Origin of the sequence: Halopseudomonas xinjiangensis, assembly GCF_900104945.1 — a bacterium.
Taxonomy (GTDB): Bacteria; Pseudomonadota; Gammaproteobacteria; order Pseudomonadales; family Pseudomonadaceae; genus Halopseudomonas; species Halopseudomonas xinjiangensis.
The window spans coordinates 573,646-803,405 of record NZ_LT629736.1; the positions used below are offsets into that span (position 1 = coordinate 573,646).

The window sequence follows — 229,760 nt, forward strand, 5'->3', positions numbered from 1 at the left end:
TCAGGCACTGCTCAAGCGGGAGAACCGCCCGTGATGCGCTGGCTCGTGCTGCTTTTCGTGTTGCTAGCTCCAACGGCATTTGCCCAAACGGCAGGCGACCCCCTGAGCATTCCGGCGGTTACCTTGAGTACCGACGGCGAAGGCGAACAAACCTACTCGGTCAGCCTGCAGATCCTGCTGCTGATGAGTGCGCTGACGTTCATCCCGGCGTTCGTGATGATGATGACCAGCTTCACGCGAATCATCATCGTGTTCTCCATCCTGCGTCAGGCGCTGGGTCTGCAGCAGACTCCATCGAGCCAGATTCTCATCGGTCTGGCGCTGTTTCTGACGCTGTTCATCATGGCGCCAGTGTTCGAACGGATCAACGAGACGGCTCTGCAGCCCTATCTCGCCGAAGAGCTGGGTCCGCAGGAAGCGGTGGATGCGGCCAGCATTCCGCTTCGCGGCTTTATGCTCGCCCAGACCCGCGAGACCGACCTGGAGCTGTTCGTGCGGCTGGCGCGGCGGGACGACATCACCAGCCCGGACGCGGTGCCGTTTCATATTCTGGTACCGGCCTTCGTTACCTCCGAGCTGAAAACGGCGTTCCAGATCGGCTTCATGATCTTCATTCCGTTTCTGATCATCGACCTGGTCGTAGCCAGCGTGCTGATGGCCATGGGTATGATGATGCTTTCGCCGCTGATCATTTCGCTGCCATTCAAGATCATGCTGTTCGTGCTCGTTGACGGCTGGGCCTTGATCATCGGAACGCTGGCCGCCAGCTTCGCTACCGCCTAGGAGCCGACATGACCCCGGAAGTCGTTGTTGATCTGTTTCGCCAGGCAGTGTGGCTGACCACCGTCATGGTGGCGATCATCGTCATGCCGAGTCTGCTCGTCGGTCTGTTGGTGGCGGTCTTCCAGGCGGCGACGCAGATTAACGAACAGACGCTGAGCTTTCTGCCGCGTCTGCTCTGCACCTTCATCACGCTGATCGTGCTGGGTCCGTGGCTGGTCAATCAGTTCATCGAATACACCGATCGGCTGTACCGGGAAATCCCCGGCCTCATCGGCTGATGTTCGAATATTCGCTAGACGAGCTGGCGCGCACGATCAGCAGCTATACTTGGGTGCTGTTTCGCGTCGCCAGCGTGTTCATGACCATGCCGGTGTTCGGCACCCAATTGCTGCCGGCGCGTGTGCGCCTGTTCATGGCCATGATCCTGACGTTGCTCGTCGCTCCGCAGATTCCGCTCGCGCCCGAACTCGATCCGTTGTCGCTGGGCACCTGGGTAGTCATTGCCGAGCAGATACTGATCGGTGCGGCAATGGGCTTCATGCTGCAGCTGCTGTTCCAGATTCACGTACTCGCCGGTCAGATTATTGCGATGCAGATGGGCCTTGGCTTCGCCTCGATGAACGATCCGAGTATGGGCATTTCGGTCGCGGTGGTCGGCCAGGTTTTCACCATGCTGGTGACGCTGCTGTTCCTCACGCTGAATGGGCACCTGGTGGTCATCGAGGTGTTGGTCGAGAGCTTTACCACGCTGCCGATTGGCGAGACGCTTGGCGCGGCAGATTTCTACACGCTGGTTTTGCGTTTCTCCTGGGTGCTGGCCGCCGCGCTGCTGATAGGCTTGCCGGCGATCATTGCGCTGCTCATCGTCAACCTGTCTTTCGGCGTGATGATGCGTGCGGCGCCGCAGCTCAACATCTTCTCCATCGGTTTTCCGCTGACGCTGGTGTTTGGTCTGTTCATTCTCTGGGTCATGCTCGGTAACGTCGGCGCCGAATATCAGGCGCTGGCGGCTGAATCGCTGGTGTGGCTGCGCGAACTGGTGAGGGCTAGCTGATGGCTGAATCGCCAGATAGCGGTCAGGAAAAGACCGAGGAGCCCACGGCCAAGCGACTGAAAGAGTCGCGCGACAAAGGGCAGGTACCGCGCTCCAAGGAGCTGAGCACGCTCGCAGTGGTGATGGTGTCGGCGGTCGGGCTGCTGATGCTCGGCCCGGCCATGGTGCGCAAGATGATGGATCTAATGGTCTTCAACTTCCGCATTGACCGGGAGAGTCTCTATGCCACCGACAGTATGGGATTGCATCTTCTCTCGTCGGTAGGCGTGGGTCTGGATATCATCGGGCCGCTGTTCATCATGATATTCATCGCCGCACTGGTGGCGCCGGTCATGCTCGGCGGTTGGCTGTTCAGCGGAAAGCTGCTCGCGCCGAAATTCGAGCGCATGAACCCGCTCGCCGGTATCAAACGGATGTTCTCGGTTCAGGCGCTGGTCGAGTTGCTCAAAGCCTTCGCCAAGTTTCTTGTGGTCCTGGCAATGGCGCTTCTGGTGTTGAGTCTGCGCAAGAACGACCTTCTGGCGCTGGGCAGTGAGCCGCTTCCCAACGCGTTGGAACACAGCGCGTGGATCCTGGGCATGTCGCTGGTTTTCCTGTCCTGCTCGTTGATCGCCATCGCTGCCGTCGACGTGCCCTTCCAGCTGTGGAGCAACAAGAACAAGCTGAAGATGACCAAGCAGGAGATCCGTGACGAGTACAAGGACTCCGAAGGCAAGCCGGAAGTGAAGTCGCGCATACGTCAGCTGCAGCGCGAGATGGCGGAACGGCGGATGATGAACAATATTCCGCAGGCCGACGTGGTCATCACCAACCCGACCCACTACTCCGTGGCGCTGAAATATGACCCGCTGCAGTCCGGAGCGCCGGTGGTGGTAGCCAAGGGCGCCGACTTCATTGCGCAGAAGATTCGAGAGGTAGCTGCGGAGCACGACGTGGTAGTGCTCGAATCGCCGCCGCTGGCGCGGGCCGTGTACTACAGCACCGAACTGGATCAGCAGATCCCGGCGGGCCTGTATCTGGCCGTGGCGCAGGTACTGGCTTATGTGTTCCAGCTCCGGCAGTACCGCGCGGGGCAGGGCAAGCGTCCAGGAAAGATGCCGGATCTGCCGATACCGGACGAGCTGCGCAAGGACGACTAAAAAAAGCCCGGAATCCCGGGCTTTTTCATTTCAGCATCAGGCGCCGAGCAAGCGCTGGCGCGCTGCGAGATATTCACGCTTGAGCTCGGCAATGACCTGAGCGGTCGGCTGGACCGCGTCGATATTGCCGACGCCCTGGCCGGCGCCCCAGATGTCTCGCCACGCCTTCGATTTGCTGCTGCCGCCCGAGCCGAAGGACATAGTGCTCTTGTCGGCGACGGGCAGGTCGGCTGGATCCAGTCCGGCGTTTTCGATGCTGCCGCGCAGATAGTTGCCATGCACACCGGTGAACAGATTGGAATAGACCACGTCCTGCGCCGAGCTGTTGACGATCATGTCCTTGTACGCCTGGTCGGCGTTGGCTTCCGGCGTGGCGATGAAGCGCGTGCCCATGTAGGCGAAGTCGGCGCCCATCGCTTCGGCGGCCAGGATGTGCTCGCCGCGGCTGATCGAGCCGGAGAGTGCGATCGGGCCGTCATAGAACTTGCGCACCTCCGACACCAGCGCGAACGGGCTCAGCGTGCCGGCATGCCCGCCGGCACCAGCGCAGACCAGGATCAGCCCGTCGACGCCGGCCTCGATGGCCTTTTCCGCATGGCGCACACTGATCACATCGTGGAAGACCTTGCCGCCGTAACTGTGCGCCACTTCGACCGCCTCGTGCGGCGCGCGCAGGCTGGTGATCATGATCGGCACCTTGTACTTGGCGCACATCTGCAGGTCATGCTGCAGGCGGTCGTTGGACTGGTGGACGATCTGGTTGACGGCGAACGGCGCGACCTTCTTCTCCGGGTTCGCGCTCTGGTATTCAGCCAGCTCGGTGGTCAGCTGTTCGAGCCATTGCTCGAGAACTTCGGCGGGTCGAGCGTTCAGTGCCGGGAACGAACCGACAATGCCGCTCTTGCACTGTTCGGCAACCAGCCGCGGATTGGAGATGATGAACAACGGCGACCCGATAACCGGAATATCCAACTGAGCCTTGAGTGCCTGGGCGAACGACATCGTGCCTTCCTCGTTGATGAGCAAGGCATGAGTGTAAACGCATTGGAACCTGGCCTTCCAGCGCATGGGCCTGCTATCAATGCGCTTGCTGTTACGGCATCACCTGTGGCGAGCCGGCGTCCGGCAGGCTTGCAGGTTGCGGGGCGATGCCCGCCGAAACGCTGTCGCTCTCGGCTTGCATCAGCTTACGCAACTGCTCTTCGTAGGCCTGTATCGGTCCGGTCAGATCGAGGATGATTTCCACCCGCCGATTAAGCGTGCGCGTATCCGGCCAATCATTGCTTGCCCGCGGCCTGGTATCGGCATAGCCCTGCACGCGGATGCGTTCCGGCTCCACGGTTTCGCTGGCCAGCAGCGCGTTGGCGACCGACGAGGCACGGGCTGCCGACAGATCCCAGTTCGAACGAAAGCGCGGAGTGCTGATCGGTATGTTGTCGGTATGTCCTTCGATGGTGATCTCCCCGGGCAGCTCGGCCAGTACATCGGCAATACGCCACAGCACCTCTTCGAAGCCGGTAGTCATGTCTGCCGAGCCAGAGGGGAACGAGCCTTTCTCTTCGACACGAACAATAACGCGTTTGCGGTCATGTTCGAGCTGCAGCCGTCCTTCGGTCAGCTCCTGTTGCAATACGGCGGACAGCGCGTCGAGGCTGACCTCGATCTGCTCACGCGTGGTCTGCTCGACCTGCTGGGCGACAGAGCTCTCCCGATCCGCGCGTAGCGTGTCCAGTTGGGGGGCTTCCTGGCTGGTTTCCTGGCGCACGTTTTCAACCAGCGTTGGCTCGGGAACACTTGGCGAGAAACTATTGAAGATCGGACTGGTGCCCATGGGTATCTCGGTCGCCGGCACATCGCGCTGGACGCCGAAGGCCTTGGACAACTCGCCGGCAATCTGCTTGAACTTCGCGGCGTCGATCTCGGAAAAAGACAACAGCAGTACGAAAAAGCACATCAGCAACGACATCAGATCCGCGAAGGTAACTACCCAGGCGGGAATGCCGGGCTTGTCCTCTTCTTCGGGCAGATCCATCAGGCCGGCTCCGCATCCGCGGGCTTGCCACGTTTTTTCGGCGGCAGATAACTCGAGAGAAGCTGTTCGATGGTGCGCGGGTTGGTACCGTCCTGTATCGCCAGCACCGCGTCCGTCCAGAGCGCCTGCATGCGTGCTTCTTCGGTCATGCGCAGGTTGAGCTTGTCGGCAATCGGCAGACAGATCATGGTTGCCAGCATCGCGCCGTAGAGGGTCGTGAGCAGTGCCACGGCCATCGCCGGTCCGATGGACTTTGGATCTTCCATGTTTGAAAGCATCTGCACCAGACCGACCAGGGTCCCAATCATGCCCATTGCCGGTCCAACGTCACCCATCGCCGAGAAGATCTTGGCGCCCCAGCGGTTGCGCTCGAGTGTCAGCACGCGCTCCTTGTCCAGAATCGCGCGCACCGTTTCCGGCGGGTGACCGTCAATCAGCAGCTGAACGCCGATTTTCAGGTAAGGGGAACTGATCTCCTTGTCTTCCAGCGCGAGCAGCCCCTGCTTGCGCGCAATACCGGCGAGTTCAACCAGTTCGTTGATGGTCGACTCGACGTCCGGCAGCTTGAAGAAAAAGGCGCGGCCGGCCACTTTCATTGCACCAAGAAATTGATTGAGGCTGAACTTGGCCAGTACCACGAAGATGCTTCCGCCGATAACGATCAGCAGCGACGGCACGTTGACGAAGGTCAACGGCGAAGCGCCGAGCAGGATCGACGAAAGAATGATAGCCAGGGCGCCAACGAGCCCGACGAGAGTGGCGATATCCACACTTGCTCCTAGGAAAACTATGCAGCCGATGCAACAGGAAGGGCAGGGCGGTCATGTCCAGCCAGCCCTGTGAAAAGCGCCGGCATTCTAACGGCAGCCGGCGGGATTTAGAATCGGCCGTGCAGCGGATTTCCTTAGGCCTGTTCGGTCTCGCGAAAGATATTTTTTCGGCGGAATCCAAGCCGGGCGGTCTGAGCCGCCGGCGGCTCGCCTCACCCTTGTCAGCTCAACTTAACGCCTTGATGAGTTCGTCCCTGCGCATCTTCGATCGGCCGGTGATGTTGCGCTCACGCGCTTTCTCCATCAGCTCGTCCTTGGAAAGCTCGGTCAACGAGCTGCTGCCGGAATTGTTCCGAGCCGAGCCGCGGTTTGGCGAGTCTCCCTCGCGCGCCTTGGCCGCACGATGCGCCGAATCCTTGCGATCGGCGCGCTTCTCGGTTTGGCTTTTCTGCCGGCCCGAGCCGCCCTTGCGTTCCCCGCCACCGGATTGCTTGTTCACGGTGGCCCACGCACGTGCCTCGGCTTCGTCTTCCGGCACCCCCTTTTCCTCGTAGCTCTCCTCGATATGCTCGGCTTTGCGTTGCTGCTTCTCGGTGTATTTGGACTTGTCTCCGCGTGGCATCGTTTATCTCCTGCGCTTGCAATGGATGGTTGGGATAGGTGAAGGCGATGAGCGCTGCACTAACGCAGCGCTTCCCGCGCTTTTCCGAGCAAATCCACGACTTCGGCATCGGTCGTCTGGCCGAAGTCCTGGTAATGCTGGCCGACCGCGCGAAACTGATCAGGCGCCAGGGGGCAAACCAGCTCATCGACCATCGGGCGCAGTTCGTCCAGCGAGTCCTGCGCGCCTACCGGAACTGCGAAGATCAACCGGTCTGGACCAGACTGCGTCAAGGCTGTCAGTGCTGCCTTGGCGGTGTTTCCGGTGACGACGCCATCGTCGACGACGATCACCTCTCGGCCGGCGATGTCCAACGGAGGCCTGTCTCCGCAATAGACAGCGCGTCGGCGCTCGATTTCTTCAAGCTGTCGCTGTTTTTCTTCCTCGAACCAGCTTCTGGGCACGTCGAACTGCGCCGCCATCCGTTGATCCACCACCCACTGTGGGGTGAGCCCATCGACTACGGCGCCGATAGCGAACTCTTCATGGCCCGGCGCGCCGATCTTGCGAACCATGACCAGATCCAGTGGTGAGTCGAAAGATCGGGCAACTTCATACGCGACCGGCACGCCGCCGCGGGGCAAAGCGAGGACGATGGGCTTGCCCTGTACCACCGGGCGCAGCGCTGCAGCAAGGCTCTGGCCGGCTTCCCGACGGTTTCGATAGGCCGGCAAGGGCGTGAATGATCGGCTCATGGTCAGACTCCATACGGGTAGGTGTCGGCTTCGGAGGGCGAGTCGGTGCTGTGAGCCAGCGGGGTGACCGCACCGGTCTTTTCGAGCCAGACGTAGCTATCGAACTGCTCTGCCAGGACTGCCTGGGAGTAATGACTGCGCCGCTCGCTTTCCGGGCGATAAATCACACCAATAGCCCGCGCCAGCAGTGGTTGGCCCAGCGCATCGCGCAGCGCCTTGCGGTCTGAGCCGCGCCAGTCGGTAAGCGAGGCGGGGATGCCAGCCTGGAGAAACTGCTGTTCCCAGCTATCGGGCCGGGAGGGGACGACATCCTTGATATGCATGACGCCGTCCCATTCGTCAGCGGCGGCTACCTGCCCGCGATCAGTGCCCATGCCGATCAGGACCGCTTCGGAACCAAACGCGGCACGGCACAGCTGGCCGATGTTGAATCGGCCACCCCAGCCCATGCTGGTGGCTCGCGCATCGCCGATGTGCGAATTGTGAGCCCAGACGATGATCTTCGCGTCTGATCCGCGTTGCTCCAGCAGCGCCTCGAGCGTGTCGAACATGTGCTGATCGCGCAGGTTCCAGGACTCGGCCGAGCCGCGGTAGATAGATCGGTAATACTGCTCGGCGGCACGAATCACGCGTGCGTTCTGGGTCGCGCTGAAATGCTCTTCATGCTGCTCGGGTGTGCCCGCCAGGCGCGCTTTGAGCAGCGCCTGGAGCTGCTCGACGATCGCGTCCTCGCAGGGGTCTTTCCCATCACGCTCGACCATGTGGCCGTACAGGACGGGGTCGTCCTGCCAGGGCGACAGGCAGGCGTAACGTTCCCGAGCCTGTCGGGCCAACGTCGTATCGGTCTGGTCAAGATACTGCAACACCTGACCGATCGAGTCGCACAGGCTGTAGACATCGAGCCCGCGAAAGGCTACGCGTTGCTCATCGGCGCGTGGCGCATTGTAATCGCGCAGCCAGTCAGCGAACTCGACTATCTCAGCGTTCTTCCACATCCAGGCCGGAAAACGCCTGAACGCCTGCTCATGCCACTGGCGGGTAGCGGATCGGCGAACGTAGGCGTCGATCCGCCCGGCATCCGGCCAATCGGCCTCTGCGGCCACGATATTGAACCCATGCCGTTCGATGAGCGCGCGGCTTATAGCTGCTCGTGTGCGGTAGAACTCGCTGGTCCCGTGGCTCGCCTCGCCGATCAGCACGATGCGCGCTGCTCCGTACCGATCGAACATCGCGGCGAACTCTTCGCTCTCGAGGTCCGGCAATGGTTCGGCATATTGGCGTAGCAACGGAACCGCATCCACCTGAAGCTCAGCGGGACGATGCAGTGCGAATCTGGGCAGTCCTGCTTTGTTGGCTGAAGACATGATCACGCCTCGAAACGAAACCGAACCTCAGGGCAGCATTGAGCCGTTTTACAGGAGACCGGACGAGCGAGGTCGTGTTCCCGCTCTGGTGGGTCAACCTGTCCGGCTATCCGGAATGTCGCCTTGAACCAGACCAGTGGCCGGTCTCGACCGCGCCGCGGTGCGCTCGGTAAGGTGAGCAGCCCTCTACTTTCGCTGCGTGTGGATCGCCAGCGCATTACCCTGGTCAAGCCAGGCCTGGCCAGTGGGATGGTGGACCAGGACCGGCCCTCTATCGGTTTTTTCCACGACGAGACGCAAGACATCGCCTGACAGGGCAATCGACAGCTCGGCACCACGGAACCAGACCTTCTGCTCGACATCGCCAAGCGAGTGCGGGGGAGCCGGCAGGACGTGAAGCCCGTCCTGCTCCGGCCAGATGCCGAGGTAGTGTCGTTGCAGCACGTCGAGGGAGCCGGACATCGCGCCGAGGTGAATACCTTCAAGAGTCCCGCTTTGCGATGGCGCAGCCAGGTCGACCGCTGCCGTATCGAGGAAATATCGCCACGACGCTCCGGCATCGAGATGCGTGAGCGCGCCGGCACATACGACCGTGGACAGGCTCGATTCGTGCGTGATATGTCCGAGGTGGTATTCGGCGGTGCGCCGGATATCCGCCTCATCGAACCGGTAGCCAAGCCGGTTCACCAACTCCAGCAAGACTCTGGGCGGAAAAAGGTGCAACAGCATCAGGACGTCGGGCTGTTTGCTCAACTGGTAGCGGTCACACCGGTCTCCCTTGGCTTCGAGCATCCAGTCCAGGCGAGGCCGATCGTCGTGCAACCACGCGTCCGGCGGCGGCAGCAGGTCCTTGAAACCATCGAACTGGCTGAGTACGCCGTTTTCCAGAAGCGGCAGGTACATCCGATCGGCTATGTCGCACCACAACTTCGGTTCGTCGGGCTGCAGACCGATTCGCTCTCTCAGCTCGATGGCCTGATAATCGCGCAGGTTGGCGATTACCTGCTTGCCCAGGCGTAGCGTCCAGCACGCCATGAGATTGGTATAGGCGTTGTTGTCCAGCCCCGGCCGATCTCGATCTGGGTACAGGTTGTGATATTCGTCAGGGCCGATGACGCCACGAATGACGTAGCGCTCCGAGGCCTCGTCGAATTCGACTGCGCTTGCCCAGAACCGCGCCACTTCCAGGATCAGCTCGCCGGCTTCGTTGGCCAGCAACGCCTGGTCACCGGTAGCGAGGAACAGTTGCCAGGCGTCGTAAGCGATTGCCGACCCGATGTGCCATTGCAGATGTGTGTAGTCCGGCATCCAGCGGCCGGACAACGGGTTTTGCTGGAACGGAGGGGTTTCCTCTTCGCCGTCCGACCCGCTACGCCAGGGGAACATGGCACCACTCAACCCGGCGCGGCGAGCACGTTCGCGCGCCGTGTCCAGGCGGCGATGACGGTAGCTGAGCAGGCCGCGGGCCAGTTCGGGAAAGTGACTGACCAGGAAGGGAAAAGCAAATATCTCGTCCCAGAATACCTGTCCGTAATAGCCCTCGTGCCAGCCGCGGGGAGGGAAGCCCTGATCACGCTCCAGACTATGCGGTGATACGGCTTGCAGCAGGTGGAATGCATGTAGTCGCAGGGCGCGCTCGAGTTTGTCATCGCTCAGACGCATGGGCATCTGCGCCCATAGCTCGCTCCATTTCAGCTCGTGCTCGGTGCGCAGCGCTTCGAATGGCTGGTGGGGGAGGGAAGTCAGAACCTGGTCGTGCGCGCGCCTGGCATCGGCGGGGATCTGATCGTCAGTCAATACGACGACACGCTTCTCGATAACCAGTCGCTGCTCGCCAGCCGGGCGGACGATCGTCTCCTGGCAAAGTCGGTCGCGGCACAATACCCCGTCCCAGTCGACGGCCTTGCCCGGCACAATGGTGTGCACTGCCATCGCCAGTCGACGTCCCGGCGAGGTGAGGTGGGCGTTCAGCGTAGCATGGCCGTCGCGGCTGTTTTCGATATGCACGTCTTTCAGTCGGCGACCTTCGTACGCCAGATTCTTGTTAATCAGGCTGTTATCGACCGAGCCGTCCAACACCGTTCGCAAATGGACATGTTCCAGGCCGGCAGGCAAATCGAGTTCCCAGCGCAGCACGGCAAGGTGAGGGTCGGCCATGCTGACGAAGCGCACCTCTTCAAGTTCCCAGGTACGACCCGCCAGGACAAAGCAGATCCGTCGGCGTAGCTGGCCGGCGTCCATGTGCAGGCTTTGCTGGTAGCGCTGCAGTTCGACGGCGTGCAGGTCGAACCACTGTTGTCCGTCCGGCGAGACACTCAGACCAAAAGGATCAGGCAGCCTGGCGAGAGCCGCCAACTCGGACGTCGTACCGTTGACGTCTCGTGGGGCCTTGTCGTACCAGCCAGCACAGTACAGTCCCGCGTAATGGGAGGGATGACCTGCATGACAGGCCGAGGTTTCAGGCGCGCTGGCGCGCCAGGACAGGACGCCATTGCCAAGCGCAAGCAATGCTTCGCGCCGCCTTTCGTCGATTGGCTCGAACTGATCGAATACGACTTGCCAGCTTGTCGCTTCACTAACCATCGACACGTCGCGCCTTGCGCATCAGGCCATCCACCACCGGCGCGACTGCGTCGCGGGTAGGATACGCAGGCTTGGAGCCGTATGTGGTGACAGCGGCGTTGCTGGCAGCGACGGCCCAGGCGGCAGCCTCGATAGGCTCGCGTCCTTCAAGCAGGGCAATAGCCAGCACGCCAGTGAAACAGTCACCCGCGCCGGTGGTGTCGACAGGCTCCGCCTCTCCGGCGGGGATGTGCATGGCTCCTTTCCCGGCGTCTAGCAGACAGCCCCCATCGCTCAGCTTGAGACAGACGATGCGTACCCCGGCCTGACGCAGTTCGTGCGCAGCTTGCGCTGCATCGTCCAGCGAGTCGATGGCGCGCCCGAGCAGTCCTTCCGCCTCGCTCTCGTTCGGCGTGATAGCCAGCAGCCCACCCAGCAGATTCGGTTCGACCCGGTCGGGAAAGGAGGGATCGAGCACCACCGGGATCGATCGACGGCTGGCTGCCTCGACCGCACGTTGCACCACCCAGGCGGGGACCTCGCAGTCCGCTACCAGACATGCGGGCAATCTCGCCTGTTCGACGGCCTTGACCACCGCCAGTGCCGCTTCCTCGTCCCAGTCATCGTTGGCATTGGTTGCCAGGACGATGTGTTTTTTCGCATCCGGCGGTACGGTGATCATGGACACCCCGGTGTGCTGCCCGGCTGCGCGGGTGACGGCCGACACGTCGATACCGGCTTCGCGCAAGGGCGCCAGCGCCTGCTCGGCAAGATCATCATCGCCAACCCGGCCCAGCAGCCAGCTTTCATGGTCGAAGAGCGCCCCCAGCCAGGCAGTGTTGCTTGCCTTGCCTCCGGCAAAGCGACGAAATTCATGAGCCAGCAGCGTTTCGGTGCTGCCGGGAGCCTGATCAATGCGCACCTGAAAATCGGCATTGATGCTGCCCAGCGAAAGCAGGGTTGACTGTTGCATGGTCACCTCGGCCGGTTCGAATAAACCTTCTGACCGGATATGGCGACGGGTGTTCGGCTCGACGGGTGAGTCTATGCTCCGCCGGCTGTGTTCACGAATTCGTCGATGAGCCTTGGCCAGGCCTGCAGTTGGGGCATCGTGTCGATCTCGACCAGGCGCGCATTCGGCAGTGTCTGGTTCAGGTAACGCGCCGTGGCAAGCGGATGGATATCGTCATCGGCCCAGGCCAGGACAAGCGCGGGCATGCTGAGCGCTGCCAGCTCGGAGCGTGGCGGCAAGTCGGAGTGCATCGCACCCTCGAGGATCCTTCCCAGGCGCCGCTCGTCGAATCGCGCCATCTCCAAGAGAGCCTGCTCGTTGGCCTCCGGCTGAGCGCGATGAAGCCAGCCGGGAACGCTGGGAAACTGCCGGGCCAGGTTGACCAGCGACGCAACGCCCCGTGCGCGGATCACATCGAGCATCTTGCCGTAGCGCTCCACCTGGGCGGGTCGGCTGGCCCAGGCAGTCGGAGGTAATGCCAGGACGAGGTGACTGACCTGCTGCGGAGCCGCCAGTGCGGCATACAGCGCGGTGGCGCAGCCCATCGACTGCCCGCCCAGGGCAAAACGCTCCTGTCCAGCATGTGCTGATGCGACGTTGAGCATGTCCTGAGCGAGTCGGTCCCAGCGGTGCTCGTCGGCATGCGCGCCACCAGAGGACTGACCATGGCCGCGGGCGTCGTAGCGAATGCGGCGAATCAGTCCGGCTGGCGGATGGAACCAGCCGGTCGCCGACTCGAGGGCCATATTGCCCATCAAGCCATGCCCCCAGATCAAGGGGTAGCCTTCGCCATGTATTGTCGTATTCAGCATGTTGATGTCCTTGTAAAGCGCATCGGCCCAGCATAAAACGAACAGGGTCAATCGCACAGGTCGCGTTCACCGCACCGCTGTAGTGGAAACAAGAACATGATGTTGCTCCCCTGGTCACACAAGACATCCGCCGGCTTCGCATTGAGCGGCTGGTATTCGCCGCCAAGCGGCAAGCCGCTTCTGCATTTTCTGCATGGAAACGGTTTTTGCTGCCGAACCTACGAGCCCTTCCTGGCGAAGCTCGCCGAACATTTCGACCTGTGGCTGTGCGACCTGCAAGGACATGGTGACAGCGAACATGGCGGAACATTTTTAGGCTGGAACCGCAACGCGGAGCTGGCGCTGGAGGCATTCGAGGCGGGGCGGGCTCGGTTCGGAGAGGTGCCACGCTACGCCTGCGGACACAGCTTCGGAGGCGTGCTCAGCGGTCTGCTACTGGGTACGCAGCCGGGCGTGTTCCAGCGCGCGGTATTGCTCGATCCGGTGATTTTTCCGCCACACCTGCTTGCCATGCGCTCGCTGATGGCGCTCATCGGCCGTCGTGCCAATCCGGTGTCGAACAAGGCGCGAGGGCGACGTGACAGCTGGCCGGACCGGGAGTCGGCATACAAGGCGCTGCATGGTCGTGGCATGTTTCGCGGCTGGGAAGAGTCAGCGTTTCGATCGCATATCGACCACGCCTTGCAGGAACAGGAAGGGCAGGGCGTTACGCTCAAATGCCGGCCGAGCCGCGAGGCAGAGGTGTTCGAGTCGTTCCCCAGCCGAACCTGGCACTGGCTGGGAAAGGTACAAGTGCCGACGCATATCCTGCACGGCGACCAGAGCTATCCCTTCGTGGCCCAGTCAGCGCGCCGGTTGTCGCGTCGCAATGCTTCGGTCAGCGAGCATGTCGTCTCTGGTGGTCACTGTTTCATGCTGGAGGATTCGGCGATGGCGGCGCAGCAGACGCGCGCATTTCTCCTCGGCGAATAAGTTCGCGGTCGACCTGCTCGGCCAGGCCTGCACCCGCTTCGCTCATGGTCAGGTAAGTCTTGTCGGCACCGGCTTCCATGATGCGCTCAGCGATGTCATCGAACATCGCATGTGCGACGATCAGACCATCGAAGCCGCGTTCGCGAAGCTTGCGCACGGCGATGGTCTTGGCCTCGGCGTCATTCATGGCCATGATCACCGAATGCACTTCAGGCATTTCCAGGCTTTGCCACAGCACCTGGTCTTCGGCGTCGGCGAAGCGCGCGCGGCGCCCTGCCTTGATGCTCGCCTCGATGGCTGCCGGATCCGAGTCCATTGCGACCACGCGATAGCCTTTTTCATGCAATCGATCATAGGCGGCACGTCCGGTGCGGCCCAGCCCCAGAATGAGAATCTCGGCGTCGCTGAGCGTGACAGGCTGCTCGTCGGGATGCCGGATGTCCCGCTCCATCGGGATCAGTCGTTTGGATAGCCTTTCGTACAACGGGTGCGCGATACGATTGAGCGGAGCGGAAACGAGAAAGGATACCGAGACCGTGACGGCCAATGGGATCAGCCACTCCGGTAGCACCACGCTGGCGACGATCAGGCCGAACTCGCTGTAGTTGGCCAGGCTCATGCTGCTGAGAAATGCGCTGCGCGCGCGCAGCTTGAACAGCAGGAACAGAAAGAAGAACAGGATCGCCTTGATCGGCAACAGCACGCCCATCACCACGGCGAAGAGCAGCGCGTCCATGTCCGGCAGGCCACCGATGCCGATCTGCAGGAAGAAGCCTACCAGGAAGACTTCCTTGAGGCTCCAGAGTGACTGCGAGAGTTCGCCGGCGCGTTTGTGCCCGGCAAGCATGGCACCAAAGGCGAGGGCGCCAAGCTCCGAACTCAAGCCGACCGACTCGAAACCCAGTCCGCCGATGACCAGCGCCAGAAACAGGCCCAGCAGTACCAGCAGTTCCTCGTGCCCGCTCATATCCAGCAGCTTGTACAACAGCGGTCTGAGCAGCGGGACGACAAACACCAGCAGTGCCCAGGCCGACGGTGACTTGCCGCTGGCGATGCTGATCACCACCAGGGCAATCAGGTCCTGCATGATCAGCACGCCGATAGCGACCCGTCCATGAAAAGCGCGTAGTTCGCGCTTGCTCTCGAGGACCTTCGCCGCCAGTACGGTGCTGGAGAAGGAGAGTGCAATGGCCAGCAACAGGGCTTCGCGAGTACCGATATCCAGAAAGAACAGCAGGCCCGGAAAGTACAGTCCTACGGACAAGCCGAAGTGCAACAGGCTGCCGCCGATGACCTCCGGGCGAATTAGGTTTTTCAGCTTGAGCTTGAGACCTACGGTGAACAGAAGCAGTAGCACGCCAAGATGCGCAATGTGCGCCAGTACCGAGCTGTCCTGCGGCTGGACCCCGAACATGTCGCCGAATCCGGCCAGAGCGAAGCCGGCCGCGAGGTAGCCGATGAGCGGGGGCAACCCGACCTGGCGCATGATCAGTCCCAATACAAAAGCAAAGGCTATCCATACGGCTTCGATCACGGCGTGCTTCCGGCTCGGCTAAGAATGTCTGGATTGTGAAGGTGGTGGCGAGGCGCTGCAAGTTCGATGACGGCGCTCCGCAGACAACAGGTGAGGCGTGGCTCGGATGCTGCCGCATAAAAAAGCCCCGGGTAGCAACCATGCTAGGCGTTGCTACCCGGGGCTCTCGTGTCGCCGAAGGCTTACGCCGCTGCGATCACGTCTCCGTGGTTTTCCGGCTCGATCAGCGCCTTGTGCAGCGCTGCCACCGCCGCGTCATAGTCTTCTTCATTGATTACGCACTGCATCTCTACCTGGCGAATCGACTGGTGGATCGCCTGGATGCTGATGCCTGCTTCAGCCAGCGCCGCGACGGTCTTGGCGAGAATGCCTTTCACCTTGAGGTCGGAGCCGATTGCCGAAACGATGGCGATGTTGTGCACCCGCACTTCGGCCATCGGATAGCGCTCTTCGATCAGCCGGGAGGCGCGGTTGATCATCTTGCGCGAGCCGGATGCATAGTAGGTGATGCTGTTGGCATCGGAATCCTTGTTCACCACATACAGGCGCAGTTGCTTGAGTAGCTTGGTGATCTCGATGTCGTAGCCGACGTCGCCGAGCATTTCCTGATCGAATACTTCCAGGCCGAAGACGTCCTTGCGACCGGCAATGATCTCCACGCAGGGCTTCTCGCTGCAGTAATCCTGGCTGATCAGCGTGCCGTTGTGCTCGGGCTCGAAGGCGTTCTTGATGCGCAGCTCGATGCCCGCGCGACGCAAGGTGCGTGCCGCCTTGGGGTGAATCGCTTCCATGCCGAGATTGGACAGTTGATCGGCTACGTCATAGTTGGTACGGCCGATGGTCACGACCTTGTCGACGCCAACCTTGGTCGGGTCGGCACTCGAGAGGTGATATTCCTTGTGAATGACTGCTTCACGGGCGCCGGTGCTCGCGGCAATCTCAGCGAAGGTGATCTCGCTGTAGCCACGGTCGAAGGTGTTCATCAGTCCCTCGGTGCAGTGCGTGTAGCCCGTGGCGACAACCAGCTCGCGGGACAGGTCGATGCCCTGGAAGCTGTCACGAATCATGTCGTGGAACTTCTTCGGCTCGCTCTGGTTCCAGCCGGTCAGGTCGACCAGGCGGGCATTGACAGCGTGCTTCTTGAGCGCCAGAACGGTATTGAAGGCACTATGCGCCTCGCCCAGCGAGGCTAGCATCTCGCGCACCTTCATCAGGTGCTCGGTCAGCTGAAAGTGACCGTACGTGCACAGCTGTTGAAGGCTGAGCATGCAGTCGCGTACATCGGTGACGCGTCCTTCGATGAAGCGGTCGGCTGCCTGCCGTTCGTACTCGGCAGAAAATAGCGCAGCGTTCTTTTCCTTCATCTTCTCCAGCACCACATCCAGCGCGTCGAGCCAGGCATCTTCGTTGTGCGCGTCGGCAAAACGCTCATATACGCCCGGCTCGCCGGTCTTTTTGTGCTCGAGCAGCATGTTGGTCATGCCGCCATAGGCAGAGACGACAAATACCCGCTGATAAAGCTCGGCTTTACTGCGTTGTCCAATGAAAATGGTGTTCAGTACTTCATCAAAGCGGCTCATTGAGGTGCCGCCGATTTTTTCTACTGTATGCATAATCCTGGTTCTTTTTTGGTGAGTGTCGTCCCTGGGGTGTGCAGGGATTGTTACCCCGTATACCGCTGCGGCTCGATCTTCAGCGGCTCGACAGGGCCACGTTCGGCGACGAAGTCGGGACGCGGAGCGATCTTGCCAAACGGCTCGACCGGCTGATTCTCGACGCTGTTGTATACATAGAACAGATTGCTGCGCGGACTCGGCGTGATGTTGCTGTTCGAGCCATGCAGCGTGTTGCAGTCGAAAATGACGACCGAGCCAGCGGGTCCGGTTGCCTGGTCAATTCCGTGCCGCTCGACCATCTCGCTCAGGCTGCCAGCATCCGGAATACCGAAGTCCTGCTTGCGCAATGAGTTCTGATAATGGTTGTCCGGCGTCTTGCCCACGCAGCTGATGTACTGCTTGTGCGAGCCTGGAATCAACATCAGCGGTCCGTTGTGCGGATGGTTATCCGTCAACAGGATCGAGAAGCTGACCATGCGCATGCGCGGTACGCCATCCTCGATGTGCCAAGTCTCGAAGTCGGAGTGCCAGTAGAACTCCTTGCCTTTGAAGCCAGGCTTCAGGTTCAGCCGCGACTGATGTACGTAGATGTCTCCGCCGAGGATATAGCGGGCGATGCCGGCAATACGCTCGTCACGGGCTACGCGTGAAAACAGTTCATTGTCGCGGTGGATGGCAAACAGCGAACGCAGGGCGCCGCTGTCCGGTTCGCGGATGGCCGAAGGCGCTTCGAGCACCTCCGGCAACTGGCTGATGCGCTGGAGTTCTTTCTTGAAAACCGACACTTCTTCCTTGTTGAAGACTTCAGGCAATACAAGGTAGCCGTCACGTTCAAAGCTGGCGATCTGTTCGGCGCTGATCGGGGCATTTTCAACATCGCTCCGGTAGATTACCGGGTCCAACCGATCCAGCCAGTTCGCAAACTCATCCTCTCGTGAAGGATAAACATCGGTGATCATCGTTCCTCCTGCTAGATTGTCTCAGGCGCTATCGGACAGTGGATAAACGCCGTTCTTGTCGTGAACTTCCTTGCCGCTCAGCGGCGGATTGAAGACGCACGCCATTTTCATCTCGGTCTTGCCGCGCAGCAGGTGCTCGTCGTGCTTGTCGAGGATGTACAGGGTGCCCGGTTCGATCGGGTACACCTTGCCGTCCGACAACGTCTCGATTTCACCTTCGCCGCTCATGCAATATACCGACTCGAGGTGGTTCTGGTACCAGATATGCGTTTCGGTGTTCGCATAGATAGTCGTGATGTGAAACGAGAAGCCCATGTTGTCGTCTTTCAACAACATACGTGTGCTTTCCCATGTCTTGGTTTCCGACACGACGCGGCGCTCGGAGTTCTCGCAGTCCTTCAATGTCCGTACGATCATGCGCTTTTCCTCAAGAAGCCTGGTTGGCGACGTTGTCGCCCATTACCTTGCCGAACGCCTTGTCCAGAATGGACATCGCCTGGTCGATCTGCTCTTCGCTGATGATCAGCGGGCAGAGACACTTGACGACCTGGCTGTGGTTACCGCTGGTCTCGATGACCAGGCCCATTTCGAAGGCTTCACGGCAAATGGCGGAGGCGGTGTCGCCGTCCGGGCAGCTGATGCCGAGCATCATGCCGCGACCTTTGACAAACAGCGAGTCAGGGCCGTACTTGCGAACGATCTTCTGCATGCGTTCGCGAATGATCTTGCCTTTGGCCTGAACGCTCTTGGCGAACTCATCGTTGGTCCAGAAATGCTCGATGGCGGCGGCAGCGGTGACGAACGCGTGGTTGTTACCACGGAAGGTGCCGTTGTGCTCGCCCGGCTCCCACTGGTCCAGTTCGCGGCGCATGACGACGACAGCGAAGGGCAGACCGAAGCCGCTCAGCGACTTGGACAGCGTGATGATGTCCGGCTTGATGCCCATTTCTTCGAAGCTGAAGAAGGTGCCGGTACGACCGCAGCCCGCCTGGATATCGTCGGCGATCAGCAGCATCTCGTGCTTGCGGCAGAGCTTTTCCAGCTTGCGCATCCAGTCGGCCGAAGCGGCATTCAAACCACCTTCGCCCTGTACGACTTCGACGATGACCGCGGCCGGCTTGTCGATGCCGCTGCTCGGATCGCTCAGGAGCTTGTCCATCATGGCGATGGTGTTGACCTTGTCGCCGAAATAGTTGGCATACGGCATACGGCTGACGTCGGTCAGCGGTACGCCTGCGGCGCCGCGATGGTGGCCGTTACCAGTGGTGGCCAAAGCACCCACAGTGACGCCGTGGAAACCGTTGGTAAAGCTGATCACGTTGCTGCGACCGGTGACCTTGCGAGCCAGCTTCAAAGCGGCCTCGACGGAGTTGGAGCCAGTCGGGCCGGTGAACTGCACGACATAATCGCCGAACGAGCGCGGCTCCAGAATCACGCGATGGAAGGTTTCGAGGAAACGTTCCTTGGCTTCGGAGTACATGTCCAGGCCGTGGGTGATGCCGTCGTTTTCCAGGTATTCGATCAACGCCTTCTTCAGAACCGGGTTGTTATGGCCGTAGTTCAGCGTGCCGGCACCGGCAAGGAAGTCGATGTAGTGCTTGCCTTCGCGGGTGATCAGTTCGGCACCGCGCGCCTGCTTGAAGATCACAGGGAAAGAGCGGCAATAGCTGCGGATACCGGACTCGTGTTGTTCGAACTGTTCGAAGGTGTTCATGCTGTCTCCTGATTCAACTTTTTCTGGGCAGTGGCAAGTGCAAAAGGGCCGGCGCGATACAGGACCTCATCATCATGCTGACCGTTGAAATGCTGTGCGCGGCTAAAGACCACGCTGGTTTCTGGCTCGACGCCGAGCTGGCGGAAGGCCTTGGCAAACAGCGCTTCGGAAGCGCTGTTGCCCGGCGAAATGGTGGTCTCGAGAAAGCGCACGCCTTCGGCAGCGGTCCGCTCGATGAGCGCCATGAGCATTTTCAAGGCCAGACCTTGACCGCGCATGCTGCTATCGACTGCGACCTGCCAGACGAAAAGGGTGTCGGGGCGAGCTGGCGGGCGGTAGCCGGAAATGAATCCAACCAGCTTGCCATCGTGTTCCGCAGCGATAGCAGTATCGGCGAAATCGGTGCATTGCAGCAGGTTGCAGTACACGGAATTGGTGTCCAGCGGTTGGCAGCGAGCCACCAGCTCGTTGAGGGCGAAACCGTCCGTATCGTGCGGGCGGCGAAGCGTAATGGGTGTCAAAACGTGTGCCTTTATATTTACTCGTAAATTCTTTTTCTAATAAAACATATCCAAAAAATTATCTCAACCCGCACTGAATGCCGCTTACAGCCTCGCATCGTTGCTCATGTAATATTTATACCTGTTAAATATTACTGTCATGCGGCGGCTTCGCTTGGCTGCAGCCCGCGTGCTCTGTAGCGATAGACCCTAGCGAAGCGAGACGGTTGCCTGCGTCTCGCCCCGAAGAGGGACGAGCGGTATCGATACGGACGAACGGTCTTGGCGTGATCCGGTTGCCCAGAAGCTCACCCGGGCCGGCAGGAAGCATTGTTTTGCTTTATCCTTTAGCCAACGTTCGATCAACAGAAGAGGTGTTCGATGGTGTCACAGCGACGTTCGCGCAAAGAGGACAGCTCAGCCTGGACCGTGGCCGATAGCCGCAGCGTCTATGGCATCCGGCATTGGGGTGCCGGGTATTTCAATGCGAACGACCAGGGACACGTCGAAGTCAGGCCGCACGGAGAAGGAGGCGGCAGCATCGACCTCAACGACTTGGTGCAGCATTTGCGCGACAGCGGACTGGACCTTCCACTGCTGGTGCGCTTCCCGGATATCCTCCAGAGCCGGGTGCGCCAGCTCACCGGCGCGTTCGATCGCAATATAGAGAGCATGGGCTACCAGAGCGGCTACACCGCCCTGTATCCGATCAAGGTGAACCAGCAGGAGGCGGTGGTGCAGAACATCATTGCCACCGAAAACGTCTCGATCGGCCTGGAAGCCGGTTCCAAGCCGGAGCTGATGGCCGTGCTGGCGCTGGCGCCCAAGGGCGGGACGATTGTCTGCAATGGGTACAAGGACCGCGAATTCATTCATCTGGCACTGGTCGGGCAAAAGCTGGGTCACCAGGTATTCATCGTCATAGAGAAGGAATCGGAAGTCCGACTGGTCATCGAAGAGGCGGAAAAACTCGGTATCACGCCTCAAGTCGGCTTGCGCGTGCGGTTGTCCTCACTGGCATCGAGCAAGTGGGCTGACACCGGTGGCGAGAAATCCAAGTTCGGCTTGTCCGCTGCGCAATTGTTACGAGTCATTGATCGTTTCCGCAGCGCCGGCCTAGAAGACGGCGTGCGCCTGTTGCATTTCCATATGGGTTCGCAGATTGCCAATCTCGCCGACTATCAGCACGGTTTTCGCGAAGCGATCCGCTACTTTGGCGAGCTGCGTGCCCTGGGTATGCCGGTCGATCATATTGACGTCGGTGGCGGTCTGGGCGTCGACTACGACGGCACGCATTCGCGCAACGCCAGTTCCATCAACTACGACGTGGACGAATATGCTCAGACGGTAGTCGGCATGCTCAAGGATTTCTGTGACGAACAGAATCTGCCACATCCGCACATCTTCTCGGAAAGCGGTCGTGCGATGAGTGCGCACCATGCGGTGCTGATTGTGCAGGTCACCGATGTGGAGCGGCACAACGATACGGTGCCGCCGCTGGAGAATGTCGAGAGTCTGCCGCAGGTCGTACGCAATCTGGTCGGGCTTCTCGGGCAGACCGATATCGAGATGGTCACCGAAACCTATTGGCGCGCCACGCACTATATGGCCGATGTCGGCGCGCAGTATGCCGAGGGCAAGCTGACCCTGTCGGAGAAGGCCCTGGCCGAACAGTGCTACTTCGCATTGTGCACGCGCCTGCACACCTTGCTGAAAGCGCGTCAGCGCTCGCACCGGCAGGTGTTGGACGAGCTCAACGACAAGCTGGCGGACAAGTACATCTGCAATTTCTCGGTATTTCAGAGCCTGCCGGATACCTGGGCAATTGCCCAGGTGCTGCCGATCATGCCGGTCAATCGGCTGGATGAAGAGCCGCTGCGGCGCGCGGTGCTGCAGGATCTGACTTGCGATTCCGACGGCAAGATTCGCCACTACGTCGACGAACAAAGTATCGAGAACAGCCTACCGGTGCATGAGCTCAGGGAAGGGGAGGATTATCTGCTGGCGATCTTCATGGTCGGCGCCTATCAGGAAATCCTGGGCGACATGCACAACCTGTTCGGTGATACCGACTCGGTGAACGTGTTTTTGCGCAGCGACGGCCGTGTTACGCACGGCGGCATCGAGACCCACGATACCATCGAGGACATGCTGCGCTACGTGCACATTGAGCCGCACGAGCTGGTGACGCTGTATCGAGACAAGGTGGCGGGCGCGAAATTGAGCCAGGCCGAGCGCACCCGCTATCTGGATGCCTTGCGTCTCGGCCTGACGCGATCTTCCTACCTCAACGCAGAGTAACGGCAGCGCTTAAAAGCGCTGCTGCCACTGGGCCATGAACACCTGCATGGGCCCGGCTTGCGCCTGATGACCTGGCTCGCGAATACCGAGCCAGGACAGCTTGACGTCGCTGTCCTTCCACACCGGTTTCTGCCAGAACGCTTCCAGATTCACCTGACGGCCGTCCGGGCTCAGGTCGAGCGTGAGCGCCTGCATGTCAAAGAGATTCCCCGCATAGCCGGTCGCGACATTGATGCTTGTTTCGGCGGATTCGACGCGTAGCGGTTGCTGCACGACCAGGCCGAGCGTAGCGGTGTTCAGCGCATAGCGACCAGCGAACATCCAGCTGCTCGTAGTGACGGTGCCGAGATCGCGGAACAGCCCGTCGGCATCGGTCCTGCTTTGTCCGATGTAAGCAGAGTGGCCGAATGTCAGCGCTCCCTGAAGGAGCTCGCCATGCACGCCGGCAAAGAGGGTTTCGCTGACATCATCCAGGTCGAAGGCGCCGCGACCGTGGCTGTCGAACAGGCCGTCATCGCTGCGCACATAGCCAAGCTCCAATGTGGAAGCATAACCACCCGCGGTGGGCAGGTTGAGCCCCACTGCCATACCCTGACGCAGCGAGTTGGCGGTGCTGGTCATGTCCAGGCTGAAACTGCCCAGCGGTAGGCGCTGGCGCACGGCCATGGTCCGCTCGCCCGGCTGCTGCAACCACAGCGGTGACGAGAGGCTGCTGTCGAGCTGACTGTAGCCAGCCCAGCTGCGTCCAGCGGATAGCATGTCCAGATCGTCAACCTGACCGATACTGAGCGAGCGCCCTTCGCCCTGGTCGAAGCGCCTGACCTGGCTGCTCGGCATCGAGCCGGTCGATGCGGTCCAATACAGAGCGGTATCGCCGTCGTTTTGCTCATGCCAGCTGCGACCAAGACGCTGCCAGGCGGCGTGGGTGTCATAGCGATAGCGACGCTCGCTTACCTGCGAACCCAGATCGACGCTGAAACCTGCGTCCAGCGAGTCGGTTGCCATGACCTGCAAGCTGGCCAGCGGATTGTCGTAGCCGAAGGCCCCGCCTAGTACGAGGGCGGTGTTGTCGACGGACAGCGTCTCGCCGCTATCGCTGACAACGGTGAGCGTACCAACCGGCCGAGTCGCTTTCTCAAGGTCCATCAGCCCCTGACCGTACAGGCTCTGGTTGGCATAGATCCCTTCCTTGTAAGCAGTGACGAACAATCGCTGCACGACCTGTTCCGGCTCCAGGGTAGGGAAAGCCTGCCTGATCACCGCGAGGCCGCCAGTCACTGCGGGAGCTGCCATCGAGGTGCCCGATGCGATGGCGTAGCTGCTATCGCCCTCCACGTAGCTGGAGACGATATCGGTGCCAGGAGCGGCGATACACCATGCCGCGGCATCACCGCAGGCGTTCGAGAAGCTGCTGAGCACGCCGGTGTCGGAGTCGACACTGGTCACTGCAACCCAGTTGTATTGCAGCTCTGGATACAGCTGGGGGATGGCTGAGAAAACCAGCGGTTGGCTCAAGCCTTCATTTCCGGTGGCCCAGACATAGATGCGTCCGGCCGCAGCTCCGGCTTGCCATTCGGCTCTCAGTTTGGGGAAGTACGACTCGACGGCGCCCTTGCCGAAGTCGGCGACGGTAGCGTCGATGCCCCAACTGTTGTTGAACCACGTGGCGCCATTGTTCCTTGCCCAGGCGAAGCCGTTGGCCAGTTGCTGGTCGTTTGCGCTGATGTTGTCGTTGGCGTCGGAAAACCTGACGTTCAGAAGCTGGGCGCCGTAAGCGTAGCCGACCACGCCAAAAGCATTTCTTCGTGCTACCAGAGTGCCGGCGACGTGGGTCCCATGACCGCCGCTATCCTGAGCGTCCGCCTCTGCGGTGCTGCCGGTCAGCAAGTTGTAATGTGCCGCGATCTGACCCTGCAATTCGAGGTGACTACTATTGACACCGCTATCGATGATCGCGATTCGCTCGCCGAGGCCGCTAAAGCCTCGCTCGTGCGCTACATGCCCGTACGTTAGGTTGTAGCCATTGGTGTTTTGATGCTCGCGAGATAGCGGCAATGCCTTGGCCGAATCATCCTCTCCTGGCAACGGGCCCGGGTCCGGCGCGGTGCCTGGATCGCCGCTTACTGGCTCGTTCGGCACTGGTTCGGTAGGTGGAGTCAATGTCGGTAGCGAGTCACCGATGGGCTCCTCTTCGACCGGCGGAGCCTCATCGTCGCCAGGCGCTGGTTCCTCTGGAGCAGGGGCCGGGGCGGGTTCGCCACCGCCACCACCACCGCCACCGCCGCCTCCCGCTGCAGCGGCGCCGATGCCGACAATCAGCGCGCCACCCGCAACCCAGCCGAGCGTACGGCGGTCGGAGCGCATCCCGGACGAGCGGGTCTCGTTGTTGGCCAGGCTTTGTTCAAGCATCCCTTCCAGCATCGCCGATTGCTCGGCGCTGACGAGTCCCTGCGTCTCCACATAGACGGAGCGGGCGATGGCGTCTCCCTGGGACATCAACTCGCCGGCGCGCTGACGAAGCACGGCATCCGACTGGTTGGCCGCATTGACCAGCGCCTGAATCTGGTCCTGGCTCAGTACGTTGGTATACGCAGCCGACACCGGAGTGGACCCGTTCTGGGCGTGGGCGACAATAGGAAGCAGAACAAGTGGCGAGCTGGCAAGCAGCGCGGCAAGGCAAACAGGGCGGGTGTGAAAGCTCAATTTCGGCATGGCAATCTCTTATCGGACGTATAGGCGAAGCTGACTGCATCCTAGCCGAGAGGGTTTCGTCTCGCTGGTCAGTTGTCGCATTTTCAGGAATCGGCCGATCCGAGAGAAAATTGAGTACCGTTCAGCGGCCTGGGATGCTGATCCAGGTGGCTTCAGCGAAAGCAACCAACGAACCGTTCTCGCGGTACAGGGCCGTGCCTGTCTGGTGTTTACGCCCGTCGTGACGAATCGCCCAGCCATTGACGATGAGCGTCTCGCCCACGCGCACCGGCTCCAGCAGCCTGGCCGCGAACCGGCCGAGTAACGCCAGTCCGGATACGGGGCGAACGGCGAAGAATCCCGGGCAGTCGAGTGCCGCCCAGAGGAATTCGCTGGCGACCGTCTCGTCCCGGTCCGCCAGTGATGCGTCGGGTGTCCATAGTGCAGCGACACTCTGCTTCGGATCATCCAGTGGGCCGGCAAAGATCCGAAGCCCGTCGCCCGGATCGCGATTGGGCCCACAGACGAAGCAGCCCGGCAGGTCATGGCGGACGATGCCCTCGAAGCGTTGCTGAGCGGCGCTGGACGCGTCGATGGACGGCGCCGGTGGTACCGTCATCGCTAGTTCATACGGGCGCGCGCTGGCCAACAAGCGACCTTCGTGATGCAGTTGCATACCGTCGTCGGCTGCACTCAGGGTCAGTGGGGCGTCCAGCGGCGGCGGGGCGTGCAGGGTTACCTGGCAGCCGGCCGGCATCGCTTTGGCCAGTAATCCGGCAACATAGCCGCCATTGCCGCTTTGCGGGGGCCCGCAAAAACGCGAAGCGATGGTGATGTTTTGCCCCAGGAGAGTGACGGTTCCTACCATGTTCAGTCAGCCCATCCGCCGCATACCGGAAAGATCTGTCCGACAAAGCAGTCCGCCGCGTCGCTGCACAGGTAAGCGGCGAAGGAGGCGTCCTCCTCTGCCGAGACCAGCCGGCCGAGCGGCACCTCCCGCTTGAGCCGGGCCTGAAAAGCAGGATTGGCCTGGATATCTTCGGGAAAGTAGGTCGGGTTATCGACAAAATTCTGAGCGATGGCGTTGATCTTTACATTGTGCGGAGCCGCTTCCAGGGCCACTGAGCGGATGTAGGCCAACTGTGCCCCCCGTGCTGCACTGTAGCTCGACGCGCGCTTGATGCCACGCAAGGCCGAGGCGCTGCCCATCAGCAATATCTTGCCGGACTGGCGCTCGATCATTTTTGGCAGAGCAGCGCGGACGAGCCGCTGCAGCGGGTCGACCATATGGGTGAACATCAGTTTCCATTCGTCATCGGTCACGTCGACCGCCGGCGTGTTCGGTGCAGGCACGCCGAGGTTGGCGACCAGCGCATCGATCTGGCCGGCCTGCTCGATAACGGCTTCCGCCTCGCCAGGATTGGCCAATGCTCCCTGCGCTGCGATCACCTCGGCGCCGCAGCGTTTGAACATGTCGTGCAGGGCCGGGCCCATGAAAGCTTCGGCGTGAGTAAGCAGGATACGTTTGCCGGACAGGTCTATCGGTTGCATGCAATCTCCCTTGGCACAGATCAGTCGTCAGATGCGGTTTTTCAATACCGGCTATTCAGGTATAGGTGCGGCCGAGAAACTCGAGCAGCAGCCGGTTTACCTCCTCGGCCTGCTCGCCCTGAATCCAGTGGCCGCAGTCGGTGAACACGTGCTGCTCCACCTTGGGTACAAGGCTGGGCATTTTCTGAATGGTGTAGGCCTCCATTTCGCCAACCGGGTCCCGGTCGCCGATCAGGAATAGTGCCGGTTGTTCGATCTGCAGGCCAGCCAGGTCGGCGGTACGTTCCCAGCTGCGCTGGAAGTTGCGATACCAGTTCAGCGGGCCCCGGAATCCGCAACGCTCGAAAGTCGCTACGTATACGTCGAACGCGTCGGGTGGGCACCACTCCGGCGGCACGCCGGGGTCGACACGGTCTTCCAGCCATCGCGCGTCGGCCGGCTTGTCATTGAACAGCGCATTGCTCTTGCCGCTCTCCGAGAGTCCATGCATCGCCAGGCGCAGGGTTCTGGGAATATCCGCCTCGAGTTCCTGCTCCGCGCGTCCGGGCTCCTGGAAATACAGGATGTAATGGAAGCGGTCCTTGAAATGCTCGCGCATGATGTCGATCGCCGGGCGCTTGGGCCGTCCGCCGAAGGGCACCGACATCCCGCAAACCACCTTGACCCGCTCAGGTTCCAGCAACGCCAGGTGCCAGGCCACAGGCGCACCCCAGTCGTGGCCGACCATCGCCACTTCGGTGTGCCCGAGATGGTCCATCGCCGCCTGAATGTCGCTGCAGAGCGTGATCAGGTCATAGGCTTCGATCGGTTGCGGTGCGCTGGTCCGGCCGTAGCCGCGCATTTCCGGAACGCAGACGCGGAAACCGGCGTCCGCGAGTGCTGCCATCTGGTGTCGCCAGGAATACCAGCATTCGGGAAACCCGTGCAGCAGCCAGACCGGCTTGCCTGTTTCGGGGCCGGCGAAGTGGACGCTCAGGTCGATGTCGTTGACGTGAAGGATCTGCTGGTCGGTCATGGCGTTGGTCCGGTCAGGTTATCAGTCGACACTATGGCAAATTAGCCCGGCCAGGGTCACAACCATTCACAGTAAAAAGAACGCTGTATAGGTGGCGGCGAATCGATGCTTGCCAGCGGCGGGTCATGTCCCGCTGCGCCCGATTGCCAGTAGCAGGCTGAGCACGCTCAGGCTCAGGGCCAGCAAGCTGATGATCAGTGGCCAGCGACCGGAGGGAGCCGGGCCGCCGGCCTGGGTCGGCGGTTCGTGCGCAAAGGTCGTCGAGCGCGCCGGTGCCGAGGGCGTGAATACAGGGTCGTCGTGGGTCGGGTCGGCGCTGCCCTGCATCAACTTGAGCATGCGTTCCACCAGGTGGTGATCGAAGCGGTAGGGATCAAACTCACTGAAGCCATGCTCGTCCAGCAAGCCCCTGACATGGTCATCGGTGGGTATGAACTTCATCGACCAGTCGGGAAACGAGAGGCGCCGAATCGGCTCGTGCACCAGCAACTTCAAGTCATGATGACGTCCGTCCCGGCGCAGTCGGCGGTATAACGCAGCGATCTTGCTGCGCTCGCCTTCCAGACACTGGAAGAAACAGCCATCGCCATAATGAAGCATGCCGACCACGCCGCTATGGTGATTATTGCGTCGCGAGACAGCGAGTATCTGTGCCACGTTGGCGTCCACTCCATCTTCCGCCGTGGTCGGCCGGAAGTCTGCGCGACTGATGTAGACGATGCGAACCAGCTCTGTCATAACCACCCGTGTCGAGAGTCCTGAGCTTCGAGCATAGGCGCTGGGGATTGAAGTATGGCAAGCTTTGTATTTCAAGAAACGTCCGCTTGCGCACGAGGATTTTCGCGATGTCATCGAACCCAGGGAAGGTTACGGCCGCGACCGTGTGGCAACGTATCACTGTATTCCTTGCTTCGCTCCTGGTCACCGTCGGGTATTGTGTCGACGTGCTCTGGCGCGCCGCGCTAGGTCGACTGGACCGCAGTCGTGTCGACCGTTACACCCGCAGCTGGTCCGGCTGGTTACTCCGCCTGATCCGGATGCGCCTGAGCGTCGAGGGCAGCTGCCCTGACTTCAATGACGGGCGCCGGTACATCATCCTCTGCAATCACGCCAGCCACTACGATATTCCTGCTAGCTTTGTCGCCATGCCGGGCTCCATTCGCATGCTGGCCAAGTCGGAGCTGTATCGTATTCCGCTGCTGGGTGCTGCGATGCGCGCGGCTGAGTTTCCGTCCATCAACCGGCATCAGCGCGAACGAGCAGTGGCCGATTTGCAACGCGCCCGGAAGATGATGGAATCGGGGATCGTGTTGTGGGCGGCACCAGAGGGAACACGCTCGCCGCATGGACGCCTGTTGCCGTTCAAGAAAGGGTGTTTTCATCTGGCGCTGGACACCGGTGCGATCGTGGTGCCGGTGGCGATCAGAGGTATTCACCGGGTGCTGCCGGCCAGGACGCGGCAATTCAACTTCGGTCAGTCGGTATCGCTGCACATCGGTGAGCCTATCGACAGCGCCCGCTATGACCTGGCCGGCCTGATGACCGAGACGCGGCGGCGAATGGTGGACCTGCTCGGGGAGCAACCGGAAGAGGCGTCTGCCGCCGAAACGTCGAACGATTCGCTGACACGACCTCAAGTGTCCTGATTCAGCGCGCTGCCAGATGAAACTGCGCGCCCTCGGCTTCCAATGGCCGGAGGTGAAGCTCGAGTTGGCTCAATTCTTCGCGTAATCGCTGCCGATCGGCTTCGCTGATTCCGCTGGGCTGGTTGCGCGAAAGATAGCCCCCCAACGCTTCGAGAGTCACCATGCCAATGGCGACGGGAGACCAGGACATGTCCTCTATGCCGTAGAACAGTCCGGTGACCGGGTCCGGCTCGGCACGTACGGCTGAATCGGGCTCGATCAGCTGCGCCGCTTCGCGAAATTCCAGCTCGGTGACATCGATGAACTGGCTAGGTGCGGTCACTCCCAGCGTTCGTGCAAGCTCGTCCAGCCGCTGCAAGTGGACGACCAAAGCCGTGTATTCCTGCGACTCGGTGCAAAATTCTCGATCTACCAGCGTGGCGAGGTGCAAGACGGCGGACAAGGACTACTCTCCTGGGCGGGGTGGCTCCGCGTAGCTTAACGCCGGCTCCTGCCAGCCGCCACCCAGGGCGCGGAACAGGTCGACTGTCGACTGAAGCCAGGCAGAGCGCTGCTGCAAGAGAGTGTCCTGGCTCTGATACCAGGTGCGCTGAGTATCGAGTAGTGACTGCTGAGTGATCGCGCCGGCGCGATAGCGGGTCTCGGCGAGTTCGAAGGCGCGCTGCGCCTCGGCGGTTGCCTGTTCGAGCAAGGCGAAGCGAACGCGCGCCTGATAAACCGCGCCGAGCGCCGTGTCGGCGTCCTGAAGCGCCTGCAATACAGTACGCCGGTAATCGACCAGTAGTTCCTGCTGGCGCGCTTCGGACAGGTCGACCTGAGCACGCAACCGGCCGCCCTGGAATATCGGCTGGGTCAGCCCGGCAACCAGGTTCCAGGTGCTCGTCGGGTCGTTGACCAAGCCGGACAAGGCCAGACTTTGCACGCCCAGTTGCCCAGTCAGCTGGATGGAGGGATACAAGGCCGCACGGGCTGCGTTGAGATCGGCGTTCGCCGCGGCCAGTCGGGCCTCGCTGGCCCGAATGTCCGGGCGTCGGGCAAGCAGTTCGGCGGGGAGGCCCGCGCCTATTTCCGGCACCACGAGGGTACCGAGCGTCTCGGTCGCCGGCATCCTTTCGCCCGGCGCCGTGCCGAGCAGCAACGCCAGTGCATTACGTAGTTGCAGCTCGCTCTGCTCGAGCGCGGGCAGTGAGGCGCGCAGCTGCAACACCAGGGTGCGTTGCTGGCTGACTTCGAGCTGGTCGGCTGCACCAAAGCGCTGCCGTGCGTCGATCAGCTGAAGAACGCGCTCGGCATTGTCCAGGCTGCGGCGGGCGAGAGCGAGTCGTTCCTGCACCTCCAGCCACTGGAACCAGGTGCTGGCGACGCTGGCATCGATGCCCAAACCGAGGGTCTCGCGATCGAACCGGCTCGCTTGCAGCGTCGCCCTGGCAGATTCGACAGTGGCGCGGTTGCGTCCCCAGAAGTCCACTTCGTAGCTGGCGTTGAGCGCTGCGCCAAAACTGCTGCGGTTGCTGCTGGTCTGGCTGCTGGTCTGGTTCTCGCTCTGCGAACGTGAAGCGCTGAAGCTTCCGCTCACCTGAGGCAGCAAGCTGGCGCCAGCTTGTTGCAGCTGGGCATCGGCTTGCAGCAACTGCGCGGCGGAAGTCGCCAGATCAAGATTCCCCAGGCGTGCTTGTTCAAGCAGCGCGTCAAGCGCCGGGGCCTGGTAGGCGCGCCACCAGTCCGCCGACGGCCAATCTTCGTTCCGGGTCTGCGTGTTCCATGTCGCCGGCATCGCTACGCTTGCGTCCGGCTGTGGTGTGTTGATCGCGCAGCCGGTGAGCATGAGGAGGGCGCCTGCGAGCGAGGCAACGAATTTAATCTGCACTAAGGGCCACCACAGGATCGAGATGCGCCGCCTTGCGAGCAGGCATGTAACCAAAAATCAGACCAGTCGCGAAAGCGCAGCCGAAGGCGAGGGCCACCGGTCCGGGAGTGAATTGAATCGGCGTACCCAGTACTTGCAGCAACGCGGCGAAAGCCAGGCCAAGCACAACCCCGAGCGCACCACCGATAGCCGAGACGACCAGCGCCTCGACGATGAACTGTTGGAGAATATGGCGTGTGCGTGCCCCGGTTGCCACGCGAATACCGATTTCTCGCGTGCGCTCGGTAACGTTGACCAGCATGATGTTCATCACGCCAATGCCGCCCACCAGCAGGGAAATCGCCGCGATCGAACCGAGCAGAACGGTGAAGGTGTTCTGCGTCTCCGCCACGTTTTCCAGCAACGACGCCATGTTGCGAATCTGGAAGTCCTCGACACCGCCATGCGCCTGCAGCAGAGTCTGGCGCACCGCCTCCTGGGTGGCTTCGGCCGCGGCCAGATCGTCGATCATGACGGTGACCGAATTCAGGTAGCGCTGGCCGATCAGTCGCAGACTTCCGGTGTTCAAGGGTACGAATACCACATCGTCCTGATCGGCCCCCCAGGGTGCGGCGCCTTTCGCTGCCATCACGCCGATCACCTGAAACGGAACATTGTTGACCAGCACATACTCGCCGAGCGGATCGGAATCGCCGAACAGATTCGTCGCCACGGTCTGGCCGAGGACGGTGACTGCGGAGTAGCGCTGGTTATCCTGGTCGTCGATGAACACGCCGGCACTCACCCCCCAGTCCCGTGCAAGTGGCAGCGCTTCGATGGTGGCGGTGACCTGAGTCGAATAGTCGGTGTTGCCTGCGCGCAGCGTTACCCGGCCGTTCATCTCCGGCACGGCAGCCCGGACGTTGTCCAGTTCGGCGATGGCGTCGATGTCGCTGGCCACCAGACTGGTCACCTGACCCTCGACCGAGCGGCGCACGTTGGGCGCGCCGGGGCGGACCAGGAGCAGATTGGTGCCAAGCGAACTGATGCGATCGACCACGTCCTGGCGTGCTCCGTTGCCGACTGCGAGCATCACGACCACCGAGGCCACGCCAATGACGATGCCAAGCAGGGTCAGCACGGTGCGAAACAGGTTGGCTTTCAGAGCGCGCAGAGCCATTCGGACGGCTTCGCCGATATCGGCCAGGGCAGCGCGCCGGACGGCTTCCGGCTCCGGCGTCCGTGCCGCGTCTGCGGTGGGTGACGGCTGTCCAGTACGCCCGATGACGCCGCTGTCATGGATGATGTGCCCGTCGCGGATTTCCACCAGGCGATCGGCGTGGCTCGCCACTTCGCGGTCGTGGGTGATGACGATCACTGTCTTGCCACGACCGTGCAGTTGCTTGAGCAGAGCCAGCACATCGGCGCCGCTCTTGCTATCCAGCGCGCCGGTTGGCTCATCGGCGAGAATGACCCGCGCGTCGTTCATTAGCGCGCGGGCAATCGATACCCGTTGCTGCTGGCCCCCGGACAGCTGGCTGGGGCGGTTGCCGAGCCGCTCGCCCAGGCCCAGTTCGCTGAGCAGCGCCTGCGCCCGGGTGTGCCGCGCGAGCCGCGGCATGCCTGCGTAGATGGCCGGAACCTCGACATTTTCCGTGGCGGTGGCGGAAGGGATCAGGTGATAGCTCTGGAATATGAAGCCGAACGTCTTGCGCCGAAGGCTGGCCAGTTCATCCTTGTCGAGGTCGGCAATGTTCTCACCGGCAAACCGATAGCTGCCGCTGGTGGGCTTGTCCAGACAGCCGAGCAAATGCATCAGCGTCGACTTGCCGGAGCCGGACGCGCCCATGATGGCGACGAATTCGCCTTCCTGGATGTCCAGCGAGACGCCGTGCAGCACGGTGGTCGACAGTTCGCCGTTGCGGTAGGTGCGGGTGATGTCCCGCAGGCTGATCAGTGGCTCGGACATATCACATGAACCGGCGCGGCGGGCCGCTGCGGGTGTCGGCGGCCGAGGCACTGATGCGCCCGGTTACCACTTGGTCGCCTTCCTCGAGCCCTTCGATAACTTCGACCGAGACCCGGTTGCGTGTGCCGACGCGAATGTCGCGTGGCCCGGGTTCACCATCGGCGCCGAGCACCTGGACCTGCGCCTGGCGCCCGTCGCCACTCGGCTGGCGCTTTACAGCTTCGCCTGGGGCGCGCCCGGCGGTGGACGGCTGCAAGGCCGTGACGGGAATCGTCAGTACGTCTTGCGCTGCAGCGCGCACGAAAAACACCTGCGCGCTCATCTGCGGTAGCAGATCGCCGTCCGGGTTGGGTACGTCGAACAGGGCATTGAACAACACTACATTGTTAAGCACTTCCGGCGTCGGCAGGATCTGGCGCAGCGTGCCCTCCCAGCGCCGGCGAGGCTGGCCAAGCGTGGAGAAGTAGGCGGGCATGCCCACTTCCAGCTGGGCAATGTCCGCTTCCGAGACCTGGGTGCGGACGGTCATAGTGCTGAGATCGGCTATTTGCACGATGATCGGCGCTGTCTGATTGGCGTTGAGCGTCTGCCCCTGGTTGGCCAGTTGTTGTACCACCGTACCGCCCATGGGCGCGTAGACACGGGTGTAGTTGAGATCGGCTTCCTCGCCCTTGAGGGCCGATTCGGTCTGCCGAATCTGAGCCTTGATCGCCTGGATCTGGGCAGTGGCCGAACGCAGCGTAGCGTCAGCGCTTTCCACCTGCTCCTGGCTGGTCGCGTCGAGTTTGATCAGGTTTTGCTGCCGTTCTGCCTGCAGGCGTGCCAGCGTCTGTTGCGCTTCCCGGTCGGCGAGTTGCGCGCGCAGATTGGCCAGTTGCGCACGGGTGGCTTCCACGCGCGCCAGATATATCGTCGGGTCGATCTCGGCGAGCAGTTGACCTTCTTCGACCTCATCCCCCAGTTGTACATGTAGCGCGCTGAGCTGGCCGGACACCTGGGTGCCGACGTCCACATAGTTGAGGGGCTCAAGGGTGCCCAAGGCGGTGATGCTGTCTTCGACGTCGCCGCGCTCGACTGTCGCGGTGGCAAAGGCGGGCTGGCGATTCGCGCTTCTGGACCAGGCGTACCAGGCGGCGAGCGCGATGATCAGAACGACGATGGTGGCAAGCCAGGCATGGCGCCGGCGCTTGCCGGATGAAGCGGGATTCATCGTGGGTAGGTCTCTGCAGGAATCGTGGCGCCAGTGTACTGCGCCAACTGTCAACCACGATCCTGACAGCGTAAAGACTTCGTAAAGATCCGCGTCAGACGTATGCAGTCAGACCGGCTGGCCGGTGACCGAAGCGCGCTGCGATAACTCGATCCAGGTCCCGTCAGGGTCACGCACGAAGGCGATGCGCGCAGTGCTGCCGAGCGTGGCCGGCTCCCTCGCAACGGTGGCGCCGGCGGCCACGGCACTGGCGAACGCCTGATCGCAATCAAATACCTGGAAGGTCAGATAACGAATGCCGCGCGCGGCCAGCGGTTGCTCTGGCGCATCGCCTGTATCGCCGGCCTCGAGCCGCAGCTGCCCGCGACCGCAGTGCAGGCGGTCCTGGGCGACAGCGGTCATGCCAATGGCGTCCCGGTAGAATGCCAGGCTACGCTTGGGGTCGCTCACTATCAATCGTGCGGCCAAGCCGTGAATATTCTCATGGCCTGGCGGCACCAGTGTGACCCGGTTGCCATCCGCATCGCTCAGCTCCAGAGGAGCGGTGACCGTAGCGCTGGCGACCAGAATCTCGCGAATCGGGCCGGGCCCGACTTCGGCAAGCGGGTCCCGCGCGTCGTTCAGTTTCAATACAGCTTCATCCGCCCGGTAGCGATGCTGCAGCACGCCGCCACCGAGCTTTTGCGTATGGTCGAAAGGCAGACCTGCGCGCTCAGCCCAGAACTGCTGTTGCGCCTCGCGCTGATTGGTGAAAACACCGATGTCGAAATACGCTTTGGCAAAGCTCATGTGACCCCTCCGTTCAAGTGCTTTCACCCTAGGGTGTATAGGCGCGGCAGGCCAGCGTCAGTAACAGACGGAATCGCCCGGCATGCGGCCGGCTTATCCGGGCCGCATCATTCCAGCCAGCGATACAGCGTGCGCCGGGTGATTCCCAGGATATCCGCCGCCTTGCGCTTGTTGCCCTGGGTAGCGGTCAGGACTCGATGGATGTGATTGCGGTGTACCGTTTCCAGATCCGGCAGCGATTCCGCCAGCGCCGGATCGGTCTTGGCATCCGGCAGCTGTTCGGTCGCGGATGGCTCGGACGACGCCGCGCCGAGCATTCGCTCCGGCAGATGGCGCGGTTCGATCAATGGCGTATCGCAAAACGTCGCTGCCCGCTCAACCGCGTTTTGCAATTCGCGGACGTTACCGGGAAATCCGTAGTCTGCCATCAGGGCCAGGGTGTCGTCGCTGAAGCCCCTTACGTTGCGGCCCTGTCGCGTATTGAATCGAGTCAGAAAGAACTCGGCCAACGGCCGGATGTCTTCCCGGCGCGAGCGCAGCGGCGGCACCTGAATGCCGAAGGTTTCCAGGCGGTAGTACAGATCCTCGCGAAAGGTGCCTTCGTTCACTGCCTCGGTCAGATTGCGATTGGTGGCAGCAATCACCCGGACGTCGACCTGAATTTCGTGGTCGCTGCCCACCGGGCGGACATGTCCGTCCTGCAGGGCGCGCAGCAGCTTGGCCTGCAGCGGCGGTGGCATCTCGCCGAGTTCGTCGAGCATCAGCGTGCCGCCGTCTGCCTGCTGGAACAGGCCTGCGCGCTGGGTTCTGGCTCCGGTGAACGCGCCCGCAGCATGGCCGAAGAACTCGCTTTCCATGAGTTCGCCGGGAATACCCCCACAGTTGACCACCAGATACGGCCGATTCTTGCGTGAACTCTGCTCGTGAACAGCCCGTGCGACCAATTCCTTGCCGGTGCCGCTCTCGCCCTGGATCAGTACCGGCCCGTCGGCACCAGCGATCTGGCGAATCTGATGGAACAGCTGCTGCATCGCCGGGCTCTGGCCGATGATGCCGTGGAACTGCTCGACGCCGAGAATCGATCGGTAACGCTGTACTTCACTGCGTAGCCGCCGGTTGTCCAGCAGGCGGCTCACGGTGAGTAGGAAATGATCCATCTCCAGAGGCTTGGTCAGGAAATCATCGGCGCCGGCCTTTAGCGACTCGACCGCCTGCTGGACCGAGCCGAAAGCGGTGATGATCAGCACCGACGGCTTGGGCGAGCACTGCGATATCGCTGGCAGCAGGCTCAGCCCGTCGGCACCCGGCAGCCGCAGGTCGCTGACGACCAGCTCCGGTAAATGCTCGCGAATCGCCAGCAGGCCGGTTTCCGCGTCACCGCAGACGGTCACCGAATAGCCTTCGACTTCGAGCTCCTCCTGCAGCAGTTCGCGCAGTCCGCGGTCGTCCTCGATGAGTACGATGTGTTCCTTGTCGGTCATGCGGTCTCCGAATCTGATTTCGTAAGAAGCGGTAGCAACAGACGGGCTTCACAACCGCGGTCTGGGGCGTTGCTCAGCATCAGCTGTCCCTGATGCTCCTCGGCGACGGTTTGCACGATGGCCAGACCAAGGCCGGTGCCATCGCCCGGCGATTTGGTGGTGTAGAAGGGTTCCAACAACTGTTCCACCGGGACGTCCGGCAGCCCTGGCCCGTCATCGATGATCGATATGTACAGCCAGCACGCGTCGGCCGAGAGCGAAATCCGTACCTCACGCAGCGAAGCCTGCAACGCGTTGCGCACAAGATTGAGCAAGGCCAGCTCCAGGCGTCCCGGATCGCCGAGGATCGGAGCCAGGTCCGTTGGCGTCTGCACCGTCAGCAAGCGAGCGCTGGAATCCGCCTCGGGACGCATTGCCTCCAATACGTTTTCGACCAGCAGGCGAGGGTCCAGCTTTCGCGGCTGCGGCGCGGCGGGGCGGCAATAATCAAGCAGCTGGCGTACCGTCCGGGTGAGGCGTGCTACCTGGGATCGGATGCCGAGGAGTTGATGCTTCTGCTTGTCATCCATCGTCGATGACCGCTCGAGGCGGCGCGCTCTGCCGTCGATTACGCTCAACGGAGCGCCGAGCTCGTGGGCGATGCCGCGAGCCATACTGCCGATGGCGGCCATCTTCTCATTATCCTTGAGCCGCCTGAGAAGCTCTGTCTCGGCGCGTCGATGCTCATCGAGCTCGCGGTTGGCCTCCTCGATACTGTCGAGCATGCGATTCAGACCCTCGGCTAGCGAAGCCACCTCTTGCGGACCATCGAGCGCCGCGCGATGTGAATGGTCGCCCTGCGCCACGCGGCCCATGTGTTCGAGGAGCCGATCGACGTAGCGCCCGATCCCGCCATGGTGACCGAGCAGCACCGCAGCGAGGATGGTGATGCTGAGCAGACCCCAGATCAGCCAGGCGATGATGGTGAAACGATTCAATGCCTGGCGGAAATCGCTCGCCAGGCGGGTTATCTGAATCAGGCCCTGGATCTGCCCGGCGGCGTCGAACAGCGGCAGGAAATGCGAAAACAGTTCACGCCCGGCGACCCGACTGTATCCCTCTTGGCCTTCGCCGGTCGATACGATGCGCTCGGGTATGGTCGAGCGCGACAGATCGCTTTCGGTGATGCCGGCCGAAGCGATGCGTACACCGTTCACATCGAAGACAGACGCGCCGTAGACCTCTCCGAGGACGAACACCGAGCCAAGCGCCAGTTCTATCTGCCCTTGATCTCCCTGGCTCAGGGCCGCGCCAACCGGGATGCTGATGGCCCGTCCAATGAGCTCCAAATCGTTTTTCAGGCGCTGTTCCTGGAACTGGTTCGCTTGTTGGAGGCCAATACGTATACCCAGTGCCGTTAGCAGCATGAGCGGAAGCACCACAAACATCAGCAATGTTTGCTGCAAACCGTTGGCGCTGGACCAGGCAGCTTTGAGGAACGGCGTGTTTCTCTTGAGCGAGTATTTTTTTCTCATGTATCGATTCTATACAGCTTCGATCGCATGGCAAATTCGGCTCGCAGCCCTGGATACAAGCGATGCGCCATTGACGCAACATCAGGTAGTAGGCCGAATGTCCGGTCGGTGTGTCGTGCTTGCTCACCCAACGAGAAGGAGAAGTGCCTATGAACACTTTGAAGACTCTTACTGCCGCTATTGCTTTTGCATCCCTCGGCCTCGGCGCCCCGATGGCGCTGGCACAGAGTGCCGCCGGATCCACCAGTAGCACCACCGGAGCTCGCACCACGACTGGCGTCGATGCGGCCACTGGGACCAACACCGGGTCGGGTACTGCTGCCGGCGCGGGAGCCACGACCGGCACCACGACCGGGGCAGGGTCTACAACCGGCGCCGGTACGACAACCGGTCCGACGACCACCACCGACAGCAGGACGGCCGTTGGCTCGGGCACTGGTACCGGCACGGGCTCCAGCACTGGTACTGGTACCGCCGGCAGCACCGGCACCAGCACCGGGACTGGAACCGGAACCACCACAGGGACCGCCGGAGGGGCAGCGACCGACACGGCGACCGGAGCGCGAACCGGTATCACTACGCCCGGAGCCAGCACGGGCATGGGGCCCACCGATCAGGGCGGTCCACACCAGAGCAGCCCTAGCGTTACCGGGCCGGATGCAGGCAACACCACAGAGCTCGATGAGGAACATGACCGGGGTGACTACTGATAGTGCGCGCAGGCGCGCACACATCTCGTAGCAACCCGCGTAAGGAACTTTGTGCGTTGTGTTCCGCCCAAACTCTTACGACCAGACAGAAAAAAGACGGAGACGCAATATGAAAGTAATGACCACACTCAGTACTGCCATCGCGTTCGCTTCACTGGCACTGGCTGGCTCGGACGCCTTGGCTCAGTCAGAAAGCGCGAGAAAACAGGCCAGCGGGCAGAGCGCCACTCATGCTACTCCTGCCGCTCCCCACGCTGACGTTGATCAGCCAGGCGTAGGCGGCACCCAGGGTGCCAACTCCGGAACCAATACATCGGCCGGGCCGGAGGGCGCCAGCATCCGCCCGACCAATCAGGGTGCAGCCGAAGCAGGTATGGCGAACAGCACCATGGACAAGGAGATGAAATCCAAATCCAAGTCCGGTCAGAGCCAAGGCCAGAGCGGCGCGGCTGGTGCCAGCACCAGCTCGCAGAAGTCCGGCTCCAGCCAGCAGTCCAGCGGTAGCGGCGCTACCTCGGCTTCCGGTGCAACCGGTGCGGCTGGCAATTCGGCACGTGCTGGCGGTGGAATGGATGATCCGGCTCGTACCGCGGACCGTTCCGGTGTGACCGGCGCACCTGACGAAATCGAGCGCGAGCAGCGCGATATCGAACGTCCGAGCGAATAACGGCACCGCGTGAGTAAAAAGGGCCCTTCAGGGCCCTTTTTTTGTGCGCGAATCAGCACTGCGTCCGAGCGTGCGCAAGATGGATACGGATACTTATGTCGCATGTATACATTTGTCACGCTTTCAAGTGTGATTCGGGCCGGCAGGTATGGCTAAAGTTCAATAAAAAGTCCTTTATAATCAGGTGTATATGAGTTTCTTGGCGCGGTTGGCATGATGCGTGTATTGATTCTCGTGAACTCAAACGAGAGGAGAGCACACCATGAATACACTCAAGACACTGACCGCCGCAGTCGCTCTGGCCACCCTGGGTGCAACCGCACCAAGCGTGTTTGCACAGTCCAACGCTACCTCCGGCGCGCAGGGCGCTGCCGCGACGCAGCAGGGCACTGCCGCTCAGCAGGGCTCCGCCACTCAACAGGGTGCGGCTGGGTCCATGGGTGCAGCTACCGCCCAGATCAGCGATACCGAGCTGGAGAAGTTCGCTTCCGCCGAATCCAAGGTGAGCGAGATCCGCACCGAATTCTCTGAGAAGCTGGCAGAAGCTGAAAGCCAGGAGAAAGCGCAGTCCTTGCAGATGGAAGCCCAGGAAAAGATGGTTGAAGCGGTACGTGACGAAGGAATGGAAATTCCCAAGTACAACGAGATCGCAACCCGTCTGCAGAGCGATCCTGAGCTGCAGCAACGCGTTTCCAGCATGAACTGATACGCGTGATTGACGTGCATCGTTCAGATGCATTTCTGAAAGAAGGGGCTTAGGCCCCTTTTTTCGTGCGCGAGCCACGGTGGCAGCAATGATCCAGGGCCAAAGAGTTTTCGTGCCGTGCACGCATGGCCTAAACTGTCGCGACCATAACGCAGTCGGAGAAGTGTTGATGATCAAATCTCGCGCAGCCGTGGCATTCGAAGCAGGAAAGCCGCTCGAAATCGTCGAGGTCGACGTCGCCCCGCCAAAGGCTGGGGAAGTCCTGGTTCGCATCGTAGCGACCGGCGTCTGTCATACCGACGCTTTCACCCTTTCTGGCGATGATCCGGAGGGCATCTTCCCGGCGATCCTCGGGCATGAAGGCGGCGGCGTTGTCGAAGCAATCGGCGAGGGCGTCACTTCTTTGCAAGTGGGTGATCACGTCATTCCGCTGTACACGGCCGAATGTCGCGAGTGCAAGTTCTGCAAGTCGGGCAAGACCAACCTGTGCCAGGCGGTACGTGCCACCCAGGGCAAGGGTTTGATGCCTGACGGCACCACGCGGTTTTCCTACCAGGGCAAACCGATCTATCACTATATGGGCACCTCGACCTTCTCCGAATACACCGTGCTGCCGGAAATCTCCCTGGCCAAAATCCCCAAGGAAGCACCGTTGGAAAAGGTTTGCCTGCTCGGTTGCGGTGTGACCACCGGCATCGGTGCCGTCCTCAACACGGCCAAGGTGGAAGAAGGCTCTACTGTCGCGATTTTCGGTCTCGGCGGGATCGGTCTGGCTGCGATCATCGGCGCCAAGATGGTCAATGCCAGTCGCATCATCGCTATCGACATTAACCCGTCCAAATTCGATATCGCCCGTGAGCTAGGCGCGACAGACTTCGTCAACCCGAAGGACCATGACAAGCCGATTCAGGAAGTCATCGTCGAAATGACCGATGGCGGCGTGGACTATTCGTTTGAATGCGTCGGCAACGTTCAGCTGATGCGTGCCGCGCTGGAGTGCTGTCACAAGGGGTGGGGTGAGTCGACCATTATCGGCGTAGCGGGTGCCGGGCAGGAAATCAGTACCCGGCCGTTCCAGTTGGTCACCGGTCGGGTGTGGCGCGGCAGTGCTTTCGGCGGTGTCAAAGGGCGCACCGAACTGCCGGGGTACGTGGAAAAATCACAGACGGGTGAAATTCCACTCGATACCTTCATCACTCATAACATGGGTCTGGACGAGATCAACAAGGCGTTCGATCTGATGCATGAGGGCAAAAGCATCCGCACGGTTATCCATTTCTAGGGCGGGGCGCGCCGTAATTCGTTTGGGTGCAGAGGTTATCGATCCGTTTTGCCATTGAGGAAATTCCATGACTGATCTGGAACTGGTTGGCGCCAACAAGAGCTTTGGCGGTTGGCATAAGCGCTACAGGCACTACTCCGAGGTGCTTGGTCGCGACATGATCTTCGCCATCTTTCTTCCGCCTCAGGCTGAGCAGGGCAAGTCCCTGCCAGTGCTCTACTGGCTGTCCGGCCTGACCTGTACCGACGAGAATTTCATGCAGAAGGCCGGAGCCCAGCGGCTTGCAGCCGAGCTTGGTCTGGTGATCGTCTGCCCGGACACCAGCCCGCGCGGGGACGGGGTGCCGGACGACCCGGACGGAGCTTACGATTTCGGTTGGGGTGCCGGGTTCTACATCAACGCAACCGAGCAACCGTGGTCGAAGCATTACCGGATGTACGATTACGTGACGCAGGAGATTCCCGCACTGGTCGAGGCGAACTTCCCCGTCAGCGAGCAGCGTAGCGTTAGCGGCCATTCAATGGGAGGGCATGGCGCGCTGATATGCGCGCTGAAAAATCCTGGCCGCTATCGCTCGGTATCGGCGTTCGCGCCGATCGCCAATCCGTCCGGCTGCCCCTGGGGTCAAAAGGCGCTCGAACGTTACCTGGGCCCGGACCAGGCGCAGTGGAAGCAGTGGGACGCGTCGGTGCTGATGGCCAAGGCGAGCGAAAAACTTCCCTGCCTGGTCGATCAGGGGGAGGACGATAGTTTCCTCGTCGAACAGCTCAAGCCGGAAGCACTGGAGCAGGCGGCGAGCGCCACGGGTTATCCGCTGACGCTGCGGCGCCAACCGGGTTATGACCACAGCTATTATTTCGTCGCCACCTTCATTGATGACCATCTGCGGCACCACGCTCGCGCTTTGGGCTTGGCCGGTTGAATGGCCGGTCACGTGATTGCGTGACCGCCGTCCGATCCAATACCCATCCACTGTTTTTCAACGCCAACTAATCGAGTCGGCGCTTCAATCGCAGGGGTCGACTCGGTAGAATCGACGCCCGAATATCGACCCAGGACTATTCATGCGCATCGGCCACGGTTATGACGTACATCGCTTCGGCGATGGTAACCACATCGTTCTCGGCGGGGTGCAAATCCCGCATCACCATGGTCTGATCGCTCACTCGGACGGCGACGTACTGCTGCATGCGCTGACTGATGCGCTTTTGGGGGCCGCCGCCCTCGGCGATATCGGCCAGCACTTTCCGGACACCGATCCCCGTTTCAAGGGCGCCGACAGTCGTGCTCTTCTGCGCCATGCGCTCAGCCTGATAAACCAGAAGGGCTGGAAGGTCGGCAATGTGGACGCGACCATTGTTGCCCAAGCCCCGAAGATGGCTCCACATATCGCCGAGATGCGTCGATTGATCGCTGAGGATCTGCAGGTGCAGCTCGATCAGGTAAACGTCAAGGCGACCACCACTGAGAAGCTGGGTTTCACCGGTCGGGAAGAGGGCATCGCTGTTCACGCGGTCGCGCTCCTGCTGACGTTGTGAGCGGCGCCGACGAGCTTCTCGGCCCACGCGCCTGGGGTGCTGCGTGCGGGACTGCCGTCCTCAAGGCAGTGCCAGAGCACTTCCGGGTCACCGAGGTCGTGGATATCGAGCTCGACGGAACCGGCGAACATCTCTGGCTGCATCTACTCAAGCGTGACCTGAATACCGAAGAGGTTGCCAGGCGACTGGCGCGGGCGTCCGGCGTCTCGCTTCGTGACGTCAGCTACGCAGGTCTGAAGGACCGTCGTGCGGTAACCAGCCAGTGGTTCAGTATCCAGTTGCCAGGTCGGCCCGATCCGGATTTCGCTTCGCTCTGGAGCGAGGATCTGCACTGTCTCGAAAGGGTTCGTCACCGGCGCAAGCTGCAGCGTGGTGCCCATAGCGCCAACCGCTTTGCCATCGTGCTTAGCCAACTCGTCGCCGAGCGTGATGCCCTGGAAGAGCGTCTCGGGCGTATCGCTGCTGAGGGCGTGCCGAACTACATCGGGCCGCAGCGCTTCGGCCGCAACGGCAGCAATGTATTCGACGCGCGTAGCTGGGCCGAAAGAGGCGCGCTACCCCCGGCCCGTGGGACACGGTCGCGTCTGCTCAGTACGGCACGCAGTCTGCTGTTCAATCGAGTGCTCGCTCAGCGGGTGGCTGATGGCAGTTGGAACCACATACTGGAAGATGATTGCGTCGCTTTTACCGACAGCCGGAGCCATTTTCCTGCGAGCCGGCTGGCAGCCGACGATCCGCGTTCGCTGGCGCTGGACATTCATCCGACCGGCCCGCTTTGGGGGCTCGGAGAGCCGTCCGTCGGCCCGACCCTGGCGGCGCTGGAGCGCGACGCGGCGCAAAGCGAGGCAGCGCTGGCGGCCTGGCTCGAACATGCTGGGCTGGAGCAGGCCCGGCGTACTCTTCGGCTCCCAATAGACGCTCTGGCGTGGCATTATCCGTCCCCAACGAGTATTGAACTGGAATTCACCCTGCCGACCGGTTGCTTCGCTACCGCGGTCATACGCGAGCTTGTCGAACTGACCGACGAACCCGGTGGCGGACTGGAAAGCGAGAGTTGATGCGTATCCTTATTGCCAACGACGATGGGGTGCTGGCCCCTGGGCTGACTGCCTTGCATGATGCTCTCAGCGACTACGCTGACTGCGTTGTGGTGGCCCCCCATGAAGACCGAAGTGGAGCCAGCAGTGCCCTCAGTCTGGACAAGCCGCTGCGTCCATTTACCCTTGCCAACGGTTTCATCGGGCTGAACGGCACCCCTACCGACTGCGTTCACCTCGGTCTTAATGCGCTATATCCGGACAGCGTTGATATGGTCGTCGCAGGCATCAACCTTGGGGCCAACCTGGGCGATGACGTCCTGTATTCGGGAACCGTCGCCGCAGCACTCGAAGGTCGGTTTCTGGCGCGCCCGGCCATGGCGTTCTCGCTCGTGGGGCGTCAGGTGGACAATCTACCGGCGGCTGCAGCAATCGCCCGCAACATGGTGGAGATGCACGGCGACCTGGATCTACCGCCACGCACGGTACTGAGTGTGAATATCCCCAACCTGCCGCTCGACCACCTCAAGGGGATCCGCCTGACGCGCCTGGGCCATCGCTCCAGAGCTGCGCGCCCGGTCAAATGGGTTGACCCCCGCGGCAAGGAGGGGTACTGGATCTCCGTGGCCGGTGATGCCGAGGATGGCGGCGAAGGCACAGACTTCCATGCAGTCATGCAGGGTTACGTCTCGGTTACCCCGCTTCGGGTCGATAAAACCCATTACGAGGTGTTCGACCATCTCGGCCAATGGCTGGAGCGGCTGGGCTAGATGTGAGAGACGATATCTACAAAAACGGTATTGGCATGACCTCGCAGCGCACTCGCGAGCGCTTGCTCGAGCGTCTGTTCGAGGAAGGCATTCGCAATCTGCACGTGCTCGAGGCGATCCGCCGTACCCCGCGGCATCTGTTCGTCGACGAGGCCCTGGCGCACCGGGCCTATGAAGACACGGCACTGCCGATCGGGCATAACCAGACGCTGTCGCAACCTTACATCGTCGCGCGCATGACCGAGCTGTTGCTCGGCGGTGGGCCGCTGGACAAGGTCATGGAAGTGGGCACCGGTTCCGGCTACCAGACCGCCATCCTGGCACAGGTGGTCGAGCGCGTATTCAGTGTGGAGCGGATCCTGCCGTTGCAGGAACGGGCCAAGGTGGTACTCAAGGACATCAACGTACGTAACGTGGTATTCCGGCATGCCGACGGCAATTGGGGCTGGCCGCAGTACGGCCCCTATGACGCGATCCTCGTTACCGCGGCGCCGGCCGACGTACCAGTGGAGCTGCTGGGGCAGCTAGCCGACGGCGGCCGAATGGTGATTCCGGTGGGTGAGAGCGAGCAGTATCTGACTCTGGTCATCCGCGAAGGCGAACAGTTCATAAGACATCAGGTCGAACCGGTACGATTCGTACCACTCTTGGCAGGAGCCATCACCTCTTGAGCGCATCTCGCAGTCGTTTCGCACAGTACATCCCGATATTTTTCAAAGGCATGGCGATGGGAGCGGCAGATATTGTCCCCGGTGTCTCTGGCGGCACGATCGCCTTCATCAGCGGCATCTACGATCGGTTGATTGACGCTATCGCTGCCTGCACGCCGGACAAGCTGCTCTGGCTGACGCGGGGCCGCGTGAGGGAAACCTGGCAGGCCGTTGACGGCGGCTTCCTGCTTACGCTCCTGGCCGGTATTCTCACCAGCGTGTTTAGCCTCGCCAGGCTGATCAGTTACCTGCTGGATAATCACCCCGAGCCGCTGTGGTCGTTTTTCTTCGGCTTGATCGTCGCCTCGGTCTTGCTGGTAGGTCGCGAAATACAGCGATGGAACGCCGCCAGCATAGCGGCCTTTGTCGTCGGAACGGCGTTTGCCTATCTGGTAACCGTGGCAGTGCCGATCCAGCTTCCAGTGACGATGGTGACCCTGTTTTTCGGCGCCGCAGTGGCGATCTGTGCGATGATCCTGCCAGGCATTTCCGGCAGCTTCATATTGCTGCTGCTGGGCCTCTATGCCGGGGTGCTCGAGGCGGTTCGCAACCTCGATTTCGCCTTGCTCGGCGTGTTCATGCTCGGGTGCATTGGCGGATTGCTGAGCTTTGCGCGTCTGCTCTCCTGGTTGCTCGATTACGCCCGCAACATCACTCTGGCTTTCCTTGCCGGGCTGTTGCTCGGCTCTCTGAACAAGGTATGGCCGTGGAAGGAAACGGTCACCTGGCGACAGGACAGTCACGGCGAGATGGCGCCGCTTATCCAGTCCAACGTCGGCCCGATACAATACGAACAGTTGACCGGTGAGCCTTCGCACTGGTTGCTCGGGTTGGCGCTGATGGCGCTGGGCGTGGTATTAGTGATGGCACTGGAAAGATGGGGGCGGCGGACCTGAAGCGTCTGCCGTACCGAAGGAAACGTTGGCGTAGGCCAGGGGCAGTGTGTGTCAGAGCGTTTTGCGATCGTTAGCGGTTGGCGGCAATGTGCGGTAGGCCTTGTCGGTTCGTTGTTGGTAGCCTGTGCCGGGCCATCCGGTTATGTCCCTATCGATGATCGCAGTCGTGGCGGGCAGGCTGCCCGCGCACAGGCGCGCGCAGCCGAGATTCCCGCTTCCGGTCTGCATACCGTGCGTCGAGGCGAAACCCTGTACCAGATCGCTTTCCGCTACGGAACGGACTGGCAGACCGTGGCCGGCTACAACAATCTGAGATCGCCTTACACCATCTACCCCGGTCAGAATCTGCGCGTCGCCCCCGGCAACGGATCGCCGCGGGTGGCTGCCGTCGCGCCGCCGCCCAAGCAACCCTCGCCACCGCCCTCAAGGCCGACGAATTCGGTACCTGCAACCCGTGCTATACCGGCCCCGACACCAGCCCAGTCTGCACCGGCCAAAACTGCGGGTACCATTAGTGTGCCGGCGAAAGTCTCGCGCTGGGATTGGCCGACAGATGGTCCGCTCATCTCACGCTTCCAGTCCGGCACCAGCCTGAACAAGGGCATCGATATCGCCGGCACGCTGGGTCAGCCGATTAAGGCGGCTGCCGATGGTGCCGTGGTCTATGCCGGCCGCGGACTTATCGGTTACGGCGACATGATCATCGTCAAGCACGACGACACCTTCCTCAGCGCATACGCCCATAACAGCAAGCTGATGGTCAGCGAAGGCGATCAGGTCAAGCGTGGACAGGTGATTGCAGAGATGGGCAGCAGCGGTACAGACCGCGTGAAACTGCATTTCGAAATACGTCAGCGAGGCAAGCCGGTCGATCCGCTCGGGCATCTACCGAAACGTTGACCAGCGCTGGAAACCGGCACATTGTTGTAATGCTCGGCAGATAATCTGCAAAAGTATAGTTCAGACCGGAACAAGCGGTGGCTTGGTCGGTCAATAAGTGTGAAAGATGAGGGGCGGCAAGGTACTGCGGAGTCTCCTCGTTAATCCAGACGTACTTTACATGGGGCAAGCAAAATGGCAGTCAATAATAACCAGCCCGAACAGGTTCTCAGCGAAGACGAAATGACTCTAGTCGAGTCTGAGGCCAGGGAAGTGGAAGAGCTGGGTCTGGATGCGCGTGCGGAACCTCGAGCCGCGTCGCCACGTACACATCGCCGCGAAAACTCCTTCGAATTCACCAAACAGCTGGACGCCACTCAGCTGTATCTCAACGAAATCGGTTTTTCTCCGCTGCTGACCCCGGAAGAAGAGGTCCACTTCGCCCGGCTTGCCCAGAAGGGTGACGCGGCGGGCCGCAAGCGGATGATCGAAAGCAACCTGCGCCTGGTGGTGAAAATCGCCCGTCGCTACGTCAATCGCGGGCTCAGCCTTCTTGATCTGATCGAAGAGGGCAACCTCGGCCTGATCCGCGCGGTGGAAAAATTCGACCCGGAGCGCGGTTTCCGCTTTTCCACCTACGCCACCTGGTGGATTCGCCAGACCATCGAACGCGCGATCATGAACCAGACCAGGACGATTCGCCTGCCGATCCATGTGGTGAAGGAGCTGAACGTCTATCTGCGCGCGGCGCGTGAGTTGACGCAGAAGCTGGATCACGAACCCTCGCCCGAGGAAATCGCACAGTTGCTCGACAAGCCGGTCGAAGACGTCAAGCGCATGCTTGGTCTCAACGAGCGGGTTGCTTCGGTAGACATGTCACTCGGGCCGGATTCGGACAAGACGCTGCTCGACACGCTTACCGACGAGCAGAACAACGATCCGTGCGAGCTGCTGCAAGGTGACGACCTCAATGCCAGTATCGATCATTGGCTGTCGGAGCTCACTGAAAAGCAGCGCGAAGTGGTTGCGCGTCGGTTCGGTTTGCGTGGACATGAAAGCAGCACGCTGGAAGAAGTCGGCCGGGAAATCGGCCTGACCAGAGAACGGGTTCGTCAGATTCAGGTTGAGGCGCTCAAGCGACTGCGCGACATCCTCGAACAACACGGCCTTACCGGCGAGTCGCTATTCCAGTAGGGCGGATAACCGCCACGTGTTATCCGTCGCAACAACGGTGCGGCTGGCGCCCACGCCTTGGTGGACAAGCTTCGCGTTGTCCACCCTACGATACAACCCCCTCGATGTAGGGCGGATAACCGCTTAGCGTTATCCGCCGTGAAGGTGCGTTCGGTACCGACGCTGGTGGACAAGCTTCACGTCGTCCACCCTACTATACAACCCGCCTCGATGTAGGGTGGATAACCGCGCAGCGTTATCCACCGCAACGATGCTCGATCAGGCCGGAGCGTGTGCGGCTTCGCTCTGGTGACTCTCGGCAAACACCAGATAAACCGCCGGCAACACGAACAATGTGAAGAGCGTGCCGATGGTGAGGCCTGCAGCGATCACCACGCCGATATCGAACCGACTTACCGCACCAGCTCCTTCCGCCAGTAGCAACGGGATCATCGCAAACACCATGGCCGCGGTGGTCATGAGTACCGGACGCAGGCGAATCGCGGCCGAGGCCTCAACGGCCTCACGCTGCGACATCCCCTGACGCTGCAGTTGATTGGCGAACTCCACGATCAGGATGCCGTGTTTGCTGATCAAACCTATCAGCGTCACCAGACCCACCTGGGTATAGATGTTCATGGTCGAGATCCCCAGGAAAAGCGGTATCAGCGCGCCGCATATGGAGAGCGGAACCGTCACCAGAATCACCAGTGGATCGCGGAAACTCTCGAACTGCGCTGCCAGGACCAGATAGATCAGCGCCAGTGCGAGGCCGAAGGTGACGTACAGAGCCGCGCCTTCCTGCTTGTACTGACGCGCAGCGCCGGCATAGTCGAAGGTGAATCCTTGGGGCATTTCGGCTGTGGCGATGTCTTCCAGCGTTTGCAGCGCCTCGCCCATGCTGACCAGCGGCACGCCCTGGATTCGCGCGGCATTGAGCTGCTGGAACTGATTGAGCTGGGTCGGTCGGGCGCGTTCGTCCATTTCGATCAGCGTGCCCAGCGGCACCATGTCGCCGGCGTCGTTGCGAACGTAATAGTGATTCAGCCAGCCACTGTTGTCGCGGTAGGCGCGCTCAACCTGCGCAATCACCTTGTAGCTGCGTCCGCTGATGGTGAAGCGGTTGATTTCGCCTTCGCCCAGCAACGTCGACAGAGTGCTGCCGATATCCGCCATCGACACGCCCATCTGCGCAGCCTTCTCCCGTGAAATGTGCACGGAGATCTCGGGCTTGTCGAAGGCCAGATCGATCGTCAGAAAGGCGAACTTTCCGCTTTCCTGCGCGCGCGCCTTGACCTGCTCGGTGACCTGCAGCAGCGATTCGTAATCTCCAGGAGAGGTGATCACGAACTGCACCGGCAGGCCTCCGCCGGTACCGGGCAGAGAGGGCAGGTTGAAACCGAATATCTGCAGGCCGGAAACCTTGTTCAGTTCGGCCTGGATCTCCGGCAGGAGCTCCATCTGGGTTTTTTCGCGCTGCTCCCATGGCTTGAGCAGGAAGCCACCGATGCCGCTCTGTACGCCATCAGAGCCGTTGATCTGGAAGTGCGACTGGTACTCGTCGAACTGCTTCAGGACCTGTGTGACCTCGTCGGTATAGTGCGTCAGGTAGTCCAAGTTGGCCGTCTTGGGGGCATTGGACATCATGAAAATGATGCTTTGGTCTTCCTCCGGGGCCAGTTCGCTTCGGGTGAACATGAGCAGGAGCGGAATCAACAGCAGAACCAGTGCACCGAACGTCAACGTCACGGCCTTGGTGTCCAGACTGCTCGACAGCATCCCGCGATAACGGGTCTGCAGGCGTTCGAAGATGACGTCCAGCTTGTGAGCGAAGCCTGACGGATTGGATTCGTGCCTGAGCAGCTTCGAGCACATCATGGGCGACAGCGTCAGCGCAACGATCCCTGAAATCACCACCGAGCCGGCCAGGGTGAAGGCAAACTCTCTGAACAGCGCACCAGTCAGCCCTTCAAGGAACCCGATCGGGGCGTAAACAGCCGCTAGCGTGATGGTCATCGCCACGACCGGCATGGCTATTTCCCGGGCGCCGGTAATCGAGGCGTCGAAGGGCGTCTGGCCTTCCTCGATGTGCCGGTGAATGTTCTCCACCACGACGATGGCGTCATCGACCACCAGCCCGATCGCCAGGACCAGGGCGAGGAGGGTAAGCAGGTTGATCGAGTAGCCCATCAGCTGCATGAAGAACAGAACGCCGATCATCGACAGCGGAATGGTCACGACAGGAATGATCACCGAGCGCATCGAGCCCAGGAACAGGAACACCACGATAATGACGATGATCACCGCCTCGCCCAGTGTCTTGATCACCTCATCGATCGACTCCTCGATGAACTGGGTCGCATCATAGGCGATCGAGCCTTGCAGCTCTGGCGGTAGCTGCGCCTCGATCTCCGGCATTGCCGCACGTACTTCCTTGATCACATCGAGCGGGTTCGCCAGCGGGGTGCCCTGGATGCCGATATATACCGAAGGGATGCCGTCGAAGAAGCTGATCGAATCATAGCTTTCAGCTCCCAGTTCGACGCGGGCGACATCGCGAACCAGTACGCGCGTATCACCATCGATCTTCACCGGAATGGCAGCGAAGGCCTCCGGATCTTCGAGATCGGTGAAGGCATTGACGCTGGTGACCACATACTCACCCTTGGTCTCGCCCGCTGCCGATAGATAGTTGTACGCCTGGATGGCCTGATTCACGTCGGCGGCTGTCACGCCGTAGGCGCCCATGCGTACAGGGTCCAGCCACAGGCGCATGGCGAAGGTCTGCCGGCCGAGAATCTCGGCTTCGGCGATGCCGGGCAGGGTAGCCAGCCGCGGCTGAACGATGCGCGTCAGATAGTCGGTGATCTGCGGGTTGCTCATCGTTTCGCTGAAGAAGCTGATGTACATGAGCGCAGTCGAGTCGGCGGCCTGGCGGCTGATTACCGGTTCCTGGGCCTGCGGCGGCAGCTGGTTTCGCACCTCGGCGGTCTTCGACATGATGTCGGTGAACAGCCGGTCGGTGTCCGTCCCCAGTCGTGCATAAACCTGTATCACTGAAAAGTTCTGTCGGCTGACGGAGTTGATGTAATCCACGCCCTCTGCGCTGGACAGGCTTTGCTGGATCGGCTGGGTAATGTAGCCCTGAATCACCTCGGCGTTGGCGCCGGGATAGGCGGTGGTGACCGTGATCAGAGCGTTTTCCATCTGCGGATACTGGCGGATGGTGAGATTGCTGAAGGCCTGCAGGCCGAGCAGCACGATCAACAGGCTGACGACGGTGGCGAGCACCGGCCTGCGGATGAAAGGATCTGTGAATGCCATGCTCGGGTCGCCTTACAGGGGGTTGCTGTTGTCGATGGCGACGCGCGCGCCGTTGTCCAGCTTGAGCTGGCCGGAAATGACCACCTGTTCACCTGGCTGAAGGCCTTCGAGCACGACTACTTGGCCGTCGCGCCGCTGGCCGGTCTTGACGAAGCGCCGCTGCACTTCCAGGACCGGTTCGCCGCTTTCGTCCGTCACCACCTCGCCATCCTCGTCACGCCGCGGCGTGATCACATAGACGGAGTTGCCGTACAGCGTGAAGGTCATTGCCGTTTCCGGAACCACGACTTGCGCAGACTCACCCGGCAGCACCAGCTCCAGTTCGGCGAACATGCCTGGCAGCAGTTTTTCGTCGGGATTCGCCACACTTGCACGGATCTGCAGATTGCGCGAGGTCGCTTCGACCTTCGGATTGATCGCAACGACGCGGGCTTCGAACACTTCTCCGGGGAAGGCAGCGACCTTGACCCGAACGGTCTGGCCCATAGCCAGTTGCGGGTAATACTGCTCGGGCATGAAGAAATCAACATACAGTCGATCGAGATTCTGCAGCGTGGCAATGTTCGCGCCGGGCGAGAGGTAGTCACCGGGATCCACACGGCTGATGCCGATACGTCCGCTGAACGGTGCCTGGATGCGCTTCTTTTCCAGCGTGGCGCGCAGCTCGTCGGCACGCGCAGTAGCCTGGCGAAGCGAGGAGCGCGCCTGGTCGTACTGGCTCTGCGAGATGCTCTGACGCTGCAGAAGATTCTGCTGCCGGTTGAACTCGAGGCGCGCGAGTTCCGCCTGGGCTTCGGCCGTGGCCAGGCTGGCCTGCTCCACTGCACCGCCCATCCGAACCAGATCCTGCCCGGCCTCGACTTTCTGTCCGGATTCGAACAACACTTCGGACACCACACCGCTGACTTCTGCGGTCAGTTCGACGCCGAGCGCCGAGGTCAAGGTGCCGATTGCCGGCAGGCGGGTCTGCCATTGCAGCTGCTCTGCAGACGTCGCGCCGACATGAATCGGCGGCTTGGGTGCGGTGAACATGGCGATCTGGGAGCGGATCGACAATGCCTTGTAAATGCCTAGTCCGGCGACCACGACCACAAACAACACGATAAGGATAACCAGGCGACGCAGCATGAAAAGGTCCTTCTGAAGGCGTGGCGAGACGAGGGGAGCGGGGTATTATCCACGTCGGCTGTGACATTACCAACGTCGTTATGGCAACTGTGCGTTGCATTTGGGCAATTATGCAAAAAGGCACGCACAGACCGAGATATTACGACATATGCCGTCAGAATCACGGTGGCATGAGGTGGCTTGATCCGCCTTCGTCAATCGCTTGACGTGTCGACGGGCATGCTACGGTGTTCGAAGTCGCGCAGCCAGTCCAGCAGCGCTGTGGCTGGCAGGGGTTTGCTATAGAAATAGCCCTGACCTTCATTGCAGCCCTGGGCGATGATGTAGGCTTCCTGCGCCGCGGTTTCGACGCCTTCCGCAATCACTTCCATATTCAGGCTGCGACCGAGCTGGATGATCGCGCGTACGATGGTCGCGTCGTCCTCATCAAGCAGCACATCCTGAACGAAGCTTTTGTCGACCTTGATCTTATCAAGCGGCAGTCCACGCAGATAACTGAGCGATGAGTAGCCGGTACCGAAATCGTCAATGGCTATCAATACTCCGGCTTTCTTGAGATTGTTCAGATGGCCAGCCGCTGCGGCAATGTCCTCCATCAGACCGGTTTCGGTCACTTCCAGCTCGAGGCTGTTGGCAGGCAGCGAATAGCGCTGCATAAGATTGGTGACGAGCCGGGACAGCTCGCTGTGGTGCAGCTGCACGGTGGACAGGTTCACGGCCATGCGCAGATGTGGGTAGCCGGCGGTGTGCCACTCACGCAGCTGCCGACAAGCGCGATCCAGCACCCACTCGCCGATATCAATGATCGATCCGTTCTGTTCGGCCAGGGGAATGAACAGATCGGGCGGAACCAGCCCACGTTCGCTGTGCTGCCAGCGCAGCAGTGCTTCGACCCCGACGACCCTGTGGCTGCGCAGGCAGATCTGGGGCTGAAAGACCAGATGAAACTCGTTGCGCGATAAGGCACCCCGAAGATCCTTGTCTAGCTCGCGGCGAATGCGCATCTCGCTATCCAGGCTGGCGATGTAGAACTGGTAGCGGTTTCGCGAGCGGGCTTTGGCCAGCATCATGGTCTGTTCGGCTTTCTGCAGCAGTTTTTCGGCATCGTCGCCATCGTCCGGAAACAGCGTGATCCCGATAGTCGCTCGCAGGCCGACACGATGGTCCCCAAGCGCAAACGGCTGGCCGAGATCGTCAAGAATGGTTTGTGCCAGCTCTGCTGCTTCGTAGGGCTGGCTGATCCCGGTCTGAACCAGCGCGAACTGATCTCCGCCGAGTCTCGCCAGGCAACCGAGGCGTGCGCTGTTGACACGCAACCGGTCGGCGACAGCAACCAGTAACGCGTCGCCGGACTGATACGTGAACTGCTCGTTCACCTCTTTGAAGTCGTCTAGACCACAACACAACACCGCGACGCCGCGATGTCGGCGACCGGCGTCGGCCAGAATCCTGCCGAGCTGCTCTTGCAACATGCTGCGATTGGGCAAGCCGGTCAGATGGTCGTGTTGGGACATGTGCAGCAGGTTTGCCTCGGCTTCGCGTCGGCGGCTGCTGTTGCGCTCGATGGAATCGAGTAGCTGATTGGCCTTGTTGATCCAGAGCCCCAGCTCGTTCCTTTCCTGGCCAGGGAGCATGGGGATCGGCGTCTTGCCAGGCTGATCGGGATTGATTTGCGCGATGTGCTCGATGATTCGCGCCAATGGCTTGGTCAGTAACACGTGATAAATGAGGTAGAGCATGAATGCCATCGCCAGCGCGCGCAGGATGCCGGAGATGACGATGATCAGTGACCGCTGGAGAAACTCCTGGCCGTAGGGCGCGGTATCCAGTACCAGACGCAGATCGCCGTAGTATTCGTTATACGGGGGGCGGCCATGCAGCTCGATGGCATATTCCTGCTCGACCCCGAACAGCCAGTCGGTGATGTCGCGAAAGGGGCTTTGGACCAGGTCTCGTTGCCGGCTGGCTAGGGGTGTTTCGTCGGGGTGGCCAATCGATGCGAAACGCACCGCTCGATGCTCGAACAGGCCTTCGACCACTTGTAGCGCCATTTCTCGGTCGAGGCTGTAAACGGCTTGCGTGGCGGGGTCGCGGGACATTGCCAGGATCTGTTCGGCGGTGCTGTCGATAAGCTGCCGTTCCTTGCGCAGATCGTAAACAATCTGGGCAAAGCTGAGTATCAGTCCTACCACCAGTGCCCACAGCAATACCAGTTGCAGCAACTTGACGGATAGGCTGTGCCGGCGCTCGAGTTTCAAAGTCTTGTTATGTCCGTGCATCGGTTAGGCCCGAGTTATCATGCAGGCTCGATAGCCTGTCCTGCAATACCCCGAGCAATGTACAGCCGGATACAGCGGTAGGATGTTGATTGAGATCAACACGATATTAATACGATATCGCAGAAACGAAACACCCCGCCGAAGCGGGGTGTTTGTGTGCCTGGGGTACGATCAGGCGGCTGCGTAGTTCTTCGCTACGAAGTCCCAGTTGACCACGTTCCAGAACGCTTCGACGAACTTCGGACGGGCGTTGCGATAATCGATGTAGTAGGCATGTTCCCACACATCGCAGGTCAGCAGCGGAGTCTCACCGTCGGTGATCGGGTTGCCAGCGCCGCCCTTGCTGACGATGGCCAGCGAGCCGTCGGATTTCTTGACCAGCCAGCCCCAGCCGGAGCCGAAGGTAGCGATCGACACCTTGCTGAACTCTTCCTTGAACTTGTCGAAGGAGCCAAACGCCTTGTTGATCGCTTCGGCCAGCTCGCCAGTGGGCTCGCCACCGCCGTTCGGGCTCATGCAGTTCCAGAAGAAGGTGTGGTTCCACACTTGCGCCGCATTGTTGAAGACGCCGCCGCTGGAGGTCTTGATGATGCTTTCCAGGTCCTTGCCTTCGTACTCGGTGCCCGGAATCAGGTTATTCAGGTTGGTGACGTAAGTGTTGTGGTGCTTGCCGTGGTGATAGTCCAGCGTCTCTGCGGAAATGTGCGGCTCGAGAGCGTTTTTTTCGTAGGGAAGCGGTGGTAGTTCAAAAGCCATGGTTTCTCTCCATCTTCAGGTTCAGGGTTCAGAAACGGAATCTTTCGAAGTGTGAACTCCGTGTTCGACTGGCAGGGGCACCGTATGATCGGTTTACCTGACGCCTCTTATTGCCTCTGGGCGCTGCCCGTCTATCGTTTGGCAAGCCGACAGCATAGCATTTACAGGCTCTGCTATCCACGCACCGTGCATGTGGGTATAGCCGCTTCAGGCCGTTATAGCAGGTCTGGCGAGCATCCAGGCGACGCTCAGCATCATCAACGCTACGCCCAGATCGATCAGCCGCCAGGTCAGCGGACGGGCCAGAAGCGGGGCCAGTCTTGCCGCGCCGACCGCCAGCGTGCTGAACCACAGAATGGAAGCCGCTACCGCCCCAAGTGCGAAGATTCCCGGCGTCGCCTGTTGCGCCCCGATCGAACCGACGAGAACGACAGTATCGATGTACACATGCGGATTGAGCAGCGTGACCGCCAAGGTTGCTACCAACACGCTACCTAGGGACCGGCGAGGCGCATCATCCGCACGCAGGGATTCGCCGCCCAGCGCGCGCCTTAATGCAAACAGGGCATAGCTGACCAGAAACGCCACTCCACCCCAGCGTGCAATGTGCAGGGCCAGCGGATAGGACTGCAACAACCTGGCCAGACCGAACACGCCGGCTGCAATCAATAGCGCATCGCAGATCATGCAGACCAGTGCGACAGCGATGTGATGCTCCCGGCGCAATCCCTGGGCAAGGACGAAAGCGTTCTGTGCACCAATGGCGATAATCAGACTGGCCCCTACCAGAAGGCCGTTGATGAAGCTGCTTAGTCCGTACATCGCGCGGAACTCGACGGTCGAAAGGTTGGCATTGTCCGACCGTCCGCAGTATAAGAAAAGTGCATGTTCTGAATGCGTCATTAGGAAAATCGATGCTGGATTACAAGCTTCTGGCGGCACTGGCGGCGGTGGTGGAGCAGGGCGGCTTCGAGCGGGCGGCGCAGGCGCTGGCGTTGTCGCAGTCAGCCGTGTCGCAGCGAGTCAAGCTGCTCGAAGCGCGAGTCGGTGCGCCGGTGCTGGTGCGCGCCTCGCCGCCGCGCGCGACACCCGCCGGTCAGCGCTTGCTCAACCACGTGCAACAGGTGCGCTTGCTGGAGCGCGACCTGCGGTCCGAACTGCCGATCATGGACGAAGATCACGCCGTGCCTCGCTTGCGTATAGCTATCAACGCTGACAGCCTCGCCACCTGGTGGGCCGAGGCGATCGGCTCGCTTTGCCGGGACGAGCATCTGTTGCTGGATCTGCTGGTGGATGATCAGGATGTCGGACTGCGCCGGATGCGCGCCGGCGAGGTGGCGGGCTGCGTCTGTTCCAGCGCCGAGCCGGTAGCCGGGGCGCGGTCGGTTCGGCTGGGCGTCATGCGCTATGTTGCAGTAGCCAGCCCAGGATTCGTTCATGGCGAGCTGCAGGGTGGCGCTGACTGTGCGCGCCTGGTCCGCGTTCCGGCGATCGTCTTCGGTCCCGATGACCAGCTCCAACATCGCTTCCTCGCTGCCCTGGGCATGACCGGAGACTTTGCTCATCACCTGTGCCCATCATCCGACGGTTTCGTCCGCATGCTGCGCGCCGGCGTCGGTTGGGGCATGGTGCCAGCGCTGCAGATTGCCGATCAGCTCGCCAGCGGAGAGCTGGTGGAGCTGGTCCCAGAGTGTAGCGTCGAGGTGCCCTTGTACTGGCACTACTGGCGTCACGGCGGCGGGTTGCTGGAGCGCTTGACACAGCAACTGACGGCGCAGGCTTCGCATCTGCTCAGCTGATGACGATGCTGTCCGAGCCGGGCAATCGTTCGACACAACGGCTACCGAGCAGCCGGGACGGGGTGAAATAGCCCGGGCGAGGCGCTTCGGCTTCGAGTAGATGGCGTACCGCCATCAGTACGCCGTTAACGGTGACGTTGTAGCCGTTTGCGGTGCGCACCCGTGCGGTCACCTTGCGCCCGGACGGGTTCTGCGCTTCGCCCCAGACGTAGGTGCATGCGCTCTCGCGTTGCGCTGCGTCGGGACCGACGATGCGCTTGCCGACATAGCGCTTGAGCAGCGACTGAACCGGGCCGAGTGCCAGCAACGGTTGAATCCAGTCCAGGCGGCGTAGGCGCACCGCGGCGCTGGGAGCCATCGGTACGAAGACTTCGATGTTCTCGATACCCGTAGAAAACCAGGCTGTCGCCACGTCACCCCAGGGAATCGACACCGCGGACTTCGTCCCGTTGCCGAAGTCGATATGGCGGCTCTGATAGGCGAGCGGCACCCGGCGTATCTCCCCATCGATCCGTACCTTGCCGCCTTCACGCAAGCCTTCGACCGATGTTTTTGCGGTCCCCGGGGAGAGCCCGCTGCGCGAGTCGAACCCCAACGCGAGCCGGTCCGCATCGGGTAACTCGGCTTTCAGCGTGGCGGCAATGCAGTCTGTCGGTACTACATCGAAACCGACCCCGGGGCAGACCACTATTTCAGCGGCGACCGCCTCGGCGTGTCGATCATGGGCGGCGACGAACACGTCGATCTCGCCGGTAATGTCCAGATAATGCGAGCCCTCGGCGAGGCAGGCGTCGAGCATCGGCTCGCTGGTCGCGGAGAACGGACCGGCGCAGTGAGCGATGACGCGCATCCCGGCGACGCCCTGCCGCGCCGCCTGCGGGTCTTTCAGATCGAATATGCGTGATTCCAGGCCGAGCTCTTGTGCCAGCGCTTCGATCGCAGCACGTCGGCGCCCGCCAAGTACGGGACGCAAGCCCTGACGAGCCGCCTCACGAGCAACCAGTTGCCCGGTGTATCCGTTCGCTCCGTAGATCATCCAGGGTTGCATACTGTCCTCCGCTGCGCGTGTCTGTTATGCAGCCTAACCCCTGTGCGGCCCTGTTGCCACGTTGCCGGGGGACGGCCATGGCAAAACTGCTAGAGTGTCCCAAAAAAGGAGCGAGACCCATGCGAATTCTGGTAACAGGAGCCAGCGGCTTCATTGGCGGGCGGTTCGCCGCGCAGGCGCTCGATGCGGGGTTCGAGGTGCGCTGCAATGGTCGTCGGACCGAGCCGATGGAGTGGCTGGCGCGACGAGGAGGCGAATGCGTAAGCGGCGACCTGGGCGACGCCGAGTTCGCCGCACGTCTTGCGCATGATTGCGAAGCCATCGTTCACTGCGCCGAAGCGGTCGGCACCTGGGGCAGCTATCAGCATTTCCATCAGGCCAATGTCACCGTCACCGAGCATATGCTCGACAGCGCGCGGCGCAATGGCGTGCGACGCTTTGTGCATCTCTCATCGCCGTCCATCTATTTCGATGGCAAGGATCACCGCGATATCAAGGAGGACTTCGTACCACGCCGCTTCTTTGATCACTACGGCGCGACCAAGTACATGGCCGACCAGGCAGTGTTTCTCGCCGGTCGCGTTGGCCTTGAAGTCATCGCCCTGCGCCCGCGCTTCGTCATCGGCGCAGGGGACGCATCGATCTTTCCGCGGCTGCTGCGAGCTCACGGTGCCGGTCGGCTGCGCATCGTCGGCAAGGGCCAGAACCGGGTCGACCTGACGCCGGTGGAGAACGTGGCGGATGCCATGCTCCTGGCGCTGAAAGCACCCGATGCCGCGTTGGGGCGCGCCTATAACATCAGCAACGGCGCGCCGGTCCGGTTCTGGCCGACCTTTAACCACCTGCTGCAGCGGCTGGATCTCCCGCCGCTGACCAGACATGTGCCGTTTCGTCTGGCCTATGCCATGGCAGCACTGGCCGAATGGCGGGCCGCGCGTGAACCCGGCCAGCCGGAGCCGCCGGTCTCGCGGCTGGGCATGGCGGTGATGGCACGCGATTTCAACCTGGACATTTCCGCTGCCAGGCACATGCTTGGCTATCAGCCTAGGGTGTCCACGGACGAAGGTCTCGAAGGCTTCGCTGCCTGGTGGCAGGCGGGCACGCCTAGTTCCGAATGATCTGTCCGCGGTAGATGCGCACGCTGGTCGAGGCGGGCGCCGGGACTTCGGTCGCCGGGTCGGGCAGTCGCGCTACCCGGTAACGGCGTGACGCAATAGCGCCCTGCGCCCGTCCCCCATCTTCCACGCCAGCCAGCGGTTCGAGCATATTCGACAGGCGCAAGCCGAGTTCTCGAATGTCTGCCCGCTGACTGTCGTGACTCAGTTGCAACAACCGTTCGATGGCGTCCGGTTCGGCCAGGCGGATGACCACGCCGGTATCCTGTTTGAGTAGCCGTCGCAGTGCCGTCATGCAATCCAGCGTGCCGCGGTTGAATTGTGCTTCGCTGATCATGTCTTTCCCCCTTTTTGGCAGGCCTGGCACCGGGAGCCTAGCCAAGCAGCAGCCAAGCAAGCAGAATACATACCACTTCGAGCGGTTCCGTATTCGGCGCGGCCTGCAAGCCAGGCCAGCGGCCAAATCACGCGCGGCGAACCACCTGATTGCAAGCTGACGGTGCGGCCCATGCACCGCTGGCGATCACGGTTTGCGACATTTGAGAGACATGGAGTTGAATGGACATGAGAGAACGTGACCCGGACGAGTTGCCGTCGATCAGTGCGCTGGATGAAGAGCGTTCCGACCGCAGGCCATCGCCGCGCATGGCCGCTGGCGACTCGTTGCGAGCGCCGCCGCCTCGGGCCGAGGCCTCCTCAGGTCGCAACGGTGCCCTGTGGGCAGTCTGCGGTGCGCTGATCCTGGCATTGATCGGACTCGGCTACTGGACCCAGCAGCAGCAGGCTCGACTACAACGGCAGCTAGTGGCCACGCAGAACAGCTTCGCCGAGATAAGCGAGGAGGCGGCGGGGCGTCTGCAGGACATCAGCGGTCAGGTGTCAACGACCCAATCGGCGCTGAGCGATGTCGAGCAGACGCGCCAGACGCTTGAAGGCTTGAGCGCACGTCTTGGCGAACTGGCTGCCCGCGTCAACCAGCAAGCCGAAGAAGTGCAGCGCGGCGGTGCCACGGCGCGCGAGCGCGACACCCAGCAGCAGAGTCGACTCGACCAGGTGGATCAGCGCATCGCTACCCTTGCAGGGCGACTCGATGCGGGGGACGACACCGCCAGCACGCTGCGCGAGGAGTTGATCCAGCTGCGCGAATCGATGCGGGTCATCGACGACCGTCTGGCGACAGTCAATGAACTGGAGCAGCAACTGGCCGCACAATCGCAGCGGTTGACGGCACAACAACGCGCATTGGAGCAGCTGCGACAGGAGCAGCCTGATGTAGATGTTGCTCAGGAATTGCTCGTCATTCGCAGCGAGCTGGACCAGCGACTGTCCTCTCTTGAGCAGGAGCTGCGTTCGATCGACTCGTTCCGGCTGCAGACCAACCGCAGCCTGACCACGCTGCAGGAGCAGATGCGTACGCTGCAACAGCAGATATCCTCTCCCTGATGAATTTCCTCGCGCACCTGTATCTGGGGCCGCGCGATCCTGAGCGTCTGCTCGGCAGCATGCTCGGTGACTTCGTCAAGGGACCGATAGGGAGCATGCAGTTACCTGCCGGGGTACGCGAGGGAATCTGGTTGCACCGGCAGATCGATGCTTTCACCGATGCGCATCCGCTGGTAGCTCTGAGCAAGAGGCGCGTCAGTCCGCTGCGTCGCCGCTTCGCCGGCATCATGGTCGACATGTTTTATGACCATATGCTCGCCAGGCACTGGCAGCGTTTCGAAGCCGTGTCGCTTTCGGCGTTCACTGACCAGGCGTATGCAGACTTGCTAGCCAATCAGCATCTGATGCCTGATCGCGCCCGGTTGGTCATTACGCGGATGGCAACCCATGACTGGCTCGGCTCGTACGTTCACGTCGAATCGCTGCACCAGGCGCTGGATAACATGGCGCGTCGGTTCAGCCGGCAAACCAGCCTGCCAGGCGGGGCAGCCGAACTGGAGGCGGAGTACACCGGGTTCGAGGCTGACTTCCTGGCATTCATGCCCGAGGTGACCGCGTTTGCCTCGGCTCAGGCGGCGCGTCTGGAGAGTGAAGGGGAGGCATTGGTGTCGGCGCCGTCTTCGAGGCCCAACACCTGAATGACGGACGCGCGCGCTTCGCGCGCCAGCTGGTTGCGCGGCGCACTGCCGGCTCGCAGGGGCGGCAGCAGGTGAATCTCTACGTCGATCCGTTCGCTGCCAAGCAGGCGCCACAGGTGGGCAGTGAACTCATCGTCATTGATGAAGGGCGCGACGCTGTCCCGTTCGCCGCAACGCCTGTAGGCGATCGCCACCGGTTGCACTGGCGCGCCCGTTTCCACTGCACACCCGAGCAATCGACCGTGGAAGGTACGCACTCTGTCTCCGGCGGTGGTAGTGCCTTCGGGGAAGATCATCAGACTGTGCCCGGCTGCGAGCATGCCGCTGAGCTGATCGTTGAGCGAGGTCGCCGCGCCGGTTCCGCGCTGAATGAACAGCGTACCGGCGCCTTTTGCCAGCCAGCCGATCACCGGCCAGGCAGCGACTTCTGCCTTGGACAAGAAGTGCAGTGGAGCCAACCTGCCGAGCAGTACGATGTCTACCCAGGACACGTGGTTGCTCAACCAGAGCGAGGGCTGCCGAGGCAGCGCGCCGAGGCAGCGCACGCGTAACGGCAGCAAGCTGACCAAGCCGCTCATCCATACCTGCGAAAGCCGTGATCTGATCGCCTGCGTCTGTGCAGGAACAAGCCGCGTCAGCAGGGCGGCCAGACCAGCCATGACCAGCCCGCAAGCAATCCACACGGCAACTGCCGGTACCCGCCAGAGTCGTCGCAACAGCGGTCCCGGACTCACTCGCACGCTGCCTTGAAGTGCTTGGCATAGCGAGGACACAGCTGTTCGCGGCGCAGCAGGATGAACACGTCGGCCACGTTGAAATCCGGATCCCAGCATGGCTCGCCGCAGATTTTCGCACCCAGGCGCATGTAAGCCTTGAGCAGCGGCGGCAGCTGCGCGGTCACGTTTGCCGGCAGGTCAAGCTCGGGCACCGGCAGGCGGGGAATCGCGTTCAGGTGGTCGCGGCTGAGATACCGATCACGCAGCCGTTGCATGATCGCGTGCGCCTGCACTCCGCCGTCGCTCATGTCGATGCTGGCACAACCCATAAGGTATTCGTAGCGCCGCTCGTTCATTACCTGCGCCAGACCTGCCCAGAGTACGGAGATGGTGGCGCCGTTGCGGTAGTCGGGGTGCACGCAGGTGCGGCCGATCTCGAGAATGTCGCCGCGCAGGGCGGTCAGGCCGACCAATTGAAACTCGCCTTCGCTATAGAAGCCACCAGCCTGTTGCGACCGCTGGCTGTCGAGCAACCGAGTGGTTGCGACCAGTTGTCCGGTAAATAGATCACGAACCACCAGGTGCTCGCAGTACAGATCGAAGCGGTCCTGATCAAGCCCGCCGTCTGCGTCATGCAGGTTCGCCCCGCATTCTTCGCCGAACACCCGGAAACGCAGTCGTTGGGCTTCGCGAAGGGTTTCCTGATCGCTGGCGAGTTCGACCACAAGGTGGCGAGTAGGGGTTTGCTCGAGTGCTACTGCGGCGTGAGTCATGGGGCACCTCCGTCAGGGCGGCCTGGAATGATCTTCAAGGCCGATGCTAGGACGGGTGGGTGTCAGGTAGATGACGTCTTTGTGGCGCTCGCATGACAGCCGCCGAGCAGCGCTGCGTTGACGCAAGTCAGTATCGCGGAACGGGTAGTCGCTTATAACGTGCGCTGTCTTTTATCCAGCCCAGACAAGGATATCCGATGGCCCGCACAGCTCGCGTCCTGTTCGACAACGGACCGCACAAGGTACTCTGCTTCGATCAACTGGTGACCGGCGACGGCGTCCAGTCCAACCAGTTTCTGATCATCGACCATAACCAGCATGCCCTGCTCGATCCGGGTGGTGATCTGACTTACATGCCGTTGTCGCTGGCGGTAAGCGATTATATTCCGCTGCGCGAACTGACCTACGTGTTCGCCTCTCACCAGGATCCGGACATCATCGCATCACTGGACAAATGGTTCCTGCACACCGGATGCAAGGTGGTTTGCTCGAAATTATGGGCACGCTTTCTGCCCCATCTTTCGGCTGCGTATCTGACCAGGCACCATGGCCAAAGCACCACCGACCGGATGATCGCCGTGCCGGATCGCGGTCAGTTGATCCCGCTCGGCGAGACCGTGATCAAGGCGCTTCCGGCGCACTTCCTGCATTCGGTGGGCAACTTGCAGTTCTTCGACCCTGTCAGCCGGATCCTGTTTTCCGGCGACATGGGTGCCTCGCTGGTAGACGACGCCGAGCCGGTCGCCGATTTCACAGCGCATCTGCCGAGCATGGAGGGCTTTCACCGTCGCTACATGGCGGGGAACAAGGCATGCCGATTGTGGGCCAATATGGTTCGGCAGTTGAATCCGAGCATGATCGTCCCGCAGCACGGGCGACCATTTGTCGGGCCTGCTATGATCAATGCGTTCCTCGACTGGATCAGCCAGCTGCAGTGCGGGCTGGATCTGCTCGAGCAGGACGACTATTCCATACCCTGTTAAAGGTACGCATGGCTGGCCCTGTATATCCGTGGCGCAAGGATAACCGCTTCGAACTGCTCATAGACGGCACCGTCTTCTTCCCCCGCATCATCCGGGAGATGGAGCAGGCGTGCCGGACCATCGACGTAGAGTTGTATCTGGTCAGCAGTGGAGAGAGTAGCGATCGGGTGATCGCCACGCTGATCGAAGCGGTGGAGCGTGGCGTGCGGGTGCGCTGTCTGCTCGACAGTCTGGGTAGTCACGAAATGGACAGCGATGACCGCCAACGCCTGCTGGACGCCGGCGTCGAGCTGCGCTTCTACAACCCGCTACGGCTGTTCCATTGGGTTGGCAACTTCCACCGTGATCACCGCAAGCTGCTACTGGTCGACGAACAACTGGCTTTCGTGGGCGGTACCGGCTTTACCGATGAGTTCTGTCAGCCCGTTGAAGGCGGCTTCTGCCCCTGGCACGAGCAGATGCTGGCCGTTCAGGGTCCGGTGGTCAGCGACTGGCTTGACCTGTTCGAACGGCAGTGGAAGGCGTCCGGTTCCGGTTGGCGTCGCAAGCCGACCGGAACCGGCAAAGCCAGCATCCCCCGTACGCCGGAGACCGGGGACGGCTGGGCTCGGGTTACCTACGCCGATGCAAGTTCACAGCAGGAGGTTCTGCAATCGTTGTTCGCGACCGTGGCGCGTGCCGAGCGGCGCGTCTGGCTGGCGACGCCCTACTTTCTGCCTGCGTGGCGTGTCCGCCGCTCCTTGATGCGCGCGGCGCGGCGCGGCGTCGATGTGCGCCTGCTGCTCAGCGGTCCGAAGCACGACCATCCTTCGATTCGCTACGCCGGGCAGAGATTCTACGCACGGCTTCTCAGGTCAGGGGTGCGCATCTATGAATTCCAGCCGCGGTTTTTGCATTTGAAAACGGTTCTGGTTGATGACTGGGTCAGTCTCGGCTCGTGCAATTTCGATAACTGGAGCCTGCACTGGAATCTCGAGGCGAACCAGAACGCCATCGATTCGGCTCTTGCTCAGGCAGTGCAGCAAAGCTTTGAAGTCGACTTCCAAGACAGCTTCGAATGGACTCGTGCTGCCTGGAAGTCGCTGTCGCTCTGGCACCGATTGAAGATTCGCGTCTGGTCAAGCCTCAACCGGCTGGTGTCGATCTGGTTCAGTATTCGCCGTTGAGCGCCTGGCCGAACGACTTCAGTTGAACACCGGCTTGCGCTTCTGCATGAACGCAGCGAGCGCTTCGCGAGCCTCAGGTCCGCCGAGCAGCTTGGAGAAGTGTTCACCTTCCTCATCCATCACCCGCGACGCCACATCCGCCACGCCGCGCTTGATCAGTTGCTTGGTCAGGCGCATGGATTCCGGGGGCAGCTCGGCGATGCGACGAGCGGCAGACATGGCCGCATCGAATACCGGTTGGCCGGCAGGCAGTGCCTGGTTGGCCAGGCCGAATTCGACCGCACGCGACCCACTGATCTCTTCACCCAGCAGCAGAAGTTCGGCGGTACGCGGATGTCCTAGCAGGCGCGGCAGAAGGAAGCTGGAGCCCGCCTCGGGGCAAAGGCCAAGGTTGACGAACGGCATCTTCAGTCGGGCGTTCTCGGCGACATAAATCAGATCGCAGTGCAGCAGCATGGTGGTGCCGACACCCACCGCAGGCCCGTTCACCGCAGCGATCAGTGGTTTGTCCGCGTGACAGATCGCCTTCAGGAATCGATACACCGGGCTTTCCGGTTCGCTTGCCGGGGCGTTGAGAAAATCGCTGACATCGTTGCCGCTGGTGAAGCATTCGGCACTGCCCCGTATGATTACGGCGCGGATGCTGGCGTCTTCCTGTGCTGCGTTGATGGCGGTGGCCATCGCTCCGTACATGTCCCGGGTCAGGGCATTCTTCTTGTCCGGGCGGTGCATGGTCAGGGTCAGGACCGCCTCGTTACGCTCTTCCAACAGGTGCTCGCTCACGGGTATCTCCTCTGGTCAGGCCTTGCTGGTGGCGAAGGCTTCGTCAATGATCTGCCGACCCGGCAAGCCGGCCATGAACAGCGGCCGACGCAACTGCTCGACGAAAGAAGGGCTTCCGGCGGCCAGCGCGACTGTGCGCCGCGAGGCAATGCGCAGTGTCTTCAAATCCTGCGACAGTTGGCTGGCGTGGCGAAACTGCAACACCAGCGACGGGTTTGCATGCTGCAGTTCTAGCAGCGCATCGCCGAGATAGCAGCCATTATCAGCATCGGAATGCCAATGCCATAATGCAATGCCCTGTCGGTGCCCCCTGTCGAGCGCGTCGCGGGCGAGGGCCTGGAGTGGGGCGAGGCCGGAACCCCTGGCGAGCAGCAGTAGGGGCACGTCCAGCCATTGAGTATCGAACTGCAGATGCCCGGATGCTGCGCCCAGATGCACAGTCTCACCAGCTTCGACCCGACTGATCGCTTGTGAGAAAACCCCGTGCGGATGGACGCGAATATGAAACTCCAGCCACGGATCGCTTGCCAGACTGGCGATCGAGTAAGGTCGCGCGAGCCTGTCATTCAACCAGATTGTAAGGTGCTGGGCGGGGGCGAAGCGCATCGGTCGTTGCGCAACCAGACGCAGGCGAACCAGCGACGGAGCAAGCCGGTCCACGCTGTGTACGGTAGCGGGCGTGGCGTCGCGGGAGGGATCGAGCAGTTGCACCTCGAGATCAGCCGCGACGGTGCACTGGCAACTCAACAGCCAGCCGGCCTGCTGTTGGGCCGCGCTCAATCCGGCGCGCGCCGAGGCGGGAACAGCTTCCGATTCGCTGCGTACCAGGCAGGTCTGGCAATGCCCGGCGCGGCACGAGGAAGCGACCGGCAGTCCGGCACTCTGCAACGCATCGAGCAGGTTCGCTCCGGGCTCGACCACGAGCTTCTGTCCGGCGACCCTGACTTCAGACATGGACGTGCTGATACGCTTCGCTGCGGTTACGGCCGTTTTCCTTGGCCAGGTACAGGGCCTGGTCGGCCTGCTGGATGCATCCCTCCAGATCGTCATCGGCGCGTATCAGGCAGAGGCCGGCCGACAGCGTGCAGCGCATCTCCTCGGGCAGGCCGGGAAACTGCATCCGCGCGAACGCCTCGCGGATGCGTTCAACGCAATGGGTAAGCGTCGCCATATCGCTGTTACCGAGTATCAGAATGAATTCCTCTCCGCCAAAACGCGCTATCAGGTCGTCGCCACGCAGATTGGCCTTGGCCAGTTCGGCGAAGCCGCGCAAGACTTCGTCGCCGACCGCATGGCCGAAACGGTCATTGATGCGCTTGAAATGATCCAGATCAATCAGTGCCAGCCCCAGCGTACGCGGCGGGCCAAGCAAGTGAATCCTGCGCTCGGCCTCGTTGAGAAAATGCCTGCGGTTCGCCAGGCCGGTCAAGGCGTCGGTGGCTGCCAGGCTTTGTAGCTGACCCATCATGCCCTTGAGCGTTTCCTGATGCACCTGCAGCGTCTGGTGGCGCCGCTGAAGACGCTCCTGCAACTCCCGCACATACGAGCCGAACAGGCACAGCCAGGTCAGAAAGCAGGCGAGAATTAACCATTCCAGCAGGCTCGCCGACAGCTCGCGATTGTGCGAGCCGAGGTTGATCTCATAAGTCAGCAGGAGCGTATAGCAGGCGAGGGCAAACGCCGCGTGCATGATGAACGAGCGCATCGACAGCATGAACACGCCGAACAGCAGGCTCAGTGGGTAGAGCATTAGCAGGCTGCCGCGTATGTCAGTGGTCTGAGACAGAAGATAGGTCACCAGTATGGTGGCGACGGCTATCTGCGGGCTGGTCAGGCTGGGATCCCTGAAGCGCAGATTCATCCCGGTGATGAACATCGCGAAAAAAGCGCCTTGGGTGGCAAGTCCCAGTGCGACGTGGCTTGCTGCGTGCCACATCTCACCGTTGTACTGTCCGACCAGCCAGGCCACCGCTACCACCGAATAGCTGATGATGTAACTGATCTGCGCAAGATAGAAGCGCTGTAAACGCAGCGCCTGATTCCTGCTTTCCTTCGAATCCTTCGCTATCACATCATGCCTCTTCCAGATGATGGCACTTTGACGTCAATCTATCGTTCCAGTCTCGGTTTGCCTAGTCATTTTGTCGAGACCGGACGTCAAAGCCCCGTGCAACGCTGCCGTCTCGTGCCGGCTCGGGTATACTCTGGCACCTGTTGTTTTCAGAGCAAGGGCTGCATGGCCCGCTCGCCGCTTTGTCCGTGATTCTGGCAGTACTGTCCTTCTCGCGACAGTACTGTCAGTCGCCAAACCATAGGAGCCTGTCCGAGCATGGCCGTAATCAAGCAAGACGACCTGATTCAAAGCGTGGCAGACGCGCTGCAGTACATTTCCTATTACCACCCCGTGGATTTCATTCAGGCTGTGCACGAAGCCTATCAGCGCGAAGAATCGCCTGCGGCGCGCGACGCCATGGCTCAGATTCTGATCAACTCGCGCATGTGCGCGACTGGCCACCGGCCGATCTGCCAGGACACCGGTATCGTCACCGTGTTCGTCAAGGTTGGCATGAACGTACGCTGGGACGGTGCCACCATGGGCCTGGACGACATGATCAACGAGGGCGTGCGACGCGCGTACAACCTGCCGGAAAACGTGCTGCGCGCATCGATCCTCGCCGACCCTGCTGGTAAGCGGACCAACACCAAGGACAACACCCCGGCGGTTATCCACTACGAAATCGTCCCGGGCGATACCGTCGAATTCCATGTCGCAGCCAAGGGCGGCGGGTCCGAGAACAAGTCGAAGATGGTCATGCTCAACCCGTCCGACTCGATTGTCGACTGGGTGGTGAAGACCGTGCCGACCATGGGCGCCGGCTGGTGTCCCCCGGGCATGCTCGGCATCGGCATTGGCGGTACTGCCGAGAAAGCGGCGGTGTTGGCGAAGGAATCACTGATGGACTCCATCGATATTCACGAACTGCGCAAGCGTGGCCCGCAGAACCGTGTCGAGGAGCTGCGTCTGGAGATCATGGACAAGGTCAACGCGCTGGGTATTGGCGCTCAGGGTCTGGGCGGTCTGACCACGGTACTGGACATCAAGATCAAGGATTACCCGACCCACGCTGCCAGTTTGCCGGTATGCATGATTCCCAACTGCGCCGCCACGCGCCATGCGCATTTCGTTCTCGACGGAAGCGGTCCGGCCGTGCTCGAAGCGCCACCGATGGATGCCTACCCGGACATCACCTGGGAAGTCGGCAGCGGCGTGCGCCGTGTGAATCTGGATACCGTCACCCCGGAAGACGTACTGAGCTGGAAGAGCGGCGAAACCGTGCTGCTCTCCGGCAAGATGCTCACCGGTCGCGACGCGGCACACAAGCGCATGGTTGACATGCTCAACAAGGGCGAACAGTTGCCGGTAGATCTGAAAGGTCGATTCATCTACTACGTGGGCCCGGTCGATCCGGTGCGTGACGAGGTGGTTGGACCGGCCGGCCCGACCACGGCCACCCGCATGGACAAGTTCACTCGCCAGATTCTCGATCAGACCGGCCTGCTTGGCATGATCGGCAAGTCCGAACGTGGTCCGATCGCGATCGAAGCGATCAAGGATCACAAGGCGGTGTATCTGATGGCCGTGGGCGGGGCAGCGTACCTGGTTGCCCAGGCAATCAAGAAAGCCGACGTGCTGGCGTTTGCGGAACTGGGTATGGAGGCGATCTACGAGTTCGAGGTCAAGGACATGCCGGTCACCGTGGCGGTCGACTCGACTGGCGAGTCTGCGCATATCACCGGCCCGCAGATCTGGCAGAAGAAGATCGCCGATAGCCTGGCGGTCGAAGTCTGATTCTTCGCTTGCTTGAAAAACCCGGCTTCGGCCGGGTTTTTTGCTTGTGGAAGACGCTCCGTCGCATGGCATGAACTCTACCGACCCTGGCTCTCTCTGAAAGAGAGCGGCGCTGGCCTGCGTTGGCCTCGCCGCCCAGGCGCAGTATCGAACTCAATCGGTTCTGTCAGTCGATCAACCAGTCGGAGAACAACCATGAGTAAGAAAATGCACGTCTTGTCGATGATCGCCGCAGCCACCGGTCTGGCTCTTTCCGGTGCCGCCGTGGCGCAGTCGGGCGAGGCAGATCTGCAGGTCAAGCAATCCAAGCAGTTTGGCGAGTACATCGTCGACGCCGATGGCGGCGCGCTTTACCTGTTCACCACCGATACGCAAGGGCAGGGCAGTTCCAAGGCGAGAAGCAGCTGCCAGGATGAATGCCTGAAGGTCTGGCCGGCGTATACCATCGAGGGCGAGCCGAAGGTGGGCGATCAGTTGCAACAGGATCTGGTCTCGACGTTCAAGCGCGCCGATGGGCAGACCCAGGTCACTTACGGCGGCTGGCCGCTGTACTACTTCCAGAAGGATTCCGGCGCCAACGCCCCGCAGGGCCAAGATGTTCACGGCTTCGGAGGCGAGTGGTATCTCGTCGCGCCCGATGGCTCGAAGGTCGAAAAGGAACAGCAGCAGTAAGGTCGGCTAATGCAGGGGCGACGGGTTCGGCAAGCCAGGCTGCCCCGTCGCTTCCGCTTTTTACTTGGCTCGCAATCGGCCTGCTCAGACCAGCCGCTCGCCGACGTGCAGCAGTTTCATCGAGTTGGTGCCGCCGCGTGAGTTGTACACGTCGCCCTTGGTCAGGATCACCCAATCGCCCGCTTTGACATGCCCGAGCTGCAACAGCCGGTTGACCGCCTCGTGATTCACGTCGCTCGAGTTCAGCTCGGCCGGGTTGAAGAAGATGGACTGTACGCCGCGCATCATCGCTACCTTGCCAAGGGTCTGCGCATTGGGGGACAGAGCGAATATCGGCAGCGGCGAACGGATGCGCGACATGATCAAAGGCGTATGTCCGGTCTCCGTCAGGGTAATCACTGCGGTCACTCCGGGAAAATGATTGCCGGCGTACATTGCCGCGAGGGCTACGGTCTCATCGCAGCGCTCGAATTTTTCATGCAGACGGTGGCCCGATTGTTGGCTGGTGGGGTGTTTTTCCGCACCAATGCACACCCGTGCCATCGCCTGAACTGCTTCGATGGGGTACTTGCCCGCGGCGCTCTCGGCCGAGAGCATGACCGCATCGGTATAGTCCAACGCGGCGTTGGCGACATCGGACACTTCGGCGCGGGTCGGTAGAGGGCTGCTGATCATCGACTCCATCATCTGCGTTGCGGTGATCACCACCTTGTTCTGCGCCCGGGCGCGGCTGATGATCAACTTCTGAATGCCCACCAGCTCGGCGTCGCCAATCTCCACGCCCAGGTCGCCACGGGCGACCATGACACCGTCGCTGGCCTCGATCAGACCGTCCAGCGCCGCCTGATCGGCAACCGCTTCGGCGCGCTCGATCTTGGCGATCAGCCAGGCCTGGGATTCGGAATCAGCCAGCAGCTTGCGTGCCAGATGCATGTCCGATGCGTCCCGTGGGAAGGACACGGCCACGTATTCCATGTTCAGTTCGGCGGCGAGGACGATGTCTGCGCGGTCCTTGTCGGTCAGCGCTGCGGCCGAAAGGCCGCCGCCGCGACGGTTGATGCCCTTGTGGTTGGACAGGGTGCCACCGGCGGTGACGGTGCAGCGCACCTCGTCGCGTCCGACGCTATCGACCCGCAACACGATCCGTCCGTCATCGAGTAGCAGCTCGTCACCGGCCCGACAATCTTCGACCAACTGGGGATAATCGATACCCACCACGTCATGGTTGCCTTCGTCCAGTGGATGAGACGTGGACAGTCGGAAGTGATCACCCACCTCCAGCTGCGTCTTGCCTTCGCTGAAGCGTGCAATGCGGATCTTCGGGCCTTGCAAATCACCCAGCAGCGCCACGTGCCGGCCGCGATCAGCAGCCAGCTCGCGGACCAGACGAGCCCGCTCACGGTGCTCGTCCGGCGTGCCGTGGGAGAAGTTCATTCGGGCAACATCCATCCCCGCGTCGATAAGTGCTGCGATACACTCCGGGCTGGTGCTGGCCGGGCCCAGGGTGGCTACGATCTTGGTGCGGCGCAGTGTCATCGATGGATTCCTCCGATATCGGCGTTGGCAGGTATTTGCGGCCTACAATAGAGCATATGATCGACGCATGACAGGCCGCTGGAAGCCCAGCGAGCCGCTTTGGCATGCGGTAAAGGAGACTAGATGCATCCTCGTGTCAGCGAAGTGACCGAACGGGTCCGCGAGCGCAGCCGCGGCAGTCGCCAGGCGTATCTGCAGCAGATGCGCGAAGCTGGTGAACAGCCCCGCGGCCGGCGTGGACTGTCGTGCGGCAACATGGCGCACGGCATGGCAGCCTGCTCGGCGGCCGACAAGGACCGCCTGCGCATGATCGATGAGGTGAATGTCGGCATCGTGACTGCCTACAACGACATGCTTTCGGCGCATCAGCCCTATGAACGTTTCCCCGGGTTATTGCGCGATGCGTTACGTGCCTTCGGTGCCACCGGTCAGGTGGCCGGCGGCGTGCCGGCGATGTGCGACGGGGTGACCCAGGGCGAACCGGGCATGGAGCTGTCGCTGCACAGCCGCGACGTGATCGCCATGGGCACGGCGGTGGCGTTGTCGCATAACATGTTCGACGCTGCGTTGTGTCTGGGAGTGTGCGACAAGATCGTGCCGGGACTGCTGATGGGCGCCCTGCGCTTCGGTCATTTGCCGGTGGTCTTCGTACCGGCCGGGCCGATGCCGTCGGGGCTGCCCAATAGCGAAAAGGCGGCGGTACGCCAACGTTTCGCCGAGGGCAAAGCGACCCGTGAAGAGCTGCTGGATGCTGAAAGCCAGTCCTATCATGCGCCCGGCACCTGTACTTTTTACGGCACGGCCAACACCAATCAGATGCTGCTCGAAGCCATGGGGTTGCAGCTTCCGGGTTCGTCCTTCGTCAACCCGGATACCTCGCTTCGTGACGCCTTGACGGTCTATGCAGCGGAGCAATCGGCGCGCCTGGCGCGCCGCAGAGAAGGCCGACTGGCATCGATCGTCGATGAGCGCGCGATCGTCAATGCGCTGGTCATGTTGCTCGCGACCGGCGGATCGACCAATCTCACACTGCATCTGGTGGCGATTGCCCAGTGTGCGGGAATCATCATCGACTGGGACGACATGGCCAGCCTGTCTGAGGTGGTGCCCACTCTGGCGCGGATATACCCCAACGGCAAGGCCGACATCAATCAGTTCCAGGCCGCGGGTGGCACCGCATGGTTGTTTCGGCATCTGCTCGATGCGCAGTTGCTGCACGCGGACGTCGACACCATTCTCGGACGAGGGCTCGATCACTACACCCGGGAGCCCTCTCTTGATGAGAAGGGGCGAGTAGCCTGGCGTGACGGTCCCATACAAAGCCTCGACGACAGTATCCTGCGCGAGCCTGCCGCCCCGTTCAGTGTCGATGGCGGGCTGCGGCTGGTACAGGGCTCCCTGGGCCGCGGGGTGATCAAGACCTCGGCGGTATCGCCGGAGCACTGGCGCGTCGAGGCGGCGTGCCGCGTGTTCGATGATCAGAATGCCTTCGTCGAAGCATTCAAGGCCGGCGAACTCGAACGGGACCTGATCGCTGTTCTGCGCTTCCAGGGGCCCGCCGCCAACGGCATGCCCGAGCTACACAAGCTCACTCCCTACCTGGGCGTCCTGCAAGACCGAGGCTTTCGCGTGGCCCTGGTTACCGATGGACGCATGTCGGGCGCCTCCGGCAAGGTGCCGGCGGTCATCCATCTCTACCCCGAAGCCGCCCGTGGCGGCCCGCTGGCTTATCTGAAGGATGGCGACCTTTTGAAGCTGGACGCCAAAAACGGCTCCCTGATTCTTGCGGACGCGAGCGTGCTGAATGGTCGTGAGCCAGCCCAGCCGAGCCAGCCGATCAAACGCGGCATGGGCCGCGAGCTGTTCGGCTTCATGCGCAACGCACTCAGCGTCGCAGAGCAGGGCGCGAGCAGCTTCACTCAGAGTCTTGCGGAGGCAGACGATGTCGACACCGCTCGGTGAACTGGCACGCGCCAACGGGTTGCACCTTCACGACGCGGCATCGCCCGCTGAGCAGGCTCGGCTCATGGCCGATTTCGTGCTGGAGGCGCTTGCGCGAGCGCTGCATGAGCGTGGTCACGCCAGTCTTGCCGTCTCGGGAGGGCGCAGCCCGGCAGCGTTTTTCAAGCGACTCAATGAGTCCGAGTTGGACTGGGAGGAGGTCACGCTGACGCTCGCAGACGAGCGCTGGGTGCCGCAAGACGATCCGGAAAGCAACGCTGGCTTGGTGCAACGCAGTATGCCGAATGTGTTCGCCCGGGCTCATTGGGTGCCGCTCTATCGAGGGCTGGATCCGCACAAGGATGCCGCCGCGGTCAGCACCGACATCGAACGCCTGCTGCCGCTGGACGTCCTGGTGCTAGGGGTCGGTGCTGATGGCCACACCGCCTCGCTGTTCCCGGTTGGAGATCACCTGCTCGAAAACCTGCGAAGCGACGCGCCTGCATTGTGCCAGGCGGTTCCGGCGGCAGATCAGCGCCTGCCGCGCCTGACCCTGACCGGCGCGGTGTTGCAGCGTGCCCGGGTGCGTCTGTTGCAGGTCAATGGTGGAGAAAAGCAGGCGGTCGTTGCCCGCGCCTTCAATGCAGAGCCGCGAGAGATGCCCGTAGCCGCATTCCTGCAGCCTCCGATGGATATCTTCTACGCACCCAATCATGAGGAACCCCATGAGCCTGGCTGAGCACATCAAAACGCTGGACCGGATATTCGCTTCGGCGCGGGTGCTGCCCGTGATCAGCCTGCGCCGGGCAGAGGACGCGTTGCCGTTGGCCGATGCGCTGGAAGCAGGCGGCGTGACCACGCTGGAAATAACCCTGCGTACCTCATCCGCTCTGGGTGCGATCGCTCAATTGCGCCGGGACCGGGCCCATCTTTGCGTTGGCGCCGGCACCATACTGGACGGGCGCCAATACCAGCTGGCGCTGGATGCTGGCGCGCAATTCATCGTCACGCCGGGCTGCACCGAAGAACTCTTGACGCTCGGGCTGGATAGTCCGGTGCCGTTGCTGCCCGGCGTGGCCACAGCGTCCGAGATTCTGCAGGGCTACCGCTTCGGCTATCGACGTTTCAAGCTGTATCCGGCGGAGGTATGTGGCGGCATCGGGGCGCTGAAGTCCTTCGCCGGCCCCTTTGCCGGCATCCGTTTTTGTCCAACCGGCGGCGTGGCTAGGCACAAGGTGCCGGATTACCTGGCGCTGGACAACGTCATGGGTGTCGGCGGCACCTGGATGGCCCCGGCGGAGCTGATCGCCCAGCAGGACTGGGCGGGCATCACGCGGGTATGCAAAGAGTCGCTGGCCGAGGCAGCAGCGGACCTGTCGCGTTAGGGCTTGCTCGGATCCACGAAGCCGTCAGGCTTGACCACCAACACGTCGCAAGGCACATCGTCGAGCAGGCGCTCGGCGGTGTGGCCGACAAGCGCGGCGTCGAGGCGTGAGCGTGACACCGCGCCCATTACCAGCAAATCGATGTTCTGCTCTTCAACGAATTCCGGCATCACCTCTTCGGCGTAGCCCTGCAGAAGATGGCGGCGTTCGGCGGGCAGATCGAGCTTAGCGCCGAACTCCTCGAAGGCCGCAGCGTGACGCTTGCGAACATCCTCGGCGTAGCCGTCATAATCGGCAATCACGCTGGCGTCATACACCAACGTCTGCGGCAGCGGGCTGTAGCAATGAGCGACCTGTATCGTCCTTCGCCCGTTGCTGGCCAGGGCGCGGGCCGTTTTGACCAACTTGAAGTCAAGCGCCGCCGGCTTGTCTGCCTCATGCAAGGGGTCGATGCCGGCGCAGATGGTTTGGATGCTGCGATCGGCACGTTTGACCAGCCACAGCGGCGCTTCGCAATGGCGAATCAATTGCCAGTCCGTATTGGTCAGCAGCAACTGTTTGATCGGATTGTGGTGGTGGGTGGTCTTGAAAACCAGATCGGCACCGGTCTCGGCGACCGCATGCAGAATATTCCGGTCGAGCCGCTTGCCCCATACCGCCCGGGTATGGACCGTGACCCCGCGCTCGCGAAGAGGCGCGGCGAGCTTGTCGAGTTGACGCAGGTGGCTGTCTATCAGCGATGCACGAGCCTTTTCCAAGCCTGGCGTGGCGAACAGGATGCCCCCGTCCAGCGCCGAGTTGTAGTCACAGATGAACAGGGTCACGGCCGCTTGGGGATACCGCTCGCTCACCTCTTCGGCACGAATCAGAGAGGGCTGGGCCTCCTCCTGGCTGGTGGGGTCGATGACTACCAGAATGTGTTTGAAGTCCATGGTGCCGGGTCTCCTCTCGAACTGTTGAACGTGACGATGGATGTGCCCCCAGTGTAGACAGCCATGGCCGGCGCAGGGCTGACCTGCATCAACTCGCGTTCAAGATTATCCGATCGCCGCCGACAACTGTTCGAATCCTCAATTATCCAAGGCCTTCATGCGTCCGCTGATCATCATCTTCGCTGCCAGCCTGATTTCCAGCTGCGCTTCCAACACGCCCGGCAAGCATCTTGATCAGGCCTACCGGGCGTACGAGGCGGGCGACTGTTCCAGGGTCATCCTCGAACTGTCTCAGGCCGAGCGCACCAGCCGTTCGCGGCCTTACCTGCAACCCGAGATTTCCTTGTTGCGCGGGCTGTGTCTCGAACGCCAAGGGTTGTATCTCGACGCCATTCAGATCTACCGGCATCTGGTGCGCTACAGGCCAACCAGCGAATACGCCTATCGTGCGGGCGCGCGCCTGGAGACCCTCCGCCTGCTAGGACATCATGATCCGGAGGATTCGCTGGCGCCGGAGCGACGCTGACGCTTGGCCGCTTGGTCGGCCTGCTCTATGCTGTGATGCCGCGCCGGGGTCCGGGGCGAAATGACGGATCATTTCATGCGTCGATGGGTCTTAACTTTTAGCCTGCTGATGGTCATCGCGCCTTCGCATGCGCAGATCTACCGCTGGACCGACGAGCAGGGTCGAGTGCACTTTGGCGAGCGCCCCGGGCAGGGCGCGGAGCAGGTCGAAGTGAACCCGCAGATAATCGAACGCGACGCGCAGGTTCGCCAGCGCGAGCAAAATCTCCGCCGTATCATGGACGTACGCAGCGAGGAACGTGCTGCCGAGCAGTTGAAACTGACCGAGCAGCGTAACCGCCAGCGTGCCCAGTGCGACGCCTTTCGTCGTCAACTGGCGCAGCTCGACAAGCGCGTGTTCCGGTACGAGGAAGATGCCAGCGGCAGGCAGATCGAAGTCGATCGCAAGCGAGTCGAGGCGCGCAAGGCTGAACTGACCACGTTGGTCCAGGAGCGTTGTTGATGCCATCCCTGCCGTATTCCGGATCCTCCGGGCATGGGGAACAGAGACAGATTGCGCGAAACGAGTTAAGCGCCTATCTACAGTTGTACAATGCCTACAGCGGGCAGCCGATGGGCTTCATCGGCAACATTTCACCGCTTGGCATGATGATGATCAGCTCGATTCCGGTCATGGTCGAAGCCGTTTTCGACATGCAGATTCGTCTGCCCGCACAAACCGCCGAGGCCGAAACGCTCAGCTTCAAGGCTCGTAGTCACTGGTGCCGCCCGGACCTTACCCCCGGCCATTTCGATACCGGCTTCAGCATCGTCTCCAATCAACAGGCTTTCGCCGAGATCGCCCGGTTGCTCGAGCACTATTTCCGATTCGAACCCACCGATGATGCCTGAATACCTCGCTTGAGTTACCCTGCTGCTTTGCACGGAGCGGGGCAACATGGACAAGAGCATCTTCTGGTACGACTTCGAGTCCACGGGTATCGACCCGCGCTGTGATCGTCCGTTGCAGGTTGCCGGGGTACGCACCAACGAACAGCTGGAAGAAATCGGCGAGCCGTTGTGCATCGATTGTCGCCTTGCCGAGGATACGCTGCCGGCGCCCATGGCCTGCCTGGTTACCGGCATCGACCCGCAGCGTGTGATGCGTGGGCTTCCCGAAGCGGAGTTCATCCGGCGGCTCCATGACGAGATGGCCGCGGCGGGTACGTGCACGGTTGGCTACAACAACCTGCGCTTTGACGACGAGATGACTCGCTTCTCGCTGTATCGCAACTTCTACAACCCCTACGCTCGCGAATGGCAGGGCGGCAACAGTCGCTGGGATCTGCTCGACGCGCTGCGTACCGCCCATGCACTACGCCCGGACGGTATCAACTGGCCGCAGCAGGACGGATTCACCAGCCTGCGGCTGGAGCTGCTGACCGAGGCAAATGGCATCGCCCATGGTCAGGCCCACGATGCGCTGGCGGACGTGCGCGCGACGATCGCCATGGCCCGCCTGCTACGCCAGGCCCAGCCCCGGCTGTATGAATATCTGTATGCGCTGCGCAGCAAGCAGAAGGTATGCGAGCTGATCGATCTCCAGAGCGTACGACCCTTGGTGCATGTCTCGGGCCGCTTTGGTCGCGAACGGCACGGCCTGGCTGTCGTGTTGCCGCTCGGCTGGCATCCGACCAATCGTAACGCTTTGATCGTCTGGGATCTGGCCTGCGATCCGGCACTGCTGATCGATTTGTCTGCGGATGAAATCCGCTCTCGACTTTACACCCGGCGTGAAGAGCTGCCCGAGGGTCACGAGCGGCCCGGACTCAAGTTAGTGCATATCAACAAGTGTCCGGTGTTGGCTGATACCAAAGTTTTGCGGGAAGAAGATGTGAAGCGGCTCGATCTCGACATGCCGAGTTTATTCACCCGTGCAGAGCAGTTGGCTTCGTGGCGCGCCCTGGGTCAACCGCATCTCCGGGCGATTTTTGAAGCGGATGCCGAGCGCTCCCGCGAATCATCGAACGATTGCGATACACAACTGTATGAAGGTTTTGTAAGCGATGCGGACAACCGCTTGCTGCCAGCCATCCGGGAAGCGGAGGGCAGACTTCTCACCGCGCAACACTGGCCCTTGCGAGACCAGCGTTTGGCCGATCTTCTGTTTCGCTATCGCGCGCGAAACTTTCCCGAGTCGCTTGGTTCCGCAGAGCGGGAACAATGGCAAGTTTTCTGCCGCGAACGGCTCGAAGGAAAACGACCGGGCGCACCGATCACGCTGAGTGAGTTTTATCAGGAGGTTGCTCGCTTATCGCCGACGCTGGGTGACGCTCAACGGCAACTGCTCGAAGACTGGAAGAATTATGCGGGCGGTCTTGCGGCGAAACTTGGCATCGATGTAACCGAGACGGTAACCGAAGCCCATTAAAGAAAAACCCCGCCGGCGCAAGCGGGCGGGGTTTTGCTACTTCGGCAAGAAGCTTATCAGCCGACGATGGACATCCAGGATTCCACGGTGTCGGAGCCGTACTGTTCTTTCCAGGCTTTCAAGGTCTTGTGATTGCCGCCCTTGGTTTCGATAACTTCCCCGGTGTTCGGATTTTTATACTGCTTCACCTTACGAGCTCGCTTGCCACCCGCGGTGCGCGCAGCCTTGGGCGACGCGGACTTGTTGTCGGGCTCGACGATAGCCGCGACTTCACGCGGGCTCTTGTTGTACTGTTCCATCAAGTCGCGCAGCTTCTTTTCGAACTCGATTTCTTTCTTCAGCTTCTCGTCGTTGGACAACGACTCGAGGCGCTGTGAAAGTTCGCGAATGCGTTCTTCGATCTGGCGATATTCTTGCAGCATGGACATATTCGTTTACCTTGCTTGAGCAATTAGTTTGTCTGTGTGCGGAATATTAAGTTATTCATCTTCCTTAAACAAGAAGTGTGCAGAACTAAAAGCTTATTTGTACGGCTCGATCAGATGTATCAGCGTCGCGCCTGGCTGCTTTTGTATGCCCCAACGGGTAGAATGCTGCTTTTTCGGGCCGGCACCGTTCGGTCATTCCTGGAGTTTTCGAATGCGCACTTTTCGTCTGGTGATCGCCTGTCCCGATCGGGTCGGCATTGTTGCAAAAGTCAGTAATGTCCTGGCTGCTTACAATGGCTGGATCACCGAGGCCAATCATCACTCGGATAACCTTTCCAATTGGTTTTTCATGCGCCACGAGATACGCGCCGATTCGCTTCCTTTCGATGCCGACGGATTGCGCACCGCTTTCGCTCCGATTGCGGCGGAATTCTCCATGGACTGGCGCGTGAGTGATTCTGCCGAGCGCAAGAAAGTTGTATTGATGGCCAGCCGTGAATCACATTGCCTTGCTGATCTTCTGCATCGTTGGCATAGCGGCGAACTCGACTGCGAGATTACGAGTGTGATCTCCAATCATGATGATCTGCGCAGTATGGTCGAGTGGCATGGCATTGCCTTCCACCATGTTCCGGTCGATCCGCAGGACAAGATGCCTGCGTTTGCAGAGGTCACGCGGCTGATCGAAGAACAACAGGCCGATTGCATAGTCCTGGCGCGCTATATGCAAATCCTGCCACCCGAACTTTGCCAGCGGTATGCCAACCGCGTTATCAACATTCATCACAGTTTCCTGCCGTCGTTCGTTGGCGCTCGCCCGTACCATCAGGCAGCACAGCGCGGCGTGAAACTCATCGGCGCAACCTGCCACTACGTGACGGAAGAACTCGATGCCGGCCCGATAATCGAGCAGGACGTGGTCCGTATAACTCATCGCAATAACGCTGAGGACATGGTTCGGCTTGGCAAGGATGTGGAAAAGATGGTGCTTTCCCGTGGTTTGCGCTATCACTTGGAAGACAGGGTTCTGGTTCACGACAACAAGACGGTTGTGTTCAGCTAGCGGCGAGCAAGTACCGAGCCCTCGGAAGCGAAGGAGACGACATGCTCAAGATAGTAAAAGTGCGCGAATACATGACCGGCGATCTGATCTGTTTCTCCCCGGAAACGGAATTGGCCAAGGCCATCGAAACGCTTGTGCGTCAGGGTATCTCAGGCGGCCCGGTAGTCGATTCCAACCGACAACTTGTCGGCATGCTGTCCGAAAGTGACTGTCTGAAAGGGATTCTGACTGGCAGTTACTTTGAGGAAGCCAGCGTCAGCGTTGGCGAGGTAATGTCGAAGGTGGTCGATACCATCGAGGCAGATGCTGACATCATCAAGGCTGCGGAGCAGTTCGTCAGTAAAAGGATCCGGCGCCTGCCGGTTCTGGACGGAGGCCGCCTGGTGGGCCAGATCAGCCGGCGCGATGTGCTGCGCGCAGTCAACACGTTCAACCTGCACGGGGCGCCCAAATGAATGGTTTCGATGACGACGAAGAATCGTTCTGGGATCCGTTGGGCGCTGGCGCGGCAGGTTTGCCGCCGGTGCTGGGTGGGGGCTGTATGGCGCGCTTTGATCCGGCGAGCCTGAATGAGGAGTCAGGTGCGGATTTCTCCGCTCTATCGGCGGAGGGGCGCGACACCCGCCGCGCCGGTGACCAAGTCTAGCCAGTACCTCATTATCCTGAACCCAGCCTCCCGCACCGAAACTCAGCTCAAACGTTAGGGCGGACGGTCGTCGCACCTCGTACGATCGACCCAGCCCATCCGGCCCTGACGAACGGTTAGCTTTTTTCAATCATGGCCATAAAGTTTGACTATCTGGCGCCGATTAATTGACTGGTCAGTCGTACAACCCAGCCAGGTAATCTTATGAATCTCCGAAATCTCTCCATTGCGGCCCGTTTGGCTGCAGGCTTCGCCGTGATTGCGCTTATTGTCGTGTTGCTCGGCACCCTTGCGACTCGTGAAATGGGCGCTATACGCGATGATGTAGTGCTGTTGGAGGATACCTGGGTCCCAGGTATGCAGCAGCTTGGCGCATTCAACCAGAACTATCTTCGCTTTCGCATCTATACAATGCGAGTCATGATGGCGAGTACGCCGCAGGAGATCGCGCCTCTAAGAGAGCAGCTGGACAAGCTTGAGGCCAATCTGTTGGAGGCGGAAACTACGTTTGATGGTCTGGTCACCGACCCGGAGATGCAGCGCGCTTTCGACGCCTATCGTCAAGGTCGGATGCAGTACATGACAGTGCAAAAGGAGATTGTGCAGCTTGCCTCGCAAGGGCGTGACGCGGAAGCTGACCTCATGCTGACTGAACGCCTCAACCCGCTGGCCGACACGGTTACCCGTGCCTTGATCGAGCTGGAGCGAATGGTCTCTTCAGGCGCGGACGCTGCATCCAAGCACGCTCTGGACGTTTACGACAGTGCCTTCAACCAGACTGTGGCTTTCATTGTTGCAGCGGTAGCCTTGACCATCGGTCTGGCATTCTTCATGACTCGCAGCATCGTTGCGCCGATCCGCGAAGCGGTCGAAGCCAGCGAAACCGTCGCCGCCGGTGATCTGACCCAGAAGATCTCCAGCAGTGGCCGTGACGAGCCAGCTCGCCTGCTTCAAGCATTGGCCACCATGCAGCTTCAATTGCGCAACACCATCCAGGGCATCGCCAACTCCTCGAATCAGTTGGCCGCTGCGGCCGAGGAGCTGAACGCTGTCACCGAGGATGCAAGCCGCGGTCTGCAGCGCCAGAACGACGAAGTGCAGCAGGCCGCAACGGCGGTCAACCAGATGAGCGCTGCGGTTGACGAAGTGGCGCGCAACGCGGTGTCGACCTCGGAGCAGTCCAAGGAAACCTCGAAGATCGCTGGCGAAGGACAGCAGCAGGTCAGCCGTACCGTAACCAGCATCGACAAGCTGTCCGGCACCATTCAGTCGACCGCGACCGAGGTTCAGGAACTAGCCGAGAAAGCGCAGAACATCAGCCGCGTCCTGGATGTGATCCGCGCTATCGCCGAGCAGACTAACCTGCTGGCACTCAACGCAGCGATCGAAGCGGCACGGGCCGGTGAGCAGGGTCGTGGTTTTGCGGTGGTAGCCGACGAGGTTCGCGCTCTGGCTCATCGTACTCAGCAGTCCACCACCGAAATCGAAGAAATGATCGGCACCATTCAGCAAGGTACCGAGCGCGCAGTCGAGGCGATGGGGATCAGCAAGACCATGGCTGGCAGCACGTTGGAGCAGGCCACCGCTGCAGGTGAGGCGCTCACCCGCATCACCTCGGCGATCACTCAGATCAACGAGCGCAACCTGGTGATTGCCAGCGCCTCGGAAGAGCAGGCTTCGGTCGCTCGTGAAGTCGACCGTAACCTGGTCAACATCCGCGACCTGTCGACCCAGTCGGCAGCCGGTGCCGAGCAGACCAGCAGCTCCAGTCGCGAGCTGTCGCGCCTGGCGGTCGAGCTCAACGATCTGGTCAATCGTTTTCGCATCTGACCGAACGCAGCGCAAAAAAAACCGCACCTCAGGGTGCGGTTTTTTTGTTACGGCTTTGAAGATCAGTTGTATTCAGCCGAACCAACCGTCTCGCGCTCGAGATGCTGCCCGGCCACCGCTGCAGGGAGCGGAGTACGGATCAGGTAGTCGAATGCGCTCAATGCCGCAGTCGAACCCGAGCCCATGGCGACGACGATCTGCTTGTACGGAACCGTAGCCACGTCACCGGCAGCGAACACCCCCGGTACCGAGGTCGCACCGCGTGCGTCGACTTCGATCTCGCCGAAGCGGCTGAGCTTCACCTCACCACCTTTGAGCCAGTCGGTGTTTGGAATCAGGCCGATCTGCACGAAGATACCCGCTACGTCGACGTTCTTGCTCTCGCCGGAATCGCGATCGGTGTAGGTCAGACCCACCACCTTGTTGCCGTCGCCACGTACTTCGGTGGTCTGGGCATTCTTGATGATGTCGACGTTCTTCATCGAGCGCGCCTTGCGCTGCAGCACTTCGTCAGCACGCAGGGTGTCGGCGAATTCCAGAACGGTTACGTGCTCGACGATACCGGCCAGATCAATCGCGGCCTCGATACCCGAGTTACCACCACCGATCACCGCGACACGCTTGCCCTTGAACAGCGGGCCGTCACAATGCGGGCAGTAGGCAACACCCTTGCCGCGGTATTCCTGCTCGCCGGGTACGTTCATTTCGCGCCAGCGGGCGCCAGTCGCCAGGATCACCGAGCGGCTGGTCAAGGTCGCGCCGTTTTCCAACTCGAGTTCGATGAAATCCCCACTGGTGAGCTTGGCCGCCTTCTGCTCGGTCATCAGATCAACTTCGTAGTCCTTGACGTGCTGCTCAAGGTTGGCGACCAGTTTCGGTCCTTCGGTATACGGCACGGAAATGAAGTTCTCGATACCGACGGTATCCATGACCTGGCCGCCGAAGCGCTCGGCAACGATACCGGTACGGATGCCTTTACGCGCTGCGTAGATGGCAGCGGCCGCGCCAGCGGGGCCACCACCGATTACCAGCACATCGTACGGAGCCTTCTGAGTCAGCTCGACTGCTTTGCGTTGAGCGGCGCCCGTGTCGACCTTGTTGACGATTTCGGCGAGCGTCATGCGACCCTGGCCGAACGGGTTGCCGTTCAGGTACACCGAAGGCACCGCCATGATCTGACGCTCTTCGACTTCGTCCTGGAACAGCGCGCCATCCACCATGGTGTGGGTGATGTTCGGGTTCAGCACCGCCATCAGGTTCAGCGCCTGAACTACGTCCGGGCAGTTCTGGCACGACAACGAGATATAGGTTTCGAAGTGAAACTCGCCTTCCAGGTTGCGGATCTGCTCTTGTAGAGCGGCATCGGCCTTGGAAGGGTGTCCGCCGGCCTGCAGCAGAGCCAGTACCAGCGAGGTAAATTCGTGGCCCATCGGCAGACCAGCAAAACGCACACGGGGGGCTCCGCCGTTGTCCGGGCCGATCGCCATGCTCGGCGTGCGAGCGTCATCTGCACGGGTCATGTCGATCTTGGCCGACATGCCGGTGATTTCACCGGCCAGATCCAGCAGCTCGCGCGACTTGTCGCTGTCATCGGCGGACACGCTGATCTTGATCGGATTAACGATATTCTGCAGGTACGTGTCCAGTTGTTTCTTCAGATTCGCGTCCAACATACGTGTCCGTCCTCTATCAATTCGTTGAAATCTGGGCGTAAAAAACCCGGCCCGCCAAACCGGATGCCAGGGGCATCACGGCGGGCCGGGTCAGGAGCACTACTTAGATCTTGCCTACCAGGTCGAGCGAAGGAGCCAGAGTGGCCTCGCCTTCTTTCCACTTGGCCGGGCAGACTTCGCCCGGGTGGGCTGCGACGTACTGGGCAGCCTTGACCTTGCGCAGCAGGTCGTTGGCGTCACGGCCGATGCCTTCTGCAGTGATTTCGATGGCCTGGATGATGCCCTCGGGATCGACAACGAAAGTACCGCGGTCAGCCAGACCCTGGCCTTCGCGCATCACACCGAAGTTGCGGGTAATGGTGCCGGTCGGGTCACCAATCATCGGATACTGGATCTTGCCGATGGTCTCGGAAGAATCGTGCCACGCCTTGTGGGTGAAGTGGGTGTCGGTGGAAACCGAGTAGATCTCTACGCCCAGCTTCTTGAATTCTTCGTAATGGTCGGCCACGTCACCCAGCTCGGTCGGGCAGACGAAAGTGAAGTCGGCAGGATAGAAGAAGAATACTGACCACTTGCCTTTCAGATCAGCTTCGCTCACTTCAACAAAGTTACCGTTATGGAACGCGGTGGCCTTGAACGGTTTGACTTCTGTGTTGATGTACATGAAAACTCCTTGTGAGTCGGTGGGTTGATTGCTTAAGACAGCGACTATGTTAGTGCCTGGTTCGCCATCGTTGAAATATATTCCAGCTAAGGCACAAATAGCTTTTCGCTATATGGTTCCGCCTGCGCACTATTCAACGAAAATCCATGCGGTTGATCCAGATCAAATTCTCAATCCACTTGATGAATCCGCTCTATTCGCGGCTACCTCAAGCTATCCAGACCGGCAGACCGAGCATAGCCTCTGATTACCGCCCTGTGTATGTCAGACGACGACTGCAAGGGCTGGTTCCTACTCAGCTTGAGGACCCGTGCCATGGAATTCGCTTACTCCCCCAAATCCCGGCAGATGATCGCTCGCGTGCAGGCGTTCATGCACGACTACATCGTCCCGTTCAGGCTCGGCGCGCAACCCAATCAAGACAACCCCAAGTTCGCGTAGCGAAGCAGGGTCTCCCGCCAGAGGTACTGTCCGGCGACTACGCTTGCGGTAAAGTAGTGCCACGCAAATCGTTCAGGACACCTCATGCTTACTCATCTCGATGCCCAGGGGCAGGCGAACATGGTCGATGTGACCGACAAGGCCGTGTCATCGCGCGAAGCGGTGGCGGAAAGCCTGGTGCGCATGCGGCCGGAAACACTCGACCTGATCCAGAGCGGCGGCCACCCCAAGGGTGACGTCTTTGCCGTGGCGCGTATTGCCGGCATTCAGGCGGCCAAGCGCACCTGGGAGCTGATTCCGCTATGTCATCCGTTGATGCTTACGTCAGTGAAAGTCGAGCTGACAGCCGAGCAACCTGATGCCGTACGCATTCGCGCGCGCTGCAAGCTGGCTGGCCAGACCGGTGTGGAAATGGAAGCCCTGACCGCCGCAAGCGTTGCGGCGCTCACGCTCTACGATATGTGCAAAGCGGTGGATAAAGGCATGGTCATCGAAGCCACACGGTTGCTGGAGAAGACCGGCGGCAAGAGCGGGCACTACCGCGCGGAGGAGCAGAGATGATCACGCTGCAATATTTCGCCCGTTACCGCGAGACGCTGGGCACCGGGCAGGAGCAGCTGGACTGGAATGACTCGCGCGATACGCTTCGGGCAGTGCGAGACGAGCTGGTTTCACGGGGTGATGCCTGGGCCGTGCTCAACGAGTCGCGACTGATGTGCGCGCGCAATCAGGAAATGTGCAGCCTGGATGAGCCGGTGCGAGACGGTGACGAGATCGCCTTCTTCCCCCCAGTGACCGGAGGCTGATATGGCTATTCGCGTGCAGACCGAGACCTTTGATGCTGGGCAGATGCTCAATGCGCTGCATGCTGAACAACTCGGCGTGGGGGCAGTGGTCGGGTTCGTTGGCTATGTGCGCGACTTCAACGACGGGCAGGAAGTCGCCGGAATGTTGCTCGAGCATTATCCGGGCATGACCGAGAAGGCGTTGCAAAAAATAGTCGATGAAGCCAGCGAGCGCTGGCCGCTGATCACGGCAGACGTGCTGCATCGGGTCGGCAAGCTCGAGCCGGGCGAGCCGATCGTGTTCGTGGGCGTATCGTCGGCGCATCGTCAGGCGGCCTTCGAAGCCTGCCATTTCATCATCGATTATCTGAAGACCCGTGCGCCGTTCTGGAAGCAGGAAGATACGCCGGACGGGCCTCGTTGGGTCGACGCACGGGACATGGACGCCGAAGCGATGCGCAGATGGCGCTGACCGCGGCCAAGAGTGGATTGCTCGATTACTTGGAACTCTCCCCCGGCGTTCCGACGGGAATGCTGAACGCATCGTGGTAAAGTGGCTCGAAGCAGTTGGTAGATGTATCCCCTCACACCTGAATAGCGGCCACGCGACAACCGGAGTACAGCCTGTGCCCGAAACACAACTTCTGGACGGACAAGGTCGTCGTATCGACTACGTACGAATGTCCGTCACCGACCGCTGTGATTTTCGCTGCGTCTATTGCATGGCAGAAGAGATGACGTTCCTGCCGCGCGAGAAAATTCTCACGTTCGAAGAAGTCCTGCGCTTGGCGAAGCTGCTGGTGGGGCAAGGCGTAAAAAAAATTCGTTTAACCGGTGGCGAGCCGTTAGTGCGTCGAGGGATAGTCACGCTTTGCAGGGAAATCGCCGCGTTACCCGGCCTGAACGAACTGGTGATGACCACCAACGGCTCCCAGCTGATCAAGCTCGCAGAGCCGTTGGCCGACGCGGGCCTCAACCGGCTAAACATCAGTCTCGATAGTCTTGATGCCGTCAAGTTCCGTGCGATCACCCGTACCGGCGACCTCCAGCAGGTGTTGGCTGGCATCGATGCGGCTCGCGCCGCAGGCTTCGCCTCGATCAAGCTCAATGTGGTGGTCATGAAAGGGCGCAACGCCGATGAGGTGCCTGATCTCGTCGACTATGCCGTGGAACGCGGACTGGACGTAACCTTTATCGAGGAGATGCCGTTGGGTCATGTAGGCAGATCGCGCGGCGAAGCCTTCTGTTCTAGCGACGAAGTACGCGAATTGATTGCTCGGCGCTATACGTTGCTCGACAGTCCCGAATCCACTGGTGGGCCGGCACGTTATGTACGCATCGAAGGACAGCCAAGCACCCGCATCGGATTCATCTCCCCGCATTCGCACAACTTCTGCTCCACCTGCAATCGCGTGCGGCTGACGGCCGAGGGACGGTTGCTGCTGTGTCTCGGTCATGAACACTCGCTCGACATGCGCGACCTGGTGCGCCGCTATCCGACCAGCGACGAGCCGGTTCTCGAAGCCTTGCAGAGTGCACTGCAGCGCAAGCCCTTGCGCCACGAATTCGCATCCGATGGCGAGGTGCAGGTGTTGCGATTCATGAATGCCAGCGGCGGGTAGTCACTCGCTGCGCGCGATGCTTCGTACCAATATCAAAATCGAACTTCCCCTAATCCGGTTCCTCCAACCTTTATCAGGTGATTACTGAGGAAGCGAGATGAATAGAGTTCTGTTCGGCGTTTGTTTTGTCATTGCCATGCCGGTCTTGGCGCAAAGTGTCGAAATCATCACCGAGTTCAATGGCCTGGATATCGAATGGGAGCCACTCGGTGTTGAGGAGGCATCCAGCGAGCAAGTCGATCTCAAGGGAACCCCGGCAGTCACAGTCATCAATCGCAGCAATGAGCGAGTGTTGTGTGAGTTCGCTGCACTGCCTGACGAAACCGAGCGTACCCCGACCTCCGTGCTTGAGCCGAACGACCGGGCAGTGCTGGAGGTGCCTGGCAAATACTCTGAGGGAGGCCCAATCGCTCTGCTCGAGTGCGTCAAGGATTAGTCAAGTAACGACACCGCCTTGACTAGCGCGAATACGCGCTTTCCAGGTTGCAGTAGCAGCTCGCGTGCCGACCAGCCGCTAACTTCGGCCAGCAGTAGATCTCCACTGACCAACCTTCCGCGTATTATCACGCGCCTTTCGTCGCGCGCGTGAACTGCCTCGATGGTAAACGGTAGTTGATTGAGAATGCTGATCCCGGTGGTCGGCTCGATGGCCAGGCTGACGTCGCGTGCGCCTATGCGCAGCCGCACCGTAGTAGGTCCCGCTTGCACGGGGTTGGGTAATGCCAGGCGTAGCGTGAGCGCACCAGAGCGAAACATCTGCAAATCCGGCGCATCGCTTGCCTGAAGGGTTCCCATCAGCACACTGGCCGGACCCTCGTCAGCGAACAGCGGCGAATCCGGCCGCGATAGCGCCTGCTGGATCGGCTCGACCGACTCTATGCGCCCCCGCTCCATCAGGGCTACATGATCAGCGAGCCGTTCTATTTCGGCCGCGGCATGACTGACATAGATTATCGGAACGCCTATCTCACCCGAAAGACGGTCGAGAAACGGCATGATTTCGCGCTTGCTCTGGCTATCGAGCGCCGACAGCGGTTCGTCGAGCAGCAGCAGTTGCGGGCTGGCCAACAGCGCACGGCCCAAGGCAATGCGCTGGCGCTGGCCGCCGGAAAGCTGATCGATACGTCGCTCTATCAAGGTACCCAGTCCGAGCAGATCGATGATCGCTTCCGGGCGATGCCGCCGCTGTGAATCGGGCGTTCGTTGGTAGCCGTAGAGCAGGTTATCGCGGACACCGAGATGCGGCAGCAGCGACGATTCCTGAAAGACCAGACCGATGCGCCGTTTTTCCAGCGGTATGGAGGCGTTCAAGCCTTGCCAGGTCTGATCGTCGAAGCAGACCTCGGCGCCCGGCACCCGGTCTAGCCCGGCAATGATGCGCAGCAGACTGGTCTTGCCGCAGCCAGACCGGCCGAACACCGCGGTGACACCTTCGGTGGGCAGGTCCACGTGGATGTGCATGTCCAGGCCCGCGCGGCGCATTCGCGCTCTGACCGTCAGGCTCATGGTTGTACCACTGCGGATTTGCGGTTGCCGGCAAAATAGATCAGTGACAGCACGACGAATGCACAGCCAATCAGCAGCAGCGACAGACGATGGGCTGCGGCATAGTTCATCGCCTCGGTATGCGCATAGATGGTCGTCGACAACACGTGCGTCTCGCCGGGGATACTGCCGCCGATCATCAGGATCACGCCGAACTCGCCTAGCGTGTGGGCGAAGGTGAGGGTGGCGGCCACTACAAAGCCGCTACGAGCGAGCGGCAGGGTGATGGTCAGAAATCGATCGAGCGGACCCGCCCCAAGGGACGCCGCCACTTCATGCGGCCTGCGGCCCATCTGGCGAAAAGCCTGCTGTAGCGGCTGCACGGCGAATGGCAACGAATAGATCACCGAGCCGATCAGGATGCCGCCGAAGCTGAACGCCAGATGGCCGATACCCAGCCGCTCCAGCGTCCCGCCCACCCACCCGTTTGGCCCCAGGGCGAGTAACAGATAAAACCCGAGGACGGTGGGAGGCAAAACCAGCGGAAGGGCAACCAGTGCCTGGACAAGCGAGCGCACACGGCCGGCCCCGGCCGCAAGCCAGAGCGACAAGGGTGTCGCCAGGAGCATCAGGATCACGGTTGTATACAGGCACAGCTTGAGCGTCACGCGTATGGCCAGCCAGTCGGCGGCGCTCAGAGACATCATGGTTCGCTGTGCTCGGGTTCAAGAAGGATAGGACGGGTCTGCACCTAGCGCTGACCAGCAATACCGCCGGGTACCGGCGGGCGTTCGAAGCCGAAGTCGACAAGCACTGCGGCCGCTTCGGGGCCGAGCAGATAATCGGCGAGCTGGTCAGCCTGGTGTTTCCCTGCCCCGTGCAGGGTCACGACGAGCGCCTGCTCCAGCGGGCTGTGCAGTCCAACCGGAATCCGTTGCCAATGGCCAGGCGCCTGCTGGTTCGGCGCACCAACCAGCGACAGCGCGAGCAGAGCGAACTCGGCTGCGCCGGATTGGGCCATCTGCGCCGTGTGACTGATGCTCTCGCCATACACCAGGCGGGGCTCGACGGCATTCCAGATATCCAGGTTTACCAGCGCTTCACGCGCACGCGCGCCGTACGGGGCATGCTCGGGCCGGGCAATGGCGATACGGCCTTCGGTGTTGGCCAGCTCGTTGATCCGTTCGGGAAACGGACTGCGTGACCACAACACCAGGCGGCCCAGCGCATAGGTGCGCGGCTCGCCATCGGTCAGTCCTTCCTCCTGGAGCGCGCGCGGATAGGTGATATCTGCAGACATGTACAGATCGAAGGGTGCGCCATTGCGGATCTGTGTGGCGAAGCGACCGGAGGAGCCGTAGGTCGCGCTGGCCTGCGAGTCAGGGTGCGAGGCGTTCCAGGCTTGCAGTATCTGCTCCAGTGCCGGACGCAGATCGGATGCCGCGGCGATGCTGAGATCAGCGAAGGCTTTCGGTGTGATAGCGAACAACAGGCAGACAACGGCAAATGCGCGACGCATCGGAATTCCTCCTAACCCGGACCGCCATCCGGTCGTGGACGGCTAAGCATCGGCCAATAGTGCCAGACGAATAATCCGAAGGCGACCGACCACGCGGCTGCGGCCAGCCATAGCCCGGCTGACAGGTGAACATGGCTCAGCCACACTCGAGCTGGCACGGCGAGGTTGATCAATACGAAGGCCACCGACATGGTGAACGGCGTTCTCAGCGGCCGTCCGGTATGACCGAGACTGACACGCGCGATCATTGCCAGAATGATGCCGCTCATGCCGCCAATCGCCAGCAGGTGTGTGGCCTGGGTAAAGCTGATCAGCCAGCCGGCGTGCCAGCACGCCATCGCCAGGTACGCGAGAACCAGCCAGCCATAGGCCAGATGCAGCGACCAAAGCAGCGGCACTTTCCAGATGCCGACATGGTGCCAGCGGACCAGACGCAGAGCGTGGCCGAGCCCCATCACGGTAAACAGTGCGGCGAGCCAGGGGCTCGGTGCCAATGCCGTGCCGCTGAACATCAACAGCGCAACGATGATGCTTCCGGCCAAGAGCAGATTGTCCAGCCAGGGCAGGGCTTCGGCTGGGGCGGCAAGCGTTAGCCCATTGCGCGTGAAGAACGGAATCACACGCCCGCCGATGACGCCGATCAATGCGGCAATCAGCCAGAGCGCGCCCAGGTTGCCCTGGCGTGCCAGTTGGTCGCTTTGCTGCACGAGCCCGACCAGCACCAGGAGGTTGGCCAGGGCCAGCAGGGTGATAACCAGAAGAACTGGATAATTTCGTGTCTGCCGTACCTTGATCAGGCTGCTGCCAATCGCTACAGCCAGAGCAGGAAGAAAAGCAACGTCGAGCGCCAGTACCAGCCATGGCGTCAAGCCGAGCAGCCAGGCGATCCGGCCGGCCAGCCACAGCCCAACCAGGATCAACAGCGGCGTGCCGCGTAGCCCGGGAACGCCAGTCCAGTTCTGCACTGCGGTGAGCAGGAAGCCGGCGATGATGGCGGCGCCGAAGCCGAAGAGCATTTCATGTCGGTGCCAGGCCAGCCAGCCACCGCTGGGCTGCCAATCCAGATGACCAAACAGCGCCAGAAGCCAGATCGGCACCGCAAGCGCGGCAAATAGGCCACCAGCGAGAAAGAACGGTCGGAAGCCCAGACGAAGCAGGGCAGGGGGAAGCTGGGTGTCAGACATAGGCATCGACTCGTGTAACAGCGGCGCGGCTTGGCGCGTGGATGGGTATGCTGAGGCGCAGGGTCAGTGCGAACAATAAGCCATTGGAGGTACTCCGCCTGCGTGCCTGGGCGGCGCAGCGGCAGTTGGTTATGCTTCGGCAGCCAAGAGAGGGCGCTTTCATGTCATATACAGCCATCAAGACTTTACACCTGCTGGGGGCGATCGCCTTCATCGGCACGCTGTTTTTCCAGGTGTTCATCCTCGCACCGGTAATGAGGGACCTGCCTGAAGGCGATCGGAGCCGGTTGGCTACGGCTTTAGGACAGCGAGCGCGTCGCGTTGTGCATTGGGTTGCGCTGGTTCTCTATGGCGCCGGTTTGACGCTCGGCTGGCAGTATCGGGCGGTGCTGTCACAGCCGTTTTCCAGCCAGTTTTCCGCATTGCTCACGTTCAAGATCGCTCTCGCGCTGCTTATCGTCGCGCATTACGTGGCACTGATTTTCCTGCGCAAAAGTGGTCGAATCGGCCCGCACGGCATGCATCTGCTCAATATCAGTCTGCTGATGCATGCCGTGCTGGTCGTGATTTGCGCCAAGGCGATGTTCACCCTTTGAGCGTTACACGGCGCTGGGCTGGGCAGCCGCCGCCTCTGTAGACGATGGACGCCAGCAACCGGCAACAGCTCGCTCGCAGAAGAGCCTCAAATAGCATAAAAGAGGCGGGTCGGCGCGAACTTGATATGGATCAAAACTGCGCATCCTGTCGAGCGATAGGCTTGCCGCATACCCCACTACCCGGAGCGTCCCGATATGTTCAATTCACCCCGCTGGGATGCCGACCTTATCCGCCGATACGACAAGGCTGGCCCGCGTTACACCTCATACCCGACCGCCGTGCAGTTCCATGACGGGGTGGCGCCGATGCACCTGCTGCACGCCCTGGACAAGAGTCGCGAGGTCAACCGCGACCTGTCGCTGTATGTGCACGTGCCGTTCTGCGCCAACATCTGCTACTACTGCGCGTGCAACAAGGTGATCACCAAGGATCGCAGTCGCGCGCAGTCCTACCTGGACAGCCTGTACCGCGAAATCGAGACGGTCAGTCGCCACGTGGGTAGCGAGCAGACCATCGAGCAGCTGCATTTCGGCGGCGGCACGCCGACCTTTCTCAGTCATGACCAGCTGCGTGACCTGCTGTCCAAGCTGCGTCGACACTTCAAGCTGCGTGACGACGACATCGGCGACTACAGTATCGAGATCGATCCGCGCGAGGCCGACTGGTCGACCATTGGGCTGCTGCGCGAGCTCGGCTTCAATCGCGCGAGTTTCGGGGTGCAGGATCTGGATCCGGAGGTGCAGCGCGCGGTCAATCGTCTACAGAGCCTCGAGCAGACCCAGGCGGTGATGGAAGCGGCACGCACGCTGGCCTACCGCTCGATCAACATCGACCTGATCTACGGCCTGCCGAAGCAGACTCCCGAAGGCTTTGCGCGCACGGTGGAGGCGATCATTGCGCTCAAGCCGGATCGGTTGTCGGTATTCAACTATGCCCATCTGCCAGAGCGCTTCCTGCCACAGCGGCGCATCAACGCAGCAGACCTCCCGAGCGCCACAGCCAAACTGGAGATGTTCGAGAGCAGCATTCGCCAACTGATGCAGGCGGGGTACCGCTACATCGGCATGGATCATTTTGCGCTGCCCGACGACAGTCTGAGCATCGCCCAGGAAACCGGTGCGCTTCAGCGAAACTTCCAGGGGTACACCACGCACGGACATTGCGATCTGGTCGGGCTGGGCGTCTCATCGATCAGCCAGATCGGCGATCTGTTCTGTCAGAACACCGCCGACATCAAGCAGTACCAGGGATCGCTGGAAGCAGGGCAGTTGGCGACGCGCCGCGGCCTGGTGGGCCATGCCGATGACCGTCTACGGCGGGCGGTGATCAGCCAGCTGATCTGCCATTTCAGCCTGCGCTTCGCAGACATCGAGCAGAGGCTCGGAATCGACTTCCGCGACTACTTCGGTGATTGTTTTCCCATGTTGCAGCAGATGGACCGTGATGGGTTGATCCGCCTGGGCGAAACCGGGATCGACGTGTTGCCGGCAGGCCGGCTGCTGGTGCGCTCGGTGTGCATGGTGTTCGACGCCTATCAAAGCGTCGATTCCAACCAGCGCTTCTCGCGGATCATCTGACCCGCTCCGGTTGCTATGCTGGGATCATTCAGCACAGCTACCGGAGTACGGATGAACGATCGACAAACCATCAGCGCCGGCGAAACCCTTCCAGACCAGCTTCACGACGCCGTGGGCAATGCGTCCTACGTCGTGGTATTCACCGGGGCGGGCGTATCGGCCGAGAGTGGTATAGCGACCTTTCGGGATGCAGAAAAAGCGGCTCTCTGGAGTCGGTTTGATCCGATGCAGCTTGCCACGGCAGAAGGGTTCCTGGCCGACCCGGCCATGGTATGGGGCTGGTACACCGCGCGGCGGCGACAGGTGATGCAAGCTCTGCCGAACCCGGCGCATGAGGCGATTGCCAGCCTGGCCGAGCGAGTCCCACGCGTGGAAGTCATTACTCAGAACATCGACGATCTGCACGAGCGGGCCGGCAGCGATCGGGTGACGCACCTGCATGGTGAGATACTCAAATCCCGCTGCTTCGATTGCGGTGCACCCCAGGACCTGTCAGCCCTCTCGCAGGAGCCTGACGAGCAGGGTCGTCTCGAACCGCCGCGCTGCGCTGCATGTGGCGGGGCGACCCGGCCTGGCGTGGTCTGGTTCGGCGAGATGTTGCCGGAAGAAGCAATGAACCATGCTTACAACGCGGCCATTCAGTGCGATCTGATGATCTCGGTCGGCACGTCGGGCGTGGTGTATCCGGCGGCAGAGCTCCCGCAGCCGGCGCACGACAATGGCGCACAAGTCATTCACGTCAATCCCGAGCGACCGCCACTGGTATGCGAACGCGACTGGTGCTTACTGGGGCCCGCGGGCAGCTGGTTGCCGCGCTTGCTTGTCTGAGCTGATCGAGTTGTCTGGAGTGGTTGAACCTCATTTCTCGCGCGTGTCCAACCATTGAGCGCGGCCGGTTCTCGGTGCGCTGACCTTGTTGAACCAACCGGGAGACACACATGAACAGCCAATACCAAGCCTGTATCGAGGCCTGCAGCAACTGTGCAATCGTCTGCCAAACCTGCTCCACGGCGTGTCTGCGCGAAGACAACGTGAAGATGATGGCGCGTTGCATTGCTCTGGATATGGACTGCGCCGACATCTGCGCGATGGCCGCCGCAGCCATGGCTCGCAACAGCGAATTTGCTAAAGATATTTGCAAGCTATGCGCAAAAATTTGCCGTGCCTGCGCCGAGGAATGTGGCAAGCACGACCATGATCATTGCCAGGAGTGCGCCGAGGCGTGCCGGAAATGCGCCGAGGAATGCGAGCGCATGGCGGCCTGATGCCGCATCAGGCAGGCGTAGCGTTCGCTACGCTGCCTGCAATGGCAGGATCAGGCTGAAGGTAATCAGCCCCTGATCCTGCGACACTTCGATCCTGCCTTTGTGTGCTTCGGCGATGGCCGAGGAGATGTAGAGACCGATTCCCAGCCCAGTGCGGTTACGCTCTGCAGACATGTGCTGTTGCTTGAACGGCACGAACAGTGTCGCAAGTTGCTTCTCGCTCAAATGATCCGCCTCGTTGCAGACCCGCAAGACGACCTCACCCGCGTTTCGTGAAAGCTGGACCTGCACAGTCGTGCCCGGCTTCTTGTGGTGCCGCGCGTTGCTCAGCAGGTTCACTGCGACCTGGGCGTAACGGTCCGGATCGATAACGGCATGAACATCGCTCTCGACATCGACCTCCATGGGGTACCCCGGGTAGGCAAGGCTGGTTTCCTGCAGCGCACCGCGTACCAGTGACGAGACGTCCGTCGCGACCGGGTGCACGGCGATGCTGGAGCCCGCCTGCAGGCGACTCATTTCCAGAATCTGGGTGATCAGTCGCTCCATGCGACTACTCGAATAGTTGATGTGTTCGCGCAGTTCGCCGGTGCGCCCGCTGTCGTTGGACAACATGGATGCGGCCATGGATATCGACTGCAAGGGCGTGCGCAGATCGTGTCCGAGTGTGGCGATCAGCCGCTGACGCATGCGATCGATCTCGCTGGCCCGCGTGAGACATACCTCAATCATGTCATTGCGTAGCGTCGCGGCCGTAGCGATGTCGTTGTCCGTCCAGGGCGCGGAAGCTCCGCGGACGGTTTCTTCCCAGGCCTCGAACGAGCCGCGGGGTGTCAGCCGCGCGCCGGACGGGCCGATGGCGGTAATCTTCTCCGGCTTGCCGGCCCAGCGGATCTTGTGTACTTCCTCCAGTCTGAACCAGATGATCCAACCGGCGTTGGCGCGATGGAAGCGCACCGCGGTCACTCCGCAGTAGCGCGCATCTTCGCAGTTCGGGTCGGCGTGTTGCCAGCGGTCGGTAGTGAACTCGTCTTTGCCCAGCTCGTCGAGCTGACTGGCCACGGCCAGTGCCAAGCGTTCGAAGTCCCCGTCGACGCACAACACGCGCCCGCCCATCATCACTGCGCGCCGTCGCACTCCATCAGGCTCGCCACGTTGAGATCGGGTTTGGCCAGCGCATGGAGAATATCGTCGGATTCTCGCACCTGGCGCATCAGCATCGAACGGCGCTCAGCGCCTCGGTGGGCCAGCTCGCTCTCACGATGGGCTTCGAGACGCTCGACCATCGCACTGCATACATGCGAGCACACCTGAAACGACATACGCACGGGATGCGGCAGAGTCTTGGGCGACATGTGATGGCAGGCGAACAGGCCCCAGAGTTTCCCGTCGACGACGATGGACACGCTCATGGACGCCTGAACACCCATGTTCGACAGGTACTCGCAATGGATCGGCGATACGCTACGCAGGGTGCTGTGGCTCAGATCGAAGGGCAGACCGGTTTGCGGATTGAGGCTCGGAATCAGCGGCGACCCCACGTATTTGACGTCGGCAATCAGGCGAATTGGATTCTGTATATACAGGCGGCGCGCCTGGGCCGGAATGTCCGTGGCGGGATAACGCTGACCCAGAAAGCTGCCCAGGTCTTCGCGACGGGACTCGGCGACCACCTCGCCAGACAGGTCAGGGCGAAACCGGTAAGCCATCACCCGGTCGTAGCCGGTCATGCGTCTTATCTCGTCTGTGACGCTGTCAAGCAGCACGCCGACATCATCACGTAGCTGAACCTGGCTGATGATGCGCTGGGCGTAAAGAGCGAATTGAGTGAACGACGCGATGCCGCCGGAACGTGGCTCGAATTCGAGATAGCAGACTGAGTCATGCGTATGACCAATGACATCGAACACCGTATCGCCCCGACACGTTTCGATGCTGTTCGTCCAGGGACGGCGTGCGGCTAGTGCTTCGTCGAGTAACCGCATGACAGCCGCCCCGACTAGCTCTTCGCAGACGTTCATGCCTACTTCCGGAGCCGAGCCAGCCACTGCCTGGAAATTGTCGCTATAGGCCAGGACGCGGGCCTGCGTGTCTACCGCCAGCAATGCGCCGTGCGGCTGGATGGCGCCGGGAATGTGGATCGGCTCGTTATCGCAGTTGTCGAGACTGACGGTCGGAGTGACATCTTCAGCCATCGGCTACCCCCGTATATCCGCTTCGTCGATGACCCACCGACGAAACGAGAGAAATGTAGTTTGCGCTGCTCGCTGGGCATCGGCAATTTCGGCGGGGGTGGTCACCTGTACAGCCAGAACGTGCAGAAATGTCTTCCACATCGTGCCGGTTTCAGCACCATAACCCTGCAGCCAGCGAAGCGACAGTCCGTCGAATCGGCCTGCCCAGCGCTTTCTGAGAAAAGTGCCGCCCAATGTCGCGCCTTCGGCCACATAGGCCATTCCTAGCAATTCAGCCTGATTGGATGGGCTGGCAATGTAGGGACAGTGTGGGATATTGGCGACATCGAGTGAGGAGTATCCACCATCGAGCAAGTCTCGTTCGAGCCAGGCGCTCTTGTCTCGCCGCTTCTCGACCGCAAACTGAGCTGGCAGCGAGGCGGCCATGGGTGCGTGCCACAGGGCATGCTCGAGCGGATGCATCCAGCCCAATACGCGCGCGGCGTGGTGCAAATAGCTACCGGTCTGAAGCGTGTCCTGGTTCAGCGGAGAGAGCTGGTCCAGATCAGAGTGGAGCGTCCGCGTGGCGTCGCGCAGAGCGGCTAACGCCGGAGATGGATCGGTACTTCGGGTCATTTCGGCTTCGCTTGCAGGGTGTGGTTCGCCGCGACCGTCAGACTTGAGTCCCCTTCAAGCATCGTTGTCCCTTTAGGACCAACGTTTCGCGCCAAGGACAGACGATACACAATCGGCCTTCGTCCCGGCAAGTCCGGGTGCGTGTATTGCGGCGTACCCCGTCGGATTGGCAATGAAAGGAAATCGGGCGTTCTGTCGCTGCCCGCAAGATGCCCGGCCCTTTACTGGAGCTTGCCGCAGAAGCCACCGCGGTTTCTTGGATTTTTCAGATTTGCCTGCTTCAAATAAAAGCCCGCGGCTGGCGCGGGCTTGAGCGACTCAGCAAGCGCGACGAAAGCCGCGCTGCCTGACCTATTTAGTTACCCTGTTTCTGACTAATGATCGTGCCTCCGGAAGACTGGATATTAGCTTTGGTCTTCTGGCTGCTGGAACCAGTGGACAGCCCCAGCGATGACGATCCTTCCGGCTCTTTCTCGTCCTCGTCCGCGGCTGCTGCGCCGGCATTGCCCGCACCGGTGCCGCCTGTGGTGCTGCTTCCCTTCAGCGACAGGTCCGCCTTGATGCCGAACTCCGACGAAGTGCTTTCAGCTGATTCCAGCTTCACCTCGTTACCTGCGCTGAGCTCTGTCGTTCCGCCCGAACTGAGCTGCGTACCCTGGAGGGTGACATCGTTGCCTGCGGACACGCGTATCGGACCGCCTGCGGTGATAGACCCTACCTGAGCAGTGGAGCTCGATGCCTGGTTGTGCTCGGCGCCGAGACCCATTTCTCCCGACTTTTCCTTGCCGCCGGAGTCCGTCTTGCTGGACGACACCCCGAGCGCCACCGAAACGCCGGTTTCTGAGCTGCTGGCAGTATCCTGCGCAGCCTTGAAGTCCACATTTCCGCCGGCTGCGATATCGGCGGCCCCTCCGGCGTTGAGATTGGTGCCTTCGAAGGTCGCATTGTCACGCGTGCGGATCGTCAGGTTGCCCCCAGAGCTGATGCCTCCGGTGCGTGCCGTAGAAGACTGCTCGCTGCTGGTGCCCATTTCGTAGTTGGCTTCCGCGCTCGCATCGCCCGTGCTGGCCTTGAGCTCGACACCGATTTCGTGACTGGTACTGGAGCTGCTCGACGTATCCCGTGCTGCCTGGTAGTCGAGCGAGCCTGCGTCGAGTGTGGTGTCGCCACCCGACTCGAACTGCGCGCCCACCAACACGGTTTCTTCCTTGGAAGTGGAGCTGATATTGCCGCCGGCCTTGAAGCGGCTAACGACCGCAGTGGTGCTGCTTTCGCTTTCCTTCTCGATCGAGCCGTCGTATGAGGCCTTCACTCCCACGCCCGCGCCGGCATCGGCGCCGCCGTCCGTGCTGGCCTCGGCTTCCGCTCCGGCATACACCCCGATGCGGGCGTCGTGACTCTCCGAGCTGCTGCTGGACCAACTGGCATCCGATACCGCTTCATCGCGGATGACCCGCGCTGATTGCGTCAGGTCGCCGGCTGCGTCGACCTGGGTACCCTGGTCGACGATCGTGTCCTTGGCTGTCCGGGTGAAATCGCCGCCAGACTTGAAGGTATTGGTGACCTGGGTAATCGAGCCTTCCGTGCTGCTTTCGGACGTGTTGGCGTAGCGAACCCCAGCGCTGGCTTCGGCACTGGCGCTTGCGCTTGCCTGAGCCTGGCCGTTCGAGTCGACACTGGTGCTGGCTTCAGCCGAGGCATTGGTGCCCAGGTAAAGTCCGGCAGTATGCGTGCTCGCCGAGCTACTCGATGTGCTGATGTCCTGCGCGGCCACGTTTCGGATGTTCTCTGCCTCGATCGCCATGTCGCCGCCGGATTCGACGTTCGCCCCCTGGAAGGTTGCGGTGTCCTTGGCGGTGATCTTCATATTCCCGCCGGAAGTCAGCGAAGATGCCGAGTTGGTCAGGTTGTAGCTGGACTCGGTGGAGTTTTCGACGCGAGCACCCAATGTGGTAGTGGAGCCGGCCTCGGCCGAAGCGCCGGCATTGGCGCTGGCCACACCGTATTGGTCCACGCCTGCTTCGGCTCCAGCTTTGGCTCCGGCTTCCGCCTCGTTATAGATGCCGACCGATACGGTATTGGTCTCGCTCTCGCTCCACTGCTCGTTGCGGCCCGTCAGGACGTTAACGTCCTTGGCGTCGATAGCCAGATCGCCACCGGCGGCCACGTTCGAACCCTGTACGGTCACGGCACCCTCGGTCTTCAAACCCAGACTGCCGCCTACGTTGAGGTTCGAAGCGACGCTGGTGTTGCTGCCTGCGCGAGTCGTGGTGGTGCTGGTTTCGGCGAGCTTGAGATTGGCGCTGCCTTCGGCTCCGGCTTCAGCCGAGGCTGAAGCCTCGGTACCGCCAGCCTTGGCCCCGGCAGAAGCCTGCGCGCCGCCGTCGCTTTCCAGCTTCAAGAAAGTAGTGGTTTCGGTTTTGCTGGTGGTGCGCCTTTCATCGAGGCCGTCAAGGATGATTATCCCTTCCTTAGCATCGATATCGGCATTGCCGGCAATGTTCGCATCCGATCCCTGCAGCACCATTTCCTTGCCAGCCTTCACCGAGGCATCACCGCCAACGTTCAGCGTAGAGCCGGCGTTCGTACCCTGGAAGTCATTGACCGTGGTCTTCTGTTCCCCATACAGGCCGCCGCCGACACCAAGCCCGGAGGTGCTGGTCTGCGTGTCGCTGATCACCTTGTCCTGGCGCGCGATGACCTTGAAACTGCCGCCGGTATCGGCGTCAAGGTCGCCGCCCACATCGACGTTGCTACCGGCGATAGTGGTGTCGCCGCCGCTTTGCAGCCCCAGATTCCCGCCGGTTTTCAAATCCGATCCGATGTTCTTTTCGGTGCCCACGGTGGTCTGTGTCTTGGTACTGCTGAACAGTCCGCTGCTGCTGCTGGATGTGCTGCTGGTGTTCTTGTCGACGATGGTATCGAACGTAATCGCGTCGCCGGCCTTCAGAGTGGCGGCGCCCTTCGCTTCGACATTGCCACCGAGCACGGTGATGTCCTTGGCCGCGTCCAGCTTCATGTTGCCGGTCGACTCAATGCCGGCGGTTTTGCCGATCGCAGTCACGTAGGTGGTGTCGTCTCCGGCACCTTTGGCCACCGTCTCGTTACGGATGCTGCCTTCGGTCGACGTCACGCTGACATCGCCGCCGCGAATGTTGCCGCTGGTGTTGACCACGTCACCGGTTGTCTTGATGGCAAGGGTGTCGCTGCCCTCGATCGTGCCGCCGGTATTCTGCAGGCCCGTCCCGGCGATGTTGACGTTGTCCCCACCGATCACAGCGCCGGTGTTGATCGCAGCGATGGTTGCCGCTGCCAGATAGACTCTGGGGCTCAGCACCTTCTGGCCGTCGATCTCGACTTCTTCCATCCAGACGATGTCTTCGGTCAGGGAAGCTGCCTGAGCAGGCGTCAACGGTTTGCCGAATTGCAAGCCCAGTGTCTGACCCTGCTTGTAGGCCTGGTCCATCAGTTTCTGCATCTGCGCTGCTTCGTTATCGTAGCCCTTGATGATGTTGCTGCCGGTCTGCTGAATCAGCTGCTGCCGTATCAGGTAGGCCTCGTAATTGGCGTCGCCGAGACGCTTCTGTACGTTGTCAGGATTGACGCCGTAACGCTTGGCCAGATAGTCCGATCCAACGAAGTTGGAGCCGACAGCAAAGTTCGGATTGGTTTCCACGAGATAGCGGGCATTCGGATCACGGGCGATGACGTAGTACCCGTTCGGGTTGGCCGGCAGACTGATCTGCAGCCCGCCAGGCAGCAGGGTGCGGCCCGGTTGGGTAGTGATCTTGTCTGGTGACCAGCCTCCGGTCTCGCCGTTGTTCTCGACACCCGACATGGTCGGAGCGGAACCGCCATTGCCGGAAGTCTCGTTGCCGACCGTCGCCAGCGAGCGATCGTCCGGCCACGGCGAGCCGGCGTTGACCAGCGTGCCGCCATTGAAGTTGAAGCTGGTCGCGAAGATACCGGAACCGCTCCGGGCAGTGACCACTGCGCCTTCCATGATCGCACCGTCGACCGCCCGCGCCAGCGCATCATCTGCAAGCCAGCCCGGGAAACCGTCACCGGCGGTATGGGCAACCTTGACCCAGCCTGCGCCAGGGTGCCATGTGTCCCAGTTGCCATCGCCAGGATCGCCAGTGTAGGCGGCGCCGTCACGGCTTGGGTCGATGCGGGCGAACGACACGAACCAGTCGTCACCGGACTTTTCGTCATCCACACGGATCCAGCGGCGGACCATGGTGTAACGATGCAGGGTCAGATCCTGGTTGGTGAATGTCCCGCTGCCGGTGATGTTGACCGTATTGGCCGACATTACTCCGCCAGTGTTTTCGCCTGTGCCCGAGCGATAGTTCACGCTCAGCGCGTTCCCGGCACCGTTGACGATGATCTGAGCCTTGGTCAGAGCCGCGACTTCTGCAGCGGTAAGGCCGACGAAACGCTCTTCCCGGGTGAATCGGGCGTCCATCATCCACACGTTCTGGCCGCTGTCGAAGGTTCCTTCCTCGCCGATCTGCACGCTGCTGATCTGATCACCCGCGACGATATCGCCCCATTCCTTGGTGATCACCTGACCATTGTGGAGCGTGCGATTGATGAACGAGCCTGTGGCATCGATGATGGCGTTGCCTACTGTTACGACGGCGCCGTTGTTCTCGAAATCGGCGCTGGCGCTGTGCAGGGTGCCGTAGCTATCGATACTGCCGGAGCTCCAGTTACGAACCGTACCGCCGGTGCTGGTCAGACGAAGCGCGTCACCAGCGAAGAATTGCCCGTAGTTGTCGATGCGCGAACCGTATGCCCCGGTCAGGGTAAGGCTGGTCAGCGAGGCGATGCCCCCTGTATTGGCGTTGTGAATCCCTGCGGCATCGATGTTCAGAGCTGAGCTGAAAAACAGGCCGCCGTGGTTGCTGAAGGTGCCAGAGGCACGCAACAGGCTCGTAGCGTTATCGAGACCTGCAGCGCGTATAAGCGCACCGCTGTTGCCAACGTCGCCGTTGATGAAGGTTCCGACATTGGCCGTCATCCCGTTCTGCACGCCGATGACGCCCTGATTGTTGAACTGAGTGCTGGTCAGACCCAGGCTTCCCGCAGTAATCGATGCAGCAGTGTTGGCGCCGGTGCCGTTGACGAAGCTGCCGGCGTTAACCGTCATGGCATTGTTGGCAGTGATCACAGCATGGTTGGTGAGCTGATTGCCGGCTACGCTCAGAGCGCCGCCGCTCAACCGTGCAGATGTATTACTGCTGGCGCCGTTGATCAGGGTACCGACGTTTGCGGTGAGCCCATTGGCGGCGATCACGGAGCCCTGGTTGTTGAGCTGGCTGCCGGTAATCTGCATGGCGTCACCAGCGCGCAAAAGGGCGCCGATCTGGTTGTTCAGCAGCACGGAGCGGCCCACGCTACCTACTGCCAGGCTGGAGCAGCTCATCAGGCGACCCGTGTTGGTGAACACGAAGCTCGCGTTGTTGGACGTCAGCAACAGATTGCGATCGGCAACAATGCTGCCGCCGGCCAGGTTGGCCAGTCCATTGCCCGTGCTGAGCGTCATATCGGCGTCCGACTGGAGGGCGCCACTGTTGCTCATGCCGTCCGATACCGTCACGGCCATGCTGCCGCCAGCGTCGACTACGCCAGTATTGTCCAGACGGGTCGATGTGATATCCAGGCGGCCGTTATCGCCGCCCTGGGTATCGCGCAGCGTCAGCATCGCCCCGTCATTCTGGACGACCCCTGTGGCGGCAATCCGGAGGTCGCCGCTCGATTGCAGCGTACCCTGGTTGCCAAGCGACCCAGTGATATTCAAGTCGGCATCACCGCCCACGACAGTGGAGGTCGTCAACTGGGCGCCGCTGCGGTTGCGCAATGACTGTGCCGCGACGGTCATACCTTGCGCCGCCTGAATGGTTCCGGCGTTGTCGATCGCATTGGCCTGCATGGCGATTCGATCGGCGATCACGTTGGATCCGACCTGGTTGGTCACATCGAGCGTGTGCCCGGCGGTACCCAGCACCAAATTCGAAGCGGCTTCGATAGTGCCCTGGTTGATGAATGCTGCCTGCGCATCGGTTGCGCTAACAGTCACAGTGGAAGCCCCGAGCAGCTTGCCGGCGTTGTCGATGGCGCTGGCCGCAGCCAGCGTCATGTCGGCAGCGGCTTTTACCGAGCCCTGCGTGCCGACGCTGATGCTGCCCAGGTTCGAGGTCACCGAAAGAGCGCCGGGCGACTGGAGCTCGGCGTTGGCCAGGCGAATGTCGCCTTGGGTGGCGGTGATGGTGAGCGAGCGACCGTCGGCCTGAGCGTCGGAGCCGCTGTACAGCTTGCTCCCGGCGGTACCTACGTCCAGCGAACCGATGTTGGCAGTCAGATTATTGCCGGCGCCCCAGGTGGAACCATTGATCGTGGCGTTGCCAGTCGTGTTGATAGAGGTATTGTTGCCGGCGAATCGTGAGCCCGCCGCAGAGTTATCCAAGAGGCTCGTTGCGGTGACCCCGAGGTTATTGCCGGCGGTAAGCGCGCTGCGGTCCAGCGTGATGCCAGCATTGTTTGCCTGTAGCTGCAGGTCCCGTTCAGCGGTGAGCGCCGCGTTGTCACCGGTCACGGTGATGACGCTCGTGTCAGCAGGGGTGCCCGCCGTGGTGACCACGATCAGGTCTCGCTTCGCACTGATCTGGCTGTTGATTTCGATCCTGCCGGACGCACTGAGGGTGAAGTCGCTGGCGCTGGCTGCAGCTTCGCCGCGCATGCGCACACCGACGCCGCCCTCGGTGGCCAGAAGCTGGATGCGATTGGCGTACATGCCACCAAGTACCGAGGAGTCGATGGCGTAGGCCGGTGCGTTGGTGTCGTTACCCTGAGCGATGGTGCTGCGGTCGGCATAATTGTACTGATTGGTGCCGGTGACGATATTCAAGTCCTGGGCATTGATCTGCCCATCCACTTTCACGGAGCGCGCAACCAGATCCAGCACCTGCTGATTGCGACCGTCGAGGCCCTTGCCTTCGATCAACAGGTCTCCCTGGTTGACCTTGAACCCGGTGAGCCGCCCGTCCGCGCCAATAGTTGGGACACCGGTGGTCAGCGTCGCTCGGTCGGAGTTGATGAACCCGCAGCCGGAGCAGGTGATGCCGTAGGGGTTGGCGATCACTACGTCAGCGCGACCGCCGACGACTTCCGCATAACCGTTGAGCGAGGAGCGGTTGGCCGAAACCACTTCGTTGAGGATCACCCGCGCTTCGTTGGTCAGGTTGGTGTTGGGGACGATTTGCCCTCCCAGCTGGGACTGCAAGGCGCCGGCCTGGGTCAGCGCGGAGTTGTTATTGAGAATCTGCCCGGTGGCATCGATGTTGTACTGAATGTAGCGGTTGTGGGACACGCCCGCTCCGTTGGCGGTGGCAATATCGACCACTTGAACACCGTTCGGCGCCTCGAACACCTGAGTGTTGCCGCTCGCCACCTCGACGCCGGCGGCAAAGACGGTATTGATGCTCAAAGCGGCGGTGATCGCTGTCACGATGAACACGCCGGGCTTGCTTGCGCTGGCGGTGCTGCCGCGGGTGCTGGGGGATTTGCCGCGAGCGCTGGCCAGTTCCGAGGTCACTACGAACGCCCTGCGACGTACACTCCAGATAACACGAAAAATACGGTTCATGACAGGCGTTCCCTCAGATGGACAGGCTCAGATTGAAAAAGGTGTTTTCACGCTCGGCTCGTTCCTCGAGAAAGCGTGGTTCGCTGATTGGGCGGGAGTGGACAATGCCCAGGCTCAGCCGGCCCAGGCTCAGGCTGGCGCCAACCGATGCGCTGCTAAGTTCGCCTTCAGGCACATCGCCGGCGCGGTTCCAGACCCGCCCGTAGTCCAGCCCAAGGAACGGACGGAGCATGGCGACCTGGGCGCCGGGCAGTACGAAAGGTTGTTGCAGGCTCAACTCGTTGCGCACGTAATGACCGTGATCGCCTGCCAGCGAGGCGTTGGCGAAGCCGCGCACGGTATACAGGCTGCCGATCGAGATCTGTTCCGAGCCATACAGAACGTTTTGCGCGTGCTGACCCTGGAACTGGGTCGAGAAGCTCAGGCGATGCGTTCCCAGCGCGAACGGATAGAAATAACCAGCGCCGTATTTGAATTTGGTGAATTGCGCCCTTGGCGCCCAGTACGGCAGCCCCTGCGCGTCTTCCAGTGAGTTGAACCAGTCCAGCCCGCGAGCGACGCCGGCATCCAGCGTCAACGCACCTCCGAAGAGCCCGGTCGTGAAGGAAGAATCCAGATCGAAGACGGTCAGGGAACGACTGCTTACCAGGAGCAGAATGCTTTCCAGATAGTTCTCGGACTTCTTTTTCGTCAACGAGCCGGAAAGTGTCCACATGGAACCCTGGCCCCGCCACATCACACGATCCAGTCGCACGGAGTAGTTCTTCGAGTTGCCGTTCGTGTGCAATTCCGACCCGCTGGGGGCGTCCAGGATGCTCGCGTACTCGGAGTTCGATGCGTTGAGACTCAGTGTGCTGTAACCCAGCGGCAGCACGTAGCTCAGGTTGTTGAAATACGAAGAGTGCCGGCCGGTATCGTAGGGATGGGCCCGGCGATGGGTGAAGCTGACGAAATCAGTCAACCCAAACGGATTGTCCAGGCTGAGATTGATGCCGGCCTGGTTCTGCCCGGTCGCCTCCTGGCCGTTATTGTCGTAAGTCAGCCCCAGGTGCGCGCGGCGCGAGGGCTGGTTATGGAACACGACGATACTGTCCCCCGGGCCGGTGCCGGGCAGGATGTCCATGGTTGCATTGTTCGAAGCAAGCCGGTTGATCTGATCGAGTGCCTGCTCCAGGTCGCGAAGATTCAACGGTTCGCCTGTGCCACCGGGCAACACGTTGAATGTCGAGACGCTGTCCTTGCCCGCGTCTTCGACTTTTATTTCTTTCAGCTGGCCTTCTTCCACCTCGATGGTCAGCGTGCCCGTGCTGAGATCCTGAGCCGGCAGATACGCCCTGGCGGTAACATAGCCTTTTTTCATGTAAGCCACGGTTATCGCTCCGAGCAGGCGCTCGATTTCAGCAACACCCATGCAACTGGATTCATAAGGCTCAACCAGCTGGTCTATGGCGCGCTGGTTTAGAAGCGATGCGCCTTCGATGCTGATCGATTCGATGTCGCGGCAAAGCGCTGACGTACGGTCCACCGTTTCCGGCGGGAGCACGTCAAGCTGGGTCGGGGCGCGACCGGAGCTGATATCCCGCTGCCGCTGTTGCTCGATGCGCTCGCGTGTCTGAATCTGGAGCTGTTCAGCCTGTCGCGCTGCCGCATCGATGTCGGACGGGGTTTGCGCCTGGGCAGCACCGGCCAGCGCCAAAAGGCAGGTGGCGGACAAAATGGTAAGAATCGACGGCGGCACCGCTCTGGACCGAGCCACAGCAGTAGAAGGGGTGTTTTCTCTCGGGTGCATCATGCGCTCACTGGAAAAACTGTTCGGACGTCTTCGGCGCAAGAGGGCGGGGCACCGGATCATGCGGTATATCGGCTTGAATGGGGCGGACTGAACTTTTTCGACGCTAGATTGTCTGCGCGCCGACGAGCGGTAATCGGCCTGATTTGGGCGAGCGGATTTGGGCGTTACGGGATATCGAGAGAAGCAGAAAAGACTGGAGCGGGTGAAGGGAATCGAACCCTCGTCGTAAGCTTGGGAAGCTTCTGCTCTACCATTGAGCTACACCCGCGTGCTGCGCATTCTACGCAGGCGCGCTGGCCCGGGTAAATACGCGGCCGGGTTATATTTTTCAAGGCACGCAGCTCAAGCGCTGCGCGCATTGGAGATGATGAAGCGGCTTTCCGGGATCGCTGGCAGCCGCGACATGTCGATCGACAGGTTCTGCGCAGGGACATCGTATTGCATGCCCGAGACGAGCATATGCAATGCGCGGCGAATCAGCTCTTCCGTAATCCATTCGCCCGGACAGCGGTGGCCGCTGGCGAAATCTCCGGCGCCCTGCGGAACCGGCGCGTTGGGGTTGCCAGGCCAGTTTTCAAAGCGCTCTGGACGGAAGTCGTGCGGGTCGCCCCAAATACGCGCGTCGTGGTTGATGCCATGCATATCCAGCATGACCCAGGTGCCTTTTTCGATACGGTAGTCCTGCCATTCGAATGTTTCCAGGGCATTGCCTGCGACCAGGGGGAAGAAGGGGTAAAAACGCCGCACCTCCATGGTGAACATCTGCCGCCAGGGTTCGCCGCCATCACGCAGCTTGTCGCGATACTGCGGATAATTGTGCAGTGCCAGCGCAGCGAAGGTAATGAAGCGAGCTACGGCTACGGTAGGGCGAAGGATGTTCAGCAGTTCGACGCCTGCGACCTCGGTCGACAGTACTTCGCCGTTCTCGTCGCGGAAGAGGGCGATGGTTTCGAGCGGCGAGCGAACCTGTCGAGACAATGGAGCATGGCGGACATCCTCGATCAACTTGCGCGCCCAGCGTTCGGTGCGTCGGCGCAGCGTGAGGCCTTTCCAGTTGCGCGGGCCGATCGCGCCAGCACCGTCGATCATCGCCGAGAACTCCCGGGTCCGCTGCTCGGCTTCGTGGTCAGTGAGCTTGATGCCGGTCCATTCGCAAACCGCGCGGCAGAGCAGTTCCTCAACAGCGTAATGCAGCGTGACCGAATCCTTCGCCGACCATTCGGTCAGCGCGCTGCGCCAGATGCGCTCGAAGATTTCGCCGTGGCGCTGGATGCTCTCCGGGGTCATCAGGGACATGAACATCTGTTTGCGATGGCGATGGGCCGCGCCATCCAGCGACTGGACGCTGCCGATGTCCTGCAACGACATCAAGGTGTTCGGCGGCATGGCGCGCTTACGGGTGAACCGGTCGGGGTGATAGAACATCTCCGCCGCACTCTCGCCGGTGACGCAGACGGCCGGACGCATCAGCATGCGGGTACGGAACGCGTCCGCCCCGTTGCGCTCGCAACGCTGGGAAATGAATCTGTAACCGTTGCCCAGCAAGGCAAGGGTGCAGTCGAACGTACGGTCGCGCGGGATCTCGGTCATGTTTGCCCTCCGGATAGCAGACAAAACCTTGGAAAGCCGCAAGCAAGGGAAAGTTCGACCGTTGCGCTGGCCGATCTCCCCGATGACTAGCCGGGTGCTTACAGCTCCCGCATCGCCTGCATCAGCAGCGTGTAGCTTTGCCGGCGCAGCGGCTGATCGTAGATCGAGCTGTTGACGATCAGCTCCTGCACCTCGGTACGCTCGAGCAGATCGGATATCTGTTGCGCCACGGTTGCCGGTTCGCCGACCAGCGTGCCGGCGAGTGTCGACAGCACGCTGTGCCGCTCGTGCGGCTGCCACAGCGTTTCGATGTCGGCGACCGGCGGCGGAAGCGGGCCGGGCTGGCCTCGCATCAGGTTGAGAAACGCCTGCTGATGAGACGTGGCGAGATGATGCGCCTCGTCCCGGGAGTCCGCCACGTAGGCGTTTATACCGAGCATCGCGTGAGGCTGGTCCAGCTGCGCTGAAGGCTCGAAGTTCTCGCGATAAGTGCGCAGTGCGGCGAGCATATAGTCCGGTGAAAACTGTCCGGCGAACGCGAAGGGCAGACCCAGGCGGCCTGCGAGCTGGGCGCTGAAGGTCGATGAGCCGAGCAGCCAGATGGGGACATCAAGGCCGGCGCCGGGTACGGCACGCAGACGCTGGCCAGGTTGCGGCTGGGCGAATAGGCGGCGCAGCTCGTCAAGCATGTGCGGGAAATCCTCGCCATCGGCGCGGCCACGGCGCAGCGCCTGAGCGGTGGCCGGGTCGGTGCCTGGCGCGCGCCCCAGCCCGAGATCGATTCGCCCGGGATACAGCGATTCCAGGGTGCCGAACTGCTCGGCGATCTGCAGGGGCGCGTGGTTTGGCAGCATGATGCCGCCCGACCCTATGCGGATGCGCTCGGTTCCGCCGGCCAGATAGCCCATTACCACCGAGGTGGCGGCGCTGGCGATGCCGGTCATGTTGTGATGTTCGGCTACCCAGAAGCGCTTGTAGCCGATCGATTCGGCGTGCTGCGCCAGGGCCAGGCTGTTGTGCAATGCCTGGGCCGGTGTCGATCCCTGCGGAACGGGACACAGATCAAGGATGGATAAGGTAACGGCGTTGGCAGCCATGGGGTTCCTCCGCAAGAGAATCGGTAGCCGGTATGCTAACTGCTTAGCATACGAGCGCCCACCCATGGCTCATGTTCCGCGAATTTCTGCGTGCCCCCTCCGGGCTCGGTGCCCGGAATGGTCGTTGTTGCGTCGGCGCCTGTGGGGAAGGGGTCTAACGCTGCAACGCCAGCACCGTAGCCACAGGTCGCTCTGCAGGCATCTCGGTCATCAGCGACGCGGCCGGCATACCGATGTGGTAACCCTGCGCATGGTCGATACCCAACGCCCGAACCTTGTCCAGTACCGCTGCGCTGTGGACGAACTCTGCGACCGTCTGCACGCCTAGATCGCTGGCGAACTGAACGATGCCTCGGGTCACCGTCAGCGCGTTGGGATCGGTATCCAGGTGTTTGATCAGACTGCCGTCGATCTTGATGATGTCAGCGCCCAGGCGCAGCAGGTGCTCGAAGTTGGAATAGCCGGTACCGAAGTCATCGATTGCGATACGGCAGCCCAGCGCCTTGACGGTATCGATGAACTGGCGCACCGCAGCATAGTTCTCGATGCCTTCGGACTCGAGGATCTCGAAGATGACTCGTCGAGCCAGCGAACCCTTGCCCAGACTGTTGACGATGAAGGTGCCGAGCTCGGGATCGAGCAGGTCTTCGCAGGACAGATTCAGCGAAAACTCGTACTCGTTATCGGCGAACCGGCTGAAGCATTGCTGAACCATTGCGCGGGTGATGTAGCGATACAAACGAATCTTCTTCGCTACGTCGAGAAACTCCATCGGGCTGACCGGCTGGCCACTCTCGTCGATCATACGGGCAAGACACTCGAACTTATCGATCCTGCCGCTACGGGTGTCCATGATCGGCTGGAAATGCGGCACGATGCGGCCCTCGTCCAGCGCCCGTTTGAGCCGGTTGGCCCAGACCAGATTGTGTTCGTAGGTCTCGCGTATCTTCTTGGCCGGACGGTGGTCGTAGACCAGGCAGCTGGACTTCTGTTGGCGCGCGAGTTTCAGGGCAATGCTGGCGCAGGTGAGCAACTGCTCGTCGTTGAGCTCGCTGCCGTCGGCTTGCGCCGTGGTGGCGACGCCGAGTGTAACGTGTAGCGGAATGGTCTGGCTTTGCCAGCTGATCCGCCGCTCGGTGACATAGTCCAGCAGCTCGTCGGTGCGTGCCTCGATGTTGCGGGTTGCCTCCTCGCCAGGAAGCCAGATGGCCATTTCGTCGCCCGGCATACGGTACAGCTGGCTGCCGCTCCATGCAGGTGACTGGGTGAGGAACTGTTGCAGAGCCAATGAGAGCTGGCCGATGACGTGGTCGCCGCAGTGGTGCCCGTAGAAGTCGTTGATTTCCTTGAACGCGTCGATGTTCACCAGGATCAGTGCGCCGGCTTCGGCGCCCTTGAGATCGACCAGCAGCTTCTCGCGGTTGGGCAATTGCGTGAGGGTATCAGTGTAGAGAGTATGCATCCGCTTGAGGATACGGCCGACGCTAGTCAGGATCAGTGCCGACAGCACCAGGACGACCCCGCCAATCAGAAGCATGATCCGCCAGTTGCTCTCGCGCATCGGTAGCAATACAGCATCGATCTCCGCCTTCGGTACGCCGACGCCGAAAATCATGCCGGCCTGGGTGCGGCTGAAGAACAGTGCGTGGTCCTCATCATCGACGCGCAAGGCCATGGTCTGCATGGGCGCGACGAGAAGCCGCCCCGAGACGATCGCCGATTGCGGATCCGGAGCGGTAACACGGCTGTGTAGACGGCTCTCGATCACTGCATCCATTTTCTCCTGCGCGCCGAGTGCCTCGCCGGCGTTGGCCAGGCTGGACAGGTTGCGGTTCTCGCTGTCGATGAGAAACGCAAAGGCACCTGGCGTGACTTTCACCCGGCTGACCAGTCCGATAATTTCATCTGCGCGCCAATCGGTCGAAGCCACGCCGATGACCTGGCCGCTCTCGTCACGCATCGGCGTGGTCAGACTGATGACGACGTTGTCGATCAGCTCTTTGTAATAGGCTGGCGTCCAGAAGAACTCCGGGAGGGCATTTCCCGCTGCGTATTCGCCATGTTCGCCAACGACCCGGCTATACCACTCGCGGGTGTGGTAGTCGCTGTCGTCACGTTGGACACGCAACGCGTCGCCGCGGCGATAGGCGTATACCGACAGGTTGCCGCGCACGTAGCTGTGCGGTTCGTACCACAGACCACCGGCATAGGCATCCGGCATGCGTGCCAGTGCGGCTTGCATGGCGGTCTCCAGCTCGCCGGCGTTATCCAGGTCCCGGGCCCGCTTCATGCGGTAAAGCAGCTCACCGGTACGCGCCAGGTTCGTAGTGTTCTGCTCCATCAACTGATGGTGAGCGTTGATCCGGTTGAGGTTGGCATAGAAGGTGTCGGTGATCTGGCGCTGGCGCAGCTCGGCCATGGCCTTCTGGGCAAAATCCAGATTCAGCGTGGACATCAGGATCATGCCCAGCACGAATACCGCGACAAGCAGTATCAGGCCCAGCATGATCGAGCGCTTGATGCGGAAGTTGCCCAGCGTCATTACTGCCATTTGCCGTTGATTCCATCCTGGATGCGTGTGTTCGCTGCGCTCAGCTGCTCATCCGAGAGCAACGCCTGCTGACCATCGATCGCTTGTTTCGCCTTGGCATTGCCGTTCAGCACCGCGAGGCTGTACCAGACATACGCCTCCTGATTGTCCACCGCGCCGGTGCTGCCGCTGGCATAGCTTTGCCCCAGCAGGAATTGCGCCTCGGCCGACCCCTTGCGGGCAGCCTGGCGCAGCCAGTGGCGGGCCTGCTGCGGTTCGCCTTGCGATTCGTGCAGTGTCGCCAGTGCCAGATGCGAGGCGATGTGGCCATCGACGGCGGCAAGCTTGAGATAACGTTCGGCGCGCGCCGGGTCCGGACTGGTGCCGAGTCCGTTCAGATAGGCCAGGCCGGCGCTGAAGCGCGCCTCTGCCAATCCCTGGTCGGCGGCCTGGCTTATCAGCTCCAGGCCTCTCCGCTGATCCTGCTTCACGCCCTGACCGTCCTGATACAGCCGTCCGAGCAGAAGCTGCCCGGCAGCATGGTTCTGCGCGGCGGACCGCTCGGCCCAGGCCTTCGCAGAGCGGTAATCGCGGCGGGCGAGGGACACGCTACCCATATGCTGCTGGGCCTTGGCATCGCCACGCTCTGCCGGCTGGCGGCAAGCTTCCAGTGCCTGGGTGTAATTCTTGATGGTGTACAGCAAGTAGCAATTGCTGTTGCGCTTGCGGTTCAGCGCATCGGCGAAGTCGGCGCTGGCCACTTCGAGACTGGGTGGCGGTTCGGCACTCGCCGCTGGCGCTGGCGCTGCTTGTGGTTCCGGGGCAGGTAAAGGGGAGGGCTGGGCCAGGGTTCTGCTGGCCTGCTTTTTTACGCGAACGGCGAATGCCTGGACTTCATCCGGGCAGGAATACAAATAGCCGCCTCGCATGCGCTGCAGATTGGCCGTGGTGGCGTCTCGACTGGCGTAGGTCCGACCAATTTCGCCGCAGCGGCGGTCACGTTCGGTGACTACCTGCTGCAATTGCCGAGCGCGGTTGGTATCAGCGGAATGGGTTTCAAGGTAGCGGGTCAGCGGATCGATCATCGGCTGCGCAAACAGCGTGTCGATCTCCTGCTGATAGCGCTTGTCATCCTGGCTGTTGACCAGCCCGCCGGCGAACTCGGCCAAACGTTTGCCTTGTTCGGCAATCATTGCGCCAGAGCGTGAAAGAAAATCGCTGGAGCTCTCCATGGAGCCAGCGCAGCCGGTCACGCCGAGCGTAGCGGTAACAATCAAAATCGCGGGTAATACACGCATGGACTCTCCTGATCCAGTCACCCGAGGGGCTTGTCCTTGCACTAGGCAGGTTGGTTACGACCAACCAGGCGAAGCGGTGCACGACCAGACAGAGGATAGGCAGACGGCGCCGAAGAATCAAATCGCAAATGGCCATCACCGCCGAACGGTCAAGCCAGTTCAACCTCCGTGATCAGCGCGCCGGCAGGCATACCCACATAGGCACCCTGGGCGAAATCGATGCCCAATTCACGCACCTGCTCCAGTACTTCCGGGCTGTGTACGAACTCGGCAACGGTATGAATACCCAGTTCACTGGCGAAGCGGACGATGCCTCGGGTCAGCGTCATGGCGTCGTCGTTGGCATCGAGGTGGCGAATCAGGCTACCGTCGATCTTGATGATGTCGACGTTCAGCCGCAGCAGGTGCTCGAAATTCGAATAACCGGTGCCGAAGTCGTCGATGGCGATACGGCAGCCCAACGCCTTGGCGCGATCAATGAACTCTCGAACCGGCTCGTAGTTTTCGATGCCTTCGGATTCCAGGATTTCGAAAATCACCCGTTGGGCGAGATCGTTGCCTTGCAGGCGGTCGAAAATGAATTCGGTGAGGTCGGTATCGAGGAGATCTTCGCAGGACAGATTGAGCGAAAACTCGTAACGGCTATTGGCGAACCGCCGGAAGCACTGGTCGACCATGGTCCGCGTTATATAGCGGTACAGTCGGATCTTCTTGGCGATCGACAGAAACTGCTCCGGACTTACCGGCTGCCCCTTGCGGTCGAGCATGCGTGCCAGACATTCGAACTTGCTGATCCGGCCAGTGCGGATATCCATGATCGGCTGGAAGAAGGGCACGATGCGGCCCTCGTCCAGCGCGGTTTTCAATGCGTTGGCCCAGATCAGATTCTGCTCGTAGGCTTCGCGCACCCGGTTCGCCGGATCGTAGACGAAATAGCTGATCTGGTTGAGCCGGGCGAGCTTCAGCGCAATACTCGCCGACGGCAGCAGTTCCTCGCCATTTAGCCGTGAGTTGTCCGGCTGTACCGTGCTCGCCGCACCGATGCTCGCGTGGACGGGAATGTCGTGGTCCTGCCAGGTGATGCGCATCAGGCTGACGAAGTTGACCATCTCTTCCAGGCGCGCCGGCAGCGAGGCGGGGGTGTGATGCCCAGGAATGATGACCGCCATCTCGTCCGCCGGCATGCTGTATAGCTCACAGCTGCGCCATGCGGCGCGGGTACGGATGAAGCGCTGCATATGGTCGGCCAACTGCCGGATGACGTGGTCGCCGCATTCGTGACCGTAGAAATCGTTGATCTGCTTGAACGCGTCGATATTGAGCAGCAGCAACGCGGCCGAATCGGTCTTGCGCAGCTCCACCAGCAGTTTTTCCCGGTTGGGCAAGCCGGTCAGCGAGTCCGTGTAGAGGGTGCTCAACTGGCGCAGGATGCTGGCGACCAGCAACATGATCAGCGCGGCGAGCACGGCGAAGACGGAGCCGATTATCAGGGCTACGCGCAGGTTGCTTTCGCGCATAGGGGTAAGCACTGCGTCGATTTCCGCCTGGGGTACGCCGATACCGAACACCAGTCCGGCGACCGTGCGCGCGAAGAACAACTGGTAGCTCGCGCCATCGACTGTCAGATTCATCGTCTGCATTGGCGAGCCGAGCTGCCGGCTGGAAACGATCTCTTCCGGCGCCTGAGGCGTGGCGCGTTGGTGCAGCTCGGAGCCAGAGATAGCCTGCATCAAGCGCTGGGCGTGCTGGACATCGTCTGATTCGGAGAGGCTGGAAAGGTTGCGGCTTTCGTTGTCGAGGAGGAATGAGAAACTGCCTGGTGTCACCTCGACACGGCTGACCAGGCGGATGATGTCTTCCGCGCGCCAGTCGGTGGAAGCGACACCGATGGTCTGTCCGTCGCGAGTGCGGATCGGCGTACTGAGACTGATAACGACCGTATCTATCCCGGCCTTGTAGTAGGCCGGGGTCCAGTGATAGCGGCGCTGCGGGTCAGCTTCCGTTTCGGCAGGCAGTAGCCGCAGGTAATCTTCACGCTCGAGATAGCTCCCGGTCATGTCGCGTTCGAGCAGCATCTCCTCGCCAGTGCGGTAGGCATACACCGCGTACGGGCCGGCTACGAGTGTATCCGGTTCGAACCATAAGCCGCCGCCGAAGGTATCCGGAAAATCCTCCAGGGTTTCGGTCAGCGAGGAGTCAAGCTGGTCGGCATTGTTCCGCCCAGCCTGGCGTGATTGCCAGTAAAGCAGCTGGGCGAGTCTGGCTAAATCCTTGGTGTTTTGCTCCATCAAATGATGGTGGGCATCGATTCGATCGAGGTTGCCGTAAAAACTGTCGGCAATCTGCCGCTGGCGCAGATCGGAGATGGTCTCTTCTGCGAAATCCAGGTTGAGCGAGGACAACAGCCACATGCCGAGCACGAACAATGCCACCAGCAGGCCCAGCACCAACATGATGGACCGCTTGACCGGGCTCGAGCCGAGCCATTTTCGTTGTCCCGGGATGGTCATGGACGCCGTCCTGCCAGCCCGGACTGCACCCGTGCCTGGGCATCGCCGAGTTGCTCCTCGGTCAGCTCCGGAGCGATGCGCTCGAGATGCTCGCGCGCGCGCTCATTGCCGTTGAGCATGGCTCGGCTAAGCCATACGTACGCTTCCCGATAGTCGACCGGCCCGCCGCGTCCCTCATAGTAATTCATGCCCAGCGCCAACTGCGCTTCTGCCGACTCCTGCTCGGCGGCACGGGTCAGCCAGCGCCGCGCTTCACTGGCGTTGGCGTGCTCCGAGGACGCGTACAGGCGGGCGAGAAGCAGCTGCGCCTCCACATCATTGCGCTCGGCTGCGAGTGTAAGGTAGCGAATGGCTTCAGCTGCGTTGACCGGGGCGCCGTCGCCTTCGAGGTAGGCCTGGCCAACCAGGTAGTTGGCTTCAGTCAGGCCGGAATCGGCGGCACGCTTGAGCAAAGCCAGCGCCTCGGCATCCTCTCCATCTTTTTGCAGGAGCCTGGCCATGAGCATTTGGCCGGCGGGATACTGCTGTTCCGCAGAAGCCTGGGCCCAGTGGCGGGCGGCCTTGTCTTCCTTGCTGATCAAGGCGATATCGGCAAGGTGATGCTGTGCTTTGGCGTCGCCGGCGCGCGCGGCCTGAAGACAGTCCCCATGGGCCTGCTGGAAGTTCTTGATGGCGTAAAGCAGATAGCAGCTGCTTGCCGCCTCTGACGGTGGCGAGCTTTGGCTTGTCGTGCGCACTACACTTGTTTCGGAGCGTGAGGCTAGGGTCGGTTCGGCGCGTTTCGCCGGTGTCGGCTCGACGCGAGTAGCCGTCCGGGCTGGTGGTGCCGGGTTCGCCGCCCTGGGGGCAGCCACGCTCTTCGGCTCGCTTTGCGGCTCGGGTTTCGCCTCGGCGACGCTCGTCTCCGAATTGACGCGCCGTTCGAAGCTGGCGATCTGGGTTGGGCACGAGAAGCTGTAACCGCGTCGGAAGCGCTCCAGGTTCGCCGGGGTGGCGTCACGTCGGGCGTAACGGTCGCCCACCGCATCGCAGCGTCTGTTACGCTCGGCGCGAACGCGGGCGCGCTCCCGAACGTAACGCGGATCGTTGGCATAGGTGTTGAGGTACTGCGTCAGCGGATCGATGCGAGATTGACGGAGCAGATTGTTGACTTCGTTGCGCCGCGCCGTGGGCGAGTCAGCTTTCAGATCGTTTGCGACTTCAGCCAACCGGCTGCGTTGCGCTGCAAGCATGGCTTCGGCGCGGTTGACGAACTCGGCGGAATTTTTGGCAACGGTTTGCCGGTCAGGCAGCGTGGTGCAGCCACCGAGCCCAATTGTTATCCCTATTGCCAGCATGTAAACGGTTACGCGCATCCAGAATCCCTGTTTCGGCCTTGATCTCGTTGGTACTCCTCAACCATGTCGTACGCAGCTCTCGGCACCTGCGCTTGAACCTTGTACGTGATTTATCGGTAGACCCCACGAACGTAGCATCCATGTGACATCGTAAAGCCGAGTTGGTGCCTTCGACGGCTTGGCTGGCAAAGCTGGAACACTTCTTGCGTAGGCCAGGCACTGACACCCTTTCTCGTCAACTTTTTGATGGAGCGCTTCAACGGCATGGCTGCAAACCATATGGAAACGATGCGCAACATGCGCACCAACATCGCCGGGTTGCGCAACGGCAGTTTGGGGGTGCCAATTCTCTTGCTGGTAATGCTGGCAATGATGATGTTGCCGGTGCCGCCGTTCCTGCTGGACGTGTTCTTTACGTTCAACATCGCCCTGTCGCTGGTGGTCCTGCTGGTGTGCGCCTACGCCTTGCGACCGCTGGACTTCGCCGTGTTCCCGACCATCCTCCTGGTGTCCACGCTACTGCGCCTGGCGCTGAACGTGGCATCGACCCGCGTCGTTCTGTTGTACGGGCATGAAGGCGGTGACGCCGCTGGTAAGGTCATCCAGGCCTTCGGCGAAGTGGTCATCGGCGGCAACTACGTCGTCGGTCTGGTGGTGTTCGCGATCCTGATGATCATCAACTTCGTCGTGGTGACCAAGGGTGCCGGGCGCATCTCCGAAGTCAGCGCGCGATTCACGCTGGACGCGATGCCCGGCAAGCAGATGGCGATCGATGCCGACCTCAACGCCGGTGTGATCAATCAGGAGCAGGCCAAGCTGCGCCGCATGGAAGTGGCCCAGGAGGCGGACTTCTACGGCTCCATGGACGGTGCCAGCAAGTTCGTTCGCGGCGACGCGGTCGCCGGCCTTATGATCCTGTTCATCAACGTCATCGGCGGCCTGGCCATCGGTATGGCCCAGCACGGCCTGAGCTTCGCCGATGCCGGTCGCATCTACGTATTGCTGACCATCGGCGACGGCCTGGTGGCACAGATTCCTTCGCTGCTGCTGTCGACTGCAGCGGCGATCATGGTCACCCGCGTCTCGACGTCCGAAGACATGGGTGCCCAGGTACAGCGGCAGATGTTCGCCTCGCCCAAGGCGCTAGCCCTGGCAGCGGCCATTATGGTGATCATGGGCCTGATTCCTGGCATGCCGCATTTCTCGTTCCTCAGTCTGGGTGCTCTGGCCGGCGCCGGCGCCTGGTTCATTTCCAAGCAGCAGAAAGAGAAAGCCGAGGCCGCGGCAGAAGTCGAACGTCAGGAAGCCCAGCTTCCGGCGGTACAGCGTCCGGAAACACGGGAGCTTGGCTGGGATGATGTGACCCCGGTGGATATGGTCGGTCTGGAAGTCGGCTACCGCTTGATTCCGCTGGTCGATCGCAATCAGGGTGGTCAGTTGCTGGCCCGTATCAAGGGCGTACGCAAGAAACTGTCTCAGGACATGGGCTTTCTCATGCCCTCGGTGCATATCCGCGACAACCTGGATCTGGCACCCAACGTGTACCGCGTGACCCTGATGGGTGTCGGCGTGGCTGAAGCCGAGGTCTACCCGGACCGGGAGCTGGCGATCAACCCGGGTCAGGTTTTTGGCGAGATCAAGGGGCTGGCCGGCAAGGACCCGGCGTTTGGTCTGGACGCGGTGTGGATCGAGCCGATGCAGAAGGATCAGGCGCAGTCCCTCGGATACACCGTGGTCGACGCCAGCACGGTGGTTGCCACGCATCTCAATCAGATACTCAACAAGCACGCCCACGAACTCATCGGTCATGAAGAGGTCCAGCAACTCATGCAGGTGCTTGCCAAGGCGTCGCCGAAGCTGGCCGAAGAGCTGGTTCCAGGCATGATCTCGCTGTCGGGTTTGCTCAAGGTCTTGCAGGGTTTGCTGCAGGAACAGGTTCCCGTTCGCGACATTCGGACCATTGCCGAGGCCATCGCCAACCAGGCTGGCAAGAGTCAAGATCCTGGCGCCTTGATTGGGGCAGTACGCGTTTCGCTTTCCCGCTCCATCGTGCAAAGCATTGTCGGGCTTGACGCCGAGCTGCCTGTGATCACTCTCGAGCCAAGGTTGGAACAGATATTGCTACAGACTATGCAGAAGGCAGGACAGGGTGCGGATGAAGGCATCATGCTCGAACCGGGAATGGCTGAGAAACTGCAGCGTTCCCTGGCCGATGCGGTGCAGCGGCAGGAAGTCCAGGGCAAGCCAGCGATTCTGCTGGTAGCCGGACCGATCCGCGGAATGATGGCGAAGTTCGTGCGTTATGCGACTCCCGGAGCCCACGTACTGTCCTACCAGGAAATACCGGATAGCAAGCAGGTCACCATCGTCGCGACGGTTGGCCAGCAGTAAAGCTCAGCAACAGACGCTCGGCGCAGCCCGCCAGGCAAACAGGACAATCGAGGTCAGCCATGAAAGTAAAACGTTTCTTTGCCGCCGACATGCGCCAGGCGATGAAGCTGGTTCGGGAAGAACTCGGTCCGGATGCCTCGATCATTGCCAACCGCCGGGTCGTCGGAGGCGTCGAGCTGACTGCAGCACTGGATTATGAAGCTCCGCGTCTGACTCCGCCGACGCCTGGTCTCGGCCAGGAATTGAAGAAGACTCAGGAGAAGATCCTCAGTGCCCGCGCCGAGCTGGAATCGGGCGAGCGCAACACCGGCGGCCCGCAGGTGAACCGTCAACTGTTTGGCGAGACCATGCGTCAGGCCGTGGAAAGCGGCTCGCCGGTTGCCCAGGCATTGCTGGCTCGCATGCAGAGCGAGCAGGCCAGCCAGCCGGCCGCCGCACCTGCGGCTCAGGTTGCCGCGCCGGCAGCGGAAGAGGGCGCAGGTCTCAGCGCCATGCGTGCCGAGCTCGCCGGTCTGCGCGAGATGCTCGAGACGCAGCTCGGCAGCCTGGCCTGGGGTCAGGTCAACCAGCATCAGCCTCGTCAGGCCAGCCTCTGGCGCCGATTGACTCAACTGGGTCTGCCGGCCGAGCTGTGCAAGGAATTGCTGAGCAGGGTGGCCGACATCACCGACACCCGTCAGGCCTGGCGGTTGCTGCTGGCGCATCTGGCGCAGAGCATCCCGGTCATCCGTGAAGAACTCATCGAACAGGGTGGAGTGATCGCCCTGGTCGGCCCTACCGGCGCCGGCAAGACCACCACGCTCGGCAAGCTGGCGGCACGTTATGTACTCAAGCACGGCAGCCAGCACGTGGCACTGGTAACGATGGACACCTATCGTATAGGTGCGCATGAGCAACTGCGCACGCTGGGCCGCATTCTCAATGTGCCGGTGCGTGTGGTTGACGAGCAGAACAGTCTGAGTGATGTGCTCGACGAGTTCACCGGCAAGCGACTGGTTCTGGTGGATACCGCTGGTCTTCAGGCTCAGGATCCACAACTGCGTGGACAACTCGGCGAGCTGGCTGCGCAGGGCAAGCGGGTCAAAACCATGCTCGTTCTGGCTGCCACCAGTCAGTACCGGGTACTCAAGGCGGCTTTTCACAATTACCGCGCCTGTGGCTTGTCCGGCTGTATCCTGACCAAGGTCGACGAAGCCGCCACTTTGGGCGAATCCCTAGGGCTGGCTATGGAACAGGGTTTGCCGGTAGCCTATCTGGCAGATGGCCAGCGTATTCCAGACGACATCAGCAAGGCTGTGGGTCACCAGTTGGTTAGCCGGGCAGTCAGCCTGGCAGGCAACGAAGCCCCGGCAGATCAGGCCATGGCCGACGTGTTTGCGGGTATATTGCATACCCAGCGGGCAAGCTAATGAATTTCAAGACAAGGTAATCGACACAGATGGCCATCAAACATCCGGTTCAGGTTATCGCGGTCACCGGCGGTAAGGGCGGGATCGGCAAAACCAACGTTTCGGTCAACCTCAGCCTGGCACTGGCTGACCTGGGCCGTCGCGTTGTACTGCTTGATGCCGACCTTGGCCTGGCCAACGTCGACGTCCTGCTCGGTATCAAACCCAAGGCAACGCTCGCCGACGTGCTGGAAGGCACCTGCGATCTGCGCGACGTGCTGATCACCGGCCCGGGCGGAATCCGCATCGTTCCGGCCGCCTCGGGCGCCGCGAAAATGGTCAACCTCAACCCGCAGCAGCATGCGGGATTGATCCAGGCATTCAGCGACATCGGCGACAATCTTGACGTGCTCATCGTCGACACCGCCGCGGGGATCGGTGATTCGGTCGTCAGCTTCGTGCGCGCGGCTCAGGAAGTACTGGTCGTTGTCTGCGACGAGCCGACCTCGATCACCGATGCTTACGCGCTGATCAAATTGCTCAACCGCGATTACGGCATGACTCGTTTCCGCGTGCTCGCCAACATGGTGAATACGCCGCAGGAAGGCCGTACGGTGTTTGCTAAACTGACCAAAGTGACAGACCGCTTCCTGGATGTCGCGCTGCAGTACGTCGGCGCGGTGCCCTTCGACGAAGCGGTGCGCAAGGCAGTCCAGAAGCAGCGTGCGGTGTATGACGCATTCCCGCGCAGCAAGGCTTCCATCGCCATCCGTGGCATTGCGCAAAAAGTGGATTCCTGGCCCCTGCCTGCCAACCCACGTGGGCACCTGGAGTTCTTTGTCGAACGTCTGGTGCAGCAGACAGGGTCGGGGCTATGAACGCATCGGCCAGTGGAGTACGCATGTATACCCGCGCCCAAAGTTCTGCCGAATATCAGGATCGTCTTGTCGAGCAATTCGCTCCCCTGGTCAAACGTATCGCCTATCACCTGCTGGGCAGGTTGCCGTCGAGCGTTCAGGTCGAGGATCTGATGCAGGCCGGCATGATCGGTCTGCTCGAAGCGTCAAAAAAATTCGATCACGGTAAAGGTGCAAGCTTCGAGACCTACGCTGGCATCCGCATCCGCGGAGCCATGCTCGACGAGGTGCGCAAGGGTGACTGGGCTCCGCGCTCAGTCCACCGCAACACACGTATGGTCAGCGACGCAGTACGTGCCGTTGAAGGTCGTTTGGGCCGTGACGCTAAAGATCACGAGATCGCTGCCGAACTCAATATGAGTCTCGACGATTATTACTCGATTCTCAACGATACCAGCGGCAGCAAACTGTTCAGTTTCGAGGATCTGCTCGAATCGGGCGGGGAGGCCGACGCGCACGCCGATCACGAGCCCTACGGCGGGCTTCAGGACGAGCGATTCCGGTCGGCGCTGGTCCAGGCTATCGATGGCCTGCCCGAGCGGGAGCGGTTGCTGTTATCGCTGTATTACGACGAAGAACTGAATCTCAAGGAAATCGGTGCCGTCCTCGGCGTCAGCGAGTCCCGTGTGAGCCAGTTGCACAGTCAGTGCGCGGCACGCCTGCGGGCGCGTCTGGCAGACTGGCGCAACGATTGATTTTATCGCCAGCATCCGGACAATGCCCGGGTAGCCAGCACACCGCAACAACGACAAGGCTGGCAAGGCCATTAGCATCTGATTAGCGAGTGCGAACCTGCACTTTCCCTGGTTTGTACGGAGGTCGACTTGGACAAGAACATGAAGATCCTCATCGTTGATGATTTTTCGACGATGAGACGTATTATCAAGAACCTGCTGCGCGACCTGGGGTTCACCAACACGGCCGAGGCCGATGATGGCAATACCGCCTTGCCGATGCTGCAGAGCGGTGGTTTCGACTTTCTGGTTACCGACTGGAACATGCCGGGCATGAGCGGCATCGACCTGCTTCGGGCCGTGCGCGCCGACGACCGTCTCAAGCATCTTCCGGTGCTGATGGTTACCGCCGAAGCCAAGCGCGACCAGATCATCGAGGCCGCACAAGCCGGCGTGAACGGCTATGTGGTCAAACCGTTCACCGCGCAGGCGCTGAAGGAAAAGATCGAAAAGATTTTCGAGCGAGTCCAGGCAAAGTAATCCGGGGTACAGGTTATGGCTTTAAGCAAGGATCCCGGCCAGGCGACTGCTCAGGAATTTGAACACTCTCTCAAGGATAACGCGCGGCAACTGGTCGAGTTTCTCGAAAAAGGCCAGTTCGGCGAAGCCATCCTCGTCATCCACGCCATCAATCAGGCGCGCGATCGTGGGCTTTACCACGAAGTCGGGCAACTGACTCGTGCGCTGCACAACTCCATCGTGAATTTCCAGATCGACACATCTCACGCGCTGGGTGACAGCGGCGAAGTGTCAAAGATATCCGATGCGTCCGATCGGCTCGACTATGTCGTCAAGCTGACCGACAAGGCGGCCAACCGCACCATGGATCTGGTGGAAAGTAGCGCACCTATCGTCTCGGATCTTGGTCAGGAAGCGTCCGCGCTCAAGGCTGACTGGGATCGTCTGCAGCGCCGCGAAATGGCCGCCACCGAATTCCGCGACCTGTACAGGCGGATTGGCGAGTTTCTCGAAAAGACCGAGAAATCCAGTGCACAGGTGTCCTCGCATCTTAACGACATCCTCATCGCGCAGGATTATCAGGATCTCACCGGACAGGTGATCAAGCGTGTCACCGCGCTGGTTCATGATGTCGAGGAAAGCCTGGTCAATCTGGTGCGTATGGCTGGTCAGGTCGACCGCCTCGCGGGTATCGATCATGCCGAGCCCAAGCGTGAGGAGAAAAAAACCTCGGACAGGGGTGAAGGTCCGCAGATTCATGCCGATATAAGAGAAGACGTGGTTTCTGGACAAGACGAAGTTGATGATCTTCTGTCCAGCCTTGGCTTCTAGGGGAGTGGGTGCATGAGTTTCGACGCGGATGAAGAGATCCTCCAGGACTTCCTGGTGGAAGCCGGAGAGATCCTCGAATTATTGTCCGAGCAGTTGGTGGAGCTGGAAAACCGTCCCGAGGATACGGACCTGCTCAACGCCATCTTTCGCGGTTTCCATACCGTCAAGGGCGGGGCCGGATTCCTCCAGCTCGATGCTCTGGTCGCCTGCTGCCATATCGCCGAGAACGTCTTCGACATCCTTCGCAAGGGTGAGCGTCAGGTCACCTCGGAACTGATGGACGTGGTGTTGCAGGCGCTGGATGCGGTCAACGGGATGTTTGCCGAAGTGCGTGAAGGCGAAGACCCGACGCCGGCTGATCCGGAGCTGCTCGCGGCCTTGTCTGTCCTCGCACAGCCCGCCGGTGAAGAGATTATCGCATCGCCTGTGGTCGCGGCGGTTCCGGCCATGGAGCTGGAAGCTGTTGCAGCTGAAGGCGACGATGCCGACGGCGACATCACCGATGACGAATTCGAACAGTTGCTCGATGCCCTGCATGGTGGTGAGCCTGCTGCTCCCACCCCAGCCAGTCCCGTCTCTGCAGCGACCGGCGAACCCGCCGTTGCTGCTTCCGGGGACGAGATCACCGACGATGAATTCGAGGCGCTGCTCGATCAGTTGCATGGTACGGGCAAGCCGCCGGTCGTGACCGACGCACCCAAAGCGCCCACCCCGGCCGCTCCCGCATCGGCGGGTTCGGACGAAAACATTTCCGACGATGAATTCGAGGCTCTGCTTGATCAACTGCATGGCAACGGTCAGGCCCCTGGCGTCATTGCTGCGAACGCCGCGGCTACGGCTGGCGCTGCACCGGCGAGTGAGCGAAGCGGCGTAGACGACCATATCACCGACGACGAATTCGAAGCGTTGCTCGATCAGTTGCACGGCTCTGGCGCCGCACCGGGCGAAGCAGAGGTTGCGCCGTCGAAGCCCGATGCGCCGGTAGCCAAACAACCGGCCAAGGCCGTGGCGAAACCTGCGCCCAAGCCGGAGCCGCAAAAGGCTGAAGCGTCTGCCGTTTCCGCAGGCAAGTCGGCTGCGCCTGCGCCTGCTGCCGACGCCAACGCAGCCGAGACCACGGTCCGTGTCGACACCGCTCGGCTCGACGAGATCATGAACATGGTCGGCGAGCTGGTGTTGGTGCGTAACCGTCTGGTTCGCCTGGGTGTGGCCAGTGGCGATGAAGAACTCAACAAGGCGGTGAGCAACCTCGACGTGGTCACCGCCGATCTGCAGAGCTCGGTCATGAAGACCCGCATGCAGCCGATCAAGAAGGTATTCGGTCGGTTCCCGCGCGTGGTCCGGGATCTGGCTCGCAGCTTGAAGAAAGAGATCAATCTCGAGCTGATCGGCGAAGAAACCGATCTGGACAAGAACCTCGTCGAAGCGCTGGCCGATCCGCTGGTGCACTTGGTGCGCAACTCGGTCGACCATGGCATCGAGCCGCCTGACGAGCGCGAGATGGCTGGCAAGCCGCGTACCGGCAAGGTCGTGCTGGCTGCCGAGCAGGAAGGCGATCACATTCTGCTCACCATCACTGACGATGGCCGTGGCATGGATCCTGAGGTCCTGCGCGCCAAGGCGGTCGAGAAGGGCATGATGGAAAAGGAAGCCGCCGAACGTCTCAGTGACACCGAGTGCTTCAACCTGATCCTGGCGCCGGGCTTCTCGACCAAGACCGAGATTTCCGACGTGTCCGGCCGCGGTGTAGGCATGGACGTGGTCAAGACCAAGATCTCCCAGCTCAACGGCACGATCAATATCGAGTCGACCAAGGGCCAGGGCTCGCGCATCGCGATCAAGGTGCCGCTGACCCTGGCGATCATGCCGACCCTGATGGTGATGCTGGCCAACCAGGCCTTTGCGCTGCCGCTGGTCAGCGTAAACGAGATTTACAGCCTGGATCTGTCGCGTACCAACGTCGTCGATGGCCAGGAAGTGATCATTGTCCGCGACAAGGCATTGCCGCTGTTTTATCTCAAGCGCTGGCTCATGGCCGGCGCAGAGGACACCACCGACCGCTCGGCAGCGAGCGTGGTGATCGTATCGGTGGGTACCCAGCGAGTCGGCTTCGTCGTCGATCAGCTGGTTGGTCAGGAAGAAGTGGTGATCAAACCGCTAGGTCGCATGCTGCAAGGCACGGCAGGGATGTCCGGCGCCACCATTACCGGTGATGGACGCATCGCGCTCATCCTCGATATACCCAGCCTGCTCAAGCGCTACGCGCGTCGCGGCTGACGCCAGCCGAAAGGCTTTCAGGAGATAGTGATGGCGGTCAAGGTTCTGGTGGTGGACGACTCGGGCTTCTTTCGCCGCCGGGTCGCGGAAATCCTTGGCGGGGACAAGCAGATCCAGGTCGTCGGCACCGCGTCCAATGGACAGGAGGCGGTCGACCAGACCCTGGCACTGCGACCGGACGTGGTCACCATGGACTATGAGATGCCGGTGATGGATGGCATCACCGCAGTGCGCCAGATCATGCAGCGCTGCCCGACGCCGGTGTTGATGTTTTCCTCTCTGACATACGAAGGCGCACGGGTCAGTCTCGATGCACTGGACGCCGGCGCGGCCGACTATCTGCCGAAAAACTTCGAAGACATTTCGCGCAACCCGGACAAGGTCCGTCAGCTGCTATGCGAGCGAGTGCATGCGCTGGCACGTTCAAACCGCACGTCGCTCGGTCTGAGCGCACCCAGCCACTCGGTCCCCACCGCGCCGTCATCGCCCGTCAATAGCCGGGCAGGCGGCGCGACCAGTCTGTTCGACCGTCAGGCAACCCCTGCACCCACCGCGCCGAGGGCGGGCAATAGTCCGCCGCCGCGTAAGCGTCAGTACAAGCTGGTGGCGATCGGCACCTCGACGGGCGGTCCGGTTGCGCTGCAGAAGGTGCTCACCCAGCTTCCGGCGAACTTTCCCGCTCCGTTGTTGCTTGTGCAGCACATGCCGGCCGCGTTCACCAAAGCCTTTGCCGAGCGTCTCGACAAGCTCTGCCGCATCAGCGTCAAGGAAGCCGAGGACGGCGACACGCTGCGCCCTGGCGTGGCGCTGTTGGCGCCGGGCGGCAAGCAGATGATGGTCGATGGCCGCGGGGTAGTGCGGATTCTGCCGGGCGACGAGCGACTCAACTACAAGCCCTGTGTGGACGTGACGTTCGGCTCCGCTGCCAAAACCTTCCAGGACAAGGTGTTGGCCGTCGTGCTGACCGGTATGGGAGCGGACGGCCGCGAGGGCGCGCGTATGCTCAAGCAAGCCGGTAGCTGCGTCTGGGCTCAGGACGAAGCCAGCTGCGTTATCTACGGCATGCCGATGGCGGTAGCCAAGGCCAATCTGGCCGATGGTGTCTATAGCCTGGATGACATCGGCCGCTTTCTGTCAGAGCTCAGCTGATGGACATCCTCAGCATCATCGGCGTCATCCTCGCCTTTGTTGCAATCCTCGGTGGCAACTATCTCGAAGGCGGTCACGCCGGCGCGCTGCTCAATGGGCCGGCTGCCGTAATCGTCATCGGCGGAACGCTCGGAGCTGCGTTCATTCAGACGCCCTTGCCGGTGTTCAAACGTTCCCTGGTGATTCTTCGCTGGATCATCCTGCCTCCGCCCAATCGCCTGCGCGAAGGCATTGCCCAGGTGATCAACTGGAGCACCGTAGCGCGCAAGGAAGGATTGCTGGGGCTGGAAAGCATAGCCGATACCGAAGCGGATCCGTTCGCTCGCAAAGGGCTGCAGTTGCTTGTCGATGGCAGCGAGCCTGAGGCTCTGCGCAGTATTCTCGAAGTGGATATGGTCACCCGCGAAAACCATGATCTGGCTGCCGCGAAGGTATTCGAGAGCATGGGCGGCTACTCGCCTACCATCGGCATCATTGGCGCGGTAATGGGGTTGATCCATGTCATGGGCAACCTGGCAGATCCCTCCTTGCTCGGTCGTGGCATCGCAGTCGCTTTCGTTGCGACCATCTATGGCGTGGCACTGGCAAACCTGTTCCTGTTGCCCGTCGCCAACAAGCTCAAGGCGGTGGTCATGCAGCAATCCTGCTATCGCGAGATGCTGCTCGAAGGGTTGATGTCGATTGCAGAGGGCGAAAACCCTCGTTCCATCGAGATGAAGCTCGAAGGCTTCCTGGACTAGAGGTGCAATGCATGTCGTTGTCCTTGCCCAATGCAGCGAAGCGGGAGGTGCGCTAATGCGCCGTCGTCAGCATCAGGAACACGAGAATCACGAGCGCTGGCTGGTGTCCTACGCCGATTTCATCACGTTGTTGTTCGCCTTTTTCGTGGTGATGTATTCGATCTCCTCGGTCAACGAGGGTAAGTACAAGGTGCTGTCCGATACCTTGGTCGGCGTGTTCAACGAGCCGCAGAGAGCCACTTCTCCCATTCCGATCGGCGATCAGCTGCCCAGTGGTAGCGGTCAGCTGGACGGCGCCGAGGGCGCAAGCACCGCCAGTGCAGGCGAGGCGAACGACCCGTTGCAGGACATCACCGCGGCCATGCAGGCGGCCTTCGGCGAGCTGATCCAGGCCGGGGATCTGGAGATCCGCGGTAACGAGCTGTGGATTGAAATCGAGCTCAACTCCGGCTTGCTTTTCCCCAGTGGGGATGCGCTGCCAAGCGATACGGCTTTTGGTCTGCTGGACCGTATCGCCGGCATCCTCTCGCCTTACCAGAACCCGATCCACGTCGAAGGGTTCACGGACAACATTCCCATCAAGTCACGTGCGTATCCAACCAACTGGGAGCTGTCCGCTGCCCGGGCAGCGACCGTGGTGCGAATGCTGGCCAACGGTGGTGTCGATCCGAGTCGATTGGCAGCGGTCGGCTATGGAGAATTTCGCCCGGTGGCCGATAACACCACTGTGGCAGGCCGCCGGGCGAACCGGCGGGTGGTATTGCTGGTGTCGCGGTTTCTCGACCACCGTCACCAGCCGTTCACCGCTAGCGCGCAGAATGTGGACGATATGCGCCGCGCACGCGATGCGACCGGCACGGCCGAGGCGAATTAGGTGGCACGGATTCTGCACTGGTTGCGTAATTGAGCCTCCTTGCCGAAGGAACGCTGGACGCATGGCGCTGCATCAGCCTTGCCGCGGCAATGTGTGGTTTTTTCATGGCGCTCCCCTGAAGCGAGTGTCAACAAGTCGTCGTAGTTGAAGCGCGCGGAGAGCGCGCTTCTGGAGGATGGAATGAGAGTCTGGGCCGTATCCAATCAGAAGGGTGGCGTGGGTAAAACCACGAGCGCAGTGGCGCTGGCTGGCCTGTTGGCGGACCAGGGGCAACGTGTGCTGGTGGTCGATCTCGATCCCCACGGCTCCATGACCAGTTACTTCGGCCACGACCCGGACACCCTCACCAAAAGCGTTTTCAATCTGTTCCAGCATCAGGGGCAGGTCCCCGAGGGGCTTGCCGCAGCTTTGTTGCTGGACACATCGCATGAAAACATCCAGCTGATGCCATCGAGCACCTCGCTGGCCACGCTGGAGCGTCAATCGGCCGCCCAGGGCGGTTTCGGCCTGGTGATTTCACGCGCCCTGGCGCAGCTGTGGAACGATTTCGAGTTCGTGATCATCGACAGTCCGCCTTTGCTTGGCGTGTCGATGATCAACGCGCTGGCCGCCTGCGAGCAGCTGATCATTCCGGTGCAGACCGAGTTTCTCGCGCTCAAGGGACTCGAGCGCATGGTTCATACGCTGAACATGGTCAATCGATCACGGAAACAGGCGTTGCCGTACACCATCGTGCCGACCCTGTTCGATCGTCGCACCCAGGCGTCGCTAAGCACCCTGCGTGTATTGCGTCGCGATTACGCGGATCATCTCTGGCAGGCCTACATACCGATCGACACCAAGCTGCGTGACGCCAGTCTCGCCGGGCTGGTACCGTCGCGTCATGAAGCCAACGCACGCGGAGTGCTCGCGTATCGTGCGTTGGTGCGATACCTGCTGGCGCAAGCGCTGCCGGGCAAGGAACAGGTCGCCTAATGCTTCGGCAGCATCAGCCGATAACAGGATTACGTCCCTGCGCCCACCTCGCGCACTCCAACTCAATACGAAGTGGCAATACCCCATGAACAAGCCGGTTTCACTGCAGCAGTACATTCCCGAGCAGACCATCCAGTCCTATCTGGATGCGTTGTTGCAGGACGCCGCCCTGGAGCTGGCGTTCGCCGAGCCCGAGGCCGTAGCAGTCGAGGCGAAAGCGGTGGCTAGCGTTGTCGCCGAGCCGGTTGCCCAGGCGGTAACGACGCAAGCGCGGATAGTCCCCCCGGCACCGGTGCGTGAAAAGGTCGTCGCGCCTGTAGCTCCGCGCATCATTGAGCCGCTAGCAGTCGAGCCGCCACCAGCGCCTCCTGCGGTTGTGGCTACCCCGGCGTGGCGCGAGCAGCCGTTCGAAGCATTGCTGTTCGACGTCGGTGGCCTGACGTTGGCGGTACCACTGGTGTCGCTCGGGACCATCCATACGCTGGAGAGCGAGATCACGCCGCTGTTCGGCCAGCCGGATTGGTTCCTGGGTATTCTGCCGACCCAGACAGGCAACCTGAAGGTGCTGGATACCGCGCGCTGGGTGATGCCGGAGCGCTACCAGAGCGAGCTCAAGGATGGATTGAAGTTCGTCATCTCCGTGGAAGGTTATGACTGGGGGATGGCGGTGCATGGAGTAAGCAAGTCGATCCGGCTTGCGCCGGAGCAGATCAAGTGGCGCTCGCAGCAGGGCAAGCGGCCCTGGCTGGCCGGTACCGTGATCGAACATATGTGCGCGCTGCTCGACGTTTCCGCGTTGGCGACGCTGATTGTCAGCGGTGCTGCGAACGAACTGCAGGCACCACGGCCCGCTGCCGGTAAACCGGTGGCAAAGGCACCGCGCCGGCATTAGGATGAACACAATTGAGCCCGGTGCAGCAGGCGGCCGGGTCGCTTAACTAAGATCGGGAACCATAGTATGAAAGACAATACCGCACAGAGCGCTGAAGATCCGATCCTGCAATGGGTGACCTTCCGCCTGGATAACGAAACCTACGGCATCAACGTGATGCAGGTTCAGGAAGTGCTGCGCCATAGCGAGATCGCCCCGGTCCCCGGTGCGCCGGCTTACGTGCTCGGCATCATTAACCTGCGTGGCAATGTCGTCACCGTCATCGATACCCGTCAGCGCTTCGGTCTGAGCCCGGCACCGATTACCGATAACACGCGGATCGTGATCATCGAGGCCGACAAGCAGGTCATCGGTATCCTGGTCGACAGCGTCGCCGAGGTGGTGTATCTCCGCCAGTCGGAAATCGAGACTGCGCCGAACGTGGGCACCGACGAGTCTGCCAAATTCATCCAGGGCGTATGCAACAAGAACAATGAACTACTTATCCTCGTCGATCTTGAAAAGATGATGAACGAGGATGAGTGGGCCGAACTGCAGGGCTTCTGATCGGATGGATCAGCCCTGGCTGGTTCTGGTGCTAGGCCTCGGACTGGGCTTGCTGATAGCAGGCCTGGTGGGGCTTGCGCTGGCCTGTCGTAGGCTGGGTAGCCGTCTGACGGAAATGGACGCGGCGCATCGCGAGCGGATCGACACCCTCACGCGGGATATCGCCGGCTACCAGCAGGGGACCATCCGCATGGGTGAGGAGCTCGTTGCGCTGCGCGAACAGCTCCGGCGAATGGAAGACAAGCAGCAACGCATCGAACAACACGACCCGCAGTCGATGCCCTACAATCAGGCCGCGCGCCTGGTTGGCATGGGTGCCAGTCTCGAAGATCTGACCCAGTCCTGCGGCCTCTCGAAGGCCGAAGCAGAGCTGGTGATGAAGATGTACGCCGCGCGCAAACCTTGATCCGCACCCTTCCAGCTGGGGCTCCTACAGCGCGGAGCGAAGGGCTTCGTAGATTCTTCTTCGCGGTCGTCCTGGGCGGCCCCGCCCGCTCTGGGGCGAGGCGGCGACTCGGCATTAATCATCGATTGCATCGTCATCGGGCGGTATGAACCCCACCGGTGCCTTACCTTTCAAATACCAGGCGAAGGCGATGATCTCGGCAATCGTGCGGTAGAGCTCTTCGGGAATCTGGTCGCCAAGCTCCATTCTTGCCAGCATCTTTGCCAGGTCGGCGTTCTGGTAGATCGGCACTTCATATTCCATTGCCAGCTGGATGATCTGCTCAGCGAGGTCGCCTTCGCCCTTGGCGGTGACGGTTGGTGCCTGCTCGCCGTCGTAGAGCAGCGCGATGGCCTCACGTTTTTCGCTCATCAGGTGACCTCGTCGACCCAGCGTCGCTGTACCGCTTGCCGCGGCTCGGGGGGCGTGCCTTGGTGACAACTGATCTCACCTACTTCCAATCCCTTGGCCAGCAACCTGTCGCGCAGTTCGCCTACTTCGCGGTCGAGCAGGCTCAGCGTGTCGGAACGGTCGGTCCAGAATTCGCTGCTAACCCGTCCCTTATACAGTCGCGCAATGCTCTGCAATGCCCCCAGCGGGCCGAGATTGAAAGCCAGGCGCACCTCCCATTTGGGTGTCGGTTCGGGCTGCTTGCGCGTCGGAGCGGGGTCGTCCCGCTGAATACGAGCCTGCACATGTGAAAACTGCTGTCCGTCTCGTAGCGGTAAATCCATCTGCCACACCGTCTGGCTGCTGCCATCGGCGAAGGTCTGACTCTGCCCCAGACTCTGAAACTGTTGATGCTGGATGCGCGACAACAGGGCAGCGGTCAGACGCAGCAAGCTGCCCAGGTCGCTCGCTTCGCCTAGTGCCTGCAAGGCACGGCTGGGAAGGGGAAACAAGCCGGGTTTGGCGGTTGCCTGCTGCTGCCAGGGCCCGGTGGGTAAACCGAGTGCCTTGAGGCTGTCTGGCGGCAGCTGCTGTTGCAGCACCATCAACAGGGTAATGAGGGTCGCTTTCATGTCCGCGCCAGGTAGGGGCTCGACGCCAGGCGGTGTGGCCAGCGTCGCTAGCAAGGGCAGGATCTTGTTGAGCGGTAGGGCGGCGGAACCCGTCTGCGTCGCGTCGCCCATGGAGCCGGGCGAACTGCCAGCCGGTCGCGCCTTCAATGCCTCCGTCAACATGGCGAGGTTGTTCTCCAGGAACAGCCCGCTCTGTTTGACCGCCTGCTGCACGCCGGCTTCGCTGCTCAGCTGGGCAACGCTGGCAACGTGCATCAATACTTGCCGGATGATTGGCTGAAGCGATTGCGGCGCCTGGCCCGGTCCGGGTGAGGCCAGCCGATCGAGCAGCGCCATGAGCGCCTCCGGTGATGCCTGCCGCTGGAAGCTGTCGCGCAGGCCCAGGGTCACGGCTAGTTGACGCTGCTGCTCGACGACCGCCGGCACTCGCAATTCGCCGCGCTCGGTCACCTGAGCGGTGAGGACGCTGCCCGGCTCGAGGGGGCGCACACTCTGGAGGCTGAGCAATGCGCCGGTTGATGGGCCCTCAATGATTCGGGCCACTACCGCGTATTGGGTGACCCCCTGTTGCAGCAGCGGCTGCTGGGTGAGGATGCGAGCTTGCAACTGCGCATCCGGCGGAAAGCGTGACGGATCCAGCCGGGTAAGTAGCGAAGCCTCTGCCGAGGCAACCGTGGCGCCGGCAGCGAGCACGGCCAGCAGGCGCGTCTGATTGACCGCCTGAACGACAAGTTGAGTCCCTTCCGCGACTGGCTGTCGACTGGTCACCGCGACGTCTGCCGGCGGTAGCCCGTTGCCGCGGGCGATTCTCAGCAGGAGCTCGAACTGGCCGGCCTGGGCGGTGGAGCGGACCACCTCGGCCGGTGCCGATTGCCCGGGCGCAAGCACCGCTGCGTCAATCGGACGCAGCAACTGCAAGGCGAGCGCAGCGGCGTCCGCAGGGCGCGCGGAGGACGCGGAGCCAGGCGTGCTGGCGGCTGGAGGCAAGCGAAAATCGGAGGTCATATCGCCACATGTTGATATAAATCAGCAGCCTTGCCACGGGGCCCGTATGTATAATGGCAACCCGTCGAAAGCCGGACCCTGAGAGTATAGCGGCTCGCCACTGCGAATCGTCTATCGCGTCCTGCCGGGGTGGTCCGCCACATTGTGGAGCAATGGTGAAAGCACTGCCGATCGAAGTCGAGAACCTGGCCTGCGAGCGCGACCAGCGGGAGCTGTTTGGCTCCGTCTCCTTCGAGCTTGGCGCCGGTGAGGTGTTGCAGGTGGCTGGCCCGAATGGATCCGGAAAGACCAGTCTGTTGCGTATCCTCGCCGGCCTGTTGGCCCCGGCTGACGGCGAGCTGCGTTACGGCGGGGCTTCGGTACTGGCCGGAGAAGGCCGCGACAACTGGCGGCGCGATCGCTTGTTCATCGGTCACGCTCCGGCAGTCAAGGCGAATCTCACCGCCGAGGAAAATCTTGCCTGGCTCTGTGCATTGAGCCAGCCGTGTTCGAGCGAGGCGATCTGGCGCGCGCTTGCACAGGTAGGCCTGCGCGGATTCGAGGACGTTCCCTGTCACAATCTTTCTGCCGGCCAGCAGCGCCGCGTTGCGCTGGCAAGGCTGTACCTGCAGGCGCACCCGGTCTGGATTCTCGACGAACCCTTCACTGCGATCGACAAGACCGGTGTCGCCGAGCTCGAGGCACATGTTCTGGCTCACGCCGAACGCGGCGGCGTGGTGATTCTGACCACCCACCATAGCCTCGATCATCTGTCCGGTGTGCGGCGACTGGATCTGGAGCGGCTGGCCTGATGCAGCGGATCGTCTGGTTGTTATTTTGCCGTGAATGGCGCCTCGCCTGGCGGCGCCCCGGTGATCTGCTCAATCCGCTGGTGTTCTTCGCCATCGTCATCAGTCTGTTTCCGCTGGCGGTCGGGCCGGAGCCGGCGATGTTGCGCAGCATGGCGCCGGGGGTTATCTGGGTGGCGGCGCTGCTCGCCACGCTGCTGTCGCTGGACGGGCTGTTCCGCAGTGACTACGAAGACGGTTCGCTGGAGCAATGGGTGCTGTCCGAGCATCCGCTCTCGCTGATGGTGCTGGTGAAAGTACTTCACCACTGGTTGGTATCGGGCGTAGCCATGGTCATCCTGGCGCCGTTGCTGGGGTTGATGCTCGCCTTGCCGGCGTCCATTCTGCCGGTGCTCTGTCTGACCCTGCTGCTGGGCACGCCAGTGCTGAGCCTGCTGGGTGCGGTCGGGGCTGCGCTCACTGTCGGGCTTAAGGGCGGCGGATTGTTGCTGGCACTGCTGATCCTGCCGCTGTACATTCCGGTGCTGATTCTGGGTACCGGCGCCATCGAGGCGGCATTGCAAGGCATGCCGGTTACCGGATACGCCCTCTGGCTGGGATGCCTGGCTGTGCTGTCGTTGAGTCTGGCTCCGGTCGCCATCGCTGCCGGCCTGCGCATCGGAGTGAGTGAATGAACGCTGGAGTGAGTAAGCGATGAACTGGAGCTTCTTCCACAAGCTGGGATCGCCCAAGTGGTTCTATGACATCAGCGGGCGCTGGTTGCCGTGGGTCGCCATTGCCGCTGCCGCGCTACTGGCCGTGGGCACCGTATGGGGGTTGTTCTTCGCCCCCATGGATTACCAGCAGGGAAACAGCTTTCGCATCATCTACATTCACGTCCCGGCTGCCTTCGTTGCTCAGTCATGCTACGTCATGCTCGCTGTGGCCGGCGTCGTAGGACTGGTCTGGCGCATGAAACTGGCTGATGTCGCGCTCAAGTGCGCGGCCCCGATCGGCGCCTGGATGACCTTCGTCGCCCTGATCACCGGCTCGATCTGGGGCAAGCCGACCTGGGGAACCTACTGGGAGTGGGACGCGCGCCTGACTTCGATGCTGATCCTGCTGTTCCTGTATTTCGGCATCATTGCACTGGGCCAGGCGATCAGTAGCCGTGACACCTCGGCGAAGGCCACCGCGGTGCTGGCGATCGTCGGGGTCGTGAATATTCCGATCATCAAGTATTCGGTGGAGTGGTGGAATACGCTGCACCAGCCAGCGACCTTCAAGGTCACCGAAAAGCCGGCCATGCCGATCGAGATGTGGTTTCCATTGTTGCTGATGGTGCTCGGCTTCTATGCGCTGTTCACCGTCAGCCTGCTGATGCGCATGCGTGTCGAGACCCTGCGTCGCGAAGGCAAGACCCGCTGGGCACGCGAAGCGCTGGAGAAACTGGCATGAGCAGTCTGGAAGAGATGTTCGCGATGGGTAGCCACGGCCCCTATGTCTGGTCGGCCTACGCCATCACTGCTGCAGTACTTGCGCTGAATGTGGTCCAGCCGTGGCTGGCCAACCGGCGTCTGGTTAACGAAGAGGCGCGTCGTCGTCGCCGGGAGAATCCGTGATGCATCCGCAACGCAAGAAACGTCTGGCTCTCATCCTGCTGTTGCTGGCAGGCGTAGGTATCGCGGTGGCGCTGGCACTGAGCGCTCTGCAGCAGAACATCAACCTGTTTTACACACCCAGCGAGATCGCAGCAGGTCATGCGCCGGAGCAGGCGCGAATCCGCGCCGGTGGTATGGTCGTGGCGGGCAGTGTCGAACGGTCCAGGGAAACCCTGGATGTACGCTTCGCAGTCACCGATGGCAACGAGCAGGTGATCATCGCCTACAGCGGCATCCTGCCTGATCTGTTTCGCGAAGGTCAGGGCATCGTCGCCCTGGGTCGGCTGAACGAAGAACGTGTGCTGGTGGCTGATGAAGTGCTCGCCAAGCACGACGAGGAATACATGCCACCGGAGGTGGCGCAGGCCCTGGAAAAGGTCAAGCACGTCAAGGTCGAAAACGCCCCCGCGGCACCGAACTGAGAGAGAGCGCATGATTCCCGAGCTTGGACAGATTGCCCTGATCATCGCGTTGGTGCTGGCGGTATTGCAGGCCACCGTTCCGCTGTACGGCGCCTGGCGTGGCGATACACTGGCGATGAGCTTCGCCCAGCCTGCGGCGCGTGCGCAGTGCCTGTTCGTGCTGTTCGCCTTCATCTGCCTGACCCAGGCGTTCCTGGTCAACGATTTCAGCGTCACCTACGTGGCACTCAACTCGAACTCGGCGCTGCCCTGGTATTACCGCCTCAGCGCGGTATGGGGCGGACATGAGGGCTCCCTGCTGCTCTGGGGCTTGATCCTCTCTGTCTGGACCTTCGCCGTCACCGTATTCTCACGTGACCTGCCGGAAGAAATGCTCAGCCGTGTATTGGCGGTGATGGGCATGATCAGCGTCGGCTTCCTGCTGTTCATGCTGATGACCTCCAACCCGTTCGACCGTCAGTTGCCGTACTACCCTGCCAATGGAAACGATCTCAACCCATTGCTGCAGGACTTCGGTCTGATCGTCCACCCACCGATGCTGTACATGGGGTACGTCGGCTTCTCCGTCGCCTTCGCCTTTGCCATCGCTGCCTTGCTTGGTGGCCGGCTGGACGCGGCATGGGCGCGCTGGTCGCGGCCTTGGACCATCGTCGCCTGGGCGTTCCTGACCATCGGTATTGTGCTCGGCTCCTGGTGGGCCTATTACGAGCTTGGCTGGGGCGGCTGGTGGTTCTGGGATCCGGTGGAAAACGCCTCGTTCATGCCCTGGCTGGTAGGTACCGCGCTGATTCACTCGCTCGCCGTCACCGAGAAGCGCGGCGTGTTCAAGAGCTGGACGGTGCTGCTGGCGATTGCTGCGTTCTCGCTGAGCCTGCTGGGCACCTTCCTGGTGCGCTCGGGCGTGCTGACCTCCGTGCATGCGTTCGCCACCGATCCGGAGCGGGGTGTGTTCATTCTCGGCTTCCTGTTGCTGGTTGTCGGCGGCTCGCTGCTGCTTTATGCGCTGCGCGCTCCGGTGGTGAAAAGCCAGATCGGTTTCGCCCTGTATTCCCGCGAGACGCTGCTGCTGGTGAACAACATCATCCTGGTGATCGCTGCGCTGATGGTGCTGCTGGGTACCCTTTATCCTCTGATCATGTCGTCTTTCGGCACGCTGGTGTCGGTGGGTCCGCCTTACTTCAATTCACTGTTCTTGCCGCTGATGTCGGTGCTCATGCTGGCGCTGGGCGTGGGTATCGTCAGTCGCTGGAAGGACACCCCGGTGAAGTGGCTGTTCAACCAGGTGAAATGGGTAGCGATCCTGTCGATCATCGGCGCGATCGGCCTGGCCATCTGGATTGGCGACCACTACTTCGCCGTCGGCAGCATGTTGCTGCTGGTGTTCTGGGTCGTCGGCATGAGTGTGCGCGATATCCTCGACAAGACCCGCAACAAGGGCCTGGCCCGCGGCCTGCGAGCATTGCCGCGCAGTTACTGGGGCATGACGCTGGCCCACATTGGCCTGGCCGCCTGTGCTGTCGGCATCGTTGGGGCCAGCTTGTTCGACAACCAGCGCGATTTGCGCATGGCGCCGGGACAGTCGCTCGAACTGGGTGGCTATCGATTCGAGTACGATCACCCATCGCACCGCGAAGGGTCGAACTGGGTCTCGGACAAGGCGATCGTGAACGTTTACCGAGGCGACACACTGATCACTATCATGGAGCCGGAAAAGCGCTTGTACACGGTCCAGAATCAGCTGATGACCGAAGCGGCGATTCACCCTGGGTTCACACGCGATTTGTTCGTCGCCCTGGGTGAACGCCTGGATGGTGATGCCTGGGCCATGCGCGTCCATATCAAGCCATTCGTGCGCTGGGTGTGGGGCGGCGGCCTGCTGATGATGTTTGGCGGTCTGCTCAGCGCAAGCGATAAGCGCTATCGGTTGCGCGCCCGCCAGCGCCAGTCGGCCGAAATGGCGGTAGCGGGGGAGGTGGTCTGATGCGCAAGGTTCTGCTGTTGATACCGTTGGCCATCTTTCTGGTGCTGGCGGGGTTCTTTCTGCACACGCTCTGGAGCAAGAGCCAGCAGGAGGGGCCGGCCAGCTCGTCCATCGAATTGCCCTCGCCGCTGATTGGCAAGCCGTTCCCCGAGTTCAGCCTGCCGAGCGTGGAAGAGGACGGACCCACCATCACCGAAGAAGACCTCAAGGGCCAGCCAGCGCTGGTCAATGTCTGGGCAACCTGGTGCGTGGCCTGCCGTGCTGAACATCCCGTGCTCAACAGGCTGGCGGAGCAGGGTGTGGTAATCCACGGAGTGAACTACAAGGACGACAGCGCAGCCGCTCGCAGCTGGCTGAAGGACTTCCATGATCCCTACCAGCTCGACGTCGCCGATACCGAAGGTCGGCTGGGTATCGACCTGGGCGTGTATGGCGCCCCGGAAACCTATCTGATCGATGCCGAGGGGATCATCCGTTACAAGTTCATCGGCGTGATCGATGATCGCGTGTGGAAAAACAAGCTGGGCCCGCGCTACCAGGCGCTGCTCGATGGTGAACAGCCATGATGCGCTGCCTGTTGGGCATTGCACTGCTCGTCGTGTCTGCGCTCGCGATCGCGGCGATCGATACGTACGAATTCGAATCCGAGGCGCAGCGCCAGCGTTTCTACGAACTCAGCGGCGAGCTGCGCTGCCCCAAATGCCAGAACCAGAATATTGCCGACTCCAACGCACCGATTGCTACCGACATGCGGCGCGAGGTGCATCGTCTGCTTCAGGAAGGCCAGAGCGACGAGGCCATCATCGACTTCATGGTCTCGCGCTACGGCGATTTCGTCCGTTATCGCCCGGGTCTTACCGGTCAGACCATGGTGCTGTGGTTCGCGCCGGTGCTGTTTCTGGTCGTTGGGATAGCGGTTCTGCTGGTTCTGGTACGCCGGCGTCGGCGTGTCCCCGGTGCGCCGACTCGCCATCTGAGCGAAGACGAGCAGCAGCAGCTGCGTGATTTGCTGGACAAGAAGGGTTCGAATGACTGATTTTTGGCTGTTTGCTGCGCTGTTGGTGGTATCAGGTGTCGTTGCGGTTCTGTGGCCTATCTGGCGACACCACCGGCAGGAGCGTGTCGATCGCACGGCCTTGAATGTCGCGTTATACGAAGAGCGCGTTGCCGAGCTGGACGCTCAACGACAGTCTGGTGTGCTGAGTGCCGAGCAACACGAACTGGCCCTGGAAGAAGCCAGCCGTCTCCTGCTCGAGGATACTGCACGGGCGGACAGCCAGCAGCGGGCGACCCGCCGCGGAAACCCATTATGGCTGATCGTTTCCGCGGGACTGCTGCCGGTTGTCGTCGTCGGCTTGTATCTGGTGTGGGGAAACTTCGCCGGCATGGCCTTGCACCGTGACCTGCAGGAAAGTCCGCCGCCGGAAAACGTCGAGGCGTTGATCGAGCGGATGCAGCGCGTGACCAGCGTACAGCCGGAAAGTGGCGAAGCCTGGTTCATGCTGGGCCGCGCCTACATGGCGGCCCAGCAGCCGGGCGACGCTGCGCGTGCCTTCGGCAACAGTCTCGAGCGCCTTGGCGAGCGGCCCGAAGTGTTGGCCCAGTTGGCTCAGGCGCGGTTTTTTGCGGCTGGCAACACACTGGACAACGAAGCGGTCGCGGCCCTGGACAAAGCGCTGGAGCTCGACCCCAGGGAGCCAACAGCCCTCGGCTTGCTGGGCATCGCTGCATTCGAGGCAGGCGATTATTCCGGCGCCATTGGTTATTGGCAGACGCTGCTCGGCGGAATGCAACCGGGTAGTCCGGGCGCGCAGGCGATCCAGGGCGGGATAGATCGAGCTCGCCAACGCATGGGCGAGGTTGCCGGCGAACCAGGTGTAGAGCTGTCAGCTTCGGGAGAACCTTCGACCTTGGAGTCCGGCGAAGAACCAGGTATAGCGGTACGTGTCGAGCTCAGTTCTGAAATTGCCGAAGAATTGAATGATCAGGCCGTGGTGTTCGTCTTTGCGCGGGACCCGTCCGGTCCGCCCATGCCCCTGGTCGCGCGCCGCTTCACCCTGGATCAGCTTCCTGCCGACGTCACCTTGACCTCAAGCGACGCGATGTTGCCGGAGGTCAAACTGCGGGCAGGCCAGCAGGTACAACTGATCGCTCGGGTATCGCCGACTGGCGACCCCATGCAGGGCTCGCATCAAGGCCAGACCGAAGCCGAAGTAGGTGCCGAAGGCAGGGTAACGGTCACCATCGACCAGCCGGTTCGCTGAGGCGACGCCGGCTTCCAGTCTCTTTCCCACATATAAGGCATCTGGTCACGTCGGTTTCTGCTGAGGGAACCGACTGTCGGCCCTCGGCTGGACGCGGTTGAAAACACCACCTACATGTATAACCATGTCTCGCTCCGGTGAGCCATGAATATGCCAGACGTAGCAGGAGCGACTCATGAACGACGGGCAAACACCTCCGACAGCAAGGGATAGCGACTCGGGAATACGCAACCGGCTGGTGTTCTGCGTGCTCCTCGGCCTGCAGGCAGGCCTTTATGGTTGGGCGGCCTTTTTTTTCGCCGCCGAAGATGCCTACATGGCTTTGGGTCTCGGCGCCGTAGCCGTGCTCTTTGCCGTTGGCTCCGTCTACATGCTTGCCCGCGCGGTGATGATGTTGATCGCGGGCTCAACCTTTGAAGGTGCAAAGGCGTCCGCCGAATCCATTCCAGCGACGGTCACGGAAAACGTGACTGACGCCGTGTCAGCGGCAGTTGCCGCCGCTGGGACTGCTTCGGAGCCCACCTCGGACTCCCGCGCGCGATCCTGACGCTAGCCTGCGTCTGGTTTCAGGACCGCGCGCCGGCGCTGTCTTCACAGTGTGAAAACCCATCCCATCAGCGCATAACCCACCAGCGTCACCACGATTATTCCGCCGATATTCAGCGCGAACCCCGCCCGAATCATGTCGCCGATGTGCATATGCCCGCTGCCGAAGACGATGGCGTTTGGTGGGGTAGCGACGGGCATCATGAAGGCGCAGCTCGCGGCGATAGCCGCAGGGACGGTGAACAGGATCGGCGACACATCCTGTGAAACGGCCAGCGCACCAAGCAAGGGGAGGAAGGCCGCGGCCGTCGCGGTATTGCTGGTCACCTCGGTGAGGAAGATGATCACCGTGACGACCAGTCCGACCATCAGCAGGGCCGGCAACATTCCCATCACCGACAGGCTTTCGGCAATCCATTCAGCCAGTCCGGAGCTACTGATGATTCCGGCCAGTGCCAAGCCGCCACCGAACAACAGCAGCACGCCCCAGGGCATGGTCCGTGCAGTGTCCCAGTCCATGATGAACTCGCGTTTGCGCACATCCACCGGTATCAGGAACATGACGATCGCTGCGGCAATGGCGATGATCGTATCGTTCAACCATGGAATCAGCTCGGCTGACAGGAGCGGTTGGAAAATCCATGCTGCCGCGGTCAGGACGAACACGATCGCAACCAGCTTCTCGCCTTTACCCATCGCACCGAGTTCGTTCAGATGCTGGCGCAGCGCTACACCGCTATCGGTATCGCCGAGATTGATGTCGCCTCGCGTCAACCACCACCAGGTCAATCCCAGCATGAGCAGCGACACCGGCACGCCGAGCAGCATCCACTGTGCGAAGCCGATCTGAATGTCCTGATTTTCGGCCAGGTACGCTGCAAGCAATGCGTTGGGCGGAGTGCCGATGAGCGTTGCTATACCGCCGATGCTGGCCGCGTACGCCACCGCAAGCAGCAAGGATGTAGCGAACCGGCGCACTGCCTCGGGATTGCTCTGATCGAGCATGGCGACCACTGACAAGCCGATAGGCATCATCATGATGGTGGTGGCGGTGTTGCTGACCCACATGCTCAGGAAAGCAGTTGCCAGCATGAATCCGCCGATCTGGCGCTTCGGCTGACTGCCTACTGCCAACAGCGTCATCAAGGCAATGCGGCGATGCAGGTTCCAGCGTTGCATCGCCAGCCCCAGCACGAAACCGCCCATGAACAGGAATATGATCGGATTCGCGTAAGGGGCAGTGGCAGCGCTGATATTTCCCAATCCCAGAGCCGGTATCAGCACGATAGGTAGCAAGGCCGTGGCCGGTATCGGAATCGCCTCGGTCGACCACCAGGTGGCCATCAGCAGCAGGAGCCCCAGGGCCAGCCAGGCTGGTTCTGCCATGTCGCCGGGAGCGGGCAGGAGGATGGTCGCCAGCAGAAACAGCGGACCGAGGAACAACCCGATCAAACGGCCCACAGGTAGCCCGCTTTCATCGGCTTGTATTGGTTGGGTCATTGTGCAGCCCCTTGTCTATCGGTGCATTTAGAGTTCCGGCAGGCGCACCGCGAAAATCGCACCGGCCAGCCCTATTAGGGACAACAGCAAAAGCATTCCCGCTGCGCCGATCATCGACCCGAGCAGGCCGAAAAGGCCGGTGGCGAGCAGAACCAGGCCGATCACGCTGTTGCTGATGGCGACATAATCGGTTCGCCGTTCTCCGCCGCCGAGATCCAGAACATAGGTCTTGCGACCGATACGCACGCCAGCGTGGGCGACGCCCAGCACGAAGAACGCCACCGGGAACAGCCAGGGCTGCACGTACTCAGGCAAGACCTTGAATTGGTCGATAGCCAGCACGAGCGGGCCCAGCAGGCTGCCAAGCAGGGCTGCGCCAATCATCGCGCGGCGGCTGGATCGATCGGCGAGGCGGCCCCAGACCATGGAACTCAGGCTGCCGGCCAGGCCGTTTGCGACCAGAAACGCGCCCAGCATCCCCGCGCCGCTGTGCAGGGCTTGCGCCAGCAGGACGTAAAAGGGCGCCGACAGCGCAGTACACAGCAGTAACGCCCGGGCGATGACGAAGCGTCGAAACGGCAGGTCGTCGCGTAGCAATTTCAGACGTCTTAGCGCGGCAGCAATACCGTTACGCCCGCCCTGGGTCGCGCCCGGCACTTCGTCGATACCGCGAAATACCAGGGCCGCGACCAGCCACAAAAGCGCGGAGACGGCGAGCAATGCGGTATAAAAGATGGTGTCGTCATCACCGGGCGGCCAGACCATGCAGGCGATTCCGAAGGCTAGCACCAGTCCACCGGAAAGACTTCCCGCTAGGCCATTGAGACGTCCGCGCCGTCGCTTGGGCACGGTTTTGCCGATCACATCCTTCCCCGCGACAGAACAAAGCCCTCTCGCCAGGCTGAAGGCAACCAGGCAAGCGAGGATCAATCCGCCAGCCAGCGCGCCTTCGGCCAGCCAGGCGATCAAGCCCATCGCTATCAGCGCAGCGGCCTGGGCCAGACTCCCAAAGATCCATACACCCTTGCGCAGCGGTAGATGGCGGATCTGTGCAGCTATGAATAGCTGCGGCAACAGCGAGCCGGACTCGCGGACCGGAACCAGCCAGGCGATGAGTCCGACCGGGGCGCCCACCATGCCCATCAGCCAGGCGAGCGTCGTCTTCGGGTTGGTCAGCGCATCGCCCAGCCCGGTCAGCGTGGTGGCGGCCACCTGACGAAAGAAGTTGGCCGGCACATTGGTGCAGGCTGAGCCCGGTATGTCCGCACAGGAGCGTGCGTCTTCCTCGTCCATCAAGGCGTCGTAAAGGGTGTCCAGATCGGGTCGGGTGGCCATGTAGAGCGTCGCTGTCTTCGTTCAGAAAAAGCAAAGCGATAATTGTGCCGCACTGATCGGATCAGGACCATGCGCACTTATTTGCGTCGGGCACAGGGCACGGTGGGCTGGGGGCTTCTATTCGAGCCGCATAGCGAGTAAAAATGCACGTTTTCGTGCGACGGCGCGTTCTTCGCGCTGGTCGTCATCCGTGGCGCAGGGACAGGCTCTTCAATGCGACTCAAATGCATCAAGCTGGCGGGGTTCAAATCCTTCGTGGATCCGACCACCGTCTACTTTCCCACCAACATGGGCGCGGTGGTCGGCCCCAACGGGTGCGGCAAGTCGAACATCATTGATGCGGTGCGCTGGGTGATGGGCGAGAGTTCGGCCAAGAACCTGCGTGGCGAGTCCATGACCGATGTCATCTTCAACGGGTCCAACAGCCGCAAACCGGTGGGTCAGGCGTCGATCGAACTGGTCTTCGACAATAGCGAAGGCAAGCTCAAGGGCGAGTACGCCGGTTACAACGAAATATCCATTCGCCGCAAGGTCACCCGCGAAGCGCAGAACCAGTATTTTCTCAACGGCACCAAGTGCCGCCGCAGGGATATTACAGACATTTTCCTTGGGACCGGTCTGGGCCCGCGCAGCTATTCGATCATCGAACAGGGCATGATTTCCAAGTTGATCGAGGCCAAGCCCGATGAGCTGCGTCTGTTTATCGAAGAAGCTGCCGGCATCTCCAAGTACAAGGAACGGCGCCGGGAAACCGAGAACCGCATTCGCCGCACCCACGACAACCTGGCGCGCCTGACCGATCTGCGCGAAGAGCTCGAGCGGCAGCTGTCGCACCTGCATCGTCAGGCCCAGGCCGCGGAAAAGTACAAGGAATACAAAGCCGAGGAGCGCCAGCTCAAGGCTCAGTTGCAGGCGCTGCGCTGGCAGACGCTGGATGGTCAGGTCGGCGAGCGGGAGCATCGCGTTCGTGATCTGGAGATCGCCCTGGAAGCGCTGATTGCCGAGCAGCGCAACGCGGACAGCGAGATCGAAAAGCAGCGCGACCAGCACGCCGACCTTACCGAAACCTTCAACCGCGTACAGGCTCGGTTCTACAGCGTCGGCGCCGACATCAGCCGGATCGAGCAAGCGCTGCAGTTCAATCGCGACCGGCAGCGCCAACTCCACGAAGATATCGAGCAGACCGAACACGCCTGGCAGGAAGCACAGAGCCACCTGACCCAGGATCAGGCGTTGCTCGCCGACCTGCAGGCGGAACTGGCAATGCTCGAGCCGGAAATGGACAAGGCCGGTGCCGCCGATGAAGATACTGCCGAACGCTTGCAGATTGCCGAAGACGCCATGCAGGAGTGGCAGACAGCCTGGGATCAGTTCAACCAGCAGGCATCGGCGCCGAGGCAGCAGGCGGAGGTAGAGCAGTCACGTATCAGGCATCTGGAACAGGCGGTGGAGCGCTTTGGTGAGCGCATGCAGCGGCTCGAGGACGAGCGCAGCACGCTCACCGCCGGGCCGCTTGACGATGAACTTGCCGAACTCGGCGAGCGGCTGGCCGAACTTGATCTGCGCTCGGAGAGCGAACAGCAGCAGCTGGGCGATGTCACCGAGTCCTTGCAGCTGCAGCGCGAAAACCTCACTGCTCTCAGTCAGGAGCAGGACATTCGCCGCGGCGAAATTCAGCGCCAGAGCGGCCGCCTGGCATCGCTCGAAGCGCTTCAGCAGGCGGCGCTGGATCGCGGCGCCGACGTAAGCGACTGGTTGCGTGAAGAGGGTTTCCACGACCTGCCGCAGTTGGCCGAGCAGCTTTCAGTCGATGCTGGCTGGGAAGCCGCGGTGGAAACCGTGCTCGGTGGGGACCTGCAGGCGATAAGCCTGGACAGGCTCTCGTCCCTGACCGAGCGTCTCGCCACCTTCAGCCAGGGCAACCTCAGAGCGGTAGAGCGGGGCGAGCCCCTGGCGGCCAACGCGACCCTTGACTCGTTGCTTGGCAAGGTGCGCTGCGCCACGGACCTGAGCCCCTGGCTGGCATCGGTGCGTACCGCTGAGACGCTGGAGCGGGCCATGTCGATGCGGGGGCATCTCGCCGCGCACGAGTCCGTGGTCACCCCCGAGGGACATTGGATCGGCCGCAACTGGTTGCGTTACAGGCGCGGCGAAGCCAGCGAGTCCGGCGTGCTTGCCCGTCAGCAGGAAATCGAGACCTTACAGTCGAACCTCGACCAGCAACAGGCTCAGCTCGACGAAGCACAGGAACGCATCGCCGAGCTGCGCGAAGCCATTCGCGCGCTGGACCTGCAGCGCGACGGCCTGCAGCAAAGCATCGCCCGAATGGGCCGTGAGCAGGGCGACCTGAAGGCTCAGGTCTCGGCTCGTCAGGTTCGCCTGGAACAGGTCAACGCGCGGCGACAGCGCATCAATGAAGATTTCGAAGATATCCGCGCGCAGCGCGCCGAGGAGCTCGAACAGATCGGCGAAGCACGGCTGATCCTGCAAGAAGCGCTGGATCGCATGACTGATGATGCCGGGCAGCGCGAAGCCCTGCTGCGTCAGCGTGACGAGGTGCGCGACGCGCTCGATCAGGCGCGGCAGCATGCTCGCCAGCACAAGGACAAGGCCCATCAACTGGAGCTGCGTGTGCAGTCGTTGCGCGCGCAACAGGACTCCACGGCGCAGGGACTCGAGCGATTGCTGCAGCAGGTCGAGCGGCTCGGAGAGCGCCGCCAGCAGCTACGCATGACGCTCGAAGAAAGCCAGGCACCGGAAGATGATCAGCGGATCGAACTGGAAAGCCTGCTGGAACAGCGCATCGAAACCGAGCAGGAGCTTGGCGCGGCGCGCCAGGCTCTGGAAGGTGTTGATCAGCAGATGCGCGAGCAGGACCGCCGGCGTAGCCAGGCCGAGCAGCAATCACACGTCTTGCGCGCGCAGTTGGATGAGCAGCGATTGGTGGCCCGCGATCTGCAAACGCGCCGCCAGGGCCTGCAGGAGCAGCTGCTGGAGGCCGGGTATGACCTGCGCGCGGTCATCGAAACCCTGTCTGAAGGCGCCAGCGAAGCGGACTGGGACAACCAGCTCGTTCAACTAGACGCGCGCATCCAGCGTCTGGGCGCGATCAACCTAGCCGCTATCGACGAATACCAGCAGCAGTCCGAGCGCAAGCGCTACCTGGATGCACAGAATGCCGACCTGGAAGAAGCGCTCAACACGCTCGAACAGGTCATCCGCAAGATCGATCGGGAAACGCGCAGCCGCTTCAAGGAAACCTTCGACAAGGTCAATCACGGCCTGCAGTCTTTGTTTCCAAAAGTGTTCGGCGGCGGCCATGCCTATCTCGAGCTGACCGGTGATGACCTGCTCGACACCGGCGTGACCATCATGGCGCGCCCCCCGGGAAAGAAGAACAGCACCATTCACCTTCTCTCCGGAGGCGAAAAAGCGCTGACTGCCATCGCTCTGGTTTTCTCGATCTTTCAGCTCAACCCGGCGCCGTTCTGCATGCTCGACGAAGTCGATGCGCCTCTCGATGATGCCAACGTCGGCCGCTACGCGCGGATGGTCAAGGAGATGTCCTCGCGCGTCCAGTTCATCTACATCACGCACAACAAGATCGCGATGGAGATGGCTGACCAATTGCTCGGGGTAACCATGCATGAACCTGGTTGTTCACGTCTGGTCACAGTCAACGTCGAGGAGGCCGCTGCCCTGGCGGCAGTGTAAAGTTTTGCGCGGGCGTGCTAGTGTCCTCGCATAAATCCCTGATCCCGGCGCACTGCGCGGGGACAACACATAAAACAGTTGATCAGGAACAACATATTCATGGATTTCGGTTTGCGTGAGTGGCTAATCATCATCGGCCTTCTGGTGATCGCTGGCATTCTGTTCGATGGCTGGCGTCGCATGGGCGGCCGGTCGCGGATCCGTTTCAAACTCGAACGCAATCTGGGTGATCTGCCCCCGGCCGATACGCGCGATGAGCTGCTCGGCCCGCCGCGGGTCGTAGGGCGCGGTGAGCGGGAGGAACCGTCGCTGGGCGACGAGACGGGCGCTTCGGCTGACGCTTCGGAAGCCAGCCGGCGTGAGCCGGAACAGGTCGGCCTCGACCTGGACGCGCCGTTGACCGCTAGGCACGTAGAGCCGAAGCCGGCCAAGCCGGCAAACAAGCGAAAGACCGATCGAATCACCCGGGCTGAACCCGCAGAGCCCGTGTTGGAGGAGCCCGCGGCGCCACGTGACGCGGCGCCGGTTGAGGAAGTATTCATCATCAATGTCATCGCCCGCGACGAGCTCGGGTTCCAGGGTTCGGCGCTGCTGCAGAACATCATGGAAAGCGGCCTGCGCTTCGGCGAAATGAACATTTTCCATCGCCACGAAAGCATGAGCGGCAATGGCGATATCCTCTTTTCCATGGCCAATGCGCTCAAGCCCGGCGTGTTCGATCTGGAAGAGATGGATTCGACCTACGTTCGGGCCGTCAGCTTCTTCATGGGGTTACCCGGCCCGCGCCACCCCAAGCAGGCACTGGATCTGATGATTGCCGCAGCACGCAAGCTCGCCCATGAGCTCGGCGGAGATCTGAAGGACGAGCAGCGCAGCGTGCTCACCGCGCAGACCATCGAGCATTACCGCGCGCGCATCGCCGAGTACGAACGCAAGCATTACGGACTGCGCCGCTGATTCGGGCTCGGGTTTTTCTCTTCGGGTAAACCGGAACCTGCTTCGCGCCCAGGTGCGCTCCTACATCGGAGCCGGGGTGCGTAGGGCCGGCATGACCGCGAAGGGGTTGCGGAATCTGCTTCGCCGGCATCCTCCCAACGAAGCCCGGTAATCTCTCGAACACCGCCCAAGCGACCTCGATGCGTTACAATTTGCCCATGTTTCCGGCCGACTGACAAACCATGACCCTGACTCCCAGCCCCGCCGAGCGCGTGCAGGCCCTGCGCGACCAGATTAACGAACACAATCATCGTTATTACGTCCTCGACGAGCCGAGTGTCCCCGATGCCGAGTACGATCGGCTGTTCAATGAGCTGAAGCGCCTCGAGGCGGAAAACCCGGATCTGATCCTGCCCGACTCGCCCACGCAACGCGTCGGCGGCGCGCCGCTGTCGGCGTTCGGCACGGTCGCCCATGATGTGCCGATGCTCAGTCTCGGCAACGCATTCGAAGAACAGGACATGCTCGACTTCGATCGACGCGTGCGAGAAGGGCTCGATTCACCGGTCGATGCCGAGCAGATCGAATACTGCTGTGAGCCGAAGCTCGACGGGCTTGCCGTTAGCCTGCTTTACGAGGACGGCTTGCTCACCCGCGGCGCAACGCGCGGAGACGGCACCACAGGCGAAGACATCACCGCCAATGTGCGTACCATTCGCAATATCCCGCTGCGCCTGCGCGGAGAGGGCTGGCCGCGCGTGCTGGAAGTACGCGGCGAGGTCTACATGACCAAGGCCGGTTTCGAGCAACTCAATGAACGCCAGCGCGAAACCGGTGGCAAGACCTTCGCTAACCCGAGGAATGCGGCCGCCGGGTCACTGCGCCAACTCGACTCGAATATCACCGCCAACCGTCCGCTGGAATTCTGTTGCTACGGTATCGGCCGTTTCGAAGGGGAGCTGCCGCGCACGCAGGTCGGCATTCTCGAAGCCTTGCGCGGCTGGGGGCTGATGATCAGCCGCGAGCTCAAGCTGGTCAGTGGCGTCGAGGGTTGCCTGGAGTACTACCGGGATCTGGGTGAGCGCCGTGCCGACCTCACCTATGAAATCGACGGCGTGGTGTTCAAGGTCAATGACCTGGGATACCAGCGTGAACTGGGCTTCCGTTCGCGTGAACCGCGCTGGGCCATAGCGCACAAGTTTCCCGCCAGTGAGGAGTTGACCGAGCTGCTGGATGTCGAGTTTCAGGTCGGCCGCACCGGCGCCATCACCCCGGTGGCCCGCTTGCGACCGGTGCAGGTCGCTGGTGTAACGGTGTCCAATGCCACACTGCACAACATGGATGAAGTCGCGCGGTTGGGCGTAATGATCGGCGATACCGTGATCATCCGCCGCGCGGGGGATGTTATTCCGCAAGTGATGCAGGTAGTCGCCGAGCGTCGACCGGCTGATGCGCAGCCGGTCGAGGTGCCTCGGGCCTGCCCAGTATGTGGTTCGGCCGTCGAGCGCACCCAACTGGTCAAGCGCAGCCGTGGTCGCGAGACGGTCAGCGAAGGCGCGGTGTACCGTTGCATCGGCCGGCTGGCATGTCAGGCGCAACTCAAGCAGGCAATCATCCACTTCGTTTCGCGCCGCGCGATGGATATCGACGGCCTGGGCGAGCGAATCGTCGAGCAACTGGTCGAGATCGGCTACGTGGAATCGCCTGCGGACCTGTACCGGCTGACCTACGAGCAGGTGCTAGGGCTGGAAGGTTTCGCCGAAATCTCCACCAAGAACCTGCTCGGCGCTATCCACGAGAGCCGCCACCCGAGCCTGGCTCGCTTCATCTACGCTCTCGGTGTGCCGGACGTCGGCGAAGAGACTGCGAAGTTGCTCGCGCGGGCCCTGGGTTCGCTCGAACGCATCAGTCAGGCGTTGCCGGAAGTGCTGGTGTACCTGCCTGACATCGGGGCCGAAGTCGCCCATGAGATCCACACCTTCTTTACCGACGAGCACAACACGAAGGTTATTAGCGAGCTGCTCGAACGCGGTGTCGAGCCCCAGGGGCAAGGCGACATCGCGCCCGAGTTCGCAGCCTATGTGAGCCTCGCCGAGTTTCTCGCAAGATTGGAGATTGCCAACGTGGCGCGCACCGGTTCGGAGCGCTTGGCGAGTCATTTCGGCAGCCTGCCGGCGATCATTGACGCCGACTGGCTTGAGCTCAAGCGGGTAGATCGGTTCAACGAGAAGGCTCAGGCGAGCCTGCGCGATTATTTCGGCGATCAGGCCAACCGCGAGCGCGTGCTGCGTGTCGAGCAGCAACTACGTGATTTCGGCATGCACTGGGAGAGCCCGAAGGCTCGGGTGGACCATCTGCCGCTTGCGGGCCAGACCTGGGTGTTGACCGGCACGCTGGAAACCTTTTCCCGCGATGTCGCGAAAGATCATCTGGAAGCGCTGGGCGCCAAGGTGGCCGGAAGCGTGTCGGCCAAGACGCATTGCGTGGTTGCCGGACCCGGTGCCGGCAGCAAGCTGGCCAAGGCCGAGCAGCTGGGAGTGAACGTGCTCGACGAACAGGGTCTGCTGGCGCTACTGACTGAACACGGAATTCAGGTATGACGCCGCGTATCGTCCTGGCTCCTATGGAGGGGCTCGTCGACGCGCCGATGCGCGACATCCTTACGCGCATCGGCGGTGTGGACTGGTGCGTGAGCGAGTTCATTCGCGTCACCGAAGGCCTGCTGAATCTGGCGACCATCGAGCGCATCGTTCCGGAGTGTCGCAATGGCTGGAAGACGCGGGCAGGGGTGTCGCTGCGCCCTCAGCTGCTGGGTTCCGATGCGTACTGGCTTGGACGTAACGCTGCCTTGCTGGCCGAGTTGGGCGCTCCGGCGATCGACCTGAATTTCGGTTGCCCGGCCAAGACGGTCAACCGCCATCGCGGCGGGGCGAGCCTGTTGCGCGAGCCGGAGCTGTTGCACGCAATCGTTGCCAGCGTCCGCGCGGCGACGCCCCCAGAAGTGCCGGTCACGGCAAAGATGCGGTTGGGCTATAGCGATACCAGCCAGACGCTGGAGTGCGCCCAGGCGTTGCAGGATGCCGGCGTGGCGGAAATCACTGTGCATGCGCGAACCAAAGTAGACGGCTACAAGCCGCCGGCGCACTGGGACTGGCTCGCCCGCATTCGCGAGGCGGTCAGCGTGCCGATCGTGGCCAATGGAGAAGTCTGGACAGTTGAGGATTACCAGCGCATCCGCGACGTCAGCGGGTGCAGTGATGTGATGATTGGTCGCGGTCTGATCGAGCGGCCCGATCTCGCCCTGCAGATTCATCAGCATCTTCAGGAACAGCCGCCGTGCGCCCTGAGCTGGAACGAGCTGCAACCCTGGTTAAGCGACTTCTATGAGCAAACCCGCGAGCGGGTGGTCGATCGTCACGCGCCGGGGCGGATGAAGCAGTGGCTAGCGCTCCTGGCGAAGGTCTATCCGCAGGCGCGTCAACTGTTCGATCAGTTGCGCCGCGAAACCGATGCCGACGCGGTCGGAGCGGCTCTCGCGGCGCCTGCCTATTCCGAAGTCGCCTGATTGCCGGCTTCTGTAGGAGCGCACCTGGGCGCGAACGCGAGGCCCTCATCTTCGCGGCCGTGCCCGCTCCTACAAGCTACGGTCTCGCGTTACGCGTCGACCACAAGTCATGGACGGCGCCGGCGGCTCAGGAATGGTTTTGGCTGTCTCTTCTCTGCAGTTCGGACTCGGTAAGCAATCCGCTAACTTCTTCCAAGCGTGTCGCCAGACCGTTGACGTCGTTGCCAAGGTGACGCGTCTGCTCTTCGCTGGTGATGAGGTCGTTGCGCACGTGCTCCATCGCGGTTGCCAGGCAGGTCAAATGGCCGTAGTTCGCAGCGCTGCTATGGGTGATCTGTGTCGTCTGCTGCCGGACCCTGTCGGTATGGTCGTCGATTTCGACCAGGCACTGGCTGGCCTGCTCGACCAATCGGGCGCCCGCTTGAACTTGTACTGTCAATTGATCGATCCCCTCGGCGACGCGCTGCGCCTCGGCGTTGATTTCCTCGACGATGCCCGAAACCTCGGAGGTGGAATTCGCGGTACGTTTGGCCAGGTTGCGGACCTCGTCAGCGACCACGGCGAAGCCGCGGCCCATTTCACCGGCGCGGGCCGCTTCGATGGCAGCATTCAGCGCCAGCAGGTTGGTCTGGGCTGCGATGCTGTCGATCACCTGGGTGACCTGCACGATCTTTGCACTCTTCGTATTGAGCTGGTCCAGTAGCGCGATACTGTCGTCCATGCCCTTCGCCAATGTCTGCATCAGCACCGTCGACTGCTCAATCAGCTGTTTTCCGGCGCCGCTACTGTCGCGAGCAGCCTGGGCCGCCTGGTCGGCGTGTTTGGCCGATTCAGTAGTGCTGCCTATCTGCTGCGCGATTTGTTGCGTGTCCCCCGCGAGCTGGGATATGGCGCACAGGTGCGAGGCAGCGTAGTCGGCCAAGCGTTGGACCGACAACGACACCTCCGTTGCGGTGCGAGCATTGTGGCTGGATGAGAGCGACAGCTGATCAGCGAGTTCGTGGGTCTCAGCAGGCGAAGCCTGCTCCACATCCACCCATGGTGGCTGATTGGGGAGGGCCAGCAGCATCCATGGCAATGCACAGGCGAGCAGGGCGGGGAATATGACGGACTCGCCATAGGTATTAGCCAGCCAAGCCAGGCAGCCAAGCTGGACAGCGACGAGTGCGAGCCGAACGACAACTTCCCTATTCATTGTGTCTCCAGAGGGTACAGCCTCGGTATCCGGCCATTTAGCCACCGAAGGGACCCGATCGGCAATCGGTCAATGGCGTCAGCGTTCGTCGCGAATTCCACCGGTGCAGCAAAATACCCTCAGCCTTCGATAAAGCGGGTATCAAGATGATCCTTCCAGCGGCCGAGCAGCCGGTTGTGTGCGGTCAGCGGGCCGTAACTGAGCAGAGCGCGGCCGTCGCCGGTCGCAAGCAGTGCCAGTGCCCTGGGCTGGGGATGGTAGAGCTTCATCGAACCTCTCAGCAGCGCTGCCCTGAGATTGTCGGCAAGGATCTCGCCCTGTCGCACTGCGTATACGCCTGCATGCGGCGTGGCCGGCAGAGCGGCGCAATCCCCGCTGGCAAAAAGGTTCCTGTGGCTGATGCTGCGCAGCGTTGCGTCTATGCTGATGAACCCTTCCTCACAAGCCAGTCCGGATTTGCACGGCCAGGCATATGCCCCGGCCCCGGTCGCCACGACCGAAGCATCGGTCACGCCGAGCGATGTATCGTCTTCGTACAACGCCTTGCCCTGTACGCGGGTCACGTGCCGGTTTTCGGTAAGATCGATACGGTATTCTCGCAGTAAGCCTCTTGCTTTGCGCTGCACTCTGGGGTGATGGCCGTGCAACAGTTCAGAGCCGCTGATGAGTCGCACGCTGGTGCCCGGCAGACTGGCTTGCAGCGCCATAGCCAGCTCGAATGCCGCGGCGCCCCCGCCCAGCACCGCAACGCTTGGAGGGGCGCCCTCGGCCCGCCAGCGCCGCCAGGCCTCGACCAGTATCGGGAACGGCTTGGCAGGCAGCACTTCGATTGACGCTGCATTGATATCGGGCGAAGGCGGCGCTGAACCTACATTGAGGGACAGCCACCGGCCCTGTTCGTGGCGCCCGCTTTCAAGCGTGATTTGCTGGTTGTCCGCGTCCAGTCCGCGGACGCGGTCCTGGATCAGGTCGATACCGCAGCGTTCGCAGAGTTCGATCATGTCGATACGGCATTGATCGAGACGGTAACGCCCGGCTATCAGCCCGGGCATCATTCCGGAGTACCAGCCATATCGGTCGGGGGTAATCAGCATGGATCCTTCCGGCGGCCGAAAACCCGTGCGCAACCAGCTCCGCAGCACGACGACATGTGCGTGCCCTGCGCCGATCAGCACCAGCGGTCGCACCCCGGATTTCATCGATTTACCCCCTATTGCCGAGAGTGATGGACCCGCATTGTGCTCGCTAATGCGTTTGTTTTCGGAATCGACTTCCGCTGTGCGAACCGCTACTCTGGCCGCTGGTCGTTGTCCCAATGCACTGCGGAGAGTAACGTGCCCCACAATAACAATCTGTATCCGTCCAGCAAGCGCGCCTGGTTTACCGTCTCCATCCTGCTGATGGCGTACGTACTTTCCTTTATTGATCGTCAGATTCTCAATCTGCTGGTCGAGCCAATTCGTCGTGACCTGGAAATCTCCGATACACAGATGAGCCTGTTGATGGGCTTGTCGTTCGCCGTGTTCTACACCATAGCCGGTATCCCCCTCGGACGTATCGCCGACAGCAAGAGCCGCCGTGGCCTGATTGGCGCCGGTGTATTCGTTTGGAGCCTGATGACTGCTGCCTGCGGCCTGGCCCAGCAGTATTGGCATTTCATTCTTTGCCGTATCGGTGTTGGCGCCGGTGAGGCGGCCTTGTCGCCGTCGGCCTATTCCCTGATCGCAGACAGCTTTCCTGCCGACAAGCGGGCGACGGCCATCAGTGTCTATGCGATGGGCATTTACCTCGGCGCCGGCCTGGCTTTCCTGCTCGGCGGCATGGTCGTCACCTTTGCATCGGCACAAGGCGCGATCGTGGTCCCGGTGCTCGGCCTGGTACGCCCCTGGCAGATGATCTTTCTGATCCTCGGTGCGGTTGGTGTCGCATTCTGCCTGTTCCTGTTTCTGATCAAGGAGCCGACACGCAAGGGCATCGGTGCTGGCGTCGCAGTGCCGCTGAAGGACGTGGGTGCCTATCTGCTGAGCATCCGCAAGACGGTGATTTGCCACAACTTTGGTTTTGCCTGCCTGTCGTTTGCCTCGTATGGCGCCTCCGCCTGGATCCCGACCTTCTTCATCCGCAACCACGGTCTTACCGCCGGTGAAGTGGGCGTGTATTACGGGACCATCGTGATGATCGCTGGCTCCATGGGTATCGTGTTCGGCGGCCGTCTGGCTGACTTCCTGGCACGCCGTGGTTATACCGATTCGAACATGCGGGTGGGCCTGCTATCGGCAATCCTCACCATTCCATGCAACGTGGTATTCCTGCTCAGCGACCTGAATCTGGTCTGGGCACTGATGTTCTTCAACGTCTTCACGGTGGCGATGCCGTTCGGCGTGGCGCCGGCGGCCATTCAGGAAGTCATGCCCAATTCGATGCGCGGTCAGGCTTCTGCCATCTACCTGTTTACGATTACACTGATCGGCCTCGGCATCGGGCCGACCGCAGTAGCCATGGTCACCGATTACGTATTCATGGATGACAACGCGGTTCGCTATTCGATTTTCTGGGTCGCCACCGTCATCACACTCGGCGCTGTAGTGCTCTTGTGGATGGGTCTGAAGCCCTACCGCGAGGCGCGCCAGACATTGGCACGCTGGGGCGAGAAACAGGAAGGCCAGCCAGCTTAAGCCATCAATGAAGTCGCGCCGGCTTTGATCGGCGCAGATTAATCAACAGGAGCAACATCATGAGTGACGCAGTTATCGTATCCACGGCCCGTACCGGCCTGGGCAAGTCCTACCGTGGCGCGCTGAATAACACCCACAGTGTCGACATGGCCGGTTTCGTTATCGAGCAGGCGGTCAAGCGGGCCAATATCGACCCGTCGCTGGTGGAAGACTGCATCCTCGGCGCGACTTTCCATGAAGGCGCCCAGGGCAAGAACATGGCTCGTCTGGCGGCTATCCGCGGCGGCCTGCCGGTCACCACTGCTGGCCTGTCGATCAACCGTTTCTGCAGCTCGGGTCTGCAGTCGATCGCCATCGCAGCACAGCGCGTCATCTCCGAGAAGGTCCCGGCTATCGTTGCCGGCGGCGTGGAGTCGATCAGCCTGTGTCAGAACGACAAGGTCAACATGTACAAGGGCACCAACGAGTGGATCAAGCAGAACAAGCCTGAGCTCTACATGTCCATGATCGAGACCGCTGATATCGTCGCTGCCCGCTACAACGTCAGCCGCGAGTCGCAGGACGAGTACTCGCTGATCAGCCAGCAGCGCGTTGCCGCCGGCCAGGAAAGCGGCAAGTTCGACGACGAAATCGTGCCTTACACCACCAAGATGCTGGTCAAGGACAAGGAAACCGGCGAAGTCAGCGAGCAGGAAGTCACCCTGACCCGCGACGAGTGCAACCGCCCGAGCACCACTATCGAAGGTCTGCAGAGCCTGCAGCCGGTCCGTGGCCCGGACCAGTTCGTCACCGCCGGTAACGCCAGCCAGCTGTCTGACGGCGCTTCGGTCTGCATGGTCATGAACAGCACCGTCGCCGAGCAGCAGAACATCGAGCCGATGGGTATCTTCCGCGGCTTCAGCGTCGCTGGTTGCGAGCCCGACGAAATGGGCATCGGCCCGGTCTATGCCATTCCGCAGCTGCTCAAGCGCAATGGTCTGACCATGGACGACATCGACCTGTGGGAACTGAACGAAGCTTTCGCATCGCAGGTCGTCTACTGCCGCGACAAGCTGGGCATTCCGATGGAGAAGCTGAACGTCAACGGCGGTTCGATCGCCATCGGTCACCCGTATGGCGTAACTGGCGCTCGCCTGACCGGCCATGCGCTGATCGAAGGCAAGCGTCGCGGCGCCAAGTTCGTGGTCGTCACCATGTGTATCGGTGGTGGTCAGGGCGCAGCGGGCCTGTTCGAAGTTCTGTAAGCGCAGCGGCAAGTTCCAAGCGGCAAGCTGTAAGCGAAACCCGGGCCGATGCTCGGGTTTCGTTTTTTCAGTTGGCTTGCAGCCTGGCGCTTATAGCTTGAAGCTGAAATTCCGGAGGAATTTTCCTTGTCCCAGAAGATCATCAACACTGACGATTTGGCGTTTCTGCTGTATGAAATGCTCGATATCGAACGCTTTACCCAGTTTCCCCGTTACGAAGATCATAGCCGTGACACCTTCGATGCCGCCATCGAGTTGGCGCTGAAGGTCGGCGCGGAAACCTTCGCTCCCCACAACCATCTTTGCGATGCTGACGAGCCGCGCTTCGAAAACGGCAAGGTGGTTATTCGCAAGGAGGTCAGCGAAGCCCTGGCGGTTCTGCGTGACACCGGCCTGATGGCCGCCTCCCAGGATTACGAGCGCGGTGGCATGCAACTGCCATCCGTGGTTGCGCAAACGTGTATTGGCCTGATCAAGGGCGCCAACGTCAGCACCCAAGCCTATGCCGGTCTGACGATCGCCGCCTGCAACCTGATTATGGCCCACGGTACCGACGAATATAAGCGTCGCTTCGCAGAGCCCATGGCTGCCGGTCGCTTCTTCGGCACCATGTGTCTCACTGAGCCGCACGCCGGTTCGTCGCTGGGCGATATCAAGACGCGTGCCGTTCCGCAGGATGACGGCACCTATCGCATCAGCGGCAACAAGATCTTCATCTCGGCTGGCGATCACGAACTGAGCGAAAACATCGTTCACCTGGTACTGGCCAAGCTGCCCGATGCACCGGCTGGCGTGAAGGGTATTTCGCTGTTCATCGTGCCCAAGTTCCTGGTCAACGAAGACGGTAGTCTTGGCGAGCGCAACGATGTGACCTTGGCTGGCCTGATCCACAAGATGGGCTATCGCGGCACGACCTCGACCATGCTCAACTTTGGCGAGAAAGACGGCGCGGTGGGCTATCTGGTCGGAGAGGCCAACATGGGCCTGGCGCAGATGTTCCACATGATGAACGAGGCGCGTATCGGTGTCGGCCTGGGTTCGGTGATGCTGGGTTACACCGGTTACCTGCACGCGCTGGACTACGCCCGGGATCGCCGTCAGGGTCGCCCGCTGAAAGAGCGTAACCCGGAAACGCCGATGATCCGGCTGGTAGAACACGCCGACGTGCGTCGCATGTTGCTGGCGCAGAAAGCCTTCGTCGAAGGCGGCCTGTCGCTGTGTCTGTACGCCGCCACGCTGATCGACGAGAAGAAGCATTCCGACGATCCGCTGGTGCGCGAAGAGGCTGCAGGCTTGCTCGATCTGCTGACGCCTATCGTCAAATCCTGGCCGTCGCAGTTCTGTCTGGAAGCAAACAGCCTGGCGATTCAGGTTCATGGTGGCTACGGTTACACCCGCGAGTACCCGGTTGAACAGTTCTATCGTGACAATCGCCTCAACCCGATTCACGAGGGTACTCATGGCATCCAGGGTCAGGACCTGCTCGGCCGCAAGGTCAGCATGGGTGGAGGGCGTTTCTATCAGTCACTGCTCAAGCAGATCCGCCAGACGATCTCCGAATGCAATCGCAGCTCCGAGCTGAGTGCATCGAGCGAGCTGCTGGAGGAGGCACTGGGTACGCTTGAAGGCGTCACCGAGGCGCTGCAGGCGGTAAAGAAGGATGATCCGGATCGTGCGCTGGCCAACGCCTATCTGTACATGGAGTGTTTTGGCCATGTAGTAGTGGGCTGGCTCTGGCTGCGTCAGGCGCAGACCGCGCTGCGCGGTCTGCAGAATGGCGGCGAGCGCCCCAAGGCTTTCTACGAGGGCAAGATCAAGGCGTGCGAATACTTCGTACGCTACGAACTGCCCAAGCCGCTGGCGCTGGCGAACGTGTTGCGTGACGCTGACCGGACCACGCTGGACATGTCGGACGAGTGCTTCTGACAGCCAGTCCCTTCGTCGAATAAAGCCGGGCTAGTCCCGGCTTTATTTATTGCAGGGACGGAACGGGTTTCTGTAGGAGCGGACCTGGCCGCGAAGAAGAATGCACCGACCCCTTCGCGCCCAGGTGCGCCCCCATAGAGCAGCCTCGCACTTCTAAGACGTCCCGTCTGACATCACCTGACCCTCCGAAACGTCAGGTTATACCTCACCGCTCCGGTCGCAGGATGCGCCGCGCGTTTGCCCAGCGGTGCCACACCATGAAAGAACATCCGGCTCGCACCACCCCATACGACGACGTCACCATGCTCCAGGCGAAAGCGGGCGGTGGGGTCGGTACGGTTTGGCCCGCCGAAGAGGAAGGTAATCGGCGCGCCCAGCGACACAGAGACGATGGGCGCTTCCAACCGGTCCTCGTCCTTGTCCTGATGCAGGGACATGCGCGCACCGGTCTCGTAGCGGTTGATCAGGCACCCCTGAGGGACGAAGTGCGGGTAGCCTGCCGCGTCCGCGGCCTGTCTTGCCAGCTGGTCGAATATGCCAGGCATGTCCGGCCAGGGTCGGCCGGTAAGCGGATCGGTGGGGGAGTAGCGATAGCCGGTGCGATCGGTGACCCAGCCGAGTTGCCCGCAACTGGTCATGGAGGCGGACATCCTGTAGCCACCTGGCGTCACTTGGTGCCTGAACGGGGCCTGCAAGGCGATCTGTGAAATGCTCTGCAGCATCTCGCTGGCGTTCGCCAGGGCGAAACCGGGCAGCAGCCAGGCGCCATCGGCAATGGGTTCCGGTGGTCGATCGACCCTGCCGTCGAAAAGATCGAACGTACTCAAGCGATAACGGCGGCGAGCTCCCGCTCGCGAGCAAGCAGTTGACGCTTGCGCTCGACACCCCAGCGATAGCCGGATACCTCGCCATCGCTGCGCAGCACACGATGACAGGGCACCACGATCGCCAACGGGTTGGCTGCGCAGGCGGCGGCAACGGCTCGGACCGCACGGGGTCGCCCGATACGCCGGGCAAGCTCTGCGTAACTGATGGTCGACCCGGCCGGTACCTCGCTCAGTGCATGCCAAACCTCGCACTGCAGCGCCGTTCCGCGCAGGCGGAGGGGCTTGCTTACGGGGAACCGGCCCTGAGGCTGGTCGACATAGCCGATCGCGGCCTGCAGCGTCTGATCGAGTGAGGAATCGCCTTCCTGTAATAGCGCAGCGGGAAATCTTGCCTGCAGATCTGCAAGCAGGCTTTGCTCGTCATCGCCGAGCAGGATCGCATGGAGATGTTCGTCGGCCTCGGCGAGCAACAGGCCTCCCATCGAACATTGCCCGTAGCGGTAAAACAGAGGGTAGGGCGCGTTATTCATCACTGTCTCCGATCGGAGTGTCGATAGGGATCATGCGCCCCGTTGGTTCAAACAGGCAACCCCTAGTCCAGCCCTGCCAGGATCCGCTCGTCGCCAACGACCGCGCTTAGCCCGCGGCGGGCTGGCGGTGAGCACGCCCGCGCACCGAGCGATGTTGCCCAGGCTGGGAGGCCGGGGGAGAAGTACAAAACGGCCTGACAGTGAAGGTCGCCTGTCGATTCGTGTCGCAAGCCGAGCACTTCATCTGCCGGTAGGGCACCTATTGCCTGCTCAACCAGTTCGTCCAACCGGGAATCGACCAACATGGGATCTCCCAAAACAAGCCTGAACCAGGGCATTCGGGGCCTCCTGTTTCGACCTGCTCCGGTCAAATCGAGCAGGGTGGTCGGCGAATCAGACCTTCATCCCTGGCAGGTTGAGTGATGCGGTGTTGCCGCCGTCCACCGCCAGCGCCTGACCGGTAACGTAGCTCGCATCGTCACTGCCAAGAAAGGCAATGGCGGAAGCGATCTCATCCGGACGGCCGTAGCGACGCAACTCGCACCGTGCGCCGAGCTTGGCTTCCTTGTTGTTGGCGCGGGCGTAATCGAACACCGGCTGAGTCATGCCGGTCTCGACGAGGCCAGGGCAAACCGCATTGACGCGAATGTTCCACTGCCCAAGATCACAGGCCGAGGTCATGGTGAAGTTGATGACACCGGCCTTGGACGCACTATAGGCGTTGCCGCCGGCGCCGGAGCGAATGCCGGCTACCGAAGCAGTATTGACTATGGCCCCTGCGTTCTGCTCCTGCATGTGCCGGCTGACGTACTTGGTGAAGAGCATTACGCCGTAGAGGTTGACCGCAATGATTTTCTGCCAGGTCTCCAGGCTTTGTTCCGGCGCGATGCTGTAGTCACCGCCGGCGATGCCCGCGTTGTTGCACAGCACATCGATACGGCCATAGTTCGCCAGCGTGTCGGCCACGCACTGCTCCACCTCCGCCTCGACCGACACGTCCATCGCGCGTGTCATGACCTGGGCGCCCTCCGGCAGCTCGCTGACAGTCTGTTGCAGCCCGTCCTCGTTGCGATCGACCAGCATCAGGCTGGCGCCTTCACTCGCCAGTCGCTTGGCGGTGGCGCGGCCGATCCCGCTGCCGGCGCCGGTGATCAGGGCAATCTTGTTGCTGTAGCGTTGCATAAAAACACTCCTGTCAGTGGTCGATACTCGGATCCAAACCGGTGGCATGGTCGCCCTGGGCGTCGATGCCCAAGCTTTTGGCTACGGCGTCGTTGTCTATCTGCCAGCTTGCTATGTCGCGTTCAAAGCGCAGCGGGGAAATACTGATGCGCCCGGCGCGTAGCGCTCCGACATCGGTATCCAGCCCCGTGATGCGCTCGGTCTGGCGCTGAAATCCGAGCCAGAAGTAGGGGACATCACGGGTGTCGTGCCTACATTCGATATTGATTCCGCCGATGCTGCCGGCACGCGCGCGGCAGGTAGCGACACCGGTAACCTGGTCCGGCGCGAAGGCGGGGAAGTTGACGTTCATGGCGCAATCGGTCGGCCAGCCCTTCTCCAGCAGCGCGCGAACCACGCCGGGTCCGAACCGCCGCGCTGTGTCCCAGGGAATGTCGCTGCCCTTGTGGTAGGCCTGGGACAGGGCGATGGAGGGAATGCCCATCAGCGTGGCCGTCAAGGCGCCGCCAATGGTGCCGGAATAGGCCACCGAATCGCTGATGTTGGCGCCGGCGTTGACGCCAGACAGCACCAGGTCCGGCAGGTCCGGCATCAACTCGCCGACGGCCAGCAACACGCAATCGCTGGGCGTGCCACTGATGCTCAAGCGATTTTCGCCCATGTGGTGCACGCGCAGCGGCGAATGAAGGGTGATCGACATGGACACCCCGCTCTGATCCAGATCAGGCGCGATGATCCACACTTCCTCGGCGATCTGATTGGCGATTTCTTCCATGATGGCCATGCCGGGTCCGCGCCAACCGTCATCGTTGGTCAGCAGGACACGTTTGATTGGTTTACTCATGCTGTCCTCGTCGTCAGTCTGTTTGCACCGGGAGCAGGTTACTTGCGCTGGGCGATGGACCAGCCGATGTCAGCCAGCAGGCTGGCCCGCTTGCCAACTTCCAGCGCGTCGGCATTGCTCGCGTTACCCTGCAGTGCCCGGTGGTAGACCCCCTGAAGGATCGCGGCCAGGCGGAATAGCGAGAAAGCCAGGAAGAAGTTCCAGTCCGGCACTTCGCTGCGGCCAGTGAACTCGCAATACCAGTCCAGCACCTGCTGTTCTTCGGGAATGTTGCGCGCCTTCAGGTCCAGGCCCTGCATGCCGCGCATGCCTTCGGCACTGGCCGGCTGGTGATAGGGGAGGCAGCAGTAGGCCAGGTCGGACAGGGGATGGCCAAGGGTCGCCAGTTCCCAATCGAGAATCGCCACGACCTTCGGCTCGTCCGGATGGAGGATCAAGTTGCCAATGCGGAAGTCGCCGTGGGCGATGGTGGTCTGATCATCGTTGGGGGCGTTTTCAGGCAGCCAGGCCATCAGCGCATCCATGGAGGGCATGTCGCCGGTGCGGCTGGCTTCGAACTGGCCACTCCAGCGCTTGATCTGGCGTGGCACATAACCTTCGGCCTTGCCGTAGGTTTCCAGGCCGACTGCTTTCCAGTCGACATTATGCAACTGGGCCATGGTCTGGATCATCGACCTGTGGATCGGCATGCGCTGCTCGATGGCGACATCGGGCAGCAGCGGCTGCGAGTAAACCCGACCTTCGACATGATCCATGATGTAGAACGCGGTGCCGATAACGTCGGGGTCTTCGCATAGCAGGCGGGCGGTGGGGACCGGTACATCAGTCTGGCCCAGCGCGTTGATTACCTGAAACTCGCGCTCGACCATATGCGCCGAGGGGAGCAGTTTTCCCGGTGGCTTCTTGCGCAGTACATAGCGCTTGCCGCCGATTTCGACCAGATAGGTCGGGTTGGATTGACCGCCCTGGAACTGCTGCACTGTCATGCCGTTCTCGGCGCCGGGGATACGTCCCTTGAGGTAGGCCGCCAGCTTCGCTTCGTCGAAGCGGTGCGCGGGCAACACATCAATCAGGGTGGCTTCGCTCATTTGAAGGTCCTGTAATCGTTATTGGAATAAAGATGTGACCCACAAACTACCACGCCAGGACTGAGCCTGGCGTGATAGAAAGCGGGTGAATCAAACTGCATCAGGTGATGGTATCGCCGCCGTCGGCGACGATGGTCTGGCCGGTGACATATGCCCCGGCAGCCGAACCGAGGAACAGCGCCACGCCTGCGATATCCACCGGCTCGCCAACCCGGCGCAGCGGCAGCTTTTCTTCCACGCGCTTGAGGCGGTCCGGATCATCCAGAAGTGCCTGGGCGAAATCGGTCCGAATCAGGCCGGGGGCGATGGAGTTGACGCGAATGTTCTTCGGGCCCCACTCCAGCGACAGATTGCGTGCCAGACCAGCCTCGGCCGCCTTGGACATGCCGTACACGCCGATGTTGGCGCTGGCGCGGATGCCGGCGATACTCGACAGCAGCACGATGGAGCCACCGCCCTGCTTGACCATGTGCGGGATGGTCATGTTGCACAGCCAGAAGGTGCCTTTGACGTTGGTGCCCATGATCTTGTCGAAGGCTTCGTCGCTGACATCATGCGTCGGGCCGTAGACCGGGTTGGTCGCGGCGTTGCAAACGAGGATGTCGATGCGACCCCACTTCTCCAGCGTCTTGTCGACCAGGTTCTGCAATTGAGCCTTGTCACCGACGTGGCAGGAGACGGGAAGGGCATCGAAACCCTGTTCTTTCAGTTCGTTGGCTACCTGCTCGCAGGCATCGGCCTTGCGGCTGGAGATGACCACCTTGGCGCCGGCCTTGGCATATTCTTCGGCAATCGATTTGCCGATGCCCTTGGTCGAGCCAGTGATGATCGCGACCTTGCCGGTCAGGTCAAATAGTTTGCTCATGAGTGTTCTCCCTGTGCTGTAGGAGCGGACCTGGCCGCGAAGGGTGCCTTCAGGCGACCTCGCTTTCGCGCCCAGGCCTAGGCGGCCCCGTGGCTCCTACAAGTAGATCCGCTTGCCTTTAGAGATAACGCCCCATTTCCAGCTTGGCGATGGTGTTCAGGTGCACTTCGTCCGGACCGTCAGCCAGGCGCAGGGTGCGGGCCTTGGCGTAGGCGGAGGCGAGGAACGAGTCCTGGCAGACACCCTTGGCACCGTGAATCTGGATGGCACGATCGATCACGTTGCACAGCATGGTCGGCGCAACCGCCTTGATCATGGCGATCTGCTGACGAGCGACCTTGTTGCCATGCTGGTCCATGCTGCGCGCAGCATGCAGAGTCAGCAGGCGAGCCTGGTCGATTTCACAGCGCGACTTGGCGATGGCTTCCGGCACGCTACCCAGACGGTACAGCGGCTTGCCGAAGGCAACACGCTCGGCAGCGCGGCGGCACATGGCTTCCAGCGCACGCTCGGCCTGGCCGATGGCGCGCATGCAATGGTGGATGCGGCCTGGCCCGAGGCGACCCTGGGCAATTTCGAAGCCGCGGCCTTCACCCAGCAGGATGTTGGAAGCCGGGACTCGGACGTTCTCGTAGCGGATTTCGGCATGGCCGTGCGGTGCATGGTCGTAACCGAACACGTGCAGGTCGCGAACGATGGTGACACCAGGCGCATCCAGCGGAACCAGGATCATGCTCTGCTGCAGGTGCTTGGGTGCGTTCGGATCGGTCTTGCCCATGACGATGGCGATCTTGCAGTGCTCGTTCATGGCTCCGGACGACCACCACTTGGTGCCGTTGATCACGTACTCGTCGCCTTCGCGGCGGATTTCGCACTCGATGTTGGTGGCGTCGGAGGAGGCGACGTCAGGCTCGGTCATCGAAAAGCAGGAGCGGATTTCGCCAGCCAGCAGCGGCTTGAGCCACTTCTCTTTCTGCTCTTCGTTACCGTAGCGCTCGATGGTTTCCATGTTGCCGGTGTCTGGCGCGTTGCAGTTGAAGACTTCACCTGCAAAGGAAACGCGACCGAGGATCTCGCAGATGTGTGCGTATTCCTCGTTCGACAAACCAGCGCCGCGCTCTGAATGGGGCAGGAACATGTTCCACAGGCCCTGGCTCTTGGCCTTCTTCTTCAGTTCTTCCAGGATCGGCGGGTGTCCCCATTTGTTCTGTTTGACCTGCTCGTAGAAGGTGCCTTCGTTAGGATAAATGTGTTCATCCATGAAGGCTTCGACTTGCTGCTTGAGTTCCTGGATGCGGGGGCTGAGTTCGAACATGTGAGGGATCCTTTGGGCCGTTGGGGTCGTTCGCGCCGGGGGCAGCGCATTGCACTCGACCATATAGTCACCGAGACACAAGGTGAAGTATGTCCCACTGTTGGAATGGAGCTGCATAAGCAGGTTTGATAAGCCGGCGGGGTTACTATTGTTCAGGCTGTTTGAACTGTGAAAGAGATCACGGCTGATCGCAGCGGAGCGCGCGATACCGTTCCAGATCCTCTGGCTCGTCGATATCCCACAGAGTCGGGCCGACCCAGAGAGAAAGGCCCGCATCGCCGATCCGTTGCCGGGTATCGTTCATCACCTCGGCGTGGCTCCAGGTCATCGCGCTGAACGGCGCCGAATGTGGTCTGCTCTGGCCAATAAGCACATACCCGCCATCTTCACTCGGAAGCACAGCGACGTCATGATCGGCGAGAGCCTCGGCGGCCTGCTGAAGATGGTCCAGCCCCAGGTCAGGGCAGTCGGTGCCAATCAGCAAGGCACCGGCGGGATGGCCCTCCATCGCGCCCAGCATTCGTGCACCGAGATCACCATCGCGCTGAGTGCGACGATGCAGCCTATGCCGCTGCGCCGCGTCGATAAAGAAAGGATGTAAATCATCCGGCGCGCAGTACAGGTAGCGCTCGCCCGGCCAGCCGGCGGTCTGTCGCAGGGTAAGTTCGAATAGCTCGATATAGAGGTCTCGCGCGCCGTCCGGGCCCAAAGCGGGCATCAGTCGGGTCTTCACCGTGCCAGCCACCGGGGCCTTGGCGAAAATGAGCAACGGGCGAGTCATGCCTGTTCCGAATGCCCTGGATAGTAGATGCGCACCAGCCGTTCCGGCGACACGCCGAGCCAGTACAGCAACCGCAGCCACCACATCAGCACGATGGTGCGCAATACACCTTCTTCCATCCACCGGCGACTTGAGGTGACGACTTTCGCGTCCAGGCAAGCTGGAGGCGTCAGATAACGCAGGCGGCGGCTGAACTCGATATCTTCCATCAAGGGAATGTTGCGAAATCCACCGAAATCGCGGAAGACCTGGGTGCGGACGAAAATGCCCTGGTCTCCGGTACACACATGCGTCAGGCGCGACCGGCGGTTGACCATCCACGCCACCAGACCCAGCCGCCGATTGCTGGGTTCGAATGACAGGTCGAAGCGGCCCCATAGATGCGTCTCGTCAGCCAGGGCCTGACGAATCAGCGGAAGAAAACCCGGTGGCAGGAAAGTATCGGCATGCAGGAAGAGCAGCGCGTCGCCGCTGGCGAGTTCGGCTCCCAGGTTCATCTGGCGGGCCCGGCCCAGTGGCGCCCGATGCACGTGATCTACAAGGGGCTCGGCAATGTCTCGGGTGCGGTCCGTGCTGCCACCATCCACCACGATCAGTTCAAGTTCGTCACGCCAGCGCTGAAGCGCCGTCAGCGTGCGTTCCAGCGTGGCCTGCTCATTCAGTGTTGGAATGATGACCGAGAGCTTCAATCCAGTCTCCATTTGTGAAAGCGGCCAACCCAGCGCAGGAGTTTTTGCGGCGCGTGGGCTTTTTTCCAGTTGCCTGCAGCGTACTTGTTCGCTTCAGCCATGGTCGGATAACTGTGCACGGTTCCGAGTATCTTGTTCAACCCCAGGTTGTGCTTCATCGCCAGCACGTATTCGGCGATCAGTTCGCCGGCATGCTCGCCGACAATGGTCACGCCAAGAATGCGGTCCTTGCCCGGTGCCGTGAGAACCTTTACGAAGCCGGTCCTGGCGTCTTCAGCTATGGCCCTATCCAGTTCGGCGAGTTCATAGCGAGTCACTTCGAAGGGAACCTTCTGATCCCGTGCTTCGGTTTCGGACAACCCCACTCGCGCCACTTCCGGGTCGGTGAACACGCAATGCGGCATCACCCGATAGTCCACGCGAAAACGCCTGAAGGGACCAAACAACGCATTGACCGCGGCATACCAGGCTTGATGGCTTGCGGCGTGGGTAAGTTGGTAGGGGCCGGTCACATCGCCAACCGCATAGATGTTCGGGAAACGCGTGGCCAGGTAATCGTCTGTCTCCAGCGTTCCATCTTCGCGCAGGGCGAGTTCGAGCGTCTGTGCACCAAAACCGTCAGTGTTTGCGGCGCGCCCGGTGGCGACCAGCACGGCGTCGAAGTGGCGCGTATGGCACTGGTCGGTTTCCAGATTGCGCAGCGTTACCTGCTGAACTCCACCAGTACGAGCGAAGCTTTCGGGGTTGTGCCGAAGGAGCAGTTCGACGCCATCTTCCAGCAGCGATTGCATGACCAACTCGCTTACCTCGGGGTCCTCGCTGGGTAGTATTCGTTCGCCACGCTGGATCTGTATCACCTGGCAGCCCAGGCGCTGAAAAGCTTGCGCCAGCTCGCAGCCGATCAGCCCGCCGCCGATTACCAGGAGGCGTTCAGGACGCTCGCGCAGATTCCAGACGGTTTCAGAGGTATAGAGGTCCATCTGCTCCAGGCCGGGAATCGGTGGCACTTTGGGCCTGCCGCCGGTCGCGATGATGATGTTGCGTGTGGTCAGGGTGCGGTCCCCGACCTCGACCGTCCAGGGCGAGGTGATGCACGCCGCCTCCTGGAATACCTCAACGCCTAGATCGTTGTAACGCTCGACCGAATCGTGGGGCGCGATCTCGGCGATAGCGCCGTGCACGCGTTCCATCACCTTGGCGAAGTCCACTTCCGCGCTGGCCTGGCTGTAGCCGAGGCGGTGGGCGCGCTTGATGTCCGCCGCCAGCCGAGCTGAGCGAATCAGGGTCTTCGAAGGCACGCAGCCGGTATTCAGGCAGTCACCACCCATCTCGTTCTTTTCCACGAGACTGACCTGTGCCTTCACCGCGGCGGCAATATAAGCACTCACCAATCCGCCACTGCCGGCGCCAATCACCACCAGGTTTCGATCGAATCGTTCGGGTTTGCGCCAGCCGCGGTAGACCCTTCGGGCCTTGACCCAGTCGAGGATCTTGCGCGCCACCAGCGGAAACAGGCCGAGCAGGACGAAGGCGCCGATCAGCCCCGGGGAGAGGATGCCGCCGAGCGATTCCACCTGCGCCAGCTCGCGACCGGCATTCACGTAGACCAGCGTGCCCGGGAGCATGCCCAGCTGACTGACCCACCAGAAGGTCCGCACGCGGATGCCGGTCAGCCCCATCGCCAGGTTGATGATGAAGAACGGGAACGCCGGGACCAGGCGCAGCGCGAAAAGGTAAAAAGCACCGTCGCGCTCGATGCCACGGTCGATCGGCTCCAGTTGCCGGCCGAACCGTTGGGATACCCAGCCCCGCAGAAAGAAGCGACTGATGAGCATGGCCAGCGTGGCGCCGACGGTGGAGGCGAAGGACACCAGCAGCAAACCCCAGCCAAGACCGAACAGGGCGCCGCCGACCAGCGTCATCACAGCGGCGCCGGGCAGCGACAACGCCGTGACGAGAACGTAGATGGCCATGAACACCCCGGCGGATGTCCAAGGACGTTCGGCCACCCAGCTTTCCAGCTCGGCCTGGTGGGCTTTCAACGCTTCGAGACGCAGATACTCATGCACATCGAAGGCAATGAACAGAACGATCAAGACGGCGATAACCGACAGCAGTATCCAACGGGTGGCTTTCAAGAGTGCAAATCCTCCATGGCGCACAAGGTACTGGCGAGCCGAAAGCCCCCCAGCAAGGCGGCTTCGGGTGGCGATGTGGTGCCGTGGTCAATGCGATCCCGGTAAGATGATTGCGCAGGAGAGTCGGCAGGCCACTGTCGATCAAAGTCTGCCTGAAACGCCTGGTGATCGTAGTTGATCGGTACCGCCTCGATGAACAGCCCAGCCAGCCTGCTTCGGTACAACGCGCTGGCGTGCGGTCTGGTGGCAATACGCGTGACCAGCCCATACCGGCCGTTATTGAAGTTGGGCATACCTGCGGCGCCATTGTTGATCACCACGCCATTCGGCAGCTGCAGCGCTGCTGGCGCGCAGGTGTGGCTGGTGGCGAGCACGCGCAAACTGTTGCTGTGCAGCCAAGTATCGAGCGCGGCCTGTCGCTCGGCTCGCTGCAAGGCGGCCCTGTCGCAGCCCCAGCCGGCAAGCGATCGTTCGTCGCCATGGGTAATGGCCACGTGCTGTCCGGCTACGCTTACCAGCGCCGTGGCGGGTCGGCGGGCCAGTGCGTCGCGCATTCCTGGCAAGACGGAGACGGTTTCGGACAGTCGCGCATGGATCTGGTTTGACCAGTCGACCGTGGCGTCCGCGACATCGTCCGGGTAGGCGCACCCGCAGCCCGCCGCCCCGGGCTCGCTTCGGCCGAGTTCTGTCTCGACGTTGCCGCGCAGGACGGTATGTGCGGCGAGGCCGGCTTCGATCTCCAGGAAGATCTCCGGCGAAATGTCGAACCAGTGCGCGTCGCCATTGAACACCACGCGTGCGCCGGGCTCGGCTGAGAGGCGACGCTGCAGGGCAGCAAGGGCCTGGCGATTACCATAGAGTCCGCCAACCACGTATAGGGTTTCGCAATTGAATAGAGGCTCGCCGGCGAAACTGTCCGGCGCCAGGCGGTAGTCGAGCGGGCACTCCCGACCGGCCCTCATTGACGATTCACCCTGCCAGCCAGCAAGTACAACGTGGTGCAGATCAACAAGCCGTACAGGTTGGTGCCGAGCAGCAGCGCGTATTTGCCGTCACCGATTGCCCAGCTTGCGGGCACCCAGCCGAGCGTGAGCGCAACGCCCAGAGCAAGACCGGTCCAGAAGCTGAGATGAAAGGCGAGCGCGCTTGGGCGAACCAGGCCGTGCAGTACGAACACCGGAGCAAGGCCCATCACCATGGTGCCGCTGATGGTGGTGGCTTTGAGGATGTCGGTTCCGGCGAGCATCGGCAGGTTGCCCAGCAGGGCGAATACGGCCATCGCGAACATGCCCAGGCCCACCGCGCGGGTGCCGAGATCGCGGCCCGCCAGTGCGGGCAGTTCGCGCCCGGTCAGTCGGGCCAGGCTGGAGAAGGTCGAGTCCAGCGTCGAGCCGGCGGCGGATATCATCACGATAGTCATGACCAGCAGCGCGCCGATGCCCAGAGAGCGGGCCAACGCGGCGGGCACGTTGGACGAGGCGCCAATACCCGTCAGATCCGCGTGGACGCCGATCAGGCTGAACGCCAGGATGGCGAAAAAGCCGAGCACGCCGGCGACGGTAAAGGCGCGAAGCATGCTGGCCTCCTGGCTGATAAAGCCGCGGTCGGTCAGTACTGGGTCGTGAAACGGATAACTCACCAGTTGCAGGCAGGCCACCAGCAACAGATCGACGCCAGCGTTTAGTGTCCAGGAACTGGTGCTGGTGAGTTCCGCTACCGAGTGCTGCGGCAAGACCAGGCCCAGCACGCATACCAGGGCGATGACGAAAATGCCGGCCTGGGCCGCATCGGTCAGTATCGAGCTACGAAGCCCTCCGCGCATGCTGTAGGCAAGCGTGACGGCAGTGAACAGCAGCGCGGAGATGACGAAGGGCGCGGTGCCGGGCTCGCCGTAGTAGCCGCCGACCACCGCCGTGTTGCTCCAGACTTCGTTGAACAGGCGGATGAGTATCGCAGCGGAGAAGGCCAGCGCCGCAGCGCGGCCATAATTACTGGTGAGAAAACCGACCAGGCTGGTTGCGGCAAAACGACGACGCAGCCGATAGATCACCAGCCCGCAAAGGGGTATGGATAGCCAGTAGGTGGCGTAGGCAAGCCCGCCAACCAGGCCGAACTCCGCGCCCAGATTGGCTGCATTGGTGACCGACTTGGCAAAGATCCAGCTGATGAAGATACTGGTGGTCAGTAGCCACGGCGATGCGCTCCTGCCTTGGCTGTCCTCGCCATTGAAGAACCCGCCAGCGGTGACAGTGCGCGGCGACAGCCAATACATCAGCCCACCATAAGCAAGCAGAAACCCCCAGAAAAACACGCCCAGCGAACCGGACATTGCCATACCTCATCCCCTGATTTCTTTTCCCGGTTTCCCAGCCGTTTGCCTTATGGCGTGCGGATTCTGCTTCGCGGTCATGCCCGCTCCTACCAACCAGCGCTTCACCCTAGTCCAGCGCGCCCCCGCAACTGGAACCCTGTCCCGCAGTGCACGCGAAGCAATGATCGCGCGTAGCGATCGGCCGGCCTTCGAGTCGTGCGGCCAGCAGGTCGCGTAGATGGCTCCGTTCGCGGGCGACCAGTGGCGCCGGCAGGTCGAGCATCTGGTTGAAGTCGCAGTCGTACAGATAACCCTGCCAGTCCACGCTCACCTGCGAGCGGCACATCAACCCGGGCACGTTGGCTTCGCTGTAGTTGTCGCGCAACAGCTGCATGTAATCGTTGAACTGCCCCTTGCTGACCAACGTACTACCGAATCGTGCGATTGGCTGGTTGGTAATCGTGTGCAGCGAATTGAAGCGGACGCCGAAATCTTCGAGCAAATGCTGTTTGTAGTCAGCCTCCAGAGCCCTCTGCGGCGGCGGTAGGCTCGGGCCTTGCGGGTTGTACACCAGGTTGAGCTCCAGACCACTGCCGGTCTGCCCATAGCCCAGCGCGTTGAGCTGCTGCAACCCCGCGATGCTGCGCTCGAACACACCGTCGCCACGTTGCTTGTCGACGTTGTCACGCGAATAGCAGGGCAGGGAGGCGGAGACCTGGACTTCGTTCTCGGCAAGAAACCGGGCCAGGTCTTCAAATCCCGGCTCCGAGAGTATCGTCAGATTGCAGCGGTCGATGACCTGCAGATCAGCGGCGCGTGCATGGCAGACGATGTCACGGAATCGTGGATGCATCTCCGGAGCGCCGCCGGTGAGGTCCAGCGTCTTGACCGGGTGGGCATCGATAACCGCAAACAGCGCCTCGATGACTTCATCGGACATCGCCTCGGTACGCGTCGGGCCGGCGTTTACATGGCAATGCAGACACCGCTGGTTGCACAGGTACGTCAGGTTTACCTGCAGCACCTGCAACGTTCCACGCAGGATGGCAGGAAAGTCGAGTTCGTTGAGTAGCGGCAACGTATCGCGCACGGGCTGGCCTCATCTGTCATTCGTTTCGGGCAACAAGGTTTGCATGAACTAGGCTGGGGCGGAAGTACTCCATATATCTTACGTTAGAGTAGTCCATGCCAAGGGGAGAACGAATGCGACCGATCATCCTAGCAGCGATGTTGCTGTTACCGACTGTAGGCTTGGCGCAACAGCCGACCGTGCCGACGCCGCAAATGGATCCCGAACACCAGCAGGCGCTGCGCCAGGCTATAGGATCGCCTACCCGGTCGATCACCAACGTGGTCCGCGACGCCTACCGCAACCCTGAACACACCCTTGCCTTCTTTCGGGTAGAGCCGCAACACACGGTAGTCGAAGCCTGGCCGGGCGGAGGCTGGTATACGGAAATACTGGCGCCGTACCTGGAGGAAGAGGGCAAGCTGATCGCTGCTCACTTCGACCCTGAAAGTACTGCGGATTACCAGCGCCAGTCCTTGGAGAGTTTCGAGAAGAAGCTCGACGATCCGCGGGGCAATTACGAGCATGTCGAGGTGACCGTGCTGAACTACGATCCCGACACACCGATTGCCGAACCGGGGAGTGCGGACCGCGTTCTGACGTTCCGCAATGTTCACAACTGGCTGGCGGCCGGCATGGACGAGTCTCGACTGGTCTTCAGCAAATTTCACGCAGCGTTGAAGCCGGGCGGGATGCTGGGCGTTGTTGAGCACCAGGCCCAGCCCGGTACAGAGCTGGAGCAAATGATCGAAAGCGGCTACGTCACCCAGCAGCTGGTAACGGAACTGGCCGAGGAGGCTGGGTTCGAGCTGGTCGGCAGCACCCCGGTGAACCAGAATCCACAGGATACGAAAGATCACCCCGAGGGAGTCTGGACGTTGCCGCCCACACTGAAGCTGGGCGATGAAAACCGCACGTCCTACCTCGCTATCGGCGAAAGCGACCGGATGACACTGCTGTTCCGCAAGAAATGATCAGATGGTCGTCTTGAGCGTCTGGCGGCGGAATGCCGTCGGGCTCATGTCGGTCCAGCGGCGAAAGGCTCGAGTGAAGCTGCTTGGGTCGAGAAAGCCCAGTTCGTAGGCGATGCTGGTCAACGATAGCTGCCCTTCGCTGATCAGACGAACCGCTGATTCCCTGCGTACCTCATCGACAAGCTGTTCGTAAGAGGTGCCTTCCTGATTCAATTTGCGCCGCAGGTGCCGGGGGCTGATGTTCAACGGCGTCGCCACCCGGTCGACGGTAATCTCGCCGGTGCCCAGCAGCAGATGAATCCGCCGCTTCACCTGTTCAACCAGGTCGGTACTCGGGAGATTGGCGAGCAGTTCCTCCATCGAGTCGAGAAACCGCGGTAACAGGAAGGTATCCGCTGTGGCGAGCGGCAACGCAAGCATGTCTCTGGCCAAGGAAAAACTGTAGCCGTCTCCGGCGACGAGTTGGCGCGCTGCCAGCAGACGCGAACACTCCGCCATATCCACCGCCGGGCGCGCCAACTGCGCACAAAGCACCAGTTCCCGATTGTCCTGATCCAATTGTTGAAACAGCCGGCCCAGGTAGCCCATGACCGCTTCCATATGCTGCGGGTGTGGCTCGCCCTGCGGTAACAGATGAAGGTGTACCAGATCGTCGAGCGTACGCAGTTCCAATTTGACCTGGGTGCTGACGATAGGAAAGAAGCGAACGAGGTTCGTCAGTGCCGATCCCAGGTCCCGGCTCGCCAGCGTGGTCAGACCGATCGCATTGAGCGGAGTGGGGCAGAACAGGCGATGCGCGCGTAGTCCGAACAGCGGATCATCAGCCAGCCGCGCCGCTTCAGCCCAGATCAGCGAGCACGAGCCCTGTTCGACGAAGCCCGTTTGCTCCCGAGCAGCATGAATCAGATTCTGCGCAACGCTGGAGTCCTGCAAGGACATGCCGTACTGCCGGAGGGCCTGGTTAACCAGGGTCACCCAGAATGACCTTTCTCGCACCCGGGAAGTCGGCGCGGCTTTGCGACCTTCTATAGGCATCCGCCGTCTCCAGATCGTAATCGGGTGCGCAGGCATCTCGCGGTTTTGTCCCGTTCCGATCCTTTAAGCGAATCCGTTCGAAGGGTTTGACGGAATGCAATTCCGCGAAGCGATATGCAAGGGCGCAGCAGGGCCATTAAACGCCTTAGGGTGCCTGATGGAAAATTCGTCGCTGGCGGTCGCGCTATCGAGCGCCGACCACAAGCGGCAACGTGTTACTTCAGGCAGGTACAATGCCCGTTTTAGAGGCCTCTGAACAGAGATGACAATGAAAAATGTGTGTTTTCCTGCGCGCGGCGCCAATAGCGTCTGGCGCTCGGTTCCCAATCGCATAATCGCGATTCATTATATGAATGGCCGTACAAGCTAAGGATATTGGCCGGTGAGGGCAAGTTTTCCCGCTTGCCATCATGACAGACTGCCTGTGTCCTGAACGTGTCCTCAGATACACAGGTTCATGTCACCCCAAACGGAGCAGCACAATGACAAAAAAAATGCATGCTTGGCCGGTAGCGGCCTTGCCTCTGGCGATCGGCCTGGCCAGTTTCGCAGGATCGGCTCACGCCGTTAATTTCAACGTTGGTGAGCTGGAAGGTCAGTTTGACTCGCAGCTATCCATCGGTGCCAGCATGTCTACACAGAATGCTGACAAGCGTTTCATCCACACCCTGAGCGGCGGCGAAGCCGCGGCGCGTACGTCCGACGACGGCCGCCTGAACTATGCCAGCGGTGATTTCTTCTCCAAGATTTTCAAAGGCGTCCACGACCTCGAGCTGCGCTACGGCGACTCCGGCGCGTTCTTCCGTGGCAACTACTGGTACGACTTCGAAGTGAAGGACGGCAGCCAGCGCTTCTATGACATCCAGGAAGACGGCCGCCACCCGCTGCAGAAAGGCTCGGGTTATCAGCTGCTCGACGCCTTCGTTTACCACAACTATTTCATCGGCAACAATCCGGGCAACGTCCGCCTGGGTAAGCAGGTCGTCAGCTGGGGTGAAAGTACCTTCATCGGTAACTCGATCAACTCCATCAACCCGATCGATGTGGCGGCCATCCGCCGTCCAGGCGCAGAGCTGAAAGAAGCGCTGCTGCCGGTCGAGATGCTGTACCTGTCCCAGGGTCTGAGCGAAAACCTGAGCATGGAGGCCTTCTACCAGCTCAAGTGGCGCGAAACCGTTCTGGATAATTGTGGCACCTTCTTTGGTTCCGACACACTGGCGCGTGGCTGTACCGACCGCCTGGTGGTAACTGGTTCGGACTTCCCGCAAGGCGCAACCCCGACCGGTAGCTACATCGTTCGTGAGCGCAAGGACGAGCACGCCGATGACGACGGACAATTCGGTGTGGCCTTCCGCTGGTTCGTGCCTGCGCTGAACGACTCCGAGTTCGGCTTCTACACCATGAACTATCACAGCCGCACGCCGATCTATTCGAACGTCGCTGGTAATCAGCTGGTTCCGGGTCAAACGGCGTTGGCGTTGGCTGCAGCTGCCCGTCAGGCGGCCGCAGCGGGCGATCTGACAACTGCAGCAGCCTTGGGTGCGCGTGCAGAAGCGCAGGGTGCTCTCGCAGCACAGGGCACCATCACCGGCTACGACGGCAGCACCGGCCCCGCCGGCTACTTCTTCGAATTCCCCGAAGACATCCGTCTGTACGGTATGAGCTTCCAGACCATGGTCGGCCCGGCTTCGGTTGGCGGTGAAATCAGCTACCGTCCGAACATGCCGCTGCAGATCAACACTGGCGACATGAGCCGGACTGCGCTGAACCTGGGTCAGGACAACACTCACCGTGATTACGCAGGCGCAGCGCCTGGCACCTACATCAAGGGCTACGAGCGCAAGGAGTTCTGGCAGGCTCAGGTCACAGCCGTACATTTCATCGATCGCGTCATGGGCGCAAGCCGTCTTTCACTGGTCGGCGAAGCCGGTGTGAACTACATCAGCGGCCTGGATGATGGCGACGGCGCTACCAAATTCGGTCGTGACTCCTTGTTCGGTCAGAGCCCGTTTGCCGACGGCACTTGCTCGTCCAATGAAGGCACTGCCGTTGCGGACCGCTCGCCGAACGCCGCCAGCTGGTGTGAAAACGACGGTTACTACACCGATTGGTCATACGGCTACCGTGTCCGCGCTGCGCTGGATTACGCCAACGTGTTTGCCGGCGTGAACCTGTCGCCGAGCCTGGCCTGGTCGCACGACATCGAAGGTTACGGTCCCAACTTCACCGAAGATGCCAAGTCCATCAGCGTCGCGCTGAACGCCGACTACGCCAACAAGTACAACGCCTCGATCAGCTACACCGACTTCTTCGACGGCAAGTACAACACGTCGGTTGATCGCGACTTCGCCGCTGTCAGCATGAGCATGACGTTCTAAACATTCGCTATCAGGAGAAAAATAATATGCGTATAGCAACAACTCTCATCGGTGCTGGCGGCCTGGCCCTCAGCATGCTCGCTACCAGTGTCATGGCGCAAAGCCTGACCCAGGAAGAAATCAACAAGCTTGGCAACGAGCTGACCCCGGTCGGTGCAGAGAAGGCCGGCAACGCTGAGGGCACCATCCCCGAGTGGACTGGTGGTCTGAGCCCGGAAGCGGGCGCCGAGCTGGAACGTAACTTTCGCGAAAACCCGGTCAAGGCCGAGCAACCGCAGTTCACCATCACTGCTCAGAACTATCAGCAGTACAAGGACCACCTGACTCCTGGTCAGGTGGCGTTGTTCGAACGTTATCCGGAAACCTTCCGCATGCCGGTTTACGAGACCAAGCGGACCGTATCCTTCCCGCAGGAAGTCTACGACCAGGTCAAGGAAACGGCCGGACAGGCCAAGCTGGTCAACGGTGGCGATGGTATTTCGAACTTCAGCCACGGCTCGTTCGCGTTCCCGATTCCGAAGTCCGGCGCCGAGGTGGTGTGGAACCACATGACGCGCTATCGCCAGAACATCAAGCGTTCCTACGTTCAGGCGATGCCGCAGACGAATGGCTCCTACACCTTGATCAAGTTCGAGGAAGAAGCGGCCTATCCGCAGTACATGCCTGACGTCGATCTGGAGAAGGCGTCCAACACTCTGCTGTACTTCAAGCAGCGTGTAGAAGCGCCTTCGCGTCTGGCCGGTAACGTGCTGCTGGTACACGACACCCTGGATCAGCTGAAAGAGCCGCGGATGGCGTGGGTCTACAACGCTGGCCAGCGTCGCGTGCGTCGTGCTCCACAGGTTGCATACGACGGCCCGGGTACCGCGTCTGACGGTATGCGTACGTCCGACAACTTCTCCATGTATAACGGCGCACCTGACCGTTATGACTGGAAACTGGTTGGCAAGAAGGAAATTTATGTTCCTTACAACAGCTACAAGCTGGTTGATCCCAACCTGAAGTACGAAGACATCCTGAAGGCAGGGCACATCAACCCGGAGCACACTCGCTTCGAGTTGCACCGGGTTTGGGAAGTGCAGGGCAACGTGAAGCAGGGCCAGCGCCACATCTACGCGCAGCGTAACTTCTTCGTGGATGAGGACTCCTGGCTGATCAACCTGGCTGATCATTACGACGGTCGTGGCACCCTGTGGCGCGTAGGCGAAGGTCATATCGCCCATGCCTACCATCAGCAACTGCCGGGCTACGCAGCCGAAACGCTGTATGACCTGGTAGCTGGTCGCTACATCGCTCTGGGGATGTACAACGAGGAATCGTCGGCGCCGGTCTACGGCACGAACCCCTCGTATAACGAATTCACCCCGGCGGCACTGCGTGCCTCGGGCGTTCGTTAAGCGGTAACCTTTGGGTGTGACAGAAAAGGGGCCTTCGGGCCCCTTTTTTATTTAGCGATGCTGTATTGGCAATTCGATCGACCCGCATGCTTGCAAGCGCGGATCTACATCATTTAGGAGCGGGCATGACCGCGAAGAAGAATGTACGAATCTGCCGACCTGACACGCCGTCCTGAAGCGTCCTGCGTCCCGCACTGAAAGCAAGCGCGGGGTATATGGTTCGCCCGACGACGGCGTTGTGTTTCAGACTACCGCAGCGCCAAGCCTGCCATGCGCCCGATCCTTGAAGGCCGTGGGGCTCATGCCCGTCCAGCGGCGGAATGCACGAGTGAAGCTGCTGGGATCAAGAAAGCCAAGCTCGAAAGCTATTCGCCCCAGGTTCAGCTTGCCTTCCTGGATCAGCCTCATTGCCAGCTCCATGCGCACTTCATCGAGCAATTTTTCGTACGTCGTCTGTGTTTCACTGAGCTTGCGGCGCAGGTGACGCGGGCTCATGTTGAAAGGCGTGGCGACCATGTCCTCGGACACTTCGCGTTGAGCGACCAGCACCCGAATACGCTGCTTGACCTGTTCGGCAAAGTTCACGTTGGGCAGATCGCCCAGCATGTCTTCCAGCGACGCATCCAACCGCTTGCGCAGAAAAGCATCCGCCGAGGGGAGAGGGTTGCGCAACAGGGCGCGGCTCATTCGGACGGCAATGCGCTTGGCACCCAGCCGTACCTTGCCGCTCAGTACCGATTCGCAGTAGGGACGAGTGCCCTCATGCTCGCCCGCCAGGCGGGTTTCCAGCACGAGCGGCGCCTGGCCGTTTTCCAGTGAGCTCCAGATTTTGGCACACTGCGCGACGACCGCTTCCATATGTAGCGGATGCGGGGTGCCACGGGGCTCGAAATAGATGGTGAAATACTGATCGTCTTCGACGGAGTACAGCTGAACCTGAGTGCTGAAGACTGAAATGTAACGGAGTACGCGCTGAACGGCGTCGCCTACGGTTTCGCTGGAGACTGCTGCCAGGCCAAGGACCTTGAGCGTATTTGAACAATAAGCCTGACCCATGCGCAGGCCAAAGCATTCATCCTGGGTGACTCGCGCTGCGGCGTGCCAAAGACGATTCATGTCGGTCTGGCTGATCTGGGCGAGGCTCTGATCGGTCGGTGCGCAATGCTGGCGCAAATCGGCCGGCAGATCCCGCAATGACTTTCCACACTGTTCCATGGTCTGGGCGATGCCTTGGGCCCAGAACGCTCTCTCCTGCAACCGTTCGCAGGGCAGCGGATGGAGAATCTGATTCATTCCCGCCTCTCGTCTAGTTTTCTTGTTCTTATTGATACGCGACCGTGTGCCCGATCGTCGTGCGAGGCTCTAAATTGCTATATTGGGTAAACAATTGCAACAGATTATTCCGCAGGGCAATTGCTGCCATTCATTCGTTGAATGTCCCTCTGAGACAAAAGACTCGTCCTAATCGGACAAATGCTTCGGCGAAGCCGTGACAGACTAATCACCGATGCCAGAGCCATCCCAAGGCCTGGCACTCGTGATTCATTCCAACGGAGCAGCACAATGACAAAAAAAATGCATGCTTGGTCGCTCGCCGCATTGCCCCTGGCAATTGGTCTGGCCAGCTTCTCTGGTTCAGCAGCCGCAGTCACCTTCAACCTCGGCGAAGTCCGCGGCCAGTTCGATTCGCAACTGTCCATCGGCGCCAGTATGTCCACCCAAAGCGCGGACAAGCGCTTCATCCACTGGGGTACTTCGGTCGACGGCGTTCCTCAGAACGGCCAGGCTCTGGCTCGTACCTCGGATGATGGTCGCCTGAACTATGAAGCTGGCGATGTGTTCTCCAAGATCTTCCGCGGTGTTCATGATCTTGAGCTGAACTATGGCGATTCCGGTGCGTTCTTCCGTGGCAAATACTGGTACGACTTCGAAACCAAAGACGGCAGTCAGCGTTTCTATGACATCGATGACGACGGCCGCGATCCGTTGGTCAAAGGCTCCGGCGTCGAGCTGCTCGACGCATTCGTGTACCACAACTATTTCATCGGCAACAATCCGGGCAACGTACGCCTGGGTCGGCAGGTAGTCAGCTGGGGTGAAAGCACCTTCATCGGCAATTCGATCAACTCGATCAACCCCATCGACGTGGCCGCATTCCGTCGTCCGGGCGCCGAGATCAAGGAAGGCCTGCTCCCGGTCGAGATGCTGTATCTCTCTCAGGGCCTGACCGAAAACCTGAGCATGGAGGCGTTCTACCAGCTGAAGTGGCAGGAAACCGTTCTGGATAACTGCGGTACTTTCTTCGGCTCCGACACGCTGGCAACCGGTTGTAACGATCGCCTGGTTTACGCCGGTGTCGATTTGCCTCAGGGTGACCCTCGTCTGAACGGGCGCATCATTTCTCGCGCCATGAAGGACCAGCAGGCTAGTGACAGCGGTCAGTACGGCGTTGCGTTCCGCTGGTTCGTACCTGCGCTGAATGACACCGAATTCGGCCTGTACGCTATGAACTACCACAGCCGCACGCCGATCTACTCGAACATCGCTGGTACCTTTGCCGCTACCCAGAGCCCGGCGCAGCTTCAGCCAGGTCTCGGCGGCGTAGTCGGCGCTGCAGGCTATTTCTTCGAATATCCTGAAGATATCCGCCTGTACGGCATGAGCTTCCAGACCAGCATCGCTGGCACCTCGGTTGGTGGTGAAATCAGCTACCGCCCGAACATGCCCATGCAGATCAATACCGGCGACATGAGCCGTACCGCTCTGCTGGCTGCAGTCGGCATCCCGGGATCTGACAACACTCACCGCGGCCTGGAAGGGCAGGTGGCTCCTGGCGGCTACATCCAGGGTTACGAGCGCGAAGAGTTCTATCAGGCCCAGGTCACAGCCATCCACTTCATCGATCGCGTATTGGGTGCAAGCCGCCTGGCTATCGTTGGTGAAGCCGGTGTGAACTACATCAGCGGTATCGGTGAAATGCGCTACGGTCGCGATTCGCTGTTCGGTCAGAGCCCGTACAACGAAAACGATACCGGCGCAGCTGGTACTTGCGCGTCGCAGAGCGGCAACGATCCGTCGCGCTATCGCAACAGCTGGTGCGAAAACGAAGGTTTCTTCACAGACTGGTCGTACGGCTATCGCGTTCGCGCAGGTCTGGATTATTCCAACGTGTTCATGGGCGTCAACCTGTCGCCGAGCGTTACTTGGTCGCACGACATTGAGGGTAACAGCCCCAACTTCACCGAAGATGCCAAGGCAATCAGCCTGGGTCTGAACGCTGACTACGCGAACAAGTACAGCGCGTCGCTCAGCTACACTGACTTCTTTGATGGCAAGTACAACACCTCGGTTGACCGTGACTTCGCGTCGCTCAGCTTCAGTGTGACTTTCTAAGACTGGCAGAATTAGGAGAAACAATAATATGCGTATGCAAACAACTCTTTTGGGTGCAGGCGGTCTGGCGTTAAGCCTACTGGCATCCAGCGTTATGGCCCAGTCTTTGACCCAGGATGAAATCAACAAGCTGGGTAACGAATTGACTCCGATCGGTGCAGAGAAAGCGGGCAATGCTGACGGCACCATCCCTGAGTGGACTGGCGGCTTGTCGGAAGACGCCGGCCGGATGCTCGAGGATCACTTCTCTGAAAACCCCATGGACCAGGAACAGCCCGAGTTCACCATCACTGCTCAGAACTATCAGCAGTACAAGGACAAGCTGACTCCCGGTCAGGTCGCGATGTTCGAACGCTACCCGGAAACCTTCCGTATGCCGGTCTACCCGACCAAGCGTACTGTCGGTTACCCACAGGAAGTGTACGACCAGGTCAAGCGTACCGCTGGCGAAGCCAAGCTCGTCAACGGTGGCGACGGCATCTCCAACTTCGCGCACGGCACCTTCGCCTTCCCGATTCCAAAGTCGGGCGCCGAAGTGGTGTGGAACCACAACACTCGCTATCGCGTGAATATCAAGCGCTGGTACATGCAGGCCATGCCGCAAACCAACGGTTCTTACACGCTGATCAAGCTGGAAGAAGAAGTTGGTTATCCGCAGCTGATGCCCGATGTTGACGAGTCGCAGATCCCCAACACTCTGCTGTTCTTCAAGCAGCGCGTGAATGCTCCGTCGCGTCTGGCTGGTAACGTGCTGCTGGTACACGACACGCTGGATCAGTTGAAAGAGCCGCGCATGGCGTGGGTTTACAACGCCGGTCAGCGTCGTGTTCGTCGCGCTCCGCAGGTTGCATATGACGGTCCAGGTACTGCATCGGACGGCATGCGTACTTCCGACAACTTCTCCATGTACAACGGTGCACCTGACCGTTACGACTGGAAGCTGGTCGGCAAGAAGGAAGTCTACGTACCGTACAACAGCTACAAGATGACCGAGCAAGGCCTGAAATACGAAGACGTGCTCCAGGCTGGTCATATCAATCCGGAACACACCCGCTTCGAGCTGCACCGTGTGTGGGAAGTGCAGGGTAACGTCAAGCAGGGTCAACGTCACATTTACGCACAGCGTAACTTCTTCATGGACGAAGACTCCTGGATGATCAACCTGGCTGACCACTATGACGGTCGTGGCACCTTGTGGCGCGTAGGCGAAGGTCACCTGGCCTTCAACTACAAGCACAAGATCCCGGGTTACGCGATCGAGACCCTGTACGACCTGCTGGCTGGTCGCTACATCGCTCTCGGTATGTACACCGAGGAAGAGTCCGCACCGCAGTTCGACTTCCAGCCGAACTACAACCAGTTCACCCCGGCTGCACTCCGTGCTTCGGGCGTTCGTTAAGTAATAGTGTTGCTCGTTTAGTTTGGGATTTGAGGGGCGCTCCGGCGCCCCTTTTTTTATGCGTTTTTGCCTCGCCCACGGTAATCGGGCCGAGTCTGCGACCTCCTTGAAGTGGTGGAACGCGCAGGCAGCGAGTCGACCCGATCCATCCCGCAGTACCGCCGCTTCCCATTGTGAGAGGCACGACCCGCGGCGACCCCTGGGGCAAAGACAGACTCTTCCGCTCGGACTTGACTCGCCGAGATGCTAAACTTCGCTCATTCGAAATCCGGCACTTCCATCAGAGATCCTTCCCTTGTTTACCGACCTTCAGTTGCACGAACGCCTGCTCAAAGCCCTGACCGAACTCTCGTTCGACACGCCCACCCCGGTGCAGGAGCAGACCATCCCGCCGGCAATCGAAGGAAAGGATCTCTACGTTATCGCCCAAACCGGCAGCGGAAAGACCGCAGCCTACGTGTTACCGATCCTGCATCGTCTGCTCGAGGACGAAACCAGGTCGACCGGGCCGCGTGCATTGATTCTTTCTCCGACGCGCGAGCTCGCTCGGCAGATACTGCAGGATGTCCAGAACCTGGCGCGATTCACCTTTCTGAAAGCCGAACTCATCATCGGTGGGGAAGACTTCAAGGTTCAGGCGGCGAAGATGCGCAAGAACCCGGATGTGCTCATCGCCACGCCTGGACGCACGCTCGAGCATCTCGCAGCGGGCGTCAATATCGATCTCACCCAGATCCGTACGCTGGTCATTGACGAGGCCGACCGCATGCTGGACATGGGCTTCAGCGAAGACGTTCTGAAGATCGCCGAAGCCTGTCCCGGGGAGCGCCAGACCATGCTGTTCTCGGCCACCACCGGCAACGCCGGCCTGCGGCGTGTGATCGAGCAGGTGTTACGAGAGCCGCTGCGCCTGGAGCTCGACAGCGTACGAGACGATACCCCCGCGATCCGCCAGCAAGTCATTGCTTCGGATCACGATGCTCATAAGGAAGCGCAGCTGAAATGGCTGCTGGCCAATGAAAGCCCGGGCAAGGCGATCGTGTTTACCAACACGCGCGTTATGGCCGATCGACTGAACGGAGTGCTGCGGGCCGGTGACCAGTTTCGCGTGTACGTGTTGCACGGTGAGAAGGACCAGAAAGACCGCAAGGCAGCGATCGACCGGTTCAAGCAGGGGCAATCCGGGGTACTGGTCGCGACCGATGTCGCCGCGCGAGGGCTTGATATCAGCGAGCTGGATCTGGTCATCAACTTCGACATGCCACGCAGCGGCGATGATTACCTGCATCGCGTTGGTCGGACCGGGCGTGCGGGTGCGGAGGGCGTGGCGATATCGCTGGTAGCGCCGCACGAGTGGAACCTGATGTCCAGTATCGAGCGCTACCTGCGACGCAACTTCGAGCGCCGAATCCTCAAGGAAGTGGCAGGCAGCTTCAAAGGACCGAAGAAGGTGAAAGCGTCTGGCAAGCCAGTCGGGGCGAAGAAGAAAAGCGACGACAAGAAGGGCAGCAAGCCGAAGAAGCCCAAGTCAGCGAAACCCGCCAACAAGCGCAAACCAGCCGTGCCGAAAGGCGAAGTGAGCACCAGCTCCGACGGCCTCGCGCCGCCGAAGCGTAAGCAGCGGTAACCCCATCGCGGCGAGGACGCTGCTCCCAGCTGGGTTGATTTCGAATGTAGGAGCGCACCTGGGCGCGAAAGCGTGATGCGGGGGCGACACAACCAACCCCTTCGCGGTCATGCCCGCTCCTACAAGCAGCGCTCGCAGCGGCTAACCCCGCCGCGATGGCGCGCTCGCCGACCGGCGCGGCTGCCACTTTCCAAACCGTTCCCATAGCCATATCAACGCGAGACCGCAGGCGACGCCCATGGTATTGGCGTAAACGTCGTGAATGTCCGCGCTGCGTGTCGGATGGTAGGACTGCACCCATTCAACCGATATGCCTACAGCAAACATCAGCACAAACCTCGCCCACCAGCGCCACCTCGGATAGGCCAGATAGCTGAGCACCGTACAGCCGAACAGGCCGACCAGGTGGTAGCCGGTCGCCATCCAACTGAACGCGGTGGGGGGCGGGGTAGGGCGCATGCCGAGGAACATGCCGAAGGCAACGACCGAGATGAACAGAATCTGAAATGCGGGGCGGTAACGTACCCATTGCCGCATGATGGTAAACCACATAGATGCTCCGCGGTGGTGTGTCGGGCGAATGGTTGGTCTGGGACGTCTGGCCTGGCAACCAAACCCTTCGCGGTCATGCCCGCTCCTACAGGAAAACGGCCATCGCGTCGGACCTGCAATGTAGGAGCGGGCATGACCGCGAAAGCGTACCATCAGGCGCCGCCAATCTCCCGTCCAAAACTCTAACTCGACTCCGCGCGTAACCCATTCCAGCCGTTGCGCCGTTGCCACATGGCGATCGCGACCAACCCCATCACCACGCCAATCGTATTGGCGAAGAGATCATCAAGATCAGCCGAACGCGTCGGATGGAAATACTGCACGAACTCCACCGACAAACCAACGCCCGACATCATTCCGAACCGCAGCCACCAACGCCACCGCGGGAAGGCGAGGTAACTCAACAACGTGCAGACAAGCAGGCCAGCCATATGGAAGCTGGTCATCAACCACTGTCCGCTACCAAACGGCGGAGTAGGGCGCATGCCGAAAAACATGCCTAGCGCCACGACCGCGACGAACATAATCTGAAACGTACTGCGATGTTGTGCCCAGCGTTGCGTGACGCTTCGCCACATAAAAGCTCCGGAAGCGCGGCGTGGACCGCGTAAGAATATTGACTGCGTACTTTGACTCTGCAAGGGCCATGCCGCACAGCGAGTTGCACTGGTCAGCGGCATCAGCGGCAAGCGCCGGCCTGGCGTTAACGTCGGTTGGCGCGAACCCGTTTGTCTGCGAAAGAAGTCAGAGGTTGCATGAGAGGTACAACAAAGGCGAGAGACGAGCCGTATTGGTGCGGTGAGTTGCGACTGAGAAAGCGTGCAACATCATGCAGTACCAGCTCAGACCGCCAGGGACCCTCTCAAGCTACCAACCAGTACAAACAGCTCACCGCACCAAGCGGAAATGAGATCAGAACCAGCCCTGCAGCGAAGCTCTCCATGAACCGACCGAATATCAGTGCGATCGCCGCCGAACAGCCGATCAGCGCCACGATCGGAAACCACCAGTCAAAGATGAAGAATCCCCAGACGAGCAGGCCCAACGCGCATACCGGGGCCGCATAGCCGCCGAGAAAGGTGTACGCCGTGCTCAGGCGCGTATCCGGACGAGGCCTCGCATCCAGCACGCGGCGGGTCTTGGCGTAGGATTCAGCGCAGAGAATCAGAAATGATAACGCGATGAGATAGGCGATCATGGTGTGTTTACATTCCCTGTAGACGCTTTCACAAAGGCACGACGGCCCACACACTATATATTCGATTTTCGAATCAATTTGATATCAATTTGCCTTTCGAGACGAGGCGAGGCTATTTGACCAGCTGGTCAAATCCGGACTCGAAAATTTCGATATCGCGATCGCTCGTCACCTCGTACAGGCCATAGTAGCGAGCCAGTCGAGCACCGCCGTCGCGTGTCAGCGGATTCCAGACGATGGTCCCCCGGCTACGGGTCGAGCGGGCGAAGAAGGCATCAAACGGGAAGGTGAAGTACACGCCCTTGTCGAAGCTGCCTTCGCCGAACTGTTCAGCCGGCACGTCGGTCCGTGTCACCCAGGCGCCCACGGTCACACCATTGTCGAAGCGGCGTGACAGATCCAGGGTCGCGCCCAGATCCCCGGCGAGATAACGGCCGACGCTGCCCTTGGCCAGTACGTTGTGATAGCCGGTCTGCAGGTAACCGGTCACATGTCCGGTTACCACGGAATAGTCGCGGAAGCTGAAGTCCTGGGCAAAGCCGCGCTGGCGTACCCAGTTAACGTCCACGCCCACCGCCCACTTCTCGCCATGCGGGCGCAGCAACATTTCGCCGCCGACGCCGCCGAACATACTCTCGAGCAGCCCGCCATAGACCATGCCGTACCAGTCCCGGCGAACCTCTTCGGCATGGGTGAATTGCAGGTTCTCGATGACCACATCCGAGGTGGTCAGGTACTGGCGCAGGTTGGTGCGTACACGGGGCAGGTTGCTGGGTGCGTCATAGCGAAACTTGTCGAAGTTGTTGATCAGGTTCGCCGCTACGCTGCCATGCATCCAACTGTTGCGGGCGAAGCGGTACTCCGCGTCGGCGCGTGCCAGAAACTGGTACAGGATGAAGCCGTCCGGGCCGCCGATATTCTGGTTGTAGCCGAGCGACAAACCGGCATCGAAGCGATCCAGCGGTTGCTGATATAGCACGTCGGTGTCGACAATGCTTGGCTCTGCGGACACCACCGCGCGGCGCATGATCTGCGGATCGATGCGGTTGGCATCGAGATCACGCAAGCGCTCGGCGCGCAGGCTGGTCTCGCTTATGGTCACGCCGCGCGCGGTGTGCCGCAGCGTGTACCAGTCGTAAGTGCCGGCACCGGCTGCGTTGTCCAACACGCGGCTGGCGCGGCCAAGGCCCTTGGCAGTGCTGCGAAATCGGGTTTGCTCGGCGGTGATGATCAGCTCGCGATCACGCCTGGCAATCTGCTGCACATCCAGACCCGCGTTCTCCTCCAGGCGCTGGCTTACTGCATCCCAATCGACCGCCTGGCCGGACACGCCAGTCGGTGGCAAGCGCGCTTCGGGAGCCGGATCGAGCACCTTGGGTGTGCTTGCGTTGGACTTCAGGTTGGTACGAAAGGTAATCCCGAGCATGGCGGTATTGCCGCGCTCCCAGGCCGCATGCAGATCGATACCGCGGGTGACGGCGAACACCGCGCCGAGGTTGAGCGGCGAGTCCTGTTGCTGATCGTTATCCTGCGGCTCGCTCTGGTAGTCATTACCGTCCACCTCGAGCTTCAGGCGCAGGCGATTCCAGGGCGTTTGGTACTCGATACCGCCGAACACGCCCGGACGACCGCGAAAATAGTTGTCCTGGTTGAAGTCCCCGACCTGGTCTGCCGTGCGGCCGGGCCGGTCATCGAAGCTCTCGCCGAGTAACGAGAACGGGTTGCGAAAGTCCCCGCGATTGCCGATGTAACCCCAGGCCAGGCCCAGGCTGATATCCAGATCCAGAAAGCGCTTGTTCGCGACCACGTATTCGCTGGAAAACAGGCCGGTGCCGCCAATGTCGCGCATGCCGATGGCCACGTCCGGCGTCCAGTAGCTTTCTTCCCAGACGCGGGCCTTCACGTCGACGGCCTTGTCCTTGTAGCTCTGGTCACCGGCAATTTGCGGGCCGTACAGCCGGTTGGTGATCGCCATGTAGCGGATCGTGCCTTCCAGCCAGGGCAGCGGCTGCACCGAGACGCTATAGCGGCTGTACGGTGAGGTACGGTTGGCGTTGAAGCTGAACTCGCCCTCCGGTGCCATGCGCGCAGTAGGCGTCTGCAGCAGGCCGACGCCGCCGAAGTCGTGCTGCGTAGTGCGATAACGGTCCGCGACGCTAGCAGACGAGTAACCCAGGCCCGCGAGTAACGCCGGGACGAGCAGCGCAAGGCGGTACGGCACAGGCTTATTCAAAGCGACCCCCGAGCGAATACTGGGTAGCCAGCAGCGAGACGAAGTCCTCATTGAAGCTTGGCGACTCGCCAGCAAGGTGGCGCTCGCTCACCGGTACATACAGCACCGCGCCCACCGCCACCGCGGCAGGTTCGCGGTTCCACAGCGCTACGCCGCGACGCTGGGTCACGCCGTCCGGCTGAATCACATCCACGAAGCTCGGGTCGGCCAGCTCATGGGCCGGACACTGCTTCAGGTAATCGACCGGCTGCCAGACCGGGTCAAATGGCAGCACACAGTCTGCCTGCACCGCGCCGGTCACTCGTACCTGATTCGCCCTCTGCGGATACAGAATCCGATCGCCAGTCTCGAGCAACGCGTTGCGGTTCAATGCCAACTGCTGCAGCGGATCGAGCTGGGCGAGTACGCGTCCGGTAACCGGCATCCGCTGGACTGCAACCAGCAAGCGGTTAGCCAGCTCGACACCGGCCGGCTTGTTGTCGGCCAGCCAGTGCACCCGATTGCTATGCAAGTCGAAGAGCACTCCAGCCTTCAGCTTTTGCTGCGGCTCGATGGCTGAGCGGCGCAACAGGGCAGCGCCGAGGAACCAGGCATCGGCGCGTACCTGCCCGGCCACCGCAGCATCGTGCAGGCGGGCACCGTCGGGCAGGGCGTAGGAGCCCGGGCGCAATACCGCACCGTCAACGGCGATGCTCACTAGCGCGGCGTGGCTGGGTGTGGTGACTATCAGGGCGCAGGCGGTCGATATGGCTAGTGCGAGACGGCGCGGGGAGGTGGCGCCCATGCACATCGAGCCGCCCTCATCGCGGCAAGAACGCCGCTCCCACAGAAGCTGTCCCGGGAACAGCCGCTTCCACTGGATCATGCCTGGCAGCCGAGTCATGGCTGTGCCCCAGCGGGTATGGCTTCAGTCAGAAACAGTTCCGGCAGGCCCGGTGCGACATGCTGAGCGCTGGCTATGACCCGCCCATCGGCCGGGTCATACCAGTAGCGATTGTCGGCCTTGAAGCCGAGCGCTGGCATGCTCACGGCTTCGTCTACCCGTTGCAGTTCGACCTGCTGGCCCATGATTTCCAGCGTTTCGCTCGGGCCCAGGGAATAGGTAGCGTGCTGTGGAACGCCGGTCAGATAGCGTGCCGGGTAATCGACCAGCCGTGTGACGATGAGGCCATCAACTAGATTACGCAGGTCGCCGAGAAACGGATCATTCTCAGCCAGCGCAACGAGCACATCCGCTTCGGCGGGCAGCCCGGCGCTGTGCATCAACTTGCCGTTGCACGTGACCAAATGCTGATCGACGCCATGCCATTCGGCCACGGCCTGCTGGCGCGAGGCGAGCAGAAGCAACGCCTCGCTCTGGCCCAGGCGAGCCACCAGAGCAGGAACGGTGAGCTGATTGACGTGTTCAGTGGTGATCTGCGCTTGCGGACCGAGCACGGCGATGCGAATCGTCTCGTAGGACGTCGTGCCAAGCGAACTGCAGCCAGCCAGCCAGAGGGAAGCGGCGCAGCATGCAGCTGCGCGCGACAGGGTGTTCACCTACGCCTTCCTCAGTTAGCGCTGCGATCGCGCAGGTCTTCGTCGATGGTCAAGGTGGTACGGAAAATGTTGGCCGAGGGGAACAGCTGACTGATGAAGCGGTTCCAGCGGGTGATCTCCGCCGGGCCAACGAACACCACATCCTGCGGTTGCATCTCGAACTGATCGGCGAGGATGAAAGCGGTCGGCGAGCTGGCATTGAGCTGGAATACGGTGGCCTTCTGCGTTTCGAGGTCTTCTACGCCACGGATCACATACACTTCGCGGCCGCTGGCAGTCTCCTGCAGCGGCCCGCCGACCGTGGCAAGCACTTCGCTCAGTGTCATGCGGCTGGTGCTGTAAGGCAGAGGGCGCGGCGTACGCACCTCACCCATCACGAAAATCTTGCGCGAATCGTTCAGCGCCAGGTGCAGCTTGTCACCGGAGCGCAGGTAAATCTCGCCGATATTACTCGGGCGGTCGGTCAGGCGATCGTAATCGAGCGTGTAGGTCACGCCGTCGCGCACCAGGGTCAGGTTGGACAGGTCCGCACGGGCCTTATCGATGCCGGCCATACCCACCGCCTGCACCAGTGTCAGCGGTTCGGCAGTGATCGGCAGATAGCCACGGGTGTTGAACGCACCGCTGACGACGATCTTCTGGCTGTTGAAGCCGATCACGTTCACATCGACCTGCGGCTGCTCGATCACCCGCGCCAGGCGGTCGGCGACCAATTGACGGAGCTGCTCCAGCTCCAGGCCTTCAACCTGTACGTTGCCAAGAAACGGGTAATACAGCGTGCCGTCGCTGCGCACGACGCGGGAGTTGGCTTCCGCAGGCTGCTGCGGGCCGCCTGGCACAGTCAGCTCGGGGTGATCCCACACGGTGATGAACAGAGCATCGTTGGCGCCGATGCGGTAGTTCTCCGGCTGGTAGTCCAGCAGCACCTGGGGAATGTGCATGCGGGTATTTACCGCCTGCTCCTGGGCGATCACCTTGGGGGTGATCTGCACGATTTCCACCATGCTGTTATCCGCTGCATCGCGATCGATCAGGCTTTTCTTTTGCATATGCATGCCAGGAGCAAAGGCACACGCCTGTAACAACAACAGGGACGCGCCCAGCGCGGCGAACGGGAAACGAATCATGGCAGGAATCTTTTAATCGTGAGGCAAACGTGGGGGTATAGAGAAAGGCTACTGCAGCAAAAAGCCACTCGACACGACGTGCGAGTGGCTCGGTTCAGCTGATCAGTTGGTAGTGCCGGTCGTGCCAGTGGTACCAGTCGTGCCGGTGCCGCCCGAACCGCCGCCGCCAGCGGAAGCCGCAGCGGCCGCTGCGCCAGCTACTGCTGCGCCAACGGCAATGGCGCCTACGCTAAGCCCACCGACTGCGCCAGCTGTTGCACCAGCAGCAACGCCAGTGCCGGTACCTGCTGCTGCACCAGTGCCTGCCGAAGCGCCTGCAGTGGAACCGCTTGCACCAGCCGAACCTTCGGCGGCGACAGCCTGTTCAGCGGCATGAGCAAAACTGGAGGAAAGGATCAAGCCACTGGCGATCAAAGCGAGGAATTGCTGTTTCATTTACTCGGTTCCTTGTGAGCAGATATTGATGGAGCGATTATACGCAGTTACCAAAAACTGGGAACTATTTCAAAAAAAGATTGTCAGGCCGCGCTGTTTTTCGGGACACCATGAGTTGTATTTGTAGGAGCGCACCTGGGCGCGAAGAAGAATGCACGGACTCGTTCGCGCCCGGGTGCGCTCCTACATCAACCAACCCTGTGGGAGCAGCGTCCCCGCCGCGATAGGTTAATCCCCATACCCCTGCGGATTCTGCGACTGCCAGCGCCACGCATCAGCACACATGGCCCCCACGCCCAGCTCAGCGCGCCAACCCAGCTCCTGCTCGGCCAGCGACGCATCGGCATAACACAGCGCAACATCCCCAGGCCTGCGGTCCACCAGCTTGTAGGCAACGGGTTTGCCGGCTGCCTTCTCGAAAGCCTTGACCATATCCAGCACCGAATAACCGACACCGGTGCCCAGATTGAACGCTTGAATGCCCGGCTTACGCTCGACCCATTCCAGCGCCTTGACGTGACCGGCAGCCAGATCTACCACGTGGATGTAATCGCGCACGCCCGTGCCGTCATGCGTCGGGTAATCGCTGCCGAACACGTTCAAGTGTTCGCGACGGCCGACTGCCACCTGGGCGACGTAGGGCATCAGATTATTAGGAATGTCGGAAGGGTCTTCGCCGATCAAGCCACTTTCATGCGCCCCAACCGGATTGAAGTAACGCAGCAGGGCGATGTTCCAGTCGCTGTCGGCCACGTACAGATCGCCCAGCATCTCCTCGATCATCAGCTTCGAGCGACCATAAGGATTGGTCGCGGACAGCGGAAAATCCTCGCGAATCGGCACACTGACCGGGTCGCCATATACCGTGGCTGACGAGCTGAATACCATGTTCTTCACGCCGGCACGCTGCATGGCCTGGCACAGCACCACGGTGCCACTGACGTTGTTGTGGTAATAGCGCAGCGGCTGCGCAACGGATTCGCCAACAGCCTTGAGCCCGGCAAAGTGAATCACCGCCTGGATCACATGTTCGCTGAACAAACGGTCGAGCACTGCTGCGTCGTTGATGTCGCCCTGCACAAAGGTCACCGGCCGACCGGCCAGTTGCTCGACGCGGCGCAGCGCCTCGGGCGAGCTGTTGCTCAGGTTGTCGATCACCACCACCTGGTAACCGGCCTCGAGCAGCTTGATGCAGGTGTGGGTGCCAATGTAGCCGGCGCCCCCGGTGACCAGTATTGATTTATTCATGTAGTCGTTTGGATCCGTTTGTTTGCAATGACGCTTTGCGTCAGTAGGCGTTCTTGTCGACGAAGCCCTTGAATACCGTCATGAACACGATCTTGAGATCCAGCCACAGTGACCAGTGCCGGATGTAGTCCAGATCGCACTCGACGCGCTTGGCCATCTTGTCCAGCGTATCGGTCTCGCCACGCCAGCCGTTGACCTGCGCCCAACCGGTGATCCCCGGCTTGACCTTGTGACGCAGCATATAGCCGCTGATCAAGGTGCGATATTCCTCGTTGTGCGCTACCGCATGCGGGCGCGGACCAACGATAGACATGTCGCCCAGCAGAACGTTTATGAATTGCGGCAACTCATCCAGCGAGGTTCGGCGGAGGAAGGCACCGAACGGCGTGATACGCGCATCGCCCCGGGTAGCCTGCACGACATTGGCGCCGTTTTCCATTACACGCATGCTCCGAAACTTCCATACCGAGATCGGCTTGCCATCGATACCGTAGCGTTGTTGGCGAAAGAGAGCCGGGCCAGGGGAGGTCAGCTTCACGCCGAGCCCGATCAGCAGCATGGGCACCGAGATCAGCGCCAGGATCACCGAGGCAAGCACGATATCTTCCATGCGCTTGATTACTCGGCTCGCGCCATCCATCGGCGTATCGAAAATGCTGATGCTCGGCAACCCGTTGATGCTCTCGCTACGTGCGTGCAGCAGATCAAACACGAACACGTCAGGGATCAGGTAGACCGACGCGGTGGTGTCGCTCAGCGCGTCTACCAGCCACTTGATCTTCAGCTCCGCGCGCATGGGCAAGGTGATGTAGACCTTGTCTATTCTCCCCTCACGCGCCTCGGCAATCAGATTGGCCATGTTGCCATTGATCGGCAGGCGAACGCTGGTGCCATCCAGGGAGACCGGCTCCACGGACATGTCATCATAGAAGCCGAGGAGGTCCAATCCCATCCAGGGTGCGTTCATGATGGTGTTGGCCAGACGCTGGCCCAGCGGGCCAGCACCGGCAATGGCGACAGACCGGGTATTGATTCCCCGGCTGCGCAGACGCCTCACTACCACCCGCAACACCACACGGTGGGACGCCAGGCCGGCAAGAGCCAGGCCGAACCATAGCAGGCCATCCGTGTTGGGCAGGGTGCGAGAGGGCAGCAGAAAGTAATCCACCGCGAACACCGCGGCAAACGCCGTTGCCCAGCTACTGGCTACCTTGCGCAATTCAAGCAGGCTGTGTTCGCCCCGCCAGGAGCCATACAGCTGGCTGAAGTCACTGATCAGATAGAACAGGAACAGGCTAGCGGTTACGCACAGAATGTATTCCGTTTGCAGCGGCGTGTCGTTCCAGTGCAGCGTCCCAAAAAACGCCGCAGCGATAACCAGCAGATCCAGCCAGCGATGCATTAACGACAGCATGGACTCCCGCGAGTGGAGAATCCCTTTTTGGTATTTAGGCATGAGCGTTCAAACAGTCCTCGGGCTGTTCAGGGTTGATACCCGTGGTTAGAACTCGGGGCGAACTGACTTGCCGCGGCCGATGCCGTAATAGTCGAAGCCCTGAGCTTCCATGCGCTGGGGGTCATACAGGTTCCGCCCGTCAAAGATGACGGGGGTGCTCAGCGCGGCGCGAACGTACTCGAAATCCGGAGCCTTGAAATCGCGCCATTCGGTGACCACCACGAGCGCATCAGCACCGGAAAGCGCCGCTTCCTTTGTGCCCATGAGTCGCAGGTCTCTACGATGACCATAGATGCGTTGGGTTTCTTCCATTGCCTCGGGATCGAACGCCTGCACCACCGCGCCGTGCTGCCATAGCAGCTCCATCAGCACGCGGCTGGAAGCGGCGCGCATGTCGTCAGTATTCGGTTTGAAGGACAGGCCCCAGACGGCAAAGGTCTTGCCCGTGACGTCACCATTGAAGTGATGGCTGATCTGCTCGAACAGGCGCGACTTCTGCCGCTCGTTCACCGCCTCGACAGCAGTGAGCAGCTGCGCCTCGTATCCGACCTGGCGAGCTGTTCGCTCCAGTGCCTGAACATCCTTGGGAAAGCACGAACCGCCATACCCGCAACCGGCATAGATGAAGTGATAGCCAATGCGCGGGTCGGAGCCTATGCCGTGACGCACTGCCTCGATATCCGCCCCCAGCCGCTCGGCCAGGTTGGCCATTTCGTTCATGAAGGAAATCTTGGTCGCCAGCAGGCAGTTGGCCGCGTACTTGGTCAGCTCGGCGCTGCGCACGTCCATGATGATGACTTTTTCATGGTTGCGATTGAACGGCTCGTACAGCTCGCGCAGGCGCGCCTCGACGTGGTCGCTATCGGTGCCGATGATGATACGGTCCGGCCGAACGCAGTCGGCGACCGCCGATCCTTCCTTCAGAAATTCGGGATTCGATGCCACATCGAAGGCAATGTCCACCCGCCTGTCGGCCAGCACTTCGGCCATTCGAGCGTGGACGCGGTCCGCGGTCCCGACCGGAACGGTCGATTTGTTCACGACGATTTTCCCCGAGTCCATATAACGTGCAATGGTCTCGGCAACGGCAAGCACGTATTTCAGGTCGGCGCTGCCGTCCTCGTCGGGCGGAGTGCCCACCGCGATGAACTGGATCTCGCCAAAGCCGACGCCGGTAGCGGCATCGGTGGCGAAGCTAAGCCGACCAGCCGCATGATTCTTTTCGACCAGATCGGTCAGCCCCGGCTCGTAGATAGGGATGATGCCCTTGATGAGGTTATCGATCTTTGCTGCGTCAACATCTACACAGCAGACCTGATGGCCCGCATCGGCGAGCACGGCAGCCTGGACAAGGCCTACATAGCCAATCCCAAAAACGGTGATCTTCATTGCACCACGTCCTTATTGGCTGCGCCGATAAAACGTACTCGACGGTACGCCGCTTTAGCTATCGTGAGCGGATTCGCCTCGCGGCGCGCGAGGTACGAGGCGGACGAGCTGAGCCAAGTGGCCCACGGATAGTGCCGAGTACTACCACCCTGTGTCATGAATGATGCGTATCTGAGTTCGTCGTCGGTGCACCGGAGGTCGGCTGACCGCTGCAGCTTTTCCATCCAAGGTGACGATCGATCAGGAGCAAAAGTACGCGATAAGGAAAACCGGTCCGATCGATCGAATTCCGACAGACCTTCGATCTTCTGAGCGTGGCTATAGCTGCTCAAATACGTTAGCACCAAATCCCAGTCTTGATGCTTCGGTAGCGATTCGTCGAAGAAACGTAAGTTACAGCGAGTAAACATCAGACTAGAGGTCTGACAAATATGCGGATGCGATTTGAATACGGCGCTAAAAAAAAGCTCGCGTGTCAACGAAGAAGGGTAACAGTACCGGGCGCCGGAACAAAAAATATCGACGTAGTGCAGAAGCGGGCTTTGCGAATATTGCACATAGTCTGATTCGAAATTTCGAGCCAGAAAGCGGTCGTCACTGTCGAGCAAATATATTAATTGACCCGACGACGCTCGAATCCCTATATTTCGGGAAATGGCCGCGCCACGCGTGACGGTATTCCGAATAATCAGATCATGAGGACGAAGAAGCGCGCATTGCAACGGGCGCGACGAGTTGTCATCGACGATGATGATTTCGACTCTGTCCGAACCAGGCTGCAACAGAACAGATTGTACTGCTCTGTTCAACTGTACCGGCCGATCCTTTGCCGGGATGATAATCGATGCAATCATTCCCATGTTTTCACCTCTATAGAGACGCGGCCGCGCGAAAGAAGTCGATAGGTTTTGAACAGATTAAACGGATAATCAGTGAGGTAGCGCTTGATGGTATGCGGTTCTCGGACCATTCGGTAAAAAGCGCGTAGGTTGAGACGATTTATTATGCTCGGGTAATAATCGCTCTCACAGGTAGACTCTTGCCGTATGAATCCGCCGCAGGTGAACCCGGTGCCGAAGAAGCCTTGGTCTTGCAACAAGGAAAGAAACTGCTCCTGCTTACCTGCCCCAAGGCCGGCGACGACGATATCAGGCGATGCAGAAATCGTCTTTTCCAACACTTCGAACAACAAATTCCCGTCCCAGTAACCATCTCGATGTCCGGAAATTTTTAAATCTGGATATCTCAAGCGAATTTTGGCCACGAACCGGTCAACCTCCGCCGCGGTGCCGCCAATAAAATATATAGACTTGCCGTTCCTGCTTGCGTACTCAAAAACGTCTCTGGCTATCGACGAAAAATCAAAGCTTACGCGGCGTATCGGGTTGCGGGAAAAAAAAGAAAAAAACTTTGAACAAAGGATTCCGTCGCAGTAGAACGAAAAACGTTCGAGATACTCCGTGTTACCAAGTACCTGAGCGATCGACGAGAAATTTACAAAGGAAATCAGCTTCCCTTGTCCTGAAAAAAGTAGCTCAGAGTGGTTTGATGCTAAGCGCAGCGGCGGGGGGACATGGCCTGGTAATGACGAGACTTTGCGTTCCATGCGTTTCCTCGGTGTGGTTCCTAAATTTTAAAGAATTGGAGCTAAACAAAATAATCGAAAAAAATAATATTGATGAGAAATTATTGTGGTTGTAAATAGAAAATACGAAGACCGCTGATATTGAAATGGTGAAAAACACGGCGAGCGCCGGAATAGTGTCCGAGGCGCTTGTTTTTGCAAATCCGTAAAGCTTTCTTAGAGTAAAGAGCGTGGTGAGAGCCAAAATGGCTAGGGTTAGCCCGCCCAGGTCGACCAGCACCTGAATGTACGAGTTATGAAAGTGCGGAACGTCGTAGTTTGCGAACTGTGGTATATAGCGGAGCAGGTCGCGGGAATGTTCTGAGCTCAAGTACGCTTGATATCCCCACCCCAATAAAAGATTTTCTTCTGCAGCCTTCGTTCCAACGCCCCATAAGAGCGTCCGACCAGTCAAGGTGGGATCTCTCCCTAGAAACTCAAGAATAGGCCCGGAAAGCAACGCAAAACCCGCTGCGCAAGAAAATAGGATAATAAAAACGAATGCGATGAATGTTGAGGGTCCAATTTGTTGTTTACGAGCCCGAAAGAATAATCCGTAAGAAGCCAAGCCCAACGCACAAAGAGCCAGAGCTGATGACGAACCCGTCAATAGTACAAAGATAATGTGGAACGCCACGGCCGTCGTCCGAAGGGCCTGTCGCTCGATTTTCAATGATAGAATCGCGCCGAGAGCAGCGTAAAAGCCAGCCGTGATTTTATGATTAAAAAAGCCGCGAATTGGATCTGTACCGAGCATCGTGTCACGCTGGTGGATGTCGACGTAGCGAACCGTGTCGAAGCCGAAGGTGCTGAATATAAGACTCAACCCAATCATGATAGCTATTGTGTTGCGTGTAATGTTCAGGAGTTCCGCGAATGTAAAGCGTGCCCGAAGGTACATGCAGAATGCTAGGTTGCAAAAAAAAGCGATCGAATAATTTAGGGATGTACCAACGTCCACGCTCCAAAGCGATGAGATAATCGGGGTCAACGCCAGGTAAAAACACAGGGCGTCAGCCCGGTAGATCGTCGGCTTCAGAGTCAGCAGGCGGGTAATCGTCACGACATAAAGAACTAGCCATGAGATGAGAAAAAGGTTGTCATTTCTAGCTTCGGTTTCGTTTCCGAAAATCAGATTTGCGAAAAGGCCCATTGAGGCGGCTAGGTAAAGTGAAGCTATTGCTCGATCAAACTTTCGTAGCATCTATATGTCTGCGCGTTAGCTTTGTGAAAGATACGCTAGGGCATCTGATATTAGCTGAGAGTTTCGTTGATAAGCTGTAGTTAGTGCGGACCTGATTTGGGCCTCCTGGTTGGAGATTCCCTCAAGATGCTGATCGAGAGGTTTCTCGTCGCTTAAATCGAATATCAAATAACTTAAGCCGAGGTCTTCAAATATTCCAGCGATCTTAGTTTGCTTGGCTCGATCGATTACTGGAACGGGAATTGACCCCTGCGCCGCTGCGAACAATAGAACGTGGAGCCTGTTGCTCAGCGTGACTGTGCTTACGTTATAAATTGCGAATATCTCATCAGCATTGCTCCCGTTGAAGCCTACATGGATCTCCGCATTGCACCGGGAGCTAAGATCGTGGTTGAAGGCATGGTCTCTTTCTACCTGTGTAACGACAGCCAAACGACTGTGCTGGCTGAGCAGTTCCATTGCGCTAAGAGCGGTGGCGGGATGCTCGCCTTCAAGATGCATATCCCGAAAGCTCAGGCAGTAACCATATCTGGCGAGCCCGGGCTGACGCGATGTCAATAGAAAGGCCATATCCGGGCAAAAGCTTGAGGGCAGTCCTTTGGCTCGGCAATATGTCATCGAATAACTTTCTCGTACGGTGTAGAGAGCATGTAAAGATGCTTGGAGCTTCTCTAGCATCGTTTCCACAGTGGTTCGGAAAGGCCCTATCGACGCGCCAACTCTTACCATTCGAACGCCTGCACACCGCATTCCCAAAAAAGAGACCGTGCGCACGAGTGTTTTCTTTAAGCCTTCTTCATCTCCGAAAAAGTGCCCGGGTTTCTGGAAGAAATAAGTGCGATTGCGTCGGATGCTTCTGTATATCATCGCTGAAACGAAAGAAAAGTGTCCGGAGTCTACTACGAAGCACTCGGTTTTACGGATGGCCTCAATGTAATGCGGTGGACAGTTTCTCACGTTTACCGTTACGTTAAACAATTTGGCGCACTGTTCAATTAGAAGCAGATTTATAACGATGTCGCCGAGGTTTTCATTTTGAGTGTTTGCAACGTAGTAAAGAGAAGGTTTCTCGCGCACAGGGGGCGTCGGCTGGTTTGAAGGCGCTGTTTCCATGTGACGTAAGATCATTTCTAGTTACCGCTGAGATGTTGGTGGTTGTCAGTACGACTAATTTTTCCGGATCACTGATTTTTGGCTTCGTTAGCCAGGCAACGTCAGGCAAGTTAGGATGCACTCTATCTTACAGGTGCAGGGGCTTCGGCCGCTCTCAAAATATAAGACGCATTCCGCAACGATCAGCCGAAAATGTCAGCTCGCCTGCTTTCGACAATGCGGTCGTTATCGAATTCGTTGAGACATCTGAGACTTCAAGCCCTTAATAACATCTTTCGACGGGATTTCGGATGTCCCCAGTAGGCCAACTATTGAAACGTTTACCGATTTCTGTGTAGCTAGCGTCCAGACTGCTAGGACATTCCAAGCAGTCTTCGAGACAATGAACGACATCGCTGCTCCTTCAAGCCCAAAGTTTGTGTAGCTTAAAGGTAGAGCTAGCAAGCACAAAGCTAGCGCTCCACCTTGGTAGAAGACCTGCAACCAATGCAGGCCAGCTATTTGCATCGCGAGGCCGGTTGGACCGGTCAGGGCGTTGATCGCTACTCCTAGGCTTAGCAGTCGAAGAATCGGACCGTACTCAACATATTCGCTACTAAATAAACACAAGACAGGCTCTGCAAAAATAGCGAGTATGCCGCAGACGGCTAAAACCGGGATCAGTTGTACCAGTATTAAGAAGTTGCATATGCCTTGGAACTCGCGGTGTTGGCCTCCCGCTATCGCTTTCGACAATCGGTTTGCGGAGATCAGCGTAGTCGCGATCATGAACATGTTTATGACGTCTACGGTACGCATCGACGCAAAGAACGCGCCGGTCTCCGTCTCCGTGGCGACCACCGCGAGTATGACAGTAAAAAGGTATGTGTCGGATCCGGCTATAACGGCGATTATGCTCATGCCAAAACTCGTATCAAGCCACCGCTTAATCCGGATCTTCACACCGTTCCTCAACGCACGAACGGTTTTCCATACCATATGAACGTGAGATAGCGCGATGACGCAAAGCGGCGCGACTAAAACGCCTAGTGCGATAGTTAATTCCGATTCCGCTTCGGAGAGCAGTAAGTATGTGATTGCGCCTCCGGCCAAAAGGCGCCAAAGAACATCGCGGGAGAAAATCGCGTAAAGTACTTTGTCCTGCGCCCGCAATGCACCGATCGTCGATTGAGTGACGGCATACAGAAAGGACAGACTCGAAAGCAACACGAGATCTACCGTTTTCAATGGTAGATCGACATGAGCGGCGGCGGCTATTCCTGCGGCGAGAGCGAAAGCGCTGCCGACCGTGAGCGTAACAATTGCGGAAAACAGGTAGATACCTTTCTCATACTCCACATTAGCGCCTCTGCGAGCGACGGCGGTCTCTTTCACTATGAACACCTGCTGGCCGAACGACCCAGCCAGACCAGCTACCATAGCAATGCTGAATAACACGCTGAATGTCCCGAACAAACCTGGGCCCAGGTAACGTGCTAAGCCAACAAAAAGTATGTAGGAGGTGGCGCCTGCAGCGATTTTTATAGCGAAAGCTGCTGCCATTTGACCCAGGTTCGTCCGAGTAATTTTCAGCATATTAGTCTTCTGACCCCTGCAGGATGCTCGTTCGCCGCTGAAACGTAGCGTTACGATTTGTCAGAACTGTACACGTAGTTGTAATAGCCGTAGTTGGCGTAACTGTAAGCGCCCGCTTTCTTGAGTACGGCGTTGAAAATAGCGCCTTTGAGCTGAATATCATTTTGCTCGAACCGACGCTTCATTACTTCGATCTCTTTCGCCCCGTTCACACCGAACCGAGTCACTACCAGGCTGGTTCCAGCGCCGCGGCCTACAATTGCCGCATCGGTTACGGCGAGGATCGGCGGGGTGTCGATGATCACCAGGTCGTATTGGCTGCTCACGTTTTCCATGAACGCTGTGAAGTTCGGATGCATCAGTAGTTCTGACGGGTTCGGCGGAACCTGGCCCCGTGGCACGAAGTGCAGATTCTCGATTTCAGTTTGGCGAATTGCTTTTTCGCTGGTGAGCTGTGCGGCTAACAGTTCAGACAGCCCATTGATTGGCTGAATACGGAACAGCTTGTTGATATAGCCCTTGCGCATGTCTGCGTCGATCAGCAGCACTTTCTGGCCCGCCTGAGCCATGATGACGGCGAGGTTGGCGGATACGAACGACTTGCCTACAGAAGGACTGGGGCCGGAAATCATCAGGATGTTGTTTTTGGCTTCCAGCCGTGCGAAGTGCAGGCTGGTACGCAGGCTGCGCAGAGATTCGATGGACAGGTCGGCCGGGTTATTTACGGCTAGCAGGAGCGAGCTGGGGCCCTTGTCGTTGCGATCGCGGGCGCGCTTTTCCAGCACTTCCTGATCCTTGCTGAAGGGGATGGCAGCATAAACGGGTAGGCCAAGCTGTTCGATGACGTCTGGGTCTTCTACGCCCCGGTTGAGCGCATTGCGAAGCAACACCAATGCAACCCCAACGAAGCCGCCCAGCAGAACTGCTATTGCGGCAATCATTGGCTTTTTCGGGGCTACGGGTTCTTCAAGATTCACGTCCGCGTCGTCGACTACACGCACGTTGCCCACTGTCCCTGCGCGCAACACATCCAGCTCCTGCGCGCTGTTGAGCATGGCGGTGTACACCTCGGTGGTGACGGTCACGTCGCGCGTCAGGCGCAGCAGCTCCTGTTGGGTTTGCGGGAGGTTTTCGATCTTGTCAGCCAGTTCGCTGCGTTGGCGCTGCAGCTGAGTGGTCTGTTCGATCAGTGCCTGGTAGGTGGGGTGCTCGCGGGTGAAGCGGCGCTCCAGTTCGGCGCGCTTGAGGTTCTGTTCGCTGATCAGCGTATCCAGCTCGACGAGCTGGTCCAGTACCGCCTGAGTTTCGATGGTGATGTTTACCGACTTGTTGCTGGTCTGGTATTCGTTCAGCGCCTGCTCGTAGCGCTCCAGCTCGGTGCGCACCTGTGGCAGTTGCTGGCGGAGGAATTCCAGGCTCTGTGCGGCTTCGGCGGAGTTGCGCTCGACGTTCTGACGCACATACAGACGGCTGACTTCATCAAGCACGCGGGTAGCGTAGTCCGGATCTTCGTGCTTCAGGCTCAGGGCGATGATGCCGCTGTCCTTACCGCGCTCGCTGGCACCGAGTTCTTCCTGGTACTGCAGGATGGTGTTCAGGCGCCGTTGACGGGTGACTTCGAACTGAGTGCCCGGGTGTGCTACCAGTTGAGCGATCTGTACCTTGAAGCCGTCTTGGTCGATCTGCTGGCCTACGCTGCCTTCTGCCAGTAGGTTGCCGTCTTCATCGGCAATTTCGAAGCTGGCGTGGTCGATCGCGGTCAGGGTCAGTGGTTCGCCTAGGTAGCGCGGCGGTACGTCCAGCTGGAACACGTCGATGATTTCACCGCCCCAGGCGTAGCTGCTGAGGCCGAACAGTGGCTGGGCCACGTCCCCAAGGGATTCGGGTTCGAACCGGCGTGCCGCCCATGCGCCGATGGCGGGAAAGTGCCTGGGCTCGGCGATGATGTCCAGCTTGAGGTTGTGCACCGCCTGGCCGATAACGGCGCGCGACTTGAGCAGCTCGATCTCGGTCACTGCCTTGGAAGTGGAGCCGAACATGTCGGTCAGTTCGCTCAATCCGCTCAGGCTGCTGCCGGTTTTCTCCTCGATCTGGATCAGGGCGCTGGCCTGGTAGATCGGCGTGGCCAGCAGCGCGTAGGCGATGCCGGCGATGGCGAACAGAAAGGTAAAGCCCAGGATGATCCATTTGCCGTCGAGCAGGGCGCCGAGCAGGGCAAGCAGGTCGATTTCGTTATCGTCCTGGGTTTGGGTCTGGTTCGTTTGCATGTGAAACCTTGGCGGATGTAAGCATTAGCTCGTTGGCCGAGCCTGAAACAAAAAAAGTTTTGAACCTTCCTGGTGGGGGAGGGTCGTATCGCTTGGTCGCCTTCCATCTATTCGTTCGATAGGGGCGCACCGTTGCCACAAAACGCTCTCAGGCGCCAGCTTGAGAGCTATATCGGCTGATGCTGGCCATGTGCTAGGCGCACGCAGCAGCCGGCGCTGAGTTCCTACGGAAATCAGTGCGCATCTTGGGCGGGTTTCGGGCTGAATCGGTTTTTTGCAACCGGGTTCCGCTGGTTGCCAATCGGGGGGGATACGGCCTAGGGCCGGAGGGTTACCTTCCGTTGGACAATGCTACCGCCACAGGATTTACAGTTTCTTCCTGAAGACTTCCATGTATTCGAATTGTCACGCCATCGGTTGTGGCTTCGTGCTATGCACGAGCCATGCCACGGTGATGGCTTAATACTGGCGCTTATTCTATCCGCAACAGCGCGGGAAAGGTAAGCGCAAATTCCGGGTTATCCAAGCGAAAGGCGACCGGCGGCACCCGCGCTCACCATGAGCAGCAAGCGCCATATTGGTGCGTGAACGTTACAGCGAGGCGTCAGCGTTTGAGGTAGGGCAGCCAGGCGTTCGCGGCCTTGTCGAGGATCTGGTACACATGGACGAAAGCGTCGCGCTGCTGGCGATAGGGGTCTGGCGTTTCACAGCCATTGAGCCAGCGGCCGAACAGGAACGTTTTGCCGCGCGCTTCTGGTGTCAGCTCGCAGATCGCCTTGATGTGGCGGGTTTCCATCGTGAGGATCAGATCAGCGTCAAGAACCATCTGCCGCGTCAATTGGCGCGCCTGGTGATCATGCAGGCTGATGTCGTGCTCAGCCATGACGGCGGCGGCGGTGGCGTCGACCCCTTTGCCGACCAGGGCGCCAAGGCCCGCTGAGGTGACCTTGATGTCGTAGCCGTCGAGCTTGTGTTTGAGCAGCGCTTCGGCAGTAGGGCTACGACATATATTCCCTACACATACGATCAGTATCGATTTGAACATTTGGCTTTCTTAATTTCCGGCGCGGTGGCCACGAAGGTGGAACTGTATGGCGGCGCGGGGTGTGGGGTCAAGGCTGGGTAATTGACGGTGACAGAGGCGACGCGGGTCGCGAGTCAGCGGCTTGACGGATGCGAGCCGTTCGTCCGGGCCTCTGGCAAGCACGATTCATATACGGGTGGGGGGTATGCGACGATGCGCTTCTGTATAGGAGTCTCGTATGGGTCACGTAGCATCGAACAAAAGCGCTCTGCTCAAACGGGTGAAGCGCATAGCGGGGCAGATCCAGGCAGTAGAAAGGGCGTTGGAGACGGACGCCGGCTGCGCGACAACGCTCCATCTGGTTGCTGCAATGCGCGGTGCCCTCAACGGTTTGCTTGATGAGATCATTCGTGAGCACGCCAAGGAACATGTTGCCCGGCCGGGGCTCAGCGATGAGGAGCGCAGTCAGGGGCTTGCCGATTTGCTGGAAGCCATCGGCAGGTACTCGCGATGACGCAGCCGCGCGTTACGCAGAGCGACTCCGTTCGCGATCATGACCACGTGTTCCTCGGGTCGGCCCATGAAGGTAATGCCAGGCGTACGATGTGGGTCGTCTGGCTGACCGTCGCGGCGATGATTGGTGAAATCACCGCGGGATATATCACCGGGTCGATGGCGCTCCTGGCGGACGGCTTTCATATGGCTACCCATGCAGGCGCCTTGGGGATAGCCGCAGCAGCGTATGCGTATGCCATGAGGCACGCGCGCAGTGACCGCTACAGCTTCGGGACCGGCAAGGTAGGCGACCTGGGCGGGTTTGCCTCGGCACTGATTTTGGGTCTGGTTGCCCTGGGCCTCGGCTTCGAGTCGGTGATGCGGCTCTTGCAGCCGATTACCGTGCAGTTCGGCGCGGCCATCCTGGTGGCGATACTCGGACTGGTGGTCAATGTGGTCAGCGCGGTGCTGCTCGGGCATGGACACGACCATGATGATCATGGCCACGCGCATCACCATCACGGCGGGGATAACAACCTCAAGTCAGCCTATTTTCACGTACTGGCCGACGCCTTGACGTCAGTATTGGCGATCGCCGGGCTGCTCGCTGGTCGCTACCTCGGCTGGGTGTGGATGGACCCGGTGATGGGGATTGTCGGTGCGTTGGTGATCGCGCGCTGGGCGTGGACTCTGATCAGGGTAACCTCGGGCGTTTTGCTGGACCGTACTGATCCGCAGGTGGCCGAGGAGATCCGTAAACTGGTCGAGGCGCCGGGCGATGCGACCATCGTCGACCTGCATGTCTGGCAGGTCGGCCCGGAGGCGCTCGCGGCGATTGTGAGCGTCGTAGCGCATGGGGTGCCGGATGCCGATGAGGTGCGTCGGCGACTCGAGGCGGTCCACGAGGTCAGACATCTGACGGTCGAGTTGCGGAACGGTGTTCTCGGCTGAAACCGGCCGGCCTGCGGGGCCGGTCGGTCTCTGACAGTCAACCGTTACGGTGCTGCGGGCGGAAATGCGGATTCGAGCCCGGTTTCCACGGTCGGGTTTTGCTGGGTCCGCAGGTAGGCATCGCTCTGCGGGGTATAGGCGGGCCAGTTGATCGCATCGGTGGACGGGTTGCCGGTACGGGCGAACTCGGCCCACAACGAGCGCATGTCATCGCTGATCTTGTCATCCACCGCGGTGACGCCCGGCAGGTTTGCGGCGTACTTTTGCGGCGTCGGGCTTTCATGGCCGCTAAGGCCCAGCAGATAGTGGCTGAGGAAGCTGCCGTAGTAATCGAACACGTAAACCAGTTCGATACCGTGGTAAGCCTCGGTACCGTTGGCTGCCCAGTTCTCCGGCACATGATCGAACACATAGGCGAACATGTCCGCCTCGTTCGCATCAGCCATCCACGGCATATACCAGACCAGGCCTTCGCGCAGGTCAGGGTAGTCGCCGCTGTTGGCACCGGCGATGATCGGCACATCGTTGTGCTCGCCGGCCAGATAGGCTTCCTGGATGCCCATGGTGGAGTAGTAACCGTCGATGGTCGGGTAGGCCTCGAAGCCGATCGCATCCGCCGTGGTGACCAGTTCGGTCCATGGCACCTGTCGCAGGGCCGCAGCGATGTCCGGTTCGTTGGCCAGGCCCAATGCTTCGATCAGCCGCTGACCTTCAGCTTCGTTCTGCTCAAGCGTCCAGCGCACCGGATAGCGCCCGCCATGCTCGGGTGTGCCCATGCCGCTCTGGATGATTGCCTTGTGGAACAGGCCGGTGGCCAGGGGCGAGTGCAGCAACGAGAGCGATTTGCCGCCACCGCCGGATTCACCAAAAATGGTGACGTTGTCCGGATCCCCACCGAAGGCTTCGATATTGCGCTGTACCCACTGCAGGGCGGCGACCAGGTCGAGCTGACCATAGTTGCCGGACGCGTTGCGCTCCGACTCTGCGGTCAAGGCCGGGTGCGATAGATACCCCAACGGCCCGAGACGGTGATTGACCGTTACCACGATCACGCCTTCCTTGGGCAGTGAGGTGTTGTTGAACGCCTTGGTGTTGCCGGTCAGGATCGAGAAGCCGCCGCCATGGAACCAGACCATGACCGGGAGCTGCTGGCCTTCGTAGCCTTCGGGCACGGTGACGTTCAGATACAGGCTGTCTTCGCTCATGCCGCCTTCGCCGAAGGCTTCATAGCCGGGGTTCTGTGCGGACTGGTTGGCCCAACTCGTGGCCAGGCGTACACCTTCCCACGGCTCTGGGGCCACTGGCGGCTTCCAGCGCAGGTCGCCCAACGGTGCCTTGGCATACGGAATGCCGTACCAGCTCCAGGCGCCGTCGTCCGCTTCGAAGCCGGCGATGTCACCCTGTTCGATCGTAACTACCTTTTGCGGAGCGAGGGAGCGCGCCAGGTGAGCCTGCGCCTGGGCTGCCGGGCGCGCTGTGCGGGGCCGCGGGTCGGTGTCAGTGAAAACTGGCGGCTGCGCTGCGTTGAGCTCAACGAGCAGGTCGTTCATGGCCTGGGTGAATGCATCGCTGTCCGGGTCAAGAGCGTTGGCGTGCTCGGATACGGTCGTGGCGATGGCGTCGGTGATCTGGATGCCATTGTTCAGGTCGCCATCCTGATCAAGGCTCTGCAGCAGTATCGACAGGTTGGTCACTGCCGGGTCGCTGGCGTCCTGCGCACCGGGCATCAGGTTGATCGGGCTGACCCGATCGGCGCCTGCCGCCGAGCCCAGCTCCAGTTCACCAATGCTGAAGGTGACGGTTTCGTCGGCGCGGTACTCAAAGCGGCCTTCGGCGTCGGTGACGCCTTCCTGTGTGGGTGTTTTGTAGCCCAGTCCGGAGACCGGGCTGTCAATGAATATACCGGTTTGGGTAGCGCTGTCGTGATCGTCGTCGTTGTCACTACCGTCCAGACAGCCTGCCTGGAGAGCCATTGCTGCGGCGAGGCAGGCGAAGGCGAGCGGACGCCGGGCTGTGGAAAAGCGTTGTGAGGAGCGCATGAGAGGTACCTCATTGTTGTTGTATTTGTCAGGGTGTTGCCTTTATCAGGATAGGAAAAGGATTTACGTCTCGCTGTGATTCTTCGATGCATATGTGCAACAGACTGATGCAGTATGTTTATTTGTATCGCTTGGCAGGTGTAGCAGGCGAGTTGTGGGAGCGCGGTCCTCGGCGCGATGGGGGAGTGGGCCGGGCATCGCTATCGCGGCGGGGACGCCGCTCCTACGGGGTCGCGGATGTCCGTAGTGGGAGGCGCGACTCGCGGCGACTGAGGGTGAGTAGTTTGGTGGTTCGCTATCGCGGCGGGGACGCCGCTCCTACACGATAAGGGAGGGGTGGGTGGGTGCGGCGGGATGCCCGCCGCACCTGTTCACATTACCGCATCAATAACTCTGGTACGTCCCCTTGATGGGTGTTTGCTCGACGCCGGGCTTGGACCAGTCGCAGACCCCGTTGGGGAAGATGCTGGTCAGGCGGTCGGCCTGGGCTGAGGTGAAGGTGACCTGGTACTCGCTGAAGTCGATAGGCTTAAGCTGACATTCGAGAATGTCGTTGGTCAGCGGTGCGCCGGCAACCAGGCGTGGTTCGCTATGAATGGGATACAGATCGGCGCAGCGGCCGGTCCCGTCCAGCGATAGCTGTTCCTCAATCTTCTCTCCCTCCGGTGTCCAGCACGCATCGACTGCCGACGGCGGCTTGTTGTCGACGACCTTGTCGACGGACAGCGGTTCCGAGTCGGCAGCGATGTTGTCCAGCCAGGTGTTCATCGTTTCCAGCGCCGGTACGGCCAGACTCTCGTCCGGTGGCGATACCCAGATCACCTGGTTGTCGGAGCGACCATTGCTGCGTTCCAGACGGGCGCGGATAGTGAAGTCACGGTGGAAGTCGTGAATGTCGCCATTGGCGTCCAGGTACGGCCGGAAGTGCAGGATCGGCACGTTGGCCAGCGCTTCGTTGTACGAGGCCATCAGGCCGCTTTCATACGCGGCGCGCATGGCTTCAGGGTCGCCTTCGGAGCGATCGTCCACCACGTTGCCGTCGACATCGAACCCGCCCATGCCCTCGTTCAGGTCGAGGAATTCGTCGACGGTCAGCTCACCGGCATTCAGCCCTGCCAGACCGTACTGCAGCCCGGTATTGGACCAAGTGTTGCGTGCGGCGCCGGTTTGCGGGTCTTCACCAATGATGTTCACGCGCAGATCACCGGTGGTGCAGCGCGCGCCGTCCGGGTTGGTCGCCGGGTCGTAGACCAGGCTCGCATCATTCAGCGCGCAACCCCGGGTAGGGTCCACCAGCGGTGCATAGGCCAGCGCCCAGTATCCGCAGGTGCTGCCCGCCGGGCCGCCCTGGGTCATGCCTTCGGCTGCGTAGCGCTTGGCAGCGGTCCAGCTGGTAGGGCTGCTGGAGGTGGCGTAGAAGTCCTGGAACAGCAGGCAGTCATAGATGTGCAGGTGCGAGTCCGGGAACGCCAGCGAAGGCTGCAGACCGTCCAGCAGCCCCGGATACATCTGGGTGATCACCAGCTGCTGGATCGCACCGCCGGAGCCACCGCTGCCGAGGGTCCACTTCGGCACGCCGTATTGCTCGACGAAGAACTCCTTGAGCATCATCAGCGTTTCGCCCTGCAACACGGCGTTGCCTCGGCGGCCGTTGACCAGTTCGGTGGAGATCATGTGGGCGAAGCCGCGCGACAGATACATGTCGTTAAGCGCGTCGTCCGCCTCATAGACCCCCTGGCTGTACTCGGTGCCGGCACTCCCGCCGAACGATACCGCCAGCTTGCCGTTCCAGCCGTCGCCAGGAGTCCACTCGGCCGGGTCAGCCTGGGCCTCCGGGTCGTCAAGTAGGGCGATGCGGTAGATGGTGCGGTTCACTGTGCCGCCATCGACGCGCACGATGTAGGGGACGGTTCTGCCATCGTAGGTTGTGGTGGTCGCCAGGTCCGCCGGTCGCGGCGCGGCTGGATCGAAGCTTTCGAATGCCCCGTCGGTGGTGCGGTAGAAGTACTCGATCTTGCGCTCGGCCGAGCAGTCGGTATCCAGCGGGGTGCCAAGCCCGGACTCTTCGGTGCGGCACTCATAGGGCGCTAGGTGCGGGCCGGAGAGGATCGGGCCGGTAATCGGGTGGTTGCTCACCGTCAGGCTGCCGTTGGCCTCTGCGCCTTCACTGGTTTCGACGGTGATGGTGTTGTCGCCTTCCAGCAGTCCGCTGACCAGGCCGCGAAGATTGCCGCTGGCCTGGTGCAGGCTGAAGGCGGATGTCACGTCAGTGCCGTTACGCTTGATGACCAGTTGATCGGTTGAGATGTCCTCCGGGGCGACGATTTCGACCAGCACGTCACCGCCACTGACTCGCTCCGGGTGGGTCGACAGGGTTTGGATGGTGACTTCCCCGGCGGGCGGTACGACAGGGTCATCGCTATCACTATCACTATCGCCATCGAAACAGCCTGTGAGCAATGCCGCAGAGATGGACAGGGCGAGCAAGGCAGGGCGCATCGAGCGGCCCCCGCTAGAGGTTGAGTGCGCTTTCATTATGCATATCCTGTTGTTGTTATTGGCCCGGCCGGATAGTGACCGGAGGATCCGCATGCCTGGCAGTTCGAAGCATGGATCTCGCACTGTCGTCGCAGCAGCGGTCTCCGGAGTCTAGTGCAAAGCTGGCCGAGGGTTTGTCGCGATGCTTACAGTTGAAGCACGCTAACGGTCCAGGCTTCGCGCATCGTCTGCGCGTGACTGCCCGTCGGTCTTACCAGCGGAATGATGGGCGTGAAGGACGGTCGACTGGTTTCGATCATGTGAGCAAGGTCACGGCTAACAATGTGCCATTACGTTAAGGTTTCGCCCTCGTTTGAATACAGGGAAGTGACCAATGAGTGAGACGTTTCCTCGGATTGATCACCACGGAGCGGTGCAGGGCGTCACCGGGTCGTGTCATCAGTTATGGCTGACCGAGCATGACAGCCTGTTGATCGACTGCGGCATGTTCCAGGGTGCGGAGCTATCCAACGCGGGGGCGGGCGCGGGCAAGCTGGAGATCGAGTTCGATCTCGCCAGTGTTCGTGCGCTGATCGCCACGCATGTACATATCGATCATGTGGGTCGACTGCCCTGGCTGATTGCCGCGGGATTCAAGGGGCCGGTGCATTGCACCGAGCCGTCCGCCATGCTCATGCCGGCCGTGCTTGAGGATGCGTTCATGCTTGGCGTCAAGCGTGATCGCGCTCTGGCCGAGCGCTTTCTGTCGCATGTGGAGCCGATGCTCAACGGCCACGCGTATCGCGAGTGGGTGCCGGTGATCGAGCGGGATGATCTGGTCTGCCGTGTGCGGTTTCGTCAGGCGGGGCATATTCTGGGTTCGGCCTGGGTAGAGGTGGATATTCGCTACCCGGCTTCGGGAGCGAAGCATCGCATCGTCTTCTCCGGCGATCTCGGCGCGCCCCATGCACCTTTGCTGCCGCCGCCCAAGCCTGCATGGCAGGCGGATGTCGTGGTGCTGGAGAGTACCTACGGCGATCGCCAGCACGAAGACCGACGTACCCGTCGCGATCGACTACAGAAGGCACTGGAGTCGGCGCTGTCCGATGGCGGTACGGTGCTTATTCCTGCGTTCAGCATTGGACGCACGCAGGAGTTGCTGTACGAAATCGAAGCGATCATCTCCACCGCGAAAAAGCGCAAGAAGCGCGGCCCCGGCAAGGCGCTGGACTGGGAGAATCTGCCGATCATTCTCGATGCGCCGCTGGCTACACGCTTTACCACGCTATACCGCGAACTCAAACCCTGGTGGGACAAGGAGGCGCTGCGTCGTGTACGCGAAGGGCACAAGCCGCTGGGGTTCGAGCAGCTGCTGACGGTGGACTCGCATGACAAGCACATGGCGATGGTCAACCGCCTGGCGCAGACCCGGCAGCCGGCAGTGGTGATTACCAGTAATGGCATGTGCAGCGCCGGGCGGATCGTCAATTACCTCAAGGCGATGCTGCACGATCCGCGGCATAACGTGCTCTTCGTCGGCTATCAGGCGCGCGGTACCCCGGGGCGGGATATTCAGGAGCACGGGCCTCGGGGTGGCTGGGTGGAGCTCGATGGCGAACGGTATGACATTCGAGCGGGTATCGAGACGCTTGGTGGTTATTCCGCACACGCTGATCAGAAAGGGTTGGTGCGGTTCGTCACCGGTATGCGGCACTGGCCAAAGCAGGTGCGTCTGGTGCATGGCGATGACGGCGCAAAGCAGCGGTTGGGCGGCTTGTTGAGGGATGCCGCGCGGAGGAAGGGGCATGACATGGAGGTGGTGATTCCGGAGCATTGAGAGGTGATCGGAATTATTGTTCGCGGATTTCTCCGTTTCGTCTTTCCGTAGGAGCGGGCATGACCGCGAAGGGGGTTGGTTTCTGTTGATGGTCGCTGGCCCTGTTCGCGCTCATGCCTCGGCGGCCCCTCACCTCTACAGACGGGACGCCTGGGGCGGGGCGCCGTTCGTCGGATCAAGGAAGCGACCGATTTTTCCTGAAGCAGGGATGAAGCGGGTTCTGCCAAATGGCCCGCCTGAAATGACAGTCAAAACGTCAAAATCCCATTGTTTTGCCATCATGCTCCGCTTATATTGGCGGCTCTCTGGCGCGAACTGGTTCACGTTTTTTCTCTGCCCTTGGAGATCGGGCGCCCGTCGCCCCGCGCTAAAAATGATGCCTGGACGCATCGTTGTTAAAGAGTTTTTCAAGGAGGCGGACAGGATGTCTGGCAAGGAAAGCAACGCTCCCCAGTGGTACCTCATTCAGTGCAAGCCCCGCCAGGACGCTCGCGCCGAAGAACATCTGCGTAATCAGAATTTCCCCTGTTACCGTCCGGTCCATCCTGTCGAAGCCATCCGCCGCGGCAAGCGTGTCATGCTGGACGAATCGCTGTTCCCCGGATACTTGTTCATCAATCTATGTCAGCACACCGACAGCTGGCACAGCATCCGCTCGACACGCGGCGTTGCGCGGCTGGTGACGTTCTGCGACCGGCCGGTGGCCGTTCCCGGCGAGATCATTGTCGACATCCGTCAGCGGCTAGCCGTCCATCAGGCGCAGCCGCTATTCGCCTCGGGCAGTGCGGTCGTCGTGTCCGATGGGCCGTTCCGCGATATCCAGGCCATCTTTCAGAAGGCAGACGGCGAGGAGCGGGCAATCATCCTGCTGAGCATCCTTCAGCGTCAGCAATCGATCAGTGTGCCGATGAGGATGTTGCGGGCTGGCTAAGCACCAACGGCGTGCACGGGTTAGTATTGGGCCGATTGTTTTGAACGGACCTTACATGACTGTTTATCTTACCGGGGCATCGGGCTTCATCGGGTCTCGATTGCTGGCGACGTTACATGCGCAGGGGCGGGACGTAGTGACTATCGCCAGGGAGCGCCGCGACAGGCCCCTATCAAGCAAGCAAGTGAACCTTGACGATCTCGCTTCCGCTGGTTTCGTAGCGGGTGGTCGGCGGGTGCTGGTGCATTGCGCCGGTCGCGCGCACGTGATGAACGAAACCGCTGTTGATCCGTTGGCCGCCTTCCGCCGGGCTAACGTCGAACTCACCGTGCGACTGGCTCGGATGGCGGCGGCGGCAGGCGTGGACCGCTTCGTCTATCTCAGCTCTATAAAGGTCAATGGCGAAGCGACGTTGCCTGGGCATCCCTTTACTGCGTTCGACGAACCCCATCCTCTGGATGCCTATGGGCAATCGAAATGGGAAGCCGAAGAGGCATTAAAGGAGTTGGCGGCCGATACAGGAATGGAGATCGTGATCATCCGCCCCGTCCTGGTCTACGGGCCGGGTATACGCGGCAACATTCGCAGCATGGTGGCTTGGATTCAGCGCGGTCTGCCATTGCCGCTGGCGGCGGTAGACAACACACGAAGCTTGCTTGGATTGGATAATCTTGTCGACCTGGTCATTACCTGCCTGGATCACCCCGCCGCAGCCAACAACACTTTTCTCGCCGCTGATAGCGAAGATATCTCCACTCCTGAGCTTGTCCGCCGCATCGCGAAGGCAGTTGGCCGCGACGCCAGGCTGTTTCCGGTGCCCGTCGCATGGATGGAGTCGGGTGCAAGCATGGTGGGTAAAAAGGACCGGGTACAAAAGCTCTGCGGATCTTTACGGGCAGACATAACCCATACCTGCCAGACGCTCGGTTGGCGGCCGCCTGTTTCGCTGGATGATGGGTTGCGGTTGATGACGGGGCGGAGCCTATGACGCCGATATCGCTACTTGTCATGATGACTCTGATGTTGCTCTGTAGCGCGGCCGGCACCTGGCTGCTGCGCCGCTATGCGTTGGCTCGCAAGTTGATGGACGTGCCCAACGCACGCAGTTCGCACAGCGTGGCGACGCCCAGAGGCGGCGGCCTGGCATTCATAGTCATATACAGCGCTGCGCTGCTCTGGCTGGGCGCGAGCGGCTATGAATCCTGGGAGTCGCTGGTTGGATTGCTGGGGGCGGGATTGATGCTCGCAGTGGTTGGTTTCATGGACGACCATGGTCATATTGCTGCGCGTTGGCGGTTGCTGGTACATCTTGCTGCGGCCGCCTGGTTGCTGGCGTGGCTAGGCGTCCCGATGCTGACCCTGGGAACGTTAGACATCGAGCCGGGCTGGTGGAGCTATGTAGTGTTCGGCCTCGCGTTGGTCTGGTTGCTAAACCTGTTCAACTTCATGGACGGGATCGATGGGATCGCCGGTACCGAGGCGATCACCGTGTGCCTGGGCGGAGTACTTTGTTACTGGCTGATTGGTCAGCCGCTGCTGGGCTTGCCTGCGCTGCTGCTGGCCTTTGCGGTGCTGGGATTCCTGTTCTTCAACTGGCCGCCGGCGAAGATCTTCATGGGCGACGCGGGCAGCGGCTTCCTCGGCATCTTGCTCGGCGGGTTGGCAGTGCAGGCCGCTCTGGTACATCCGGCCTTGTTGTGGTCTTGGGTCATTCTGCTTGGCGTGTTCGTCACTGATGCAACCATTACCCTATTTCGACGTCTCATGCGCCGAACCCGGATCTACGAAGCGCATCGCAGTCATGCGTATCAACGTGCAACCCGACGCCACGGAGGTCATCTGCCTGTGACGCTGTCGGTGTTGTTGCTCAATGTGTTCTGGCTGCTGCCTCTGGCGTGTCTTGTAGCGCTTGGATATGCCGCAGGGCTCATTATCGCTGTGGTCGCTTACGTGCCGCTGATGCTCGTAGCCTGGGCGTATGGAGCGGGTCTCTCGGATGACGAAACCAGTTTCGTCTAGGGTCCGCTCTGCGGCAAAAGATTGACGCCAATCTAGAACTTTTGGCGGGTCTTGGTTGTACGGGGGTGTGCCGCGCGGCTACTATTCGCCTCGAATAAATTCCAGGCCTAAGCTTGAGCTGTTTCGCTCGCAGTTTTGGAGCTCCAGTTTGCTTAGCATCGAACGAAGAGAGGTGTACATGAAGGGCATCGTATTGGCCGGCGGCTCCGGCACTCGCTTGTATCCCATCACCAAGGGCGTTTCCAAGCAACTGGTACCCTTGTACGACAAGCCGATGGTCTACTACCCCATTTCGGTGCTCATGCTTGCAGGCATACGTGACATTCTTATTATCACCACCCCCGAAGATCAAGCCAGCTTTCAGCGGCTGTTGGGTGATGGCTCCGAAATGGGCGTTCGTTTCGAGTATGTAGTACAGCCCTCTCCGGATGGTCTGGCGCAGGCGTTTATCCTGGGCGAGGAATTCATCGGCGACGACAACGTCTGCCTCGTGCTCGGCGACAACATCTATTACGGTCACGGCTTGGCAGAAACGCTGGCCAGCGCGGTCTCCAATGCAAACGATGAGAACCGGGCCACCGTCTTTGGTTACCGCGTGCATGATCCGGAGCGATATGGCGTAGCCGAATTCGATGCGAATGGCGTCGTGGTCAGCCTTGAAGAAAAGCCCAAGGTACCGAAGTCCAACTACGCCGTGACTGGGCTGTATTTTTACCCGAACGACGTTGTAGGCAAGGCAAAGGAAGTCAAGCCATCGGATCGCGGTGAGCTCGAAATCACCACTTTGAACCAGATGTACCTTGAAGAGGGCCGGCTTAAAGTTGAGCTCCTCGGCCGTGGTTACGCCTGGCTGGACACTGGTACGCACGAGAGTCTGCTGGAAGCGTCCCAGTTCATCGAAATCATCGAAAAACGTCAGGGCTTGAAGGTCGCGTGTCTCGAGGAAATTGCCTTCGAGATGGGTTATATCGATAAAGACCAGTTGCTGGCGCTGGCCAAACCTCTGGCGAAGAATCAGTACGGCCAGTATCTGATTCAGCGCGCCGAAGAAGGGGCCTTTCGGTGAAGTTCATTCCGCAGTCGATTCCTGACGTAGTTCTGTGCCAGCCAAAGGTGCACGGCGACCACCGAGGCTATTTCACCGAGACGTTTCGTCAGGATCTGTTCGAAGAAGCCGTCGGACATAAGGTCGACTTTGTGCAGGACAACGAATCCAGCTCTACTCGCGGCGTTTTGCGGGGCTTGCACTTTCAGCTGGCGCCGCATGCGCAAAGCAAGCTTGTGCGTGTGATCAAGGGTGCCGTTCTGGATGTGGCGGTGGATATCCGCAAGGGCAGTCCTACATTCGGTCAGCATGTCGTGGCGGAGCTCACCGAAGAGAACAAGCATCAGTTATTCGTTCCACGTGGTTTTGCCCATGGCTTCGTGGTGCTGAGTGAGCAGGCGATATTCGCCTACAAGGTTGATAATTACTATTCTCCGGAATGTGATCGCGGCCTGGCCTGGGACGATCCGGCCATCGGCATCGACTGGCACATCGCGACGGAGCAGGTGTTGTTGTCCGAAAAGGATACCCGCCAGCCAAAGCTCGCCGAGCTGAAAGAGACCTTCGATTACGGTGTGGACTACTATGCCTAAGACGGTTTTAGTCACGGGCGCGACCGGTCAGCTTGGCCGCAGCATCCAGTCGATTGCGCAAGCGCATCCTGAACTTGAATTCACCTTCGTTGATCGCTCGATGATGGACCTGGCTGACCCCGCGTCCATAGCCGCGCGCCTGGAGATGAACCGGTACGACTTCATCGTCAACTGCGCCGCGCATACTGCTGTGGACAAGGCAGAAAGCGAACCCGAACTGGCAGACCGCATCAATCATCTTGCGGTCAAACAACTCGCTGAAACCGCGAAGGAGCAGGGCGCTTTTCTGATCCACGTGAGCACCGACTATGTTTTCGATGGCTGCCACTACAAGCCCTACGAAGAAGATCATCCGACCGATCCGGTAAACCGTTACGGCGCAACCAAGTTGCTGGGTGAGCGCGCCATGCAGCAATCGGGTGTGTCCGGTGCGATCATCCGCACCAGTTGGGTCTACTCCGAGTTCGGTAGCAACTTCGTCAAGACCATGCTTCGCCTCGGGGCCGAGCGTGACCTGCTTACCGTCATCAGCGACCAGGTCGGCACGCCCACCTACGCTGCTGATCTGGCGCAGGCGATCGTTACGATGATCGAGCAGCGCGTGGCCAGCGCCGATCAGACTGGTTGCGAAGTCTTCCATTTCAGCAATGAAGGTGCGTGCAGCTGGTACGACTTCGCGGTCGAGATCTTTGACCTGATGGATATGGATTGCCAGGTCAAACCGATACCCGCGACTGAATACCCGACTCCCGCCAAACGACCGCATTTCAGCCTGCTGAGCAAGCAGCGCATCAAGGCGCAGCTAGGTACTGGCATTCCGCACTGGAAGCATTCGCTGAAGCGGTGCTTGCAAAAGATCAAGGAACAAAACAATGGCTAGAATTCTGGTTACCGGCGGAGCTGGTTTCATCGGCTCGGCTGTCGTCAGGCATCTGATCGACAACACAGAGCATGAAGTGGTAAACCTCGACAAGCTCACCTATGCAGGCAACCTCGAATCGCTGGCGTCCGTAAGCGAGGACTCCCGGTATCGCTTCGAGCAGGTCGACATCTGCGACCAGGCTGAGGTGAAGCGTGTATTCGAGCAGCACCAGCCGGACCTGGTCATGCATCTGGCAGCTGAGTCCCATGTTGATCGTTCGATCGACGGCCCTGGCGAATTCATCCAGACCAACCTGATCGGCACCTATGTTCTGCTGGAGCAGGCGCGCGCTTACTACCAGTCGCTCAGCGAAGACCGCAAGGCTGCGTTCCGCTTTCACCACATCTCTACCGATGAAGTATATGGTGATCTGCCGCACCCCGAAGAGCAGGAAGGCGAGCTGCCGCTGTTCACCGAAAAGACGCCTTACGCACCCAGTTCGCCGTACTCGGCCAGCAAGGCCGGATCGGATCATCTGGTACGTGCCTGGCATCGCACCTACGGCTTGCCCATCGTCCTGACCAATTGCTCGAACAATTATGGCCCGTACCATTTCCCCGAGAAACTGGTGCCGTTGATGATCCTCAACGCCATCGAAGGCAAGCCGCTGCCGGTCTACGGCAAGGGAAATCAGATTCGTGACTGGTTGTTTGTGGAAGACCACGCGCGCGCATTGGTTCTGGTCGCCACCACCGGGAAAATCGGCGAGACTTATAACATCGGCGGCCACAACGAAAAGCAGAACATCGAGGTGGTGCATACCATCTGCGAACTTCTGGACGAGATGCATCCCCGCGCGAAGGGCAGCTACAAGGATCTGATAACGACCGTGAAGGACCGCCCTGGCCATGATATGCGCTACGCGATCGACGCTAGCAAGATCAAACGCGAGCTTGGCTGGTCGCCGGAAGAGACCTTCGAAAGCGGCATCCGCAAGACGGTCGGTTGGTATCTCGATAACCAGCAATGGTGCCAGCGGGTACAGGATGGGAGTTATCAGCGTCAGAGATTGGGAGCGGGAAGCTGAATGCAGCGCTTCGACATTTCGCCGGTTCGCCTAGCGAAAGACATCTGGATACACCGTGGCCTGATATTCAACCTGTCGAAACGAGAAATCGTCGGAAGATACCGCGGCTCGTTCATCGGTATTTTCTGGTCGTTCCTGACACCGCTGCTGATGCTCGTGGTGTTCACCTTCGTCTTCGGTGAGATCTTCCAGGCCCGCTGGGGCGCGCGGGGCGGGGGCGGCGGGCAGGGGTCCCTGGACTTTGCCGTCGCGTTGTTCGCGGGTCTGCTGATCTTCAACTTTTTTTCTGAGTGCATCAGCAAGGCACCCGGTCTCGTTACCAGTAGCGCCAACTATGTGAAAAAGGTGGTATTTCCGCTGGAGATACTGACTCCGGTCACGTTGATTGCAGCCCTGTTTCACTTGCTGGCCGGTTATTCCATATTGTTCCTGCTGATGTTGTTTTCCAGCTGGGAGTTTTCCTGGCACACGTTGTTGTTGCCGGTTGTCTTCGCCCCGTTTCTGGTATTGATTCTGGGACTTACCTGGGGTCTTTCCGCGCTGGGGGTCTACCTGCGCGATGTCGGCCAGCTGATCGCTCCAATCCTTACGGCGATGATGTTTCTGAGTCCGATCTTCTATCCGCTGTCCAGCGTGCACGAAAAGTATCTCTGGATTTACCAGATCAATCCGCTGACGTTTATCATCGAGCAGACACGTGCAGTGCTGCTGGAATCGCAGATCCCAAACTGGAACGGCTACCTGTTGTACAGCGCAGTGAGTGTCGTGGTCGCCTTCGCGGGCTTTGCGATGTTCCAGAAGACGCGCAAGGGGTTCGCCGATGTGCTCTGATGTCGCGATTCAGGTAACCGGTCTCAGCAAGTGCTACCAGATCTATGACACGCCGCAGAGTCGTCTAAAGCAGATGCTCATGCGCAGCCGGAAGAAGTACTACCGCGAGTTCTGGGCGCTGCGGGACGTCAGCTTCGAACTACGCCGGGGCGAGACGGTGGGGATTATCGGACGCAATGGCAGCGGCAAATCAACATTGTTGCAGATGGTCTGCGGAACGCTGAACCCGACCGCCGGCGAAATCCGCACCAATGGCAAGATTGCAGCGCTGCTCGAGCTCGGCAGCGGCTTCAACCCAGAGTTTACCGGCCGCGAAAACGTGTATATGTCCGCTTCGATCTATGGGTTGAACCGGAGTCAGGTGGACGAACGATTCGACAAGATCGCCGAGTTCGCCGACATTGGCGACCATATGGACCAGCCAGTCCGCAATTACTCCAGCGGGATGTACGTCAGGCTGGCGTTCGCTGTCATCGCCCATGTCGACGCGGATATTCTGGTGATTGACGAGGCCCTTGCGGTTGGTGATGCGGTCTTCACGCAGAAGTGCATGCGCTTCATTCGGCGGTTCAAGGAAACCGGTACGCTCCTCTTCGTCAGCCACGACATCAATTCCGTGCTTAGCCTGTGTAATCGGGCCGTGTGGCTGCACGCAGGGGAGCTGCGTGAGACCGGAAAAGCCAAGGACATCGCCGAGAACTACCTGCAGTACACCTTCCAGGAAGTCTATGGTTCGACGGCAGACCTGGAAACCATCCGCAAGGATGACGCCGACGAGGAACAAACGGCTCCGGTCTCGGATGACCCCAGCTCGTGCCTGGATTACTCAGCGACCTTTGACGTAAGCGATAATCTGGACGCTGCCAATGGCTGGAAAAGCGGGGCGGGAGAAATTACAGCCGTCGAACTGGTCAACCTTAGCGGTCAGACCGAGGGCGTATTTCAGGGCGGGGAAAAGGTCGAGATGACCATCCGCGCCGTGGCGCATAGCGACCTGAAGCAGCCCATTCTCGGTTTCCTGGTCAGGGATCGGCTCGGTCAGGATCTGTTTGGTGAGAACACGCTCCCATTCACGGACGTGCTCCCGATTCCGGTCTCTGCGGGAGAAGCCTTCGAAGCTCGCTATACGTTTCGGCTACCTATGTTGCCGAATGGTCAGTATCTCGTGATGGCTTCGCTGGCTGACGGCGATCTCGTCGACAATGTTCAGCATCACTGGCTGCACGATGCGATGGTGATCAATGTTTCGTCGAGCAAAGTCCGGTGGGGGCTCGTCGGGGTACCATTCGAAAAAGTCATTTTGAAGAAGAATTCATGAAAGCATTGCCGGAACTGTACGAGCAGCACAAGGGAAAAGTCTCTGACAAGTGGTCACTGTACTTGAAAGAGTACGATGAGCTGTTGAGCCCGTATCGCGACAGGTCGGTCAACCTGCTGGAGATCGGCATTCAGAACGGCGGATCGCTGGAAATCTGGAGTCAGTACTTCCCCAAGGCGATCCGGCTGGTTGGTTGTGACATCAATCCCAACTGCGCCCAGCTCGAATACGAGGATGCGCGCATCGCGGTGGTGGTAGGGGATGCCAATTCGGACGAGTCAGAATCGGCAATCCTGTCGCACGCAAAGAAGTTCGACATCATCATCGACGATGGGTCTCATACTTCCGGTGACATAGTTCGCTCCTTCGCTCGCTATTTTCCGTACCTGAAGCCAGGTGGAATATTGCTCGCTGAAGACTTGCACTGCAGTTACTGGCAAGGCTATCAGGGCGGACTCTACAATCCGTTTTCGTCGATCACCTTCTTCAAACGGCTTGGTGATGTCGTGAATTTCGAGCACTGGGGAAGGCCGGGTTCCCGGTCAACGGTACTGGCCGGGTTCGCGGAGCATTACGGCGTCACGTTCTCCGAAGAGGCCCTTGCCGCGGTTCATTCAGTGCAATTCGTCAATTCCCTTTGCGTGGTAAAAAAAGCGCCTGCGCCAGAGAATGTGCTGGGCGAGCGGCTCATCGTAGGGGAGACGGAGCCGGTTCTGCCGCTGCGTGAAACGCTCTCGGCTTCCCCTGCCAGCACTCCGGATCAAAGCGAAAACCCCTGGACAATGCTGGACCGTGCGCCAGATGAACAATTCGACACGCTGAAACAACAGCTCGCGCAGCGAGAAGCTCAACGGGCTGATCTCAGCAATCGCTTGGCAGAAGAATCCCAGCGGGTTTCAGCGCTCGACGAGCTTGTTCAGCATGACGCTCAGCAAATGCAGTCCCTGGGAGAGCAGCACAGTGCCGACCTGCGAAGAATTGAGGAGCTGAAGGGCCAGATACTTCAGCACCAGCAGCGTGCTGAAGAAATGGAGCGAATCGTCGCCCAGGTGTGGTCCTCCACCAGTTGGAAGGCGACCTCGCCACTGCGCATTGTCGGGACGCAGGCGAAGCATCTACGCACCCTCGGCGGCGGTGCCAGTCATCTCTTCAAGCATTACGGCGCTATCGGCTCGGTACGAAAGGTGTTGGAGGTCATGCGCACCGAAGGCGTTGCGGGCTTCAGGCATCGAGTCGAGCAACAGGTTGAACTCCAGGCTGAGAATGATTACGCCGAGTGGGTGCGCCTGTACGACAGCCTGAAAGACGAGGACCGCAAGCAGATTCGGCGAATCGTTGCTGAATGGGTAGATCCGCCGCTGATTTCGATCGTGGTGCCCACTTATAACCCTAGCGCTGCCTGGTTTACCGAAGCGGTCGACTCGGTGCGCAACCAGCTATACCCCAACTGGGAGCTCTGCATTGCGGATGATGCCTCGACTGACCCGGCAGTCAGGCCGCTGCTGGAGAAGATCGCCGCATCCGATTCCCGGATCAAGGTCGTGTTCCGCGAACAGAACGGACACATCTCGGCGGCCTCCAACAGCGCTCTCTCACTGGCGACCGGGCAGTGGGTCGCATTGCTGGATCACGACGATCTGTTGCCTGAGCACGCCCTGTATTGTGTCGCGAAGGCGATCATCGAGGATCCTTCCGTACGGATGATCTACTCCGACGAAGACAAGATGAATGAGAAAGGGCAGCGCTACAGCCCTTACTTCAAGTGCGACTGGAACCCGGATCTGTTCTACTCGCACAATATGTTTTCGCATCTGGGGGTGTACCAGAAGCAACTGCTCGACGAGATTGGCGGGTTCAGACTTGGGGTCGAAGGGTCTCAGGATTATGACCTTGCGCTTCGCTGTATCGAGCGTATCGATGCCAGAGCTATCCATCACATCCCGCGGGTGCTGTACCACTGGCGGGTGCATGCTGAAAGTACAGCCAGCGGTGCGGATGCCAAGCCCTACGCGATGCTCGCAGGCATGCGCGCCATCAACGAGCATTTCGAACGAACCGGAGTCAAGGGCAAGGTCGAGCTGGTCGGGCCGGGGTATCACGCTTCGTACGATCTGGAGCCTACGCCGCCGCTGGTTTCGCTCATCATTCCGACGCGTAACGGAGTCGAGCTTCTCCGGCAGTGCGTTTCGAGCATCCGCGAGAAGACCGACTACCCGAATTACGAGTTGATCATCATCGATAACGGTTCGGACGATCCCGCCACGCTGTCGTACCTGCGTTACATCGAGTCGCCGACAGTTCGAGTCATCCGCGATGACCGTCCGTTCAATTTCTCCGCGCTGAACAACGTAGGGGCGGCTGCAGCGTCGGGCGAGGTCCTCGGTCTGATCAATAACGACATCGAGGTTATTTCGCCGAGCTGGCTCCGCGAGATGGTGTCCCATGCGCTCCGGCCGGAGGTCGGTGCGGTTGGCGCGAAGCTTTCATATCCGAATGATCGTATTCAGCATGCTGGAGTGGTGCTGGGCATGGGTGGCGTCGCCGAACATGCTCACAAGCAACTGCCGCGGACGGCATACGGCTATTTCAGCCGCGCTAGCCTGATCAGCGGCTTTTCGGCGGTCACCGGCGCTTGTCTGATTGTGCGCAAGGCGCTCTACCAGGAACTGGGCGGGCTGAACGAAGAGCTCGCGGTCGCTTACAACGATATCGATTTCTGCCTCCGCCTCAAACAGGCCGGTTATCGCAATATCTTCCTGCCTTCCGCGGAGCTTTATCACCACGAGTCCGCGACCCGAGGGCCGGAAAGCGACCCGGCGAAGCTGGAGCGGCTTGCCAGGGAAGAGCAGTATATGTGGGAGCGCTGGGAAGCATGGCTGAAACACGACCCGGCCTACAGCCCCAACCTGACGCTCGAGCGCCAGGATTTCACCTTGGCCTGGCCGCCCCGGGTACGAGCCCTGTTCTGACCCATACGTAAGCCGGGCTGCGACGATTGGCGCTCGGCTTGAATATCTGGTGGTAGCTGTTCGGTGGCAGGAATGATGGTTGCGAGCTCGGCTCAGCATGGGGTAGACGTCACGCCGATGGCTGTGATGGCGGTTATTGTGAGCTTCAATCCTGAAGCGTCTACATTCAGTCAGCTGCTGACGCAGTTGTCGGCGCAGGTGGAAAGGATTGTCGTAGTCGACAACGCCTCGACAGGCGACATCGCCAGTCTGGTCAGGGCGGTCCCGGAGGCTACGGTGGATCTGCTGCAGGCCACCCAGAACCTGGGTATAGCTGCGGCGCAAAATCTCGGGATCAGCAAGGCGTCGGAGTCCGGGTGCGATGCGATCATATTCTTCGACCAGGACAGCAGGATTCCGGACGGTGTGATAGCGCGCCTCAAAGCGCATTTGTGCGATCCGGCGGTTTCCATAGTCGCTCCGGTACATTTCGATGCAGAGCAGGGCTTTGGCTATCCGGTGGTGGACATCGCGCCTAACGGCACACGACGGAAGTGGCAGCCTGAAACGCTGTCCAGCCCCATTGATGTGTCTGTGGCGATTTCCTCGGGTACACTTGTCCGTCGTGGTGTTTTCGATCAGGTGGGTCTCATGGATGAGAGTCTGTTCATCGACTATGTCGATACCGAATGGTGCTTGCGTTGCGTGCAAAAAGGTTACTTTGTCCGCGTTGAGCCTGCCGCCCGCCTTGAGCATTCTCTGGGCCTTCGCTCCGCCTCGCTAGGCCGGTTCCGCATCCCTATCCATCGTCCCGAACGTCGGTATTATCGGATTCGAAACGCGCTTCTGCTGGTGCGCTATCCCCATGTTCCTTTGCTGATGGCGCTCCGTGAGGTGATCTTTGGTTTCGTACATACGTGCGTGATCGTGCTCTTGGTTCGCCATCGCCAGGACTACCTGCGTTTTTATGTGAAAGGGGTTGTCGACGGGGTCCGTGGTCGCTCCGGACCTTGCTCGCAGCGGAGTTCACGTTGACAGCGTGGCCCGAAGCCCGAGTCGCCGTTCTCCTGGCCGCGCATCAGGGTCGAATATGGCTGCCTGACCAGATCCAGTCGATCCTGGACCAGATCGGGGTTAGCGTCACGATCCTGATAAGTGTGGATCAGTCCACCGATGGTACCGAGGCATACGTCGACCACGCGGCGTTACAGCATTCCAATATCCGTATCCTGCCGCATGGGCTGAAATCCGGGACCGCCGCAGCCAATTTCTTCAGACTGATACGCGAACTTGATCCTGAAGGCTTCGACTACGTCGCATTCGCCGATCAGGATGATCTCTGGGATCAGGACAAGCTGGATCGGGCTATCGGTCAGCTTCGGCTACGGGGGGCGGATGGGTATTCAGGCAACGTCACTGCCTTTTGGCCGGATGGCCGCGAAAAGCTGATAAACAAGGCCCAGGCGCAGCGGCGCTGGGATTTCCTCTTCGAGGCCGCCGGTCCAGGCTGCACCTACGTCATGTCGCGGCACCTGTTCGAAGCGCTGCAGAGCTTCGTTTCGACTCGTACGGGAGCGCTTGGCTCGGTCTACCTGCACGACTGGTTCTGCTATGCGTTCGCTCGGGCCAACGGGTTTTCGTGGTGGATAGATCCCGAACCGAAGATGCAGTATCGCCAGCACCAGAACAACCTCGTGGGTGTGAACCAGGGCTGGAAAGCCAGAATGGGCAGGTTTCGCCACGTATCCAGCGGCTGGTGGCTCGATCAGGCGCGAACGATTGCACGCTTGCTGGGACTGGAAAGCTCCGCTTTCGTGCGCTCCTGGATCGATCCGAACAAGCGTAGCGGCTATCTGGTTCTGGTGTTGAATGCCCGTAATTGCAGACGCAAAGCGATCGACGCTTTCTTCATGAGTATGATGGTGCTCCTGCTGGCGATACATCCGCCGTCATACGAAACGGATTAGAATATTTGACCCAGACGAGCTTCTGGAGAAGGGCTCCGTTTGATGGAAGAAAGGATGCAGGTACTTGGACGAATCGACACTAGAGGTGATTGGCTCCCACGTCGCGGTTTAGTGGGGTCTTGTGGGAACTAACAACCCTCGCGAGGTTCAACATTGGTCAGATTGAGCCTTGAGTTTCGCCCCCTGGCGTCTAGTTTTGGCACTCATCAAGGCATGGAAATTCGCTCATCAATACATGGAGTTCATGTGAAGGTTACTAAAGCCGTTCTTCCCGTCGCAGGTCTTGGCACTCGCTTCCTACCGGCCAGCAAGGCTATCCCGAAGGAAATGGTCACCGTCGTCGACAAGCCTGTCATCCAGTACGTCGTCGAAGAAGCCCTCGCCGCAGGCATCAATGAAATCATCCTGGTTACCCACTCAAGCAAAAAAGCCATCGAAGACCACTTCGACGTGCATTACGAGCTCGAAGCCGAGCTCGATCGCCGTGGCAAGCACGAACTGCTGGAAGTCCTCCGTGCAACAGCGCCGTCCAACCTGAAGGTCACCGCAGTGCGTCAAGGCAAGGCGCTGGGCCTCGGTCATGCAGTCAACTGCGCACGCTCTGTGGTGGGTGACGAGCCGTTCGCAGTGATGCTGCCGGACGTACTGGTCGAACAGCAGGGCGCGAAAGTCGATCTTGGTATGATGACCGAGCGTTTCGAGCAGTCCGGACGCGCACAGATCATGGTGGAGCCGGTCCCCTATGACTTGGTCAGCCAGTATGGCGTCGTGGATGTATCCGGTGTGGATTTGCAGGCTGGCGAAGGCACCGCGATGCATCGCGTCGTGGAAAAGCCGCCGCGTGAAGAGGCGCCGTCCAATCTGTCGATCGTTGGCCGCTATGTCCTGCCGGCACGTATCTTCGAATTGCTGGATGAAACACAGCCCGGCGCAGGCAACGAAATCCAGTTGACCGATGCCATTGCTGCGCTGATGAAAGAGCAAGGGGCAGATGCCTTCCG

General features: G+C 60.8%; 203 protein-coding genes and 1 tRNA gene (2 of these 204 only partly in view). 102 read left to right on the plus strand and 102 right to left on the minus strand.

From position 1 onward, the window contains the following. The 5 genes in view from fliO to flhB are tightly spaced (at most 8 nt apart) and all read left to right on the plus strand, a layout consistent with a single transcriptional unit that may run on beyond the window. Positions 1-34: the 3' end of a flagellar biosynthetic protein FliO gene (fliO, locus tag BLT85_RS02635; RefSeq protein ID WP_093391690.1), read on the plus strand. It extends 395 nt beyond the left edge of the window; only the last 34 of its 429 coding nucleotides appear in the window; its start codon lies off the left edge, out of view; it ends in the stop codon at positions 32-34. Continuing rightward, positions 34-783, plus strand: coding sequence for a flagellar type III secretion system pore protein FliP (gene fliP, locus BLT85_RS02640; protein ID WP_093391691.1), 750 nt, complete (start codon positions 34-36; stop codon positions 781-783). Before fliO ends, fliP begins: the two co-directional genes overlap by 1 nt. 8 nt (positions 784-791) lie before the next feature. After that, positions 792-1,061, plus strand: a complete 270-nt coding sequence (fliQ, locus tag BLT85_RS02645; RefSeq protein ID WP_093391692.1) for a flagellar biosynthesis protein FliQ — start codon at positions 792-794, stop codon at positions 1,059-1,061. Beyond that, the gene (gene fliR, locus BLT85_RS02650) at positions 1,061-1,837 is read left to right on the plus strand and encodes a flagellar biosynthetic protein FliR (RefSeq protein ID WP_093391693.1); all 777 of its coding nucleotides are present in this window, start codon (positions 1,061-1,063) and stop codon (positions 1,835-1,837) included. The genes fliQ and fliR overlap by 1 nt, the downstream gene beginning before the upstream one ends. Further along, positions 1,837-2,976, plus strand: coding sequence for a flagellar biosynthesis protein FlhB (gene flhB / locus BLT85_RS02655; protein WP_093391694.1), 1,140 nt, complete (start codon positions 1,837-1,839; stop codon positions 2,974-2,976). Before fliR ends, flhB begins: the two co-directional genes overlap by 1 nt. Positions 2,977-3,012: 36 nt before the next feature. Here flhB and BLT85_RS02660 read toward each other — a convergent pair whose 3' ends face one another. The 9 genes from BLT85_RS02660 to BLT85_RS02700 all read right to left on the minus strand — a co-directional run bounded on the left by BLT85_RS02660 (position 3,013) and on the right by BLT85_RS02700 (position 12,884). Beyond that, entirely contained in the window at positions 3,013-3,978 is a 966-nt protein-coding gene (locus BLT85_RS02660) for an NAD(P)H-dependent flavin oxidoreductase (protein ID WP_093391695.1), read from the minus strand. A gap of 91 nt (positions 3,979-4,069) precedes the next feature. Next, positions 4,070-5,008: a MotB family protein gene (locus BLT85_RS02665; protein ID WP_093391696.1), complete on the minus strand. Its 939-nt coding sequence runs from the start codon at positions 5,006-5,008 to the stop codon at positions 4,070-4,072. Next, positions 5,008-5,778, minus strand: a complete 771-nt coding sequence (pomA, locus tag BLT85_RS02670; protein ID WP_093391697.1) for a flagellar motor protein PomA — start codon at positions 5,776-5,778, stop codon at positions 5,008-5,010. The genes BLT85_RS02665 and pomA overlap by 1 nt, the downstream gene beginning before the upstream one ends. 226 nt (positions 5,779-6,004) lie before the next feature. Beyond that, a complete protein-coding gene (locus BLT85_RS02675; RefSeq protein WP_093391698.1) occupies positions 6,005-6,400 on the minus strand; it encodes a Rho termination factor N-terminal domain-containing protein in 396 nt (131 codons plus the stop codon). Between the two features lie 59 nt (positions 6,401-6,459). Then, positions 6,460-7,134, minus strand: a complete 675-nt coding sequence (locus tag BLT85_RS02680; protein WP_093391699.1) for a phosphoribosyltransferase — start codon at positions 7,132-7,134, stop codon at positions 6,460-6,462. A 2-nt stretch (positions 7,135-7,136) separates the two neighbouring features. Continuing rightward, a complete protein-coding gene (locus tag BLT85_RS02685) occupies positions 7,137-8,498 on the minus strand; it encodes an erythromycin esterase family protein (RefSeq protein ID WP_093391700.1) in 1,362 nt (453 codons plus the stop codon). Between the two features lie 186 nt (positions 8,499-8,684). Beyond that, positions 8,685-11,081, minus strand: coding sequence for a glycoside hydrolase family 65 protein (locus BLT85_RS02690; RefSeq protein ID WP_093391701.1), 2,397 nt, complete (start codon positions 11,079-11,081; stop codon positions 8,685-8,687). Beyond that, a complete protein-coding gene (locus BLT85_RS02695; RefSeq protein WP_093391702.1) occupies positions 11,074-12,033 on the minus strand; it encodes a PfkB family carbohydrate kinase in 960 nt (319 codons plus the stop codon). Before BLT85_RS02695 ends, BLT85_RS02690 begins: the two co-directional genes overlap by 8 nt. A 71-nt stretch (positions 12,034-12,104) precedes the next feature. Beyond that, positions 12,105-12,884: an alpha/beta fold hydrolase gene (locus tag BLT85_RS02700; RefSeq protein WP_157718103.1), complete on the minus strand. Its 780-nt coding sequence runs from the start codon at positions 12,882-12,884 to the stop codon at positions 12,105-12,107. Between the two features lie 96 nt (positions 12,885-12,980). Between BLT85_RS02700 and BLT85_RS02705 the strand changes: the two genes are divergently transcribed. Then, positions 12,981-13,856, plus strand: coding sequence for an alpha/beta fold hydrolase (locus BLT85_RS02705; protein ID WP_093391704.1), 876 nt, complete (start codon positions 12,981-12,983; stop codon positions 13,854-13,856). Here BLT85_RS02705 and BLT85_RS02710 read toward each other — a convergent pair. The 6 genes from BLT85_RS02710 to ectA all read right to left on the minus strand — a co-directional run bounded on the left by BLT85_RS02710 (position 13,795) and on the right by ectA (position 20,200). Continuing rightward, positions 13,795-15,390: a cation:proton antiporter family protein gene (locus BLT85_RS02710; protein WP_093391705.1), complete on the minus strand. Its 1,596-nt coding sequence runs from the start codon at positions 15,388-15,390 to the stop codon at positions 13,795-13,797. The two genes, BLT85_RS02705 and BLT85_RS02710, sit on opposite strands and share 62 nt — an antisense overlap. Before the next feature lie 182 nt (positions 15,391-15,572). Continuing rightward, positions 15,573-17,003, minus strand: a complete 1,431-nt coding sequence (locus BLT85_RS02715) for an aspartate kinase (RefSeq protein WP_093391706.1) — start codon at positions 17,001-17,003, stop codon at positions 15,573-15,575. A gap of 50 nt (positions 17,004-17,053) precedes the next feature. After that, positions 17,054-17,965 (minus strand): ectoine hydroxylase, encoded by a 912-nt coding sequence (gene thpD, locus BLT85_RS02720; protein WP_093391707.1) that lies wholly within the window; start codon positions 17,963-17,965, stop codon positions 17,054-17,056. 21 nt (positions 17,966-17,986) lie between these two features. Beyond that, positions 17,987-18,382, minus strand: coding sequence for an ectoine synthase (locus BLT85_RS02725; protein WP_093391708.1), 396 nt, complete (start codon positions 18,380-18,382; stop codon positions 17,987-17,989). A 10-nt stretch (positions 18,383-18,392) separates the two neighbouring features. Continuing rightward, positions 18,393-19,679 carry a diaminobutyrate--2-oxoglutarate transaminase gene (ectB, locus tag BLT85_RS02730; protein ID WP_093391709.1) on the minus strand — a complete coding sequence of 429 codons (1,287 nt, stop codon included), beginning with the start codon at positions 19,677-19,679 and terminating at the stop codon, positions 18,393-18,395. Then, positions 19,676-20,200: a diaminobutyrate acetyltransferase gene (gene ectA / locus BLT85_RS02735; RefSeq protein ID WP_231701523.1), complete on the minus strand. Its 525-nt coding sequence runs from the start codon at positions 20,198-20,200 to the stop codon at positions 19,676-19,678. The genes ectB and ectA overlap by 4 nt, the downstream gene beginning before the upstream one ends. Positions 20,201-20,563: 363 nt before the next feature. Between ectA and speA the strand changes: the two genes are divergently transcribed. Further along, positions 20,564-22,480 carry an arginine decarboxylase gene (gene speA / locus BLT85_RS02740; protein WP_093397315.1) on the plus strand — a complete coding sequence of 639 codons (1,917 nt, stop codon included), beginning with the start codon at positions 20,564-20,566 and terminating at the stop codon, positions 22,478-22,480. A gap of 9 nt (positions 22,481-22,489) precedes the next feature. Here the strand turns inward: speA and BLT85_RS02745 are convergent, their stop codons facing one another. From BLT85_RS02745 to BLT85_RS02765, 5 genes are all read right to left on the minus strand, one after another. Further along, positions 22,490-25,192 carry a S8 family peptidase gene (locus tag BLT85_RS02745; RefSeq protein WP_093391711.1) on the minus strand — a complete coding sequence of 901 codons (2,703 nt, stop codon included), beginning with the start codon at positions 25,190-25,192 and terminating at the stop codon, positions 22,490-22,492. 121 nt (positions 25,193-25,313) lie between these two features. Then, positions 25,314-26,039 (minus strand): hotdog fold domain-containing protein, encoded by a 726-nt coding sequence (locus BLT85_RS02750; protein ID WP_197673864.1) that lies wholly within the window; start codon positions 26,037-26,039, stop codon positions 25,314-25,316. A 2-nt stretch (positions 26,040-26,041) separates the two neighbouring features. Further along, a complete protein-coding gene (locus BLT85_RS02755; protein WP_093391712.1) occupies positions 26,042-26,722 on the minus strand; it encodes an SDR family NAD(P)-dependent oxidoreductase in 681 nt (226 codons plus the stop codon). A gap of 55 nt (positions 26,723-26,777) precedes the next feature. Continuing rightward, positions 26,778-27,737: an alpha/beta fold hydrolase gene (locus tag BLT85_RS02760; protein ID WP_093391713.1), complete on the minus strand. Its 960-nt coding sequence runs from the start codon at positions 27,735-27,737 to the stop codon at positions 26,778-26,780. Between the two features lie 123 nt (positions 27,738-27,860). Next, positions 27,861-28,475, minus strand: a complete 615-nt coding sequence (locus BLT85_RS02765; protein WP_157718104.1) for a BLUF domain-containing protein — start codon at positions 28,473-28,475, stop codon at positions 27,861-27,863. Between the two features lie 107 nt (positions 28,476-28,582). On the opposite strand from BLT85_RS02765, the gene BLT85_RS02770 reads away from it, so the two are divergent. Beyond that, positions 28,583-29,383, plus strand: coding sequence for a lysophospholipid acyltransferase family protein (locus tag BLT85_RS02770; protein ID WP_093391714.1), 801 nt, complete (start codon positions 28,583-28,585; stop codon positions 29,381-29,383). A gap of 1 nt (position 29,384) precedes the next feature. Here BLT85_RS02770 and BLT85_RS02775 read toward each other — a convergent pair whose 3' ends face one another. The 7 genes from BLT85_RS02775 to BLT85_RS02805 all read right to left on the minus strand — a co-directional run bounded on the left by BLT85_RS02775 (position 29,385) and on the right by BLT85_RS02805 (position 38,192). After that, on the minus strand, positions 29,385-29,825 hold the full coding sequence (locus tag BLT85_RS02775) for a hypothetical protein (protein WP_093391715.1): 441 nt from the start codon (positions 29,823-29,825) through the stop codon (positions 29,385-29,387). A gap of 3 nt (positions 29,826-29,828) precedes the next feature. Next, the gene (locus BLT85_RS02780; protein ID WP_157718105.1) at positions 29,829-31,250 is read right to left on the minus strand and encodes an efflux transporter outer membrane subunit; all 1,422 of its coding nucleotides are present in this window, start codon (positions 31,248-31,250) and stop codon (positions 29,829-29,831) included. Next, entirely contained in the window at positions 31,240-33,198 is a 1,959-nt protein-coding gene (locus BLT85_RS02785; protein WP_093391717.1) for a MacB family efflux pump subunit, read from the minus strand. The genes BLT85_RS02780 and BLT85_RS02785 overlap by 11 nt, the downstream gene beginning before the upstream one ends. Before the next feature lies 1 nt (position 33,199). Then, positions 33,200-34,408 (minus strand): efflux RND transporter periplasmic adaptor subunit, encoded by a 1,209-nt coding sequence (locus BLT85_RS02790; protein WP_093391718.1) that lies wholly within the window; start codon positions 34,406-34,408, stop codon positions 33,200-33,202. Between the two features lie 108 nt (positions 34,409-34,516). Then, positions 34,517-35,197 carry a VOC family protein gene (locus BLT85_RS02795; protein ID WP_093391719.1) on the minus strand — a complete coding sequence of 227 codons (681 nt, stop codon included), beginning with the start codon at positions 35,195-35,197 and terminating at the stop codon, positions 34,517-34,519. A gap of 107 nt (positions 35,198-35,304) precedes the next feature. After that, positions 35,305-36,678 (minus strand): sigma-54-dependent transcriptional regulator, encoded by a 1,374-nt coding sequence (locus BLT85_RS02800; RefSeq protein ID WP_093391720.1) that lies wholly within the window; start codon positions 36,676-36,678, stop codon positions 35,305-35,307. After that, the gene (locus tag BLT85_RS02805) at positions 36,675-38,192 is read right to left on the minus strand and encodes a sensor histidine kinase (protein WP_093391721.1); all 1,518 of its coding nucleotides are present in this window, start codon (positions 38,190-38,192) and stop codon (positions 36,675-36,677) included. The genes BLT85_RS02800 and BLT85_RS02805 overlap by 4 nt, the downstream gene beginning before the upstream one ends. A 149-nt stretch (positions 38,193-38,341) precedes the next feature. On the opposite strand from BLT85_RS02805, the gene BLT85_RS02810 reads away from it, so the two are divergent. The 12 genes from BLT85_RS02810 (at position 38,342) to rpoS (ending at position 48,581) form a co-directional block, all read left to right on the plus strand. After that, a complete protein-coding gene (locus BLT85_RS02810) occupies positions 38,342-38,902 on the plus strand; it encodes a hypothetical protein (RefSeq protein ID WP_093391722.1) in 561 nt (186 codons plus the stop codon). A 109-nt stretch (positions 38,903-39,011) separates the two neighbouring features. After that, the gene (locus BLT85_RS02815) at positions 39,012-39,569 is read left to right on the plus strand and encodes a hypothetical protein (RefSeq protein WP_093391723.1); all 558 of its coding nucleotides are present in this window, start codon (positions 39,012-39,014) and stop codon (positions 39,567-39,569) included. A gap of 262 nt (positions 39,570-39,831) precedes the next feature. After that, positions 39,832-40,275, plus strand: coding sequence for a DUF4168 domain-containing protein (locus tag BLT85_RS02820; protein ID WP_093391724.1), 444 nt, complete (start codon positions 39,832-39,834; stop codon positions 40,273-40,275). A 169-nt stretch (positions 40,276-40,444) separates the two neighbouring features. Further along, positions 40,445-41,557, plus strand: a complete 1,113-nt coding sequence (locus tag BLT85_RS02825) for an S-(hydroxymethyl)glutathione dehydrogenase/class III alcohol dehydrogenase (protein ID WP_093391725.1) — start codon at positions 40,445-40,447, stop codon at positions 41,555-41,557. A gap of 67 nt (positions 41,558-41,624) precedes the next feature. Further along, positions 41,625-42,479, plus strand: a complete 855-nt coding sequence (gene fghA, locus BLT85_RS02830) for an S-formylglutathione hydrolase (RefSeq protein ID WP_093391726.1) — start codon at positions 41,625-41,627, stop codon at positions 42,477-42,479. A gap of 142 nt (positions 42,480-42,621) precedes the next feature. Continuing rightward, a complete protein-coding gene (gene ispF / locus BLT85_RS02835) occupies positions 42,622-43,095 on the plus strand; it encodes a 2-C-methyl-D-erythritol 2,4-cyclodiphosphate synthase (protein ID WP_093391727.1) in 474 nt (157 codons plus the stop codon). Next, positions 43,092-44,153, plus strand: a complete 1,062-nt coding sequence (truD, locus tag BLT85_RS02840; protein ID WP_093391728.1) for a tRNA pseudouridine(13) synthase TruD — start codon at positions 43,092-43,094, stop codon at positions 44,151-44,153. The genes ispF and truD overlap by 4 nt, the downstream gene beginning before the upstream one ends. Further along, complete coding sequence (gene surE / locus BLT85_RS02845) at positions 44,153-44,902, plus strand: 5'/3'-nucleotidase SurE (RefSeq protein WP_093391729.1); 750 nt, start codon at positions 44,153-44,155, stop codon at positions 44,900-44,902. Before truD ends, surE (BLT85_RS02845) begins: the two co-directional genes overlap by 1 nt. Continuing rightward, a complete protein-coding gene (locus BLT85_RS02850; protein ID WP_231701524.1) occupies positions 44,881-45,573 on the plus strand; it encodes a protein-L-isoaspartate(D-aspartate) O-methyltransferase in 693 nt (230 codons plus the stop codon). The genes surE (BLT85_RS02845) and BLT85_RS02850 overlap by 22 nt, the downstream gene beginning before the upstream one ends. Positions 45,574-45,623: 50 nt before the next feature. Beyond that, a complete protein-coding gene (locus tag BLT85_RS02855; RefSeq protein ID WP_093397326.1) occupies positions 45,624-46,508 on the plus strand; it encodes a DUF368 domain-containing protein in 885 nt (294 codons plus the stop codon). A gap of 48 nt (positions 46,509-46,556) precedes the next feature. Next, a complete protein-coding gene (locus BLT85_RS02860; protein WP_231701525.1) occupies positions 46,557-47,408 on the plus strand; it encodes a peptidoglycan DD-metalloendopeptidase family protein in 852 nt (283 codons plus the stop codon). A gap of 174 nt (positions 47,409-47,582) precedes the next feature. Next, positions 47,583-48,581: an RNA polymerase sigma factor RpoS gene (rpoS, locus tag BLT85_RS02865; protein WP_093391730.1), complete on the plus strand. Its 999-nt coding sequence runs from the start codon at positions 47,583-47,585 to the stop codon at positions 48,579-48,581. Positions 48,582-48,839: 258 nt separating this feature from the next. Here rpoS and BLT85_RS02870 read toward each other — a convergent pair whose 3' ends face one another. The 5 genes from BLT85_RS02870 to BLT85_RS02890 form a co-directional block, all read right to left on the minus strand. Beyond that, positions 48,840-51,884: a multidrug efflux RND transporter permease subunit gene (locus tag BLT85_RS02870; protein WP_093391731.1), complete on the minus strand. Its 3,045-nt coding sequence runs from the start codon at positions 51,882-51,884 to the stop codon at positions 48,840-48,842. A 12-nt stretch (positions 51,885-51,896) separates the two neighbouring features. Further along, on the minus strand, positions 51,897-53,012 hold the full coding sequence (locus tag BLT85_RS02875; RefSeq protein WP_093391732.1) for an efflux RND transporter periplasmic adaptor subunit: 1,116 nt from the start codon (positions 53,010-53,012) through the stop codon (positions 51,897-51,899). Between the two features lie 194 nt (positions 53,013-53,206). Beyond that, positions 53,207-55,270 (minus strand): putative bifunctional diguanylate cyclase/phosphodiesterase, encoded by a 2,064-nt coding sequence (locus tag BLT85_RS02880; protein WP_093397333.1) that lies wholly within the window; start codon positions 55,268-55,270, stop codon positions 53,207-53,209. Between the two features lie 192 nt (positions 55,271-55,462). Continuing rightward, positions 55,463-56,047, minus strand: coding sequence for a superoxide dismutase (locus BLT85_RS02885; protein WP_093391733.1), 585 nt, complete (start codon positions 56,045-56,047; stop codon positions 55,463-55,465). A 207-nt stretch (positions 56,048-56,254) separates the two neighbouring features. Next, a complete protein-coding gene (locus tag BLT85_RS02890) occupies positions 56,255-56,869 on the minus strand; it encodes a LysE/ArgO family amino acid transporter (protein WP_093397336.1) in 615 nt (204 codons plus the stop codon). Between the two features lie 92 nt (positions 56,870-56,961). Here BLT85_RS02890 and BLT85_RS02895 point away from each other — a divergent pair, with 92 nt between their 5' ends. Beyond that, positions 56,962-57,846: a LysR family transcriptional regulator ArgP gene (locus BLT85_RS02895; protein WP_093391734.1), complete on the plus strand. Its 885-nt coding sequence runs from the start codon at positions 56,962-56,964 to the stop codon at positions 57,844-57,846. On the opposite strand, the gene BLT85_RS02900 is transcribed toward BLT85_RS02895, so the two are convergent. Then, positions 57,839-58,894 (minus strand): saccharopine dehydrogenase family protein, encoded by a 1,056-nt coding sequence (locus BLT85_RS02900; RefSeq protein WP_231701526.1) that lies wholly within the window; start codon positions 58,892-58,894, stop codon positions 57,839-57,841. The genes BLT85_RS02895 and BLT85_RS02900 overlap by 8 nt on opposite strands. Positions 58,895-59,013: 119 nt before the next feature. Between BLT85_RS02900 and BLT85_RS02905 the strand changes: the two genes are divergently transcribed. Then, the gene (locus BLT85_RS02905) at positions 59,014-60,012 is read left to right on the plus strand and encodes an NAD-dependent epimerase/dehydratase family protein (RefSeq protein ID WP_093391735.1); all 999 of its coding nucleotides are present in this window, start codon (positions 59,014-59,016) and stop codon (positions 60,010-60,012) included. On the opposite strand, the gene BLT85_RS02910 is transcribed toward BLT85_RS02905, so the two are convergent. Further along, a complete protein-coding gene (locus tag BLT85_RS02910; protein WP_093391736.1) occupies positions 59,999-60,346 on the minus strand; it encodes a hypothetical protein in 348 nt (115 codons plus the stop codon). The genes BLT85_RS02905 and BLT85_RS02910 overlap by 14 nt on opposite strands. A 227-nt stretch (positions 60,347-60,573) precedes the next feature. On the opposite strand from BLT85_RS02910, the gene BLT85_RS02915 reads away from it, so the two are divergent. Both BLT85_RS02915 and BLT85_RS02920 read left to right on the plus strand, forming a co-directional pair. Continuing rightward, entirely contained in the window at positions 60,574-61,452 is an 879-nt protein-coding gene (locus BLT85_RS02915) for a hypothetical protein (RefSeq protein WP_157718106.1), read from the plus strand. After that, positions 61,452-62,090: an acyl carrier protein phosphodiesterase gene (locus BLT85_RS02920; RefSeq protein ID WP_093391738.1), complete on the plus strand. Its 639-nt coding sequence runs from the start codon at positions 61,452-61,454 to the stop codon at positions 62,088-62,090. Before BLT85_RS02915 ends, BLT85_RS02920 begins: the two co-directional genes overlap by 1 nt. Here the strand turns inward: BLT85_RS02920 and BLT85_RS02925 are convergent. After that, a complete protein-coding gene (locus tag BLT85_RS02925; RefSeq protein WP_093397341.1) occupies positions 62,021-62,749 on the minus strand; it encodes a lysophospholipid acyltransferase family protein in 729 nt (242 codons plus the stop codon). The two genes, BLT85_RS02920 and BLT85_RS02925, sit on opposite strands and share 70 nt — an antisense overlap. A 71-nt stretch (positions 62,750-62,820) precedes the next feature. Beyond that, a complete protein-coding gene (locus BLT85_RS02930) occupies positions 62,821-63,579 on the minus strand; it encodes a GNAT family N-acetyltransferase (RefSeq protein ID WP_093391739.1) in 759 nt (252 codons plus the stop codon). 197 nt (positions 63,580-63,776) lie between these two features. Between BLT85_RS02930 and BLT85_RS02935 the strand changes: the two genes are divergently transcribed. Then, positions 63,777-64,562 carry an oxygen-binding di-iron domain-containing protein gene (locus BLT85_RS02935; protein WP_093391740.1) on the plus strand — a complete coding sequence of 262 codons (786 nt, stop codon included), beginning with the start codon at positions 63,777-63,779 and terminating at the stop codon, positions 64,560-64,562. 8 nt (positions 64,563-64,570) lie between these two features. Beyond that, a complete protein-coding gene (locus tag BLT85_RS02940) occupies positions 64,571-65,728 on the plus strand; it encodes a phospholipase D-like domain-containing protein (RefSeq protein ID WP_093391741.1) in 1,158 nt (385 codons plus the stop codon). 18 nt (positions 65,729-65,746) lie between these two features. On the opposite strand, the gene BLT85_RS02945 is transcribed toward BLT85_RS02940, so the two are convergent. Genes BLT85_RS02945 through BLT85_RS02955 form a run of 3 tightly spaced genes read right to left on the minus strand, consistent with a single transcriptional unit; the run spans position 65,747 to position 68,582 of the window. Beyond that, on the minus strand, positions 65,747-66,511 hold the full coding sequence (locus BLT85_RS02945; protein ID WP_093391742.1) for an enoyl-CoA hydratase: 765 nt from the start codon (positions 66,509-66,511) through the stop codon (positions 65,747-65,749). A gap of 15 nt (positions 66,512-66,526) precedes the next feature. Beyond that, complete coding sequence (locus BLT85_RS02950; protein WP_172829801.1) at positions 66,527-67,465, minus strand: 2Fe-2S iron-sulfur cluster-binding protein; 939 nt, start codon at positions 67,463-67,465, stop codon at positions 66,527-66,529. Further along, the gene (locus BLT85_RS02955; RefSeq protein ID WP_093391744.1) at positions 67,458-68,582 is read right to left on the minus strand and encodes a GGDEF domain-containing protein; all 1,125 of its coding nucleotides are present in this window, start codon (positions 68,580-68,582) and stop codon (positions 67,458-67,460) included. Before BLT85_RS02955 ends, BLT85_RS02950 begins: the two co-directional genes overlap by 8 nt. A 258-nt stretch (positions 68,583-68,840) precedes the next feature. On the opposite strand from BLT85_RS02955, the gene BLT85_RS02960 reads away from it, so the two are divergent. Both BLT85_RS02960 and BLT85_RS02965 read left to right on the plus strand, forming a co-directional pair. Beyond that, positions 68,841-70,361 carry a fumarate hydratase gene (locus tag BLT85_RS02960; RefSeq protein WP_093391745.1) on the plus strand — a complete coding sequence of 507 codons (1,521 nt, stop codon included), beginning with the start codon at positions 68,841-68,843 and terminating at the stop codon, positions 70,359-70,361. A 195-nt stretch (positions 70,362-70,556) separates the two neighbouring features. Further along, on the plus strand, positions 70,557-71,033 hold the full coding sequence (locus tag BLT85_RS02965; protein WP_093391746.1) for a COG4315 family predicted lipoprotein: 477 nt from the start codon (positions 70,557-70,559) through the stop codon (positions 71,031-71,033). Positions 71,034-71,117: 84 nt separating this feature from the next. On the opposite strand, the gene pyk is transcribed toward BLT85_RS02965, so the two are convergent. Next, positions 71,118-72,569 carry a pyruvate kinase gene (pyk, locus tag BLT85_RS02970; RefSeq protein WP_093391747.1) on the minus strand — a complete coding sequence of 484 codons (1,452 nt, stop codon included), beginning with the start codon at positions 72,567-72,569 and terminating at the stop codon, positions 71,118-71,120. A 123-nt stretch (positions 72,570-72,692) separates the two neighbouring features. On the opposite strand from pyk, the gene edd reads away from it, so the two are divergent. From edd to BLT85_RS02985, 3 genes are read left to right on the plus strand one after another with little or no spacing between them, the layout of a single operon-like run. Beyond that, the gene (edd, locus tag BLT85_RS02975; RefSeq protein WP_093391748.1) at positions 72,693-74,531 is read left to right on the plus strand and encodes a phosphogluconate dehydratase; all 1,839 of its coding nucleotides are present in this window, start codon (positions 72,693-72,695) and stop codon (positions 74,529-74,531) included. Then, positions 74,512-75,249, plus strand: coding sequence for a 6-phosphogluconolactonase (gene pgl, locus BLT85_RS02980; RefSeq protein ID WP_093391749.1), 738 nt, complete (start codon positions 74,512-74,514; stop codon positions 75,247-75,249). The genes edd and pgl overlap by 20 nt, the downstream gene beginning before the upstream one ends. Beyond that, positions 75,236-75,895: a bifunctional 4-hydroxy-2-oxoglutarate aldolase/2-dehydro-3-deoxy-phosphogluconate aldolase gene (locus tag BLT85_RS02985; protein ID WP_093391750.1), complete on the plus strand. Its 660-nt coding sequence runs from the start codon at positions 75,236-75,238 to the stop codon at positions 75,893-75,895. The genes pgl and BLT85_RS02985 overlap by 14 nt, the downstream gene beginning before the upstream one ends. Here the strand turns inward: BLT85_RS02985 and BLT85_RS02990 are convergent. Further along, positions 75,892-76,827, minus strand: coding sequence for a universal stress protein (locus BLT85_RS02990; protein WP_093391751.1), 936 nt, complete (start codon positions 76,825-76,827; stop codon positions 75,892-75,894). The genes BLT85_RS02985 and BLT85_RS02990 overlap by 4 nt on opposite strands. Positions 76,828-76,984: 157 nt before the next feature. Between BLT85_RS02990 and BLT85_RS02995 the strand changes: the two genes are divergently transcribed. From BLT85_RS02995 to sbcB, 4 genes are all read left to right on the plus strand, one after another. Continuing rightward, positions 76,985-77,353 (plus strand): outer membrane protein assembly factor BamD, encoded by a 369-nt coding sequence (locus BLT85_RS02995; protein ID WP_093391752.1) that lies wholly within the window; start codon positions 76,985-76,987, stop codon positions 77,351-77,353. Positions 77,354-77,428: 75 nt separating this feature from the next. After that, positions 77,429-77,854: a DUF4124 domain-containing protein gene (locus BLT85_RS03000; protein ID WP_157718107.1), complete on the plus strand. Its 426-nt coding sequence runs from the start codon at positions 77,429-77,431 to the stop codon at positions 77,852-77,854. Then, on the plus strand, positions 77,854-78,243 hold the full coding sequence (locus BLT85_RS03005) for a hypothetical protein (protein WP_093391754.1): 390 nt from the start codon (positions 77,854-77,856) through the stop codon (positions 78,241-78,243). Before BLT85_RS03000 ends, BLT85_RS03005 begins: the two co-directional genes overlap by 1 nt. Positions 78,244-78,289: 46 nt before the next feature. After that, on the plus strand, positions 78,290-79,762 hold the full coding sequence (sbcB, locus tag BLT85_RS03010) for an exodeoxyribonuclease I (protein ID WP_093391755.1): 1,473 nt from the start codon (positions 78,290-78,292) through the stop codon (positions 79,760-79,762). A 56-nt stretch (positions 79,763-79,818) separates the two neighbouring features. Here sbcB and mvaT read toward each other — a convergent pair whose 3' ends face one another. After that, positions 79,819-80,190, minus strand: coding sequence for a histone-like nucleoid-structuring protein MvaT (gene mvaT / locus BLT85_RS03015; protein WP_093391756.1), 372 nt, complete (start codon positions 80,188-80,190; stop codon positions 79,819-79,821). A 211-nt stretch (positions 80,191-80,401) separates the two neighbouring features. On the opposite strand from mvaT, the gene purU reads away from it, so the two are divergent. The 4 genes from purU (at position 80,402) to BLT85_RS03035 (ending at position 83,729) form a co-directional block, all read left to right on the plus strand. Further along, positions 80,402-81,253 (plus strand): formyltetrahydrofolate deformylase, encoded by an 852-nt coding sequence (gene purU, locus BLT85_RS03020; protein ID WP_093391757.1) that lies wholly within the window; start codon positions 80,402-80,404, stop codon positions 81,251-81,253. A gap of 41 nt (positions 81,254-81,294) precedes the next feature. After that, a complete protein-coding gene (locus BLT85_RS03025) occupies positions 81,295-81,708 on the plus strand; it encodes a CBS domain-containing protein (protein ID WP_093391758.1) in 414 nt (137 codons plus the stop codon). Then, positions 81,705-81,899: a hypothetical protein gene (locus tag BLT85_RS03030; protein ID WP_093391759.1), complete on the plus strand. Its 195-nt coding sequence runs from the start codon at positions 81,705-81,707 to the stop codon at positions 81,897-81,899. The genes BLT85_RS03025 and BLT85_RS03030 overlap by 4 nt, the downstream gene beginning before the upstream one ends. Positions 81,900-82,103: 204 nt before the next feature. Beyond that, positions 82,104-83,729, plus strand: a complete 1,626-nt coding sequence (locus BLT85_RS03035) for a methyl-accepting chemotaxis protein (protein ID WP_093391760.1) — start codon at positions 82,104-82,106, stop codon at positions 83,727-83,729. A 62-nt stretch (positions 83,730-83,791) separates the two neighbouring features. On the opposite strand, the gene ahpF is transcribed toward BLT85_RS03035, so the two are convergent. Both ahpF and ahpC read right to left on the minus strand, forming a co-directional pair. After that, positions 83,792-85,402, minus strand: coding sequence for an alkyl hydroperoxide reductase subunit F (ahpF, locus tag BLT85_RS03040; protein ID WP_093391761.1), 1,611 nt, complete (start codon positions 85,400-85,402; stop codon positions 83,792-83,794). Positions 85,403-85,505: 103 nt separating this feature from the next. Continuing rightward, a complete protein-coding gene (gene ahpC / locus BLT85_RS03045; RefSeq protein WP_093391762.1) occupies positions 85,506-86,066 on the minus strand; it encodes an alkyl hydroperoxide reductase subunit C in 561 nt (186 codons plus the stop codon). Between the two features lie 315 nt (positions 86,067-86,381). Between ahpC and BLT85_RS16925 the strand changes: the two genes are divergently transcribed. From BLT85_RS16925 to BLT85_RS03075, 6 genes are all read left to right on the plus strand, one after another. After that, positions 86,382-86,507: a hypothetical protein gene (locus BLT85_RS16925; RefSeq protein ID WP_269432721.1), complete on the plus strand. Its 126-nt coding sequence runs from the start codon at positions 86,382-86,384 to the stop codon at positions 86,505-86,507. 84 nt (positions 86,508-86,591) lie between these two features. Continuing rightward, positions 86,592-87,068, plus strand: a complete 477-nt coding sequence (moaC, locus tag BLT85_RS03055) for a cyclic pyranopterin monophosphate synthase MoaC (protein ID WP_093391764.1) — start codon at positions 86,592-86,594, stop codon at positions 87,066-87,068. Continuing rightward, complete coding sequence (gene moaD, locus BLT85_RS03060; RefSeq protein WP_093391765.1) at positions 87,065-87,313, plus strand: molybdopterin converting factor subunit 1; 249 nt, start codon at positions 87,065-87,067, stop codon at positions 87,311-87,313. The genes moaC and moaD overlap by 4 nt, the downstream gene beginning before the upstream one ends. Before the next feature lies 1 nt (position 87,314). Further along, on the plus strand, positions 87,315-87,764 hold the full coding sequence (moaE, locus tag BLT85_RS03065) for a molybdopterin synthase catalytic subunit MoaE (RefSeq protein WP_093391766.1): 450 nt from the start codon (positions 87,315-87,317) through the stop codon (positions 87,762-87,764). A 208-nt stretch (positions 87,765-87,972) separates the two neighbouring features. Further along, entirely contained in the window at positions 87,973-88,914 is a 942-nt protein-coding gene (moaA, locus tag BLT85_RS03070) for a GTP 3',8-cyclase MoaA (protein WP_231701573.1), read from the plus strand. Positions 88,915-89,011: 97 nt separating this feature from the next. Beyond that, on the plus strand, positions 89,012-89,350 hold the full coding sequence (locus tag BLT85_RS03075) for a hypothetical protein (RefSeq protein ID WP_093391767.1): 339 nt from the start codon (positions 89,012-89,014) through the stop codon (positions 89,348-89,350). Here the strand turns inward: BLT85_RS03075 and modC are convergent. Genes modC through BLT85_RS03095 form a run of 4 tightly spaced genes read right to left on the minus strand, consistent with a single transcriptional unit; the run spans position 89,347 to position 93,102 of the window. Next, positions 89,347-90,420, minus strand: a complete 1,074-nt coding sequence (modC, locus tag BLT85_RS03080; RefSeq protein WP_093391768.1) for a molybdenum ABC transporter ATP-binding protein — start codon at positions 90,418-90,420, stop codon at positions 89,347-89,349. The two genes, BLT85_RS03075 and modC, sit on opposite strands and share 4 nt — an antisense overlap. Continuing rightward, entirely contained in the window at positions 90,417-91,103 is a 687-nt protein-coding gene (gene modB, locus BLT85_RS03085; RefSeq protein ID WP_197673882.1) for a molybdate ABC transporter permease subunit, read from the minus strand. Before modB ends, modC begins: the two co-directional genes overlap by 4 nt. A 47-nt stretch (positions 91,104-91,150) precedes the next feature. Continuing rightward, entirely contained in the window at positions 91,151-91,918 is a 768-nt protein-coding gene (modA, locus tag BLT85_RS03090) for a molybdate ABC transporter substrate-binding protein (RefSeq protein ID WP_093391770.1), read from the minus strand. 11 nt (positions 91,919-91,929) lie between these two features. After that, complete coding sequence (locus BLT85_RS03095; RefSeq protein WP_407920156.1) at positions 91,930-93,102, minus strand: NnrS family protein; 1,173 nt, start codon at positions 93,100-93,102, stop codon at positions 91,930-91,932. Between the two features lie 161 nt (positions 93,103-93,263). On the opposite strand from BLT85_RS03095, the gene BLT85_RS03100 reads away from it, so the two are divergent. The 4 genes from BLT85_RS03100 (at position 93,264) to BLT85_RS03115 (ending at position 96,541) form a co-directional block, all read left to right on the plus strand. Next, the gene (locus BLT85_RS03100; RefSeq protein WP_093397346.1) at positions 93,264-93,698 is read left to right on the plus strand and encodes a hypothetical protein; all 435 of its coding nucleotides are present in this window, start codon (positions 93,264-93,266) and stop codon (positions 93,696-93,698) included. 195 nt (positions 93,699-93,893) lie between these two features. After that, on the plus strand, positions 93,894-95,276 hold the full coding sequence (gene hemN / locus BLT85_RS03105) for an oxygen-independent coproporphyrinogen III oxidase (protein WP_093391772.1): 1,383 nt from the start codon (positions 93,894-93,896) through the stop codon (positions 95,274-95,276). Between the two features lie 51 nt (positions 95,277-95,327). Continuing rightward, positions 95,328-96,104: an SIR2 family NAD-dependent protein deacylase gene (locus BLT85_RS03110; protein WP_093391773.1), complete on the plus strand. Its 777-nt coding sequence runs from the start codon at positions 95,328-95,330 to the stop codon at positions 96,102-96,104. Positions 96,105-96,214: 110 nt separating this feature from the next. Then, positions 96,215-96,541, plus strand: a complete 327-nt coding sequence (locus tag BLT85_RS03115; RefSeq protein WP_093391774.1) for a four-helix bundle copper-binding protein — start codon at positions 96,215-96,217, stop codon at positions 96,539-96,541. Positions 96,542-96,568: 27 nt separating this feature from the next. Here BLT85_RS03115 and BLT85_RS16930 read toward each other — a convergent pair whose 3' ends face one another. The 12 genes from BLT85_RS16930 to BLT85_RS03170 form a co-directional block, all read right to left on the minus strand. Then, the gene (locus BLT85_RS16930) at positions 96,569-97,678 is read right to left on the minus strand and encodes a GAF domain-containing sensor histidine kinase (RefSeq protein ID WP_172829802.1); all 1,110 of its coding nucleotides are present in this window, start codon (positions 97,676-97,678) and stop codon (positions 96,569-96,571) included. Beyond that, entirely contained in the window at positions 97,660-98,736 is a 1,077-nt protein-coding gene (locus tag BLT85_RS16935; RefSeq protein WP_172829803.1) for a GAF domain-containing protein, read from the minus strand. The genes BLT85_RS16930 and BLT85_RS16935 overlap by 19 nt, the downstream gene beginning before the upstream one ends. Positions 98,737-98,739: 3 nt before the next feature. Beyond that, complete coding sequence (locus tag BLT85_RS03125) at positions 98,740-99,351, minus strand: biliverdin-producing heme oxygenase (protein ID WP_093391775.1); 612 nt, start codon at positions 99,349-99,351, stop codon at positions 98,740-98,742. Between the two features lie 355 nt (positions 99,352-99,706). Then, entirely contained in the window at positions 99,707-107,002 is a 7,296-nt protein-coding gene (locus BLT85_RS03130) for a two-partner secretion domain-containing protein (protein WP_093391776.1), read from the minus strand. A gap of 13 nt (positions 107,003-107,015) precedes the next feature. Further along, positions 107,016-108,716 (minus strand): ShlB/FhaC/HecB family hemolysin secretion/activation protein, encoded by a 1,701-nt coding sequence (locus BLT85_RS03135; protein ID WP_172829804.1) that lies wholly within the window; start codon positions 108,714-108,716, stop codon positions 107,016-107,018. Positions 108,717-108,988: 272 nt separating this feature from the next. Beyond that, positions 108,989-109,062, minus strand: a tRNA-Gly gene (locus tag BLT85_RS03140). 74 nt (positions 109,063-109,136) lie between these two features. Beyond that, a complete protein-coding gene (locus BLT85_RS03145) occupies positions 109,137-110,384 on the minus strand; it encodes a cytochrome P450 (protein ID WP_093391778.1) in 1,248 nt (415 codons plus the stop codon). 98 nt (positions 110,385-110,482) lie between these two features. Further along, positions 110,483-111,481, minus strand: coding sequence for an LLM class flavin-dependent oxidoreductase (locus tag BLT85_RS03150; protein ID WP_093391779.1), 999 nt, complete (start codon positions 111,479-111,481; stop codon positions 110,483-110,485). 154 nt (positions 111,482-111,635) lie between these two features. Then, on the minus strand, positions 111,636-114,032 hold the full coding sequence (locus tag BLT85_RS03155; RefSeq protein WP_093391780.1) for an EAL domain-containing protein: 2,397 nt from the start codon (positions 114,030-114,032) through the stop codon (positions 111,636-111,638). After that, positions 114,023-115,309 carry a tetratricopeptide repeat protein gene (locus BLT85_RS03160; protein ID WP_093391781.1) on the minus strand — a complete coding sequence of 429 codons (1,287 nt, stop codon included), beginning with the start codon at positions 115,307-115,309 and terminating at the stop codon, positions 114,023-114,025. The genes BLT85_RS03155 and BLT85_RS03160 overlap by 10 nt, the downstream gene beginning before the upstream one ends. 149 nt (positions 115,310-115,458) lie before the next feature. Further along, on the minus strand, positions 115,459-117,819 hold the full coding sequence (locus BLT85_RS03165) for a bifunctional diguanylate cyclase/phosphodiesterase (RefSeq protein ID WP_093391782.1): 2,361 nt from the start codon (positions 117,817-117,819) through the stop codon (positions 115,459-115,461). Continuing rightward, a complete protein-coding gene (locus BLT85_RS03170; RefSeq protein ID WP_093391783.1) occupies positions 117,816-119,174 on the minus strand; it encodes a tetratricopeptide repeat protein in 1,359 nt (452 codons plus the stop codon). The genes BLT85_RS03165 and BLT85_RS03170 overlap by 4 nt, the downstream gene beginning before the upstream one ends. A gap of 261 nt (positions 119,175-119,435) precedes the next feature. Here BLT85_RS03170 and flhA point away from each other — a divergent pair, with 261 nt between their 5' ends. The 14 genes from flhA to BLT85_RS03240 all read left to right on the plus strand — a co-directional run bounded on the left by flhA (position 119,436) and on the right by BLT85_RS03240 (position 133,735). Next, positions 119,436-121,547 (plus strand): flagellar biosynthesis protein FlhA, encoded by a 2,112-nt coding sequence (flhA, locus tag BLT85_RS03175; protein WP_093397349.1) that lies wholly within the window; start codon positions 119,436-119,438, stop codon positions 121,545-121,547. A gap of 59 nt (positions 121,548-121,606) precedes the next feature. Further along, positions 121,607-122,956 (plus strand): flagellar biosynthesis protein FlhF, encoded by a 1,350-nt coding sequence (flhF, locus tag BLT85_RS03180; RefSeq protein WP_093391784.1) that lies wholly within the window; start codon positions 121,607-121,609, stop codon positions 122,954-122,956. Between the two features lie 29 nt (positions 122,957-122,985). Continuing rightward, positions 122,986-123,813 carry a flagellar synthesis regulator FleN gene (gene fleN / locus BLT85_RS03185; RefSeq protein WP_093391785.1) on the plus strand — a complete coding sequence of 276 codons (828 nt, stop codon included), beginning with the start codon at positions 122,986-122,988 and terminating at the stop codon, positions 123,811-123,813. Next, positions 123,810-124,547 carry an RNA polymerase sigma factor FliA gene (locus tag BLT85_RS03190; protein ID WP_231701528.1) on the plus strand — a complete coding sequence of 246 codons (738 nt, stop codon included), beginning with the start codon at positions 123,810-123,812 and terminating at the stop codon, positions 124,545-124,547. Before fleN ends, BLT85_RS03190 begins: the two co-directional genes overlap by 4 nt. Positions 124,548-124,688: 141 nt before the next feature. Then, positions 124,689-125,066, plus strand: coding sequence for a chemotaxis response regulator CheY (locus BLT85_RS03195; protein WP_172829849.1), 378 nt, complete (start codon positions 124,689-124,691; stop codon positions 125,064-125,066). Between the two features lie 15 nt (positions 125,067-125,081). Beyond that, positions 125,082-125,876, plus strand: a complete 795-nt coding sequence (locus BLT85_RS03200; protein WP_093391788.1) for a protein phosphatase CheZ — start codon at positions 125,082-125,084, stop codon at positions 125,874-125,876. Positions 125,877-125,888: 12 nt separating this feature from the next. Then, positions 125,889-128,153, plus strand: coding sequence for a chemotaxis protein CheA (locus BLT85_RS03205; protein WP_093391789.1), 2,265 nt, complete (start codon positions 125,889-125,891; stop codon positions 128,151-128,153). 30 nt (positions 128,154-128,183) lie between these two features. Further along, complete coding sequence (locus BLT85_RS03210) at positions 128,184-129,302, plus strand: protein-glutamate methylesterase/protein-glutamine glutaminase (RefSeq protein WP_093391790.1); 1,119 nt, start codon at positions 128,184-128,186, stop codon at positions 129,300-129,302. Beyond that, positions 129,302-130,042, plus strand: coding sequence for a flagellar motor protein (locus BLT85_RS03215; RefSeq protein ID WP_093391791.1), 741 nt, complete (start codon positions 129,302-129,304; stop codon positions 130,040-130,042). The genes BLT85_RS03210 and BLT85_RS03215 overlap by 1 nt, the downstream gene beginning before the upstream one ends. 55 nt (positions 130,043-130,097) lie before the next feature. Beyond that, positions 130,098-130,916, plus strand: a complete 819-nt coding sequence (gene motD, locus BLT85_RS03220) for a flagellar motor protein MotD (RefSeq protein ID WP_231701529.1) — start codon at positions 130,098-130,100, stop codon at positions 130,914-130,916. Positions 130,917-131,096: 180 nt separating this feature from the next. After that, positions 131,097-131,891: a ParA family protein gene (locus BLT85_RS03225; protein ID WP_093391793.1), complete on the plus strand. Its 795-nt coding sequence runs from the start codon at positions 131,097-131,099 to the stop codon at positions 131,889-131,891. Between the two features lie 85 nt (positions 131,892-131,976). Then, positions 131,977-132,783, plus strand: a complete 807-nt coding sequence (locus BLT85_RS03230) for a CheW domain-containing protein (protein WP_093391794.1) — start codon at positions 131,977-131,979, stop codon at positions 132,781-132,783. A 66-nt stretch (positions 132,784-132,849) separates the two neighbouring features. Beyond that, positions 132,850-133,329 (plus strand): chemotaxis protein CheW, encoded by a 480-nt coding sequence (locus BLT85_RS03235; protein WP_093391795.1) that lies wholly within the window; start codon positions 132,850-132,852, stop codon positions 133,327-133,329. A gap of 4 nt (positions 133,330-133,333) precedes the next feature. After that, positions 133,334-133,735: a DUF2802 domain-containing protein gene (locus BLT85_RS03240; RefSeq protein ID WP_093391796.1), complete on the plus strand. Its 402-nt coding sequence runs from the start codon at positions 133,334-133,336 to the stop codon at positions 133,733-133,735. Between the two features lie 114 nt (positions 133,736-133,849). Here BLT85_RS03240 and BLT85_RS03245 read toward each other — a convergent pair whose 3' ends face one another. Then, the gene (locus tag BLT85_RS03245; protein WP_093391797.1) at positions 133,850-134,146 is read right to left on the minus strand and encodes an EscU/YscU/HrcU family type III secretion system export apparatus switch protein; all 297 of its coding nucleotides are present in this window, start codon (positions 134,144-134,146) and stop codon (positions 133,850-133,852) included. Then, complete coding sequence (gene fliK / locus BLT85_RS03250) at positions 134,146-135,801, minus strand: flagellar hook-length control protein FliK (RefSeq protein ID WP_093391798.1); 1,656 nt, start codon at positions 135,799-135,801, stop codon at positions 134,146-134,148. The genes BLT85_RS03245 and fliK overlap by 1 nt, the downstream gene beginning before the upstream one ends. A 152-nt stretch (positions 135,802-135,953) precedes the next feature. Between fliK and ccmA the strand changes: the two genes are divergently transcribed. From ccmA to BLT85_RS03300, 10 genes are all read left to right on the plus strand, one after another. Continuing rightward, positions 135,954-136,592 (plus strand): cytochrome c biogenesis heme-transporting ATPase CcmA, encoded by a 639-nt coding sequence (gene ccmA, locus BLT85_RS03255; protein ID WP_093391799.1) that lies wholly within the window; start codon positions 135,954-135,956, stop codon positions 136,590-136,592. Further along, positions 136,592-137,263 (plus strand): heme exporter protein CcmB, encoded by a 672-nt coding sequence (gene ccmB, locus BLT85_RS03260; RefSeq protein ID WP_093391800.1) that lies wholly within the window; start codon positions 136,592-136,594, stop codon positions 137,261-137,263. Before ccmA ends, ccmB begins: the two co-directional genes overlap by 1 nt. A 19-nt stretch (positions 137,264-137,282) precedes the next feature. Further along, positions 137,283-138,026: a heme ABC transporter permease gene (locus tag BLT85_RS03265; protein WP_093391801.1), complete on the plus strand. Its 744-nt coding sequence runs from the start codon at positions 137,283-137,285 to the stop codon at positions 138,024-138,026. Then, on the plus strand, positions 138,023-138,190 hold the full coding sequence (gene ccmD / locus BLT85_RS03270) for a heme exporter protein CcmD (protein ID WP_093391802.1): 168 nt from the start codon (positions 138,023-138,025) through the stop codon (positions 138,188-138,190). The genes BLT85_RS03265 and ccmD overlap by 4 nt, the downstream gene beginning before the upstream one ends. Next, the gene (gene ccmE, locus BLT85_RS03275) at positions 138,190-138,651 is read left to right on the plus strand and encodes a cytochrome c maturation protein CcmE (protein WP_093391803.1); all 462 of its coding nucleotides are present in this window, start codon (positions 138,190-138,192) and stop codon (positions 138,649-138,651) included. The genes ccmD and ccmE overlap by 1 nt, the downstream gene beginning before the upstream one ends. A gap of 10 nt (positions 138,652-138,661) precedes the next feature. Beyond that, positions 138,662-140,632, plus strand: a complete 1,971-nt coding sequence (locus tag BLT85_RS03280) for a heme lyase CcmF/NrfE family subunit (protein WP_093391804.1) — start codon at positions 138,662-138,664, stop codon at positions 140,630-140,632. Then, the gene (locus tag BLT85_RS03285) at positions 140,632-141,198 is read left to right on the plus strand and encodes a DsbE family thiol:disulfide interchange protein (RefSeq protein ID WP_093391805.1); all 567 of its coding nucleotides are present in this window, start codon (positions 140,632-140,634) and stop codon (positions 141,196-141,198) included. Before BLT85_RS03280 ends, BLT85_RS03285 begins: the two co-directional genes overlap by 1 nt. Continuing rightward, entirely contained in the window at positions 141,198-141,668 is a 471-nt protein-coding gene (locus BLT85_RS03290) for a cytochrome c-type biogenesis protein (protein ID WP_172829850.1), read from the plus strand. Before BLT85_RS03285 ends, BLT85_RS03290 begins: the two co-directional genes overlap by 1 nt. Further along, positions 141,661-142,896 carry a c-type cytochrome biogenesis protein CcmI gene (gene ccmI / locus BLT85_RS03295; RefSeq protein WP_093391807.1) on the plus strand — a complete coding sequence of 412 codons (1,236 nt, stop codon included), beginning with the start codon at positions 141,661-141,663 and terminating at the stop codon, positions 142,894-142,896. The genes BLT85_RS03290 and ccmI overlap by 8 nt, the downstream gene beginning before the upstream one ends. Before the next feature lie 175 nt (positions 142,897-143,071). Next, positions 143,072-143,443 carry a hypothetical protein gene (locus BLT85_RS03300; RefSeq protein ID WP_093391808.1) on the plus strand — a complete coding sequence of 124 codons (372 nt, stop codon included), beginning with the start codon at positions 143,072-143,074 and terminating at the stop codon, positions 143,441-143,443. A gap of 44 nt (positions 143,444-143,487) precedes the next feature. On the opposite strand, the gene BLT85_RS03305 is transcribed toward BLT85_RS03300, so the two are convergent. Together BLT85_RS03305 and BLT85_RS03310 are read right to left on the minus strand one after the other, a co-directional pair. After that, positions 143,488-144,942, minus strand: a complete 1,455-nt coding sequence (locus tag BLT85_RS03305; RefSeq protein ID WP_093391809.1) for an SLC13 family permease — start codon at positions 144,940-144,942, stop codon at positions 143,488-143,490. Positions 144,943-144,969: 27 nt separating this feature from the next. Next, a complete protein-coding gene (locus tag BLT85_RS03310) occupies positions 144,970-146,277 on the minus strand; it encodes an MFS transporter (protein ID WP_093391810.1) in 1,308 nt (435 codons plus the stop codon). A 213-nt stretch (positions 146,278-146,490) separates the two neighbouring features. Between BLT85_RS03310 and smc the strand changes: the two genes are divergently transcribed. The 4 genes from smc to BLT85_RS03330 all read left to right on the plus strand — a co-directional run bounded on the left by smc (position 146,491) and on the right by BLT85_RS03330 (position 154,492). After that, complete coding sequence (gene smc / locus BLT85_RS03315; protein WP_093391811.1) at positions 146,491-149,991, plus strand: chromosome segregation protein SMC; 3,501 nt, start codon at positions 146,491-146,493, stop codon at positions 149,989-149,991. A gap of 99 nt (positions 149,992-150,090) precedes the next feature. Beyond that, entirely contained in the window at positions 150,091-150,948 is an 858-nt protein-coding gene (gene zipA / locus BLT85_RS03320; RefSeq protein WP_093391812.1) for a cell division protein ZipA, read from the plus strand. Between the two features lie 221 nt (positions 150,949-151,169). Beyond that, positions 151,170-153,527 (plus strand): NAD-dependent DNA ligase LigA, encoded by a 2,358-nt coding sequence (gene ligA / locus BLT85_RS03325; RefSeq protein ID WP_093391813.1) that lies wholly within the window; start codon positions 151,170-151,172, stop codon positions 153,525-153,527. Further along, positions 153,524-154,492: a tRNA dihydrouridine synthase gene (locus BLT85_RS03330; RefSeq protein ID WP_093391814.1), complete on the plus strand. Its 969-nt coding sequence runs from the start codon at positions 153,524-153,526 to the stop codon at positions 154,490-154,492. The genes ligA and BLT85_RS03330 overlap by 4 nt, the downstream gene beginning before the upstream one ends. Before the next feature lie 127 nt (positions 154,493-154,619). On the opposite strand, the gene BLT85_RS03335 is transcribed toward BLT85_RS03330, so the two are convergent. Both BLT85_RS03335 and BLT85_RS03340 read right to left on the minus strand, forming a co-directional pair. After that, positions 154,620-155,561, minus strand: a complete 942-nt coding sequence (locus BLT85_RS03335; RefSeq protein WP_157718108.1) for a methyl-accepting chemotaxis protein — start codon at positions 155,559-155,561, stop codon at positions 154,620-154,622. Between the two features lie 245 nt (positions 155,562-155,806). After that, the gene (locus BLT85_RS03340) at positions 155,807-156,781 is read right to left on the minus strand and encodes an FAD-dependent oxidoreductase (protein WP_157718109.1); all 975 of its coding nucleotides are present in this window, start codon (positions 156,779-156,781) and stop codon (positions 155,807-155,809) included. Positions 156,782-157,021: 240 nt separating this feature from the next. Here BLT85_RS03340 and BLT85_RS03345 point away from each other — a divergent pair, with 240 nt between their 5' ends. The 3 genes from BLT85_RS03345 (at position 157,022) to BLT85_RS03355 (ending at position 161,532) form a co-directional block, all read left to right on the plus strand. Continuing rightward, positions 157,022-158,362, plus strand: a complete 1,341-nt coding sequence (locus BLT85_RS03345) for a spinster family MFS transporter (RefSeq protein ID WP_093391817.1) — start codon at positions 157,022-157,024, stop codon at positions 158,360-158,362. A gap of 59 nt (positions 158,363-158,421) precedes the next feature. Next, complete coding sequence (locus BLT85_RS03350) at positions 158,422-159,606, plus strand: acetyl-CoA C-acyltransferase (RefSeq protein ID WP_093391818.1); 1,185 nt, start codon at positions 158,422-158,424, stop codon at positions 159,604-159,606. Between the two features lie 126 nt (positions 159,607-159,732). Beyond that, a complete protein-coding gene (locus tag BLT85_RS03355; RefSeq protein WP_093391819.1) occupies positions 159,733-161,532 on the plus strand; it encodes an acyl-CoA dehydrogenase in 1,800 nt (599 codons plus the stop codon). A gap of 173 nt (positions 161,533-161,705) precedes the next feature. Here BLT85_RS03355 and alkB read toward each other — a convergent pair whose 3' ends face one another. The 14 genes from alkB to arsS all read right to left on the minus strand — a co-directional run bounded on the left by alkB (position 161,706) and on the right by arsS (position 175,192). Then, a complete protein-coding gene (gene alkB, locus BLT85_RS03360) occupies positions 161,706-162,359 on the minus strand; it encodes a DNA oxidative demethylase AlkB (RefSeq protein ID WP_093391820.1) in 654 nt (217 codons plus the stop codon). Beyond that, a complete protein-coding gene (locus tag BLT85_RS03365) occupies positions 162,356-162,889 on the minus strand; it encodes a methylated-DNA--[protein]-cysteine S-methyltransferase (RefSeq protein WP_093391821.1) in 534 nt (177 codons plus the stop codon). The genes alkB and BLT85_RS03365 overlap by 4 nt, the downstream gene beginning before the upstream one ends. 62 nt (positions 162,890-162,951) lie before the next feature. After that, positions 162,952-163,194: a hypothetical protein gene (locus BLT85_RS03370; RefSeq protein ID WP_157718110.1), complete on the minus strand. Its 243-nt coding sequence runs from the start codon at positions 163,192-163,194 to the stop codon at positions 162,952-162,954. A gap of 88 nt (positions 163,195-163,282) precedes the next feature. Next, positions 163,283-164,071, minus strand: coding sequence for an SDR family NAD(P)-dependent oxidoreductase (locus BLT85_RS03375; protein ID WP_093391823.1), 789 nt, complete (start codon positions 164,069-164,071; stop codon positions 163,283-163,285). 13 nt (positions 164,072-164,084) lie between these two features. Continuing rightward, a complete protein-coding gene (surE, locus tag BLT85_RS03380) occupies positions 164,085-164,915 on the minus strand; it encodes a 5'/3'-nucleotidase SurE (RefSeq protein ID WP_093391824.1) in 831 nt (276 codons plus the stop codon). A 38-nt stretch (positions 164,916-164,953) separates the two neighbouring features. Further along, entirely contained in the window at positions 164,954-166,003 is a 1,050-nt protein-coding gene (locus tag BLT85_RS03385; protein ID WP_093391825.1) for a phosphotransferase, read from the minus strand. Between the two features lie 100 nt (positions 166,004-166,103). After that, entirely contained in the window at positions 166,104-166,868 is a 765-nt protein-coding gene (locus BLT85_RS03390) for an SDR family NAD(P)-dependent oxidoreductase (RefSeq protein ID WP_093391826.1), read from the minus strand. Positions 166,869-166,986: 118 nt separating this feature from the next. Next, positions 166,987-168,183 (minus strand): acyl-CoA dehydrogenase family protein, encoded by a 1,197-nt coding sequence (locus BLT85_RS03395; protein WP_093391827.1) that lies wholly within the window; start codon positions 168,181-168,183, stop codon positions 166,987-166,989. Between the two features lie 178 nt (positions 168,184-168,361). Then, positions 168,362-168,964, minus strand: coding sequence for a TIGR04282 family arsenosugar biosynthesis glycosyltransferase (locus tag BLT85_RS03400; protein WP_093391828.1), 603 nt, complete (start codon positions 168,962-168,964; stop codon positions 168,362-168,364). After that, positions 168,961-169,653, minus strand: a complete 693-nt coding sequence (locus BLT85_RS03405; RefSeq protein ID WP_197673865.1) for a TIGR04283 family arsenosugar biosynthesis glycosyltransferase — start codon at positions 169,651-169,653, stop codon at positions 168,961-168,963. Before BLT85_RS03405 ends, BLT85_RS03400 begins: the two co-directional genes overlap by 4 nt. Continuing rightward, positions 169,650-171,791 carry an FAD-dependent oxidoreductase gene (locus BLT85_RS03410; RefSeq protein WP_093391830.1) on the minus strand — a complete coding sequence of 714 codons (2,142 nt, stop codon included), beginning with the start codon at positions 171,789-171,791 and terminating at the stop codon, positions 169,650-169,652. Before BLT85_RS03410 ends, BLT85_RS03405 begins: the two co-directional genes overlap by 4 nt. Then, positions 171,788-172,753: a hypothetical protein gene (locus BLT85_RS03415; RefSeq protein WP_093391831.1), complete on the minus strand. Its 966-nt coding sequence runs from the start codon at positions 172,751-172,753 to the stop codon at positions 171,788-171,790. Before BLT85_RS03415 ends, BLT85_RS03410 begins: the two co-directional genes overlap by 4 nt. Beyond that, a complete protein-coding gene (locus tag BLT85_RS03420; RefSeq protein ID WP_093397351.1) occupies positions 172,750-174,120 on the minus strand; it encodes an SLC5/6 family protein in 1,371 nt (456 codons plus the stop codon). The genes BLT85_RS03415 and BLT85_RS03420 overlap by 4 nt, the downstream gene beginning before the upstream one ends. Positions 174,121-174,229: 109 nt before the next feature. Then, a complete protein-coding gene (arsS, locus tag BLT85_RS03425) occupies positions 174,230-175,192 on the minus strand; it encodes an arsenosugar biosynthesis radical SAM (seleno)protein ArsS (RefSeq protein ID WP_093391832.1) in 963 nt (320 codons plus the stop codon). Between the two features lie 113 nt (positions 175,193-175,305). Between arsS and BLT85_RS03430 the strand changes: the two genes are divergently transcribed. Beyond that, positions 175,306-176,145 (plus strand): class I SAM-dependent methyltransferase, encoded by an 840-nt coding sequence (locus tag BLT85_RS03430; protein ID WP_093391833.1) that lies wholly within the window; start codon positions 175,306-175,308, stop codon positions 176,143-176,145. Here BLT85_RS03430 and BLT85_RS03435 read toward each other — a convergent pair whose 3' ends face one another. Beyond that, positions 176,146-177,180: an AraC family transcriptional regulator gene (locus BLT85_RS03435; RefSeq protein ID WP_172829805.1), complete on the minus strand. Its 1,035-nt coding sequence runs from the start codon at positions 177,178-177,180 to the stop codon at positions 176,146-176,148. Between the two features lie 482 nt (positions 177,181-177,662). Here BLT85_RS03435 and BLT85_RS03440 point away from each other — a divergent pair, with 482 nt between their 5' ends. Both BLT85_RS03440 and BLT85_RS03445 read left to right on the plus strand, forming a co-directional pair. Then, on the plus strand, positions 177,663-179,558 hold the full coding sequence (locus BLT85_RS03440) for a DUF1302 domain-containing protein (protein WP_093391835.1): 1,896 nt from the start codon (positions 177,663-177,665) through the stop codon (positions 179,556-179,558). A gap of 26 nt (positions 179,559-179,584) precedes the next feature. Next, on the plus strand, positions 179,585-180,955 hold the full coding sequence (locus tag BLT85_RS03445) for a DUF1329 domain-containing protein (RefSeq protein WP_093391836.1): 1,371 nt from the start codon (positions 179,585-179,587) through the stop codon (positions 180,953-180,955). A 243-nt stretch (positions 180,956-181,198) separates the two neighbouring features. On the opposite strand, the gene BLT85_RS03450 is transcribed toward BLT85_RS03445, so the two are convergent. Further along, positions 181,199-182,248, minus strand: a complete 1,050-nt coding sequence (locus tag BLT85_RS03450; protein WP_093391837.1) for an AraC family transcriptional regulator — start codon at positions 182,246-182,248, stop codon at positions 181,199-181,201. Positions 182,249-182,518: 270 nt separating this feature from the next. On the opposite strand from BLT85_RS03450, the gene BLT85_RS03455 reads away from it, so the two are divergent. The 3 genes from BLT85_RS03455 (at position 182,519) to BLT85_RS03465 (ending at position 187,374) form a co-directional block, all read left to right on the plus strand. Further along, a complete protein-coding gene (locus BLT85_RS03455; RefSeq protein ID WP_093391838.1) occupies positions 182,519-184,348 on the plus strand; it encodes a DUF1302 domain-containing protein in 1,830 nt (609 codons plus the stop codon). Positions 184,349-184,382: 34 nt separating this feature from the next. After that, on the plus strand, positions 184,383-185,747 hold the full coding sequence (locus BLT85_RS03460) for a DUF1329 domain-containing protein (protein ID WP_093397354.1): 1,365 nt from the start codon (positions 184,383-184,385) through the stop codon (positions 185,745-185,747). A gap of 295 nt (positions 185,748-186,042) precedes the next feature. Beyond that, entirely contained in the window at positions 186,043-187,374 is a 1,332-nt protein-coding gene (locus BLT85_RS03465; protein ID WP_093391839.1) for a DEAD/DEAH box helicase, read from the plus strand. Positions 187,375-187,515: 141 nt separating this feature from the next. Here the strand turns inward: BLT85_RS03465 and BLT85_RS03470 are convergent, their stop codons facing one another. The 18 genes from BLT85_RS03470 to BLT85_RS03555 form a co-directional block, all read right to left on the minus strand. Next, on the minus strand, positions 187,516-187,926 hold the full coding sequence (locus tag BLT85_RS03470) for a VanZ family protein (RefSeq protein ID WP_157718111.1): 411 nt from the start codon (positions 187,924-187,926) through the stop codon (positions 187,516-187,518). Between the two features lie 182 nt (positions 187,927-188,108). Then, on the minus strand, positions 188,109-188,504 hold the full coding sequence (locus tag BLT85_RS03475; protein ID WP_157718112.1) for a VanZ family protein: 396 nt from the start codon (positions 188,502-188,504) through the stop codon (positions 188,109-188,111). Between the two features lie 284 nt (positions 188,505-188,788). Next, positions 188,789-189,124, minus strand: coding sequence for a hypothetical protein (locus tag BLT85_RS03480; RefSeq protein ID WP_093391842.1), 336 nt, complete (start codon positions 189,122-189,124; stop codon positions 188,789-188,791). A gap of 112 nt (positions 189,125-189,236) precedes the next feature. Beyond that, a complete protein-coding gene (locus BLT85_RS03485; protein ID WP_231701574.1) occupies positions 189,237-191,300 on the minus strand; it encodes a YjbH domain-containing protein in 2,064 nt (687 codons plus the stop codon). Positions 191,301-191,349: 49 nt separating this feature from the next. After that, positions 191,350-192,240, minus strand: coding sequence for a capsule biosynthesis GfcC family protein (locus tag BLT85_RS03490; RefSeq protein WP_093391844.1), 891 nt, complete (start codon positions 192,238-192,240; stop codon positions 191,350-191,352). After that, complete coding sequence (locus BLT85_RS03495) at positions 192,237-192,896, minus strand: YjbF family lipoprotein (RefSeq protein ID WP_093391845.1); 660 nt, start codon at positions 192,894-192,896, stop codon at positions 192,237-192,239. The genes BLT85_RS03490 and BLT85_RS03495 overlap by 4 nt, the downstream gene beginning before the upstream one ends. 11 nt (positions 192,897-192,907) lie before the next feature. Next, on the minus strand, positions 192,908-194,023 hold the full coding sequence (locus tag BLT85_RS03500; protein WP_093391846.1) for a polysaccharide biosynthesis/export family protein: 1,116 nt from the start codon (positions 194,021-194,023) through the stop codon (positions 192,908-192,910). A 102-nt stretch (positions 194,024-194,125) separates the two neighbouring features. After that, complete coding sequence (locus BLT85_RS03505; RefSeq protein ID WP_093391847.1) at positions 194,126-194,458, minus strand: hypothetical protein; 333 nt, start codon at positions 194,456-194,458, stop codon at positions 194,126-194,128. A 228-nt stretch (positions 194,459-194,686) separates the two neighbouring features. Beyond that, positions 194,687-195,706, minus strand: coding sequence for a UDP-glucose 4-epimerase GalE (gene galE, locus BLT85_RS03510; protein WP_093391848.1), 1,020 nt, complete (start codon positions 195,704-195,706; stop codon positions 194,687-194,689). Positions 195,707-195,746: 40 nt separating this feature from the next. After that, on the minus strand, positions 195,747-197,162 hold the full coding sequence (locus BLT85_RS03515; RefSeq protein WP_093391849.1) for an undecaprenyl-phosphate glucose phosphotransferase: 1,416 nt from the start codon (positions 197,160-197,162) through the stop codon (positions 195,747-195,749). 45 nt (positions 197,163-197,207) lie between these two features. After that, on the minus strand, positions 197,208-198,551 hold the full coding sequence (locus tag BLT85_RS03520; protein ID WP_093391850.1) for a UDP-glucose dehydrogenase family protein: 1,344 nt from the start codon (positions 198,549-198,551) through the stop codon (positions 197,208-197,210). Further along, positions 198,548-199,411 carry a glycosyltransferase family 2 protein gene (locus BLT85_RS03525; protein ID WP_093391851.1) on the minus strand — a complete coding sequence of 288 codons (864 nt, stop codon included), beginning with the start codon at positions 199,409-199,411 and terminating at the stop codon, positions 198,548-198,550. The genes BLT85_RS03520 and BLT85_RS03525 overlap by 4 nt, the downstream gene beginning before the upstream one ends. Then, positions 199,402-200,157 (minus strand): WecB/TagA/CpsF family glycosyltransferase, encoded by a 756-nt coding sequence (locus BLT85_RS03530; RefSeq protein ID WP_093391852.1) that lies wholly within the window; start codon positions 200,155-200,157, stop codon positions 199,402-199,404. The genes BLT85_RS03525 and BLT85_RS03530 overlap by 10 nt, the downstream gene beginning before the upstream one ends. Further along, positions 200,087-201,379, minus strand: coding sequence for an O-antigen ligase family protein (locus tag BLT85_RS03535; protein ID WP_093391853.1), 1,293 nt, complete (start codon positions 201,377-201,379; stop codon positions 200,087-200,089). The genes BLT85_RS03530 and BLT85_RS03535 overlap by 71 nt, the downstream gene beginning before the upstream one ends. 15 nt (positions 201,380-201,394) lie before the next feature. Further along, a complete protein-coding gene (locus tag BLT85_RS03540; protein ID WP_157718113.1) occupies positions 201,395-202,492 on the minus strand; it encodes a polysaccharide pyruvyl transferase family protein in 1,098 nt (365 codons plus the stop codon). A gap of 225 nt (positions 202,493-202,717) precedes the next feature. Further along, positions 202,718-204,067 carry a lipopolysaccharide biosynthesis protein gene (locus BLT85_RS03545; RefSeq protein WP_093391855.1) on the minus strand — a complete coding sequence of 450 codons (1,350 nt, stop codon included), beginning with the start codon at positions 204,065-204,067 and terminating at the stop codon, positions 202,718-202,720. A gap of 50 nt (positions 204,068-204,117) precedes the next feature. Further along, positions 204,118-206,334 (minus strand): polysaccharide biosynthesis tyrosine autokinase, encoded by a 2,217-nt coding sequence (locus tag BLT85_RS03550; protein WP_093391856.1) that lies wholly within the window; start codon positions 206,332-206,334, stop codon positions 204,118-204,120. Positions 206,335-206,938: 604 nt separating this feature from the next. Beyond that, positions 206,939-207,379 (minus strand): arsenate reductase/protein-tyrosine-phosphatase family protein, encoded by a 441-nt coding sequence (locus BLT85_RS03555; protein WP_093391857.1) that lies wholly within the window; start codon positions 207,377-207,379, stop codon positions 206,939-206,941. A 217-nt stretch (positions 207,380-207,596) separates the two neighbouring features. Between BLT85_RS03555 and BLT85_RS03560 the strand changes: the two genes are divergently transcribed. After that, positions 207,597-207,872, plus strand: coding sequence for a metal/formaldehyde-sensitive transcriptional repressor (locus tag BLT85_RS03560; RefSeq protein ID WP_093391858.1), 276 nt, complete (start codon positions 207,597-207,599; stop codon positions 207,870-207,872). Continuing rightward, positions 207,869-208,804, plus strand: a complete 936-nt coding sequence (dmeF, locus tag BLT85_RS03565; protein WP_093391859.1) for a CDF family Co(II)/Ni(II) efflux transporter DmeF — start codon at positions 207,869-207,871, stop codon at positions 208,802-208,804. Before BLT85_RS03560 ends, dmeF begins: the two co-directional genes overlap by 4 nt. A gap of 44 nt (positions 208,805-208,848) precedes the next feature. Here dmeF and BLT85_RS03570 read toward each other — a convergent pair whose 3' ends face one another. Both BLT85_RS03570 and BLT85_RS03575 read right to left on the minus strand, forming a co-directional pair. Further along, the gene (locus tag BLT85_RS03570; RefSeq protein WP_093391860.1) at positions 208,849-210,843 is read right to left on the minus strand and encodes a carboxylesterase/lipase family protein; all 1,995 of its coding nucleotides are present in this window, start codon (positions 210,841-210,843) and stop codon (positions 208,849-208,851) included. 384 nt (positions 210,844-211,227) lie between these two features. Continuing rightward, positions 211,228-213,378 carry a DUF6351 family protein gene (locus BLT85_RS03575; RefSeq protein WP_093391861.1) on the minus strand — a complete coding sequence of 717 codons (2,151 nt, stop codon included), beginning with the start codon at positions 213,376-213,378 and terminating at the stop codon, positions 211,228-211,230. A 337-nt stretch (positions 213,379-213,715) separates the two neighbouring features. Here BLT85_RS03575 and BLT85_RS03580 point away from each other — a divergent pair, with 337 nt between their 5' ends. The 14 genes from BLT85_RS03580 to galU form a co-directional block, all read left to right on the plus strand. After that, complete coding sequence (locus tag BLT85_RS03580; protein WP_093391862.1) at positions 213,716-215,158, plus strand: MBL fold metallo-hydrolase; 1,443 nt, start codon at positions 213,716-213,718, stop codon at positions 215,156-215,158. A 424-nt stretch (positions 215,159-215,582) separates the two neighbouring features. Beyond that, positions 215,583-216,089: a transcription/translation regulatory transformer protein RfaH gene (rfaH, locus tag BLT85_RS03585; RefSeq protein ID WP_093391863.1), complete on the plus strand. Its 507-nt coding sequence runs from the start codon at positions 215,583-215,585 to the stop codon at positions 216,087-216,089. A gap of 55 nt (positions 216,090-216,144) precedes the next feature. Next, positions 216,145-217,077: a UDP-glucose 4-epimerase family protein gene (locus BLT85_RS03590; RefSeq protein WP_093391864.1), complete on the plus strand. Its 933-nt coding sequence runs from the start codon at positions 216,145-216,147 to the stop codon at positions 217,075-217,077. After that, complete coding sequence (locus tag BLT85_RS03595) at positions 217,074-218,108, plus strand: MraY family glycosyltransferase (RefSeq protein ID WP_172829806.1); 1,035 nt, start codon at positions 217,074-217,076, stop codon at positions 218,106-218,108. Before BLT85_RS03590 ends, BLT85_RS03595 begins: the two co-directional genes overlap by 4 nt. A gap of 178 nt (positions 218,109-218,286) precedes the next feature. Further along, positions 218,287-219,174: a glucose-1-phosphate thymidylyltransferase RfbA gene (gene rfbA / locus BLT85_RS03600; protein ID WP_093391865.1), complete on the plus strand. Its 888-nt coding sequence runs from the start codon at positions 218,287-218,289 to the stop codon at positions 219,172-219,174. Further along, positions 219,171-219,746 (plus strand): dTDP-4-dehydrorhamnose 3,5-epimerase, encoded by a 576-nt coding sequence (rfbC, locus tag BLT85_RS03605; protein ID WP_093391866.1) that lies wholly within the window; start codon positions 219,171-219,173, stop codon positions 219,744-219,746. The genes rfbA and rfbC overlap by 4 nt, the downstream gene beginning before the upstream one ends. After that, entirely contained in the window at positions 219,739-220,626 is an 888-nt protein-coding gene (rfbD, locus tag BLT85_RS03610; protein ID WP_093391867.1) for a dTDP-4-dehydrorhamnose reductase, read from the plus strand. The genes rfbC and rfbD overlap by 8 nt, the downstream gene beginning before the upstream one ends. Further along, a complete protein-coding gene (rfbB, locus tag BLT85_RS03615; RefSeq protein ID WP_093391868.1) occupies positions 220,619-221,695 on the plus strand; it encodes a dTDP-glucose 4,6-dehydratase in 1,077 nt (358 codons plus the stop codon). The genes rfbD and rfbB overlap by 8 nt, the downstream gene beginning before the upstream one ends. Further along, positions 221,696-222,526, plus strand: coding sequence for an ABC transporter permease (locus tag BLT85_RS03620; RefSeq protein WP_093391869.1), 831 nt, complete (start codon positions 221,696-221,698; stop codon positions 222,524-222,526). It begins immediately after the preceding gene. Next, positions 222,516-223,844 carry an ABC transporter ATP-binding protein gene (locus BLT85_RS03625; protein WP_093391870.1) on the plus strand — a complete coding sequence of 443 codons (1,329 nt, stop codon included), beginning with the start codon at positions 222,516-222,518 and terminating at the stop codon, positions 223,842-223,844. The genes BLT85_RS03620 and BLT85_RS03625 overlap by 11 nt, the downstream gene beginning before the upstream one ends. Then, positions 223,841-226,813 (plus strand): glycosyltransferase family 2 protein, encoded by a 2,973-nt coding sequence (locus BLT85_RS03630; protein ID WP_093391871.1) that lies wholly within the window; start codon positions 223,841-223,843, stop codon positions 226,811-226,813. Before BLT85_RS03625 ends, BLT85_RS03630 begins: the two co-directional genes overlap by 4 nt. Positions 226,814-226,930: 117 nt before the next feature. Further along, the gene (locus BLT85_RS03635) at positions 226,931-227,827 is read left to right on the plus strand and encodes a glycosyltransferase family 2 protein (RefSeq protein WP_157718114.1); all 897 of its coding nucleotides are present in this window, start codon (positions 226,931-226,933) and stop codon (positions 227,825-227,827) included. Beyond that, complete coding sequence (locus BLT85_RS03640) at positions 227,824-228,759, plus strand: glycosyltransferase (RefSeq protein WP_157718115.1); 936 nt, start codon at positions 227,824-227,826, stop codon at positions 228,757-228,759. The genes BLT85_RS03635 and BLT85_RS03640 overlap by 4 nt, the downstream gene beginning before the upstream one ends. 246 nt (positions 228,760-229,005) lie before the next feature. Continuing rightward, positions 229,006-229,760 carry the 5' portion of a UTP--glucose-1-phosphate uridylyltransferase GalU gene (gene galU, locus BLT85_RS03645; protein ID WP_231701530.1) on the plus strand. The gene runs 124 nt beyond the window's last position, so 755 of the gene's 879 nt are visible here — the first part of the coding sequence; it begins with the start codon at positions 229,006-229,008; its stop codon lies beyond the right edge, outside the window.

Excerpts from the sequence above, each read along its gene's own strand:
- fliP (WP_093391691.1), top strand. The coding sequence starts at position 34 with ATGCGCTGGCTCGTGCTGCTTTTCGTGTTGCTAGCTCCAACGGCATTT.
- fliQ (WP_093391692.1), top strand. The coding sequence starts at position 792 with ATGACCCCGGAAGTCGTTGTTGATCTGTTTCGCCAGGCAGTGTGGCTG.
- fliR (WP_093391693.1), top strand. The coding sequence starts at position 1,061 with ATGTTCGAATATTCGCTAGACGAGCTGGCGCGCACGATCAGCAGCTAT.
- flhB (WP_093391694.1), top strand. The coding sequence starts at position 1,837 with ATGGCTGAATCGCCAGATAGCGGTCAGGAAAAGACCGAGGAGCCCACG.
- BLT85_RS02660 (WP_093391695.1), bottom strand. The coding sequence starts at position 3,978 with ATGTCGTTCGCCCAGGCACTCAAGGCTCAGTTGGATATTCCGGTTATC.
- BLT85_RS02665 (WP_093391696.1), bottom strand. The coding sequence starts at position 5,008 with ATGGATCTGCCCGAAGAAGAGGACAAGCCCGGCATTCCCGCCTGGGTA.
- BLT85_RS02675 (WP_093391698.1), bottom strand. The coding sequence starts at position 6,400 with ATGCCACGCGGAGACAAGTCCAAATACACCGAGAAGCAGCAACGCAAA.
- BLT85_RS02680 (WP_093391699.1), bottom strand. The coding sequence starts at position 7,134 with ATGAGCCGATCATTCACGCCCTTGCCGGCCTATCGAAACCGTCGGGAA.
- BLT85_RS02685 (WP_093391700.1), bottom strand. The coding sequence starts at position 8,498 with ATGTCTTCAGCCAACAAAGCAGGACTGCCCAGATTCGCACTGCATCGT.
- BLT85_RS02690 (WP_093391701.1), bottom strand. The coding sequence starts at position 11,081 with ATGGTTAGTGAAGCGACAAGCTGGCAAGTCGTATTCGATCAGTTCGAG.
- BLT85_RS02695 (WP_093391702.1), bottom strand. The coding sequence starts at position 12,033 with ATGCAACAGTCAACCCTGCTTTCGCTGGGCAGCATCAATGCCGATTTT.
- BLT85_RS02700 (WP_157718103.1), bottom strand. The coding sequence starts at position 12,884 with ATGCTGAATACGACAATACATGGCGAAGGCTACCCCTTGATCTGGGGG.
- BLT85_RS02705 (WP_093391704.1), top strand. The coding sequence starts at position 12,981 with ATGATGTTGCTCCCCTGGTCACACAAGACATCCGCCGGCTTCGCATTG.
- BLT85_RS02715 (WP_093391706.1), bottom strand. The coding sequence starts at position 17,003 with ATGCATACAGTAGAAAAAATCGGCGGCACCTCAATGAGCCGCTTTGAT.
- thpD (WP_093391707.1), bottom strand. The coding sequence starts at position 17,965 with ATGATCACCGATGTTTATCCTTCACGAGAGGATGAGTTTGCGAACTGG.
- BLT85_RS02725 (WP_093391708.1), bottom strand. The coding sequence starts at position 18,382 with ATGATCGTACGGACATTGAAGGACTGCGAGAACTCCGAGCGCCGCGTC.
- ectB (WP_093391709.1), bottom strand. The coding sequence starts at position 19,679 with ATGAACACCTTCGAACAGTTCGAACAACACGAGTCCGGTATCCGCAGC.
- BLT85_RS02745 (WP_093391711.1), bottom strand. The coding sequence starts at position 25,192 with ATGCCGAAATTGAGCTTTCACACCCGCCCTGTTTGCCTTGCCGCGCTG.
- BLT85_RS02750 (WP_197673864.1), bottom strand. The coding sequence starts at position 26,039 with ATGGTAGGAACCGTCACTCTCCTGGGGCAAAACATCACCATCGCTTCG.
- BLT85_RS02755 (WP_093391712.1), bottom strand. The coding sequence starts at position 26,722 with ATGCAACCGATAGACCTGTCCGGCAAACGTATCCTGCTTACTCACGCC.
- BLT85_RS02760 (WP_093391713.1), bottom strand. The coding sequence starts at position 27,737 with ATGACCGACCAGCAGATCCTTCACGTCAACGACATCGACCTGAGCGTC.
- BLT85_RS02765 (WP_157718104.1), bottom strand. The coding sequence starts at position 28,475 with ATGACAGAGCTGGTTCGCATCGTCTACATCAGTCGCGCAGACTTCCGG.
- BLT85_RS02770 (WP_093391714.1), top strand. The coding sequence starts at position 28,583 with ATGTCATCGAACCCAGGGAAGGTTACGGCCGCGACCGTGTGGCAACGT.
- BLT85_RS02785 (WP_093391717.1), bottom strand. The coding sequence starts at position 33,198 with ATGTCCGAGCCACTGATCAGCCTGCGGGACATCACCCGCACCTACCGC.
- BLT85_RS02790 (WP_093391718.1), bottom strand. The coding sequence starts at position 34,408 with ATGAATCCCGCTTCATCCGGCAAGCGCCGGCGCCATGCCTGGCTTGCC.
- BLT85_RS02795 (WP_093391719.1), bottom strand. The coding sequence starts at position 35,197 with ATGAGCTTTGCCAAAGCGTATTTCGACATCGGTGTTTTCACCAATCAG.
- BLT85_RS02800 (WP_093391720.1), bottom strand. The coding sequence starts at position 36,678 with ATGACCGACAAGGAACACATCGTACTCATCGAGGACGACCGCGGACTG.
- BLT85_RS02805 (WP_093391721.1), bottom strand. The coding sequence starts at position 38,192 with ATGAGAAAAAAATACTCGCTCAAGAGAAACACGCCGTTCCTCAAAGCT.
- BLT85_RS02810 (WP_093391722.1), top strand. The coding sequence starts at position 38,342 with ATGAACACTTTGAAGACTCTTACTGCCGCTATTGCTTTTGCATCCCTC.
- BLT85_RS02815 (WP_093391723.1), top strand. The coding sequence starts at position 39,012 with ATGAAAGTAATGACCACACTCAGTACTGCCATCGCGTTCGCTTCACTG.
- BLT85_RS02820 (WP_093391724.1), top strand. The coding sequence starts at position 39,832 with ATGAATACACTCAAGACACTGACCGCCGCAGTCGCTCTGGCCACCCTG.
- BLT85_RS02825 (WP_093391725.1), top strand. The coding sequence starts at position 40,445 with ATGATCAAATCTCGCGCAGCCGTGGCATTCGAAGCAGGAAAGCCGCTC.
- fghA (WP_093391726.1), top strand. The coding sequence starts at position 41,625 with ATGACTGATCTGGAACTGGTTGGCGCCAACAAGAGCTTTGGCGGTTGG.
- ispF (WP_093391727.1), top strand. The coding sequence starts at position 42,622 with ATGCGCATCGGCCACGGTTATGACGTACATCGCTTCGGCGATGGTAAC.
- surE (WP_093391729.1), top strand. The coding sequence starts at position 44,153 with ATGCGTATCCTTATTGCCAACGACGATGGGGTGCTGGCCCCTGGGCTG.
- BLT85_RS02850 (WP_231701524.1), top strand. The coding sequence starts at position 44,881 with ATGGCTGGAGCGGCTGGGCTAGATGTGAGAGACGATATCTACAAAAAC.
- BLT85_RS02855 (WP_093397326.1), top strand. The coding sequence starts at position 45,624 with ATGGCGATGGGAGCGGCAGATATTGTCCCCGGTGTCTCTGGCGGCACG.
- rpoS (WP_093391730.1), top strand. The coding sequence starts at position 47,583 with ATGGCAGTCAATAATAACCAGCCCGAACAGGTTCTCAGCGAAGACGAA.
- BLT85_RS02870 (WP_093391731.1), bottom strand. The coding sequence starts at position 51,884 with ATGGCATTCACAGATCCTTTCATCCGCAGGCCGGTGCTCGCCACCGTC.
- BLT85_RS02875 (WP_093391732.1), bottom strand. The coding sequence starts at position 53,012 with ATGCTGCGTCGCCTGGTTATCCTTATCGTGTTGTTTGTGGTCGTGGTC.
- BLT85_RS02885 (WP_093391733.1), bottom strand. The coding sequence starts at position 56,047 with ATGGCTTTTGAACTACCACCGCTTCCCTACGAAAAAAACGCTCTCGAG.
- BLT85_RS02890 (WP_093397336.1), bottom strand. The coding sequence starts at position 56,869 with ATGTACGGACTAAGCAGCTTCATCAACGGCCTTCTGGTAGGGGCCAGT.
- BLT85_RS02895 (WP_093391734.1), top strand. The coding sequence starts at position 56,962 with ATGCTGGATTACAAGCTTCTGGCGGCACTGGCGGCGGTGGTGGAGCAG.
- BLT85_RS02900 (WP_231701526.1), bottom strand. The coding sequence starts at position 58,894 with ATGCAACCCTGGATGATCTACGGAGCGAACGGATACACCGGGCAACTG.
- BLT85_RS02905 (WP_093391735.1), top strand. The coding sequence starts at position 59,014 with ATGCGAATTCTGGTAACAGGAGCCAGCGGCTTCATTGGCGGGCGGTTC.
- BLT85_RS02910 (WP_093391736.1), bottom strand. The coding sequence starts at position 60,346 with ATGATCAGCGAAGCACAATTCAACCGCGGCACGCTGGATTGCATGACG.
- BLT85_RS02915 (WP_157718106.1), top strand. The coding sequence starts at position 60,574 with ATGAGAGAACGTGACCCGGACGAGTTGCCGTCGATCAGTGCGCTGGAT.
- BLT85_RS02920 (WP_093391738.1), top strand. The coding sequence starts at position 61,452 with ATGAATTTCCTCGCGCACCTGTATCTGGGGCCGCGCGATCCTGAGCGT.
- BLT85_RS02925 (WP_093397341.1), bottom strand. The coding sequence starts at position 62,749 with ATGGCTGGTCTGGCCGCCCTGCTGACGCGGCTTGTTCCTGCACAGACG.
- BLT85_RS02930 (WP_093391739.1), bottom strand. The coding sequence starts at position 63,579 with ATGACTCACGCCGCAGTAGCACTCGAGCAAACCCCTACTCGCCACCTT.
- BLT85_RS02935 (WP_093391740.1), top strand. The coding sequence starts at position 63,777 with ATGGCCCGCACAGCTCGCGTCCTGTTCGACAACGGACCGCACAAGGTA.
- BLT85_RS02940 (WP_093391741.1), top strand. The coding sequence starts at position 64,571 with ATGGCTGGCCCTGTATATCCGTGGCGCAAGGATAACCGCTTCGAACTG.
- BLT85_RS02950 (WP_172829801.1), bottom strand. The coding sequence starts at position 67,465 with ATGTCTGAAGTCAGGGTCGCCGGACAGAAGCTCGTGGTCGAGCCCGGA.
- BLT85_RS02960 (WP_093391745.1), top strand. The coding sequence starts at position 68,841 with ATGGCCGTAATCAAGCAAGACGACCTGATTCAAAGCGTGGCAGACGCG.
- BLT85_RS02965 (WP_093391746.1), top strand. The coding sequence starts at position 70,557 with ATGAGTAAGAAAATGCACGTCTTGTCGATGATCGCCGCAGCCACCGGT.
- pyk (WP_093391747.1), bottom strand. The coding sequence starts at position 72,569 with ATGACACTGCGCCGCACCAAGATCGTAGCCACCCTGGGCCCGGCCAGC.
- edd (WP_093391748.1), top strand. The coding sequence starts at position 72,693 with ATGCATCCTCGTGTCAGCGAAGTGACCGAACGGGTCCGCGAGCGCAGC.
- pgl (WP_093391749.1), top strand. The coding sequence starts at position 74,512 with ATGTCGACACCGCTCGGTGAACTGGCACGCGCCAACGGGTTGCACCTT.
- BLT85_RS02985 (WP_093391750.1), top strand. The coding sequence starts at position 75,236 with ATGAGCCTGGCTGAGCACATCAAAACGCTGGACCGGATATTCGCTTCG.
- BLT85_RS02990 (WP_093391751.1), bottom strand. The coding sequence starts at position 76,827 with ATGGACTTCAAACACATTCTGGTAGTCATCGACCCCACCAGCCAGGAG.
- BLT85_RS02995 (WP_093391752.1), top strand. The coding sequence starts at position 76,985 with ATGCGTCCGCTGATCATCATCTTCGCTGCCAGCCTGATTTCCAGCTGC.
- BLT85_RS03000 (WP_157718107.1), top strand. The coding sequence starts at position 77,429 with ATGCGTCGATGGGTCTTAACTTTTAGCCTGCTGATGGTCATCGCGCCT.
- BLT85_RS03005 (WP_093391754.1), top strand. The coding sequence starts at position 77,854 with ATGCCATCCCTGCCGTATTCCGGATCCTCCGGGCATGGGGAACAGAGA.
- sbcB (WP_093391755.1), top strand. The coding sequence starts at position 78,290 with ATGGACAAGAGCATCTTCTGGTACGACTTCGAGTCCACGGGTATCGAC.
- mvaT (WP_093391756.1), bottom strand. The coding sequence starts at position 80,190 with ATGTCCATGCTGCAAGAATATCGCCAGATCGAAGAACGCATTCGCGAA.
- purU (WP_093391757.1), top strand. The coding sequence starts at position 80,402 with ATGCGCACTTTTCGTCTGGTGATCGCCTGTCCCGATCGGGTCGGCATT.
- BLT85_RS03025 (WP_093391758.1), top strand. The coding sequence starts at position 81,295 with ATGCTCAAGATAGTAAAAGTGCGCGAATACATGACCGGCGATCTGATC.
- BLT85_RS03030 (WP_093391759.1), top strand. The coding sequence starts at position 81,705 with ATGAATGGTTTCGATGACGACGAAGAATCGTTCTGGGATCCGTTGGGC.
- BLT85_RS03035 (WP_093391760.1), top strand. The coding sequence starts at position 82,104 with ATGAATCTCCGAAATCTCTCCATTGCGGCCCGTTTGGCTGCAGGCTTC.
- ahpF (WP_093391761.1), bottom strand. The coding sequence starts at position 85,402 with ATGTTGGACGCGAATCTGAAGAAACAACTGGACACGTACCTGCAGAAT.
- ahpC (WP_093391762.1), bottom strand. The coding sequence starts at position 86,066 with ATGTACATCAACACAGAAGTCAAACCGTTCAAGGCCACCGCGTTCCAT.
- BLT85_RS16925 (WP_269432721.1), top strand. The coding sequence starts at position 86,382 with ATGGAATTCGCTTACTCCCCCAAATCCCGGCAGATGATCGCTCGCGTG.
- moaC (WP_093391764.1), top strand. The coding sequence starts at position 86,592 with ATGCTTACTCATCTCGATGCCCAGGGGCAGGCGAACATGGTCGATGTG.
- moaD (WP_093391765.1), top strand. The coding sequence starts at position 87,065 with ATGATCACGCTGCAATATTTCGCCCGTTACCGCGAGACGCTGGGCACC.
- moaE (WP_093391766.1), top strand. The coding sequence starts at position 87,315 with ATGGCTATTCGCGTGCAGACCGAGACCTTTGATGCTGGGCAGATGCTC.
- moaA (WP_231701573.1), top strand. The coding sequence starts at position 87,973 with ATGTCCGTCACCGACCGCTGTGATTTTCGCTGCGTCTATTGCATGGCA.
- BLT85_RS03075 (WP_093391767.1), top strand. The coding sequence starts at position 89,012 with ATGAATAGAGTTCTGTTCGGCGTTTGTTTTGTCATTGCCATGCCGGTC.
- modC (WP_093391768.1), bottom strand. The coding sequence starts at position 90,420 with ATGAGCCTGACGGTCAGAGCGCGAATGCGCCGCGCGGGCCTGGACATG.
- modB (WP_197673882.1), bottom strand. The coding sequence starts at position 91,103 with ATGTCTCTGAGCGCCGCCGACTGGCTGGCCATACGCGTGACGCTCAAG.
- modA (WP_093391770.1), bottom strand. The coding sequence starts at position 91,918 with ATGCGTCGCGCATTTGCCGTTGTCTGCCTGTTGTTCGCTATCACACCG.
- BLT85_RS03095 (WP_407920156.1), bottom strand. The coding sequence starts at position 93,102 with ATGTCTGACACCCAGCTTCCCCCTGCCCTGCTTCGTCTGGGCTTCCGA.
- BLT85_RS03100 (WP_093397346.1), top strand. The coding sequence starts at position 93,264 with ATGTCATATACAGCCATCAAGACTTTACACCTGCTGGGGGCGATCGCC.
- hemN (WP_093391772.1), top strand. The coding sequence starts at position 93,894 with ATGTTCAATTCACCCCGCTGGGATGCCGACCTTATCCGCCGATACGAC.
- BLT85_RS03110 (WP_093391773.1), top strand. The coding sequence starts at position 95,328 with ATGAACGATCGACAAACCATCAGCGCCGGCGAAACCCTTCCAGACCAG.
- BLT85_RS03115 (WP_093391774.1), top strand. The coding sequence starts at position 96,215 with ATGAACAGCCAATACCAAGCCTGTATCGAGGCCTGCAGCAACTGTGCA.
- BLT85_RS16935 (WP_172829803.1), bottom strand. The coding sequence starts at position 98,736 with ATGGCTGAAGATGTCACTCCGACCGTCAGTCTCGACAACTGCGATAAC.
- BLT85_RS03125 (WP_093391775.1), bottom strand. The coding sequence starts at position 99,351 with ATGACCCGAAGTACCGATCCATCTCCGGCGTTAGCCGCTCTGCGCGAC.
- BLT85_RS03130 (WP_093391776.1), bottom strand. The coding sequence starts at position 107,002 with ATGAACCGTATTTTTCGTGTTATCTGGAGTGTACGTCGCAGGGCGTTC.
- BLT85_RS03145 (WP_093391778.1), bottom strand. The coding sequence starts at position 110,384 with ATGACCGAGATCCCGCGCGACCGTACGTTCGACTGCACCCTTGCCTTG.
- BLT85_RS03150 (WP_093391779.1), bottom strand. The coding sequence starts at position 111,481 with ATGGCTGCCAACGCCGTTACCTTATCCATCCTTGATCTGTGTCCCGTT.
- BLT85_RS03155 (WP_093391780.1), bottom strand. The coding sequence starts at position 114,032 with ATGGCAGTAATGACGCTGGGCAACTTCCGCATCAAGCGCTCGATCATG.
- BLT85_RS03160 (WP_093391781.1), bottom strand. The coding sequence starts at position 115,309 with ATGCGTGTATTACCCGCGATTTTGATTGTTACCGCTACGCTCGGCGTG.
- BLT85_RS03165 (WP_093391782.1), bottom strand. The coding sequence starts at position 117,819 with ATGACCATCCCGGGACAACGAAAATGGCTCGGCTCGAGCCCGGTCAAG.
- BLT85_RS03170 (WP_093391783.1), bottom strand. The coding sequence starts at position 119,174 with ATGCGCGTAACCGTTTACATGCTGGCAATAGGGATAACAATTGGGCTC.
- flhA (WP_093397349.1), top strand. The coding sequence starts at position 119,436 with ATGGAAACGATGCGCAACATGCGCACCAACATCGCCGGGTTGCGCAAC.
- flhF (WP_093391784.1), top strand. The coding sequence starts at position 121,607 with ATGAAAGTAAAACGTTTCTTTGCCGCCGACATGCGCCAGGCGATGAAG.
- fleN (WP_093391785.1), top strand. The coding sequence starts at position 122,986 with ATGGCCATCAAACATCCGGTTCAGGTTATCGCGGTCACCGGCGGTAAG.
- BLT85_RS03190 (WP_231701528.1), top strand. The coding sequence starts at position 123,810 with ATGAACGCATCGGCCAGTGGAGTACGCATGTATACCCGCGCCCAAAGT.
- BLT85_RS03195 (WP_172829849.1), top strand. The coding sequence starts at position 124,689 with ATGAAGATCCTCATCGTTGATGATTTTTCGACGATGAGACGTATTATC.
- BLT85_RS03200 (WP_093391788.1), top strand. The coding sequence starts at position 125,082 with ATGGCTTTAAGCAAGGATCCCGGCCAGGCGACTGCTCAGGAATTTGAA.
- BLT85_RS03205 (WP_093391789.1), top strand. The coding sequence starts at position 125,889 with ATGAGTTTCGACGCGGATGAAGAGATCCTCCAGGACTTCCTGGTGGAA.
- BLT85_RS03210 (WP_093391790.1), top strand. The coding sequence starts at position 128,184 with ATGGCGGTCAAGGTTCTGGTGGTGGACGACTCGGGCTTCTTTCGCCGC.
- BLT85_RS03215 (WP_093391791.1), top strand. The coding sequence starts at position 129,302 with ATGGACATCCTCAGCATCATCGGCGTCATCCTCGCCTTTGTTGCAATC.
- motD (WP_231701529.1), top strand. The coding sequence starts at position 130,098 with ATGCGCCGTCGTCAGCATCAGGAACACGAGAATCACGAGCGCTGGCTG.
- BLT85_RS03225 (WP_093391793.1), top strand. The coding sequence starts at position 131,097 with ATGAGAGTCTGGGCCGTATCCAATCAGAAGGGTGGCGTGGGTAAAACC.
- BLT85_RS03230 (WP_093391794.1), top strand. The coding sequence starts at position 131,977 with ATGAACAAGCCGGTTTCACTGCAGCAGTACATTCCCGAGCAGACCATC.
- BLT85_RS03235 (WP_093391795.1), top strand. The coding sequence starts at position 132,850 with ATGAAAGACAATACCGCACAGAGCGCTGAAGATCCGATCCTGCAATGG.
- BLT85_RS03240 (WP_093391796.1), top strand. The coding sequence starts at position 133,334 with ATGGATCAGCCCTGGCTGGTTCTGGTGCTAGGCCTCGGACTGGGCTTG.
- BLT85_RS03245 (WP_093391797.1), bottom strand. The coding sequence starts at position 134,146 with ATGAGCGAAAAACGTGAGGCCATCGCGCTGCTCTACGACGGCGAGCAG.
- fliK (WP_093391798.1), bottom strand. The coding sequence starts at position 135,801 with ATGACCTCCGATTTTCGCTTGCCTCCAGCCGCCAGCACGCCTGGCTCC.
- ccmA (WP_093391799.1), top strand. The coding sequence starts at position 135,954 with ATGGTGAAAGCACTGCCGATCGAAGTCGAGAACCTGGCCTGCGAGCGC.
- ccmB (WP_093391800.1), top strand. The coding sequence starts at position 136,592 with ATGCAGCGGATCGTCTGGTTGTTATTTTGCCGTGAATGGCGCCTCGCC.
- BLT85_RS03265 (WP_093391801.1), top strand. The coding sequence starts at position 137,283 with ATGAACTGGAGCTTCTTCCACAAGCTGGGATCGCCCAAGTGGTTCTAT.
- ccmD (WP_093391802.1), top strand. The coding sequence starts at position 138,023 with ATGAGCAGTCTGGAAGAGATGTTCGCGATGGGTAGCCACGGCCCCTAT.
- ccmE (WP_093391803.1), top strand. The coding sequence starts at position 138,190 with ATGCATCCGCAACGCAAGAAACGTCTGGCTCTCATCCTGCTGTTGCTG.
- BLT85_RS03280 (WP_093391804.1), top strand. The coding sequence starts at position 138,662 with ATGATTCCCGAGCTTGGACAGATTGCCCTGATCATCGCGTTGGTGCTG.
- BLT85_RS03285 (WP_093391805.1), top strand. The coding sequence starts at position 140,632 with ATGCGCAAGGTTCTGCTGTTGATACCGTTGGCCATCTTTCTGGTGCTG.
- BLT85_RS03290 (WP_172829850.1), top strand. The coding sequence starts at position 141,198 with ATGCGCTGCCTGTTGGGCATTGCACTGCTCGTCGTGTCTGCGCTCGCG.
- ccmI (WP_093391807.1), top strand. The coding sequence starts at position 141,661 with ATGACTGATTTTTGGCTGTTTGCTGCGCTGTTGGTGGTATCAGGTGTC.
- BLT85_RS03300 (WP_093391808.1), top strand. The coding sequence starts at position 143,072 with ATGAACGACGGGCAAACACCTCCGACAGCAAGGGATAGCGACTCGGGA.
- BLT85_RS03305 (WP_093391809.1), bottom strand. The coding sequence starts at position 144,942 with ATGACCCAACCAATACAAGCCGATGAAAGCGGGCTACCTGTGGGCCGT.
- BLT85_RS03310 (WP_093391810.1), bottom strand. The coding sequence starts at position 146,277 with ATGGCCACCCGACCCGATCTGGACACCCTTTACGACGCCTTGATGGAC.
- smc (WP_093391811.1), top strand. The coding sequence starts at position 146,491 with ATGCGACTCAAATGCATCAAGCTGGCGGGGTTCAAATCCTTCGTGGAT.
- zipA (WP_093391812.1), top strand. The coding sequence starts at position 150,091 with ATGGATTTCGGTTTGCGTGAGTGGCTAATCATCATCGGCCTTCTGGTG.
- ligA (WP_093391813.1), top strand. The coding sequence starts at position 151,170 with ATGACCCTGACTCCCAGCCCCGCCGAGCGCGTGCAGGCCCTGCGCGAC.
- BLT85_RS03330 (WP_093391814.1), top strand. The coding sequence starts at position 153,524 with ATGACGCCGCGTATCGTCCTGGCTCCTATGGAGGGGCTCGTCGACGCG.
- BLT85_RS03335 (WP_157718108.1), bottom strand. The coding sequence starts at position 155,561 with ATGCTGCTGGCCCTCCCCAATCAGCCACCATGGGTGGATGTGGAGCAG.
- BLT85_RS03340 (WP_157718109.1), bottom strand. The coding sequence starts at position 156,781 with ATGCTGATTACCCCCGACCGATATGGCTGGTACTCCGGAATGATGCCC.
- BLT85_RS03350 (WP_093391818.1), top strand. The coding sequence starts at position 158,422 with ATGAGTGACGCAGTTATCGTATCCACGGCCCGTACCGGCCTGGGCAAG.
- BLT85_RS03365 (WP_093391821.1), bottom strand. The coding sequence starts at position 162,889 with ATGAATAACGCGCCCTACCCTCTGTTTTACCGCTACGGGCAATGTTCG.
- BLT85_RS03370 (WP_157718110.1), bottom strand. The coding sequence starts at position 163,194 with ATGTTGGTCGATTCCCGGTTGGACGAACTGGTTGAGCAGGCAATAGGT.
- BLT85_RS03375 (WP_093391823.1), bottom strand. The coding sequence starts at position 164,071 with ATGCAACGCTACAGCAACAAGATTGCCCTGATCACCGGCGCCGGCAGC.
- surE (WP_093391824.1), bottom strand. The coding sequence starts at position 164,915 with ATGAGTAAACCAATCAAACGTGTCCTGCTGACCAACGATGACGGTTGG.
- BLT85_RS03385 (WP_093391825.1), bottom strand. The coding sequence starts at position 166,003 with ATGAGCGAAGCCACCCTGATTGATGTGTTGCCCGCGCACCGCTTCGAC.
- BLT85_RS03390 (WP_093391826.1), bottom strand. The coding sequence starts at position 166,868 with ATGAGCAAACTATTTGACCTGACCGGCAAGGTCGCGATCATCACTGGC.
- BLT85_RS03395 (WP_093391827.1), bottom strand. The coding sequence starts at position 168,183 with ATGTTCGAACTCAGCCCCCGCATCCAGGAACTCAAGCAGCAAGTCGAA.
- BLT85_RS03400 (WP_093391828.1), bottom strand. The coding sequence starts at position 168,964 with ATGACTCGCCCGTTGCTCATTTTCGCCAAGGCCCCGGTGGCTGGCACG.
- BLT85_RS03415 (WP_093391831.1), bottom strand. The coding sequence starts at position 172,753 with ATGAGGGCCGGTCGGGAGTGCCCGCTCGACTACCGCCTGGCGCCGGAC.
- BLT85_RS03420 (WP_093397351.1), bottom strand. The coding sequence starts at position 174,120 with ATGTCCGGTTCGCTGGGCGTGTTTTTCTGGGGGTTTCTGCTTGCTTAT.
- BLT85_RS03430 (WP_093391833.1), top strand. The coding sequence starts at position 175,306 with ATGCGACCGATCATCCTAGCAGCGATGTTGCTGTTACCGACTGTAGGC.
- BLT85_RS03435 (WP_172829805.1), bottom strand. The coding sequence starts at position 177,180 with ATGCCTATAGAAGGTCGCAAAGCCGCGCCGACTTCCCGGGTGCGAGAA.
- BLT85_RS03440 (WP_093391835.1), top strand. The coding sequence starts at position 177,663 with ATGACAAAAAAAATGCATGCTTGGCCGGTAGCGGCCTTGCCTCTGGCG.
- BLT85_RS03445 (WP_093391836.1), top strand. The coding sequence starts at position 179,585 with ATGCGTATAGCAACAACTCTCATCGGTGCTGGCGGCCTGGCCCTCAGC.
- BLT85_RS03450 (WP_093391837.1), bottom strand. The coding sequence starts at position 182,248 with ATGAATCAGATTCTCCATCCGCTGCCCTGCGAACGGTTGCAGGAGAGA.
- BLT85_RS03455 (WP_093391838.1), top strand. The coding sequence starts at position 182,519 with ATGACAAAAAAAATGCATGCTTGGTCGCTCGCCGCATTGCCCCTGGCA.
- BLT85_RS03460 (WP_093397354.1), top strand. The coding sequence starts at position 184,383 with ATGCAAACAACTCTTTTGGGTGCAGGCGGTCTGGCGTTAAGCCTACTG.
- BLT85_RS03470 (WP_157718111.1), bottom strand. The coding sequence starts at position 187,926 with ATGTGGTTTACCATCATGCGGCAATGGGTACGTTACCGCCCCGCATTT.
- BLT85_RS03475 (WP_157718112.1), bottom strand. The coding sequence starts at position 188,504 with ATGTGGCGAAGCGTCACGCAACGCTGGGCACAACATCGCAGTACGTTT.
- BLT85_RS03480 (WP_093391842.1), bottom strand. The coding sequence starts at position 189,124 with ATGATCGCCTATCTCATCGCGTTATCATTTCTGATTCTCTGCGCTGAA.
- BLT85_RS03490 (WP_093391844.1), bottom strand. The coding sequence starts at position 192,240 with ATGACTCGGCTGCCAGGCATGATCCAGTGGAAGCGGCTGTTCCCGGGA.
- BLT85_RS03500 (WP_093391846.1), bottom strand. The coding sequence starts at position 194,023 with ATGATTCGTTTCCCGTTCGCCGCGCTGGGCGCGTCCCTGTTGTTGTTA.
- BLT85_RS03505 (WP_093391847.1), bottom strand. The coding sequence starts at position 194,458 with ATGAAACAGCAATTCCTCGCTTTGATCGCCAGTGGCTTGATCCTTTCC.
- galE (WP_093391848.1), bottom strand. The coding sequence starts at position 195,706 with ATGAATAAATCAATACTGGTCACCGGGGGCGCCGGCTACATTGGCACC.
- BLT85_RS03515 (WP_093391849.1), bottom strand. The coding sequence starts at position 197,162 with ATGCCTAAATACCAAAAAGGGATTCTCCACTCGCGGGAGTCCATGCTG.
- BLT85_RS03520 (WP_093391850.1), bottom strand. The coding sequence starts at position 198,551 with ATGAAGATCACCGTTTTTGGGATTGGCTATGTAGGCCTTGTCCAGGCT.
- BLT85_RS03525 (WP_093391851.1), bottom strand. The coding sequence starts at position 199,411 with ATGGGAATGATTGCATCGATTATCATCCCGGCAAAGGATCGGCCGGTA.
- BLT85_RS03530 (WP_093391852.1), bottom strand. The coding sequence starts at position 200,157 with ATGGAACGCAAAGTCTCGTCATTACCAGGCCATGTCCCCCCGCCGCTG.
- BLT85_RS03535 (WP_093391853.1), bottom strand. The coding sequence starts at position 201,379 with ATGCTACGAAAGTTTGATCGAGCAATAGCTTCACTTTACCTAGCCGCC.
- BLT85_RS03540 (WP_157718113.1), bottom strand. The coding sequence starts at position 202,492 with ATGGAAACAGCGCCTTCAAACCAGCCGACGCCCCCTGTGCGCGAGAAA.
- BLT85_RS03545 (WP_093391855.1), bottom strand. The coding sequence starts at position 204,067 with ATGCTGAAAATTACTCGGACGAACCTGGGTCAAATGGCAGCAGCTTTC.
- BLT85_RS03550 (WP_093391856.1), bottom strand. The coding sequence starts at position 206,334 with ATGCAAACGAACCAGACCCAAACCCAGGACGATAACGAAATCGACCTG.
- BLT85_RS03555 (WP_093391857.1), bottom strand. The coding sequence starts at position 207,379 with ATGTTCAAATCGATACTGATCGTATGTGTAGGGAATATATGTCGTAGC.
- BLT85_RS03560 (WP_093391858.1), top strand. The coding sequence starts at position 207,597 with ATGGGTCACGTAGCATCGAACAAAAGCGCTCTGCTCAAACGGGTGAAG.
- dmeF (WP_093391859.1), top strand. The coding sequence starts at position 207,869 with ATGACGCAGCCGCGCGTTACGCAGAGCGACTCCGTTCGCGATCATGAC.
- BLT85_RS03570 (WP_093391860.1), bottom strand. The coding sequence starts at position 210,843 with ATGCGCTCCTCACAACGCTTTTCCACAGCCCGGCGTCCGCTCGCCTTC.
- BLT85_RS03575 (WP_093391861.1), bottom strand. The coding sequence starts at position 213,378 with ATGAAAGCGCACTCAACCTCTAGCGGGGGCCGCTCGATGCGCCCTGCC.
- BLT85_RS03580 (WP_093391862.1), top strand. The coding sequence starts at position 213,716 with ATGAGTGAGACGTTTCCTCGGATTGATCACCACGGAGCGGTGCAGGGC.
- rfaH (WP_093391863.1), top strand. The coding sequence starts at position 215,583 with ATGTCTGGCAAGGAAAGCAACGCTCCCCAGTGGTACCTCATTCAGTGC.
- BLT85_RS03590 (WP_093391864.1), top strand. The coding sequence starts at position 216,145 with ATGACTGTTTATCTTACCGGGGCATCGGGCTTCATCGGGTCTCGATTG.
- BLT85_RS03595 (WP_172829806.1), top strand. The coding sequence starts at position 217,074 with ATGACGCCGATATCGCTACTTGTCATGATGACTCTGATGTTGCTCTGT.
- rfbA (WP_093391865.1), top strand. The coding sequence starts at position 218,287 with ATGAAGGGCATCGTATTGGCCGGCGGCTCCGGCACTCGCTTGTATCCC.
- rfbD (WP_093391867.1), top strand. The coding sequence starts at position 219,739 with ATGCCTAAGACGGTTTTAGTCACGGGCGCGACCGGTCAGCTTGGCCGC.
- rfbB (WP_093391868.1), top strand. The coding sequence starts at position 220,619 with ATGGCTAGAATTCTGGTTACCGGCGGAGCTGGTTTCATCGGCTCGGCT.
- BLT85_RS03620 (WP_093391869.1), top strand. The coding sequence starts at position 221,696 with ATGCAGCGCTTCGACATTTCGCCGGTTCGCCTAGCGAAAGACATCTGG.
- BLT85_RS03625 (WP_093391870.1), top strand. The coding sequence starts at position 222,516 with ATGTGCTCTGATGTCGCGATTCAGGTAACCGGTCTCAGCAAGTGCTAC.
- BLT85_RS03630 (WP_093391871.1), top strand. The coding sequence starts at position 223,841 with ATGAAAGCATTGCCGGAACTGTACGAGCAGCACAAGGGAAAAGTCTCT.
- BLT85_RS03635 (WP_157718114.1), top strand. The coding sequence starts at position 226,931 with ATGGCTGTGATGGCGGTTATTGTGAGCTTCAATCCTGAAGCGTCTACA.